This is a genomic window from Streptomyces sp. NPDC048254 (genome assembly GCF_043201895.1).
Lineage (GTDB): Bacteria > Actinomycetota > Actinomycetes > Streptomycetales > Streptomycetaceae > Streptomyces.
Genome location: NZ_JBICZJ010000007.1, coordinates 281595 through 507134, shown reverse-complemented (window position 1 = coordinate 507134; position 225540 = coordinate 281595). Strand labels below are relative to the sequence as shown.

Sequence of the window (225540 nt, the reverse complement as noted above, 5' to 3'; positions counted from 1 at the left end):
AATCCCCACCGAAGTGGTTCATCGTTCGACTTGCATGTGTTAAGCACGCCGCCAGCGTTCGTCCTGAGCCAGGATCAAACTCTCCGTGAATGTTTACTCGGCCAGAAAATAATCCAGCCGGTGCACACCACGAGAGCGGAACCACCGGAGGAATAATCCGATGGTTCACAGCATCCTCGCTGTGTTTTTCTTCAAAGGAACCTCGCCCCAACCGGAAACCGGCCGGAGACGGGGTATCAACATATCTGGCGTTGACTTTTGGCACGCTGTTGAGTTCTCAAGGAACGGTCGCTTCCTTTGTACTCACCCTCTCGGGCTTTCCTCCGGGCTTCCCTTCGGTGTTCCAAACTCTATCAGTGTTTTTCCGGCCCTCTGACCACCCTCCCGCAGACATGCGGAAGATGATCCCGAGTTAGGATCTGACAAATTTGGGTGCTGCTAAGCGAGGACGCTTTAGCGCGCCGCTCGGCCTCAAGCAGGAGTACGACTGTACACGGAGCCTCGGAGCCCGTGCAAATCGATTAGGCTGGTGGTCTAGACCACTAGCTGGTAGCTTCCATGCGGAACCGCCACTTCATATGACATACGCTGCTGCTCAGTGCCGTCCGGAACAGGCATGACGGCCCGTAAGCAGCTCCATCTCCGGGAGGCTTCCCATGACCACCGTGACGTCCCCGCTGGCAGGACGTGCCATCGGACTGGCCGCTGTGCCGGATCCGGTCTTCTCCGGGGCCATGGTCGGCCCGGGCACAGCGATCGACCCCGCGCGTGAGCCTTCCGAAGTCGTGGCACCCGTGGACGGCGTCATCGTCTCCCTTCACCCGCATGCCTTCGTCGTCGTCGACGAGAGCGGCCACGGCGTGCTCACCCACCTCGGTATCGACACGGTGCAGCTCAACGGCGAGGGCTTCGAACTCCTCGTCAACAAGGGCGACACCGTGACCCGGGGCCAGGGCATCATCCGCTGGAACCCGGCCGAGGTCGAGGCCGCCGGCAAGTCCCCGGTGTGCCCTGTCGTGGCCCTGGAGGCCACGGCCGACTCCCTTTCCGACGTCCGTGACGACGGTGACGTGAAGGCCGGCGACAGCCTCTTCGTCTGGAACTGACGACCCCGCCGCCGTCCCGTCGTATGACGGAGAGGGGCGGCGACCACGACAACCATCGCGGCGGCGGGACCCGCCGCACTATCGGAGACGGGTGAGATGGAGACAACGCTGCGAGGCGTCGGCGTGAGCCACGGTGTGGCGATCGGCGAGGTTCGGCACATGGGAACGGCGGTGCTGGAGCCGCCTGCCAAGCAGATTCCGGCGGAAGAGGCGGAGCGGGAGCCGGGGCGTGCCCGGCAGGCCGTGGAAGCCGTGGCCGCCGACCTGATGGCGCGTGGCAACCTGGCGGGCGGTGAGGCCCAGGCGGTGCTCGAGGCGCAGGCCATGATGGCCCAGGACCCGGAGCTGATGGCCGACGTGGAGCGGCGGATCGCCGTCGGCAGCACCGCCGAGCGTGCCGTGTACGACGCGTTCGCCGCGTACCGCGAACTGCTGGCCGGCGCGGGCGAGTACCTGGCCGGCCGGGTGGCCGACCTGGACGATGTGCGGAATCGTATCGTCGCCCGGCTGCTGGGGGTTCCGATGCCGGGTGTCCCGGACAGCGACGAGCCCTACGTGCTGGTCGCGCGGGATCTGGCGCCGGCGGACACCGCGCTCCTGGACCCGACTCTGGTGCTCGGTTTCGTGACCGAGGAGGGCGGGCCGACGAGTCACAGCGCGATCCTGGCCCGGGCGCTCGGTGTGCCGGCCGTGGTGGCGCTGCCGGGCGCCGGTGAACTTGTCGAGGGCACGGTGATCGCCGTCGACGGCAGCACCGGCGACATCTTCGTGAACCCGAGTGCGGAGAAGAAGGCCGAGCTGGAGGCCGCGGCCGCCGAGCGCAAGGCCGCGCTGACCGCCTCGACCGGTCCGGGTGTGACCGCCGACGGGCACAAGGTGCCGCTGCTGGCCAACGTGGGCGGACCGGCGGATGTGCCGGCGGCCGTGGCGGCCGGCGCCGAGGGTGTGGGTCTGTTCCGTACCGAGTTCCTGTTCCTGGACGACAGCAAGAACGCGCCGTCCGAGGAGAAGCAGGTCGAGGCCTACCGTCAGGTACTGGAGGCGTTCCCGGAGGGCCGGGTCGTCGTGCGGGTGCTGGACGCGGGTGCGGACAAGCCCCTGGACTTCCTGACTCCCGCGGATGAGCCCAACCCCGCGCTGGGCGTGCGCGGTCTGCGGACGCTGCTGGACCACCCCGACGTGCTGCGCACGCAGCTGACCGCGCTGGCGAAGGCGGCCGAGGGACTGCCCGTCTACCTTGAGGTCATGGCGCCCATGGTGGCGGACCGTACCGATGCCAGGGCGTTCGCGGACGCCTGCCGTGCGGCGGGGCTGCGGGCCAAGTTCGGCGCGATGGTGGAGATTCCGTCGGCCGCGCTGCGGGCGCGTTCGATCCTCCAGGAGGTCGAGTTCCTGTCGCTGGGCACGAACGACCTGGCGCAGTACACGTTCGCCGCGGACCGTCAGGTCGGTGCGGTGTCCCGGCTGCAGGACCCGTGGCAGCCCGCGCTGCTCGACCTGGTCGCGCTCTCCGCGGAGGCGGCGAAGGCCGAGGGCAAGAGCTGTGGTGTCTGCGGCGAGGCCGCGTCCGATCCACTGTTGGCGTGTGTGCTGACCGGTCTGGGTGTCACCTCCCTCTCCATGGGTGCGGCGTCGATTCCCTATGTCCGGGCGACGCTGGCCAAGTACACGCTGGCCCAGTGCGAGCGGGCCGCTTCCGCCGCGCGTGCCGCCGACAGCGCGGACGAGGCCCGCACTGCGGCTCAGGCGGTGCTGTCGGGCGAATAGCCGGGCGCGGCCCTGATCGGCTGTCCTTCCGGGGGCGCTCCACCTGCGGGTGGGGCGCCCCCGGGGCGTTTCAGTGGTGGTGGCCCGGTGTCGTCTCCTGGTCGCCCAGGTCGGGCGGTGTGCAGTAGTCGACGTCTGATTCCGGGGAGATGAGGTCGCCGGATTCGATGTCGGTGCAGTAGGCGTCGAAGACCTCGGCCGCGGTGAGCGGTGCGAGGCGGTCGCCGCGCAGTCGCCAGCCGCAGACGCGGTCGGCGGTGCCGGGGGCGCTGGTGCGCATGACGAGTCCGCCGGGGCTGCGGGTGGCGAGGCCGAGGGCGAGGACGCTCGTGAATTCGAGGGCTTCTGCTTCGTCGAGGTGGGTGGTGCCCTCGGTGTCCTGGTCGGCGTGGAGGACGGTGACGAGCGTTTCGGGTGGTCCGGAGACGCTGCACACGAGGTGCCGGTCGCCTGGCGGGGCCGCGTCGAGGATGCGGCTGAGGAGGTGGGAGGCGCGGGCGAAGGCGGCGCGCCCGATGTCCTCGCCGCAGGTGGGGCAGGGGCCGAGGCGGGCCAGGAGGGTACTGGCGTACTCCCAGGTGGCCTGGCGTACCGCTTCGTCGACGAGGACGGGGACCAGGTCGGTGAGGGGTCGGCCGTCGTAGGGGACGGTGGCGCCGGTGGCCGCGAGTTCGGCGGTGAAGCGGGTGCGGCTCGCGGGGTTGTCCGGGGCGAGTCCGGTGGCCGTGCAGAACTCGGCGTATTCCTCGGGGTCGAAGAGGGCGAGTGTGGTGTGGGTGCCTTCCGCGGCGCGGGTCCTGAGGAGGGCTTCGATCTGTTCCAGGTAGGTGGGGTGGTCGTCGAAGGTGAAGGTGCGGTAGCGCCGCATGGCGCGGAAGTCGTGTTCGTCGGTCAGCAGGCCGATGGTGCCGGCGATTTCGCGGCGCAGGACGCGTCGCATGGCCCGGTGGTCGGTGTGCGCCATGGTTCCCCCTGTGATCAGTCGATCAATGCTCACTCACAGTAACCGGCACCACTGACAATGAGGGCTGCGGAAGCCGGTCACGGACCAGGCGGTGTTGAATTCCGCAGGTCAGGGCGATGGCAGCGCCGAATGCGGTCCAGCCTAGAGGGCCGGTGGCGATGGCGGCGGTGACGGCGAGTGGGCCGATGCTGCGCTGAGCGGACTGGGCGAGTCCGTGGACTCCGAGGTAGGCGCCCAGGGCGGTGTCGGGGGCCAGGGCGACGGAGAGTTCCCAGGAGATGGTGGCGTGGAGCATCTCGGCGGCGGTGAAGGCGGCGGCCGCGGCGGTGAGCAGGAGGGTTGCCGTGAGAGTGCCGCCGGTGGCGGAGAGGGACATCGTGATGCCGCCGAGAGCGAATGCGGCGGAGAGCGGGACGAGTAGCCGGCGGGCGGCTTCGCTGCTGGTGCCGAGGCGGGCCAGGGGGACTTGGAGCGCCACGACCATGACGTTGTTGAGGACGAGCAGCAGGGGTGCGAGGCCGTGGGGCACCTGGTCGCTGTGGGCGATCCACAGTGGCAGGCCGACCTTGAAGACGCCGTCGTCGAGGAAGAGGACAGTGTCGGTGGCGACGTAGGCGAGGTAGGCGCGGTCGCGCCAGGGGTTGGCCGGCTTCGCGGGTCGCGGTGTGGTCCCTGAGCCGGCCACGACCCGGGCCGGCGACGGGGGTTCGCCGCAGCGCAGGGTCAGGAGTGCGGCCGCGACGAACGAGAGGGCGTCGCCCGCCAGGAGCCAGCGGTAGGCCATGGTGCTGTCCAGCGCCAGGGCCGCCGCGGCGGCGAGGCCGCCCAGGGCCCAGCCGGCGTTGGCGACGGTGCGGTTGAGGGCCTGGTAGCGGACACGGTCGGGGCCCGCGATGCGGGTGGCGTACAGCTTCGTGAGGACGTTGGCGGCACGGTCCCCGAGGGCGCCGACGGCCGAGACCGCGAGCAGCAGGGCGTAGTCGTCCGTGGTGAGCAGGGCGAAGGAGGCAAGCGCGCGCAGGAGCTGGAGCGCGATCAGGACGCGGGTGAGGGGGAGCCGGTCGGCGATACGGCCGGCCAGCGGGGCTCCCGCGATGCCGATGGCACCCGACACGGCGGCGAGGGTGCCGACTTCGGCGAGGGAGAGGCCGGAGACCTAGGTGAAGTACAGGACCGAGACCGACGCCCACAGGCCGCTGCCGACGCGGTCGACGAGGGCGATGGCCAGCATTCTGCGTCCGTCGCGCCCGCCGGGTACACGTGGTGTCCGTGCGGTCGCACCGGGCTTCGTCGTCACTGCTCCCCCTTGCCGGAAATTATGTACTGATACATACTTGCCAACGTGGTAACACAATATGGGATCACTGGTACGACGGCCAAGGGGATTGCCGCATCCGTCGAGCGGGGCGTTGCCGAGGGCTCGTTGGCACCGGAGGCCGCGCTGCCTCCGGTACGGCGGCTCGCGGAGGATCTGGGGGTGAGTCCGGGCACGGTCGCGACGGCGTACAAGGAGCTGAGGCAGCGCGGGATCGTCGTCACGCACGGGCGGGGCGGCACCGTGGTGGCATCTGCTCCGGCGGTGGCGTCACGACGGCCGCCCAGGGTCCCCGAAGGGCTCCGGGACCTGGCCGGCGGGCATCCGGATCCCGCCCTGCTCCCCGGCCTGGTGCCGCCCTCGCGGCTCTCCCCCGGCGCCCGGTCGCACCGTTCGGCGCCCCGGCTCGCCCGGCTGGAGGAGACCGTACGCGACTGGCTGAGGCCGGACGGTGTGCCGGTGGAGCATGTGACGTTCGCGCACGGAGCGCTGGATCTGATCGGCCGGCTGCTCGCCGTGGAGCTGCGGCCCGGGGACGCCGTGGCCATGGAGGACCCCGGTTACCACCACCTGCTGGACCTCGTCCCGGCGTTGGGGCTGCGGATCGTACCGGTGGCCGTGGACGACGAGGGGATGCGTCCTGAGGCGCTGCGCACGGCGCTGCGCGCGGGCGTGCGCGCCGTGGTGTGCAGCCCCAGGGCGCAGAATCCGTACGGCGGCTGCTTCTCGGCGGCCCGTCGGGACACCCTGGCCGATGCGCTGCGGGAGGAATCCGACGTCCTGGTGATCGAGAACGATCACGCGTCCTCGGTGACCGACGCCCCGCTGCACTCGCTGGCCGCCGCGGGACTGGCGCGTTGGGTTCATGTGCGGACGGTGAGCAAGTTCCTGGGCACCGACCTGAGGTGGGCGGCCGCCGCCTGCGATCCAGTCTCGCTCGCCCGGCACGACGGGCTGCTGCTCCTGACCTCGGGATGGGTCAGTCACCTGTTGCAGGAGACGGTGCTCGGGCTGATGACGGACGCGGGCACGCGCGCGTTGGTGGCACGCGCGCGTGCGACGTACGCGCTGCGTCGCGAGGCGCTGGCCGGGGAGCTGGCCGGGCGCGGAATCGCCTCGCACGGGGTGAGCGGCATGAATCTGTGGGTGCCCGTGCGGGACGAGTCGGCCGTGGTGAACGGCCTGCGGTCGTACGGCTGGTGGGTGGCCTCGGGAGCACGGTTCCGGATGTCGGCCGGCCCGGGCGTGCGGATCTCGACCGCCGGTCTGGAGCCGGCCGACGCGGTGCGGCTGGCCTCGGACTTCGCCGCCGTGCTGGGCGAGTCCGAGGACACCTATGGCGGATGAGCGCCCCGGTCGGGACGGTCAGGCGCGTTTGCGGGCCAGGTCCTCGTAGAAGCTCAGCAGGTCGAGGTTGTCGATGGAGCCGGGGTTGACGGCCTTCTCCAGGGGCGCGCCCTGGAGGAGGCGCTTGACCGGGACCTCGATGCGCTTGCCGGTGAGGGTGTGCGGGACGCCGGGGACCTCGATGATCTCGTCGGGGACATGGCGCGGCGAGAGCTGTTCGCGGATGGCCTGCTTGACGCGGTTCAGCAGGGCCTCGTCGAGGACGGCGCCCGGGGCCAGGTGGACGAACAGGGGCATCCAGTAGCCGCCGTCGGGCTGTTCGATGCCGATGACGAGGGATTCCCTGATCTCGGGCAGGCGTTCGACGACCTCGTAGATGTCGGCCGAGCCCATCCGTACGCCCTGGCGGTTGAGCGTGGAGTCGGAGCGGCCGTGGATGATCACCGAGCCGCGGGAGGTCACGGTGATCCAGTCGCCGTGCCGCCAGACGCCGGGATACATGTCGAAGTAGCTGTCGTGGTAGCGGCTGCCGTCGGGGTCGTTCCAGAAGTGGATCGGCATCGAGGGCATGGGGTTGGTGACGACCAGTTCACCGACCTCGTCGATGACGGGGTTGCCGTTCGGGTCCCAGGCCTGGAGATCGGTCCCGAGGCCGGGTGCCTGGAGTTCGCCGGTGTAGACCGGGAGGGTGGGTACGGCGCCCGCGAAGCAGGAGCACACGTCGGTGCCGCCGCTGACGGAGGCGATCCACAGGTCGTCGCGGACCTCGTCGTGCAGCCAGCGGAAGCCGTCCGGGGGCAGTGGTGAGCCGGTGGTGGCGACGCACCGCACCTTGGACAGGTCGAAGTCGCGGGAGGGGTGCACGCCGGCCTTGCGGCAGGCCATCACATAGGCGGCGGAGGTGCCGTAGAGGGTGGCTTGGGTGCGTTCGGCGACCCGCCACTGGGCGCCGGTGTCGGGGTAGCCGGGGCTGCCGTCGTACAGGACGATCGTGGTGCCCGTGAGGAGGCCGGAGACGAGGAAGTTCCACATCATCCAGCCGGTCGAGGTGTACCAGAAGAAACGGTCCTCGGGGCCCAGGTCGCAGTGCAGGCCGAGCTGTTTGAGGTGTTCGACCAGGATGCCGCCCTGGGACTGGACGATGGCCTTGGGCAGGCCGGTGGTGCCGGAGGAGTACAGGACCCACAAGGGGTGGCCGAACGGGACCTGCTCGAACTCGGGCTCGGTGTCGGCGGAGGTCAGGGCCGACCACTCCAGGGCGCCTTCGGGGGCGGTGGTGCCGAGCAGCGGGATGTGGACGACGGCGCGCAGGGTGGGCAGTTCGCGGCGGAGTTCGGCGACGATCTCGCGGCGGTCGTGTTCCTTGCCGCCGTAGCGGTAGCCGTCGACGGTGAACAGGACGACGGGTTCGACCTGCTGGAAGCGGTCCAGGACGCTGCGGGCGCCGAAGTCGGGGGCGCAGGAGGTCCACACGGCGCCCACGGCGGCGGTGGCGAGGAGGGCGACGACGGCCTGCGGGATGTTCGGGAGGTAGCCGCTGACGCGGTCTCCCGGACGGACGCCGAGGGCGCGGAGACCGGCGGCCAGGGAGCCCACCTGGCGGCGCAGTTCGGACCAGGTGACCGGGAGCGGTTCGTGGGTCTCGTCGACATACAGGAGCGCGGGTTCGTCCGCGCGGGTGGCGGCGGCGCGCAGGGCGTGCTCGGCGTAGTTCAGCGTCGCGCCGGGGAACCATGCGGCGCCGGGCATCGCGCGGTCGCCGAGCACGCGCGCGTAGGGCGTCGAGAACCGGACGTCGAACCACTCCGTGACGGCCTTCCAGAACGTGTCCAGATGGTCGACGGACCAGCGGTGCAGTGCCGGGTACCCGCCCTCGGCGGGGGCTCCGTGGTGTTCCGCCGCCCAGGACTGGAACCTGGTGATGTGTGCCTGGGCGATCCGGTGCGGATCGGGTTGCCAGAGCGGCTGGGGGTTCGCGGTCGACATGGGGCGGCTCCCGGGCTTCTGCGCTGGTGTGCGTCGGACGCGCACGGGCTGGGGTGTGCGCGTACGCGGCTGACAGGGACGATGCCATGTGATCGACTTCTACACCAGGGTGCGCTCCACATAGTCCATGTCGTGAAGATGTGGTCCCGGCACGGGTGAACGGCAGTTGAACGGCACGCGGGTGTGGAGCGCCGAGTGGCAGGGTGAGCAGCATGGACGGTCGTGACCTGGTGCGTTCGGTGAGAGTGGTCGGTTCGAGGAAGGCGGCTCAGGGGTTGCGTACCGTACGGGCGGCGTGGCGCAGGAGGCGGATCGACGCCGCCGGGCTGCCCGCGCGGGGGGCCGAGCGTGCCCGGGTGCCGGGTGCGGTGCAGGAGGCGGTGCCCGGGCCGGGTGGCGGGGTGATCCGCTTCAGCCGGTCGGAGCTGCGGATCACGGTCGCGGTGAACGGGGCGGTCTTCTGGGGCTGGGACGGGGCCGGTCCCGAGCCGTCGTACGCGCTCGCGGGCCGCTGTCCGGAGCCGGATCCGCGGGCGGTCCTCGAACCGGACACGGACGGCGGCTGGCGGGTCGTGGCGGAGCGGGTGACGGTCAGCGTCTCGCGGCACGGCGCGGTCGAGGTGTGCACGCCCGGTGGCGTGATGCTGCGGCGGGATCTGCCACCCCGCTGGTGGGAACCCGTGGACGGGGGCCCGGCGCGCTGGGTGCAGCGGTCGGAGGTCGCCGCGGACGCCCGGTTCTTCGGTCTCGGCGGGCGGGCCTCGGGGCCGCGGCTGCGCGACGGCACGTACCGGCTGTGGAACACCGACCCCGGCCATGCCTTCGGGCCCGATGACGATCCGCTGTACATCACCATGCCGGTGCAGCTGGTGGTGGCGGACGCGGCCACGCATCTGGTGTTCCACGACACCTCGTGGGACGGCACGGTGACCCTCCGGGAGGGCGAGGAGGGCGCCGGCTCCGGCCATGACCGGACCGGGCGGTGCGAGCTGCGGATGGACGGCGGTCCGCTGCGTTGCTGGGTGATGGTGGGCACGCCCGCGCGCGTGCTGCACGCCTGGGCCTCGCTCACGGGCGCGCCCGCGCTGCCGCCGGCGTGGGCGCTGGGTCATCACCACGCGCGCTGGGGTTTCGGCAGCGAGCAGGAGGTCCGGCGGATCGTCGCCGGTTACCAGGAGCGCGGTCTGCCGTTGGACGCCGTCCATCTGGACATCGACCACTACGACGCCCATCAGGTGTTCACGGTCGACCACGAGCACTTCCCGAAGCTGCCGACGCTGGCCGATGAACTGCGGCGGGACGGGGTCCGGCTGGTGTCGATCGTGGACCCGGCGGTGAAGGCCGAGCCGGGCAACACGGTCTACGACAGCGGGACGGGGGTCGACGCCTTTGTGCGGGATCCGTCGGGGCGGTTGGTGGAGGGTGTGGTGTGGCCCGGCGAGGCGGTCTATCCCGACTTCACGCACGCGCGCGTGCGCAAGTGGTGGGGCGGGCTGTACGAGGAGCGGCTCGCGCTGGGCTTCGCCGGGTTCTGGCACGACATGAACGAGCCGACGTCCTTCACCGCGTTCGGCGAGTCCACACTGCCACGCGCGTCACGGCACGCCCTGGAGGGTCGCGGCGGTGACCACCGGGAGGCGCACAACGTCTACGCACTCTGCATGGCGCGGGCGGCCTACGAGGGGCTGCGCGAACTGGCGCCCAAGGAGCGGCCGTTCCTGTTCTCCCGCTCCGGCTGGGCCGGCCTGCAGCGTTACGGGGGTGCCTGGTCCGGTGACGTCGCGACCGGCTGGCCGGGGCTGCGCGCGTCCCTGTCGCTGGTGCTGGGGCTAGGGCTGTGCGGGGTGCCGTACTCCGGGCCGGACGTGGGCGGTTTCGACGGGAGCCCGTCGCCCGAGCTGTTTCTGCGCTGGTTCCAGCTGGGTGCCTATCTGCCGCTGTTCCGCACGCACGCGAGCATGCGGGCGGGGCGCAGGGAGCCGTGGGAGTTCGGGGTCGAGGTACTGGAGCACGCGCGCGTGGCACTCCTGGAACGGCGGCGCCTGTTGCCGTACTTCATGACGCTGGCGCATCTGGCCCGGCGGACCGGCGCACCCTATGTGCGGCCCCTGTGGTGGGGTGCGCCGGAGGACCGGGCGCTGCGCGACTGCGAGGACGCGTTCCTGTTGGGCGACGGTCTGCTGGTGGCTCCGGTGCTGGATCCGGGCGCCGACCGGCGGGCGGTGCAGCTGCCCCGGGGGCGCTGGTACGACACGCTGACGGAGCGGGCGTACGAGGGGCCGGGGCAGGTGCTCGTGGACGCTCCGCTGTCGCGGATTCCGGTGCTCGCGCGCGCGGGTGCCGTCCTTCCCGTGCGGGACGAGGACGGCGGTGTGGGGCTGGAGGTGTGGGCGCCCGCCCGGGGACGGACCGGGGGCGGGCTGTTCGTGCCGGACACGGGCGACGGCTGGGACGAGCCGGAGATCGAGCGTTACGTCGCCCGCTGGGAGGGCCGGCGGGTGGTGGTGAGACGGGAGGGGGACAACGGCGTGGGTGAACCGCCGCATCCGGTGCGCATCCGGGGGCTGGGGTGAGCCGGAGGGCTCAGTAGCGGCCCTCGAACCACGCGCGAACGGCCACGCTGTGCAGCGGGAAGGCGAGCTCCTCGGGCCTGCGCAGCAGGTGCCAGCCCGCCGTCTCGTCCGTCGTACGGGACTGCGGGAGTCCTTCGGCCGGGCGTTCCGGGAGGAGTCCGAACAGCAGCAGGTGCCCGTCGGGTGAGCTCATGGCGTCGGCGAGCCGTACGTCCCGCGCGGCCGCGTCGATGCCGGTCTCCTCCTTGAGTTCGCGCACGACGGCGTGCCGCCAGTCCTCGCGGTCGTCGACGTAGCCGCCGGGCAGCGCCGTGCCTCCGCGCGCGGGGGCGACGGTCCGGGTGATGACGACCAGGGCGGTGCCCTTCGTGTCGTACACGGGCTGGAGGGCGATCGCCACCGGCAGGGGGTTGCGGTAGGTGACGTGGCCGCAGGCCGGGCAGGTGCGCGGCCAGCCGGAGACTCCCGCTCCGTAGGGCGCTCCGCAGCTCGAACAGTGCGAGCCCGGAGCGGAGTTGGCAATTGGGTGCTGATTTTCGGACACGCGCGGACTTTATCTGATCACGAGGGCGACGTCTTACGGTCAGAGGAACGTCTCGTTCCGGAAGTGAACCGATGCTGACGACCAGGAACGGACAGCGGGATGCGAACCCGAGGGCGCGGCCTGCCCAATCGCGGCCACCCGTGGCACACTTCTGACGTTCCGTCAGATCTCGTGCCCTGGAGGAGCTTTGTCGCGTACACGCACGCCCGCGGTCGAGGGCTGGTTCACGGGCGAGGGGGACGGGTTCCGGCTCCTGGGCACCCGTTGCACGGCCTGCGCCTCGGTCTTCTTCCCGCGCGAGGACGCCCACTGCCGCAATCCCGAGTGCGCCGGCGGCGCCCTGGAGGAGGTCGCGCTCTCCCGGCGCGGGCGGATCTGGTCGTACACCGACAGCCGATACCGGCCGCCGTCACCCTATGTGAGCGATCCGGAACTTCCGTGGGAGCCGTACGCGTTGATCGCTGTGGAGCTGGAGTCCGAGCGGATCGTGGTGCTGGGGCAGGCGGTTCCCGGGATCACCGTCGCCGATCTGGCGGTGGGCATGGAGGTCGAGGTCGTCCCCGGAGTGCTGGGCGAGGACGCGGAGACGGCCTGGACGACCTGGCACTGGCGGCCGACGGGGGTGACGGCATGACGGCGGACGTGGCGGTCCTCGGCGTGGGCATGCACCCGTGGGGCAAGTGGGGGCGCAGTTTCGTCGAGTACGGGACGGCGGCGGCCCGCGCGGCCCTTGCGGACGCGGGACTGCGGTGGCGGGACATCGGCTCCGTCGTGGGCGCGGACACGGTGCGTGGCGGGTATCCCGGCTATGTCGCGGGCGCGACCTTCGCCAAGGCGCTGGGCTGGCAGGGAGCGCGCGTCGCGAGCGTGTACGCGGCATGCGCGTCCGGGGCGCAGGCGATCGCCGCGGCGCGGGCGCAGATCCTGGCGGGACTCGCGGACGTGGTGCTCGTGGTGGGCGCGGACGCGGCACCCAAGGGCTTCTTCCGGCCCGCCGGAGGCGACCGCCCCGAGGATCCCGACTGGCTGCGCTTCCGGCTGCTGGGCGCGACCAATCCCACGTACTTCGGGCTGTACGCGCGCCGGCGGATGGCGGTCTTCGGGGACACCCCGGAGGACTTCGCGCTGGTCAAGGTGAAGAACGCGGCCCTGGGCGCGCTCAATCCGTACGCCCGCTACCGCGAGCGGGTCACCGCCGAGCAGGTCGCCGCCTCCCAGGTGGTCGCCGATCCGCTGCGGCTGCTGGACATCTGCGCGACCTCCGACGGCGGTGCCGCCCTGGTGCTGTCCAGCCTGGAGTTCGCGCACCGGCACGGAGCGGCCCGGCCGGTGCGGATCCGCGCGGTGTCCACGGTCACACCGCGCTATCCGAGCACGGTGCTGGACCTGCCGGACATCGCCACGGACTCCGCGGCGACGGTCGAACCCCCGGCGGAGCCCTTCCGGGCATCGATCGCGCGGGCGGCCTACGAGGAGGCGGGCATCGGCCCCGAGGAGCTCTCCCTGGCGGAGGTGTACGACCTGTCCACCGCACTGGAGTTGCAGTGGTACGAGGATCTGGGGCTGTGCGCCGAGGGCGAGGCGGCCAAGTTGCTGCGCGAGGGAGCGACATCCCTGGGCGGGCGGATACCCGTCAACGCCAGCGGTGGGCTCGCGTCCTTCGGGGAGGCGGTGCCGGCCCAGGCGATCGCCCAGGTCTGCGAGCTGACCTGGCAGTTGAGGGACGCTGCGGGCGACCGCCAGGTGGCGCACGCGCGCGTAGGGATCACGGCCAATCAGGGGCTGTTCGGACACGGCTCGTCCGTGATAGCGGTGCGCTGACGGGACAGGTGTGACAGCAGAGGTTGCACACGGTGCGTGACCACCTCGAAATGGTGCGTGAACGTCTTATGAACTGCCCCTGGGCGTACGCCGTTGGCGTCATCATGCTCCCGTGCGCTCCTGGACGGATGCTCTCCGTTTCGCCTTCCAGCCGGTGGTCAATCTGACGACCGGCGGGATCGCCGCACTGGAGATCCTTGCCCGCCCCGAGACCGGTGACATCCTCGCCGAAGCCCGCCGCAACCCCGAACTCGACGGCAGGCTGGCCGTGTTGGCCCTGCGCGCGGCGGCTCGCAAGGAGGCGCTGCTGCCGCTGCACATCAACGTGTTCGCGGCCACGCTCGCCGACCTGGGCGGCATCGGCCCGCTGCCCAGGGCCATCCGCGAAGCCGGACGGATGCCCTGGGAGGTGACCCTGGACATCGTGCCGCCGTACACGCACGTGCCGCACCGGGCCCTGCTGGAGGCCGTGGCGACGCTGCGCGGCCAGGGCTTCCGGATCAGCGCCGACGGCATCGGCGACGGGGACGTGCCCCTGCGGCTGCTCACCGACCTCTCCCCCGACCTGATCAAGCTCGACGCCTCGCTGCTCGGCCGGCCGGCCGCGGTACGCGCGATGCGGACCCTGTGCGAGGAACTGGGCGCCCTGCTGGCCGTCGAAGGCGTGGAGACCGAGCTCCAGTACGCGGCCGCGCTGTCGGCCGGGGCCCAGCTGGCCCAGGGCGAGCTGTTCGCGCCCCCGGCCCGGATCCCGGTGGCGGACGTGTACGTTCCGCCGCGCTCGGCCGCCGCCGTGCCCCCGCCGCGCTCCGGGCCGTCCGTGCGCGAGTTCATCCGGCCCGCCGCGCTGCTGCCGGTCACCGCGTCCGCGTTGCAGGTACGGGCCCTGCTGACCGGCTCCCCGGACGTCTCCGGCGTCCTCCTGGTGGACCATGCGGGCGCCCCGGTCCGTTCGGTGCACCGCTCCCGCTTCCTGCTGTCGATGTCCGGCCGCTACGGACACGCCCTGTACGCCGACCGCCCGGCCTTCAAACTGGGCGACGCACCGCGCACGGTCGGCGTCGACGCGACCGCGTGGGAGGTCCTGGATGTGGTGGCCGTCGGCGGCCGGGACCGCACCTCGGACGATGTGGCGGTCGTCGACCGGCTCGGGCGCTGCGTGGGCGTCGTGCGCCTCGCCGACCTGGTACGCGCCCTCGCCGAGACCCGCGTCGAGGAGGCGGCCGGACTCAATCCGCTGACCCGGCTGCCCGGTTCGGACGCGATCACGGGCGAGACGGACCGGTGGATCGCGGAAGGCCGTGTCTTCGCCCTGAGCTGGCTGGACATCGACCACTTCAAGCAGGTCAACGACGGCGCCGGGTTCGCCGCGGGCGACGAGCTGATCCGTGCGGTGGGACAGGCGCTCCAGCAGGCCGTGGCCGGGCACGCGCGCGTGGGGCACATCGGCGGGGACGACTTCCTGGTGCTCGCCGACGAGGAGGGGCTGGACCGGCTGGTGACCGGCGTGCTCGACGCGCCCTGGTCCGCGGGCGGCCGTCCCGTCACGCTGTCCCTGGCCACCGTCGTGTGCGGCCCCGGCGGTGTGGCCGACCACCGGGTGGCGGCCGCGTGTCTCGCGCCGCTCAGGAAGGCGGCCAAGGCGCTGCGCGGGGCGAGTTGGGTGCTGGGGCGGGCGGGACTGCCCGGGTACGAGATCCGGCGCGGCTCGGGCGCGTATCCGGCCCAGGCCGGCTATGCGGCGGTGGAGCCGTGAAAGCCGTTCCCGGCGAGTTGCCTGTCATCGTTGCCGTCGGCGACCTTGACGCTCCCTGAGTGCCGGTGAAAACTTCCGGTGTCGGTCGACATCGCCGTACATTCTCGGCGTAATCAGGCACTGCGCCATGGGCTGCTCCTGTCCTGAGGCCCGCTCCACCATGGGCGATTCGGCTGCTACGGCACGCTCGTCACAGACGCCGGGCGGGGCGCGGGACCTTCCCTGCCTTCGGCTGACGTCGCCAAGGGAACCGTTCCTGCTCAATGCGCCGGGTCGATCCCCCGGCCAGCGCCCTAGGAGCCGCCATGAGCAACGGAGACATATTCGTCGGCGAAGTCATCGGCACGGCCATCCTGATCCTCTTCGGTGCCGGTGTCTGCGCCGCCGTCACCCTCAGACACTCCAAGGCGAGAGCGGCGGGGTGGGTGGTGATCGCGTTCGGCTGGGGATTCGGCGTCCTGGCCGGCGCCTACACCGCCGCTCCCCTCTCCGGCGGCCAGCTCAACCCCGCCGTCACCATCGGCATCGCCGTCGACACCGGCGAGTGGGGCAAGGTCTGGGTCTACCTGCTCGGGCAGTTCGTCGGCGCGATCCTCGGCGCCGTTCTGACGTATCTGGTCTACCTGGCCCAGTTCCAGGCCAACGTGGTCGACGAGGACACCGGGGAGGAGCCGACACCGACGCTCGGCATTTTCTCCACCATCCCGGAGATCCGCAACCCGGTCGCCAACCTCATCACCGAGATCATCGCGACGATCGCACTCGTCCTGCCGATCCTCGCGTTCGGGCTGACCAAGGGGCTCGGCGAGTCCGGCACCACCGTGCTGATCGTCTCGCTGCTCGTCGTCGGGATCGGGCTGTCCCTGGGCGGGCCCACGGGCTACGCCATCAACCCGACGCGCGACCTCGGCCCCCGGATCGTGCACACCTTCCTGCCGATCCCGAACAAGGGCACCTCCGACTGGGGCTACGCCTGGATCCCGGTGGTCGGCCCGCTGGTCGGCGGGGCACTCGCGGGCCTCATCTACAACGCGGCCTTCTGAAACGCGGCCTTCCGATCCCACGCAGCCTTCCGACCCAGCGACCAAGGGGTAGCCATGACGGACACCGCCGAGAGGTACGTCGCCGCAATCGACCAGGGCACCACGTCGAGCCGCTGCATCATCTTCGACCACGGCGGCGCGATCGTCGCCGTCGACCAGCGCGAGCACCGCCAGATCTTCCCCAAGCCCGGCTGGGTGGAGCACGACGCCACCGAGATCTGGTCCAAGGTGCAGGCCGTGGTCGCCGGGGCGCTCGCCAACGCGGGGCTGCGCGCCGACCAGCTGAGCGCGCTCGGCATCACCAACCAGCGCGAGACCACGGTCCTGTGGGACCGCGCCACCGGCAAGCCCGTGCACAACGCGATCGTCTGGCAGGACACCCGCACCGCGGCCCTGTGCAACGAACTCGGCGGCAGCGACGGCCAGGACCGGTTCCGTGACCAGACCGGGCTGCCCCTGGCCAGCTACTTCTCCGGGCCCAAGGCGGCCTGGCTGCTGGACAACGTGCCCGGGCTCCGGGACCGGGCCGAGCGCGGCGAGATCGCCTTCGGGACCATCGACTCCTGGCTGATCTGGAACCTCACCGGCGGCATCGACGGCGGCCGGCACGTCACCGACGTCACCAACGCCGGGCGGACCATGCTGATGAACCTGGAGACCCTCCAGTGGGACACCTCCATCCTGTCCGCGATGAACATCCCCGCCGCCGTCCTGCCCGAGATCAGGTCATCCGCCGAGGTGTACGGCACCGCCGTCGGCCAGCTCGCCGGGGTGCCGGTGGCGTCCGCGCTGGGCGACCAGCAGGCGGCGGTCTTCGGGCAGGCCTGCTACGACGTCGGCACCGCGAAGAACACCTACGGAACGGGCAGTTTCCTGCTGCTCAACACCGGCGACCGGCCGGTGCCGTCCAAGAACGGACTGCTGACGACGATGGGCTACAAGATCGGCGACGAGGCGCCGGTGTACTGCCTCGAGGGGTCGATCGCCATCACGGGCGCACTCGTCCAGTGGTTCCGGGACCAGCTCGGCATCATCCGCACCGCCGACGAGATCGAGACCCTGGCCGCGAGCGTCGACGACAACGGCGGCGCCTACATCGTGCCCGCCTTCTCCGGCCTGTTCGCGCCCTATTGGCGCTCGGACGCGCGCGGGGTCGTCACCGGGCTGACCCGGTACGTCACGAAGGCACACCTCGCCCGCGCGGTGCTTGAGGCCACCAGCTGGCAGACGCGGGAGGTCGTGGACGCCATGTACCAGGACTCCGGGGTGCAGATCACGACCCTGAAGGTGGACGGCGGCATGACCAAGAACAACCTGCTGATGCAGCACCAGGCCGACGTCCTCGGGGTGCCGGTCATCCGGCCCCGGGTCTCCGAGACGACCTGCCTGGGCGCCGCCTATGCGGCCGGCCTGGCGACCGGCGTGTGGAACGACCTCGACGAGCTCAAGTCGCACTGGCAGAAGGACGTGGAGTGGACGCCCGCCATGGAGGCGTCGGTGCGCGACAGGGAGTACGCGAACTGGCGCAAGGCCGTGGAAAAGAGCTTCGGCTGGCTGGAGGACGGCGAGTAGCCGCCTGCCCCGGGACCACGGCCCGTACCCCGGTCGGCGGGGGTACGGGCCGTGCCGGCGCCTCAGGTGGTGACGGTCTGCCGGTGGTCCGCCGCGTACGCCATCGCGTGCTGGACGACGCCGATGAGCACCTTCTTGACCGACTCGCGGTCCCGGGCGTCGCACAGCAGGACCGGTACGTCCGCATCGAGGTCGAGGGCCTTGCGGATGTCCTCGGCCGGGTAACGGTCCGCACCCTCGAAGCAGTTGACGCCGACCAGGAACGGTATGGAGCGCCGCTCGAAATAGTCGACGGCCGCGAAACAGTCCTCCAGGCGGCGCGTGTCGGCGAGCACGACAGCGCCCAGCGCGCCCTCGGACAGCTCGTCCCACATGAACCAGAACCGCTCCTGCCCCGGCGTGCCGAACAGGTACAGCACCAGGTCCTCGCGCAGGGTGATGCGGCCGAAGTCCATGGCGACGGTGGTGGTGTGCTTGCCCTCGACGCCGTTGGTGTCGTCGACCGGACGCCCGGCCTCGGTGAGCACCTCCTCGGTGCGCAGCGGCCTGATCTCGCTCACCGCGCCGACCAGGGTCGTCTTGCCCACGCCGAAGCCGCCGGCCACGAGGATCTTGAGCGTGACGGGCTCGACCGGGGGCTTGCCGCGCTCAGATCGCCCGAAGATCATCGATCTCTTCTCCTGCTTGATGGGTATCGGGTGACGGGCTTCCGTATCCGCCGCCACCTGGGGTTTCGATGACTAGTACGTCGTCTGCGCCGACGTCCGCGCTGTCGCTGCCGCCGAGCTCGGTGACCGTGCCGTCGGCACGCTCCACCCGGTTGGCGCCGAGCGCGCCGGGTGCGCCGCCCGCCATGCCGTACGGCGGCACACGGCGGTGCTGGGACAGGGTGGAGACGGTCATGGGTTCGAGGAAGCGGATGCGGCGCAGCGCGCCGTCCCCGCCGTGCCAGCGGCCCGTGCCGCCACTGCCCCGCCGTACGGCGAACTCGTCGAGGCGGACGGGCAGTCGCCACTCCAGGACTTCCGGGTCGGTGAGCCGGGAGTTGGTCATGTGGGTCTGTACGACGCTCGCGCCGGGGAACCCGTCGCCCGCTCCGGATCCGGAGGCGACGGTCTCGTAGTACTGGTGGCGCTCGTTGCCGAAGGTGACGTTGTTCATGGTGCCGGAGCCCTCGGCCTGGACGCCGAGCGCCGCGTAGAGGGCGCCGGTGATGGCCTGGGAGGTCTCGACGTTGCCTGCGACGACTGCGGCCGGCGGCTCGGGGGCGAGCATCGATCCGGATGGTACGACGATGTCCAGGGGGCGCAGGCAGCCGTCGTTGAGCGGGATGTCGTCGGCGACCAGGGTACGGAAGACGTACAGCACGGCCGCGTTGACGACGGCGAACGGGGCGTTGAAGTTGGTGTCCAGCTGCGCGGAGGTGCCCGTGAAGTCGATGGTCGCGCGCCGGTCGTCGCGGTCCACGCGCACGCGTACGCGGATGACGGCGCCGGAGTCGGTCTCGTAGGCGTACTCGCCGTCGTCCAGGGCGTCGATGACGCGGCGGACCGCTTCCTCCGCGTTGTCCTGGACGTGACGCATGTAGGCCTGGACGACGTCGAGGCCGAACTCCTCGATCATGCGGCCGACTTCGTCGACGCCCTTGCGGTTGGCGGCGATCTGGGCGCGCAGGTCGGCGAGGTTGGTGCGGATGTTGCGGGAGGGGTAGCGGGCCCCGGCGAGCAGCCCCCGGGTCTCGGCCTCGCGGAACCGGCCGTTCTCGGCGAGGAGCCAGTTGTCGAAGAGGACGCCCTCCTCGTCGATGGTGCGGCTGTCGGCGGGCATCGAGCCGGGGGCGATGCCGCCGATCTCGGCGTGGTGGCCGCGGGAGGCGACGTAGAAAAGGATCCGCTCACCCTGCGTGGCGAAGACCGGTGTGATCACGGTGACGTCGGGCAGATGCGTGCCGCCGTGGTACGGGTCGTTGACGGCGTAGGTGTCCCCGGGGCGCATCGAGGTGCCGCGGCGGCGGATGACCTCTTTCACGCTGGTCCCCATGGAGCCCAGGTGGACGGGGATGTGCGGGGCGTTGGCCACCAGGTTCCCGTCCGGGTCGAACAGGGCGCAGGAGAAGTCCAGGCGTTCCTTGATATTGACGGACTGGGCCGTCGACTCCAGCCGGGCGCCCATCTGTTCGGCGATCGACATGAAGAGGTTGTTGAAGACCTCCAGCAGAACCGGATCCGCTTCTGTGTCGAGATCGGAACTCTGCGTAACCGTCGCGCGTTCCATGACCAGATGCCCGTCGTCGGTCGCCGCGGCCCGCCAGCCGTCGTCGACGACGGTCGTGGCGCCGGCCTCGGTGATGATCGCCGGGCCGGTGACCGATCCGCCGGGGGGAAGGCCCTCGCGGCGGTGGAGGGGTACGTCGCGCCAGGCGCCGCCGGTGTGGAGGCGGACGGTTTCCGGGTCGGCGGGACGGCCTTCGTACGGGGCGAGGGCGGAGAGATCGGGGGGTTGGGTGATGCCGGTGGCTTCCACGGAGAGGGCTTCGACGACGACCGGACGGTCGAGCGTGAAGGAGTACGTGGCGCGATGACGTTCTTCGAAGGCGTGTTTCATCGCGTCGGGCTCGGCGAGCTCGACGGTGAGAGTGGTGTCGGTGCCGTCGTAGCGGAGCTGGGCGCGGCGGGTGACTTCGATGCGGTCCTCCGGGACGTCCTCGGCGAGGAGTTCGGAGCGGGCCGCGGCCTCCAGGTCGTCGGCGGTCTTGCGGACGCCGGGCATGGCGGCGGGCTCCAGGGGGGCCTCGACGGACTGTTCGCGCATGGCGGTGGTGTCGGCGAGGCCGATGCCGAGCGCGGACAGGAGGCCCGCCATGGGCGGCACCAGGACGGTGCGGATACCGAGCGAGTCGGCGACCATGCACGCGTGCTGGCCGCCGGCCCCGCCGAAGGTGGTGAGGGCGTAGCGGGTGACGTCGTGCCCCTTCTGGACGGAGATCCGCTTCACGGCGTTGGCGATGTTGGCCACGGCGACGCTGAGGTAGCCCTCGGCGACCTGTTCCGGGGAGCGGTCGTCGCCGGCCTGTTCGCGGATCTCCCGCGCGAGGCCGGTGAAGCGGTCACGGACGAGGTCGGCGTCGAGGGGCTGGTCGCCGTCGGGTCCGAACACGTGGGGGAAGTGGGCGGGCTGGATCCGGCCGAGCATGACGTTGGCGTCGGTCACCGTGAGCGGGCCGCCGCCCCGGTAGCAGGCCGGGCCGGGGTCGGCGCCGGCCGAGTCGGGGCCGACGCGGTAGCGGGAGCCGTCGAAGTGCAGCACCGAGCCGCCGCCCGCGGCGACGGTGTGGATGTCCAGCATCGGGGCGCGCAGCCGGACGCCCGCGATCTGGGTGGTGAAGACCCGTTCGTACTCGCCGGCGAAGTGGGAGACGTCGGTGGAGGTGCCGCCCATGTCGAAGCCGATGACCCGGTCGAAGCCGGCGAGCTGCGACATCCGGGCCATGCCGACGATCCCTCCGGCCGGTCCGGAGAGGATGGCGTCCTTGCCGCGGAACTGCCCGGCCTCGGCGAGCCCGCCGTTGGACTGCATGAACATCAGCCGCACGCCTTCGAGTTCGTCGGCGACATGGCGGACGTAGCGGCGCAGTACGGGCGACAGGTAGGCGTCGACGACGGCGGTGTCGCCGCGCGGGACGAGCTTCATCAGCGGGCTGACCTCGCTGGACAGCGAGATCTGCGGGAAGCCGGTGCGGGCGGCCAGCGCGCCGATCGCCTGCTCGTGGGCGGGGTGGAGATGGCTGTGCATACAGACGACGGCGACGGCCCGGATCCCGTCGTCGTACGCCTCCCGGAGCGGGCCCGCCAGGGCGGCCAGGTCGGGGGCGCGCAGGACGGTGCCGTCGGCGGCGATGCGCTCGTCGGCCTCGACGACCCGTTCGTACAGCAGTTCGGGCAGGTCGATGCGGCGGGCGAAGATCTGGGGGCGGTTCTGGTAAGCGATGCGCAGGGCGTCGCGGAAGCCGCGGGTGATGACGAGCAGGGTGCGCTCGCCCTTGCGTTCCAGCAGCGCGTTGGTGGCGACCGTGGTGCCCATGCGGACGGCGTCTACCTGGTCGCCGGAGCCGTCGAGCAGCTCACGCACGCCTGCCACCGCGGCGTCGGCGTACCGCGCGGGGTTGTCGGAGAGCAGTTTGTGGGTGAGCAGCCGGCCGTCCGGGCGCCGCGCGACGACGTCGGTGAACGTACCGCCGCGGTCGACCCAGAACTGCCAGCCTGTCACGTCACTTCTCCGCATCCGCGCCGGTCACAGCGCCCGGAGGCCGTTGATCACGTCGCGCAGAATACTCTCGTCCACCAGCTCGGCCGGGGGGACCGGGCGGTTGACATGGACGAGTTCACCGTCGACGAGGTCGCCGACGAGGACCCGGACCACTCCGACGGGCAGATCGAGTCCGGAAGCCAGCTCGGCGACCGACTGCGGGGTGTCACGGCACAGCTCGACGATGTCCACGTGCTCCGGGGAGAGCGTCCGGTCGTCCTCCGGGTCGTCCGCGTGGGCCTCCGTGACGACCACCGCGATCAGATCGAGGCGGTGCTGGGCCGCACTGGTGGTGCGGCCCCGCGTCATGGCATACGGACGGACGACCGGTCCGGCCTCGTCGTCGAACCAGTGACTTCTTCCCTGACCGTCTCCGCTCATGTCATCCCACTACCCGCCCGAGGGCAGATCGGTGCGCGGAGCGGACCCCAGATGTACGCCGACCCGCTTGACCAGGAGTGTCATCTCGTACGCGACCTGGCCGACGTCGGAGTCGGCGTCGGAGAGGACGGCCAGGCAGCTGCCGTCGCCGGCGGCGGTGACGAACAGGAAGGCGTCGTCGAGCTCGACGACGGTCTGCCGGACGCTGCCCGCCTCGAAGTGCCGGCCCACGCCCTTGGCGAGGCTGTGGAAGCCGGAGGCCACGGCCGCCAGGTGCTCGCCGTCCTCTCTGGTGAGGTCCTTGGAGACACCGGTGGCCAGGCCGTCGCCGGAGAGCACCACGGCCTTGCGGATACTGGCGACCCGGTCCACCAGGTCGTCCAGGAGCCAGTTCAGCTCACCCTTGTCCGTCGCCGTGTGGCCGGTCGCCTTCGGATCGGTCATCGACCGTCCCCCTTAGTCGTTCCTTGTGCTGTGCCGTCCCGGGACCCGTCGCCCGCGGTGTTCTCCGCCCGGCCGCGCTGCCAGCCGCGCTGGAGCGAGGCCATGCGGTTGCGGACCTCGTCGGCGTCGCGCTCGGCGGGATCCGGCTCGTGCCCGGCGGGTCGGGCGGGGTCCTGTCGCAGCTGTGGGGCCAGGTTGGCCTGCCGTACCCGCCGGGGCAGCGGCCGGGTGCCGGGTGCGGCCTCCGGGGGTGTGCTGCCGAGGGGCGGTACGGAGTCGTCGGTGCCGCTGCCGGAGGTGATCGCGGAGCGGCGGGTGCGCCGGGGCAGGGCAGGGGGACCGGAGGGTTCGTCCGGGCCGCCGGCCTGGGGCGCCGTGCCCTCCTCGACGCGGTCGGCCGGGCCGCCGGTGCGCTGCGGGGACGGCTCGGTGCGGCGGCGGGAGGGCAGCGGGGCGAGTCCGCCCGGTTCGGGCCGGCCCGCGTCCGCCGGGTCCCGGTCGTCCGGTCCGGCGCGGCGGGAGCGCTGCTCGGTGACGGGCTTGCCGTGCGAGCTGACCAGCTTGGGCGTACTCCGTCGGGGCAGCGGCACGGGGCCGCTGGGACGCTCGTCGCGGAGGCCGTCCGCGGTGTCGGGGGCGGGCTGATGCAGCTCGCTCACGACGGGCGCGGTGTCGTCGTCGGCGCGGGCGAGGGAGCGGCGGGGGCGGAACAGGCCACCGCGCTCGCTGTCCTCTTCGGTGAGGGCGCCCGGGAAGTCGTCCAGCGCGTCCAGGTCGACGGGGGCCTCCAGCTCGACCGGTCCGCCCAGGAGCGCGGTCGGCAGCCCGGGCCGCTGCCCCGACACCTTGGTCAGGGTGGTGGCGAGGCTCCCCTCGGGTTCGGTCTCCGAGGCGGGCCGCTCGCGGTCGAGGCGGAAGCCGATCCCGTTGGTGTCGGGGATGTCGTCGGTCAGCAGTACGTCGGGGATGAAGACGACGGCGGTGGTGCCTCCGTAGGGGGACGGCTGGAGGGAGACGCGGACGTTCTGACGCTGGGCGAGGCGGCTGACCACGAACAGGCCGAGCCGGTCGGTGTCGGAGAGCTCGAACTCGGGGGTCTCGGCGAGCCGCAGGTTGGCGTCGAGAAGTGCCTCGGCCGCCATGCCGAGACCCCGGTCGTGGATCTCCAGGGTGAAGCCGTTGGCGACCCGCTCGCCGAGGACCTGGACGGCGGTGTGCGGCGGCGAGAACACCGTGGAGTTCTCCAGGAGTTCGGCCACGAGGTGGGTGAGGTCGGCGACGGCGGGGCCGGTGACGGCGACGCGGGGCAGCCGGCGGACCTCGATGCGCTCGTAGTCCTCGACCTCGGCCACGGCGGCACGTACCACGTCCATCAGCTGGATGGGGCGGCGCCACTGCCGCGAGGGGGCGGCGCCGGAGAGGATCACCAGGCCCTCGGCGTGCCGGCGCATGCGGGTGGTGAGGTGGTCGAGGCGGAAGAGGTCGGCGAGTTCGTCGGTGTCCTCGGTCCTGCGCTCCATGGTGTCGAGCAGGGTGAGTTGCTTGTGCAGCAGGACCTGGCTGCGGCGGGCCAGGTTGACGAAGACCTCGGAGACACCCGAGCGCAGTTCGGCCTGCTTGACGGCGGCCTCCACGGCGGCGCGCTGCAGGGTGTTGAGGGCCTGGCCGACCTCGCCGATCTCGTTCCTGTCGAACTCCAGGCGCGGGACCTCGGTCTCCACGTCGACCTGTTCGCCCGCGGACAGCCGGCGCATCACGCTCGGCAGCCGGACCCCGGAGGCATCGTGCGCCTCCTGGCGCAGCAGCCGCAGGTCGCGGATGAGGCTTCGGCCGACCCGGACCGACACGACCAGCGAGAACATCACGGCGACCATGCCGAGGACACCGACGACGGCCGCCTGGACGATCACGGAGACGACGACGGGCCGGATGCGGTCCTGGTAGCGGTCACCGACCTGGTCGTCCAGGGTGCGCAGTTCGTCGAGCACGTTGGCGGCGGCGGTGTCCCAGCTCTTGGCGCTGACGTCGTTCGGCACACCGGATCCGGCGTCGATCACGGACTGCTCCGCGGTCCGCAGCGGGGCGGTCGTGGCGTTCTTCCAGAAGCGGTCGAAGCGGTCGCGTTCCGACGACGGCAGCAGCGGCAGGCTGATGTCGTACAGGAGGGTGCGCTGGGCGACGAGGTCGGAGATCTGACGGGTTTCGTCGCGGGAGATCTTCCCGACCACGAGGTCGGAACCGAGCAGGGCGTCCTCGCGGGAGAGGAGTTCGCGGGCGCGGGTGATGTTGATGAGGGCGCGGGCCTGCTTGTCCATCTCGACGTCGTCGATCCCGCCGAGGGAGGCGAGCAGTGTGTAGCAGGGGTCGACGACGCGGTTGTAGAGGTCGAGGGCCTGGGCGCGGCTGACGGTGCCCTGTTCGACACTGCGGCGCAGGGCGTCGATGCCCTCGAACGCGTCGAGCACGGCGGTGAGGCGTTCGGCGTCGTCGGCGCTCATGCCGTCGCGGGCGTCCTGCCTCCCGGCGTTCTTCCGCAGTTCCGCGACAGCGCCGTCGGTGGCGGCGCGGGTGCGGTGCAGGGCGGCGAGTCCGTCGGCGGCGCGCGGGTCGGCGAGATAGACGAGGGTCTGCCGGCGTTCCTGCTGGAGGACCCGGGCGGCGTCCTCCGTGGGGTAGCCGATGTCCTCGACGGTGTGCGACACCTGGAACAGCTGGGTGACCTCGCGCCCCGTGAGCACGGCCGCGAAGCCCCAGACGGCCGTCAGGGACACCAGCGGCACGAGAAGCAGCGCCACGATCTTCCGGCGGATCGACTTCCCGCGAAAGCGCATGGCCTCCCCCAGCTCGACCCCCGCCGGCCGGGGGTACACATGTACGTCAACAAACGGCGCGAGCCTACTACCGCCACATGGATAACTCGAAGACGCGTCCGGACGATGAACTTCCGCCTCGGGGCCGGGTCATGGGGAACGGACAGGGAGAGATGTCCGGGCATTGCGGGAGATTGCCACCGCGATCGCGCCGACTTCGCGTGTGTGAGGGCGGGAACGACACGAAGGATCAGTTGGCCGGAAATTTTCACTGGTTGGGAATCATCGGGCGAGTTCGTTCGTCCTTGTTGATGGGCGAGGGGTGCTAAATCGGCCACAGGAGCCGTATCTCGCATCCGGGCGGCGTAAAACAGCGCAAGCCGGGCAGCCACTGGGGAGCCGGGGTCGTCGGACACCGGTGCGAGGGGGTCTGTCGGCGGTGGGGAGTGACACCTTGATGGGGACGGCTCAGCGGCACTTGGCGCCGGAGGACGGCACGGCTGCACGCTCGACGGTGCGTCCGGGGCCAGAGGCGCCGGACGGCGGCCGTGCGCCGCGCGGCGGCGACGAGGAGCTCTCCGGTGCGCGGGCTGCGCGCACGCAACAGCAGGCGCAGTACCGGCCGTTGTGGGTGGAGCAGCCCGCCAAGCGGTACCGGATGCCGGATCCGGTGCGTACGTCGGCGGTGCGGGCGCTCATCATCATCGCCGTCACACTGATCCAGGCCATGGTGGCGTTCTTCTGCACGATGGCGGAGTCCTGGCTCGCGTTCCCGATGGTGATCAGCAGCGTGGCGAGCACGGTGGTGGCCACCTGGGGCGCGGTCGACGTCCTGGTGACCCGTCAGGTGTGGAACCAGCGCAACGGCGTGGTCTCGGAGCCGAGCAGCACGGCACGCTCGCTGCGCCGCGAGCGGCGCGCGGCCCGGCGGCAGCAGCGGGCCGCCGAGCGCGAACAGGAGCGGATACGGCGGCGGGGCGGCAGCACCGGGCGACTGTCCCACCCCTGAGGCCGGCACCGCCCTTGCAGAACGTGCAGAACGTGCAGGACGGGGGGACGGGCCTACAGGCTCTGAAGCACTTCAGGCCGACGGCTTCTTGAACATGCGGGTCGCCGTGATCTCGCTGTGCCCGGCCTCCCCCGCCTGCGGCTGCTGCGGCAGACCGGGCCGAAGGTGCTCCTCCACGCTGATGTACTTCAGCCCGGCCCTGAGGTCGGCGTCGTTGCGCAATCGGATGACCAGCGGAAACTCGGCCAGCGCGGTGGTGTCGAACAGCCCGGTCGTGTACAGCAGTTGCACGCCCAACGCGTCCGACACGGCCCGCTGGAGCTCCAGCAGATAGGTCGCGTTGGCCCGTCCGATGGGGTTGTCGAGGAACAGCGTCCCCGCGTGCCGGTGCTTGTCACGCCCGCGGTCGTTGGACCTGAGCGCGGCCATGGTGCAGTACAGGGCGATGGCCGCGGTGAGCAGCTGCCCACCGGAGAACACGTCCCCCATCTGTCCCACCGGCACCCGCTCCGCGCGCAGCACGGCGTCCGGCTTGAGGATCTCGACGGCGACCCCCTTCGGCTGCAGGGCCGCCCCCACTCCCCTCAGCAGCAGGGACATTCCGTCCCGTCGCAGATCGGAGTTCTTCTTCACGGCGGCCCGGGTCGCCTCGTCGACGACCTCGCCGAGCCGCTCGGTGAGCGTGGCCTGGTCGGGCTCCTCGAAGCGGATGCGGAGGAACTCCTGCCCGGACCACTCGCCGAGCCCCTCGGGCAGCCGGGACAGCCGCTGGGCGGACCGCAGGGTCGCGAGGGCCGACTCGACGAGCCCGCGCAGCCGGTCCACGATCGAGTCGCGGTTGCGCTCCAGCTGGGCCAACTCGTCGGTCAGCACACGCAGTCGGGGCGCGAAGGCGTCCGCCCACTTCTGGGCGTGCTCGGGCAGCGCGGAGGCGGGCAGTTCACGGATCTGCTGCCGCGCGGGCGTCCGGACCGCTTCGTACCGTGTGGAGTTGGCGTGTCGTACAAGCACATCGCTCGCCTCGCGTACGGCGGACTCGGCGGCGGAGAGGTCACCGGCGCAGCCGCGCAGCGACCGGCGGGCCTCGGCGGCGGACTGCCGGGCCTCCTCCAGGGTGCCGGGGTAGGGCTCGGGCTCCTCCTGCTCCTCCTCGGTGGTGTGTTCGCGCAGCAGGTCGCGGAGCATCGCGGCGATCTCGTCGAAGCCGCCGGCCGCGTCCTCGGCCGCGCGATGGGCGTCCAGCAGCTCGGTGTGTGCCTCGCGGGCCTGGGTCAGGGCCTCGGTGCGGGCGGCGAGTTCGGCGGTCGCGGTGCGCAGCAGGGCCTGCGCGTGTTCGGCGTCGCGCGGCTGGAGCTCGTCGGGCAGCTCGGTGTGTGCCTCGCCGTCCTCGGGGGCGTGCCGCTCGGCCTCGCCGCGCAGCCGGCCGAGCTGCTCGCTCGCGGTGGACATCCGGGTCTCCAGGAGCTGCACCAGCTCCTCCGCGCGGGCGGCGGCGGCCTGCCGGGAGGGCCCGTCGGAGCCGCCGGGTGACTGGAGCAGCTGCTCCGCGCGGGTGCGGACCTTGTTGGTCAGCCGTTCCAGCTCCGCGAGCGCGGCGCTCTCGTCGCTCTCCGAACGGGCCTGCTCGGCACGGAGGTCGGCACCGACGCCGACCTTCTCGTACACCTGTGAGGCGGCCCGGTAGGCCTCGCGCAGGGCGGGCAGCGAGGACTTGGGGGCGTTCTCGTCGGCTTCCGGTAGGTCGTCGGGGGCGCCGGCGATCTCGGCGCGCTCGGCGCGCAGCGCGCGGGCGGTGCGGCGGGCGTCGTCGGCGGCGCGCTGGGCGCCGCGCCGGTCCTCGTCGGCGACACGGGCGCGCTCCAGGCAGGACTGGGCGCGGGCCTCCGACTCTGTGGCCTCGTCGGCGAGTTCGCGCAGCTTGACCTGCCAGCCGGCCCGCTCGCGCAGCCGGAACGCGAGGCCGGCGAGGGCGTCGGCGGCACGCCGGGCCCTCTGTGCGGCCTCCTGCCGTTCGTCGCGCACCTGGGCGGTCTCGGCGGCCGTCTCCTCGGTCTCGGCCCGCACCGTCCGTGCCTCGGCCAGTTCGGCCTCGGACTCCTCGGCGAACGCCCGAGCCTCCCGGGCGATCTGCGCCAGCTCCACGAGCCGCCCGGCCGGGCAGCCCGTGCGCCAGGAGGCGAGCCGCGCGGCCAGCTCGCGGTCCTTGCCGAGCCGGGCGGCGAGGGTACGGATCTCCTCGTCCCGCTCGGTGGCCCGGGCGCGCAGCGCCTGTCGCTCCTCGTCGGCGGCGTGCTCGTCGTGCATGGCCGGGTTCGGCGGTACGAGGAACACGTCGCCCGGGGTGGCGTCGGCGGCCGGGGTCGGGGCGAGCAGGGCGGCGGCCGTGCCGACGGCGACGGCGGAGCGCGGCAGCAGGGCGGCCTCGCCGAGCGCCTCACGCGCCCGCGCGTGGGTGTCGGGGTCGGTGATGATGACGCCGTCGACGAGTTCGGGGCGGGCGGCGAGCACGCGCGCGTGGTCCGTCGGGTCGACGGCCTGGGCGAGATAGCGCCAGCCGGGCAGCGCCGGGATGCCGTGCTCGCCGAGGTACTCGACGGTGGCCAGCACATCGGGGCCGGGCGGCAGCAGTCCGCCGTCGCCCAGGGCGCCGAGGATCCGGGAGTCGTCGGCGGCCGCGGTACGCAGTTCGAACAGGTGCCGTTCGGCGGAGCCGACGGCGTCGTCGAGCAGTTCGCGCAACTCGTCGGCGAACCGGTCTAGTTCCTCGGCGCTGAGGCCGTCCTCCGCGCTCTCGCCCCGGGGCCGGGGGATGGTCGTACGCGAACCGGTGAGACCCAGCAGCTCGGTGAGCCGTTCCTCCGCCGCCAGGGCCTCCGCCAGGCGCTTCTCCGCGTCGTAGGTCCGCTCGGCGGCGGTCGCCGCGTCTGCCGCGCGGGCGGCCGTGAGTTCGGCGCGGGATTCGGCGGAGGCCGCCTCGCGCGCGTGCTCGGACGCCTTACGGGAGGCCTCGCGCGCGGTGTCCCAGGCGGCCACGGCGGTCTTCTCGGCGTCGCTGGCCGCGAGGGCGGCGCGGGCCGGGTCGGCGTCCGGGGCGCTGTCGTCGAGCCAGCCGGCGCGGACGGCCTCGGTGGTCTCCTGCTCGACCTCGCCGAGGCGCTGGCGCAGATGCCCGGCCTCGCTGCGGGCGCGCTGCGCCTCGGTGGCGGCGGAGGTCGAGTCCCGGTGGGCGGAGTCGCTGACCTCCTGGAGGGCTGCGGAGCGCTCCTCCTCCTCGTTGGCGAGGTGCTCCGCGCTCCCGGCGGCCGCGTGCAGGGCCCGTACGAGATCGACGGCGGCCTTGGCGCGGGCGGCGAGCGCGGGGGCCGCGTCCCGCTCGGCATCCTGGATGGCGGCGGCCACGCGTGCGACGCGGTCGGCGGCGGCGCGGTGGCGCAGCACGGCTTCGGCGGCCTGCCAGGCCGAGTGCAGGGTGCGTGCGTCGGCCAGCTCGCGCTTCTGCCCGGCGGCGGACTTCTCACCGGCGGCCAGTGCCAGCGAGGCGTGCCGGTAGGCGAGTTCGGCGGCGATCAGCGCGCTGCGCTCGCGGGCGCCCTCGGAGTGCGTGACGGCGTACGCGGCAGCCGTGACGCGCTGGGCGAGGTCGGCGGCGCGCACCCGCTCCTGCGCGCCCCGCGCGGACAACCGGCGCGCGAGCGTGCGGGTCCGGCGCTCGGCGCCGGCGTGGATGTCACGCGCGCGTGCCCGTGCCTCGGCCGCCTCGACGATCCGCCCCAGCAGATCCACCGACCCGGCGGTGAAGTCCCGTTCGGCGATCAGCTCGGCGCGCCGCCCCAGCTTGTTGCCGAAGCCGCCGACCAGGTCGGCGAGCCCGTCGGTGTCCCGGGTGTCGGTCACGGCCCGCAGCAGCAGGTCGGTGAAGTCGGAGTCCTTCTTGACGGCGAACAGCCCCGCGGCCTCGCCCTCGTCGGCGTTCATCTCCCGCTGGTAGCGGAAGAGTTCGGGATCCAGGCCGAGGTCGCCGAGGTGCTCGATCCAGCGGTCGTGGATCTCCTCCCAGTGCACCTCCAGATGCGGATACGCCTTGCCCGCCTCGGTGATGGCGTCCCGGAAGCCCTTCATGGTGCGCCGCCGCCCCTGCGCCCCGGAGGCGCCCTCCACCGGCGGCCGTACGGCGGTCGACTCGGCGACCGGCAGATTGTCCAGGGAGAGTCCGGGCCCGGGACGGAACGAGTACCAGGCCTCGGCGAACTTCCGCGGGTCGTTGGAGACCTGCCGTCCCCGCCACTCGCTCACCTTGCCCACGACCACGCACTCACCGGTGAGTGTGTGCTGCCACTCCAGGGCGACATGCCCGCAGTCGTCGGCGAGCAGGAACTTGCGCAGCACGCCCGAGCTGGCGCCGCCGAGGGTGTTGCGGTGGCCCGGCAGCATCACCGAGAAGATCAGCTTCAGCAGCACCGACTTGCCGCCGCCGTTCTCCAGGAAGAGCACGCCGGCGGGCGCGGGGCGGCGCGGCGGACCGACCGGCTCCTCCTCGAAGAACTCCGCCTGGGTGGGGGCCGGGTCGGGCACGGGCCGGCCGACGCCCCGCAGGTCCAGCACGGTGTCGGCGTAGCGCGCACCGGCGGGCCCGATGGAGTAGAGGCGGACCCGGGACAGCTCGTACATGGCGGACTCTCGTAAGTCTGGGGAAAGGTGCGGGGATTCTGGACGGTCAGGAGTGGAACGGCAGCCCGGCGTCGGCGACCAGGTCGTCGCTGTCGTCGGCGGGCAGCAGGCTGGCCGTGCCGTCGGTGACCGGGACGACGCCGAGTTCCAGCAGCTCGGCCATGGCGGCGCTGCCGGCCATGTCCCGCACCTGGAGCTGGTAGCGGGCCGTCGTGCGGTAGGTGCCGCCCTGGTCGTCGCCGGTGCGCTGGAGGAACCCCGAGTCGGTGAGGAAGACGACCGCCTTGCCGATGATGCCCGTGGTGGATCCGGCCAGCCGGCGGGCGTCCTTGGTGGCGCCGGTCGCGCTGCGTCTGGCCCAGATCCGCCAGGCGGCCTCCAGGCCGGGCGCGTCGGTGGCCGGGTCGGTGTTCTCCCCCAGCTCGTCGGCCCGCTCCTCCAAGCGGCGGCAGGCCTGCCGGACGAAGGCGTCGACGCCGTTGACCGTGATCCGCCCGATGTAGCCGTCGTCGGCCAGGTCCTCGGGGCGCGGGAACGCCAGCGCGGCGACGGCGAGATGTGCGAGCCCGTGCAGGAACCGGTCGCTGCCGTCCGCGGAGGTACGACGCGCGTAGTCGCCCATGCGAACGGCGAACACCGAGTCCTCGGCGGCGGTCACGGCCATCCCGGCGCGGGGCGACACCTCCAGCACCACCAGCCCGAGCCCGGCGGCCACGGCATCCGCGAGGCGCGCGAACGGCGGGTCCTCCCGGTAGCGCCGCAGCAGCTCGGTGTACTCCTGATCACGCGCGGGCTGCAGCCTGGGCTGCAGCCCGAAGGCGACGAGCCGCGCGGCATCGGCGGCGTCGGCCGGGGTAACGGCAGCATGCGCCGACCCGGCAGACACCTCAGCCTCAACGTACTCGCTCACAACGACAACTCCCTCATCTTGCAAACAGGGGGGTGGGCGACTCCCTCAGGGGCGCGGGGAACTGCGCGACCAGCCACAGACGGCCCGCACCCGGCACACGACATCACGCGGCCTCGGTCCGGTCCGCAGCCATCCCCGCCGCATCCAGCAGCGCGGTCCCGACGATCAGATCGGCGCCACCGAAGCCGGGGTCGTCCAGCTCCGTGCCGTCGTCCACCGCGAACAGCAGCTTCTCCTCGCCCTGCCGGTAGGCCGTGCCCACGGCTGGGCTGGCGGCGTGCACCGCCAGCAACGCGACCAGGTAGGCCAGATCCTCGCCCCCCACACGCCGCGCCTCCGCCAGCAACCCCGACAACCGCCGAGGCGCGTCGGCCGGCAGGTCCAGCAAGCGCATGGCGTCGGCCAGCTGCTCCTCGCTGAACCGGCTGTCGTCCGGCGTGGCGATGAGGTCCGGCTCCGGCATCTCCGCACCCAGGTGCTCCCGCTCCGCGGGCGGCGTCAGCAGTATGTCGACGAGGTCGCCCACCCGCACCGACACCGGTGTCCGCAGCCCGGTCCCGTGCGCGAAGAACGCCCCGGTGACCCGGCTCGCCTGCTCCAGCGGCAACGGCAGCAGTGGCGCGACGAGGTGCCCGTACAGGTCTGTCCCCGACGTCGTCATCGGCGTCGCGAAGGCCTGCCGGTCCTGTTCCGCGCGGAACAGCGGGCCGGCCTCCAGCAGACGCGACTGCAACTGCGTGTGGCGCCGGATGCAGTCCTTGACGATGTCGACGAGTTCGGCGGCGCGCCGCTTGTTCTCGGGGTCCTCGGTCTCGTCGCGGGCCTTGCGGATGTTGGTGAGGATCGCGTTCTCGTGCCGGTAGCGGTCGGCGACGTGGTCCAGGGCCTCGGCGATCATGTCGGGGACGGCGTTGAGCCAGTCCACGGCGCGGACGTTGCGCCGGGTGGCGTCCAGGGCGCGGCGCAGGGTCTCCGAGTACTGCACGGTCCGGTAGCGGGCCTGCTCGGCGGCGAGCTGGGCGTCGGCGAGGCGGCCGCGGTTGATCAGCACCTCCAGCTTGACCTCGGCCGCGATCTGGGCGCTGGTGACGTCCGTGTCGAGGGCGCCGACCAGGACGTTGACCGCCTCGTCGGTCGTCCGGAGATACACCGTGCCGCCGGGACCCGGTACCTCCTCGATCAGCTTGAAGTCGTAGTCCCGGCGGACGTACGACCCGTCGGGCGCGAAGGTGCCGTACACCGCGCGGAAGCCGCGGTCGACGCTGCCGACGTTGATCAGGTTCTCCAGGACCCAGCGGGCCACTCGCTCGTGCTCGGCGACGGGGCGGTGCGGCGTCTGGGCGGAGATGCGCGGGATCAGCCGGGCGACGATCTGCTCGTGGTCGGCGCCGGTGTCGAAGTCCATGTTCAGGGTGACCAGGTCGATGGCGGAGAGGGCCACCTCGGCCATGCCGTACACGGAGTACTCGCCCGCGAGGTTCGCCTTGCGCGTGTCCAGGTCGTGCAGCGGCGCGGTGCAGGCGAGCGCGCGCAGCCGCCGCGCCAGCCCCTCGTCGGCGGCCGGGCCCGGTGCGGGGCGCGGCCCCGCGCTGAGCTGGGGCGGAACGCTGTCCGTCGTCGCAGGCGAAGTCACGGTGCACAGACTAGGTCCTTGGTCTGACAACGACCCAAACGACGCGGGTGGCTCCGCCGGTGGGGCCGGGTAGGGCAGGCCGGTTCGCAAAGTGCGGCTCGGTGGGGGTTGATCGCGCAGTTCCCCGCGCCCCTGACGGGGCGCTGCCCCCTTACGGAGTCAGGTCCTCACCGACCCTGCGGCGGTAGACCTCCACCACTCGCTCCAGTGAATCAGTGAGGTACGTCTCCAGCAGCCGTTCCGCCCCGTGCCTGTCGCCGCCCTGCAGCGACTGCAGGATCTCCTGGTTCCGGGCCAGGTACGGCTCGTGCAGGGCGTGCGGGTCGTCGACGACGTGGAACGCGAGGCGGAGTTCGGCGAAGACGCTGCGCATCAGTTCGTCGGTGCGTTCGCTGCCGGCCAGGGCGACCAGTTCCCGGTGGAAGTGGATATTGGCCGTACCCACTGCTTTCCAGTCATCTCCGGCCGCCGCCTGCCGGCCTTCCGTGACCGCCGCCGAGAGTCCGTCCAGGACGTACGGGCGCTCGCCGAGGCCGCGTACGACGGCGCACTCGACCAGGGACCGGGTGCGGTAGATGTCCTCGACGTCCTCGACGGTCAGGACCCGGACGAAGACGCCCCGGTTGAGTTCGTGGACCAGCAGGCGTTCGTGGGTGAGCAGCCGGAACGCCTCGCGCAGGGTGTTGCGGGAGACGCCCAGCGCGCCGCCGATGCCGTCCTCCGACAGGCGGGTGCCTGGCGGGAAATACCCGTCGGCGATCCGGCTCCTGAGGATGTCGGAGACCCGTTCGGCGGTGCTGGTGCGCCCGAGGAGGGAACGGTCGTCGGCCAGTCCCGTCAGCTGCTCTGCCATGCCCGGAATTCAACCGCAGACACAGGAACGAAACAACGTGGGTATTGAAGGATCGTTGAACGATCCTCTACGGTGCTCAGCACGCTCTCCTTGGCACGGCACCGCACGGCTCAGTCCCCGCACCCTCCGTCCCCTCTTCATGCTTCTGCGAGGTGCCCATGAGCACGACTCCTCCACCGCAGGCCCTGACCTCCGACGCGCACCCGGGCAAGGGTGAACGCACCGCCGAGGACGGCGCGTTCGGCTGGCTGCGCGCCCTCGGTCCGCGCGGTCGGCACGCGTTCGCCGGTGCTTTCGGCGGATATGCACTGGATTCGTACGACTACTTCACCCTGCCGCTGAGCATGGTCGCGCTCGCGGCGTACTTCGGCCTGGACAGCGGCCAGACCGGCCTGTTCACCACCGTCACCCTGGTGGTCTCGGCGGTCGGCGGCGCCGCCGCGGGTGTGGTCGCGGACCGGGTCGGCCGGGTCCGCGCCCTGATGATCACGGTCATCACCTACGCCGTCTTCACCGTGGCCTGCGGCTTCGCGCCCAACTACGAGACGCTGCTGGTGTTCCGCGCCCTCCAGGGCCTCGGCTTCGGCGGCGAGTGGGCGGTCGGCGCGATCCTGGTCGCCGAGTACGCGAGCGCCCGGCACCGCGGCCGCACGCTCGGGGCGATCCAGAGCTCCTGGGCCGTCGGCTGGGCACTCGCCGTGATCGTCTACACCATGGTCTTCTCGTTCGTCGGCGACGACCTGGCCTGGCGGGTCATGTTCTGGACCGGCGCCCTGCCCGCGCTGCTCGTGGTGTGGCTGCGCCGCCGGGTGCACGACGCTCCGCAGGCGGTCGCGGTACGTGAACAGAGCCCGCGGCGCGGCTCGTTCGCCGCGATCTTCCGTCCGGGCACGGCCGAAGCGCCGGGTCTGCTGCGCACCACGGTCTTCGCGGGCCTGCTGTCCACGGGTGTCCAGGGCGGCTACTACACGCTGGCCACCTGGATCCCCACGTATCTGAAGTCCGAGCGCGGACTGTCGGTCGTCGGCACCGGCGGCTATCTGACCTTCCTGATCTCGGGGGCCTTCCTCGGGTATCTGACCGGCGGTTACCTCACCGACCGGCTGGGCCGGCGCCGTAACATCTGGCTGTTCGCGCTGCTGTCGGCGGTCTGCGTGCTGGCGTACGCGAACATCCCGGACGGCGCCAACACCACGCTCCTGGTGCTCGGTTTCCCGCTCGGCTTCTGTATGTCGGCGATCTTCAGCGGCTTCGGTTCCTACCTGAGCGAGTTGTACCCGACGGCGGTGCGCGGCACCGGGCAGGGCTTCACGTACAACGCGGGCCGCGCGGTGGGCGCGATCTTCCCGACCCTGGTGGGCTTCCTGGCCGACAGCTGGGGCGTGGGCGGCGCGCTGGTCTTCGGCGCGGCCGGATACGGGCTCGCCGCCCTGGCCCTGTTCGGACTGCCGGAGACGCGCGGGAAGGAACTGGCGTGAACCGTACCGAAGACCGTCCTGTCGCCCGGGCCGACGAGCACGCGCACGCGTGGCGCCCGAAAACCGCCCGGGCCCGCTTCCGGGAGGGCCTCACGGGCGCCACGGCCGGGGTCGCGGCCGGCCACACCCAGGCCAACCTGGTCTCGGTGCCCGCCGACTGGGCCTACGAGATGCTGCTGTTCTGCCAGCGCAACCCCAAGCCCTGCCCGGTGCTCGACGTCACCGACGCCGGCGCCACGGCCACGGTGCTCGCGGACGGCGCGGACCTGCGCACCGACCTGCCGCGCTACCGGGTCTGGCGGGACGGGGAGCTGGTGGACGAGCCGACGGACGCCACACCGTACTGGCGGGACGATCTGGTGTCGTTCCTGCTCGGGTGCAGCTTCACGTTCGAGTGGGCGCTGGCCGAGGCGGGTGTGCCGATCCGCCATGTCGAGCAGGGCCGGAACGTGCCGATGTACGTGACCAGCCGCCCGTGCCGTCCGGCGGGGCGGCTGAGCGGGCCGCTGGTGGTCTCGATGCGCCCGGTCCCGCCGGAGCGTCTGTCGGCCGCGATCCAGGAGAGCAGTCGGCTCCCGGCGGTGCACGGCGGCCCCGTGCACTGCGGCGATCCCTCGGCACTCGGCATCGACGATCTCGGCCGGCCCGACTTCGGCGACCCGGTGGACGCCGGCCCCGACGACATCCCGGTGTTCTGGGCCTGCGGGGTGACCCCGCAGGCGGTGGTGACGGCCTCCCGGCCGCCGTTCGCCATCACGCACGCACCGGGCCAGATGTTCATCACCGACGCCCGCGACGAGCAGTACCGCGTCGCCTGACACGAGAGACACCGGATCCATGACCTCGATCGACCTGAACGCCGACCTCGGCGAGGGCTTCGGCCGCTGGCGGCTCACCGACGACGAGCGGTTGCTGTCCGTCGTCACCAGCGCCAACGTGGCCTGCGGCTTCCACGCGGGGGACGCGGCCACCATGCGGCGGGTGTGCGAGCTGGCGGCCGGGCGCGGGGTGACGATCGGCGCCCAGGTGTCCTACCGGGACCTGGCGGGGTTCGGGCGGCGCGCGATGGACGTGCCGTCCGCCGAACTGGCGGCCGAGGTGGCCTACCAGATCGGTGCCCTTGAGGTCTTCGCTCGCGCGGCCGGCGCGCGCGTGGCGTACGTGAAGCCGCACGGCGCGCTCTACAACCGGGTCGTGCACGACGAGGAGCAGGCCGCCGCGGTGGTCGACGGCGTGCTCCTCGCGGACGCCTCGCTGCCCGTCCTCGGGCTGCCCGGTTCACGGCTGCTGGAGCTGGCCGGGAAGGCGGGACTGCCGGCCATCACGGAGGCGTTCGCGGACCGCGCGTACACCGACGAAGGCACACTCGTCCCGCGCGGGCGCGACGGTGCGGTGGTGAGCGACCCGGAGGCGGTCGTGGCGCGCTCGCTGGAGCTGGCGCGCTCCGGCGCGGTCACCGCACACTCCGGCGCGCGCATCGCCGTGCGCGCCCGCTCACTCTGCCTGCATGGCGACACCCCGGGCGCCGTGGAGCTGGCGCGCAGGGTGCGCACGCGGCTCACGGAGGCGGGCGTGACCGTAGCGGCCTTCGCGTGAGCACAGACATGAACGCACGCATGAACACGAGCACGAGTACAAGCACGGACACGAGCCCCAGCATGAAAACGAGCCCGAAGACCGAGGCCGCCACTCCCATGACAACCCGGCTCGTCGGTGACGACGCCCTCCTGGTCGAGGTCGGCTCCGGCGCGGAGGCCCGGGCCCTGCACGCCGAGTTGTCGCGGCGGCGCGCGGAGGGCTCGCTGAGGGTCCGCGAGATCGTGCCGGCCGCCCGCACGGTCCTGCTCGACGGCCTCGACGACCCGACCCGCTGGGCCGCCGAACTGGCCGCCGCGGAGATCCCGCCCACGCCTCCACGCGCGCGTGCGGCGATCGAACTGCCCGTGCGTTACGACGGCCCGGACCTGGCCGAGGTCGCCGCCCACTGGCGGGTGCCCGAGCGGGAGGTGGCCCGCATCCACGCGGAAACCGAGTTCACGGTCGCCTTCTGCGGTTTCGCGCCCGGCTTCGGCTACCTCACCGGACTCCCCGCCCGCTACGACATGCCGCGCCGCGCCACTCCGCGCACGGCGGTGCCCGCGGGTGCGGTGGCACTGGCCGGGCCGTACACGGGCGTGTACCCGCGCTCGTCGCCGGGCGGCTGGCAGTTGATCGGGACGACGGAGGCGGTGCTGTGGGACCACGTGCGGGTGCCGGCCGCGCTGCTGACGCCGGGTGCGCGCGTGCGGTTCGTGCCGGTGGGGGGCGTATGACCGACCGTGCGCTCGTCGTCGTACGGGCCGGGGCGCTGACCACCGTGCAGGACCGCGGACGTCCGGGGTACGCGCATCTCGGGGTGCCCCGCTCGGGGGCGCTGGACGCGCCGGCCGCGGCGCTCGTCAACCGGCTGGTCGGCAACTCCCCCGACGCGGCCGTCCTGGAGACGACCCTCAACGGGTGTGCCGTGCGGCCGCGTTCCACGGTGGTGGTCGCGGTCGGGGGTGCGCCGGGTCCGGTCGCGGTGGGCGGGCGCCCGGCCGCGTGGGGCGCGCCCGTGGTGGTGCCGGCCGGGGAACTGCTCGAAGTGGGAGCGGCCCGGTCCGGCGTACGGAGTTATGTGGCCGTCTCCGGTGGGATCGCCGTCGAGCCGGTGCTGGGCAGCCGGGCCACGGATCTGCTCTCCGGGCTCGGGCCGGCCCCACTGGCGGACGGCACGGTGCTGCCGCTGGGCACTCCGGTGGGCCCGCACGCGCGCGTGGACGTCGTACCGCAGCCGTCCCCGCCCATGGAGCTCGTGCTGCGGGTGACGCTCGGTCCGCGCGCCGGCTGGTTCACGCCCGCCGCCGTCCGGGCGTTCACCTCGCGCGCGTACCGCGTGTCATCGGCGAGCAACCGCATCGGGCTGCGCACGGAAGGGCCCGCCCTGGAGCGGGCCCTTCCCGGTGAACTCCCCAGTGAGGGCATGGTCCTCGGCGCCGTCCAGGTGCCGCCGGACGGGTGTCCGGTGGTGTTCCTGGCCGACCATCCGACCACCGGCGGCTATCCGGTGATCGCGGTGGTCCGCGCCGCCGACCTCCCGGCGGCGGCCCAGGCGGTCCCGGGCATCCCGGTCCGCTTCGTGGCCGTACGCCGTCGCTGAACCGCCGTGCCGGCCTCGTCCGGCACCGCCGTGCCACCTCCGGCACCATCCGCGCGCCGCGTCCGGCACCCTCGTTTCGCGCGTGACGTCATCGTCCTCACGCGTCATCGTCCTCACGCGTCATCGTCCTCACGCGGCGTCGGCAGGCCGCTCCGGCGGCTGGAGGGCGGCCAGTGCGGCGGACACGGCAGCGGACGCGCTCAGGTCCAGGCGGGCGCTGGTGCCCTTCCGGCGGTGCCGCATCTCGTCGATGGCCAGCCGCATCAGCTGCGGCAACAGGTCGCGGCAGCGCCTGATCACCCACGCGGTGCCGGCGGTGGCCAGCCAGAACAGGCTCGCCTTCTTGGTCGGCGGCGGGAACTCGGGCTCGGGGGACGGCACCGTACCCGTCGCCATACCCAGCGGGGCGAGCAGGGCGTGGAAGCGGACGGCGAGCTGCCGGTGCCCACGCTCGCCCGGGTGCAGCCGGTCCGCGCTCCACATCTCGCGGTCGGTGAGCCAGGCGCCCTCCGCCGCGTGCAGATGGACGGCCCCGTACCGCTCGGACAGGGCGTGCACCACCATGTTGACCGCACGCCCCCGGCGGGCCAGCGGGCGGGCCAGGGCGCCGGGGAGTCCCCACATCGAGCCGGGGTCGGGCAGGCACGCCGTGAGCAGGGTCGCGCCCTGCGCGGTCAGGGACGCGTAGACCTTGTCGAGCCGTTCGGCCACCGCGTGGATGTCGAACGTGCAGCGCAGGGTGTCGTTGACGCCGATGACGACGGCGACGATGTCGGGGCGCAGATCCAGCGCGGCCGGGGTCTGGCGTTCCAGCACGTCCCGGGTCTGCGCCCCGCTGACCGCGAGGTTGGTGAAGTCCACGTCCTTCGCGGCGAGTCCGCCGGCCAGCAGCGCGGCCCAGCCGCGCCACCCGTCGCCGGCGGGGTCGCCCACGCCCTCGGTCAGCGAGTCCCCCAGCGCCACGAACCGAACCGCTCTCATGCCACGCCCTCCGGCACGACACGACGGATCGGTTCCGTCGTTCCGTTCTCGTCGCGACGGCACAGCACCGGCGCGTCGTGCGCGGCGAGGAAGGCCTCCACGGCCGTTCCCCAGCCAAAGCACTCCGCACGCGCGCGTGCCGCTTCCCTGCGCTCGGGACCGGGCCGCTCCAGGAGCATCTCCACGGCGTCGGCGAAGGCCTCGCCGCGGTCGGCGGCGGTGGCCCCCGCGGAGCCGATCACCTCGGGCAGCGCGGAGGAGGCGCTGGCGACCACGGGCGTCCCGCAGGCCATGGCCTCCAGGGCGGCGAGCCCGAAGGTCTCGGCGGGGCCGGGCGCCATGGCCACGTCGGCGGACGCCTGCAGCGCGCCCAGGGTGTCCCGGTCGGAGACGTGCCCCAGGAAGGTCACCGGCAGCCTGCGCTCCCGCGCGCGCTGTTCCAGACGCGCCCGCAGCGGCCCGTCGCCGGCGACGACCAGGATCACCCGGCGGCCGCGCCGGGCCAGCGCCTCCACGGCGTCGAGGGCGGTGCCGGGCCGCTTCTCCACAGACAGCCGCGAGCACATGACGAGCAGTGCCTCGTCCGCGCGCGTGTACCGGGCCCGCAGGTCGAGGTCGCGCAGCGAGGGGTGGCGGCCGGTCAGGTCGACGCCCAAGGGGGCGCGTACGACGTTGCGCGCGCCGATGCGGATGAACTCGCGCTCGGCGAACTCGGTGGTGCACACCACGCGCGCGTAGGTGTGCGCCGTACGGATGTTGAGGGCGTCGGCGGTGCGCCGGGACATGTTCTCGGACATGCCCCAGGTGCGCAGGACGCCGTCGGCGGTCTCGTGGGAGACCATGACGGCGGGGATCCGGGCGCGCCGGGCCCAGCGGCCGGTCCAGCGCAGGGTGGTGCGGTCGGACACCTCCAGGCGGTCCGGGGCGAGGTGCTCCAGGAGGGTCTGCACGCGTGTCTTGTCGACGAGGACGCGGTAGCCGCCGGTGCCGGGCAGCACCGGGCCGGGCAGGGTGATGACCCGGCCCTGCTCCTCGACCCGGTCCGAGAAGCGCTCGCCGGGCACGATCAGGACCGACTCGTGACCGGCGGCCACGAAGCCCTTCCCGAGTTCGCGCAGGGCGGTGCGCAGGCCGCCGGAGGAGGGCGCGACGAAGTTGGCGAGCCGGACGATGCGCAGGGGTGCTGACGACGAGACGCTCATGCCGCCACCACCGGCCGGCGTGCCGCGAGCACGTCCTCGTAGTGCTGGATCAGCTGGTCGCCGACCGCGGCCCAGGTGCGGCCCTCGACGGTCGCGCGGGCGGCGGCGCCGAAGCCGGCCCGCATCGCGGGGTCGGCCACCAGGGAGGCCACGGCCTCACGGACGGCGCCCGCGTCGCGCGGCGGGACCAGGAAGCCGGTGCAGCCGTGGTCGACCAGGTCGATCGGGCCGCCGGCGGCGGGCGCGACGACCGGGACTCCGCTGGCCATGGCCTCCTGGACGGTCTGGCAGAACGTCTCGAAGGGGCCGGTGTGCGCGAAGACGTCGAACGAGGCGAAGATCCGGGCGAGGTCGGTGCCGGTGCGGCGGCCGAGGAAGACCGCGCCGGGCAGCGCCTCGGTGAGGTGGGCCTGGCTCGGCCCGTCGCCCACGATCACGACCCTGACGCCTTCCAGGCCGCAGACCCCGGCGAGGAGCTCGACCTGCTTCTCGGGGGCGAGACGGCCGACGTAGCCGACGATGACCTCGCCGTTCGGGGCGATCTCGCGGCGCAGCGCCTCGTCGCGGAACTCGGGGCGGAAGCGGACGGTGTCCACGCCACGCTGCCACAGCTGGATCCGGGGAACCCCGTGCGACTCCAGGTCGCTGATCGACGCGGTGGACGGGGCGAGGGTGCGGTCGGCGGCGCCATGGACGGACCGTATCCGCCGCCAGGCGGCCGCCTCGCCGGCGCCCACGTAGGTCCGGGCATATCCGGCCAGGTCGGTCTGGTAGACGGCGACGGCGGGGATACCGAGCCGGGCGGCGGCGGCCATGCCGCGGACACCGAGGATGAAGGGGCTGGCCAGGTGGACGACGTCCGCGCGGTGCTCGATCAGCGCGGCGGCGAGCCTGCGGCTGGGGAGAGCCACGCGGACCTGGGGATAGCCCGGGAGTGGAAGGGAGGGGACGTGGACGACAGGGCACGGCGCGGCGGCCGCGGCGAGCCTGTTGCCGGGGGCGGGAGCCGGAGCGACGACGAGGGGAGCGTGACCGCGATCGACGAGGTGTCGGGCGGTCTGGAGCGCGCAGTGGGCCACGCCGTTCACATCGGGGGGAAAGGATTCGGTCACGATGACGACACGCATACCGGTGTTGTCGCCGCGCTGGACGTGGCCGCGTCAAAGTGGATCTTTCCGATGGTTAAACGTCCCATGAGCGTTGCCCTGCACACCCGAGCGGGCCAGTCGGCGTCCATGCCCGGCTGGTCTGCCGGTCACCGGTTGTTCACTCAGCGGGCGGTCTTCCGCGATTTGAACGTATGCGGGATCCCCCGTGGTTCCCGAGTTGACGCCGTGGTCCCCCGTGGCGATGACTCACACGGCGGGGGTGTCCGGTCCGATACGGCTGCGGACGGCCGTCTGGACCTCGTCCTCCTCGGCCGGGTCTGCGGCGAGCCGACGGAGTTGTTCGACGACCCGGGCGTCACCGGTCTCGGCGTGCCGGGCGGCGATCTCGCGGGTGGTCTCCTCGCAGTCCCACAGGCATTCGACGGCGAAGCCGGTGGCGAAGGAGGGATCGGTGGCGGCCAGGGCGCGGGCGGCGCGGCCGCGGAGATGGGACGAGGCGGTCTCGCGGTAGACGTGCCGCAGGACGGGCGCGGCGCAGACGATGCCAAGGCGTCCGGTGCCGTCGACGAGGGTCCACAGGGTCGGCGCGTCGGGGCCTTCGCCGCGTACGGCTTCCCGCAGGGCGGCGAGGACCAGTTCGCTGTCCTGGGCGCCGCCCCGGCAGGCGAGCATCCGTCCGGCGGCGGCGCCGAGGGCGTCGGGCCGGCGGGCCCAGCCGCGGGCGCGGTCGACGGCGGCGATACTGCGCATGCGTTCGAAGGCGTCGACGGCGGCCTCCACGACGACGGCGGTGCCGTCGATCACCGCGGCCTCGATCAGGCTCAGCGCGTCGGAGTCGTTGCTGTCGGCCAGGTAGCGCAACGCGGTGCAGCGGGCTCCGTCGCCGCCGTCCTTGGCCGCCTGGAGGATCTCCGGCCGGTCCTCGGGCCCGGCCACGGCGACCAGGCAGCGGGCGGCCGGCACATGGAGGGCCGCGCCCCGCTCGATGCCCTGCTGGGCCCACTCGAAGACCGCGCGCACGCTCCACCCCGGACGGGGCCCGGTAGGTCGCATCTGGCGCTGCCAGCGGTCGAAACAGCCGGTTTCCTGTGCGGCACGCACGCGCGTGGCGATCGATTCGCGGGGATCCTCGGCCCACAGCCGCCAGGGCCGTGGCTCGAAGGCGTCCCGGACGGCGGCGGCCAGCTCGGCCTCGCCCTCGGCGTCCGTGGTGAAGCGCGCCAGCACCGGGGCGGCGAGGGCGCACAGGCCCGCGTCGTCGTCGCGCAGCGCCAGCTCGTCCAGGGCCCAGGCCCAGTTGGTGCCGGTGGCGGCGTACCTGCGCAGCAGTGCGAGCGCGTCCCGCCTGCCGTAGGAGGCGAGGTGCCCGAGCACGGCCAGCGCGAGGCCGGTGCGGGACTCCTCGGAGTCGAGGACGTCGTCGGGGTCGAAGAGATGCGCCTCGATGGCGTCCAGCTCGCCGTTCAGGTCGAGATGGAGGCGGGCGTAGTAGAGGGAGCGGTTCTCCACCTGCCAGTCGTGGCGGGGGTCGTGGAGCACGCAGTGGTTCAGCGCCGCGAGCGCTTCGGCTCGCGGGGCGGTGAGCGCGTGCAGCGTGCCGTCGCCACGGCCCCTCTGGAGCAGGCCGAGCAGCGTACCGCTGGGCGCTATGACCGGATCGAACATGGGAAACAGCCTCACATCAAGCGTCGACGCAACCGGAGAACACGCACTACCTGGCCGCGTGACACAACGTCGGAGCGCCCGCCGTCTCTTGCTTGCTGTAGACCATTTCTCTCTGCCTCTCGTCAGTGGCCCATGCGGGCCGCATCACGGCCCGCGCGGTGCGGCAACACCTGCCCAGCCATCGCGTCCGTGAATCACGACGTCATGATGACTCGGCACTTCGACCTGCCGCGACCGAAATTTCGGCGGCCCTGTACCGCCTCCCCCGTTTTGTGTGTTTTCGCTGGTAGGAAGGGATGGTTCAGTGGATGCCGAACAATTCGAGAAGTTCTGTCTTGCCGAACATCCGCGCGGTGTCGACGGCCGACGGGGTGCCCGCCGCGGGGTCCGCGCCGGCCTCCACGAGCGCCTTGACGACCTCTGTCTCGCCCTTGAAGACCGCTCCGGCGAGCGGGGTCTGGCCTCTGTCGTTGACCCGGTCCGCCTCGGCACCCCGGCCGAGCAGCTCGCGTACCGCGTCGGCGTGCCCGTGGTAGGCGGCGAGCATCACGAGGGAGTCACCGCGGTCGTTGGTGAGGTTGGCCGGAACGCCCGCGTCGAGGTACGCCACGAGCGCCTCGGTCCGCCCCTGCCGGGCCAGATCGAAGATCTTGGTCGCCAGCTCCACGACCTCGGGGTCGGGGGCTTCGCTCATCGAACGGACCGCCTCTCCTGTGTACTGCGGGGACTTCCATGGACGGAGGGAGCGTACGGCAACGGGCGGGCCGTGCGGCCGTACGAGTGAATCGCCAGCGTACTGGCTTCAGGGTGCACATGACCGGAACTGTCCGAGGTAAAGATCACCGCAGTTCCGCCGGACGATCACCGGGACCCCGCCCGGGCCTCGTCCGACCTGGTCGGCTCAGAGCAGGAACGATCCGCTGATCGAGTGAAATCAACCGAAATTCACTCATTTGCACCTTTAATCGTATAGATACCTTCTGTGATGCTGGAAGAACTCATGGTGACTGTCCCCCCTCGACACCAGGAGATCTCAAATGATCCTCTCCATCTCAGGCGTCATCGTGCTCGGCATCATCGTCTTCCTCTTCTTCCGCAAGGACGGACTGAAGCCGTCGCACGCCACGGTCTCGGCGCTCTTCGGCTTCTATCTCGCCAGCACGGCCATCGCACCGAGCATCAAGGCCGGCGGCGAGAGCCTCGCGAGCCTGCTCGGCGGCATCAAGTTCTGACGCCCCTCCCGTCCCTACGCACCTTCAGGAGACAGCAGTGGCCCGGCGCCCTCTCCCCCGCATTCTGAGCAACGGCACCGCGCAGCTCGCCCGGAGCCGGGAGCTGGCCCGGACGGCTGCCGACAGCGCCACCGACGTCCTCCATCCGCTCATCACCGTCACGCGCGGACTGCGCCGGCTGGCCTCGGCCGGACGGCACAGGTGGGCGGAGACACCGAAGGACAAGCGTGGGCCGCTGCTCTTCCTGGTGGCCTCGGTCGTCCTGGTCGTGGCCCTGGTGCCGTACGGACCCCTGCTCGCCGTCATCACCCTGATGGCGGCGAGCGCCTGGCACGGCCGCGATCCCAACCCGCCCCCGCCGGAGGGCCCCGACGAGTCGCAGACCCAGCGGCTCCAGTCCCTGTACGAGGCCCTGGTGCCGTACTTCTCGGCCGCCGAGGACCCGGCGCCGCTGTACGCGCACAGCGGGGAGTGGGAGAAGGCCTTCCTCTCCCACGAGTTCGACGACGCCGGCCGCGTCAGCCAGCTCATGATCCGCTACCCCGCGTACTTCCCGGACGGGGAGCCCGAGGCCCGCGCCCGGATCGAGTACCTGCTCACCGCGAAGTCCGGGCGCGGCCGCGAGTACCACTTCGCCTGGGACGAGGAGGGCAACCGGCTCACGGTGACGGTCCTCGCCCCGCTGCCCACCGACATCGCCGCCCAGCGCTTCGTCACCGCCCCGGGCGAGACGGTCCTGGGCTTCACCGACCCCACCGAGGTCCAGCGCACGCTCCCGCTCACGTACGGCGAGGAGCAGCGGGACGTCCCGCCGGTCGTCTGGCGCACCGGCGCCCGCTCCACCGAACCCCATCTGCTGGTCACGGGCCGCCCCGGCAGCGGCACCTCGACCCTGCTGCGCTCCGTCGCGTTGCAGGCCCTCCAGTACGGCGACGTGCTCATCCTCGAGGGCGGCGGCACCGGCGAGTACGCGTGCCTCTCCGGCCGGGACGGGGTCCTCGCCGTGGAGTGCGGTCTCGCCGGGGCGCTGGCCAGCCTCGAATGGGCCGCGCACGAGACGGAACGGCGGCTCATCGCCCTCAACCACGCGCGGCAGGCCGGCCATCCGCCGCCGGACGACTGCCGGCGCCCGCTGTGGATCCTGCTGGACCGTCCCGGCTCCTTCGTTCACCTGGCCTCGGCGAACGGCCACCAGGACCCGGGGACCCTCCTCCAGACCCCCCTCCGGCACGGCCGCGCGGCGAACGTCACCGTGGTGGTCGCCGAGCACCTCGACAGCACGGACGCGGTGAGCGAGGCGCTACGACAGCACACGCGCGCGCGTGTCGTGCTCGGGCCGGCGCTGCCGGACGAGCTGGAGGCGGCGCTGGGGGCACCGCCGCACACGACGCCGCTGGCCCACATGCCGCCGGGCCGGGGCTATGCCCGGCTGGGCCACGGCCCGGTGCTGCGGCTCCAGGTGCCGGCCACGCCGGACCCGTACGACGACGCGACGAGCGACGCGGACCGGCAGGCGGTACTGGACCTGCTGCCGCCCCGGAGCGAGCCGACGGAGCAGCCGGCACCGATGGAGGCGGCGGTCGCCGAGGGCTGAGGTACGGGGTGGGTCGCTCACCGGGCTCGCAGGGCGCCGCCCGCGGCTGGCGCGACACGGCGGGACAGCGCCCCGTCAGGGGCGCGGGGCTGTATTGGATTTGCGGCTACCGCCGCGTGGGCGCGACCAGCCCCCACCCACCCGCGGCCGAACAACCGCCTACGCCACGAACGTCCTCGGCGCCTCGCCCCCGCCGGACGCACCGGCCTCCACCAACCGCGCCGCCGCGGCCAGTCGGGCCGCCGCCTCGTCGGCCACCGCTCCCCCCACCGTGAACGGCAGCCGCACATACCCCTCGAAGGCACCGTCGACCCCGAAGCGCGGCCCCGAAGGGACGCGCACCCCCACCCGCTCCCCCGCCTCCGCCAGCCGCGAGCCGGACAGCCCGCCCGCCCGGACCCACAACGTCAGCCCGCCCCGCGGCACCTCGAACTCCCAGTTCGGCAGCTCCCGCCGTACCGCGGTCAGCAGGTCGTCCCGGTTCTGGCGGGCCTGGGCGCGGCGCAGCTCGACCGCCTGCTCCCAGCCCCCCGTGCCGAACAGCCAGTTCACCGCCAGCTGCTCCAGCACCGGCGTCCCCAGGTCGGCGTAGGCCCGCGCGGAGACCAGGCTGCGGATGACGTCGGGGGCCGCCCGCACCCAGCCGATGCGCATGCCCGCCCAGAACGCCTTGCTGGCGGAGCCGACCGTGACGACGGTCGAGCCCGCCGGGTCGAAGCCGCAGACCGGCCGGGGCATCTCCACCCCCTCGTCCAGCCACAGCTCGCTCATCGTCTCGTCGGCGACCAGCACCGTGCCCGCCGAGCGGGCCGCGTCGACCAGCCGGCGGCGCTGGTCCTCGTCGGCGAGCGCCCCGGTGGGGTTGTGGAAGTCGGCGACGACGTACGCGATCCGCGGTGCCGCCTCCCGCAGGACCTGGCGCCAGCGGTCCATGTCCCAGCCCGTGAGGCCCTCGGCCATGGCCACGGGGACCAGCCGGGCACCCGCCTCCCGCATCAGCTGGAGGATGTTGGCGTACGAGGGTGACTCGACGGCGATGCGCTCGCCCCGCCCGCCGAAGAGATGACAGATCGCGTCGATCGCACCCATCGCACCGGTGGTGACCATGATCTGCTCGGGCATCGTGGGGATCCCGCGCGCGGTGTAGCGCTCCGCGATCATCGCGCGGAGCACCGGGAGCCCGGCCGGGTAGTCGCCGTGCGTGCGGGCGTACGGCGGGAGTTCCTCCAGGGCGCCCTGGACCGCACGGGTCAGCCACGGCTCGGGCGCGGGCAGGGCGGCGGTGCCCAGGTCGATCAGCGAGCCGAGGGCCTCGGGCGGCAGCGGCTCGAGGCCGCGGGCGGGCAGCGGGTTGCCCGCCGGGACGGCGGTCCAGCTGCCGGCGCCCCGCCGGGACTCCAGGAATCCCTCCGCGCGCAGCGCCTCGTAGGCCGCCGCCACGGTCGTACGGCTGACGGACAGGGCGAGGGCCAGTTCGCGTTCGGCGGGCAGCCGGGCGGCGACCGGGACGCGCCCTTCGAGGACCAGCAGCCTGATCCCGTCGGCGAGCGCACGGTAGGCGGGCGGGCGCCGGGTGCCTGGGCCGGCCGGGCGGTCCTGCTGCGAGTTGAGCAGCCGGCCGAGCTGTGCGGCACCCACCGCCGAAGTCCACTGCGCCATGAGAATCAGTCCACCTTCCCCGAATTGGCCATGGATGGCTTTTCCTCCCAAGCCACAGAGTGACATGAAGCAGTCCACCACCACCAGCAGGGGGTACCTCTTGTCCACGCGAGGCCGGCTCGGGCGACGGCTGATCCAGCTCTATGCGGGGCTCACCCTGTACGGCGTGAGTTCCGGGCTTCTCGTCGAAGCGGGCCTCGGCCTGGAGCCCTGGGGCGTGCTCCACCAGGGTCTGGCCGAGCACATCGGGCTGAGCATCGGCACGGTGTCGATATTCGTGGGCGCGGCCGTGCTGCTCCTGTGGATCCCGCTGCGCCAGCGCCCGGGCCTCGGCACGGTCTCCAACGTGTTCGTCATCGGCCTCGCCATGAACGCCACGCTCGCCGTGGTCCCCGGCGCACACGCGTTCGCCGTGCGGATTCCGCTGATGGCGGCGGGGATCGTACTCAATGGAGCGGCGACCGGGCTGTACATCGCGGCGAGCTTCGGGCCGGGTCCCCGGGACGGCCTGATGACGGGGCTGCACCGGCGTACCGGACGTTCGATCCGGCTGATCCGGACGGCGATCGAGGTCGCGGTGGTCGCCACGGGATTCGTGCTCGGCGGGACCATCGGCGTCGGGACCCTGCTCTACGCCGTCTCCATCGGGCCCCTCGCCCAGCTGTTCCTCAAGGTGTTCGCCGTTCCGGTGGCATCCCAAGGCAGCGCGGTCGTTGCCAAGGGGTCATCCGAACGAGCCATACTTCGCTCGTGAGCACGCTGATCCGCCACCCGTACCTGGACCACCCCGGCCCCATCGCCTTCGCCCACCGCGGCGGGGCAGCGGACGGCCTGGAGAACACCGTGGCGCAGTTCCGGCGCGCGGTCGAGCTCGGCTACCGGTACATCGAGACCGATGTGCACGCCACGGCGGACGGCCGGCTCGTCGCCTTCCACGACGACACCCTGGACCGGCTCACCGACGGGGCGGGCCGGATCGGCGACCTGCCGTGGGAGGACGTGCGGCACGCGCGCGTGGCGGGCCGCGAGCCGCTCCCCCTCTTCGAGGAACTGCTCGAGGAGTTCCCGGACGTCCGCTGGAACGTGGACGCCAAGGCGGAGCCGGCGCTGCGGCCGCTGCTGGACCTGATCGACCGGACGGACTCCTACGACCGGGTGTGCGTCGGCTCGTTCTCGGAGGCGCGGGTGCTGCGGGCGCAGCGCATCGCGGGGCCACGGCTGGCCACCTCGTTCGGCACCCGCGGTGTGGTCGGACTGCGGCTGCGCTCCTGGGGGCTGCCCGCCTCGGTGCGCCGGTCGGCGGTCGCCGCGCAGGTGCCCGAGTCGCAGTCGGGCGTCCCGGTCGTCGACCGGCGCTTCGTCCGCGCCGCCCACGCGCGCGGGCTGCACGTCCACGTGTGGACCATCAACGAATCCGAGCGGATGCACCGGCTCCTGGACCTGGGAGTCGATGGCATCATGACCGATCACATCGACACGTTGCGTGAGGTCATGCAGGACCGCGGCGTCTGGGTCTGAGGCGCGCGACGGCACTGCTGCGGGAAAGGCGAGGGCACGGGTGGGCACCGAAACCGTGCGGGCGGGGGCCTCGGACGAGGTCACCGAGCTGCGGCGCGAACAGCGCGGCTGGTACTTCTACGACTGGGCGTGCTCGGTCTACTCGACGAGTGTGCTCACCGTGTTCCTCGGCCCGTACCTCACGTCGGTCGCCGACCACGCGGCCGACGCGGACGGCTATGTGCACCCGCTCGGCATCCCGGTCCGGTCGGGCTCCTTCTTCGCCTACTCGGTCTCCCTGTCGGTGATCCTGGCGGTCGTGCTGATGCCCCTGGTGGGCAGCGTGGCCGACCGCACGGGCCGCAAGAAGCAGCTGCTCGGCGCGGCCGCGTACACCGGGGCCGTGGCGACCACGGGCATGTTCTTCCTCGACGGCGACCGCTACCTGCTCGGCGGGCTGCTGCTGATCGTGGCGAACGCCGCGCAGTCCGTCGCCCTGATGCTCTACAACTCCTACCTCCCCCAGATCGCCCCGCCCGAGGAACGCGACACGATCTCCTCCCGGGGCTGGGCCTTCGGCTACGCGGCCGGTTCGCTGGTGCTGATAGCCGACCTGGTCCTGTACTCCGCGCACGACTCCTTCGGCCTCTCCGAGACGGAGGCGGTCCGCATCTGCCTGGCCGCGGCGGGTCTGTGGTGGGGGGCCTTCACCCTCGTACCGCTACGACGGCTGCGCGACCGGGGCGGCAGGGCCGCCGAGGCGACGGCGCCCGGGCTGCGTCAACTCACGGCGACCGTCCGGGACATGCGCCGTCATCCGCTGACGCTGTCCTTCCTGCTGGCGTACCTCGTCTACAACGACGGCATCCAGACCGTGATCTCGCAGGCGTCCGTATACGGCTCCGAGGAGCTGGGCCTCGGCCAGTCGACGCTCATCGGGGCCGTCCTGCTGGTCCAGGTGCTGGCGGTGGCCGGCGCCCTGACGATGGGGCGGCTGGCGCGGACGTACGGAGCCAAGCGCACGATCCTCGGGTCGCTGGTGGCGTGGACGGTGACGCTGGCGGCCGGGTACTTCCTGCCGGCCGGGGCGCCGGTGTGGTTCTTCGTCCTCGCGGCCGGCATCGGGCTCGTCCTGGGCGGCAGCCAGGCGCTTTCCCGCTCCCTGTTCTCGCACCTCGTACCGCCCGGAAAAGAAGCCGAGTACTTCGCGGCGTACGAGATGAGCGATCGGGGGATGAGCTGGCTGGGACCTCTGTTGTTCGGGATCACCTTCCAGCTGACCGGAAGCTACCGCTCGGCGATCATCTCGCTGGTCGCCTTCTTCGTCATCGGGTTCGCGCTGCTGGCGCGAGTCCCGGTGCGGCGGGCGATCGGTGAGGCCGGCAACCCGGTTCCGCAGAAGATCTAGCAGAAGATCCAGCGGGAAGATTTAGCGTTCAACGCGGAAGGGCGGTAGTGTACGCGTTTGGCCTGCCAGGCGTACCGTTACTGCGCGTCAAAGATACCGAAACGGTGGGTGACATCTGTTAGCAGATGTGACAAACCGGGCGCTGGTGGGTACAACAAGGGGCGGCTACGACGGCGACACATGACCCGGAACGGGAATCTTTACCGCCGACCGGACGTTGACCGGATGACGACGACAGCGACACCTGTCCTGTGGGCGACAAGCCCGGGAGGCACGATTCATGAGTGAGCGAGCTCTTCGCGGTACGCGCCTCGTAGTGACCAGCTACGAGACGGACCGCGGCATCGACCTGGCCCCGCGCCAGGCCGTGGAGTACGCATGCGAGAAGGGGCACCGGTTCGAGATGCCCTTCTCGGTCGAGGCGGAGATCCCGCCGGAGTGGGAGTGCAAGGTCTGCGGGGCCCAGGCACTCCTCGTGGACGGCGACGGCCCTGAAGAGAAGAAGGCCAAGCCCGCGCGTACCCACTGGGACATGCTGATGGAGCGACGCACCCGTGAGGAACTCGAAGAGGTCCTCGAGGAGCGTCTGGCGGTTCTGCGGTCCGGCGCGATGAACATCGCGATTCACCCCAGGGACAGCCGTAAGTCCGCATAGTTCCGTGTAACGGGAAGCCGACATAACCAACCGAGGGCGCCCTACGTTCAGTGAACGTAGGGCGCCCTCGGTTCTGCGTGAGGCGACCGGCCCTCTCGGAGTGCCGTCAGCTCGTCAGCGGCGGCCGCTCCCCCGCCGGCCGGTCGCCCGGCTCCGGACCGTCGTTCCGGATGATCACCTCGCCCTGGACCACCTTGCCGTCCGGGCGGTGGATGCGGGCCTGCTGGAAGGCGTCGCCCAGGGTGCCGGGCGCGGCCGCGCGGAGCTTGCGGTCAAGGGTGCGTTCGGTTAGGCGGGAGACCGCCTTCTGGACCGGCGGCAGCAGGAGCAGCAGGCCGAGGGCGTCGGAGACCAGGCCGGGGATCATGAGGAGCAGGCCGCCCAGCATCATCAGGCCGTTGCCACCGCCGCGCTCCGGTGAGCCGCCGCGCTGGATCGCCTCGTTGAGGCTCTGGAAGGCGCGGCGCCCGGCTCGCCTGATGACCACGGCACCGGCGACGAAACCCGCCACCAGCAGCAGGAACACGGTCATGCCGCCGGTCGCGCCCGCGACCACCGTCAGCAGCCAGATCTCCAGCACCAGCCAGGCGGCGATGCCCAGCGGCAGATATCTGCCGAGCCGGGAACGCCGGGGCCGGGTGGTCTGCGGAGGGGTCTGTGCGCCAGTCGTCATGCTCCCAGTGTGCCTGGGCCCGGCTCAGTGCGGGATAAAGGGATGATCAACGGGAACTGTGGGGTTTCCGGGTCCCCGCTGTGACAGCGGTGCCCGCTGTCCCGGCCAGGACGGCCAGGACGGCTAGGACGGCTTGCCCTTGCCGGTGATCTTGCCCACCCGCTCGGTGACACCCCACGACGTGACCCGCCACAGGGCCTCCACCATGATGTCGCGGCTCATCTTGGAGTCGCCCAGCTCCCGCTCGACGAAGGTGATGGGCACCTCGACGACGTGGAAGCCGGCTTTGATCGCCCGGCGGGCCAGGTCGACCTGGAAGCAGTAGCCCTGCGACGCGACCTCGTCGAGCCCCAGGCCCTCCAGGGTCTCGCGGCGGAAGGCGCGGTAGCCGCCGGTGATGTCCCGCAGCGGGAGGTCGAGTGCGAGGCGGGAGTAGAGAGAACCGCCCCGGGAGATGAACTCGCGGGACTTGGGCCAGTTCACCACCCGGCCGCCGGGCACCCAGCGGGAGCCGAGCACCAGGTCGGCGCCCTTCAGGGCGGTCAGCAGGCGGGGCAGCTCCTCCGGCTGGTGGGAGCCGTCGGCGTCCATCTCGATGAGCACGCCGTAGCCGTTGTCCATGCCCCAGCGGAAGCCCGCGAGGTAGGCGGCGCCCAGGCCCTCCTTGCCCTTGCGGTGCAGCACCTGGACGTGGTCGTCCTCGGCGGCCAGTTCGTCGGCGAGCTTGCCGGTGCCGTCCGGGCTGTTGTCGTCCGCCACCAGGACGTGCGCCTCGGGGACGGCCAGGCGTACCCGGCCGACGATGGACTTGATGTTCTCCGCCTCGTTGTACGTGGGAATGATCACCAAGGCCGTGCCGAGCGGACCGAACCGCCTCTCCTGGGCCTGTGCCGCGCGGGTCCCGTCGCCGTCGTTCACTGCTGCCCCTTCATGTCGTACGCAGGGGACCACCATAGTGGCCACGGCCTGCACTGACGTGACAGCTCGTTCGTGTGGTGGTGTCGATTCCGAAAGAATGGGGTAAGGATGCCCGTTTCGGGTGGCGTTCATCCGTGATTCCGCCAGCCCGTTCGACTACGGATGGGGGCCCGGCGCCCTTCGGGCCGACCTGGGACCCGCTGGCTGCGGGTCGACCGAAAGCCGTTGTCTACTGAGCGTCCGGGCCCCACCCGGGTCACACCTCCCGACCGGCCGGAACGTTCCCTCGTCGGCGCGGGCGCTGAGCCTGGCTCCCAGTGACGGTGCCCCGGTGCGGGGCCCCGTCCCTGACCCAGCGGCGCTGCGACGAGTGCGCGAACTGCTCCCCGGTCGGGCGTCCGGTGGTGGACTCGGCCGAACCTACCGGCCCGCTGCCGCTGGCTGTCAACAGCCGTTTGACCTGCGGAAACGGCCTCAAACCGCTGGTCAGCGCAGAGGATGCGCAGGTCGCGCGACGGGGCGGCGGCCGTCGATCACGGCCGCGCCACCCCGGGAGATCACTCGCCCGGCCGTACGAATGCGGCCGGGTCACTCGCCCGGTCGTACGAACACGGTCCGGCCGCCCACCACGGTGCGCAGACAGACCGGCAGCTCACGGCCGGGGGTCAGATCGGGCAGGCCGGGAGTGCCGGAGCGCGGGTCGGTGGACCAGCGGGCGACCCGGTCGTCCGGGGCCTGCACCACCAGTTCCTCGGTACGCCAGACCGCGTAGTCGGCGGGCGCGCCCGGCACCAGGACGCCCGCGTCGTCGCGGCCGATGGCCCGCCAGCCGCCCCGCGTGTGCGCGGTGAAGGCGGCGCGCACGGAGACCCGGTGTCCGGGCGTGTGGTGGAAGGCGGCGGCGCGGACGGTCCCCCAGGGGTCGAGCGGGGTGACCGGGCTGTCCGAGCCGAAGGCGAGCGGGACCCCGGCCTTGAGGAGGGCCGCGTAGGGGTTGAGGGTGCGGGCCCGCTCGGCGCCGAGCCGCTGGGCGTACATGCCGTCCGTGCCGCCCCACAGCGCGTCGAAGGCGGGCTGCACGGAGGCGATCAGGCCGAACTCGGCGAAGGCGGCGATGTGCTCGGGCGTGAGCATCTCGGCGTGCTCGACGCGGTGCCGGGCGGCGCGGACGCGGGCCGGGCCGACCTTCTCGGCGGCGGCGTGCACGCCCTCGACGACGGCGCTCACGGCGGCGTCGCCGATGGCGTGGAAGCCCGCCTGGAGGCCGGCCTCGGTGCAGGACGTGACATGGGCGGCGACGGCGGCCGCGTCCAGGTAGGCGGAGCCGGTGGTGTGGCCGGCGTCGGCGTAGGGCTCGTGGAGGCAGGCGGTGTGCGAGCCGAGCGAGCCGTCCACGAAGAGGTCACCGGCGGCGCCGAGCGCACCCAGCTCCCGAGCCTTGTCGACGCCTTCGTCGGCCGCCTCGGCCCAGTAACCGACGACCCGGGGTCCGCGCACCTCCGCGGCGAGCCGCAGCAGGCCGGTGAAGTCGTCCTCGGAGGAGATCTTCGGCCCGCCGCACTCATGGACGGTGCCGATACCGAGGGAGGCCGCGTGTGCGAGGGCGGTGCGCTGGGCCTCGGCGCGCTGTGCGGGCGTCACGGCTGCGAACGCGGCGGCACGTACGGCGTGGTGGGCGTCGCTGGTGAGCGGGGCGTCCGCCCGGGAGACCGCACCGGGGACCAGGTCCAGCAGGGCCGTGCTGACGACCGCCGAGTGGACGTCGATACGGGAGAGATAGAGCGGGCGGCCGCCAGTGGCCGCGTCCAGCTCGGCGCGGGTCGGCGGGCGCCCGTCGGACCAGCGGGAGGCGTCCCAGCCGTGCCCGAGCAGCACCCGGTCGTCCGGCCGGGCGGCGGTGAAGTCCCTTACCAGCGCGAGGGCCGCGTCCAGGGAACCGGCGCCGGACAGGTCGAGGCCGGTCAGGGCGAGACCTGTCGAGGTGGTGTGGACGTGGGCGTCGGTGAAGGCGGGGGTCACCAGGGCTCCGTCCAGGTCGACGACCTCGTCGACCCCGTCCGCGAAGGCGTCGGCGGCCCCCTCGGACCCGACCCAGGCGACCTGCCCGTGCTCCACGACCATCGCGGTCGCGAACGGATCGGCGGGACTGTGGACCTCTCCGCGGCGGAGGAGGACGGTCTGGGATTCGGGGCTGCGCTCGCTCATGGGGACCAGTCTCGCGCCTCACACCGATCACTCTGAACGAGGGGCGCCCCGAACGTGCCCCGAAAGGGGCGCGGGGAACTGCGCGACCAGCCCCCCAACCACCCGCAGCCGACGAACGGCCGACAGCTCAACGGCGCTCAAATCCGCGGCGGCCGCGCCTCGTAAGGCGTGGACAGCACCACCGTCGTCCGCGTCGACACCCCCGCCAGGCCGCGCAGCCGGGCCAGCAGCTCCTCCAGCTCGTGCGGGGTGGCCACCCGCACCTTGAGGATGTAGTTCTCGTCGCCCGCCACGCTGTGGCACGCCTCGATCTCGGGAACGCCGGCCAGCCGGTCCGCGATGTCGTCGGGGGCGCTGGGGTCGAACGGTTTGACCGAGATGAACGCCGTCATGGGCAGCCCGACGGCCTCCGGGTCGACGACCGCGGCATAACCGCGGATGACGCCCCGCTGCTCCAGCCGGCGCACCCGCTGGTGCACGGCCGACGTGGAAAGGCCCGTGGCCTTGCCCAGGTCGGTGTAGCTCATCCGCCCGTCCTTGACGAGCAGCTGCACGATTTGACGGTCCAGCTCCTCCATGGCGCAAAAGCTACAGTGCGGCTGATCTCCTCGGATACCTCGGCGGCGCAGGTCATGGCCGGTTCGTGATGTCACGGGGAGCAGGTTGTGAGCCTGCTGAAGGACAAAACCACCGCACCGGGCACCTGCGGGCGGCATGTGACGAACGCCACAGCCCCCGGACAGGCTCCGTGATGCTCTCGTGATTACCGCCGAGACCGGACGGGAAGTGCTTGCTGTGGTCGAGGCCGCAGTGCCGTCACGGCCCAGCCCGAGGGGGAGTTACCCATGCAGAGTCTTAAGCGCCCTGGTCGCACCACGTCCAAGCGCCCTCAGTTGGTTGTCGAGCCCGAGCCGGAGGGCGTCGAACCCGACCTCTACGACGCCGAGGAACTGGACGCGTACGACACCTTCGAGATGTACCGGGTGGTCTGCCCGGACTGTGCGCAGCCCATCGCCCTGCTGGCGGACGAGGAGTTCCTGCCGGAGCACGCGCTGTGCGCCTCGCCGTGGAACCCGTTCGGTCTGACGGTCTGTGCCGGTACGGGCCGTGCGGCGGCCGAGGCCCCGTCCGCGAACGAGTCGGTCGAGCCGCAGGAGCAGGACACCGCCCTCCTGCTCACCCTCCCGCAGGGTCTGGACTGGCGGACGCAGCCCTTCTCGCACGTCGGCGGCCCGGGCTCACGCCCGATGCGCGTACCGGCGATGCGCCGCCTCGGCGGCAGTGACCTCGGCCGTCAGGCCGCCTGAGTCACCGCACCGCATCCCAGTAGCTGCCCTGCACCATGGCGCGCAGACTGCCGTGGTGCAGGATCAGTGTGTCCGGATCCGCCGGGACGGCGACCTCACCGAAGTACACCTGCCGATAGGCGATGCGCAGCATGACGATCGCGTGCCGCAGGGCGGCGTACAGGGTGTAGAAGTCCATGTCCCGCGGGGTGTGGCCGGTCAGCCGGGCGTAGCGGGCCTCGACGCGGTCGCGGCGCAGGAAGCCGGGCAGTCCCGGCTGTCCGGAGGCGGCCGTGAGGTCCTGGAAGAAGCGGTGCAGGTAGACGGTCCAGCCGAGGTCCACCTCGCGCGGGGCCGGTGCCGCCATCTCCCAGTCGAGGACGGCGACGGGGTCGAAGCCGTCGTAGACGACGTTCCCGATGCGTGCGTCGCCCCAGTTGAGGACCGGCGTGCCGGGCTCGCTCGGCCACAGCTCCGCAAGCCGGTCGAACGCGGCCTCGATCAGGGGTGAGCGGGCGAGTCCGTCCACCACCCAGGCGTAGTAGGCGCGTTGGGACTCGACATGCCGGTGCAGGGAGTCGCCCTCCCCCGGAAGGGCGAGGAACTCCGTCTCGGTGAGCGGGACCTGGTCGTGCAGCCGGGCCAGCAGCGCGACGGACGCCGCTTCGAGTCGCGCACGTTCGGCATCGCTCGCCGAGTGCAGCCAATTCCCCTCGTACGTATAGGGCATGACGTCGGGTGGGACGCGGCCCTCGGCCCGTTCCATGACGAAGAAGGGCGCGCCGAGCGGTCCGGGGTCCTCCTCCAGCCAGAGGACGCGGGGCACCGGCACATCCGTGTGTTCGGCGACCAGCCGCATGGTGCGGTACTGGCGGGTGAGGTCGTACGACGGGAAGACGGTGTACGCCGACGGGTCCGCCGCCAGTCTCAACGCGCAGGAGCGCAGCGGTGGGTGGGGGTGCTCGACCTCGAACAGCAGGGTCTCGCTGGACATGCCGTTGGAGGCGGGGACCGTGACGCCGACGGCCTTGGCGCCGGGGAGCCGGGCGTCCAGCCAGGCGGTCAGCCGGCGGACGAGGTCCTCCGGATCGCGTGTGGTGGTGCGTGGGCGCGGTGTCGTCGTCATCCCGGGCTCCTCCCTCAGGGCGCCACCGAGTCGAAGCCGGTGAAGCCGCTCGGATCGTGTCTGCCGAACGAGCCGTGCTCGAAGATGCCGTGGCCGACCCGGCCGTCCAGCCGGAAGCGGGCGGAGTGGTCGGTGACGCCGTAAGCCGCGCGGGGGTGGGGCGCGGTCATGTCGTAGGTACGGCGGTCCACCCAGGCGTGACCCTGCCAGGTGCCGTGCTGCCAGTCGTCCGCCGGTGGGTAGCCGGCGCCGATCGCGAGCGGTGAGGAGGCGAGGATCTCCACCTCCAGCTCCTGGGGCTTGCGCGGATCGCCGAGGTGGACGACGGCACGCTCGGGGTGGCGGGTGCCGGAGCGGTAGCCGATCTCGGCCCGGGGCCAGCCGAGTTGGCGGTCGCGCCGGCCGGGGCGGACCAGGGTGGCGTCGTTCAGGGTGCGGTAGCCGTCGGCGTCCTCCTGGGTGACGACCATCAGGAAGCGGTCCTCGAAGCGGACCGGGCACCAGATCCAGTGGAAGCCCTCGGTCGGGTTCTCCTCGGCGAGCCGCCCGCCCTCCTCCCCCGGTATCGGGCGGACGCCCCAGCTGCGGTCCCGGGTGCCGGTCCAGCCGGCCGGGTCGACGCGGAACTCCTCGCCGCCGGCCCGGATCACCCCGGACACTCCCCCGGCCTGCACGAACCTGCGGCCCTCCAAGGTGAGCCGGTCGCCCCGGCGTTGCAGGTGGTGCGGCTCCCACAGGGCCGGGAATCCGGCGGTCCAGGTGAGGTCGCAGGAGAGCGCGTCGTCGTCGCAGGTCAGGCGGAAGCGCCGGAGCGGCTCCTCGACCTCGATGCGCAGCGGGCCGACGGCCAGCCGCATCCGGTCGTCGCCGAGGGCGTCCGAGGCGCGTACCGCGTGCAGGGTGTCCCCGGTGCGCAGGGTGGCGTAGGCGTCGATCACTCCGACGTTCGGGTAGACGCCGAGGCCGAGGATGAGCAGGGCGCGGCCGTGGTGGTCGAAGACGTGGAAGATGCAGCGGTCGTAGGCGTTCCGGTCCCCGGTGGCGACGTGCTTCATGGAGAGCGGGACCTGGTGCACCGGGTACTCGTCGAGCGGTACGGGACGGTCGTCGACCATGGCGGGCCTCCCGGGAGGCTGGAGACGGTCCGGCTGACGGTACGTCAGAAAACAGGGGGAGGCCAGATCCGGGAGCGGACGTCCACGAACTCACGCGCGATTCGGGGCATCGGTGACCAGGGCGGCCGCCCCCGCGTTGGCCGGGCATGACGACCACCTACACCGCCCTCGGCCGTCAGCGCCGTATCTTCGTGCCCCCTCCCGCGGCATCGACCCCGCCTCCCGCGCCGCAGGATCCGCCCATCTACCGCGATCTGATGCGGACCTGGGCCGACCGGGGCCGCACCCTGCCGGGCCGCCATGACCCGGAGTGGGTCAGGCTGGCGGCCCCGACGGTCTCACGCGGGCAGTTCAGCGACTTTCCGGTCCCGCCACATGACGGGCGATGACCATCCGCTGGATCTGGTTGGTGCCCTCGACGATCTGCAGGACCTTGGCCTCGCGCATATAGCGCTCGACCGGGAAGTCCGCGGTGTAGCCGTAGCCGCCGAGTATCTGGACGGCGTCGGTGGTCACCTTCATCGCGGTGTCGGTGCAGTGCAGCTTGGCCATGGCGGCCTGCTTGGCGAACGGCCGGCCCGCGTCGCGCAGCCGGGCCGCCGCGAGGTAGAGGGCCCGGCCGGCCTCGATCTGGGTGGCCATGTCGGCGATCATGAAGCGCAGGCCCTGGAAGTCGGAGATGGGGTGGCCGAACTGCCGCCGTCCGGTGGCATAGGCGACCGCTTCGTCCAGGGCCGCCTGGGCGAGGCCGATGGCGCAGGCCGCGATGCCGAGCCGGCCGGAGTCCAGTGCGGACAGGGCGATGGCGAAGCCCTGGCCCTCGTCGCCGAGCCGCCGTTCGTCGGGGACCCGGACGTCGTCGAAGTGGACCTGGGCGGTGGGTGAGCCCTTCATGCCCATCTTCTTCTCGGGCACCGCGCCGCTCAGGCCCTCGGCGTCACCGGGGACCAGGAAGGCGGTGATCCCGTGCGAGCCCTCCCCGCCCGTGCGGGCCATGACGGTGTAAAAGTCGGCGATGCCGCCGTGCGTGATCCAGGCCTTGGTGCCGTTGATCACCCAGTGGTCACCGTCCCTGACCGCCTTCGTGCGCAGGGAGGCCGCGTCGGAGCCGGACGCCGGCTCGGACAGGCAGTAGGCGCCGAGCAGGCCGCCGCCGAGGACCGCGGACAGGTGCTCGACCTGCTGCTGCTTGGTGCCGTAGGCGGCGAGCGCGTAGCTCGCGAGGGTGTGCACGCTGACGCCGAGGCCGACGGTGAGACGGGCCGCGGCCAGCTCCTCCAGGACCTGGAGGTAGACCTCGTAGGGCTGGTCGCCGCCGCCGTACTCGGAGTCGTACGGCAGGCCGAGCAGGCCTGATGCGGAGAGCAGGGTGAAGACCTCACGCGGGAAGCGTCCGGCGTCCTCCTCCTCGGCCGCCCGGGGCGCGATCTCGCGCTGGGCGATCTCCCGGACGAGCGAGATCAGGTCCCTCGCCTCTTCCGTGGGCAGCTGACGCTCCACCGGCTGCGGGTCGCGGTCGGACATGGCGTCGGTCTCCTCCCTGTCGGGCACCAGCGGTCACAGCCCGTCGGGTAGGGGCGGCTCCGCCTGTCGTTCGAGTGCGGCCGAGGTGGGCGTTCCGGGTTACGGAAGCTGCTGACCAGCGGCTGCGCAGTGAGTATGCCCGATCCGGGACCTTCCGTCACCAGTTAACGACCGCTTACTTCTCGAATTCCAGGACAACATCCGGCCGCACCCAAATTGGTCCGAACCATTGACCCGACTGGTCTAGTCCTCCTAAGGTTCATGACCAACGCTTTACCGCGTTCATGCCAATCGGCGCGCGTTCCCCTCTCCCCCAGGAGGAGACACCCGATGCACACCTCTCACCGCTCCCGGTTCCGGGCGCTGCTCTCCGCGGCCTGTTGTGCCGTCCTCGGCGCCGGGCTGCTGGCCGGCGCGTCCGCGGCGTCCGCGGCGGCCCCGTCCGCCCCGTCCGCCCCGTCCACTCCCCAGGTGCAGGCCGGCTCCAAGGTCGTCGGCTACTTCACGGAATGGGGTGTCTACGACCGCAAGTACCTGGTCAAGAACGTCGAGACCTCCGGCTCGGCCGCGAAGCTCACCCACATCAACTACGCCTTCGGCAACGTCACCGGCGGCAAGTGCGCGATGGGCGACTCGTACGCGGCGACCGACCGCGCCCACACCGCCGCCGAGTCGGTGGACGGGGTCGCGGACACCTGGGACCAGCCGCTGCGCGGCAACTTCAACCAGCTGCTGAAGCTGAAGAAGAAGCACCCGAACCTCAAGATCCTCTGGTCCTTCGGCGGCTGGACCTGGTCGAGCGGCTTCGGCGAGGCCGCCAGGAACCCGGCCGCCTTCGCCCAGTCCTGCTACGACCTGGTGAAGAACTCCAAGTGGGCGGGCGTCTTCGACGGCATCGACATCGACTGGGAGTACCCGAACGCCTGCGGCAACACCTGTGACACCAGCGGCCGGGACGCGTTCAAGAACCTGATGGCGGCCCTGCGCTCGAAGTTCGGGAGCAGTGCGCTGGTCACCGCCGCGATCACCGCCGACGCGACCAGCGGCGGCAAGATCGACGCGGCGGACTACGCGGGCGCGGCGCAGTACGTCGACTGGTACAACCCGATGACGTACGACTACTTCGGCGCCTGGGACGCGGCCGGGCCGACGGCCCCGCACTCACCGCTGAACTCCTACTCGGGCATCCCGAAGGCGAACTTCTACACGTCGGCGACCATCGCCAAACTGAAGGGCCTCGGCATCCCGGCGTCCAAGCTGCTGCTCGGCATCGGCTTCTACGGCCGCGGCTGGACCGGAGTGACCCAGGCGGCCCCCGGCGGCACGGCGACCGGACCGGCGGCAGGGACGTACGAGCAGGGCATCGAGGACTACAAGGTGCTCAAGACCAAATGCCCGGCGACCGGCACGGTAGGCGGCACGGCCTACGCCAAGTGCGGCAGCGACTGGTGGAGTTACGACACCCCGGCGACCATCGCGACCAAGATGACGTACAAGAACCAGCAGGGCCTCGGCGGCACCTTCCTCTGGGAGCTGAGCGGCGACACCACAGGCGGTGAGCTGATCAAGGCCGTCAACTGACCCCGGTCACGGGGGGCTTGGGGCGGGGGTTCCACGAGACCTCCGCCCCTTGTACGTGTCAGGCGTCCCGGCGGGCCGGGGTCGGGGCGCGGTAGGCGGGGTCCAGTTCCTCGATCGCGCGCATGGTGCCGCCGAGCGTCTTGACCAGCAGGTCGCGCATGGTGTCGCGGGAGAGCTCGGAGTGGGCGATCCAGTCGAGGGTGGCACCCTCCACGCTGCACAGCCAGGAGAGCAGGCCCATCCTGGCGAGCGGGGCGATGTCGGTGCGGCCGTAGGCGCCTTCGGCGATGGTCGCGACCATCGCCTCGCGCACCCCGTCCCGGATGGAGTGCACCTCGGTGTCGAAGCCGACGCCGCCGCTGACGATCGTGCGGTACGCGGCCTGGTGGTGCTCGGCGTAACGCAGATAGCTGTCGATGGTGCGGTGGACGCGGTCCACCTGAGGCAGCTCCAGACCGCTTGCCGCGTAGGTGACCAGGTCGGCGACGGAGTCCTGGATGATCGCCAGGTAGTAGCCGCGCTTGGACTGGAAGTAGTAGTAGATCAGCCCTTTGGCGACATGCGCCTGCCTGGCGATGTCGTCCATGGAGAGCGCGTCGTACGAGGTGTCGGCGAACAACTTCCGGCCGATGGCGATGAGTTCGGCACGGCGGGCCACGGAGCGCTCGGTGCCGCGCGCCCGGGGACGGGTGGCAGCACGTTGTTGACTAATATTCAATTTAGACCCTGGTCTCAGCGGGCTGCGGGACATGCGCAGTATGCCAGGTCGGACAGTGGGTCAGGTCACAGCAGTCCGAGTTGGGTCACCAGCATGGCGATGACCACGACAAGGGTCCAGCCCATGACGTGTTCCAGGACCTTCGGGCCGTCGTCCTTGGGGCCGCCGGTGCGCGCGCGGGCGACGGTGGTGGAGTGCGTGGTCATGTCGTCCACCATGCCACCGAATGCGGCTTTTGTGGCGGAGAGCTTGGTCACAGGAGAGCGGCCCCCGGTCCGTACGGGGGCCGCCGTGGTGCCCGGTCAGCGCACGCCCACCGCCGCGAGCGCCTTGAGCTGGCTCGCGGTGGGGCAGGCGGGGAAGTACAGGTAGCAGACGCCTCCGGTGCCGGAGACGGCCTTGCCACTGGCGTTGTACCGCTTGGTGCGCAGCCAGATGTTCTCGAACTCCCGCCGCGGATAGACCCGGCGGACCGCGTCGTCGTCGGCCGAGAACGGGTCGTTGGCGATCACGTCGCCGTCGGCGGTGAAGCCGATCACCGTCATGAGGTGCCCCGAGGTGCCGTAACCGGCGCCCGTCAGCTCGCTCTCCAGGAACGACTGGGACGTTATGGCCGGGATGCCGGCCGCGATCAGCGTCTCCAGGTCGGTGAGCGAGCCGAGTCGCGTTATCACGCCCTGGAGGTCCTTGTAGGTGGCCGCGTAGGCGGCGTTGAACGGCCAGTTGCCGCAGCCCGCGTACTGGTAGTCGTAGGTGTGGCGGGCCGCGAGGCAGACCTGGGGATCGGTGTACGCCGGGTCGACCCAGGCCAGTTGCGCGGGGGTGGGCCGGGCGCCCCAGTACTCGACGATCATCTGCGAGGAGGTCGGGCTGCACCAGGCCTCGCCGCCGTTGTCGTACTCGGGGTACTGGCCCTTGTGGATCTCCTGCGAGTAGCGCGGGACCTTCAGCTCCCGGGCCAGGCCCGGGGTGGAGGCCGGGACGGTGAAGCGGTCCGGGATGTCCGAGCCCATGGCGCCGATCCGCCAGACGGTCGGGGTGACCTTGGTGCCGGGCTTGCGGTAGAGGGTCAGGCGCAGCTGGTACGAGGCGAGACGCAGGCCGGTGGTGGCGTCGTCGATGGCGAAGGTGTCCGTCCAGATGCTGCTCCTGCCGTCCGTCTGGCCGTCCACCGAGGTCCGTCTGATGTCCTGGTCGCCCGCCGCCCAGCGGCCCATCACGTACCAGGGGGTCGCGGTGCCGTCGGAGTAGGTGCCGTGCAGTTCGACCTGGATCCAGGTGCCGGCCGGGGTGTCCGCGTTCCAGGAGGCGATGGTCTCCGTGGCGGGCACGGTGAGCTGGTGCACCGGACCGGTCCAGGTGCCGTACTCCCAGCGGGCGGTGATGCCGGTGTGGGGGTCGGTGTATGAGGTGGTGCCGGCCGGGGTGCCGATCACCACGCCGGGGCGCTTCCCGGCGACCGCCCCGACGCCCTTGGCGGTGCCGGTCTCCCAGTCGCCGTGGGTGGTCCACGAGCGGTAGTCGACGGGACGGGTCTGGGCCCGGCCGGTCTCATCGGTGTCGGTCTCCGGTGCCGCGGCCGCGGGGACCGCCGGGACCACTCCCTGGGCAACGGCGGCCGCCGCGACGGAGGCGGCGACGGCCAGAACTGTTCTGCGGGACGGCTGTTCGGCTCTGCTCATGGGTGGAAGACCCCCGGGTGGGCACGGAGCTGCTGGTCCGGTGCGGGACTGTGCGCCAACTATGGAGCAGCCCGCATGCCCCTGCCAGCACTTCCGCCCATGCCACGCCCACCAATATTGGTCTTGTCCACTGAAAGGGCCCCGGCGCCCTTCGCCGGGGCCTCCTGCACCGCCGTCAGACGAGGTCCATCGCGGCGACCTCGTCGGGGCGGCCGTAGCTGACCGGGCCCTGGAAGCGGCGGCGGGCGGTGGCGAACCACCAGACCGTGGCCACGACCAGGACGACGGCCAGCGCGATCGGGGCGTAGTTGAAGGTGTCGACGGTGATCGGGGAGACCTGCGGCAGCATGAACAGGACGCTGCTCAGCAGGATCCAGGTCACCGCCAGCCAGCCGACCGGCCTGCTCCAGCGGCCCAGGTTCCACGGCCCCGGCTGGAACTCGTCGCCGAGGCGCAGCCGCAGGAACACCGGCACGGCGTAGGCGAGGAACAGTCCGACGACGTTGACGCTGACGATCGCGGTGAACGCCGTGTGCGACCACCAGCCCGGCACGACCAGGGCGACGGAACAGGCCACCGCCAGCCATACGGCCTTGACGGGGGTACGGGTGCGCGGCGAGACCGAGTGCCACAGGCGGGAGCCGGGCATGGCGCCGTCACGGGAGAAGGCGAAGATCTGCCGGGTGTTGCTGGTGAGGTTGGCGAGGCCGCAGAAGAGCATGGCGCCGATGACGACGAGCAGCATCGCCTTGGCCCAGCCCATGCCAAGTCCGTCGATGAGAATCTGGACGGGCGGCGCGGAGGAGCTCGCCACCTTGTCGTAGTCGCCGATGCTGTACACCAGCGCGAGCATCAGGACGAGGCCCGTGATCGCCGAATAGCCGATCGAGCGGATGATCCCCCTGGGGGCGTTCACGGTCGCCCGGACCGTTTCCTCGGACATGTGGAAGCTGCCGTCGAAGCCGGTGAAGGTCCAGCTGGTGACCAGCAGGCCGAGCATGCCGCCGTAAAGGCCGTTGGTGAAACCGGTGTTGTTCACGAAATGCGTCACGAAGGACGCCGACTGATGGTGGTCCGGCATCACGATCAGTGTGCTCACGATCACCACGAGTCCGATCAGCAGCCACCACACGGAAATCCGGTTCAGCAGGGCGACGAGCTGCACGGTGTAGGTGTTGGCGAGCCCCTGGACCACGATGATCAGGGCCGTGATCAGGACCGTCTGGTGGGCGGTCGGGGTGTACGAGGGCCACTGCAGGGCGACGAAGGCCTGGATGAAGGTGGCGGCCGCGTATCCGGTCGCCGCCGTGCCGCCGATCTGGCCCACGAAGTTCAGCCAGCCCGTGTACCAGGACCAGGCGCCCTTGTGCCGCTTGGCGAGCTTGCCGGCGGAGAAATACAGCGCGCCGCTCGTCGGATAGGCGGAGGCGACTTCCGCCATGGCGGCGCCGATGCACAGCACCATCACGCAGACGCCGATCCAGCCGAACACGAGAATGCGGGGGCCGCCCGCGTTCATACCGAATCCGAAGGACGAGAAAATACCCGAGAGGATATTGATGATGGTGAAGGATATAGCGAAATTGTCGAACGCCTGGAATCGGCGGGTGAGTTTCCGCGGATAACCCATCGCGTGCAGGGTCGCGTCGTCGTCGCGGGTGACGGGATCCGCTGTGCGTTCTGACACTTACCGGCCTTTCTCTCTATGCGGGTCTCTCTAGGAGGGGATGGGCAGGCCGCAGGCGCGGCGGGCCCGGGAGAGCTGCTCGACGGGCTCGCCGAAGACGCTCCAGGGCATCCGTGAGGCGTACCGCCCCATGGCCGTGAAGACCGCCCGGGCCTCGAACTCACGCTGGGCCATGACCAGCGCGTGCGCGAGGTAGGCCAGGTCGAGCACCGGGGTGAAGCGGTATCCGGCCACCGTGGGCAGCCAGTTGCGGTAGATCGACAGCGCGGTGGATCGCCACTGCGGCTGCTCCCAGACCCGCTCGGCGAGCAGCTGGGTGGGGTTGTGGCTCTCCACCAGCGCGACCAGGGGCAACAGCCGTATCGCCGAGTCCGCGGGGGCCCGCTGGGCGAGGAAGGCGGCGACATCCCAGGCGGCGTTGACCGAGCCGCCGTAACGGGTGAAGAAGAAGGACAGGAAGCGGTGGTGGGCCTCCCGGTGCCAGGGGTCGAGGGCGAGGGTGTGCGCGAACAGCCGCCAGGGGCCGGGCGGCGAGGTCAGCAGGCCGCTCGGGGCGGGGTCGTGCGGGCGGTGCAGCCGGGCCATGGCCAGCTTGGCGGCCCAGGGGGTGGGGTCGGCGGCGTTGGCGACGGAGGCCCGGTCGCAGGCGGCGAGGGCGATCCGCTCCAGCGCCTCGGCGCGCTCGTCGCGGGCGTCGGCCGCCCGGATCGCCCGCTGCACGGCCACCCTGGCCCACATCAGGGTGGACTCGGGGCTCGGCTCCTCGGCCAGCCAGCGCTCCACCAGATCGGTGCCGGCCGCCTCGGAGGCGAGGACCAGGGAGCGGTGGGCGCGCAGGGCGAAGTCGGTGCGCGTCTCGGCCAGGGCCTCGCGGGCGCTGCGATATCTCCCGGCGCGCACATCCACGCACACGCTCGCGAGCAAGCGGTCATCGGCCGCCGGATGCCATACGTACTGCCCCTCGAATAACTCCGCGGCCATCTTCCCCTGTCCGTCCCCGTTCGACGCGTCGCAGTCGCGCAGAAAGCACCCTACTCAGCGGCGGGCACACCGGGAACGTCCGATTTCGACATATCGGTCAGCGGGTCGGAAATATGGGAGGGGTCGCTGGAGAACGGCTCGAAATTTGTTCAAGCCGCTACTTTTCCGGGGCCGTAAACGCCCGCTATGCGCCGCACTACTAGAATGTTTCCGGAAAACACCCCACACCACGCGACACCACACCACACCTCAGCACACCTCGGGAATCGCCATTCACCGTCTCGCCTCCGCGCTCCAGGGCCTGCCGCCCTCCTGCGGCCCGGTCCGTCTCGTCGGCGTCGACGGGCACGCCGGCTCCGGAAAGACCACCTTCGCCGGGCGGTTGGCCGCCGCGCTGGGCGGGGCGCCGGTGCTCCACCTCGACGACATCGCCAGCCACGAGGAGCTGTTCGCCTGGACCGGCCGGCTGCTGACCCAGGTGATCGAGCCACTCAGCCGCGGCGAGACCGCCCACTACGCGCCCTACGACTGGCGCGCCCGCGCCTTCGGCCCGCCCCGCCCGCTGCCGCCGGCCCCGGTGATCCTCGTCGAGGGCGTCGGCGCCGGCCGGCGGGCGCTGCGCCCGTTCCTGGCGCGGCTGCTGTGGATGGAGATGCCGCGGGAGGAGTCCTGGGCCCGGGGCAGGCTGCGGGACGGCACGGAACAGCGGGACTTCTGGGCCGAATGGGTCCGGTCGGAACGCGCGCACTTCGCCGAGGACCCCTCAAGGCCGTACTCCGACCTTCTGGTGACACAGTCACAGAAGGGGTACGAGGTGCTTCCGGGGCCCGTGAAGACCGCTGGACCGGACCAGACGGTCACCCACCGTGAGGGACCGTCGGCAGTGTGCTGAACTTGTGAAGAGGTGCCTGGAAGAAGTTGCCTCAGTACCTCAACTCGGCTTGACCCAAGGGCCGTACAGGACTTACGTTCTGAATGTGCGGCCCCTGGGAGCCGCCCCACAGACGCGAAGCCCCCGGTTGTTCCCCCGTGATCGGGGGCTTCGTTCTGCCCTTTACCCCTTTTGTGTGCGCCGCGTGCGCCTCGTTGCTCACCCTCGGTCACCGAGCGGCGCCTGCCCGATCTGCTCCCACCTCGCCAAACGGCCTGTGCGGCACCCTTCGGCGCGCGGTGGAAGCGCAGGTACGATGCCCTCGGTGCGACCATCGAACGGCTGCTTCGCGCATCTGCAACTCCGGTCCGCGGCACAGCGGTTCGACCAACGGCGGCCATCGGGGGGAGCCCGGGGGCCAACCACGGGGGCACGGTTTGTGGGGGACGTGATGGATTTCGGCACGCAGGGCCCCGAGGCCCCGGCCGACCTCGCCTGGCTGCGAGGCGTGGACGCCTACACGATGGGCGCCTATCCGCAGGCGGAGGAGGAGTTCCGCGCCGCGGTACGGATGGATCCCGGGATGGCCGACGCCTGGCTCGGGCTGCACGCGCTGCGCGTCGACACGACGACCGCGCTGCTGAGAATGTTCCGGCACCGGGACCGCTTCGGCGAACAGCGCGCCCGGCACCGCCGGGCGCTCAACTCCTGGTACTGGCTGGGCTGGTGGGTGCAGCCGGTGCTTGAGAACCCGCGCGATCTCCTGCTCGCCCACGCCTCGCACTGGCTGGACGGCCGGCACGTCCCGGAACTCGACCGGGCCCTCGCCGGACTGCCGCCCGTGGACGCCGACCCCCAGGTCCGCTTCCTGCACGCCTGCCGGGCCTACCTGGTCAAGGACTGGGAGCAGCTGGTGCGGCACACCGACCCGCTCCTCGACGATGCCATGCTCGGCATCGAGGCGGGGCTCTTCGGCGGCATGGCCCGGGTCCGCCTCGAAATGTACGGCCAGGCCGAACCGCTGCTCTCGGCGGCGCTGATGCGCTGCCGCAGCGAGCAGCCGCAGCGCAAGGAGCTGCGCTACTGGCTGGCGCGGGCGCACGAGGGCACCGGGCGCAGCGCCGCCGCGCTCCCCCTCTACCGGGCCGTGCACCGGGTCGACCCCGCGTTCATGGACACCTCGGCACGGCTGGCCGCGATCGCCGAGGGCGACGGGTACGACGACAGCGCCGACCTCGCGGCGATCACGCTCACCGGCGCCGGGCAGGACGTCGTGGACGGGCCGGACCTGCTCGACCCGTTCTTCGGCACGGAGGGCCGCGATCTGCGGTTCGGGGAGTCCGAGCCGCCTGCCGGGGCGATGCCGTCGGTGGTCGATCCGGCGGTGCGCGAGAAGGTCGTGCCCTCGGCGCCGCTGCCGGCCGGGCCGACCGACCCCGCGTTACTCGAGGAGGCGCTGGCCGAGCTGGAGCGCATGGTCGGCCTTGAGCCTGTGAAGCGGCAGGTCAAGGCGTTGTCCGCGCAGTTGAACATGGCCCGGTTGCGGGCCGGGCAGGGGCTGCCGGTGCAGCCGCCGAAACGCCACTTCGTCTTCTCCGGCCCGTCGGGCACCGGGAAGACCACGGTCGCCCGGATTCTCGGGCGGGTGTTCTACGCGCTCGGCCTGCTGGGCGGGGACCACCTCGTGGAGGCGCAGCGGGCCGATCTGGTGGGCGAGTATCTCGGCCAGACCGCCGTGAAGGCGAACGAGCTGATCGACTCCGCGATCGGCGGGGTGCTGTTCGTGGACGAGGCGTACTCGCTGTCCAACTCCGGCTACGGCAAGGGGGACGCCTACGGCGACGAGGCCTTGCAGGTGCTGCTGAAGCGGGCCGAGGACAACCGCGACCACCTGGTGGTGATCCTGGCCGGCTACCCGGAGGGCATGGACCGGCTGCTGGCCGCCAACCCCGGGCTCTCCTCCCGCTTCACGACCCGCGTGGACTTTCCCTCCTACCGCCCCCTTGAGCTGACCTCGATCGGCGAGGTGCTGGCCGCGGAGAACGGTGACGCCTGGGACGAGGAGGCGCTGGAGGAGCTGCGGTCGATCGCCGGGCACGTGGTCGACCAGGGGTGGATCGACGAGCTGGGCAACGGCCGGTTCCTGCGCACGCTGTACGAGAAGAGCTGCGCGTACCGGGACCTGCGGTTGTCGGTGTATCCCGGGGCACTGTCCCGGGACGACCTGGCGACGTTACGGCTGCCGGACCTGATGCAGGCGTACGGGGAGGTGCTGTCGGGGCGGGGGCCGCAGGATCCGGCCGGTATGTAGGTGTGGCTGGGCCGTGCCCCGTAAGGGGCGCGGGGCTGTATCGACATGCGGCTCCGCCGCGTGGGCGCGACCAGCCCCCACGCACCCGCAGCCGAACTACGACCTCACCCGGCCATGGCCTCCTCCGGCTCCCCGCTCGCCCTCGGCTCCGGCGTCCGCGGCGGCGTCTTCGGCCGGTCCCGGTGCGCCGGGTCCGTCACCTCACCGACGAGCAGCTCCAGGACGTCCTCCAGCGCCGCCAGCCCCAGCACTCGGCCGTTCGCGTCGGCCACCTGCGCGAGGTGCGTCGCCGCCCGGCGCATCACCGTGAGCGCGTCGTCGAGGGGCAGCTCGGCCCGCAGGGTCGTCATCGGGCGCCATATCTGCTGCGGCACCGCCCGGTCCGAGTCCTCCAGGTCGAGCACGTCCTTCACATGCACGTAGCCCATGAACGCACCGGACTCGGCGGCGACCGGGAAGCGGGAGTACCCGGTGCGGGCGGTGAGTTCCACGATCTGGCCCGGGGTGACCGACGGGGGGACCGTGATCAGGGACTCGCGGCGCAGGAGTACGTCGGTCACCGGGCGGGAGCCCAGTTCCAGCGCGTCCTCCAGCCGCTCCCGCTCCTCGGGGCCGAGGAGGCCCGCCTGGCCGGAGTCCTCGAGCAGCCGGTTGAGCTGCTCGCTGGTGACGACGGCCTCGACCTCGTCCTTCGGCTCCACCCGGAACAGCTTCAGGATGCCCTGGGCACAGGCACCCAGGGCGACCGTGATCGGCCGGCACACGCGGGCGAACGCCACCAGGCCGGGGCTCAGCCACAGCGCCGCCTTCTCGGGCGCCGCCATCGCCAGGTTCTTCGGCACCATCTCGCCGATGACGAGGTGGAAGAAGACGACTCCGGCCAGCGCGATCACATAGCCCAGCGGGTGGATCACGCCCTCGGGCAGGTGTACCGCCTCGAACAGCGGCTCCAGCAGATGCGCCACGGTCGGCTCGGCCACCGCGCCCAGCGTCAGCGAGCAGACGGTGATGCCGAACTGGGCCGCGGCCATCATCTGCGGGAGGCGTTCCAGGCCGTAGAGGACCTGGCGTGCCCTGGCCGTGCCCAGCGGTTCGATCTGGCTGCGGCGGACCGAGACCAGCGCGAACTCCGCGCCCACGAAGAAGCCGTTGGTGAGCACCAGCAGGGCGGCGAAGACCAGTTGGAGGACGCTCATCGGACGGCCTCCGCGACGGCGGGGGCGGTGCGGACCAGGCGGACCCGCTCGGCGCGGTAGTGGCCGACCCGGCGGACCGACAGCCGCCAGCCGGGCAGCTCGGCCCGGTCGCCGGGCGCCGGGATCCGGCCGAGAAGGTCGGCGACCAGGCCGGCGACCGTCTCGTACGGGCCCTCGGGCACGTCGAGGCCTATCCGCTGGAGGATGTCGACGCGGACACTGCCGTCGACGTCCCAGGCGGGCTTGCCGTCCTGCGCCGGGGCCGCCGCGAGTTCCGGTGCGTCCGGGCTGTCGTGCTCGTCGCGGACCTCGCCGACGAGTTCCTCGACGATGTCCTCCAGGGTGACCACCCCGGCCGTACCGCCGTACTCGTCGACGACGACCGCGATGGGCTGCTCGGAGCGGAGCCGGGCGAGCAGCGGCTGGACCGGGAGGGTCTCGGGGACCAGCAGCGCCTTGCGGGCGATACGGCCGACCGGGGTACGCAGCCGGTCCCGGACCGGGACCGCCAGGGCGTCCTTGAGGTGGGCCATGCCGACGATCTCGTCGATCTTCTCCCGGTAGACCGGGAAGCGGGACAGGCCGGTGGCCCGGGTGAGGTTGACCACGTCCTCGGCGGTCGCCGAGTCCTGGAGCGCGCTGACCTTCACTCGGGGGGTCATGACGTGCTGCGCGGTCAGCTCGCCCAGGGACAGGGTGCGGACGAACAGGTCGGCCGTGTCCTGCTCCAGGGCGCCGGCCCGGGCGGAGTGCCGGGCCAGCGAGACCAGCTCGCCCGGGGTGCGGGCGGAGGCCAGCTCCTCGGCGGGTTCGACGCCCAGGGCGCGGACGAGCCGGTTGGCGACCGTGTTCAGCGCGGCGATGACCGGGCGGAACAGGCGCGAGAAGCGGGCCTGCGGGCCGGCGACGAAGCGCGCGACCTGGAGCGGCTTGGAGACCGCCCAGTTCTTGGGCACGAGTTCGCCGATCACCATCTGGATCGCCGAGGCGAGCAGCATGCCGACGACGACCGAGATACCGGAGACGGCGCCCTCGGGGAGACCGATCGCGGTGAACGGGCCGCGCAGCAGCTCGGCCAGTGCCGGTTCGGCGAGCATGCCGACGACCAGGGAGGTGATGGTGATGCCGAGCTGGGTGCCGGAGAGCTGGAAGGACAGTTCCTTCAGCGACTCGACGACCGTACCGGCGCGCTTGTCGCCGTCGGCGGCGGCCTTCTCGGCTTCGGGTCGCTCCACGGTCACCAGGCCGAACTCGGCGGCCACGAAGAAGCCGTTGGCGAGGATGAGCAGGAACGCGGCCGCCAGGAGCAGCAGGGGGGTGGTCATGATGCCGCCGCCTCCGATTCGTCGCGGACCCCTGATCGGGGGTCCGCGGTATGTCGGGAGGGGGCGGCGCAGGTACTACAGGACGATCCGTCCATCGCCGGAGAGGGTCACTCCTCGGGTAGCAGGAACCCCTGTGCGCCGGGCGCGCGACAGGGGTGGAGGCGGGACGTGAAAAAGCCTCCACCAACAGATTAATCAAGACAGGGCCCACTACGGCAGGGTGGACGACCCGGAGGTGGCCCCGAAGTTGCGTGATTTCAGCCCTGGTGCTGCTCGGGGTCGTGGATCGCGTGGGCCTCGGCGAGGGCCCGCAGGGCCTTGGCGTCGGCGATGGCGCGCTGCTTGGCGATGCCCGGCTGGATGCCGAGCGCGGGCAGGCTGGTGCCGTCGCTGAGGTTCAGGAACACCCACGGGTCACCCGGTCGGAGGTTCACCTGGAGGATCTCCGCCCAGTCCAGGCGCCGCTTGCTGACGATGTTGACGACGGTGACCCCGGACTCGTCGGCCACCACCTTCACCCGGGCCAGCTGGGCCAGCACCCAGAAGATCAGCGCGCCGGTGATGACGAAGCTGAGCTGCTCCCCCGGGCCGAGCTGTTCGAGGAGCAGCGCGACCCCGGAGATGGTGGCGAAGATGGCGAGGCCCGCGGTGAGCAGGATCACTCGGGTGTGGCCCGGCCGGAAGGTGACGGGAAGGGAAGGAAGCTCGGACATCTCTCGCGGGCGTTTCAGAGGCGGCAGGCGTGGATGGCCGTGGTCAGGATGGCGCGGGCGCCGATGTCGTACAGGTCGTCCATGATCCGCTGTGCGTCCTTGGTGGGGACCATGGCGCGGACGGCGACCCAGCCCTCGTTGTGCAGCGGGGAGACGGTCGGGGACTCCAGGCCCGGGGTGAGCGCGACGGCCTTCTCCAGCTGCTCGACCCGGCAGTCGTAGTCCATCATCACGTACGTCCGGGCGACCAGGACGCCCTGGAGGCGGCGCAGGAACTGCTGGACCTTCGGCTCGGCAGCGTCCTCGGTGTCGGCGCCGGCCCGGCGGATGACGATCGCCTCGGAGGTCATGATCGGCTCGCCGAAGACCTCCAGGCCCGCGTTGCGCAGCGAGGTGCCGGTCTCGACGACGTCCGCGATGACCTCGGCGACACCGAGTTCGATGGCGGTCTCGACGGCGCCGTCCAGGTGGACGACGGAGGCGTCGACACCGCTGTCGGCGAGGTGCTTGGCGACGATGCCCTCGTAGGAGGTGGCGACCGTCTTGCCCTTCAGGTCCGCCAGGCCGTCGGCCGCGCCGGGCCTGGACGCGAAGCGGAAGGTGGAGCGGGCGAAGCCGAGCGGGAGGATCTCCTCGGCGTGGGCGCCGGAGTCGACGAGCAGGTCACGGCCTGTGATGCCGATGTCGAGGCGGCCGGAGGAGACGTAGATCGCGATGTCCCGGGGGCGCAGGTAGAAGAACTCGACATCGTTGACCGGGTCGACGATGCGGAGTTCCTTGGACTCCCGGCGCTGCCGGTAGCCGGCCTCATGCAGCATGTCCGCCGCAGGTCCTGAGAGGGAACCCTTGTTGGGGACGGCGATGCGCAGCATGAGGTCGGCTTCCTTCGCTTGAAAAGGGGGTTTGTCGGAAAGGGTTCTACAGGTGGGCGTAGACGTCGTCCAGCGAGATTCCACGGGCGACCATCATCACCTGGACGTGGTACAGCAGCTGGGAGATCTCCTCGGCAGCGGCTTCCTTGCCCTCGTACTCGGCGGCCATCCAGACCTCGGCGGCCTCTTCGACGACCTTCTTGCCGATGGCATGGACCCCCTTCCCGACCAGCTCGGCGGTGCGGGAGGTGGCGGGGTCGCCGTGGGCGGCCTTGTGCTGGAGCTCGGTGAAGAGCTCCTCGAAAGTCTTGTTGGACATGGTGAGCGCCAGACTACGCCAACTGCCGCGTCGCTCAGTGCCAGGGTTCAGATACTGAGCGGAGGGTGGCCGCCGTCGCCACCGCCGCCGTCACCGCCTCGTGGCCCTTGTCCTCGTTGGAGCCTTCCAGGCCCGCCCGGTCCAGGGCCTGCTCCTCGTTGTCGCAGGTGAGCAGGCCGAAGCCGACCGGGACGCCGGTCTCGACGGAGACCTGGGTGAGGCCCTGGGTGACGCCTTGGCACACGTACTCGAAGTGGGGGGTGCCGCCGCGGATGACGACGCCGAGGACGACCACCGCGTCGTAGCCGCGGCCGGCGAGGGCCTTGGCGGCGACGGGGAGCTCCCAGCTGCCGGGGACCCGCAGCAGGGTCGGCTCGTCGATCCCCAGGTCGCGCAGGGCGCGCAGGGCGCCGTCCACCAGACCGTCCATCACCTTCTCGTGCCACTGCGCCGCGATGACGGCGACCCGCAGGTCGCTGACATTGCGTACGGACAACTCCGGTGCACCCTTGCCGCTCACGTCTCTCCTCAGTGCTGTTTCTTTACTGGTTGCCGCAGCCGGACACGGCGGGGGTGTCCAGCCAGGGCAGGTCGTGGCCCATCCGGTCCCGCTTGGTGCGCAGGTAGCGGAGGTTGTGCTCGCCCGCCTGTACGGGCATCGGCTCCCGGCCGGTGACCTTGAGGCCATGGCTGAGCAGCGCGTCGGTCTTGTCGGGGTTGTTGGTCATCAGCCGGACGCCGCGGACGCCGAGGTCGGTGAGGATCTGGGCGCCGGCCGCGTAGTCGCGGGCGTCGGCGGGCAGGCCGAGTTCCAGGTTGGCGTCGAGGGTGTCCCGGCCGCGCTCCTGGAGTTCGTACGCGCGCAGCTTGGACAGCAGCCCGATCCCCCGCCCCTCGTGTCCGCGCAGGTAGACGACGACACCCCGGCCCTCGTCCTGGATGCGCTCCAGGGCGGCGTCGAGCTGGGGGCCGCAGTCGCAGCGGGCGGAGCCGAAGACGTCTCCGGTGAGGCACTCGGAGTGGACCCGGACCAGGACGTCCTCGCCGTCGCCGATCTCGCCGTGGACGAGGGCGACATGCTCGACGCCGTCGGCGGTGGAGCGGTAGCCGTACGCCGTGAAGGTCCCGTGCTTGGTGGGCAGGTTGACCTCGGCCTCGCGGCGGACGGTGGGCTCGGCGGAGCGCCGGTAGGTGATCAGGTCCGCGATGGAGATGATCGTCAGGCCGTGCTTGCGGGCGAACGGGATCAGCTCGGGGAGGCGGAGCATCCGGCCGTCCTCGCCTGCGATCTCCACGATGGCGCCGGCCGGACGCAAGCCCGCGAGGCGGGCGAGGTCGACAGCCGCCTCGGTGTGGCCGTTACGGACCAGGACGCCTCCGGGCCGGGCGCGCAGCGGGAAGACGTGGCCGGGGCGGACGAGGTCCGTCGGCTCGGCGCCGCCGCTCGCCAGCAGTTGGAGCGTGGTGGCGCGGTCGGCGGCGGAGATGCCGGTGGTGACGCCGTGCGCGGCGGAGGCGTCCACGGAGATGGTGAACGCGGTCTTCATGGACTCGGTGTTGTCACCGACCATCTGCGGCAGCTCGAGCCGGTCCAGCTCCTCGCCCTCCATGGGGGCGCAGATCAGGCCGCGGCACTCGCTCATCATGAAGGCGACGATCTCGGGGGTGACCTTCTCGGCGGCGATGACGAGGTCGCCCTCGTTCTCGCGGTCCTCGTCGTCGACGACCACGATCGGCCGGCCGGCCGCGATGTCGGCGATGGCCTGCTCGACGGGGTCGAGGGTGAGGTCGTCGAGGCCGTCGGTGCGGTAGAGAATCGGTGCCGCGGTCATGCGGGTGCCCCTTCCAGAGCGGGCCGCGAGCCCTGGCGGGAGCGCAGCCACCAGTCGCGCATGCCCCACAGGACGAGCGCGCCGTAGATGACGTAGACGAAGCCGGAGAAGGCGTAGCCGTTGGCGAAGTTGAGGGGGACGCCGACCAGGTCGACCAGGAGCCAGGCGATCCAGAACTCGACCATGCCGCGGGCCTGGGCGTACATGGCCACGACGGTGCCGACGAAGATGTAGGCGTCCGGCCAGGGGTCCCAGGACAGGGACGGGTAGGCCTTGAAGAGCACGGCGACGGCGACGGTGCCGACGGCCGCGGCGGCGACCATCGCGCCGCGCTCGCGCCAGGTGGCGAACCGGGGGGTGATGTGACCGTCACCGCGCCCCCTGTTGCGGTTCCACTGCCACCAGCCGTACAGCGCCACGACCATGACGACGGCCTGCTTGCCGGCGCTGCCGGTGAGATGGCCGTAGAAGGCGCCGAAGAGGATGAGGCCGGAGGCGAACTGCACCGGCCAGCTCCACAGGTTGCGGCGCCAGCCGAGGGCGAGGGCGGCCAGGCCGAGGATGTTGCCGATCATGTCCGACCAGAGGATGTGCTGGCCGAACAGGACGAAGGCCTCGGAGTTCAGCCCGTTCACCGGCCTGCTCCCTGCGTGTTCGCGAGCAGCCGCTCCACGTACTTGGCGACGATGTCGACCTCGAGGTTGACCGGGTCGCCGGGCTGCTTGCGGCCGAGCGTGGTCAGGTCGAGGGTGGTCGGGATGAGGCTGACGGTGAAGTAGTCGGGGCCGGCCTCGACGACGGTGAGGCTGATGCCGTCGACGGTGATGGAGCCCTTCTCGACGACATAGCGGGCGAGGTCCGCGGGGAGGGAGACCTTGACGATCTCCCAGTTCTCGGAGGGGGTCCGGGACAGCACCTGACCGGTGCCGTCGACATGGCCCTGCACGATGTGGCCGCCGAGCCGGGAGCCGACGGCGGTGGGGCGCTCCAGGTTGACGCGGGAGCCGACGTCCAGCGCGCCGAGGGAGGAGCGCTTGAGGGTCTCCTGCATGACGTCCGCGGTGAACTCGTCGCCCTCGTGCTCCACGACGGTCAGACAGACACCGTTCACGGCGATGGAGTCGCCGTGCTGTGCGCCCTCGGTCACTACGGGGCCACGGAGCCGGAAACGGGAGGCGTCGCCGAGGTTCTCGACGGCGGTGATCTCACCCAGCTCTTCGACGATTCCGGTGAACACTTCCCGGGTCCTCCTGCCTCAACGGGGCACGGACTCCGGGGCCTGTCGACGAACGACAGAAAGGACGGAAGAGCACACCGGGAGCGACGCCGACAAGGTCCCGCCCGCGACGGACGAGACCAGATACGGCGGCGCGCACAGTTACATGCTCGCCCGCCGCGCACTGCCTCCCATCCGGACTTTAACCGTCGGTCCAGGAATTTCACCTGGTCAACCGGCCGCTGGAAGCGGACGGGTCGCGGACTGTAACCGCCGGTTCGGAGTTTCACCGACCCCGGAGTGCGCTGCTTCTGGTACACGGCCAGTCTGCCACGCCCGACGGCGGTCCATACAGGGGAGCCGTGTGGGCTGCCTCACAGCTCGTGTCGCTGGACTTCCCTGACAGGCCGTCACGTGCTCGATCGGCGCCCAACCGGCCCTCGGACCAGGCATCTTGACTTGATCCACAGCTATTGACCCTACTGGTCTAGTCCATTTATCGTTCAGGCGGGCCCGGCGACGGTGACGACGGCCCTTGCCCGTCGCCGGGTCGCCCACCCGGGCGCTCAGGTCAGCGGTCCCGCGGCGCGAACAGCACGTCCTGGGCGCGTTCCCGTGCCGTCAGCAGCGCTCCGCGCAGCACCGCCCCGCCGCCGAGGGCACTTGCCCGCACCTCCGTGGCCAGCGGGGACATCCGGCGCAGCCGCTCCTCGACGCGGGCGGCGAGCGCGGCGCCGCCGGCCGAGCCGATCTCGCCACCGAGGACCACGCACCCCGGGTCCAGGATGGCGACGACGGCAGCGACGCCTACGGCGATGCGGTCGGCCAGGGCGTCGAGGAAGCGGGCGGAGTCTGCCGGGTGGGGTTGGCGGTCGTCTGCGGGTCCGATGTGGCTGGTCGCGTCCACGCGGCGGTAGCCGCCTATCGGATACGGCCCCGCGCCCCTTCGGGGCGCTGACCGGTCGCCGTCGGCTTCACGACGCCCTTGGGACGTCTCGGCGCCCTCGTCCGCGAGCCGTGCCGCCTCCCCCACCAGCCGCGCCGCCGCGGACTCGGGGTCCGTCGACCCGGCCGGTTCCAGGCCGTGTTCCTCGGCCAGTTCGGCGATCGCCGTCGCCCCCACCAGCGAGTGGTAGCCGCCCGCGCAGTCCGTCGCCGACGGCAGTGCGCGCGTGCCCGGTACCGGCAGGAAGCCGATCTCGCCCGTGCCGCCGGAGGCGCCCCGGCGCAGGCTGCCGTCCAGGACGACGGCGGCGCCGCAGCTGTGCCCCAGCCAGAGCAGCACGAAGGTGTCGCGGTCGCGGGCGACGCCCTCCTGCTGCTCGGCGAGGGCGGCCAGATTGGTCTCGTTCTCGACACTGACCCGTGCCTCGGGGAACCGCTCCTGGAGGGCGGCTACCAGCCGGCGGTGCCAGGCCGGCAGGCCCGCCGTGTCGCGGAGTTCGCCGCTCGCCGGGTCGATGAGCCCGGGCGCCCCGATGCCGACGGTGTGCAACCGCCCGCCGCCGACGGCCCCCGCCTCCTTGGCCGTCCGCTCGACCAGCTCCACCGCCTGCTCGACGGCCGCCGCCTCCCCCGCGGGCGCCTTTCCCGCCTCCGGCCCGACCGGCACCGACCCTTCGGCCAGCACCCGCCCCACCAGGTCGGACACCAGCACCGAGACGCTCTCGGTGCGGACGTCGACGGCGGCCAGACAGGCACGGTCGGCGACGATGCCGTACAACCGGGCGTTCGGTCCCCGGCGCTGTTCGCCGGACTCGCCGACCACGGCGATCAGGCCGGACACGGTGAGCCGTTCCACGAGGTCGGCGACGGTCGGCCGGGACAGCCCGGTCAGCTGTTTCAACTGCCCTGCCGTGAGCGGTCCTTGCTGCTGGAGCAGGGTCAGCGCGAGCCGGTCGTTGATGGCCCGGGCGGTGCTCGGTGATGCGGGCATGACGGGCATCCTCCCAGATCGACGCGGGCCAGGACGGCCACATCACTCCCTATCTATCAGGAAGGGTCCCTGATAGTTTACGGCGCGACAGCGGGGCGGCACCCACCCGGGGAGGGGCAGGACCATGAAGGACATGGGGTACGAGCAGCACGAGGTGAAGCGCGCGCGGTACGCCGTCGCGGCCGTGTTCACCGTGCACGGTGCCGTCACCGGCTCGTTCGCGACCCGGGTGCCCTGGATCCAGGACCATGCCGGCCTGAGCGCGGGCCAGCTCGGATTCGCGCTCGCCTTCACCGCGTTCGGTGCGTCGTGCTCGATGCCGCTGGCGGGCCGGATCAGCCACCGCTTCGGCAGCCGTACCGCGCTGCGCGGACTGATCGCGATGTGGACGCTGTCGCTGGTCCTGCCGTCCCTCGCGCCGAACCTGTACACGCTCTGCCTGGCGATGTTCGTGTACGGCGCCAGCGCGGGCATGGCCGACGTCGCGATGAACGCGCTCGGCGTGGAGGTCGAGCGGCTGCTCGGCAGGTCGATCATGTCGGGGCTGCACGGCATGTGGAGCGCGGGCGCCCTGATCGGCTCGGCGGCCGGCACCCTCGCCGCACACCTCGGCTCGGACGCCCGGCTGCACTTCGCGCTGGCCGCCGCCACTCTCACCGTGCTCGGCGTCCTGGCGGCCGGCTGGGTGCTGGACGTGCAGCCCGCCGAGGACGAGGAGCCGCCGCCGCGGTTCGCGCTGCCGCCCCGGTCGGCGCTGCTGATCGGCACGGTCGGCTTCTGCGCGGTGTTCGCGGAGGGGGCGAGCCTGGACTGGTCGGCGGTGTTCCTGCGGGACCGGATGGACAGTTCAGCCGGGCTCGCGGCGGCCACCACCACGGGGTTCATGCTGACCATGGCGATCGCCCGGATCAGCGGGGACGCGGTGGTGAACCGCTTCGGCACGGTCCGTACCGTGCGCGCCGGGGGTGTGCTGGCCGCGCTCGGCGGGCTGCTGATCGTCCTCGCCGGGCAGCCGGCGGTGGCGATGACCGGGTTCGCGCTGATGGGCCTTGGCATCGCCGTCGTCGTACCGCTGTGCTTCGCGGCGGCCGGGCACGCCGGGCCCAATCCCAGTCAGGCCATCGCCGGCGTGGCGACGATCACCTACACCTCGGGGCTGATCGCGCCCAGTCTGATCGGCGGGGTGGCGCAGGCGACCAGCCTGGTGGTGTCGTTCGGTGTGGTCACGGCGCTCACGTGCGGCCTGGTGGCGTTCGCGGGTGTGCTGCGGCCCGGGGAGCGCGCGGTGCGGGCGGAGGTCAGCCCGTCGGCCGCAGCAGCTCCCGGCCCGCGGCCCTGAAGCGCTCGCTCCAGGGGGCGGGGCGCAGGGTGGCCGCGTCCAGCCGGACCAGGACCCGGGTGCCGTGCGCGTAGGTGGTCGCCCCGTCCGCCGAGCAGAACCGGAAGCCGTAGGTCAGGCCGGTGTTGCCGAGCCGTTCCAGCCAGAGGTGGACGGCGTAGGTGCCCGGCCGGGTGACCGGCGCCTCGTAACTGATCCGGAGTTCCCTGACCGCGTTGCAGGCGTCCTCGGCCGCGGCCCAGTCGCCCTCGAAGGCGAAGCCGTGCCCCTGCCAGAGCTCGGCCCAGGCCCGCTCGACCATCACCGGGTAGCGGGCGTTGTGGAGCAGCCCGAGCGCGTCGAGGTCGTCGAAGTGGACGGTGACGGGGATCAGCCGGCCGTAGGACAGGGCGGGGGCGGTCTGGGCTTCGGCGGTCACGGGTGGGGCTCCTGGGCGTTGCTGACATTTCGCTGACCTTCAGCTGACGCCAGTCTAAGCGAGCGCTCAGGAGCCCCACCGGCGGCCTCAGCCCGCGATCGAGTCCAGCTGCTCGGCGGCCGGCCGCAGCGCCCAGAGGTCGCCGCCGGGCGGGGCCTCCAGCTGTCGTACCGCCCGCTGGGCCGCCTTGTCGCCGGCGTCGGCCGCCGCGTGGACGACGTCCGCCGCCGCGTAGCGGTGGAACTCCAGTTCCGGATAGGGCCAGGCGGTGGCCCCGGTCGCGGCGGGCAGCAGATAGTCCACGGCCTTGAACAGGCTCTGTCCGTCCGGTCCCCGGTAGGTCCACAGGTCCACCCCGACATGCCGGCCGATGGCCGCGAGCCGGGTGTAGGCGACCAGGTCGAAGGTCGAGTAGTGCCAGCTCCTGGTCCGGGTCAGCTCCTGCGGCTGGCTTCCGTCGGCCGCGATCTGCGGGTCGATCCGCCTGGCCCGCGCGTCCAGCACGGTCTTCTTCGCCAGCGCCTTGTCGCCGGTCGCGTAGGCGAGGGCGGCGAGCTGCATGTCATAGAAGGTGCCGTGGTTGTTGGCGGCGGCACCCTCCTCCTTGCCGAAGGCGCTGTTCTTCAGCCAGTCGCGGAAGTCCGTGTTCCAACCGCGCATCCCGGCACTGTCGTCGACGCTCCAGCCGGGTGCGCCGGTGGCGAGGATCGCGAGGGCGTCGACCACGCTCGTGTACGACTGGGAGAAGTCGATGATGCCGATGGCCCGGCCGTCGTACTTGCACGGGATGAACTGGGCGTGGTCGAGGTTCGGGTTCATCCGGGTCGCCGGGTCGAGGAACCAGGTGCGCAGGACCTGTCCGGCCTTCTCGGCGTACTGCCGCTTGCCGGTGTAGTACCAGGCCAGGGAGAGGTCGTAGGCCGAGTCGAAGACCTTCTCCACGTCCTGGCGGTCGGTGCCGGTGTCGACCTCGGGATTGCGCTGGCCGTCGCGCTGGACGTAGGGGCAGCCCCAGGGGTTGTCGGCGGTGGGTGTGGTGGTGGGCCACCAGTAGGGGGCCTGGCTCAGGTAGTCGTGGACGTCACCGCCGGGCGCGGGCTTCGGTTTGTCGACGACCGTCCAGGGGCCCTGGCCCAGCCAGGCGTCGGCGCGGGTCGTCAACTCCTCGACGGACCGCCGGAGTCGGGGGTCGCCGCGGTCGAGGTCGGTCTTGGTCCGCTGGAGCCGGGCGCCGTCGAGGACGGCGGTGTCGGGCGCCTTCGGGGCCCTTGCGGTCGCATGGGCGGAGGGGACGAGGACGGCCCCGAGGGCCGCCAGTGCCGTCAGGACGACGGCCGTGCGGGATCTTCCACTCATCGAGCACTCCGATCAGACAGGAAGCAGCCGTTAATCATATACGTGAACATGGTTCACGAGTGGGACCGTGCGAGCGTAGGACCGCCAGGTAGCCATGACAATGGTTCGGACCGTCTTCACGTACGAAGCCGTCTTCACAGCACTTCGAAGAAAGCGAACCCCCACCATGGATCTCGGCGTGCGCTGGAAACTGCACGGCGACGGACGCACGCCCGCGCCCGGAGCGGTGGTACGCCCCGACGAACGGCTCTCCTGGCCCCGCACGATCGGGCTCGGCGCCCAGCACGTGGTCGCGATGTTCGGTGCGTCCTTCGTCGCCCCGGTTCTGATGGGTCTGGACCCCAACCTCGCGATCATGATGTCCGGCGTCGCGACCGTGATCTTCCTGCTCGCGACCCGCGGCCGGGTCCCCAGCTACCTGGGCTGTTCCCTGTCCTTCGTCGGGGTGGCGGCCGTCATCCGCGCCCAGGGCGGCACCAGCGCCACCGTGACCGGCGCGGTCTTCGTGGTCGGCGCCGTGCTCTTCCTGGTCGGCCTGGCCGTCCAGCGCTTCGGCGCCCGGATCATCCATGCCGCGATGCCGCCGATCGTCACCGGCGCGGTCGTGATGCTGATCGGCTTCAACCTGGCCCCGGTGACCGCCTCCGCCTACTGGCCGCAGGACCAGTGGACCGCGCTGCTGGTGATGTCCTTCACCGGTCTGGCCGTCGTCTGTCTGCGTGGTTTCTGGTCACGTGTCGCGATCTTCCTGGGCCTGGTCTTCGGGTACGTCCTCTCCTGGGCCCTCGACCGGATCTTCGGCAGGATCCACTCCACGGGCCCGGGCGGCAAGGTCACCGACCACTGGCGGCTGGACCTCTCCGGCGTCGGCAAGGCGGACTGGATCGGGCTGCCGTCCTTCCACGGACCGTCCTTCCAGTGGTCGGCGATCCTGGTCGCCCTCCCGGTCGTGATCGCCCTGGTCGCGGAGAACGCCGGACACGTCAAGGCCGTCGGCGAGATGACCGGCGACTCCCTCGACGACCGGCTCGGCACGGCGATCTCGGCCGACGGGGTCGCCTCCATGCTCTCCACGGCCGTGGGCGGACCGCCCAACACCACCTACTCCGAGAACATCGGCGTGATGGCCGCGACCCGGGTCTACTCCACCGCCGCCTACTGGGCCGCCGCCGGCTTCGCGCTGCTCTTCGGCGTCTGCCCCAAGTTCGGCGCGGTCGTGGCCGCCGTCCCGGGCGGGGTGCTCGGCGGCATCACCGTCATCCTGTACGGCATGATCGGCCTGCTCGGCGCCCAGATCTGGCTGCACGCCAAGGTCGATCTGCGCAACCCGTTGAACCTCGTCCCGGCGGCCGCGGGCATCATCATCGGCGTCGGCAACGTCAGCATGAAGTTCACCGACACCTTCTCCCTCAGCGGTATCGCCCTCGGCACGCTGGTCGTCATCGTCGGCTACCACGTCCTGCGCGCCCTCGCCCCCGCCCACCTCAAGGGGCGGGAACCGCTGCTCGACGAGGGCACCAGCTCCTACGACGACGCCAAGTCGTAGGCGTACGACGGCGTGAAGGTCCCGGCGGCGCCCTTGCAGCCGTCGGACTCCCCCGGCAGTTTGATCCACAGATAGGCGTCGATCCGCGCCTGACCGGTGTGAAGCGTGGGCTCCTGCCCGATCCGCCGCCCCGCCGGGTCGCACCAGGCGCCGTTCGCCGGGGGGCCGTTGCCGTTGCGGCTGGTGTCGATCACCGCGCCGAGCGAGGCCGGACCGCCGAGGGCGTCGAGGACCCGGCGGTCGTAGGCGATCTCGTCGGCGGTGGTACGGAAGTTGGAGACGTTGCTGAAGACGCCGTCGCCCGACCTGGCTCCGGCCTGCCCGAGCAGGGCCGCCTGCCGGGCGGGCGGGTTCCAGCCGGAGTGCCCGGCGTCGTAGTAGACCCGGGTCCTCGGGCCGGCCGACTTCAGTACCCGGCCGGCATGGGCCAGCGAGGCGAACCGGGCGGCACGGTGGGCGGCGGAGAGGCACCCGGACTGGGCGACGGAGTCCGGCTCCAGGATCACGATCACCTCGCCGGAGCCCAGCCCCCGCGCGAAGGCGTCGATCCAGCCGTCGTACGCGCGGAGGTCCGGCGCCCCGCCCTGCGAGGCGCCGCCGCAGTCCCGGTCCGGGATCGCGTACGGCACCAGCACCGGGACCCGGCCCTGCGCAGCGGCCGCCGAGGTGACGGAGCGGACGCGGGAGGTGATGGTCGCCGGGGCGAAGTCGGCGAACCACACGGCGGCCGGCCGGTCGGCGATGCGGTCGGCGATGACGGCGGCGCGCGGATCGTCCGGGTTGGCGCGGACCCAGTCGTTGACCTGGGATTCGGGGTGGCGGTAGAGGCGGGGCCCCTGCTCCTTTTGAACCGTGGGAGCAGCCGGGCTCGCCGTGGGCCGCCGGGGAGTCGGTGCGGGCTTCGGGGCGGGCGCCGCGGAGCCGGACGGCGTACGGGACGGTGTCGTCTCCCGTGGCGCCGAAGCCGTCGTACGCACCGCCGTCGCCTCGGACGTGCGCACCGCGGTCGTGCGCACCACCGCCGGGCGGGCCTGGTCCGCTCCCCCGCCGCCCTCCTCGCCGAGCGCCGTGAGCATCCCGGTCGCGGTGCCCACGGCGGCCACGACCGAGGCGACCGCGAGCATGACCGCCCGCCTGCCCTCGCCGCTCCGCCGGGCATGTGAGCCAGGCACGCTGTGCTCCCCCTCCCGCGCCACGGGTCCGTCCCCCGTTCCGGGGATGCGCCGGGCCCGTCGGCACGCCCGCCAGCCTAGGGCTGGGACCCTTCCCCCATGGCGCACTCGGAACACCTCACCGCTCCGGTCGACACCGTCGTCTCCCGGATGCGCGCCCTGGACGCGGCCCTGCCCGAGCGGGACGGGATCGCGGTCTTCAACCGTGTCTACCTCTCCGTCACGGAGGAGGTCGAACGGCGGCTGGACGCGGGCCGGTTCGGGGACCCCAGAGCCGCCGCGACGCTGGACGTGCGGTTCGCGGAGCGGTACCTGGCCGCCGTGGACGCGGCCGCGGACGACCGCCGTCCGCCGGCCTGCTGGCGGCCGCTGTTCCAGTTCCGCCGCCATCCCGGTGTACGACCGCTGCAGTTCGCGCTCGCGGGCATCAACGCGCACATCGGGCACGACCTGGCGCTGGCCGTGGTGGACAGCTGTCGTACGCTCGGCTGCGAACCGGCAGACCTGGAGGACGAGTTCGACCGCGTGGGCGAACTCCTCGTCTCGCTGGAGGAGCGCATCCGCGAGGATCTGATGCCGGGTCCCGACCTGCTCCAGATCGCCGATCCGCTGACCCATCTGCTCGGTTCCTGGAGCCTGGAGCGGGCCCGGGACGCGACCTGGTCGGCGGCGCGGGCGCTGTGGGCGCTGCGCCGGTTCGGGGACCTGGCCGAGGAGTTCACCGAACGACTGGACGCGGCCGTGGGGCTGGCGGGCCGGATGCTGCTCACCCCGCTGCGCGGCTGACGTGGCCTGATCCGATCGACGTGCGAGCCGCTTCGGAATCCCCTTGTGATCGCCTTACGTTGACGGCACGCACCCGATCGCGAAGGAGCACCGGAATGACGACGCGGCTAGGCCTGAGCCTCCCCCAGATGCGGCAGTATTCCCTCGGCACGGACGTCGCCGACGTGGCCCGCACCGCCGAGGAGATCGGCTACGACAGCCTGTGGGTCTTCGAGCGGGCCCTCTTCCCGGAGCCCGCCACCCAGGGCCTTTACGGCGTCGAGGGCCTCCCCTGGCCGGACGCGTACCGGGACGTGGCCGAGCCCCTGGTCACGCTCGCCCTCGCCGCCGCGGCCACCGAGCGGGCGCGGCTGGGCAGCAGCGTGCTGGTGGCGCCGCTGCACGTCCCCTTCCAACTGGCCAAGTCCCTGGCCTCGCTGGACGCGGCGAGCGGCGGCCGGGTGATCGCGGGTCTGGGCACCGGCTGGTCGCTCGACGAGTACGCGGCCGCCGGAATCCGGCCGTTCGAGGAGCGGGGCAAGGTGCTCGACGAACTGATCGGGGTGTGCCGGGCGGTGTGGGGCCCGGACCCGGTGAAGTACGACGGTCAGCTGACGAAGATCGCCTCCGCCGTGGTCGGTCCCAAGCCCGCCCGGCCGATCCCGATCCTGCTGGCCGCGAGCAACAAGAAGGCCCGGCGGCGGCTGGTCGACCACGCCGACGGCTGGCAGCCGGTGGGCATGGGCGCCGAGCAACTGGCCGCCCAGTGGCGGGAGTTGCAGGACCTGGCGGCCGAACGCGGCCGCACGGAACCGATCCAGACGGTCGTGCGGGTCAACGCCGTGTACACGGCCAAGCCCTATGACGGCCCCGACCGCCAGCCCTTCCAGGGCAGCGCCGACCAGATCGTCGAGGACCTGGTGGCGCACGCGGCGGTCGGCCTGGAGGAGATCCTGGTCGACCTCCAGACCACTCCGCGGGACGCCCAGGAGCTCAAGGCGGTCGCCGCGGAGGTGTACGAGAAGGCTCGGATGGCCGGAGTCTAGTCCTCGGGGAGTTCGACCGGCGCGATCTCGTCGTAGACGTCACCCGGGCCCGGGTTGGCCGGGTCGGTCTCGCCTCCGAAGTGGTGCATGACGCCCCAGACCGCGTTCAGCGCGGTCTGGACGGCGCCCTCGGCCCAGCCCGCCGTCCAGGAGATGTCGTCGCCTGCGAGGAAGATGCCCCGCTTGTCCGCGGGCAGCCGGTCCTGCACGAAGTGCGTGAACAGGCGCCGCTGGTAGCGGTAGTGGCCGGGCAGGTTGGCCTTGAACGCGCCCATGAAGTAGGGCTCGTTCTCCCAGGACACGGTCACCGGGTTGCCGATGATGTGCTTCCTGATGTCGACCTTCGGATAGATCTCGCCGAGCGACTTCAGCATCACCTCCATCCGCTCGTTCGCGGACAGCGGCAGCCACTTCAGGCTGTCGTCGCACCAGGTGTAGGAGAGGCAGATGACGGCGGGCTTGTCCGGGCCGTCGTCGAGGAGGTAGGTGCCGCGCGTCATGCGGTCGGTGAGGGTCATCGACATCACGTCCCGGCCGGTCGGGTTTCCCCTGTCGTCGACGGCCTTGTCCAGCCAGAACGGCCGGTCGACGGGCACGAACAGCTTGCTGGACTCCATGTAGTGGGTGCGCTCGATCGCGGTCCAGTGGTCGATCGGGAAGAGCGAGTCGTCGCAGGCGATCTTGGAGAGCAGCATCCAGGACTGGGCGGTGAAGATCGCCGCCTGGTAGGTGCGGATGTCGCCGTTCGCGTCCGTCACCGTGATCCGGTTGCCGGTGGTGCGGTGCAGCCGGGTCACTGCCGGGCGCGGCTCGCCGTTCTCGTGCAGCTTCGCGAGCGAGGTGCCGTACGCCCAGTGCACGATCTTCTCCGGCTCGCGCTCCCAGAGCCGCAGCGGGAGTTGCTGGCTGCCGCCGACGATGCCGCGGTGGTGGTCGTCGGCCTCGGTGTAGACGACGCGCAGGATCTCCAGGATCGAGTTCGGGAAGTCCGTGTCCCAGCCGCCCGTCCCGAAGCCGACCTGGCCGAAGATCTCGCGGTGCCGGAAGGACCTGAAGGCCTCGGAGTCGCAGAGGAAGCCGTAGAAGGTCTGGTTGTCGAGCCTCTCGACGAGCCGGGACCAGATCTCGCGGATGCGCGGCACGTCCCGCTCGCGCAGGGCGCGGTTCATGTCGGAGAAGTCGGCGCCGTCTTCGAGGCACTTGTTCCAGGCGTCGGCGACGTCACGGTAGACCTGCGGCAGGTCGGCGGCCGTCTCGGCGTAGTGCGACTCGCCCTTGAGGTCGACGACGGTCGAAGGGGTCGTCTCCGCGAGGGGGTTGGGGAAGGGCCGGGTCTCCAGTCCCACCAGGTCGATGTAGTGCTGGAGGGCGGTGGAGGAGGGCGGGAAGCGCATCGCGCCCATCTCGGCGCTCAGCGAGGGGTCGCAGCCCTCGAAGCCGACGGTCCGCAGCCGGCCGCCGATCCGGTCGGCCTCGTACACGACCGGCTTCAGGCCCATCTTCATCAGCTCGTAGGCGGCCACGATGCCGGACAGCCCGCCGCCGATGACGGCGATCTCGGTGCCGTGCTCGGTCGCCGGTATCTGGCCGAGGCCCGCCGGGTGGGCGAGGAAGTCGTCGTACGCGTACGGGAAGTCCGGCCCGAACATGGTGATCGGCGGCTGCTGCTCGTCTGCGTGCTCGACGGCGTTGGGCACGGTGGACGTCATGGGGTACGGACTCCTTGCGACATGCGAAAAGGTGCGAGAAGAGGGGCGGGGCGAGGCGGAGGGGGGAGGTCAGGCCAGGGACCCGTAGAGGCCGGGGCGGCGGTCCTTCAGATACGGGTTCGCCTCGCGGGAGGCGGCGAGGAGGGCGGGGTCGACGTCGGCGAGGACCAGTTCCTCACCGCGGCCGGCCCGGGCGCGGGCGACCCCGTCGGGTCCGGCCAGCGCGGACAGCCCGAAGAACTCGAACTCGCCTTCCTGGCCGATGCGGTTGGCGTAGGCCACGTACATCTGGTTCTCCCAGGCCCGCACCGGGACCAGGGACTCGGCGACGAGCTCGAACGGGTGCATGTTCGCCGTCGGGACGAGCAGCAGGTCGGTGCCGGCCAGGGCGTGGGCGCGGACGAGCTCCGGGAACTCCACGTCGTAGCAGATCATGATCCCGACGGTGAGGCCGTTCAGCTCCGCCTGGACGACCGGCTGGTCGCCCGGGGTGAAGTGGTCCCGCTCGAAGCCGCCGAAGAGGTGGGACTTGCGGTAGTTCGCGAGCCGGGTGCCGTCGGCGGAGATCAGCTGGGCGGAGTTGTGGACGGCGTCACCGGCGCGTTCCGGGTAGCCGTAGGCGATCGCCAGGCCGTGCCGGTGGGCCAGCTCGGCGATCGCGTCCGCGCAGTCGCCGTCGGCGGGCTCGGCGAGGCGGGCGATGTCGTCGCCGATCGCGTAGCCGGTCAGGAACATCTCCGGTGCGACGAGCAGCGCGGCACCCGCGGCGGCGGACCGGCCGGCGGCCTCGTCGAGCACCTTGAGGTTCTCGACGGTCGAGCCGGGGCGGCCGGAGCTCTGGAGCAGGGCGGTGCGCATACGGGTCCTCGCCGGGTACGGAGGGGGTCTGGGGGCCCTTTAGACGGTAAGTCGGCGGGCCGGGCCAGACAAGGAGGAGCCGTTGCGCGTGGCCGAACGGTTCGTTGCGTGATACAGGTGTCCGGCGGCGATTCGTTGCGCCGGAGACCTCGCTACAGCTCCCTCAGCCGCTCGACGATCTCCTTCAGCAGCGCGGGGTCGGCGCCCGGGCCGGCCGGTTCCACGCGGCGCGGCCGGTCGATGCGGACCAGGCCGGCCTCGGCGAGGTCACCGAGCAGGACGCGTACGACGGTGAGCGGCAGGTCGGCGTCGGCGGCGAGTTCGACGACCGGGCGGCCGCCGCGCCGCACCAGGGCGAGCAGGGCGGCGCGGGCATGGTCGAGATCCGGCTCGGCCGGGTCCGCGTCCACCGCCGTGACCTGGGACATGAGGTCGATGGTGTGCCGTCCGGACGGCTCGGTACGGCCCCGGGTCACGGTGTAGGGGCGGACCAGCGAGCCGGTCTCGTCCTCGTACCAGTGCTCGTCGCTCACCGCAGGGTCAGGGGGTCGAGCGGGCGGCCGCGTCCAGGTGGCGGCCGAGGCGGCGGACGAGCAGCGCCATCTCGTGGGCCAGCTGGCCGACGTCGGTACGGACGTCGCTGAGGACGGCGAGCCGGCTGCCGTGCCCGGCCGGTGTCACGAAGAGGTAGGCGTCGTCGAGCATCACCATGGTCTGCCGCACCTCTCCGGCGCCGAACCGGTCTCCGGCCGAGCGGGCCAGGCTGTGGAAGCCGGAGCAGATGGCCGCGAGGTGCTCGATGTCCCGCCGCCGCATGCCCTCGGAGTGGCTGAGCGGAAGCCCGTCCGCGGTGAGCAGCACGGCCTGCCGTACGTGGTCGGTCCGGGCGACCAGGTCGTCGAGAAGCCACCCGAGGTCACTGCCGGGCCGGGCACCGGGCACCGGGCCGGCGGGGGTGCGGCCGGAACCGGGACCGGGGTCCGGGGCGGGGCGGTTGTCACTGGTCATCGGCGGAGGGCGTCCTTTCCTCGGTAGGGGTCGGCTCGTCCGGGTCGAGGGGCAGTCCCTTGCGCCCCCGGTCCAGGCCTCGCTGGAGCGCTCCGAAGACCGCCCTCATCTCCTCGGCGTCCAGGTCACGTGCTTCGCTCGGCGCCGGCTCGGCGCGCAGCTCGGGGGCGAGGGAGGCCTGGCGCCTGCGGGTGGGCAGCGCGGGGGCGACGGGCGCGCGGGAACCGGCCCCCGCCGTGCCGCCCGAACGGACGTCGGCTTCCGCCACGACGTCCGGCCCGCTCGACCGAACGTCCACCACCCTGCCCGGCCTGCTCAGCGAGGCATCGTCCGCCGCCACCACATCGGACCCGCCCGGCCAGGCATCCGCCCCCGCCGATGTGCCGGACCCATCAAGCCAGACATCCGCCCTCGCCGACGCGCCGGACCCATCAGGCCAGACATCCGCCCCCGCCATCACGCCCGGCCCATCCGGCCGCCCATCCGCCCCCGCCGACGCACCCGACCCGTCCGGTCGCGCGTTCTCCGCGAGGGTCGTGGCAGCGCCGCGCGCCGGCAGGGCGCCGGCCGCTGTGCCCGGTCGGTGTCCCTCGGGCGGCGTCTTCGGCGCCCGCCGCTCCCCCGGCACCTCGGCGAGTACCGCCGACGGCAGCAGCACCACCGCGGTGGTGCCCCCGTACGGCGAGTCCCGCAGGGTCACCTCGATGCCGTGCCGGGCGGCCAGGCGGCCCACGACGTAGAGGCCGAGGCGGTCGTGGCGGGTCGGGTCGAAGGCCTCGGGGTCGGTGAGGGTGCGGTGGGCCTCGGCGAGCTGCTCGGCGTCCAGGCCCAGGCCCCGGTCGTCCATCTCCAGGGTGAAGCCCCGGCCGACCCGGCCGGTGCGCAGGGTGACCTGGGTGTGCGGCGGCGAGAACACCGTGGCGTTCTCCAGCAGCTCGGCGACCAGGTGCACGACGTCGGCGACGGCGTCCGCGGCCACCCCGACCTCGGGCATCGGCGGCACCACGACCCGGGTGTAGTCCTCGATCTCGCCGACCGCCGAGGACACCACGTCGGCGACCGGCACGGGCCGCCGCCAGCGCCGCCCGGGTGTCGCACCGGAGAGGATGATCAGGCTCTCCGCGTGCCGACGCATCCGGGTGGTCAGATGGTCGATGCGGAACAGCTCGCCCAGGACGGCCGGGTCGTCGGTGCGCCGCTCCAGGGTGTCGACGAGTTTCAGCTGCCGGTGGACCAGGGCCTGGTTGCGGCGCGCGATGTTGAGGAGGACCGCGAACAGACCCCGTCGCAGCGTGGCCTGTTTCACCGCCGCCTCGACGGCGGCCAGCCGCGCCCTGTTGAACGACCGGCCGACGTCCCCGATCTCGTCGTCCCCGGCCTCCCCGGCGGCCAGCGGCGGCGCCTCGGTGACCGCGTCCACGTCCTCACCGGCGCTCAACCGGTCCATCAGGGCGGGAAGCTGGTGTGCGGTGAGCAGGTCGGCCGCGTCCCGCAGGATCTCCAGACGGCGTGAGATACGGCGCGCCCCACGCACCGCGAACCACAGCGAGAGCCCCACCGCCGCCAGCCCGGCCACACCGACGACGGCCGCCTTGGTCAGCTCCCGGTAGGCGAAGGCCCGGCCGCGCGCGGCGGAGTTCTCGGCGGACTCGGTGCACAGCAGCATGTACTGCTTGACGGCCCGGTCGGTGGTCGACCGCCAGGTGTCCGCGGCGACGGCCGCACCGGCCCGGTCCGCGCCCGCCCGCAGCAGCGCGTCCTCGCCGCGCACCAGCGAGCGGTGCAGTTCGCCGTGCTGGAACCGCTCGAACAGCGCCCGTGAGTCGGCCGGCAGGTCGGGGACATAGGTCCGCTCGAAGACGCGCCGGTCCTCGATGGTCGCGGTGAGACTGTCGTACTGCCCGTCGGTGAGCCGCCCGGCGGCCCGTGCCCCCGCGACCAGCGCGTCCTCGCGCGAGACGAACTCCCGCACCCGCACCAGCTCGATCACCACCTGCGACTCCCGGGCCAGCTGTCCGGCCTGCAGGGCGGTGAGGGTGGACTCGACGTCGAAACCGGGCTCCACCAGGGCGCTGTAGTCGCTGACGGCGCTGTCCCAGGAGATCTTCCGGGACAGCACCCGCTCGCGCAGTCCCTCCAGCCCGCCGGTGGCGGTCACCATCGCGTCGAGGGCCTGGCGCTGCCGGTCGCTGAGGCGGCCTCGGTCACCGCCCCGGAGCGCGTCCCGCATGGCGTCCACCGCCCGGTCGGTGCGCCGCTGCTGGGCGAGCAGGCCGGCTGCGTTCGCCGTGTCGAGCCGGGCGCCCAGGTAGGCCGCCGACAGCCGCCGTTCGATCTGGATCTGCCCGACGGCGGTGTCGACGGGGGTGCCGAAGTCGTCGTACACCCCTTGGAGCCGGATCAGCGCGCGTAGTTCGGCGGTGACGGAGACCATGGCGAAGCTCCACAGAGCCGTCAGCGCCACGGCCGGGGCGAGTGCGAGCGCCACGATCCGCACGCGGACGGTGGTGGGTCGGCGAGCGAAGCGAGACGGGGGTCCCCCCGGCCGGAGGGTGGGGGAGGGCCAGCGCATGGATTGCCTACCGGTGTTACCAGCGAGTAAGTAGCCCGGCACAACCTACGGGATGACCCCCATGACCGCAATGGTTACCCCGGGTGACCCCGGGTCAGGACTCGACGGCGAAGATGCTGACGACGGCGGCGTGGTCGGAGGGCCAGTCGTTGCCCGCCACCTCGGGCCAGGGTGCCGGGGTGCCGCTGACGCAGGTCCGGGAGTCGAGCACGCGCAGCCCCCTGTGCAGCACGTAGTCGATCCGGTCCTGCGGCTCGGGCCGCCCGCTGCCGTCCTCGTGCACGGGGTGGATGGGCGACCAGGTGTGCCCGGGCGCGGTCACCGGATCCGGATGGGCCTCCCGGTAGGAGTCGCGGAACCCGGCCTCCTCGGCGGCCTTGGTCACCGGCCACTCGACGTTCGTCCAGTCCAGGTGGGACGGGCAGTTGAAGTCCCCCACGAGCACCACCGGCACCGGACCGTCCCCGATCCGCCGCAGCGCCTCCCGGAACTGCCCGAGCCGCACCTCCTCGTGGGCGATCAGCTCGGCCGCCCCGAGCCCGTCGAAGTGGAACTCGTAGGGCCCGTACGGCGTGTAGTGCAGATGCGCGGTCCAGATGTCGACCTCGCGTCCGGGGCGTACGGCGATCCGCACCCCGGCGGCTCCGTAGAAACCGACCTCCGGGTCGCCGAAGCGGGCGGTGATGGGGTACCGGCTGATGATCCCGAGGTTCTCCCCGGCCGTGTGGTGGTGCCAGCCGAGGGCCTCGGCGAGTTCCCGGGCCGAGGTGCCGGCGGTCTCCTGGAGGCCGACGACGTCCGCGCCGGCGTCGAGGACGGCCTTGACCTGCTTGGCCCGGTGGTCGTCGATCCGGCTGCCGCCGAGCCACAGGTTCCAGGACATGACCCGGAGTTCGGGTACGGCCATGTCGCTCAGCTGCTTCGGGGTGACCCCGACCAGGGTGTCCCGGACGGTCCGGCCCGGGGCGCCCCCGATGGGTGCGAGCGAGGGCACGGCGAGGACCGCGCAGCCGGCGGCCTCGGCGGAGGCGACCCCGGTCTCGGTGTCCTCGACGGCGACACAGGCCGCCGGGTCGACGCCGAGGGCGCGGCAGGCGGCGAGGTACGGGTCGGGGGCGGGCTTGGTGCGGCCGGTGTCGTCGGCGGTGACGGAGGCGGCGAACCGGCCGGCGCCGAGCGCGTCGAGCACGAGGTCGGCGACCGCGCGTGGGGACGCGGTCACCAGGGCGGTGGGAACGCCGGCCGCGGCCAGCGCGTCCAGCAGGTCGAGGGCGCCGGGGCGGGGCACGATGCCGGTGCGGACGCGGTCCGCGAACTCCCGGTGCAGCTCGGCCGCGAGGTCGGCGCCGGACCTGCCGGTGCTGCCGGCCAGCCACTGGGCGGTGTACTCGACCGGCCGGCCCAGCACATCGGGCTCGTCGGCCTCGCCGAGCGTCCGCCCGGCAACGCGTTCCACCGCCTCCCACCACAGTCGCTCGGTGTCGACGAGCGTTCCGTCCATGTCGAACAGGACGGCCTGGAGCGGGAGTCGGGGGTGGGGGGTCACGTTGTTGTCATTCCTCACGTCTGGGCTTCTGGGCCTCTGGATACTTCCGGGCTTCCGGAAGCGCTACTTCTGGGTACGGTCCGCCACGAGCACCGGCCGTTCGGGCAGCGACACGCTCACCGCGGCTCCCGCGCCCAGACCGGCCGCCTCGTGGGCGGGCAGATCGGCCTTGGCCTCGGTGCCGTCGGCGAGCCGTACGGTGACCCGGACGACCGCGCCCAGGAAGGCGGTGGCGACGACGGTGGCCGTACCGGTGCCGTCCGCGCGCACCTGGACCGCTTCGGGCCGTACGAGCACGTCGACCTCGCCCGCGTCCGGCGCCTGTCCGTCGACCGGCAGCCGCTGGCCGAGCACCTCGACCCGGCCGTCCTTGACCGTGCCCGGGATCCGGCTCATCGTGCCGACGAACTCGGCGACGAAGGCGGTGGCCGGACGGCCGTACAGCTCGGCGGGATCGGCGCACTGTTCGAGCCGTCCGGCGCGCATCACGGCGACCCTGTCGGCGACGGACAGCGCCTCCTCCTGATCGTGCGTCACGAACAGGGTGGTGATGCCGAGTTCCTGCTGGAGCCGGCGGATCTCCTCGCGGAGCGTCAGCCGGACCTTGGCGTCGAGGGCCGACAGCGGTTCGTCGAGGAGGAGCACCCGAGGCCGCAGGGCGAGGGCGCGGGCGAGCGCGATGCGCTGCTGCTGGCCGCCGGAGAGCTGGTGCGGGAACCGCTCCCCCTTGTCACCGAGCCCGACAAGGTCCAGCAACTCGGCGGCGCGCGCCCGCCGTTCACTCGTACGCACCTTGCGCATGCGCAGTCCGAACGCCACGTTGTCGACGGCGTTCAGATGCGGGAAGAGGCTGTACGACTGGAAGACCATCCCGGCGTCCCGGCGGTGCGCCGGGACCGAGGTGACGTCCTCGCCGTCCACCAGCACCGCACCGGAGTCGGGGTGTTCGAACCCGGCGAGCATGCGCAGTGCGGTGGTCTTGCCGCAGCCGGACGGACCGAGCAGGGCGAGGAACTCGCCGGGGCGGACGGTCAGATCGAGTCCGTCGAGGGCGACGGTGGCGCCGAACTCCCGTCGCAGCGACCGGAATTCGACGGTGGCGGCGGTGGTGGCCTTCTCAGGCGTGCTGACACTCATGGTTCATCCCCGGGAGGAAGCGGTACGGTCACGGCCGCCGGCACCGGCGAGCGCGAGGAGCAGGGCCCAGGTCACCAGGAGACTGAGCACGGACACGGCGACGGACATCTGGGCCTGCGAGCCGCCGACGTTGTAGATCCACACGGCGAAGGGCTGGAAGCCGAGCAGCCGGGCGACGGTGAACTCGCCGAGCACCAGCGCCAGGGTGAGGAAGGCCGCGTTGAGCAGTGCCCCGCGCAGATTGGGCAGGACGGCCCGGACCAGGGCCTGCGGCCATGAAGCCCCGCAACTGCGGGCGGCCTCGACGAGGGTGCGCACGTCGATCGCGCGCAGTCCGGCGTCCAGCGCCCGGTACACGAACGGCAGCGCCATCACGACGTACGCGAGGACCAGGACGACCGGGAAGGTCGGGTTCTGGATGGCGACGAACGTCTCGAACAGCGGGGTCCGTGACAGGTAGTCCGGCCCCCACTTCAGCACGCTCGCGATCCCGGCGACGAACGCGATCGGCGGCACCACCAGCGGCAGCGAGCAGACGATCTCGACCACGGGCCGGAGCTTGGGCGCGCTCAGCCGCAGGGCGACCACGGCCGGCACCATCAGCAGCAGCACGACGGCGATGGTGGCGACCGCCAGCTCCAGCGAGAGGACCAGGCTGGAGAGGAAGCCGTCGGCGGACAGGATCTGGGAGTAGGCGTCGAAGGTGACGCCCTGGCCGGGCACGTCGACCGTGAAGACGACCGAGGCGCCCAGCGGGACCAGGAAGTACAGGGCGGCCAGGCCGAGGACGGCCCAGCGCCAGGGGGTCAGGCGTCGAGCCATCGGGCACTCCGTCGTTGCAGGGGCAGGTACACGGCCATCACCACGCCCGCCACCAGCACCATGTCGAGGCTCAGGGCGAGGGCCACGTTCTCCTGGCCGACCAGGACGTTGCCCGAGATGGCGTCGGCGATCTGCAGGGTGACCAGCGGGACCGCGCTGCCGACCATCGCGGCGGCGGTGGCGTAGGCGGCGAAGGCGCTGCCGAAGAGCAGCACGAGCCCGCCGAGCAGCGAGGGCGCGAGCACCGGCAGGGCCACGAACCGCCAGTACTGCACACCGGTCGCGCCGTTGTTCAGCGCGGCCTCCCGCCACTGGGCCCGCAGTCCGTCCAGGGCCGGGGTGATGGTGAGGACCATCAGCGGGATCAGGAAGTAGAGGTAGACGAGGACCAGGCCCCAGAAGCTGTAGAGGTTCCAGCCGTGGTCCGCGAGGTGCAGGTGCACGGTCAGCACACCGGCGTTGCCCAGGGTCGCCACGAACGCGAAGGCCAGCGGCACGCCGCCGAAGTTGGCGAGCACACCGGAGGCGGTGAGCACGGCCTCGCGCAGCGCCCGGGACCGCGAGCTGACGACGGCCTGCGCGAGCGGCAGCCCGAGGACGGCGGCGATGAGGGCGGAGAGCGCGGACAGCTTGATGCTGCCGACGAGGGCGGTGAGGTACGGCCCCTGGAGGGAGTCGCTGAGATTCCGCGCGGTGTACGAACTCACCCCGCTGGCCGGGTCCTTGACCGTGAAGGCGCCGTTCAGCATGGCCACGGCCGGCAGCCCGAAGGCGACGGCCGTGAAGGCGAGGAGCGGGACGACGGCCAGCCAGCCGGGGGCGCGGCGCCGCCGCTTCTGGGAAGCGGCGGACGCCACGTCGGCGCGCGTGAGCGTGGCCGTCATCCGGAGACGGCCTTCGACCAGCCCGTCGCGAGGACCGTCTTGGCCTTGTCCTGCTGGGCCTCGGTCGGGAAGGACGGCGTGCCGGTGACCGCGGGCAGCTTGGCGGCGGCGGTCTTGTCCAGCGTGCCGGCCTTGTCCAGGGAGCTCATCAGGACCGGGCGGGCGTAGCCCTTGAGCCACAGGTTCTGGCCCTCGGTGCTGTACAGGTACTCCTGCCACAGGCGGGCGGCCGCCGGGTGCGGGGCGTCCTTGTTGATGGCCTGCGAGTAGTACTGGGCGTACTGGCCGTCGGTCGGGATGGTGACCTTCCAGTCCACGCCCTTGGACTTGAACTCGTCGGCGTACCCGGCGTTCAGGTAGTCCCAGTCGATCGAGATGGGCGTCTCGCCCTTCTCGACGGTGGCCGGGGTGGACTCGACCGGCGTGTAGTTGCCGTTCTTCTTCAGCTTGGCGAAGAAGTCGAGGCCGGGCTGGATGTCGTCGAAGGAGCCCTTGTTGGCGAGCGCGGCGGCGTAGACGCCGCCGAACGCCGAACCGGACTTGGTCGGGTTGCCGTTGAGGGCGACCTGGCCCTTGTACTGCGGCTTGAGCAGGTCGGCGAAGGTGGTCGGGCAGGTCTTGACGCGCTTGGCGTCGCAGCCGATGGAGATGTAGCCGCCGTAGTCGTTGTACCAGCGGGCCTGCGGGTCCTTCTGGCCCTCGGGGATGTCGGAGTACGACGTCACCTTGTACGGCGCGAGCAGCCCCTGCTGGGCCGCGCTGAGCGCGAAGGAGGAACCGAGGTCGAGGACGTCCGGCGCCCGGTCCTGGCCCTTGCGCGAGGTCACGGCGGTGATCTCGTCCTGGCTGGAGCCGTCGGGGCTCTCGTCCTCGATCTTGATGCCGTACTTCTTCTTGAAACCGTCGATGATGGCGCCGTAGTTCGCCCAGTCGCGGGGCACCGCGATGATGTGCAGCGTGCCCTCCTTCTTGGCGGCGGCGACCAGCTTGTCCATGCCGCCGAGGTCGGCGGCGGAGGTGGCGGTGGCGGCGTTCTTGCCGTCGGAGGTGGTGGACGACGTGTTGTCGGGGGCGGCGCCGCAGGCGCTCAGGGCGAGCGCGGCTACGGCGGCGAGGGAGCCGCCGAGGAGGGCGGTTCTCGGCAGGGACACGGTCACGGTCTCTCCAGGAGTACACACGAGGGTGGGCGGCGCTGTGGCCGGCGCCGGGCGAACTTGTCTGAACAAGTTGGCTCACAGTACGCCCGGCGTGGGTGTCGGGACTGTGAACTCCGGAAAAATCCTGGACCCCAATTCCCTGCACATTCCTGGCCGGTCCCGGGCTGACACGAATCACCCGGAACGTCGATTAGGCTGGTCACACTGTGCACAGCGGTCTACTCAGAGGGGAAGCATGGCGGCGCGACACGAGGAGATCGCCGACGAGCTGCGGCGCGCCATCGACCGTGAGGAGTACACCGTCGGCAGCCGGCTGCCCGCGGAGACGGAGCTGGCGGCGCAGTACGGCGTGTCCCGCGGCACCGTCCGTCAGGCCGTCGCCGCGCTCACCTCCGAGGGGCTGATCGGCTCCCGTCAGGGCGCCCGCCGGGTGGTGCTGGCCAGCCGCCGCAGCCAGAGCTTCGCGGAGCTGCGCAGTTTCGCCCAGTGGGCGAGGTCGATGGGCCGCGAGGCGACCGGACACGTGGTGTCCCAGGAACACCGCCCCGCCACCCAGGAGGACGCCGTCCGCCTCCAACTCGACGTCGGCACACCGGTGTTGCACGTGCTCCGGGTACGCGGCCTGGACGGCGAACCGGTGTTGCTGGAGCGCACGGTGTACGCGGACTGGATCTCCCCGGCGGTGGCGGCGATAGAGCCGGAGTGCCCGTCGGTGACCCAACGCCTCTACGAGGACACGGGGTTGGTCTTCGCGTACGGCGAGCACGTCATCGACGCGGTCGCCTGCGGCGCACGGGACGCCGAGCTGCTGGGGGTGCGCCGGTCGAGCCCGCTGCTGCGGGTGCGGCGGGTGACGACGACACGGGAGGGACGCCCGGTGGAGTGGTCGGACGACCGGTACCGGTCGGACGCGGTGAGCTTCAGCGTGCACAACTCCATCGGCAGCAACGCGCTGGCGCGGATGACCGCGGAATAGGGGGCGGGGGTGCGGGTGTGTCGCCGGGTGCGGGTTGCTGTCAGGGGCGCGGGGAACTGCGCGATCAGCCACGAACCACCCGCACCCGACAACACAACCGCACCCCCCGAGCTCAGTCCCGCACTCACCCCGGCGCCCCCGAGGAGAACCTCCTCAGCAGCGGCGACAGCACCAACACCGACTTCGTGCGCTCCACGAACGGCTCCCCCGCGATCCGCTCCAGCACCCTCTCGAAGTGCCGCATGTCCGACGCGAAGACCTGCACGACCGCATCGGCCTCACCGGTGACCGTGGACGCGGCCACCACCTCCTGATACCGCTCCAGCCCCCGCTGGATCGTCTCCGGAGAGGTGTTGCGCCGGCAGTAGATCTCGACGAACCCCTCCGTCTCCCAGCCGAGGGCCGCCGGATCGACCCGCACGGTGAAACCAGTGATCGCTCCGGTGGCGCGCAGCCGGTCCACCCGCCGTTTGACGGCGGGCGCGGACAGGCCGACCAGCTGCCCGATGTCCGCGTAGGAGCGGCGGGCGTCCTCGGCGAGGGCGTGCACGATGCGTTCGTCGAGATCGTTCAGCAAGGGGTCGTTCAGCTTTCAGGTGTTGCAAGACGGGACCGGCGATAGCCGTACAGGAAGTAGAACACGAGCCCGACCGCCAGCCAGGCACCGAAGACCACCCAGGTGACGGCCGAGAGGCTGCCCATCATCCAGACGCAGAATCCGAAGCCCAGCGCGGGCAGCAGCGGGGACAGCGGCACACGGAAGGTGCGCGGCATCGCGGGACGCGTCCGGCGCAGCACCACCACCGCGATGTTCACCAGGCCGAAGGCGAACAGCGTGCCGATGCTGGTGGCGTCGGCCAGCTGCCCCAGCGGGATCGCGGCGGCGAGGACCCCGCAGAAGACGGAGACGATCACGGTGTTGGCCCGGGGCGCACCGGTCTTCGGGTGGACCTTGGCGAACACCTTGGGCACCAGACCGTCCCGGGACATCGCGAAGAGGATGCGGGTCTGGCCGTAGAGCACGGTCAGGACGACGCTGGCGATGGCGACGACCGCGCAGGCGGCCAGCAGGGTGCCCCAGAAGCTCTGGCCGGTCACGTCCCGCATGATCTGGGCGAGGGCGGCCTCGGAGTCGTCGAACTGCCGCCAGGGCTTCGCACCGACGGCGACGGCCGCGACGAGGACGTACAGCGCCGTCACGATGACCAGCGACAGCATGATGGCCCGGGGCAGGTCGCGCTGCGCGTTCTTGGCCTCCTCGCCGGCGGTGGAGGCGGCGTCGAAGCCGATGTACGAGAAGAACAGCGTCGCGCCGGCCGCGCTGACACCGGCCATGCCCAGCGGCATGAAGTGCGCGTAGTTGCCGGACCTGAAGCCCATGAAGCCGATGGCGCAGAACAGCACCAGCGCGGCGATCTTCACACACACCATGATCGTGTTGGCGCGTGCCGACTCCTTGGCGCCGCCGAGCAGGAACACCATCGCGAGGAGGACGACGATCAGGGCGGGCAGGTTGAAGACACCGCCGTCGACGCCGGGTGGCGCGGACAGGGCCTTCGGGAGCGTGACGCCGACGGTCCCGGCGAGCAGCTCGTTGAGGTACTCGCCCCAGCCGACCGCGACCGCGGCGACCGAGACGCCGTACTCCAGGAGCAGGCACCAGCCGCAGACCCAGGCGATCAGCTCGCCCATCGTCGCGTATGCGTAGGAGTACGAGGAGCCGGCGACCGGGATGGTGCCCGCCAGCTCGGCGTAGGAGAGCGCCGAGAAGAGCGCGGTCAGCCCGGCGATCACGAAGGAGAGGGTGACGGCCGGGCCGGCCTTGGGGACGGCCTCGCCGAGGACCACGAAGATGCCGGTGCCGAGGGTGGCGCCGATGCTGATCATCGTCAGCTGCCAGAGCCCGAGGGAACGCCGGAGCGTGCCTCCCTCACCCTGCCCGCCCTCGGCGACCAGCCGCTCGACGGGCTTGCGCCGCATCAGCCGGGCACCGACGGAGGGGGAGGCGTCGGTTCGTGGGGGTGCGCCTTGGTCGAGCACGCGCGGCTCCTTCGTCGCTGCGGTTGAGGGCGGCCGGAACCGGCGGCGCCCATCCCGCAGGGCCCCACCGAGCGGGGTCCCGACCACGCCACGTACAGCGCACGACCCTATGAGCCGACCCTTCACGGGCGTAATGCAGCAACCTTGCTCGTACACGCAAGATCGTTGCGTGTGTGGTCACAGGGCGCACATTCATTGCACCCCAGATGCAACGCACCCTTCAGGGACAAGGGCGCCTAGCTCCAGCTGGCGTGCAGTGGCTTGCCCTCCGCGTAGCCCGCCGCACTCTGGATCCCCACGATCGCCTTCTCGGCGAACTCCTCCAGGGACCCCGCACCGGCATAGGTGCACGACGACCGCACGCCCGCGATGATCGAGTCGATCAGGTCCTCCACACCCGGCCGGGCCGGGTCGAGGAACATCCGGGACGTCGAGATGCCCTCCTCGAAGAGCGCCTTGCGGGCCCGGTCGTAGGCCGACTCGTCGGACGTACGGTTGCGCACCGCACGTGCCGAGGCCATGCCGAAGGACTCCTTGTACAGCCGGCCGTCGGCGGCCTGCTGGAGGTCGCCCGGCGACTCGTACGTGCCGGCGAACCAGGAGCCGACCATCACGTTGGACGCGCCCGCGGCCAGCGCCATGGCGACGTCCCGCGGGTGCCGGACACCCCCGTCGGCCCAGACGTGCTTGCCGTACTTCTTCGCCTCCGCGGCGCACTCCAGGACCGCCGAGAACTGCGGCCGGCCGACGCCGGTCATCATGCGGGTGGTGCACATGGCGCCGGGACCCACACCGACCTTGACGATGTCCGCGCCCGCGTCGACGAGGTCCTTGACGCCCTCGGCGGAGACGATGTTGCCGGCCGCGATCGGAACCTGCGGGTCGAGGCCGCGGACCAGCTTGATCGCGCTGATCATCGACTCCTGGTGGCCGTGCGCGGTGTCGATGACGAGCGTGTCGACGCCCGCGTCGAGCAGTTGCTTGGCCTTGTCCGCGAAGTCCCCGTTGATCCCGACGGCGGCGGCGATCCGCAGCCTGCCCTGCGCGTCGGTGGCCGGGGTGTACAGGGTGGCCCGCAGGGCGCCCTTGCGGGTGAGGATGCCGGCGAGCTTGCCGTCCCGGTCGACGGCCGGGGCGTAGCGGCGGTTGGCCGCGTCCAGCTTGTTGAACGCCTCGCGCGGGTCGATCTCCGCGTCGAGCAGCAGCAGGTCGCGGGACATGACCTCGGCCAGCTGGGTGAAGCGGTCGACACCGTTCAGGTCCCGGTCGGTGACGACACCGACGGGGCGGCCGTCCTCGTCGACGACGACCCCCGCGTTGTGCGCGCGCTTGGGCAGCAGGGCCAGCGCGTCGGCGACCGTCTGGTGCGGGGCGAGCACGATCGGGGTGTCCAGCACCAGGTGGCGGCTCTTCACCCAGGTGATGACGTCGGTGACCACGTCGATCGGGATGTCCTGCGGGATCACGACGAGTCCGCCGCGCCGGGCCACCGTCTCGGCCATCCGCCGGCCCGCGATCGCGGTCATGTTCGCGACGACCAGCGGGATGGTGGTGCCCGTGCCGTCCGGCGAGTCGAGGTCCACGCCCTGACGCGAGCCGACCGCGGAACGGCTCGGCACCATGAAGACGTCGTCGTACGTCAGGTCGTACGCGGGCTGGATGTCATTGAGGAAACGCACGTGCCGCACATCCCGGTCGATCAGAGGTGACCCCCGGACCGGCCGGCCAAGGGGAAGAGCACGTACTTCATTGTCCCATGGCGACCGGTATGCGGTGCCCGGGACGAACATCCAGGCAGGTCAGAGGCGCTTGGGAGGAACCTCCAAGGGCGGTGCGCACGCCTTCTCGCGGTGCGCACGCCTTCTCGCGGTGCGCACGCCTTCTCGCGGTGCGCACGCCTTCTCGCGGTGCGCACGCCTTCTCGCGGTGCGCACGTCTTCTCGGGTCAGCCGAGGGCGAGCGCCACCGTCAGTCCCGGTTCGCCGGCGGCCGCGTGGGCGAACACGTCCTGGGCGGTCTTCCACTCGTCCGGCCGGGTCCCCGCGTAGCCCTGCCAGCCGGTGACGACGAGGAGGAGCCCGCGGTCGACCGCCTCCGGCGGCCAGACCGAGGGGTCGCGGAGGCTGTCGGCGAGGGCGTCCCAGTTGCGGCCGAACCAGTCGGGCAGGCTCAGGGCGGCGGCGGTGCGGTCCATGAGACCGGCCTTGTCCGCGACGCCGGCCAGGTCGAGGGTCACCAGATGCGGACTCGTCGTCATCTCAGCACCGCCAGGGAGGGGTTGTAGGGATCACCGGTGTAGTAGATCCCACCGGTGCGCCGGTGACAATGCGCACCGGCGTCATGCCTTCCCGGGTGCCGCGGGCAGGTCGTCGAGGAAGTCCCCGGACGGCACATGGAAGAGCGTGCCGGTGACCGCCGTCGAGAAGTCGAGGATCCGGTCGTGGGCGGCGTCCTGCGTGCCGAGGAACATGTTGCGCAGCATGCGCTCGATGACGTCCGGAGTACGGGCGTACCCGATGAAGTAGGTGCCGAACTCACCCCGGCCCGGGCTGCCGAAGGGCATGTTGTCGCGCAGGATGTCCTGCTCCTCGCCGTCCGGTCCGGTGACGGTGTTCAGGTCGACGTGCGAGCCCGGCTCCTCCAGCTCGATGTTGGTGGCCTTGGTACGGCCGATGATCCGCTCCTGCGTCTCGACCGGCAGCGCGTTCCAGGCGTCCAGGTCGTGCAGGTACTTCTGCACGACCACATAGCTGCCGCCGGCGTGTGCGGGGTCCTCGGCGCCGATCAGGACGGCCCTGCGGGCGGCGGCGCCGACCGGGTTCTCGGTGCCGTCGACGAAGCCCAGCAGGTCGCGGGCGTCGAGGTACTTGAAGCCCTGCACCTCGTCCTCGACGGTGACCGCGTCCCGCAGCCGGTGCATGATCTCGGCGGCGAGCCCGAAGCAGAGGTCGAAGCGGCCGGCCCGGATGTGGAAGAGGACGTCACCGGGGGTGGCGACCGCGGTGTGCCGGGAGCCTTCCAGGGGCCGGAAGGGATGCAGTCCGGCCGGACGCGGGTGGTCGAAGAGCCGGTCCCAGGCGTCGGAGCCGATCCCCGCGACACAGCTCAGAGCGGCCTCCGGGGCGCCGAACCCGAAACTGCGCCGCAGCGAGCTCAGATCGCCCAGCACCTCCCGTACCCGCTCCTCGCGCCCGGGACGGACGTTGACCACCAGGAAGATCGCCGCGGTGGTCAACGGGCCCAGCACGGGCTGTGGTTCGGCTTCCCCTGCGGGCTGGTCAGTGCTCACCGCGTCCTCCCGATGCGATCGGCGCTCGGCCTGTCGTACACATGCGCCCGTACACATAATCGGGGTCGGCGGCGCTCCGTCGACGCAGACGCTCCATGCGACAACGTCGAGATCGGCTCCCGGAGTGCGTTCACGGCGTTCCAGCCCGGTGAGACCCGCCGCTCCGCTCGCTCGAAGATTTTTTCGCTCCACCGGAATAGACAGACCTGTCTATGGGGTTGCCAGGTCATGTAGACAGACCGGTCTACCCACTCAAGCGTCCGTGAACCGACGACCTCCGGCCCCGCCCCCGCGAAGGATCTCCCGATGAACCACCTCGCACCGCACGAGCGAACCAAGCCGTCGAGCAAGCCCATCCCGCCGCGCGCGGCGTTCTACTTGCTCGCCTCGATCGTCGTCTCCTTCCTCGCCGCCTCCAGCGCGCCCACTCCGCTCTATGCGTCCTACCAGGCCGAATGGGGCTTCAGCCCGATCACCACCACCGTGGTCTTCGGCATCTACGCGATCGCCGTGCTCTCCGGCCTGCTGGTCCTCGGCAAGCTGTCCGACCACGTCGGCCGCCGCCCCGTCCTGATCGCCGCGATCGCCGCCCAGGCCGTCGCGATGGTGCTGTTCTCCACCGCCGGAGGGGTCGGCGAACTGCTCGTCGCCCGGGTCGTGCAGGGCCTCTCCACCGGCGCCGCGCTCGGTGCGGTCGGCGCCGCCATGATGGACATCAACCGCTCCCGGGGCACCGTGGCCAACGCGTTCGCCCCCGGCGTGGGCACCGCGACAGGCGCCCTGGTCAGCGGTTTCGTCGTGCAGTACCTGCCCGCCCCGACCCACACGATCTACCTCGGCCTGCTCGGTGTGTTCGTGGCCCAGGCCGTCGCCATCGCCCTGATCGACGAGACCGTCTCCCGTGCGCCCGGCGCCCTGGCCACCCTGGTGCCCGAGATCAGGCTCCCGCGCACGGTCCGCGGCGCCGCCCTCGCCGCGGCCCCGGTCATCTTCGCCGTCTGGGCGCTCGCCGGGTTCTACGGCTCCCTCGGCCCCGCCCTGGTCCGTACCCTGGTCGGCTCCGACTCGGCCGTCTACGGCGGCCTCGGCCTCTTCGTCCTCGCGTTCGTCGCGGCCGTCTCCGTCCTCGTGCTGCGCAACACCCGGGCGACGACCGTGATGTACACCGGCATCGGCGCGCTGGTCGCCGGCGTCGCCGTCACGCTGCTGGCCGTCGACCGGAGCGCACCGGTGCTGTTCTTCGTCGGTACGGCCGTCGCCGGCTTCGGCTTCGGCAGCGGCTTCCAGGGCGGCATCCGCACCGTGCTGCCGCTGACCAAGCCGCACGAGAGCTCGGGCGTGCTGTCCCTGCTGTTCGTCGTCGCCTACCTCGGCATGGGCGTCCCCTCCGTCATCGCCGGAACGCTGGTGGTGCACGGCGGCGGACTGGTCCCGACCTCCGAGGAGTACGGCGCGGTGGTCATCGCCCTGGCGCTGCTGGCCCTCGCCGCCCTGCTGCTGCGCGGCGCGTCGCAGAGCGCACCCGGGGTGCTGGTGGCCTCGGGAGGCTCGCCCGCCATCGAGGCCCGAGAAGCCGAGCGCGCCGACGTGGCGTCCCGGTGACTGAGTAGACCGGTCTGGTCAGTCGTAGAGTGGAAGAGTCGAGAAGGTGAGTGGTGAGTGGCATGACGAAGACGTTGAGTGCCAAGGCTCCCACGGCCCGGGAGCGGCTGCTCTCGGCCGCGAACGAGTTGTTCTACGCGGAGGGCGTGCAGACGGTCGGGATCGACCGGATCATCGAGCGCGCCGGGGTCGCCAAGGCCTCGCTGTACAACACCTTCGGTGGCAAGGAACAGCTCATCCGCGCCTACCTCGACTCCCGGTACGCCAGGGTGTCCGCCCGGCTGCTGCGCGCCGTCGACGGCACCGATGATCCGCGGGAGCGTCTGCTGGCCGTGTTCGACGCGCAGGCCACGCTCTTCGCCGAGCAGGGCTACCACGGGTGCGCCTTCCTGGCGGCCAGCGCGGAGGCCAAGCAGGGCAGCGCCATCGAAGAGGTCTCCGACACCTACCGCGCCTGGGTCCGGGCCCTGTTCACCGACCTCGCCGGGGAGGCCGGCGCCCCGGATCCCGAGGGCCTCGCCCGCCAGCTCCACCTGCTGTACGACGGGGGCGGCGTGTCCGCGCGGATGGACCGCGACCCGTCGGCGGGTGCGGTCGCCCGGCAGGCGGCCGCGGTCCTGATCGACGCGGCGCTGACCACCCGCTCGTCAGAGCCCGTTTCCTGACGCTCGGTTCCTGGGGCTCGGCGCCTGACGCTCGGCGCCTGACGCTCGGCGCGAGTGCCGTCCTGGCTCATCACCAACTCCCGTACCGTGCACGGCCATCCGAGCGGCGACGTCATGGACGTAGAGGACACCCTCGCCTTCGCCGCGCTGCACGGGATCCGCGCCCGCTTCCGGATGGCGCTCACGACCGGCGCCCGACCCGTGCACGGGCAGCAGCGCCGCGGCAGCGTTGTCATCGACGCCGCCGCGGCGTTGCCGTGATCCCCGTCAGGAACCGTCGGGGTCGGAACGGTTCAGCGTCGGCTTGGGCGTCGGCCCCGCCGTCATCAGATAGTCGGCGGCCGAGGTGTCGGTGACGAGGCTGGTGACCAGCCCCGACCTCAGCACCGCGTCGATGGCGGCCGCCTTGCGCTGCCCGCCCGCGATCGCGACGACCTCGGGGATACGGCGCAGCTGGTCGGCCTTGACCGTGATGCATCGTTCCCCCAGGTCGCGTCCGACCCGGCGGCCGTCGGCGTCGAAGAGGTGCGCGGCCATCTCGGCGGCGACACCGAGCGTGGCGTAGTGCGCACGCTCCTCGTCGCTGAGCATGTCGTGCACCGTCGAGATGCCGCGCTCCCAGGAGCCGATGGAGACACAGGCGACCGTGACCTTGTCGAAGTACTCGAAGGCCCGGGCGATGCCGGTCTGGTTGCGCAGCGCGGCCGCGGTGGCCGCGTCCGGCAGCAGCATCGGCGCGTAGATGGGGTGGGCGTCGCCGCCCGACACCTGCGCGGCACGCCGGACCGCCTCGACCGAACCGCGCTCGGAGGTCCCGGCGTCGTACACGCCCGTCAGCTGCACCACCGTGCACGGGGGCAGCCGGTCGAGCGCCGCCGCCATGTGGATGGTGGACCGGCCCCAGGCGAGACCGAGCACATCGCCCTCGTTGACGAGCTCGCCGAGCAGGTCGGCGGCGACCTCACCGAGGTTCTCGGGGTCGGGGGTCTCCTCCGCCTCGGCCGGGGACTCGACCACGACGGCGTGCCGCAGGCCGTACCGGGCGCGGAGCGCGTCGGAGCGCTCGGCGTCCAGTTCGGCCGGCACACGGATCTCGATGCGTACGAGATCCCTTTCGAGGGCAGTCTCCAGTACCCGGGCCACTTTGAAGCGGCTGACGCCGAACTCCTCAGCGATCTGGATCTTGGACTTGCCCTCAAGGTAGAAGCGGCGGGCCATGGCCGCCGCCTGCACCAGCTCAGCGGGTCCCATCCGCATGGCTGACCGGCCCGCCGACATACCCGACACGGTCATCTCCTCACTGCTGTTCACACTCTGGATACGCCGTTCATCCTTGCAGATCCGGCGCAGTCGATCAGCCCTGATCGGAGCCGTTCACGTTCCCGTACCTCAGTGGTCGCACGCCCAGGACGCGGCGGCTGTGGCCGCCTCGGCCTGGGTGCGTAGTGCACGTACCGCCGCTGCCGGGTCGTTTGCCCCGTACACCGCCGAACCTGCCACAAAAACGTCGGCTCCGGCGTCCGCGCACCGCTCGATCGTCGACGCCGAAACTCCACCGTCCACCTGGAGCCACAGCTCCAGTCCGTGCTTGCTGATCAACTCCCGGGTGCGGCGGATCTTCGGCAGCATGATGTCGAGAAACGCCTGGCCGCCGAAGCCCGGCTCCACCGTCATGATGAGCAGCATGTCCAGCTCGGGGAGCAGGTCCTCGTACGGTTCGATGGGCGTCGCGGGCTTGAGCGCCATGGAGGCGCGAGCACCCTTGGCGCGGATCTCGCGGGCGAGCCGCACCGGGGCGGCCGCCGCCTCCACGTGGAAGGTGACGGAGGAAGCACCCGCTTCGACGTACTGGGGTGCCCAGCGGTCGGGGGCCTCGATCATCAGATGGCAGTCCAGCGGGGTGTCCGTGGCCCGGGCCAGGGACTCTACGACCGGCACGCCGAGCGTGAGGTTCGGGACGAAGTGGTTGTCCATGACGTCGACGTGGAGCCAGTCGGCGCCCTCGACCGCCTTCGCCTCGTCCGCGAGGCGGGCGAAGTCGGCGGACAGGATGCTGGGGTTGATCTGCGCGGCCATGCCCCAAGCGTGCCATGCCCTGACGGGGTGGGCCGAGTGGGGTTCGGGGGTGAGTGCGGTTGTGGATCCCGTGCGGGTGGGTGGGGGTTGCTCGCGCCCACGCGGCGGAGCCGCAAATCGACGGAGCCCCGCGCCCCCTACGGGGCGCTGCAGTCGCGTCAGCCACATAGCTGCGGGCAAATCGTGCCTCCCCCAGTGCCTTAAGGGCCTGGGAGGTGCCCCCAGGCGGCACGGGTGGGCGCTGGGGGTGCCCCCTCTGGGGGAGGCACCCTGCCAGCGCCGGTGAGCGGTCCCCACCCCCGCCTCAGCCAGTCCTCCGGATCAGCGCCAGATACATCGCGTCCGTGCCGTGCAGGTGCGGCCACAGCTGCACATCGGGCCCCTCGCCCAGCTCCGGCACCCCCGGCAGCAACGGACGCGCATCCACGAGCTCGGTCTCCGGCCGCTGCTTCAACACGTCCTGGACCACCGCCCGCGTCTCCGCGAGATGCGGCGAGCACGTGGCATACCCGACGACCCCGCCCACCCGCACCGAGTCGATCGCGGTCCGCAGCAGCGCACGCTGCAGCGGGGCGAAGTTGTCGAGGTCCTCGGGGCGGCGCCGCCACCGCGCCTCCGGGCGGCGGCGCAGCGCGCCCAGGCCCGTGCAGGGGACGTCCATCAGGACCCGGTCGAAGGTGCCGGGACGCCACGGCGGCCGCGTGCCGTCGGCGGTGATGACCTGGTACGGCCCCGGATTGCCGTGCAGCGCCTTCTCCACCAGGCCGGCCCGGTGCGGCTGCTTCTCCGAAGCGAGCAGCACGGCCCCGCGCTCCGCGGCGAGCGCGGCGAGCAGCGCGGCCTTGCCGCCGGGCCCGGCGCAGCCGTCCAGCCAGGTCCGGTCCGGGCCGTCGAGCGGCACGTTGGCGAGTGCGAGGGCCACCAGCTGGCTGCCCTCGTCCTGCACCCCGGCCCGGCCCTCCCGCACGGCCTCGATGGCGCCGGGCTCCCCGCCCTCGCTGAGCCGCACCGCGTACGGCGACCAGCGCCCCGGCACGGCCGCGTCCTCGTCGAGCAGTTCCTCGGCGGTGGCCCGCCCAGGCCGGGCGACCAGCGTCACCTCGGGCCGTTCGTTGTCGGCGGCCAGCAGTTCCTCGATCCCGGCACGGCCCCCGCCCAGCGAGTCCCAGAGCGCGGAGACGACCCACCGCGGGTGCGAGTGCACGACGGCGAGATGGTCCTCGGGGTCCTGGTCGTAGGGCGGCGCGACCTTCGCGAGCCAGCCGTCGAGATCGTCCTGCGCGACCTTGCGCAGCACCGCGTTGACGAACTTGGCCCGCCCGTCGCCCAGCACCACCCGGGCCAGCTCGACGGAGGCGGACACGGCGGCGTGCGACGGGATCCGCGTGCCGAGCAGCTGGTGCGCGCCCAGGCTCAGCACGTCCAGCACCGGCGGGTCGACCTCGCGCAGCGGCCGGTCGACGCACTGGGCGATGATCGCGTCGTACGTCCCCTGCCGGCGCAGCGTCCCGTACACCAGCTCGGTCGCGAGGGCCGCGTCCCTCCCGTCGAAGTCGCCTTTCTCCCGCGCCTTGCGCAGCAACGGCGGCAGCACGAGGTTGGCGTAGGCGTCCCGCTCGTCCACGGCGCGCAGCGCTTCGAAGGCGAGGAGACGGACGGGGTCCTTCTGGGGACGGCGGTAGGGCTTGGCGGGCCGACGCGGCCCCCTGGACTGCTGGCTCACGAAAAAGGTGCTCCGGGTATGGGAGTGATGCGACTCCCAGCGTACGCCGCGCGCACCGGAAAGCCGCTGTTGAGAGGGGCAGGCTCAGTCGCCGAGGGTCTCCCCGGCGCCGATGCGCACGCCACGCGCCCAGTCGGCCGCCCGCATCGGCTTCTTGCCCTGGGCCTGGACCCAGAGCAGTTCCACGGCGTACGACCCCGTCCCCACGTGCGCGCTGTTCTTCCCGATCGCGATCTGGGCCGGGGCGAGATCGGTCCGCTCGGGCACCGGGGTGACCTGGATCAGCTTGAGCCGCTCACCGCGGAAGGTGGTCCAGGCACCGGGGGCGGGAGTGCAGCCGCGCACCACCCGGTCGACCCGCAGCGCGGGCGCCGACCAGTCGACCTTCGCGTCCTCGACGGTGATCTTCGGGGCGAGGGTGATGCCGTCGGCCGGCTGCGGTACGGCCTTGAGGGCGCCGTCCTCGATGCCGTCCATGGTCGCGGCGAGCAGCCCGGACCCGGCGAACGCGAGCCGGGTCAGCAGATCACCGCTGGTGTCGGTGGGCCGGATCTCCTCGGTGACGGTCCCGTAGACGGGCCCGGAGTCGAGGCCCTCCTCGATCAGGAAGGTGGACGCGCCCGTGATCTCGTCGCCCGCCATGATGGAGTGCTGGACGGGCGCCGCGCCGCGCCACGCGGGAAGCAGCGAGAAGTGCAGATTGACCCACCCGTGGGCCGGCACGTCGAGGGCGACCCGCGGCAGCAGCGCACCGTAGGCGACCACCGGGCAGCAGTCCGGCGCGATGGCCTTCAGCCGCTCCAGAAACTCCGGATCGCGCGGCTTCTGCGGCCTCAGCACCTCGATCCCGGCCTCCATCGCCCGCTCGGCCACAGGCGAAGCGACCAGCCTGCGGCCCCGCCCGGCCGGCGCGTCGGGCCGCGTGACCACGGCGGCCACCTCATGCCGCCCGGAGGCGATGAGAGCGTCCAGAGCGGGAACGGCGACTTCGGGGGTACCGGCGAAGACAAGCTTCATGGGCGACTGAGGGCCTCTCGGACACGACGAACACGGGCAACGCACAAGTCTATGCCGCAACCCAAAACCCCCACCCACAAACCACAGCCCCACAGCCCCACAGCCCCACAGCCCCACAGCCCCGCAGCCTCGCGACCCCGCAGCCCACACACCGCAGACCACGAACCGCCAAGCGCGGACCGCGAACCGCGAACCGCGAACTACAGACCGCGAACTACAGACCGCGAACTACAGACCGCGAACTACAGACCGCGGTCTCGGAGTACGGCCTACGAACCGCTATCCCGACCCCCGCCCGCGATCCACCACCCACCACCCGCGATCCGCGACCCCGCCGTCCGCCGTCCGCGGCCCACCATCCACGATCCGCGACCCGCGACGCCCGACCCACCACCCGCGACGCCCGACCCGCAATCAACAACCCGCAATCCGCCGACGGCGTACACCCCCACGGGTCGCTCAGCCTCTCTGCCGACCGAACGGCCGGTGCGCGGGCGGGAAAACCCGGCGTACGCATATGCCCATACGCCCCCACACCGTGACCAGCGGAGCGCCCACGCGTTGGTCAAGAAAGAGTTGACCACAACGGGCCGCATACGCGGCCCATTCCTTTCAACGCCGGTTCGAGAGGCTTGTTCATGGCCGACCACGCAACCCACGACGCCCAGGCCCGGGCCAGCCTGCACTTGTTGGTGCGGGACATCGAGCGGGTCCGCCGCCAGGTGGACGCACTGCGCACGCTCACCGCCCAGTTGGGCAACGTCTACCGCCCGCGCCGCTCCGGCCCGTCCACGGGCTTCGTCGTCTACGGACGCGCCCCCGCCCCGACGGTCCGCCTCGCCCAGGAACTCCGGGACAGTGTCGAAACCCTGGTCACGGCCGCCGTGGACTTCGACCGCTCACTCGGCTTCTCGTGGGACGCGGTGGGCTCCGCCCTCGGGGTCACCAAGCAGGCGGTGCACCGCCGTTACGGCGCCCGACGCGCCACGGCCCAGCCGACACCGGCCGCCGAGACCGAACGACCGACCGAGTCGGCCGGCACCCGCACGCTCAACATGGGCGTCGGCCTGCCCACGGTACCCACGGTCCCCGCCGCCCGTTCCATGCCGACCCAGCCGACCGCGGGCAGCCCCACCCTCCGCGACGAGGCGAGGCCAACAGCCTTCCCTGGCCCGCGCAACGGCTGACCCAGCACAACGGCTGACCTCAAGGGGCTGACCCGCCCGCCCTCTGCCCTCCCGGCAAACACCCGGGAGGGCAGCCGTCTGCCCAGCCACCTCTCCCTTCTCTTCCCCCTCCCCCGTATCCCCCATCCCCCATCCCCCATCCCCCCGCTAGCCGATGTCCGGCGGATCGACCCGCACCCGTACGGCCTCCCCGCTCCCCCGTGCCATCCGCGCGGCCTGAGCCGTCTTCAACGCGGCAGCCAGCGCGGCACCGCTCCCCGGTGGCACCCGTACCAGCGCCCGCTCCCAGTGCTCCCCGGGCGGCGGCGCCCCCGCCCGCCGAGGCGCCCCGGCGCGCACCACGGGCACCGGAACCGGCCCCAACACCTCCGCGTCCGGCGGCAGTTCGACCGTGGCGAGGAACTCCGCGAGCGCCTCCGCCGGCCCCGACACCGCCGCCATCCGCGACACCGGCGGAAACCCCAGCTCGGCGCGCTCGGCGAGTTCCCGCACCGCGTGCCCGACGGGATCCCAGCGCACCAGCGCCTGCACGGGCCGCAGCGTAGGCTCCGCGACGACGACCACGGTGCCGCCCTCTTCCTGCGGCCGCACCAGCGCCCCGGCCGCGATCCAGCGGCGCAGCGCATCCTCACCGGCGCGCAGGTCGGGCCGCCCGAGCATCGCCCAGCCGTCCAGCAGCAGCGCCGCCGCATAGCCGCCCTCGGCGACCGGCTCGGCGCCGGGTGTGCTCACGACCAGCGCGGGGGCTCCCGGGACGGTGTCCAGCACATGCTCGCGTCCCGAGGTCCGTACGGGTACGGCGGGAAACGCCCGCCCCAGCTCCTCGGCGGTCCGCCGGGCCCCGACCACCTGGGCGCGCAGCCGGAAGCCGCCGCACTCGGGGCAGTGCCAGTCCCTCTCCTCACGCCCGCACCACCCGCACCCCAGCGCCCCGGCGTCCCGCGCCTCCAACGGACCGGCGCAGTGCCGGCAGCGCGCCGGCGCCCGGCACTGGGCGCAGGCCATCCGCGGCACATACCCCCGCCGGGGCACCTGCACCAGCACCGGCCCGTGCCGCAGACCGTCCCGTACCGCCTGCCAGGCGAGCGTCGGCAGCCGCGCGGCCCGCGCGGCCTCGTCCCGCGCGAGGTCCCCGTCCCCGACCGTCCGCACCAGCGGCGCGGACCGACGCACCTGTTCCCGCCCCGCCACCAGGGGCCGCGCCCAGCCGTTCTCCACGAGCTGTGCGGCCTCCACCGTGCAGCTCCAACTCCCCAGCAGAAAGGCGCACTTGTCCAGCGCGGCACGCAGCAGCAGGACATCCCGGGCATGCGGCTGCGGGGCGTGCTGCTCGCTGTGGCTGTCGTCGCCGTCGTCCCAGATCGCGACGAGCCCGAGGTCCCGTACCGGCGCGAACATGGCGGCCCGCGTCCCCACCACCGCCCGCACCGAGCCGCGGCTGACGGCGAGCCACTGCGCGTACCGCTTCTCGGGCCCGGCGTCGGCCGTGAGCAGCGCATGCCGCCCTTCGCCCAGCACATCGGTCAGCGCGGCATCGACCCGTGCGGCGGCCCGTCCGTCCGGTACGACGACGAGCGCGCCGCGTCCCGAGGCGAGCGTGGCGGCGACGGCCCGGGCGATCTCCTCGCTCCACCGGGGCCCCGGCAGGGCGTTCCACACGGCACGCGGCGCGCCGCCGGAGGCCAGCGACTCGACGAAAGCCGCCCCGTGCTCGTACCGCGTCCAGGATCCGGCGTCGGGCACCGGCGGGGGCGGCAACGGCTCGGGCGAGGTCCGCTTCTCGGCCCGCGCGCTGCGCGGCGGCACGGCCAGCTGCAACACGTCCGCGAGGCTCCCCGCGTACCGGTCGGCGACGGCTCGCGCGAGCCGCAGCAGTTCCTCGCTCAGCACCGGCTCGGGAGACACCACCTGGGCCAGCGCGGCCAGCGGCCCCGAGTACTCGGACTCGGCGAGCCGCTCCACGAGGAACCCGTCGATGAGCCCCCCGCCCTCTCGGCGCCCGTCCCGGACCCGGTGCCGGCCGGCTCCGAACCGCACCCGCACCCGCACCCCCGGCTGTGCGTCGGCGTCCAGCTCGGCCGGGACGGCGTAGTCGAAGTACCGGTCGAGATGCAGCACACCCTTGTCCACGAGCACCCGGGCGACCGGCAGCCGCTCGGCCAGCTCGGCCCCCCGCCAGGTCCGCGGCTTGGCCCGGGGCACCTTGGCCCCCCGCACGCTCTCCCGAATGAGCGCGAGCTGCTCCGGCGGCGCCCCTTCGGCGCCCCCGCCCCCCTGCCCGTTCTCGCTGCTCACGCTTGCATTCTTACCAAACGCCACTGACAACCGACGCCGCCCGAGATCATTCCGACCGCGGACCGCCACACGGCGCTTCTCTGCCTGGGCCACTCGGCCATACCGGTCCGGAAACCGGCAGCAGGATTCGAACCTGCGGGGGGATCACCCCGAAGAAAGTATCCGAGGCCTGCACACCGGGCGGCGCCGGTCTCCCGAGATCAGCCCGGCCACGGTCGAAACACACCAGCTTCACCGCGCACCCATGGGCGCACTCCACGGAAGTAACCGCAGCCATCGCACCGGGACGGCGCCAGCGTACTGATCACCCCGTCTCCGCGGCCAGCCGATTTCCGCGACCCCAAGGCATGGCGAAGGCCCGGCTCCCCCGAAGGGCAACCGGGCCTTCGTCGAGGTGGCTCCGGGGTTACAGGCCCGCGGCCTTGCGCAGGGCGTCCACGCGGTCCGTCTTCTCCCAGGTGAACTCGGGGAGCTCGCGGCCGAAGTGACCGTACGCGGCGGTCTGGGCGTAGATCGGGCGGAGCAGGTCGAGGTCGCGGATGATGGCGGCCGGACGCAGGTCGAAGACCTCGTCGATGGCCTTCTCGATCTTCTCGTGGTCGATCTTGGCCGTGCCGAAGGTCTCGACGAAGAGACCGACGGGCTCGGCCTTGCCGATCGCGTAGGCCACCTGGACCTCGCAGCGGGATGCCAGGCCGGCCGCGACGACGTTCTTGGCGACCCAGCGCATGGCGTAGGCGGCGGAACGGTCGACCTTGGACGGGTCCTTGCCGGAGAAGGCACCGCCGCCGTGGCGGGCCATACCGCCGTAGGTGTCGATGATGATCTTGCGGCCGGTCAGGCCGGCGTCACCCATCGGGCCGCCGATCTCGAAGCGGCCGGTCGGGTTGACCAGGAGGCGGTAGCCCTCGGTGTCGAGCTTGATGCCCTCGTCCAGCAGGGCCTTCAGCTCCGGCTCCACGACGAACTCGCGGATGTCGGGGGCGAGCAGCGACTCCAGGTCGATGTCCGAGGCGTGCTGGCTGGAGACGACGACCGTGTCGAGGCGGACGGCCTTGTCGCCGTCGTACTCGATGGTGACCTGCGTCTTGCCGTCCGGGCGCAGGTAGGGGATGGTGCCGTTCTTGCGGACCTCGGACAGGCGCTTCGACAGGCGGTGCGCCAGGAAGATCGGCAGCGGCATCAGGGTCGGCGTCTCGTCCGTCGCGTAGCCGAACATCAGGCCCTGGTCGCCGGCGCCCTGCTTGTCGAGCTCGTCCTCGTCGCCCTCGACCCGGTTCTCGTACGCGGTGTCCACGCCCTGTGCGATGTCCGGGGACTGCGCGCCGATCGACACCGAGACGCCACAAGAGGCGCCGTCGAAGCCCTTCTTCGAGGAGTCGTAGCCGATCTCGAGGATCTTGTTGCGGACCAGCGTCGCGATGTCCGCGTACGTCTTGGTCGTGACCTCGCCGGCCACATGCACCAGGCCGGTGGTGATCAGCGTCTCGACGGCGACCCGGGAGGTCGGGTCCTCGCGCAGAAGCGCGTCGAGAATGGTGTCGCTGATCTGGTCAGCGATCTTGTCGGGGTGACCCTCGGTCACGGACTCCGAGGTGAACAGGCGACGGGACACAACGCTCCCTGGGGTTGCAGCGGCTGCTGGCTGATCATTGGCGGACGACACGGTGGGCTGCACCTGTGCGTCGTCCGAGAACAGTTTATCGGTCGCACTCCGCCGCCGGCCCACCTGTCTCGACACTCGGGAGTGCTGTGACCTGCGGCACAGGCATTCTGCCCAATGGGCGGCGGCGTTGACCAGAGCCACCGCACCCCAATGTGACGTCCGGGAAAGTTGACATACGGCTGAAAAAAGTTAACCCAAACGGGCCGCCACCAGATCCCACACGATGTCGGCGAGCGCCTCCTTGGGCCCGTGCGGCACAGGCGTCTCACTGCCGTCGGCCCCCAGCACCACGGCCTCGTTCTCCTCGGAGCCGAAGGTCTTGCGCTCCCCCACCTCGTTCACCACGAGCAGGTCGCAGCCCTTGCGCGCCAGCTTGGTCCGGCCGTTGGCGAGGACGTCGTCGGTCTCGGCGGCGAAGCCGACGATCACCTGTCCGGGCCGCGCCCGGTCGGCCGAGATCTCCGCGAGGATGTCCGGATTCCGCACCAGGACGATCGGCTCGGGGTCCTGGCCGTCCTTCTTCTTGATCTTCCCGGCCGCGTAGACCGCGGGGCGGAAGTCGGCGACGGCGGCGGCCATGACCACGGCGTCGGCGTCGGCGGCCGCCTTCAGCACCGCCTCCCGCAGCTGTACGGCCGTCCCGACCGGGACGACGTCCACGCCGGCCGGGTCGGGCAGGCCCGTGGTGTTGGCCGCGACCAGGGTCACCCGGGCGCCCCGCGCGGCGGCCGTGCGGGCGAGGGCGTGCCCCTGCTTGCCGGAGGAGCGGTTGCCGAGGAAGCGGACGGGATCGAGGGGCTCGCGGGTACCGCCGGCGGAGACGACGACATGGCGGCCCGTCAGGTCGGGCTCCCGCGCTCCGCGCGCCAGGATGCGACGGCAGTCCTCGAAGATCTCCGCCGGGTCGGGGAAGCGGCCCTTGCCCGTGTCGACCCCGGTGAGACGGCCGACCGCCGGTTCGATGACGACGGCGCCGCGGCGGCGCAGCGTCGCCACGTTCTCCTGGGTGGCCGGGTGCTCCCACATCTCGGTGTGCATCGCGGGGGCGAAGACGACCGGGCAGCGGGCCGTGAGGAGGGTGTTGGTGAGCAGGTCGTCGGCGAGGCCGTGGGCCGCCTTGGCGAGTATGTCGGCGGTGGCGGGGGCGACCACGACCAGGTCGGCGTGCTGGCCGATCCGGACGTGCGGAACCTCTTCGACGTGGTCCCAGACCTCGGTGGAGACCGGGTTGCCGGAGAGGGCGGACCAGGTGGCGGCGCCGACGAAGTGCAGCGCGGAGGCGGTGGGCACGACCCGGACGTCATGGCCCGACTCGGTGAACCTTCTCAGCAGCTCGCAGGCCTTGTAGGCGGCGATGCCACCGCTGACCCCCAGCACGACCTTCGGCTTGTCCACCGTCTCTCCCCGCACTCGGCTCCCGTGCACCGGCTCCGGCGCACGACTCCATCACACACCACAGGCCCGACAGTCGGCTGCCGGGCCTGTGGATAAGTCAACTGCAATACGAAAGTACTACTGCAGCACTACTGCACTGCTACTGCGCCGGGCCTTCGACGGCCTCGGAGGTCAGCAGACCCGCGTTGATCTCGCGCAGGGCGATGGAGAGCGGCTTCTCGTGGACGTGGGTGTCGACGAGCGGACCGACGTACTCAAGGAGACCCTCGCCGAGCTGCGAGTAGTACGCGTTGATCTGGCGGGCACGCTTGGCCGCGTAGATCACGAGGCTGTACTTCGAGTCGGTGGCCTCGAGGAGCTCGTCGATCGGAGGGTTGATGATGCCCTCGGGCGCGGTGATGGAAGAGGACACGCTCTGCCTTCCGATGGATGGGAAAGATTCAGTCTGAATGATCGGAGACGATCACACAACGTCCATCAAGGCTAGCAGCTCGCGCGCCACGTCCTCGACGGAGGTGTTGACCAGCGTCTCGTCGAACTCCGGCTCCGCCGCCAGTTCGATCCTGGCCGCGTCCAGACGGCGCTCGATCACCTCGGGCGGCTCGGTGCCCCGTCCGGTGAGCCTGCGCACCAGCTCGTCCCAGGAAGGCGGAGCCAGGAACACCAGTCGGCCCTCCGGCATGGACTCGCGGACCTGCCGGGCGCCCTGGAGGTCGATCTCCAGCAGGACCGGCACGCCGGACTCCAGGTGCTCCAGCACCGCCTGCCGCGGGGTGCCGTAGCGGTTGCCCGCGAACTCGGCCCACTCCAGGAGTTCGCCGTTGGCGATGAGCTTGTCCATCTCCTCGTCGGAGACGAAGAAGTACTGCACTCCGTGCTTCTCGCCCGGGCGGGGCCTGCGGGTGGTCGCCGACACCGAGAGCCAGACCTCGGGGTGCTCCTTGCGCATATGCGCGACGACCGTGCTCTTGCCGACCCCGGAAGGGCCGGAGAGCACGGTCAGCCGCGGACGTACGTCCGGGGGCTCGGGGGTCGTCCCCCGGAATGTTGCAGCCATGCAGCGATTATTCCAGCAATCGCAGGTTGCCCGGGACGGGTGTCCCGGACGGCCCGGTGATCAGGAGCCGGTGCTGCCGAACTCGCGCTCCAGAGACGCGATCTGGTTGGAACCGAGGCCACGCACTCGGCGGCTCTCGGAGATCCCGAGTCGCTCCATGATCTGCTTGGCGCGGACCTTGCCCACGCCCGGCAGGGACTCGAGCAGGGCGGAGACCTTCATCTTGCCGATGACGTCGTTTTCCTGGCCCTGCTTGATGACCTCGTGGAGAGAGGCGCCGGAGTGCTTGAGTCGATTCTTGACCTCGGCCCGCTCCCGGCGAGCCGCGGCGGCCTTTTCGAGCGCGGCTGCGCGCTGTTCAGGGGTAAGGGGCGGAAGAGCCACGCCTACGTCACCTCGGATGTCGAACTGTCGGATACGGACCGGTGAGGAACCTAGTCGGCCCACACCTGGGGAGCTACGAGCAACACGCTTGCCCGTTGACTCTGCTCGGAGACTAGCGGGCAAGTCCGCCGGAGTCAGCGAGAACAGCGGAAAAGTCCTGGTCAGCCTCCGTCAGGCCAGACATTTCAGACATACTGCCCAGGATTTGAGAATGTATTCACGCTGAACCCGTCGCCCGAACACCCGCCGAAGCGCTCCCGGATCACTCATCGGAGTCCTCACCGACCTGCGACGACGTCCCGGATCTCGCCCGCGAACCGCTCCGCGGCCGCCCGCAGAGCCCCGACGTCGGGACCGTGACGCAAAACACCTCGGCTCACGTTTGGAACCACGTTGCGCACCGCCGCCCCGAAGACCGTGGGCAGGTCGGCGGCCGTCGCCCCCTGCGCCCCGACGCCCGGCGCGAGCAGCGGGCCGTTGATGTCGAGGTCGTACGACGACAGGTCGCCGACCGTGGCGCCCACGACGGCGCCGAAGGAGCCCAGCGGCTCCTCCCCCGCGTTCTCGGCGGCCAGGTGGGCCAGCATGGTCGCGCCGACCGTCCGGCCGTCGCCGCGCACCGCGTGCTGCACCTCGGGGCCCTCCGGGTTCGAGGTCAGGGCCAGCACGAACAGGCCGGCGCCGCTCTCCCTCGCCAGCGCCACGGCCGGACTGAGCGAGCCGTAGCCGAGATAGGGCGAGACGGTCAGGGCGTCCGAGAACAGCGGCGCGTCCTTGCTCAGGTAGGCCTCCGCGTACCCGGCCATGGTGGAGCCGATGTCGCCGCGCTTGGCGTCCATGACGACCAGCGTCCCGGCGTCCCGTGCCTCCCGCACCACCCGCTCGAGGACGGCCACCCCACGCGAGCCGAACCGCTCGAAGAACGCGCTCTGCGGCTTCATGACCGCGACCCGGTCGGCCACCGCCTCCACCACGGTACGGCTGAACCGCTCAAGCCCTGCCACGTCGTCGTTCAGACCCCACTCGGAGAGCAGCGAGGCATGCGGGTCGATACCGACGCACAGCGGACCGCGCTCGTCCATCACACGGCGCAGCCGCGCGCCGAAGGGCTCCAACGGGCTCATACGGCCTTCCTCACATCGGCGCCGACCGCGTCGGCGAGCGTGGCGTACGGGCTGGTGCGCAGGCGAGCCGCGAGCCCCTTGTGAATGGCGTGGGCCCAGAACGGCCCCTCGTAGATGAAGGCGCTGTAGCCCTGGACCAGCGTGGCACCGGCCAGGATGCGCTGCCAGGCGTCCTCGGCGTTCTCGACGCCGCCGACACCGACCAGGGTGATCCGGCCGCCCACGCGCGCGTACAGCCGCCGCAGCACCTCCAGGGACCGCGCCTTCAGCGGCGCCCCGGAGAGCCCCCCGGTCTCCTTCACCAGCTCAGCGTCGGAGCGGAGCCCGAGGCCCTCCCGCGCGATGGTGGTGTTGGTCGCGATGATCCCGTCGAGCCCCAGCTCGACGGCCAGGTCGGCGACCGCGTCGACGTCCTCGTCGGCGAGGTCCGGCGCGATCTTCACCAGCAGCGGCACCCGGCGGTTCGCCGCCACACGGTCGGCGGCCTCGCGCACGGCCGTGAGGAGCGGACGCAGATGGTCGACGGCCTGGAGGTTGCGCAGGCCCGGCGTGTTCGGCGACGACACGTTCACGACCAGGTAGTCGGCGTACGGCGCGAGCCGCTCGGCGGACTTCACGTAGTCGCGGACCGCCTGGGCTTCCGGTACGACCTTGGTCTTGCCGATGTTGACGCCCACGACGGTCCTGAAGACGGGCTCACGGGTCGCCAGCCGCGCGGCGACGGTCAGCGATCCGTCGTTGTTGAACCCCATCCGGTTGATCAGCGCCCGGTCGGCGACGAGCCGGAACAGCCGCTTCCTGGGATTACCGGGCTGCGCCTCACCGGTCACGGTCCCGATCTCGACGTGATCGAACCCGAGCATCGACATGCCGTCGATCGCGACGGCGTTCTTGTCGAACCCCGCGGCCAGCCCGAAGGGCCCGTGCATCCGCAGCCCGAAGGCCTCGGTGCGCAGTTCCTTGTAGCGGGGAGCCAGAGCGGCCGCGACGAAGGTACGCAGCACGGGGATGCGAGCGGCGAGCCGGATCCACCGGAAGGCGAGGTGGTGGGCCTGTTCCGGGTCCATCCGCTTGAAAACGAGGTTGAAGAAGATCTTGTACATGGAGTCCTCATGCAAAGGGGGACACCGGCGTACGGTGCCCCCCATATCGACAGCTGGGCAACGCGCGCCCCTTGAGGGGCGCGGGGCGGTACTCAATATGCGGCTCCGCCGCGTGGGCGCGACCAGCCACAACCGGCCCGCAGCCGACGTACGGCCTGTCAGTCCCGCGCGGCCGTCAACCTCTCCGCATGCTCCTGGAGCGACCGCACCCCCACGTCCCCGTGGTTCAGCGCGTCGATCCCCTGCACGGCCGCCGCCAGCGCCTGCACCGTCGTCAGACACGGCACCGACCGCGCCACCGCGGCCGTCCGGATCTCGTACCCGTCCAGGCGACCCCCGGTGCCGTACGGGGTGTTGACGATGAGGTCGACCTCGCCGTCGTGAATCAGCTGGACGATCGTCTTCTCGCCCTGCGGACCGACGCCGTCCGACTGCTTGCGCACAACGGTCGCGTTGATGCCGTTGCGCTTGAGCACCTCGGCCGTGCCGGAGGTGGCGAGCAGCTCGAAGCCGTGGGCGACCAGTTCACGCGCCGGGAAGATCATCGAGCGCTTGTCGCGGTTGGCGACCGAGATGAACGCGCGGCCCTTGGTCGGCAGCGGCCCGTACGCCCCCGCCTGCGACTTGGCGTACGCCGTGCCGAAGACGGAGTCGATGCCCATGACCTCGCCGGTGGAGCGCATCTCCGGGCCGAGGACCGTGTCGACGCCCCGGCCCTGGATGTCGCGGAACCGCGACCACGGCATGACCGCCTCCTTGACGGAGATCGGCGCGTCGAACGGCAGCTCACCACCGTCGCCACGGGCCGGCAGCAGCCCCTCGGCGCGCAGCTCGGCGACGGTCGCGCCCAGCGAGATCCGGGCGGCGGCCTTGGCCAGCGGCACCGCGGTCGCCTTCGAGGTGAAGGGGACCGTACGGGACGCGCGCGGGTTGGCTTCGAGGACGTAGAGGATGTCCCCGGCCATCGCGAACTGGATGTTGATCAGACCGCGCACGCCGACGCCCTTGGCGATGGCCTCCGTCGAAGCCCGCAGGCGCTTGATGTCGAAGCCGCCCAGCGTGATCGGCGGCAGGGCGCACGCCGAGTCGCCGGAGTGGATACCGGCCTCCTCGATGTGCTCCATGACGCCGCCGAGGTACAGCTCCTGGCCGTCGTAGAGGGCGTCGACGTCGATCTCGATCGCGTCGTCCAGGAACCGGTCGACGAGCACCGGCCGGGAGGGGCTGATCTCGGTGGACTCGGCGATGTAGGCGGCGAGGCGGGTCTCGTCGTAGACGATCTCCATGCCCCGGCCGCCGAGGACGTACGACGGCCGGACGAGTACCGGGTAGCCGATCTCGTCGGCGATGGCCTTTGCCTCGGCGAACTCGGTGGCGGTGCCGTGCTTGGGGGCGGGCAGGCCCGCCTCCGCGAGGACCCGCCCGAAGGCGCCCCGGTCCTCGGCCGCGTGGATGGCCTCGGGGGACGTGCCGACGATCGGCACGCCGTTGTCCTTCAGCGCCTGCGACAGGCCCAGCGGCGTCTGCCCGCCGAGCTGCACCACCACACCGGCGACCGGACCGGCCTGCTGCTCGGCGTGGACGATCTCCAGGACGTCCTCCAGGGTGAGCGGCTCGAAGTACAGCCGGTCGGAGGTGTCGTAGTCGGTGGAGACGGTCTCCGGGTTGCAGTTGACCATCACGGTCTCGTACCCGGCGTCCGACAGCGCGAAGGACGCGTGCACGCAGGAGTAGTCGAACTCGATGCCCTGGCCGATGCGGTTGGGGCCGGAGCCCAGGATGATGACGGCCGGCTTCTCGCGCCGGGCGACCTCGGTCTCCTCGTCGTAGGAGGAGTAGAAGTACGGCGTCCTCGCGGCGAACTCGGCCGCGCAGGTGTCGACCGTCTTGTAGACCGGACGGACACCGAGCGCGTGCCGGACCTCGCGGACGACGTCCTCGCGCAGGCCGCGGATCTCGCCGATCTGCTGGTCGGAGAAGCCGTGCCGCTTGGCCTCGGCGAGCAGGTCGGGGGTGAGTTCGGCGGCGGCCGCCAGCTCGTCGGCGATCTCCTTGATCAGGAACAACTGGTCGACGAACCACGGGTCGATCTTCGTGAACTCGAAGACCTCCTCGGGCGTGGCGCCCGCGCGGATGGCCTGCATGACGGTGTTGATCCGGCCGTCGGTGGGCCGTACCGCCTCGCGCAGCAGGGTCTCCTTGTCGCCGGGCTCGCCGACGAAGGTGAACTGGCTGCCCTTCTTCTCCAGCGAGCGCAGCGCCTTCTGGAAGGCCTCGGGGAAGTTGCGGCCGATGGCCATCGCCTCGCCGACCGACTTCATGGTCGTGGTCAGCGTGGAGTCGGCCTGCGGGAACTTCTCGAACGCGAAACGCGGGGCCTTGACGACCACGTAGTCGAGCGTGGGCTCGAAGGAGGCCGGGGTCTCCTGGGTGATGTCGTTCGGGATCTCGTCGAGGGTGTAGCCGACCGCCAGCTTCGCCGCGATCTTCGCGATCGGGAAGCCGGTCGCCTTGGAGGCGAGTGCCGAGGACCGCGAGACGCGCGGGTTCATCTCGATGACGATGACCCGGCCGTCCTCGGGGTTCACCGCGAACTGGATGTTGCAGCCGCCGGTGTCGACACCGACCTCGCGGATCACGGCGATGCCGATGTCCCGCAGGATCTGGTACTCGCGGTCGGTCAGCGTCATCGACGGGGCCACGGTGATCGAGTCACCGGTGTGCACGCCCATGGGGTCGAAGTTCTCGATGGAGCAGACGACCACGACGTTGTCGTGCTTGTCGCGCATCAGCTCCAGCTCGTACTCCTTCCAGCCGAGGATGGACTCCTCCAGGAGCACCTCGGTGGTGGGCGACAGGGTCAGGCCCTGGCCGGCGATCCGGCGCAGTTCCCCCTCGTCGTGCGCGAAGCCGGAGCCGGCACCGCCCATGGTGAAGGAGGGGCGGACGACGACGGGGTAGCCGCCCAGCTCGTCCACTCCCGCGAGCACCTCGTCCATGGAGTGGCAGATCACCGACCGGGCGGACTCACCGTGCCCGATCTTGGCGCGCACGGCCTCCACGACGCCCTTGAAGAGGTCGCGGTCCTCGCCCTTGTTGATGGCTTCGACGTTGGCGCCGATCAGCTCGACGCCGTACTTGGCGAGGACGCCGTTCTCGGCCAGCGAGATCGCGGTGTTGAGCGCGGTCTGGCCGCCCAGGGTGGGCAGCAGGGCGTCGGGGCGCTCCTTGGCGATGATCTTCTCGACGAACTCGGGGGTGATCGGCTCGACATAGGTCGCGTCGGCGATCTCCGGGTCGGTCATGATCGTCGCCGGGTTGGAGTTGACCAGGATGACCCTGAGGCCCTCGGCCCGCAGGACGCGGCAGGCCTGGGTGCCGGAGTAGTCGAACTCGGCGGCCTGGCCGATGACGATCGGGCCGGAGCCGATGACCAGGACGGACTGGATATCGGTGCGCTTAGGCACGCTGGCCCTCCATCAGGACTGTGTCCATCAAAGACGTGAAGCGGTCGAACAGGTAGGCGGCGTCGTGCGGGCCGGCTGCCGCTTCGGGGTGGTACTGGACGGAGAAGGCGGGCTGGTCGAGCAGCTGCAGCCCCTCCACGACGTTGTCGTTCAGGCAGACGTGCGAGACCTCGACGCGGCCGAACCTCGTCTCGCTGACCTGGTCGAGCGGGGCGTCCACGGCGAAGCCGTGGTTGTGCGCGGTGACCTCGACCTTGCCGGTCGTACGGTCCTGGACCGGCTGGTTGATGCCCCGGTGGCCGTACTTCAGCTTGTAGGTGCCGAAGCCGAGCGCGCGGCCGAGGATCTGGTTGCCGAAGCAGATGCCGAACAGGGGGGTCTTCCGCTCCAGGACGGCGGTCATCAGGGCCACCGGGCCGTCGGCCGTGGCCGGGTCGCCGGGGCCGTTGGAGAAGAACACGCCGTCCGGGGAGACGGCGTAGACGTCGTCCACGGTGGCGGTCGCGGGCAGCACATGTACCTCGATGCCGCGCTCGGCCATGCGCTGCGGGGTCATGCCCTTGATGCCGAGGTCGATGGCGGCGACGGTGAATCGCTTCTCCCCGATCGCCGGGACGACGTACGCCTCCTGGGTGGCGACCTCCTCGTACAGCGAGGCGCCCTTCATGTGCGGCTGGGCCTGCACGCGCGCGAGGAGCTCGGAATCGGCGGCGACCGCCTCGCCCGAGAAGATGCCGGAGCGCATCGAGCCGCGCTCACGGAGGTGGCGGGTGAGGGCGCGGGTGTCGATCCCGGAGATGCCGACCACGCCCTGCGCGACCAGCTCGTCGTCCAGGGACCGCTTGGCACGCCAGTTGGAGGGCACGCGCGAGGGGTCGCGCACGACGTAGCCGGAGACCCAGATGCGGCTGGACTCGTCGTCCTCGTCGTTCCACCCCGTGTTGCCGATCTGCGGGGCGGTGGCGACCACGATCTGGCGGTCGTACGAGGGGTCGGTGAGGGTCTCCTGGTAGCCGGTCATGCCGGTGGAGAACACGGCCTCGCCGAAGGTCTCCCCCACGGCCCCGTAGGCGCGGCCGCGGAAGATCCGGCCGTCCTCCAGGACGAGTACCGCGGGAACCTTGCCGGCTCCCCTTGTGGAGGTCGTCATCGTTCGGCGCCTTCCGTGCTGGGTGTCTTGATCATGGAGTTGAGGGTGTCGACCCACTCGGTGTGCTCGGCCGCCTGGTCGGAGCGGAATCCGGAGTCGATCAGCCGGTCGCCGTGCTGCCAGGTCACCACGAGCAGTCCGCCCTCGGTGAGGACCTTGCCCGCGATGCCCTTGCCGAGCAGGGCTTCACGGAGTGCGTCGGCGGGGATGAAGAAGTCGGTCGCCCCGGGGCGTACGACGTCCAGACCCGCGTCGGTCAGGGTGAGCTCGACCCGGCTGCGGGAGCCGAGGCCGCGGGCCACGATGCGGTCCAGCCACTGCCCGGCGGTGGTGGAGCCGTGGTAGCGGCCGCTCATCGTCAGTCTGGCTTCACCGAGGTGGTCCGGCGCGGTGGGGAGCTCCGGCAGGTCGCCTTGGAGGGTGCCGCGCCACTTCCAGCCCTCGCGCATCAGCCAGTAGACGAGCGCGACGAACAGGGCGAGGCCGACCAGCCAGCCGATGCGGGCGGACCAGTCGGTGACCGCGGCCGACTTCTTGTCGTCGGCCAGCAGGATCAGAGGTGTCACGTCAGCTTCCCGTCCACGAGCGTCGCCTTGCCCCGCAGCCACGTGTGGGTGACACGGCCCGGCAGCTCGCGTCCCTCGTACGGGGTGTTGCGGCTGCGCGAGGCGAAGCCCGCGGGGTCCACCTCGCCACGGTATTCCGTGTCGACGAGCGTGAGGTTGGCGGGCTCACCTGCCGAGACGGGACGGCCGTGACCGGCGGCCTGACCGATCCGCGCGGGCTTGACGGACATCCGGTCGGCGACGCCGGCCCAGGTCAGCAGGCCCGTGTCCACCATGGTCTCCTGGACCACCGACAACGCGGTCTCCAGGCCCACCATCCCCATGGCGGCCGCGGCCCACTCGCAGTCCTTGTCCTCGTGCGGGTGCGGGGCGTGGTCGGTGGCGACGATGTCGATGGTGCCGTCGGCGAGGGCCTCGCGCAGGGCCATCACATCGCGCTCGGTGCGCAGCGGCGGGTTGACCTTGTAGACCGGGTTGTACGAGCGCACCAGCTCGTCGGTGAGGAGCAGGTGGTGCGGGGTGACCTCGGCGGTGACGTCGATGCCCCGGGACTTGGCCCAGCGCACGATCTCGACGGACCCCGCGGTCGAGAGGTGGCAGATGTGGACGCGGGAGCCGACGTGCTCGGCGAGCAGGACGTCCCGGGCGATGATCGATTCCTCGGCCACCGCCGGCCAGCCGCCCAGGCCCAGCTCGGCGGAGACCACGCCCTCGTTCATCTCGGCGCCCTCGGTCAGCCGCGGCTCCTGCGCGTGCTGGGCGACGACCCCGCCGAAGGCCTTCACGTACTCCAGCGCGCGGCGCATGATCACGGCGTCGTCGACGCACTTGCCGTCGTCGGAGAAGACGGTGACCCCGGCGGCCGATTCGTGCATGGCCCCCAGCTCGGCGAGCTTCCTGCCCTCCAGGCCGACGGTGACGGCGCCGATGGGCTGCACATCGCAGTAGCCGTGCTCCTGGCCGAGCCGGTAGACCTGCTCGACGACACCGGCGGTGTCGGCGACCGGGAAGGTGTTGGCCATGGCGAACACGGCCGTGTAGCCGCCGGTGGCGGCCGCGCGGGTGCCGGTAAGCACGGTCTCGGAGTCCTCGCGCCCGGGCTCGCGCAGATGCGTGTGCAGGTCGACCAGGCCCGGCAGCAGCACCTTTCCGGTGGCCTCCACGACCTCGGCGCCCTCGGCGGACAGCCCGCTGCCCACCGCCTCGATGACCTCGCCGTCGATCAGGACGTCCTGCGGCTCACCGCCGAGCACCTTCGCACCACGGATCAGGATCTTGCTCATGGGTGTTACTTCTCCTCGATGGTGCGGGCGTGGCTGACGGCGGGTTCGTTGCCGCCGAGCAGGAGGTACAGAACGGCCATCCGGATGGAGACTCCGTTTGCGACCTGCTCGACGACGGTGCAGCGGTCGGAGTCGGCGACCTCGGCGGTGATCTCCATGCCGCGGACCATCGGGCCGGGGTGCATCACGATGGCGTGCTCGGGCATCCGCGCCATGCGGTCGCCGTCGAGGCCGTACCGCCGCGAGTACTCGCGCTCGGTCGGGAAGAACGCGGCGTTCATGCGCTCGCGCTGGACGCGCAGCATCATCACCGCGTCGGACTTGGGGAGGACGGCGTCGAGGTCGTACGACACCTCGCAGGGCCAGTTCCCGACGCCGACCGGCACCAGGGTGGGCGGGGCGACCAGGGTGAGCTCGGCGCCCAGGGTGTGCAGCAGATCGACGTTGGAGCGGGCGACCCGGCTGTGCAGGACGTCGCCGACGATCGTGATGCGCTTGCCGGCCAGGTCCTGCCCTATCCCGGCGTCCCGGCCGACGAGCCGGCGGCGCATGGTGAAGGCGTCCAGGAGGGCCTGGGTGGGGTGCTGGTGGGTGCCGTCGCCGGCGTTGATCACGGCGGCGTCGATCCAGCCGGAGGTGGCGAGGCGGTAAGGGGCTCCGGAGGCGCCGTGCCGGATGACGACGGCGTCGACGCCCATCGCCTCCAGGGTCTGGGCGGTGTCCTTCAGGGACTCGCCCTTGGAGACGCTCGACCCCTTGGCGGTGAAGTTGATGACGTCCGCCGACAGCCGCTTCTCGGCGGCCTCGAAGGAGATCCGGGTCCGGGTCGAGTCCTCGAAGAAGAGGTTGACCACGGTGCGGCCGCGCAGGGTCGGCAGTTTCTTGATCGGCCGGTCGGCGACCCGGGCCATCTCCTCGGCGGTGTCGAGGATCAGGACGGCGTCGTCGCGGGTGAGGTCGGCGGCCGAGATGAGATGACGCTGCATCTGTCAGGCTCCGTAAGGCAGTTCACATATCGGGAGATTGCGGGCAAGCGTGGGCGCACCGGCGCGGTGCGGGCCCCTGGGCTTGCTACGGGGTCGGCTTCACACCGAGCAGCACGGTGTCGCGACCGTCCTCCTCGGTGAGCAGGACCTTGACCGTCTCCCGCAGCGACGTGGGGAGGTTCTTGCCGACATAGTCGGCCCGGATGGGCAGTTCACGGTGACCGCGGTCGACGAGGACCGCGAGCTGCACCGCGCGCGGGCGCCCGATGTCGTTCAGGGCGTCGAGGGCGGCGCGGATGGTGCGGCCGGAGAAGAGCACGTCGTCGACGAGGACGACCAGTCCCCCGTCGATGCCGTCACCGGGGATCTCGGTGCGGGCCAGCGCACGCGGCGGGTGCATGCGCAGGTCGTCGCGGTACATGGTGATGTCGAGGGAACCGACGGGCACCTTGCGATCGGTGATCTCCTCCAGCTTGGCGGCGAGCCGCCGGGCGAGGAAGACACCGCGGGTCGGAATGCCGAGGAGCACCACGTCGTCGGCGCCCTTGGCGCGCTCGACGATCTCGTGGGCGATGCGGGTCAGCACCCGCGCGATGTCGGGCCCTTCGAGAACGGGCCGGGCGTCGGATGCCTGAAGGTCGGGCTTTACCTGCTTGTCCATACGAAACGGACCCCCTTCTCCGCCTCACGGGACGGACCTTAAAGGACGTCGGATTTGCGCCATCCACCGTATCAGGTGCCGGAGAGGCCCCCGATCACCCCCTTGGCCTAACCGGTCGTCGCTGCCACGGAAGAGTCGGTGCGGACCATTCGGCTTGACGCGAGAGAGTAACGCTGCGTAACCTCACAGTGAGTTACCAGCCGCGCGGCGGGACCAAGGCCGGCCGCGTCGACACAGTGTCCGGGGAGCCATATGTCCAGCGAATACGCCAAACAGCTCGGGGCCAAGCTCCGGGCCATCCGCACCCAGCAGGGCCTTTCCCTCCACGGTGTCGAGGAGAAGTCCCAGGGGCGCTGGAAGGCCGTGGTGGTCGGTTCGTACGAGCGCGGCGACCGTGCCGTGACCGTGCAGCGCCTTGCCGAGCTGGCGGATTTCTACGGCGTTCCGGTGCAGGAGCTGCTGCCGGGCACCACCCCTGGCGGCGCCGCCGAGCCCCCGCCGAAGCTGGTCCTGGACCTGGAGCGGCTGGCCAACGTGCCGGCCGAGAAGGCGGGCCCGCTGCAGCGCTACGCGGCGACGATCCAGTCCCAGCGCGGTGACTACAACGGCAAGGTGCTGTCGATCCGCCAGGACGACCTGCGCACACTGGCCGTCATCTACGACCAGTCCCCCTCGGTCCTCACCGAGCAGCTGATCAGCTGGGGAGTCCTGGACGCGGACGCCCGCCGCGCGGTCGCCACCCACGAGGACGCCTGACCCCACTACGCCTGAGCAGAAACGTGCCGCCGGACTGGCCGGAACCCGATGGTTCCGGTCGGCTCGGCGGCACTCTTCGCATCACGGGGCCGAGCTTTGGACGTGGAGAGCTGCCTACCGGCCCAGGGGCGCGGGGCTGTATCGATATACGGCTCCGCCGCGTGGGCGCGACAGGCCCCACACGGCCCGCAGCCGCCCTACAAGCGCACCACCCACCCCATTGGGCACACAGACGCCGGAGGGCCCGCAGCAGGCGCGTGCTGCAGGCCCTCCGGCGTTTACCGGCTCACGCCTCCCGGCGCAGCGACGGCTTCAGCTCCTTCAGCCGTCCCAGCAGTCCGTTCACGAACGACGGCGACTCGTCGGTCGAGAACTCCTTCGCCAGCTGCACCATCTCGTCGAGGACGACCGCGTCCGGGGTCTCGTCGACCCAGATCAGCTCGTACGCCCCGAGGCGCAGGATGTTGCGGTCGACGACCGGCATCCGGTCGAGGGTCCAGCCGACGGCGTACTGGGCGATCAGCTCGTCGATCCGACGCACGTGCTCCGCGTAGCCCTCGACCAGCTGCATCGTGTACTCGCTCACCGGCGGCTGCCGGGTGTCGTCCCGGGAGAGCCTGATCCAGTCCGCGAGAACGGTCAGGACGTCGGCCCCGCGCTGGTCGCCCTCGAAGAGGATCTGGAAGGCGCGCTTGCGGGCCGTGTTGCGGGCAGCCACGGTTAGCTGTTCACCCGGCCGAGGTAGTCGCCGGTGCGGGTGTCGACCTTGATCTTCTCACCGGAGGTGATGAAGAGCGGGACCTGGATCTCGTAGCCGGTCTCCAGCTTGGCGGGCTTGGTGCCGCCGGTGGAGCGGTCGCCCTGGACGCCCGGCTCGGTCTCGGCGATGGTCAGCTCGACGGCGGCGGGCAGCTCGACGTAGAGCACCTGGCCCTCGTTCTGCGCGACCATGGCCTCGAAGCCCTCGATCAGGAAGTTCGCGACGTCACCGACGGTCTTGCGGTCGATGTGCAGCTGGTCGTACGTGTCCATGTCCATGAAGACGAAGTAGTCGCCGTCCATGTACGAGAACTGCATGTCGCGCTTGTCGACGTTGGCCGTCTCGACCTTGACGCCGGCGTTGAAGGTCTTGTCGACCACCTTGCCGGACAGCACGTTCTTCAGCTTGGTGCGCACGAAGGCCGGGCCCTTGCCGGGCTTGACGTGCTGGAACTCGACGACGGACCAGAGCTGGCCCCCGTCGAGCTTGAGCACCAGGCCGTTCTTGAGGTCGTTCGTGGAAGCCACGGTTGCGGAATCTCCTGGACTGACGTACGACCCCGGGTCACGCGCTACAGCGCGAGCAGTTCCTTGGTCGTGATGGTGAGTAGCTCGGGTCCGCCGTCCGCCTCAGGGCGTACGACGAGCGTGTCATCGATCCGGACACCGCCCCGGCCCGGGAGGTGGACCCCCGGTTCGACGGTGACCGGCACGCAAGCGTCCAGTTTACCCATGGACGACGGAGCGAGCTGCGGGTCCTCGTCGATTTCGAGTCCGACGCCGTGTCCGGTGAGGGGCTGGAGCCCCTCGGCGTAGCCCGCGGAGTCCAGCACCTGGCGGGCGGCGCGGTCCACGTCGCGGTAGGCGGCCCCGGGTACGAGGCTCTCCCGGCCGGCCCGCTGAGCGGCGAAGACGAGGTCGTAGAGCTCGATCTGCCAGTCGGCGGGCGAGGTGCCGATGACGAAGGTACGCCCGATCTCGCAGCGGTAGCCGCGGTAGGTGGCGCCGAGGCAGACGGAGAGAAAGTCGCCCTCCTCGACCCGCCGGTCGGTGGGGCGGTGGCCGCGGCGGCCGGCGTTCGGTCCGGTCGCCACGGAGGTGGGGAAGGCCGGGCCGTCGGCGCCGTGGTCGACCAGGCGGCGCTCCAGCTCCAGGGCGAGATGCCGTTCGGTGCGGCCGACGAGGATCGACTCCAGCAGCTCGCCGAGGGCCTGGTCGGCGATCTCGGCACCGATCCGGAGGCAGGAGATCTCCTCCTCGTCCTTCACGACCCTGAGCTGCTCGACGGCGCCGCCGAGGTCGGTTAGGCGGAGGTGGGGGGCGACCGAGGAGAGGGCGCGGTGCCGGGTCACCGTGAGGTGGTGCTCCTCGACGGCGAGGGCGTCGGCGTCCTGGGCGGCGGCGAGGTCGGCGGCGGCCACGGCGGGGTCACCGCCGGGTCCTTCGAGGAGGTGCTGCCGAAGGGAGTCGTCGGGGCGGGCCTCGGTGGGGCGGTCGTCCTGGGGGCCGGGGCTGACGAGGAGGTCCTCGCGCTTGCCGAGCAGCAGGACGGAGCCGGCGGGGGCGGCGCCGGCGAGGTATCTCACGTTGGCGGGGCGTGAGACGAGCGCGGACTGGCAGCCGGCCGCGTTGCATCGTTCCCTCAGCCTGGTTCGGCGGGCCGCGTACACGTCTGACATGAGTCGAGCGTAGGAGTCGTGGGCGATTTGTGCCGGTTGAGGGGGGCCGAGTGGGGTGGTTGGGCGCCGTTGTGGGGTGCGGGTTGGTGGGGGTTGGTCGCGCCCACGCGGCGGAGCCGCACATCGACACAGCCCCGCGCCCCTCGAAGCAGGGAGCTGCTGTCACCCCCCGCCTACCAGCTCGGGGGGCTCGCTATCGCCCGGGCCAGGACCTCGTCCAGCACGCGGGCCGTGCTCACCACGTCCAGCTGGGAGTTGTCGATGATCGGGAGGCCCGAGCCGTACCAGCCCGCCATGCGGCCGTGGATGCGGGCCACCTCCTCGTCGGCGAGGCGGCGGTTGCCCGTGCGTTCGGCGTTGCGCTCCAGGACGATGTCGAGGCCCGGGAGGAGGACGACCGGGAGGAGGCCGGGGCCGACGTGGCGCTTCCAGCCGCCGAGGCCGACGACCGGGCGGTCCGGGAAGACCGCGTCGTCGAGGATGCACGAGATCCCGTTGGCCAGGAAGTTGCGCGCGGCGAAGCCGCAGGTGCGGCGGGCCAGGCGGTACTGGGCCTCGGAGTTGTCGTTCCAGCCGGACTGGGGGTCGGCGAAGCCGGAACGGACCCATTCGCGGACGTCGTCGAGGCTGATGTGGGCCGTGGGGACCCGGCGGTGGTCGGCCCAGTACTTGGCGACGCTCGTCTTGCCCGCGCCCGCCGGACCTATGAGGAGGACGGCCAGGGTGGTGGTGGTCGGGTCGGGCGCGGTGGTCGCGGCCGGGGGTGCGGTGGGGATGCCGACCGGGGCGCCCGGCGGCAGCGGGACATGTCCCGTGGTGTCGGGGGGCGGCGGGGCCGAGGGCAGGGGGGGAGGCGGCGGAACCGGCGGTTGCGGGGGCGCGGCCGGTGGCGGCGGCACGGGTGCGGGGCCCTGCGGCGCTCCCGGGTGGTGTGCGGCCGGCGGCCAGCCGGTCGGTCCCTGCCCCGGCTGATGGGGCGGCGGCAGCGGAGATCCCACTGCGTGCTGCATCCGGTGCCACTCCGTCTCGTCATGTGCGGCTGCGCTCGTTACCGAACGGTACCGCCCCCGGTCGTCGTTTGGTGAAACGGCCGGGGGCGGTACGAAGTGCCCGTGCCGGGAGGCGAATCGGGCGGAAGGAACAGCGGCGGACTTACTGTCCGACCTCGCCGTAGGCGGCGAGCAGCACGGCCGGGTCCGGGCCCTCCAGGACGGTCGGCTTGGCGAGGCCGTCCAGGACGATGAAGCGCAGCAGGTCGCCGCGGGACTTCTTGTCGACCTTCATCGTCTCGACGAGCTTGGGCCACTGGTCGTAGCGGTAGTGCAGCGGGAGGCCGACCGACTCCAGGACCGTGCGGTGCCGATCCGCCGTCGCGTCGTCCAGGCGCCCGGCCAGCCGGCCCAGCTCGGCGGCGAAGTGCATGCCGACGGCGACCGCCGCGCCGTGCCGCCACTTGTAGCGCTCGTTCTTCTCGATGGCGTGGCCGAGCGTGTGGCCGTAGTTGAGGATCTCCCGCAGGCCCGACTCCCTGAGGTCGGAGGAGACGACCTCGGCCTTGACCCGGATGGAGCGCTCGATCAGCTCGGCCGTGTGCGGGCCGGCCGGGGTGCGTGCGGCCTCCGGGTCGGACTCGATGAGCTCCAGGATCGCCGGGTCGGCGATGAAGCCGGCCTTGATGACCTCGGCGAGCCCGGAGACGTAGTCGTTGACCGGGAGGGAGTCCAGCGCGGCGAGGTCGCAGAGCACACCCGCCGGCGGGTGGAAGGCGCCCACCAGGTTCTTGCCCTCGGCGGTGTTGATGCCGGTCTTGCCGCCGACCGCCGCGTCGACCATGGCGAGGACGGTGGTCGGGACGGCGATCCAGCGGACCCCGCGCAGCCAGGTGGCGGCCACGAAACCGGCCAGGTCCGTCGTCGCCCCGCCGCCCACGCCGACGATGACGTCGGAGCGGGTGAACCCGGACTGGCCGAGCGCCTTCCAGCAGTAGGCGGCGACCTCGGCGGTCTTGGCCTCCTCCGCGTTGGGCACCTGGATGGCGACGGCCTCGTAGCCCTGCCCGGCCAGGTCCGCGCGGAGCGCGTCGCCGGTCTCGGCGAGCGCCTCGGGGTGGATCACCGCGACCCGCTTGACCCGGTCGCCGATCAACCCGCCCAGTTCGCCGAGCAGTTGACGGCCCACCAGGACCTCGTACGGCTCGGTGCCCGCCGTGCCGCCGACCTGGATCCGGGTGACTGCCTCGCTCATGCTTCCTTCAACTCCAGTGCGTCCAGCGCTGCTTGGGTGACCTCTTCGGGCGTACGCCCGTCGGTCGCGACGACGGCCGAGGCGACCTCCTCGTACAGGTGCCGCCGTGCGTCCATCAGCTCGCGCCACTGCCTGCGCGGGTTGATGGCGAGCAGCGGCCGGGCCGCGTTCAGGCCGGTGCGCTTGACGGCCTCCTCGACGTCCATCGAGAGGTAGACCACCCGCCGGCCGGCGAGCAGCGCGCGCGTGTCCGCGTCGAGGATCGCGCCGCCGCCGAGCGCGAGGACGCCCTCGTGGTCTGCCAGCGCCACTTCCACGGCCCGCTTCTCGACCTCCCGGAAGACCGGCTCGCCCTCGGCCACGAAGATGTCGGCGATGGCGCGGCCCTCGGCGGCGACGATGTCCTCGTCGGTGTCCCGGAAGCCGACGCCGAGCCGCTCGGCGAGCAGCTGCCCGACCGTGGACTTGCCGACGCCCATCGGTCCGACCAGCACCACCATCGGTGCGCCGCTCATCGGATGGCCAGGTTCTCGAGGAACGACCGGACGTTACGACGGGTCTCGGACACCGAGTCACCGCCGAACTTCTCCGCGACCGCGTCCGCGAGGACGAGCGCGACCATCGCCTCGGCGACGACGCCCGCGGCCGGCACGGCGGAGACGTCGGAGCGCTGGTGGTGGGCCTGGGTGGCCTCGCCGGTGGACACGTCCACGGTCCGCAGGGCGCGCGGCACGGTCGCGATCGGCTTCATCGCCGCCCGGACCCGCAGCAGCTCACCGGTGGACAGGCCGCCCTCGGTGCCGCCGGCGTGGCCGGAGACGCGCCGGATGCCCTCGTCGGTGCCGACGATCTCGTCGTGCGCCTGGGAGCCGGGCACCCGCGCCAGTTCGAATCCGTCGCCGATCTCGACGCCCTTGATCGCCTGGATGCCCATCAGCGCACCGGCCAGGCGGGCGTCCAGCTTGCGGTCCCAGTGCACGTGCGAGCCGAGGCCGACCGGCACGCCGTAGGCCAGGACCTCGACGACACCGCCGAGGGTGTCACCGTCCTTGTGGGCCTGGTCGACCTCCGCGACCATCGCCTTCGAGGCGTCGGCGTCCAGGCAGCGCAGCGGGTCGGCGTCCAGCTTCTCGACGTCGGCCGGGGTGGGGTACACACCCTTGGGGGCCTTCACGGAGCAGAGTTCGACGACGTGCGAGACGATCTCGATGCCGGCCGTCTCCTTCAGGTACGACCGGGCCACCGCGCCGAGCGCCACCCGGGCCGCGGTCTCCCGCGCGGAGGCGCGCTCCAGGATCGGCCGGGCCTCGTCGAAGCCGTACTTCTGCATGCCGGCCAGGTCGGCGTGGCCGGGACGCGGGCGGGTCAGCGGGGCGTTGCGGGCGAGCCCGGCGAGGATCTCGGGGTCGACCGGATCGGCCGCCATGACCTGCTCCCACTTGGGCCACTCGCTGTTGCCCACCATGATGGCGACCGGGGAACCGAGCGTGAGACCGTGCCGGACGCCCCCCAGGAAGGTGACCTGGTCCTGCTCGAACTTCATGCGCGCACCGCGTCCGTAACCGAGCCGCCGCCGGGCCAGATGGTCCGCGACCATCTCGGTCGTGATCGGCACGCCGGCGGGAAGGCCCTCCAGCGTCGCGACAAGTGCGGGACCATGGGACTCCCCCGCGGTCAGCCAACGCAGCCTGCTCAACGATGCTCCTCAGTGCTCGCGCCCCGGTACTGCCCTGCGTACGCGCGTCCTCGCGTACGGCGACGGCCCGACCGGGTGCGCGGCCCCGGTCCGCCGTCTCCGATCCTCCCACGTCCGGGCGGTGAACCCGGCCGCCGGTCCAGCAGACGGACGCGGAGGTGGACCCGGTCAGCGCTCGGCGAGTGCCTTCTCCCCGGCCCGGCGCATGGCGTCCAGCGGCGCCGGGGCGCGGCCGGTCATCTGTTCGACCTGGAGCACGGCCTGGTGCACCAGGAGGTCGAGGCCGCTCACCACGGCTCCGCCGAACATGGACCAGCGTGCGGCCAGCGCCGTGGGCCAGGGGTGGTAGAGGACGTCGAAGAGGGTGGTGGGGCGCTCGGGAACGGCGGCGGCGAGGGCGTCGGTGGTGCCGGCCGGGGTGGTGGCGATGACCAGGGGGGCGTGCAGGGCCTGTTCGGCGTCGGCCCAGTCGGCGGTCCGCACCTCCACGTCGAGCCGCTCGCCCCAGTGCCGCATCTCGGCGGCGCGCTCCTCGCTGCGGACGTAGGCGACGACCTCGCCGGTGCAGATACGGGCGAGCGCGGCCAGTGCCGAGGAGGCGGTGGCACCGGCGCCTAGGACGGCGGCGGAGTCGACCTGTTCGATGCCGTGCTCGCGCAGCGCGGCGACCATACCCGGGATGTCGGTGTTGTCCCCGAGGCGCCGACCGTCCTGCGTGAAGACGACCGTGTTGACCGCGTCGACCGAGGCGGCCGTCTCGCTGATCTCGTCGACCAGCGGGATGACCGCCCGCTTCAGCGGCATGGTCAGCGACAGCCCCGCCCACTCCGGTCCCAGCTGCCCGAGAAAGCCGGGCAGCCGGGTCTCGTCGACCTCGAAGCGCTCGTACGACCAGTCGGCGAGCCCGAGTTCGTCGTACGCGGCCCGGTGCAGCACCGGGGAGAGCGAGTGGGCGATGGGCTTACCGAGCACAGCGGCCCGGCGGGCGTCAGTGGCCCGAGGTGGCATTGAACTTTTCCTTGAGCTTCTCGAATTCGGCATTGGTCTTGGCGAATTCGGTGTTGTTCACGCCGTCGGTCGCCACGAAATACATCCAACCCTCGTCGGTCGGATTCAGTGCCGCCTTCAGCGCTTCGTCGCCGGGGTTGCCGATCGGGCCCGGCGGAAGGCCCTTCTGGGTGTACGTGTTGTACGGGTTCCGGTTGCTGTTGATCTCCGACTCGCTGATGTGGATGTTGCTCGTGCCCTTCAGGTAGTTGAAGGCCGAGTCGAATTGCAGCAACCGGTTCGTCTCGGTGTTCGTGGGCTCGAGACGGTTGTAGACCACTTCCGCCATCTTGCGGAAGTCGTCGTGCGTCTTTCCTTCGGCCTGGACGAGGCTCGCGACCGTGATGACCTGCAGCGGGTTGTCCAGGTCGTACTTCTTGGCCTGGGCCGCGAGGTCGTAGGTGGCGTATTCCTCCTTGGCCGCGGCGACCATCTGTTTCAGGATCGCGTCGGGCTTCATGCCCTTGGCCGCGGGATAGGTGCCCGGGAAGAGGAAGCCCTCCAGCGGGTCCATGATCTTGCTGTTGGTGTTCGCGTAGCTCGGCAGACCGAGGCTCTTGTATCCGGTCTTGGCGACCTTCTTGGTGGTGCCGGAGGAAAGGCCGAGCTGTTTGTCGAGGGCCACGTAGACGGCTGCCGCGCGCTCGCCCGGCCTGACGACCACATTGCTCTGGCTCTTCGGATCCAGCATCAACTGCACGGCGCTTGCCGCGGACATCTCCTTCTTCAGGAGATAGGCGCCTGCCTGAATCGTTTTTCCGTCGGGGTTCTGCGACTGGGCGGCCACGAACGCGTCGACGCTCTTGACCACGCCGGCGTCCTTCAGGCGCCGGCCGATGTCGTATCCGCCCGCGCCCTTCGGGATCTCCACGGACACCGAGCCGGTGCCGCCGCCCGCATAGTCCGGAGCCGCGCCGAACCGATTTTGGTAGAAGTGCCAGCCGTAGTAGCCGACTACGGCCGCACCACCTCCGAAGACCAGGCAGACCACCAGACACGCGCAGCCGTTGCGGCGCTTCTTGGCCCCCTTGCCGCCCTTCGCGTCCTTGCCGCGGCCACCACCGCGGCGCCCTTTCGGGTCGTCGTCATCCTCGTCGTCATCGTCGGCGCCCGTGAAGAAGGGGTGCTGCTCCTCCTCTTCGGCGACGGGCTCCGGCTGCGCCTCCGGCTCCGGGTCGCGCCGGCGGCCGGGCGGCTCCGGCGGCGGGTAGGCGTCCTCGGTGCCGTAGAAGTCGGGCTGCTCCCCGCCGTACGCCACCGGCTGCTGGCCGTAGGGGTCGCCCGGGTCGGCGGCGTAGGGAACCTGGCCGTGGGTGCCGGTCGCGTCCCAGCCGCCCTGGTGGTACTGCTGCTGGGCATGGCCGGCGTACTGCTGCTGGTCGTACTGCTGCTGGCCCTGTCCGTCGGCGTACTGAAGCTGGCCCTGCTCGTCGTAGTACGCGTACTGCTGCTGGCCGGTGTGCTGGTCGTACCCGCCCTGCGGGTGCTGGCTCCAGTCGCCGTACTGCTGCTGCGGCTGCTGCGGATAGTGCTGCGGCTGACCGCCGTAGGGGGACTGCTGACCCACGTGGGCCTGCTGTCCTCCCCATCCGTCGTCCCCGTACAACGGGTCCTCCGGATGCCACGGTTCGGAGCCTTCGCCCCGGCCATACTCAGTCATCGATCCCCTAGAGCCGCGAGGCGGCGCGTCACGCGGCTGGTGGGCCGACAGTCGTACCGCTTCTTGCTGTGCGGTGGCTGTTCGAAAACCATCGCATCGCGCGGAACGTTACCGTATCGCGATCAGATGACCACTTCGACGCCCTCGCCGGGTGGTTTATCTGACACCCGTTCGGATTCCAGCGCCTGCTGGAGGATGATCACAGCGGCGGCCTGGTCGATGACCGAGCGCCCCTTCTTGGACTTCACCCCCGAGGCGCGCAGTCCCTGACTGGCCGTCACGGTCGTCATCCGCTCGTCGACCAGCCGGACCGGCACCGGCTTGATGTTGTTGGCGAGCTCCTGGGCGAAGGCCCGGACCTTGACGGCGGCCGGGCCCTCACCTCCCTTGAGGGAGCGGGGGAGTCCGACGACGACCTCGATCGGTTCGTACTCCTCGACCAGTTGCCCGAGCCGGCGGTGGGCCGCCGGGACGTCCCGGCCGGGGACCGTCTCGACCGGGGTGGCGAGGATCCCGTCGGGGTCGCACGAGGCGACCCCGATCCGGGCGTCCCCGACGTCGACGGCGAGCCGACGCCCTCTTCGCATCTTCTTACCGTTTCTTACTTGGCGGTCTCGGCCACGAGACGCTCGACGGCGTCGATGGCCTCGCCCACGGCGGCCGGGTTCTGACCGCCGCCCTGGGCGACGTCCGGCTTGCCGCCGCCACCGCCGCCGAGGGTCTTGGCGGCGGTGCGCACCAGGTCACCGGCCTTGAGGCCGCGGTCGCGGGCGGCGTCGTTGGTGGCGATGACCGTGAGCGGCTTGCCGTTGTTGACCGTGAACAGGGCGACCACGGCGGCACGCCCGCCCTGGATGCGGCCGCGCACGTCGAGGACCAGCTTGCGCAGGTCGTCCGGGGTGGTGCCGTCCGGGACCTGCCCGGTCACCAAGGCCACACCGCGCACGTCCTTGGCGGAGTCGACCAGACCACCGGCGGCCTGCAGCACCTTCTCCGCACGGAACTTCTCGATCTCCTTCTCGGCGTCCTTCAGCTTGCCGAGCATGGCGGAGACCTTCTCCGGAAGCTCCTCCGGGCGGCCCTTGACCAGCTCCTGGAGCTGGGCGACGACCGTGTGCTCACGGGCCAGGAAGTTGTAGGCGTCGACGCCGACGAGGGCCTCGATACGGCGCACACCCGAGCCGATCGACGACTCGCCGAGCAGCTTCACCAGGCCCAGCTGGGCGGTGTTGTGCACATGGGTGCCGCCGCACAGCTCCTTGGAGAAGTCACCGATGGTCACGACGCGCACCCGCTCGCCGTACTTCTCGCCGAACTCGGCGATGGCGCCCTGCTTCTTGGCCTCGTCGATGCCCATGATGTCGGCGCGCACGTCCAGGTCGCGGGCGAGCACCTCGTTGATCTTCTGCTCGACGTCGGTCATCACGGCCGTCGGAACGGCGGACGGCGAGCCGAAGTCGAAGCGGAAGCGGCCGGGCTGGTTCTCGGAACCGGCCTGGGCGGCCGTCGGGCCGAGGGCGTCGCGCAGCGCCTGGTGGGTGAGGTGGGTGGCCGAGTGGGCACGGGCGATGGCGGTACGGCGACGCTGGTCGATCGCGGCGTGGGCCTTGGCACCGACCGTGACCTCGCCGAACTGGACGACGCCCTTGTGGACGTAGACGCCCGGGACCGGCTTCTGGGTGTCGCGGATCTCGACGACGGCACCGGAGTCGACCTTGATCCGGCCGGTGTCGCCGATCTGGCCGCCGCCCTCGGCGTAGAACGGGGTGCGGTCCAGGACGATCTCGACCTCGTCGCCCTCGGTGGCGGCCGGCGAGGAGACGCCGTCGACGAGGATGCCGACGATCGTGGTCTCGCCCTCGGTGTCGGAGTAGCCGATGAAGTCGGTCTCGCCGGTCTTGTCGGCGATCTCGCGGTAGGCGCCGGCACCGGCGTGCCCGGTCTTCTTGGCCTGGGCATCGGCCTTGGCGCGGTCCCGCTGCTCCTTCATCAGGCGGCGGAAGCCGTCCTCGTCCACCGCGAGACCCTGCTCGGCGGCCATTTCGAGGGTGAGGTCGATCGGGAAGCCCCAGGTGTCGTGGAGCAGGAACGCCTTGTCACCGGCGAGGACCGTGCCGCCGGACTCCTTGGTCTCGGTGACGGCGGTGTCGAGGATGTTGGTGCCGGCCTTCAGCGTCTTGAGGAAGGCGTTCTCCTCGGCGACGGCGACCTTCTCGATGCGCTCGCGGTCGGTGACCAGCTCCGGGTACTGCTGGCCCATCATCCGGATGACGGTGTCGATCAGGTCGAGGACGACCGGGCCGGTGGCACCGAGCAGGCGCATGTTGCGGATGGCGCGGCGCATGATGCGGCGCAGGACGTAGCCGCGGCCCTCGTTGCCGGGGGTGACGCCGTCGCCGATGAGCATCACCGATGTCCGCATGTGGTCGGTGACCACGCGCAGCGAGACGTCCGAGTCGTGGGCGTCGCCGTAGCGGACGCCGGTCAGCTCGGTGGCCTTCTCGATGACGGCCATGGAGGTGTCGATCTCGTACATGTTCTGCACGCCCTGCAGAATCATGGCGAGTCGCTCCAGGCCGAGGCCCGTGTCGATGTTCTTGCTGGGCAGTTCGCCGAGGATCTCGAAGTTGTCCTTGCCGATGCCCTCGCCACGCTCGTACTGCATGAAGACGAGGTTCCAGATCTCCACGTACCGCTCGTCGTTGACGGCCGGGCCGCCCTCGACGCCGAACTCGGGGCCGCGGTCGTAGTTGATCTCGGAGCAGGGGCCGCAGGGTCCGGGGACGCCCATGGACCAGTAGTTGTCCTTCATGCCGAGGCGCTGGATACGCTCCTTCGGCACGCCGACGACCTCGTGCCAGATGCGCTCGGCCTCGTCGTCGTCCTTGTAGACGGTGATCCAGAGCTTCTCCGGCTCCAGGCCGTAACCACCCTTGTCCTGGGGCGTGGTGAGCAGCTCCCAGGCGTACTTGATGGCGCCTTCCTTGAAGTAGTCGCCGAAGGAGAAGTTGCCGCACATCTGGAAGAAGGTGCCGTGCCGGGTGGTCTTGCCGACCTCTTCGATGTCGGGGGTTCGCACGCACTTCTGCACGCTGGTGGCGCGGGCCCACGGCGGCTTGACCTCGCCGAGGAAGTAGGGCTTGAAGGGCACCATGCCGGCCGGGACGAGGAGCAGAGTCGGGTCGTCCGCGATGAGCGACGCCGAAGGGACGACGGTGTGCCCGCGCTCCTCGTAGAAGCTCAGCCAGCGGCGGCGGATCTCTGCCGACTCCATCAGTGGTCCTCATTCCGGTCGTACGAGTACGTCGTGTTCTCGATGTACTTCGGGTTGCTGCGGTTGTTCTCGATGGCGGTGAGCCGCCGGGGTGCGGGGAGTTCGGGGTCCGCGTTGATGCCCAGCGCATCCCCCAGCTCCGCCTCCCGCTGGGCCATGTTGTCGCGGACGTCGAGCGCGAAGCCGACCGCCCGGTCCTTGATCCGGTGGCCGGTCTCCAGTGCCTTGTTCGCGGCGGTGGCGGCGAGGCTCTCGGGGGTCAGCTGCCTGAGCTTGCGGTTGACCTTGGTGGTGGCCCAGACACCGGCGGCGACACCGGTGGTGAACCAGAAGGTACGGCGGAACATCTGGCTGGCTCCTACTTTCCCCGGTTCTTCCGCCGTGCGGCGGGCACGGTCCGGCCCACGATCACGGTACGCCCGGGCTCCCGGGCGGGCACGTCCTCCGCCTTGCGGCCGGTCAGCGCCCGGCGCACGCCGTAGCCGAACGCCGCGACCTTGACCAGCGGGCCGCCGAAGGTGGAGGCGACGGTGGTGGACAGCGCGGAGGCGTTGGAGGTGACCTCCTGGACGTCGGAGGCGATCGCGTCGACCCGGTCGATCTGGGTCTGCGCGGAGCGTACGGCCGCGGAGGCGTCGGCGAGCAGCGGGACGGCCTGGTCGGTCACGTCCGCCACGAGCTTGGTGGTCGCCTTGAGCGTCTGGGCCAGCCTCACGAGAGCCACCGCGAGGAAGGAGACCAGGATCGCCCAGAAGACGGCCACCAGGATCCCGGCCACCTCTCCACCGGACACTGCGTGCACCCGCTCCCTGAAACGTGCCTCGACATCGAAAAGTCTGCACCGAGCCTATCGCGCCGGGCGTGGGACTCCGTACCGGATTACCGGCGCGCTGGAGGTGGAGTCGCGGGAAGCGATTGTACGGACCGAACACGGTTAAGTACGCTCCGTGTCCCATGCGAGGTCCTCAGCGCCCCGGCTCTTCGGCGGACGGCAATCTGCCCCTGGAACTGACCGCGTTCGTCGGTCGCTCGGCCGAACTCGGCGAGCTGGCCCGGGCCCTGGAGTCCGGCCGGTTCGTGACGGTGACCGGGGTCGGCGGGGTCGGCAAGTCCCGGCTCGCGGCCCGGGCGGCCGCCGCGGCGGCGCCCCGGGACGGGGTGTGGCGGGTGGAGCTGGCGGGGGTGCGCGATCCGGGGTTCGTGGAGTACGCGGTCGTGGAGGCGCTGGGCCTGACCGACCACACCACCCGGCTGCCGCGCGAGACGCTTCTGGAGCACCTGGCCGGCCGCCGCTGCCTGCTGCTGCTCGACGGGTGCGAGCACCTGGTCGACGGGTGCGCGGACCTGGTGGCCGAGCTGCTGCGGCGGCTGCCCGACCTGACCGTGCTGGCGGTGGGGCGCCGGCCGCTGGGCGTGGCGGGCGAGCGGCTGTTCCCGCTGGCGCCGCTCGGCGAGGACGATGCGGTGGAGCTGTTCGCCGAGCGCGCCGAGCGGCAGGGGCTGGACGTCCGGGACCGTGCGGAGGTCCGGGAGGTGTGCCGACGCCTTGACGGGATCCCGCTGGCGATCGAGCTGGCGGCGGGCCGGCTGCGGGCGCTGTCGCCGGGGCAGCTGCTGGAGCGGCTCGACGACCGGTTCCGGCTGCTGACCGGCGGCGGGCGGGACGGCCTCCCCCGCCATCAGACGCTGCGCACGGCGATCGGCTGGAGCCACGAACTGTGCACCCCCGCCGAGCGGTTGCTGTGGGCGCGGCTGTCGGTGTTCGCGGGGACCTTCGACCTGGAGGCCGCCGAGTACGTGTGCGGCGGGGACGGGCTGTCGTCCGAGAACGTCCTGGACGTGCTGGCGGAGCTGCTCGCGCAGTCGGTGGTGTCCCGGGAGGAGACCCCGACGGGGGTGCGCTACCGGATGCTCGACACCGTACGGGCGTACGGCGCCGACTGGCTGGCGGCGGCGGGGGACGCGGGGCGGCTGCGCCGCCGGCACCGCGACTGGTTCATGGGGCTGGCGACCTGGTGCGAGCTGGACTGGTTCTCGCCGCGGCAGGGCGAGGTGGCCGCGCGCGTCGAGGCCGAGCTGCCGAACCTGCGGGCCGCCCTGGAGCACTGTCTGACCGAGCCGGACGAGGCGCATCTGGGCCAGTACCTGGCGGGCTCGCTGTGGTTCTACTGGGCGGGCTGCGGGCGGCTCTCGGAGGGGCGGCGCTGGCTGGAGCTCAGTCTGGAGCTGGACTCGGAGTACCCGCGGTCCCGGCTGAAGGCGCTGTGGGTGCTCGGTTATGTGGCGATCCTGCAGGGCGACGCGGTGCCCGCGCTGGCCGCGCTCCAGGAGTGCCGGGAGGAGGCCGAGCTGGTCGCCGACCCCCTGGCGGTGGCGTACGCGGAGCACCGCACCGGCTGTCTGGCGCTGGTCACGGACGACATGGCACGGGCGGAGACGCTGCTGCGCTCGGCGCTCGGCCGCTACCGGGAGATCGGCGAGCTCAACAGCAACGTCCTGATGGGCCAGGTCGAACTGGCGATGACCAGGGCGTTCCTCGGTGATCTGCCGGACGCGGTGCGGCTGTGCGAGGACGTGCGCCGGGTGTGCGAGGACCACGGCGAGCACTGGGCCCGGTCGTACGCGCTGTATGTGCTGGCGTACGCGGCCTGGCGGGACGGCGACCACGCGGGCGCCCGCGAGCTGCTGACCGACTGCCTGGGCCACGCGCACGGCTTCCATGACCTGCTGGGTTCGGTGCTGTCGATCGAGCTGCTTGCCCTGGTGACGGTGGCGCAGGGCGATCCGGCGGAGGCGGCGGTGCTGCAGGGCGCGGCGGCGCGGATGTGGCCGTCGGTGGGGCTGCCGCTGTTCGGCTCGGCCTACTACAACGCCCCGCACGAGCTGTGCGAGGCGACGGCCCGGCGGGCGCTGGGCGAGGAGCGGTACGCGGAGTGCGTACGGCAGGGGGCCCTGCTGGACCGGGAGGCGGCGGTGGCCCGGGCGCTGGAGTACTTCGGGGTGCGGCCGCTGGACGCGCTGCCGTCGCCCCGCGGGCCGGTACGGGAGCGGCGGGACGGTCCCGGTACGCGGAAGCCCGCCGCCTCGCCCACCCGGAAGGGCGGGGAGACGGCGGGCTGACGCTGGAGTGCTGCGCCGGGGCTGGGATCAGCGGGCGTAGTACTCGACGACGAGCTGCTCGTCACAGATGATCGGAACTTCCTTGCGGTTCGGCTCGCGGTCCAGGCGGAACGCCAGGGCCTTGAGGTTCACCTGCAGGTAGCGCGGGATCTCGCCGTCGGGGGCGAAGCCACCCTCACGGGCGATCTGGAAGAGCGTCTTGTCCTTCGAGCGGTCGCGGACCTGGATGACGTCGTCCGGACGCACGCGGTAGGACGGCTTGTCGACCTTCTGGCCGTTGACCTGGATGTGGCCGTGGACGACCATCTGGCGGGCCTGGTAGATCGTGCGGGCGATGCCCGAACGCAGGACCAGCGCGTCGAGGCGACGCTCCAGCTCGATGATCAGGGCCTCACCGGTCTTGCCCTGCACCTTGGAGGCACGCTCGTAGGCGCGGACGAGCTGGCGCTCGGACACGTCGTACTGCGCGCGCAGACGCTGCTTCTCGAGCAGACGGACCTTGTAGTCCGAGTTCTGCTTGCGGCCGCGGCCGTGCTCACCCGGCGGGTAGGGACGGGCCTCGAAGTACTTGACGGCCTTCGGGGTCAGCGCGATGCCGAGGGCACGCGACTTCTTGACCTTGGGGCGGGACTGGTTCGCCACTTGTCTCTTTCTTCCTTCTGATATCCGGCTCGTCAGGGTTAAGGGAGGTCGCAATCCGCAGCCGGGGAAACCCGCCGGGACCCGTTGCCGGGCCTGGTGGGCAGCCGCTCCCCTGGTCTGGGCACATACGTGCAGCACGCGAGTGGCCCACCGACCGGTCCCGCCGTGCGGCGAGTGGTGGTGGGCTGCCCGCGACACCGTTCGACGGTGCGCGACGCTCCTGGAACCTCCTTGCGGAGGCTCCGGCCGACTGTCCCGCTCTGACAGCGCGGGACTCAGCGCTTCGAGGGATTCTACAGGTGCTCAGGACCGCCTGCGACCGAGGTGCTTCCTGGTCCACTCGACCGCGTCCGCGTAGCGGGCCTCGGAGCCGTGCCGGGTCGGGGCGTAGTACTCGCGGTCCTTGATCGGGTCCGGTGCGTACTGCTGCTCGGCGATGCCCTCGGGCAGGTCGTGCGGATAGACGTAGCCCTGCGCGTGCCCCAGCTTGGCGGCGCCCTTGTAGTGGCCGTCCCGCAGATGCGGGGGCACCTGTCCGGCCAGCCCCTTGCGTACGTCCTCCAGGGCGGCACCGATCGCCATGGTCGCGGAGTTGGACTTGGGGGCCAGGGCGAGGGCGATGGTGGCGTGGCTGAGGGTGAGGGCGGCCTCCGGGAAGCCGATCATGGCGACGGCCTGGGCGGCGGCCACCGCTATGGGCAGGGCGTTCGGGTCGGCGAGCCCGATGTCCTCGCTGGCGGAGATCATCAGGCGGCGGGCGATGAAGCGGGGGTCCTCGCCGGCCTCGATCATCCGGGCCAGGTAGTGCAGGGCCGCGTCGACGTCGGAGCCCCGGATGGACTTGATGAGGGCGCTGGCGACGTCGTAGTGCTGGTCGCCGTCCCGGTCGTACTTCACCGCGGCCCGGTCGACGACCTCCTCCAGGGTCCCCAGGCCGATCTCCGTCTCGCCCTTGTCGAGAGCGGCTCCGGCGGCGGCCTCCAGGGCGGTCAGGGCGCGGCGGGCGTCGCCGCCGGCGATCCGCAGCAGGTGCTCCTCGGTGTCCTCGGGGAGGGTGACGGATTCCTTCAGGCCGCGCTCGTCGGTCAGGGCCCTTCTGAGCAGGCCGCGGACGTCGTCGTCGGTGAGCGGTTCGAGGGTGAGCAGCAGGGAGCGGGAGAGCAGCGGGGAGATCACCGAGAAGTACGGGTTCTCGGTGGTCGCGGCGATCAGGGTGACCCAGCGGTTCTCGACGGCCGGGAGCAGGGAGTCCTGCTGGGCCTTGCTGAAGCGATGGATCTCGTCGAGGAAGAGGACGGTCTCCTTGCCGTATCCCCCGGTGGCGCGGCGGGCGCCGTCGATGACCGCGCGGACCTCCTTGACGCCCGCGGTGATCGCGGAGAGCTCCACGAACCGCTTGTCGGTCGCCTTGGAGACCACGTACGCGAGGGTGGTCTTGCCGGTGCCGGGCGGTCCCCAGAGGATCACCGAGGAGGGGCCGGCCGGGCCGCCGGAGCCCTCGCCGACCAGTCGGCGCAGCGGGGACCCCGGCTTCAGCAGATGCCGCTGGCCCACCACCTCGTCGAGGGTGCGCGGGCGCATCCGCACCGCCAGGGGGCTGCCGGTCGGATCCTTCTCCTGGCGTTCTTCTGCGGCTGCGGTGAACAGGTCGGGTTCCACGCTGAAACCCTAAATCACGGCACTGACAATCCCTCCAGGGCTGTCAGCTGGTCCAGAAGTCCCACCAGCGGGTCAGGATCAGCATGCCGATGATGCCGATGTGCAGGACCGGCAGCACCCAGGTGAACTCGCCGAAGAACGACTTCAGCCAGTTCGGGGCCGGCAGGAAGCTCTTGCGGATGTTGAAGGACGTCACGTACCAGAACATGATGATCGTCGCGACCCAGGCCAGCGAGCACCACAGGCACAGCGCGTTGATCCGGTACAGGGACTGGAACTGCAGCCAGCTGCAGAAGCCGACGCCGAAGAGGGTGCCGAAGTTGAAGGTGAGCCAGTACCAGCGCGGGAAGCGGGCGCGGGCCAGCAGGCTCATGCCGACGCAGATGACGATGCCGTAGCAGACCAGGCCGAGCATCGGGTTGGGGAAGCCGAAGGCGGCGGCCTGCTTGGACTCCATGACGCTGCCGCAGGAGACGACCGGGTTGAGGCTGCACCCGGGAGTGAACGTCTTGCCCTCGACCTTGGCTTCCAGCAGCTTGAACTTGTCGATCGTGATGACCCAGGCGGCCAGCAGCCCGGCGGCGCCGGTGATGATCAGCAGCAGGCCGAAGGCGATGCTGCCGCCCTCGGTGCGCGGTGCCGCGGAGGCGTGCTCGGGCTCGGGCTCGGTGGAGACGTCGTTGACTGTCGTCTTGCTCATCACGCCGATTCCGTCTGTTTGAGAGTTGGAACTTCTTCGGGCAGGGGCCATTGTGCCGCACCAGGCACCCTGTCCACCGTTCGGTGGACATAAGGATGTACGCACGGTCGTCCCGGAGTGTTCGGTTCGGGCCGATGATCGAGGCATGACAACACACGCGAACGAACTCGCGGTGGACGTCCGGGGGCTGCGCAAGCGGTACGGGGGCGTGACCGCGGTGGACGGTATCGATCTGGGTATCCGGCGGGGCGAGGTGTTCGGCCTGCTGGGGCCCAACGGGGCGGGCAAGAGCACGACGGTGGAGATCCTCCAGGGCAACCGGACCCGGGACGGCGGCGAGGTCTCGGTCCTGGGTTCCGATCCGGCGACGGGCACGCGCGCGTGGCGGTCCCGGGTGGGAATCGTCTGGCAGGACGAATCGGCGCCCGCCGAGTTGACGGTCCGCGAGACCGTACGGCACTTCGCGCACTACTACCCGAGGCCACGCGACCCCGAGCAGGTGATCGGCCTGGTCGGTCTCGAAGCCAAGGCGAACAGCCGGATCAAGGGCCTCTCGGGCGGCCAGCGCCGCCGTCTGGACGTGGCGCTCGGGGTGATCGGCGGCCCCGAGCTGCTCCTGTTGGACGAGCCGACGACCGGTTTCGACCCGGCGGCCAGGCGCCGGTTCTGGGATCTGATCCGGCTCCTCGCGGACGAGGGCACCACGATCCTGCTCACCACCCACTACCTGGAGGAGGCGGAGGCCCTCGCGAACCGGCTGGCGATCGTGGCCGGCGGCCGGGTGGTCGCCGAGGGCGAGCCGCCGGGCCGCAGGCGGAGGCGCTGGCGGCGGAACTCCGCCCCGACATCGTGCTGATGGATCTGCGGATGCCGGGCGGCGGGGGCGTCGACTCGATCGTCCGCATGTCCGAGGCGGGGCTGCGCTGCCGGGTGATCGTCCTGACGACGTACGAGAACGACCGGGACATTCTGCGCGCCGTGGAGGCGGGTGCGGCGGGCTACCTGCTGAAGGATCTGCCCCGGGGTGAACTGGCCGACGCGGTACGGGCGGCCGCGCGGGGCGAGACCGTGCTGGCCCCGTCGGTGGCGGCGCGGCTGGTGGACCGGCTGCGGGTCCGGCCGGAGCGCCCTCACCTCTCGGAGCGGGAGGTGGCGGTCCTGCGCCTGGTGGCCGAAGGCTGCACGAACGCGGAGATCGGCCGCCGGCTCTTCATCGGGGAGTCGACGGTGAAGACGCACCTGCTGCGGGCCTTCACCAAACTCAAAGTGGACGACCGAACGGCGGCGGTGACGCACGCGATGCGGTTCGGGTTGCTGGAGTGAGGGGACTCGCGCCCCCTCACTCCGCCGGGCTCAGCCCAGCCTCGACTCCAGCTCCGCCACGATCTCGTTCACGCCGATCGACGTCTGTTCGCCGGACTCCATGTCCTTCAACTGGACGACGCCCTCGGCGAGGTCGCGCTCGCCGGCGACGATCGCGTAGCGGGCCCCGCTGCGGTTGGCGTTCTTCATCGCGCCCTTGAGGCCCTTGGCTCCGTAGGAGAAGTCCGCCGCGACGCCCGCCCGGCGGAGCTCGGTGACCTTGGCGAACAGGATCCGGCGGGCCTCCTCGCCCAGCGGTACCGCGAAGACGCTGGTGGCGGAGGGGAGGTTCAGCTCGACGCCCTCGGCCTCCAGGGCGAGGACCGTGCGGTCGACGCCCAGCGCCCAGCCCACCGACGGCAGCGCGGGACCGCCGATCATCTCGGAGAGGCCGTCGTAGCGGCCGCCGCCGCCCACCGCGGACTGGGAGCCCAGACCGTCGTGGACGAACTCGAAGGTCGTACGGGTGTAGTAGTCCAGGCCCCGGACCAGCTTCGGGTCGTCCTCGAAGGCGACGCCCGCGGCCGTGATCAGTTCGCGGACCTCCTCGTGGTACGCCTTGCAGGCGTCGCAGAGGTAGTCACGGAGCAGCGGGGCATCGCCCAACTGCTTCTGGACCGACTCCCGTTTGTCGTCCAGGACCCGGAGCGGGTTGATCTCCGCCCGGCGCAGGGTGTCCTCGTCGAGGTCCAGGCCGCGCAGGAAGTCCTGAAGGGCCGCGCGGTACACCGGGCGGCACTCCTTGTCGCCCAGGCTGTTCAGCAGGATGCGGAAGTTCCGCAGGCCCAGCGAGCGGTAGGCCTGGTCGGCCAGGATGATCAGCTCGGCGTCGAGCGCCGGGTCCTCCGCACCGATCGCCTCGGCACCGACCTGCGAGAAGTGGCGGTAACGGCCCTTCTGCGGGCGCTCGTAGCGGTAGTACGAGCCGGAGTACCAGAGCTTGACGGGGAGGTTGCCGACCTTGTGCAGGTTCGCCTCGAGGGCGGCGCGCAGGACGGACGCGGTGCCCTCGGGGCGCAGGGCCAGCCGGTCGCCGCCCTTGGTCTCGAACGCGTACATCTCCTTGGTGACGATGTCGGTCGACTCGCCCACCCCGCGCGCGAACAGTTCGACGTTCTCGAAGCCGGGGGTCTCGATGTAGCCGTAGCCGGAGTCGCGCAGCGGCGCGGCGATCGCCTCACGGACGGCCAGGTACTTGGCGCTCTCCGGCGGGATCAGGTCGTAGGTGCCCTTGGGGGCCTGGAAGGTACTCACGAAGCTCTCTCGTCACATTCCTCGTCGGGGAGCGTCCGCGCTCCCGAGGCCGGCCGCCACCTGCCGCAGATAGGCGTTGGTGGCGCGCTCCTGGCCGATGGTCGTCTGGGGGCCGTGGCCGGACAGCACCACGGTGGAGTCGTCGAGCGGCAGGCAGACACGGGCCAGCGAGGCCAGCATGTCGTCCATGGAGCCGCCCGGCAGGTCCGTGCGTCCGATGGAGCCGGCGAAGAGCAGATCGCCCGAGAAGAAGACCGAGGGGATGTCGGCCGTCTCCGGCATCTGGAAGGTCACCGACCCCTTGGTATGGCCCGGCGCGTGCGCGACGGAGAATTCGAGTCCGGCCAGCTCCAGCTTCGCGCCGTCGGTCAGTTCGAAGACGTCGTCGGGCTCCCCCACCGTCAGCTCGCCCATCAGCGGCATGCCGATGGACCGGCCGAGCGCCTTCTCGGGGTCGCTCATCATGTACCGGTCCTCGGGGTGGATCCAGGCCGGCACGTCGTGCGCGCCGCACACCGGGACGACCGAGGCCACGTGGTCGATGTGGCCGTGGGTGAGGACGACGGCGACGGGCTTGAGCCGATGCTTCTTCAGTGCTTCCTCGACGCCTTCGGCGGCCTGGTGGCCGGGGTCGATGATCACGCACTCCGCGCCGGCGGCGGGGGCGACGAGATAACAGTTCGTCCCCCAGGCCCCGGCGGGGAACCCGGCAATGAGCACGATCGTCCTTCGTTGTGTCGGTTCGGGTGGCCACAAGCTGTGGTCCAGAGCCTACCGGCGCTGCCGTTTCCTCAGCGAACCCATATACGGTACGGGGCTACACGCAGTGGTCGGCTCACACAGCGCACAGGACGCACGCGTACCGGTCGACATACGACACGCATGAGGAGAGAACCCGGTGGTCACCCAGGAGCAGCGGCGGCGTCAGCTCGCCCGGGAGAAGTTCTTGCGGCAGCAGCAGCGGCGTACCAGCGCACGGCGCAAGTCACGCATGCGCAACTCCGTGATCGCGTCCGTGCTCGGCGTGATCGTGATCGGCAGTGTGGCGCTGTACACGACCGGCGTGCTGAAGAACGACGACAAGGCGAACGCCAGCTCGGAGACGACGCCCAGCGCCACGCCCAGCGCCAGCAAGGCGCCGGACCCGTGCGAGAAGGCCGCCGCCGGCAAGGTGGCGAAGCTGAGCTGGAAGAAGGAGCCGGCGATGTCGATCGACACGTCGGCGAACTACACGATGAAGCTGGCGACGACCTGCGGTGACATCGACGTCGCGCTGAAGACGGCGGCGGCCCCGCACACGGTGAACTCGTTCGACTTCCTCGCGTCGAAGGGCTACTTCGACCACACGAAGTGCCACCGGCTCACCACCAACGGCATCTACGTGCTGCAGTGCGGCGACCCGACGGGTACCGGCAGCGGCGGTCCCGGGTACACGATTCCCGACGAGAACCTGAAGGACAAAAGCCTGAAGGGCGGCGTCTACCCCGCGGGCACGATCGCGATGGCCAACACCGGTCAGAAGCACACCGGCGGCAGCCAGTTCTTCCTGGTCTACCAGGACAGCCAGTTGCCGGCCAGCTACACCCCGTTCGGCACGGTGGACGCGGCCGGACTCAAGATCCTGAAGAAGATCGCGGCCGCCGGGGACAGCACCGGAGCCGGTGACGGACCCCCGAACGCGACGGTCGTCATCAACAAGGCGACGGTCACGAAATCCTGAGGTCCAACCGCGAAACTTCGGTCGCGCGGGATGCGGACAGGCAACCCGCCGGTCGCCTATGTTGGCCGTGACGAAACTGTGGACGATGCCCGGGGGCGCTGAGGCCCCTCGCGGGCATCATGTGGAGGAGGCGCTGTGAGCAGCGACCCGTGGGGCCGCGTCGACGAGACGGGGACCGTGTACGTGCGTACGGCCGACGGCGAGCAGGTCGTCGGTTCCTGGCAGGCCGGCTCCCCTGACGAGGCGCTGGCCTACTTCGAGCGCAAGTACGAGGGCCTGGTTGTCGAGATCGGCCTCCTCGAAAAGCGAGTACGGACCACCGACCTGTCCGCGAAGGACGCCCAGGCCGCCATCGACCATCTGCGCGAGCAGGTGGAGGCGCACCACGCGGTCGGTGATCTGCAGGCGCTGCGGGACCGGCTCGACGGGCTGGTGAAGACCGTGGAGTCGCGTCGCGAGGAGCGTCGGGCGCAGCGTGCCAAGCAGTCCGACGAGGCCCGCAAGGCCAAGGAGGACCTGGTCGTCGAGGCGGAGCAGCTGGCCCAGTCCGACCAGTGGCGGTCGGCCGGTGAGCGGCTGCGGGCGCTGGTGGACACCTGGAAGGGGCTGCCGCGCCTGGACCGCAAGTCGGACGACGAGCTGTGGCACCGCTTCTCGCACGCCCGGTCGGCGTTCTCCAAGCGCCGCAAGGCGCACTTCGCGCAGCTGGACGCGCAGCGCGAGGACGCCCGCAAGGCCAAGGAGAAGCTGGTCGCCGAGGCCGAGTCGCTGTCCGACTCGACGGACTGGGGTCCGACGGCCGCCCGCTACCGCGAGCTGATGACGGAGTGGAAGGCCGCCGGCCGCGCCCAGCGCGAGCACGAGGACGACCTGTGGAACCGCTTCCGCGGCGCCCAGGACGTGTTCTTCGCGGCCCGCGGCTCGGCCTTCGCCGAGCGGGACGCGGAGCAGACCGAGAACCTGAAGCTGAAGGAGGAGCTGGCCGGCGAGGCCGAGAAGCTCCTGCCGATCACGGACCTGAAGTCCGCGCGGTCCGCCTTCCGCTCGATCAACGAGCGCTGGGAGGCCATCGGCCATGTGCCGCGCGACGCGCGTCCCAAGGTCGAGGGCCGGATGCACACGGTCGACCGGGCCATCCAGGAGGCCGAGGAGGCCGAGTGGCGCCGGACCAACCCGGAGGCACGCGCGCGTGCCGCGGGTCTGACCGGCCAGCTCCAGGCCGCCGTGGACAAGCTGAGGACGCAGATCGACCAGGCCCGTGCCCAGGGCAACGCGTCCAGGGCGGAGAAGCTGGAGCGTGAGCTGGAGGGCCGCCAGGCGCTCCTGGACCAGGCTCTGAAGGGCCTCCAGGAGTTCGGCGGCTGAGAGCCGCGCGGCACACGACGAGAGGGGCCCCGTACACGGCGTACGGGGCCCCTCTCGTCGTGTGCCGTGCGCTACGACCGGTTGCGGGCCGAGGTGACCCGGTAGACGTCGTAGACGCCCTCCACGCCGCGTACGGCCTTCAGGACGTGGCCCAGGTGCTTGGGGTCGCCCATCTCGAAGGTGAAGCGCGAGGTGGCCACCCGGTCGCGGGAGGTCTGGACGGCCGCGGAGAGGATGTTGACGTGCTGGTCGGACAGGACGCGGGTGACGTCCGACAGGAGCCGGGAGCGGTCCAGGGCCTCGACCTGGATGGCGACCAGGAAGACCGAGGACTGGGTGGGCGCCCACTCGACGTCGAGGATGCGCTCCGGCTCCCGGGACAGTGACTCCACGTTGACGCAGTCGCTGCGGTGAACCGATACACCGCTGCCGCGGGTGACGAACCCGATGATCGGGTCGCCGGGTACGGGCGTGCAGCAGCGGGCCAGCTTGACCCAGACGTCGTCGACGCCCTTCACGACCACACCGGGGTCCTGGCTGCTGCGGCGCTTGCTGCGGCGGCCGCGGGCCGGCGGGACCGACTCGTCGATCTCCTCGGTGGCCGCCTCCTCGCCGCCGAGCGCCTGCACCAGCTTCTGCACGACGTTCTGCGCGGCGACATGGCCCTCGCCGATCGCCGCGTACAGCGAGGAGATGTCCGGGTAGCGCATCTCGTGGGCGAGCGTGACCAGCGAGTCGCCGGTGAGGATGCGCTGGATCGGCAGGTTCTGCTTGCGCATCGCGCGGACGATGGCGTCCTTGCCCTGCTCGATCGCCTCGTCCCGGCGCTCCTTGGAGAACCAGGCGCGGATCTTGTTGCGGGCGCGTGGTGACTTGACGAAGCCGAGCCAGTCGCGGGACGGGCCCGCGCCGGGTGCCTTGGAGGTGAAGACCTCGACCAGGTCGCCGTTGTCCAGGGTGGATTCGAGCGGGACCAGGCGGCCGTTGACCCGCGCGCCTATCGTGCGGTGGCCGACCTCGGTGTGCACGGCGTACGCGAAGTCGACCGGGGTGGCCCCGGCCGGGAGCGCTATGACATCGCCCTTGGGGGTGAAGACGAAGACCTCGTTGCGGGACAGGTCGAAGCGCAGGGACTCCAGGAACTCGCTGGGGTCCTCGGTCTCCTTCTGCCAGTCCAGCAACTGCCGCAGCCACGCCATGTCGTTGAGGTGGTCGTCCTTGCCCTTGCCGGACGACTTCGGCACGTCGGTGCGGACCTTGGAGGCACCGGCCACGGCCTCCTGCTTGTACTTCCAGTGCGCGGCGATGCCGTACTCGGCGCGGCGGTGCATGTCGAACGTCCGGATCTGGAGTTCGACGGGCTTGCCGTTGGGGCCGATGACCGTCGTGTGCAGCGACTGGTACATGTTGAACTTGGGCATCGCGATGTAGTCCTTGAAGCGCCCGGGAACCGGGTTCCAGCGCGCGTGGACGGTGCCCAGGGCCGCGTAGCAGTCGCGGACGGTGTCCACCAGGACGCGGATGCCCACCAGGTCGTAGATCTCCGCGAAGTCCCGGCCGCGGACGATCATCTTCTGGTAGACGCTGTAGTAGTGCTTCGGGCGGCCGGTGACGGTCGCCTTGATCCGGGCGGCGCGCAGGTCGGACTGGACCTCGTCGGTCACTATGGCCAGATACTCGTCACGCTTCGGTGCCCGCTCGGCCACCAGCCGGACGATCTCGTCGTACATCTTGGGGTAGAGGATCGCGAACGCGAGGTCCTCCAGCTCCCACTTGATGGTGTTCATGCCCAGGCGATGGGCGAGCGGCGCGTAGATCTCCAGGGTCTCGCGCGCCTTCTTCTCCTGCTTCTCGCGCTTGAGATAGCGCATGGTGCGCATGTTGTGCAGGCGGTCGGCGAGCTTGATGACCAGGACGCGCGGGTCCTTGGCCATGGCGACGACCATCTTGCGCACGGTCTCGGCCTGCGCGGCCTCGCCGAACTTGACCTTGTCCAGCTTGGTCACGCCGTCGACGAGCAGCGCGACGACGTCGCCGAAGTCGCGGCGCAGGTCCTCCAGGCCGTACTCGGTGTCCTCGACGGTGTCGTGCAGCAGGCCGGCCATCAGGGTCGCCGGGTCCATGCCCAGCTCGGCCAGGATCGTGGTCACCGCGAGCGGGTGGGTGATGTACGGGTCGCCGCTCTTGCGCTTCTGGCCGCGGTGCCAGCGTTCGGCGACCTGGTAGGCGCGTTCGATCTGGCGCAGCGTGGCGTTCTCGATCTTGGGGTCGTTGCTGCGGACTATGCGCAGCAGCGGTTCCAGGACCGGGTTGTACGGGTTCGCGCGCTGCACGCCGAGGCGGGCGAGGCGGGCGCGGACGCGGTTGGAGGAGCCGGTGCGCGCGGGCTGCCCGGCGTTCGGACGGACCGCGGGCGCCGTCTCGGGGTGCTCGGGCGGGGCCGGCTTGGGGCGCGACTGCTCGGCCGACTTGTCGACGGGCGCGGACTGGGCGTGCTCCACCGGCCCGCGAGCGTCGTTCTTCGCGTGCGGCGTGCTCGGCGCGGGCTTGGCCGCGGCTGCCGAGGCGGACTCGGGCTTGGCGGCGGTCAGGTGCTGGGCCTCGTCTGGCAAGAGGACTCCTCGTGCGCGATCCGGGTCCCCCAGTCAGGCCCCGGACAACCATGGTAGCGATCCGGCCGCCGCCGAACGTGCGGAGCCCATCCGGACGGCCGCCCGGAGGTCACCATCCGGCAACCGTCCCGTCAACATGAACCATCGGACCTACCTTTTCCTAAAAAGTCCAAATTGGGCCGAATAAAAAAGCCGGGGCCATCAATTCCGTTGACTCGAACATCGGGTGCCACCTAAGATCAACTTCGACCAGAAGCGGAACAATTGACCAAATTCTGCTTCAAAAGAAAACAAAAAACGGGATAGAGCATGAAGATACTCGGAAAGTCACTCGCGGCTGCAGCCCTGACGGTGGGACTGGGTGCGGCTTTCGCACTTCCCGCCCAGGCGGCGACCGTGACGCCGATGTCCACGCACAGGGGCAGCGTCACCTGCTTCAACTGGTCCTGGGCCGACGGGACCAGCACGACCACCATCTACTACCACAACACCTGCAGCACGACGCAGCACCTGTGCGTGTGGTGGAAGGACGGCCAGGAGAACAACCTGCACCGCATCACCGCCGCGGGCGATGCGAAGGGCCACCTCAAGGAGCCGGGCACCATCAAATCCCAGGACATCGAGAACTGCTGATTCCGCAGCCGCTCGAATGGCATAAATAAGCACGGACAAAACGACGCAGCCCCGAGTGTGCAAGAAGGTCGCACTCGGGGCGGCGTCGTTTCCGGAACTCTGCCTCAGACGGTGAGCAGGGCCTCCAGGGGGGCGCCCTTGAGGGCCGGTTCCAGGCGCTCGCGTCCGCCCAGGAATCCCAGCTCCATGAGCACGGCCAGACCCGCGACCTCGGCGCCCGCCCGGCGGATGAGCTGGAGGGAGGCCTCAGCGGTGCCGCCGGTGGCGAGGACGTCGTCGACGACCATGACGCGGTCGCCCGCGGACAGGTCCTCGGCGTGCACCTCGATCTCGGCGGAGCCGTACTCCAGCTCGTACGCCTGGCTGAGGGTCGCTCCGGGGAGCTTGCCCGCCTTGCGCACGGGGATGAAGCCAAGCCCGGCCCGCACGGCGACCGGGGCGCCGAGGATGAAGCCGCGGGCCTCCAGGCCGACGATCTTCGTGGCACCACAGCGGACCGCGATGCCGGCCAGCGCGTCGGTGAGCGCCGTGAACGCCGCCGGGTCCGCCAGGAGCGGGGTGATGTCCTTGAACATCACGCCCGGCTCCGGGTAGTCCTCGACGTCCCGGATGCGGCTGAGCAGCAGCTCCGTGATGTCTGCGAGCTCGGTCATCGGCGCTTCCCGGAGGGCCGGCCGCGACCGCCCCGGTTACGGGACGCGGGCTGGTTGCGCGGGCCGACGACGGCCGGAGCGGCGTCCTCGGGCCCGTCCGGGCCGCCGACCCGGGACTCGGCCATCTCCTCCTCGGCGGCGGCCTGGGCCCGCTTGGCGAGGACGCGCTTCCTCAGCGCCTTCATCTGCGGCTCGGCCTCCTTGAGGTCGGCGACGAGCGGCGTGGCGATGAAGATCGACGAGTAGGCACCGGCGGCCAGACCGACGAACAGCGACAGCGAGATGTCGTTGAGCGTGCCCGCGCCGAGGAAGCCACCACCGATGAACAGCAGGCCCGCGACCGGCAGCAGCGCGACCACCGTGGTGTTGATCGAACGGACCAGAGTGCCGTTGATCGAGTGGTTGGCGATGTCGCTGTAGGTGAACCGGGTCTGCTTGGTGATGTCCTTCGTCTGCTCCTTGAGGCTGTCGAAGACGACGACCGTGTCGTAGAGCGAGTAACCGAGGATCGTCAGCAGACCGATGACCGTGCCGGGCGTGACCTCGAAGCCGACCAGGGCGTAGATACCGGTCGTGATGGTGATGTCGTGGATGAGCGCGACCAGGGCCGCGAGCGCCATCCGCCACTCGAAGGCGATCGCCAGGTAGATCACCACGAGGACCATGAAGATGCCGAGGCCCTCCCAGGCCTTGTTGGCGATCTCGTCACCCCAGCTGGGGCCGACCAGGTCGGCGTTGATGGACTCGGGGTCCACCTTCATGTCCTTGGCCAGCAGGGCCTTGGCCTCGTCCGACTTCTCGGTGTCCATGCCGGCGATCTGGATGCGCAGACCGCCCGTGCCGAGCTTCTGCACGACCGCCTCGTGGCCGGAGGCCTGCGACGCGTAGGTCTCCGCCTGGGCCACCGAGACGCTGGTCTTCGAGGTGGTGAAGACGGCACCGCCCTGGAAGTCGATGCCCATGTTCAGGCCGCGCACCGCCAGGCCGACGATGGCCGTGATGGTGATCAGGATGGAGATGCCGTACCAGATCTTGCGCTTGCCGACGAAGTCGTAGCTGATCTCGCCGCGGTGGAGTCGGGCGCCGAGGTTGCCGAGTTTCGACATCGCTCACGCTTCCTTCGGGTCGACAGGGCCGGCGACAGGACCGGCGGGACGGCGGGTGCGGCGCAGCGGGGCCTTGGCGCCCAGGCCCTTCGGGTCGAGCCCCGACCACTTGTGGCCGCTCGCGAAGAACTTACGCCGGGCGAGGATCGTCATCAGCGGCTTGGTGAAGAAGAAGACGACGACCACGTCGAGCACGGTGGTCAGACCGAGCGTGAACGCGAAGCCCTGGACCTTGCCGACGGTCACGATGAACAGCACGGCGGCGGCGAGGAACGACACGAAGTCGGAGACCAGGATGGTGCGCCGGGCGCGCGGCCAGGCCCGCTCGACGGCGGGACGCAGCGTGCGGCCCTCGCGGATCTCGTCCCGGATGCGTTCGAAGAACACGATGAACGAGTCCGCGGTGATGCCGATCGCGACGATCGCACCGCAGATGGCCGGCAGGTTCAGCGCGAAGTGGATCGCGGGACCGAGCAGCGACATGATCGCGTAGGTGAGGATCGCGGACACCAGCAGCGAGGGGATCGCGACGAGCGACAGACCGCGGTAGAACGCCACCAGGTAGATGATGACCAGGGCGAGGCCGATGGCACCGGCCAGCAGACCGGCGTGCAGCTGCTCGCCGCCGAGGGCGGCGGTGACGGTGGTGACGCTCTGCGTCTTGAAGGAGAGCGGGAGCGCGCCGTACGACAGCATGTTGGCGAGGCTCTGCGCCTCTTCCTGGGTGAAGCTGCCGGAGATCTCCGCCTGGCCGCCGGTGATGGACTGCTGCACGTACGGGCTGGAGACGACCTCGCCGTCGAGGACGATGCCGAACTCGTTCTGCGGCTGGGAGTTCTTGGCGAGGGAGGCGGTGACGTCGGCGAACTTCTTGGCTCCGCTGGAGCTGAAGTTCATCTGGACCTGCCAGCCGGAGGCACCCTGCGTGTCGAAGACGGCCTGGGCCTTCTTGACCTCGGTGCCGTCGACGGCGGCCGGGCCGAGCACGTACTTGTACCAGGTGCCGTCGACCTGGCCGCAGGCCACGGTGGAGTCGGTCGGCTTGGCGCTCTTGCCGGCGGTGCCGCGCTGCGCGGCCTTGGAGCAGTCCAGCGCGGTGTACTGGGCCTCCAGCTTCGAGGCCGCGGCGGAAGCGCTCGCGTCGGCCGAGGAGGAGGCGGAGGGGCTCGCCGACGAGGAGGCGGACGCCGAGGACGACGGCGTGGAGTCGGCCTTCAGGGCGTCGGTGACGGCGCGGCCCTGCGAAGTGGCGGAGGAGGACGGCGTGGCGGAGGACGACCCGGTCGCCTTCTCGGACGCCGACGCGCTGCTCGACGGGCTCGCGGACGTGCTCGGGGAGGCGCTGGAGCTGCCGCTGGAGGACGCGCTCGGGGACGCGCTCGACGCGGCGCCCGCGCTGGCCTCCTGGGCCAGGACCGGGCGGAAGTACAGCTTCGCGGTGGTGCCGACCTGCTGGCGGGCCTCTTCGGAGTTGGTGCCCTTGGGGATGTTGACGATGATGTTGCTGGTGCCCTGGGTCTGGACCTCCGTTTCGGACACACCCAGACCGTTGACACGGCGGTTCATGATGGCGACCGCGGTGTCCATGTTGGCCTTGTTGATCGCGTTGGGCTGGCCCGGCTCGTTCTTCGCCTGAAGCGTGATGCTCGTACCACCGGCCAGGTCGATACCGAGACGCGGAGTGGTGTTTCCGGAGAGGAACATCCCTCCGGTGAGCGCCACGATGGCGATCAGGATCAAGGCCAGCGAGCGCCCTGGCTTGCTCTGGGCGCTCGCGCTCCGGCCCCTCTTAGGTGCTGCCACCTTCTCGTACTCCCTCTCGGGCCGCCGCGCGCCTGGTCGGCGCGGTCGGCCATGACATGGTGTCGGGATCCCGTCCGGGAAACAGACGTGCCCGGGGTGCGGCCGGCGCGGGTGATGCGCGCCGTGCTCCCCGGGACACGGCTACTTCGCGTCGGAGTCGCCGTCGGTCTTCTTCGGCTCTTCGTCGGCCTTCGCCTCGGTGGGCTCCGCCTCCTCGGCCTTGGCCTCCACCGTGTCCTCGGCCTTCTCGTCGGCCTTCTCCTCGGCCGCGTCCTTCTTACCGAAGTCGACGGTCTTGTCGCCGGAGGCGGCGGCAGCGCCGGCGGACTCGTCGTCGGTCTCGGTGAGGGAGGAGGCGTCGTCCGGGACGATGTCGGTGTCGGACTTCAGGTCGTGCTCGATGCCGTGCACGATGCGGTTGTACTCGTCGTCGGTGAGAACGGCACCGATCGCGTTCTTCGCGAAGAGGAGGTCGACGCCCGGTCCGGCGTCGAGGAGGACCGTGTCCTCGTTGACTTCCTTGACCGTCGCGTACATGCCCCCAATGGTGCGGACGCCACTGCCGGGCTGCATCTCGTTCCGCATCTGCTTCGCCTGCTGCTGGCGCTTCCTGTTGGAACGCGTCATCAGGAACATGGCCGCGATAAGGACGATGAAGAAGAGAAGAGGCAAGGTATTCACGAGACGGAATTTCCTTCGCGCAGCCGCGGCAGTGAGCGGCCTGGATGATGGGGGTGTGGTCGGCGCCGCCCGCAAAGGCAGCATCGGCGGAGTCTAAGCGAGTCCGCGCGCATGGAACAACGCTCAGCATGGCACCTGGGTTCCTGCACCCGCCAATGCCCCGCCGTCACGAAGAGATCACGTCTGCCCACGGAGCCTGCGCGGCGGGCGGCGCGACACCGGGGGCCAGGGGTAAACGAGGGTCGCGGCGAGGCACGCCCCGGGGGGCGGACACGAAGCCCCGGCCCGGTACGTCCAGCGCAGATACCACGACCAAACACCACGCACCGGGAACCGGCACGAAAACCCGGCACCACACATCCGACGGTAGACGCGAAGGCCGACCGAGGCACGCCCGCGGGCGGACACAAAGACCCGACACGGCACCACGCCCGACGGCAGACACAAAGACCCGACACGGCACCACGCCCGACGGCAAGCACGACCACCGGACATGTCACGCCCGGCGGCAGACACAAAGACCCGACACGGCACCACGCCCGGCAGCAGGCGACCACCGGACCCAGCACGCCCGACAGCACGCGCGACCACCGGAACACCGCACGCCCGACGGCAGACGCGAACACGGGCACGGGCATGCCCGGCAGCAGGCGCGAAGACCCGGTACAGCACCACGCCCGACAGAGGCGCGAACACCGGACACCGCACATCCAACGGCAGGCGCGAAGAGACGCACGGCACGTCCGGCGGCGAGGGCCGCAGCCGGCACGAGACCCGGCAGCCCCGCGGACCCGACAGCAGGCACGAAGGCCTGCCGCCACGCATCCGACGGCATGCGTGAAGGCCGGGCGCCCGGTATTGGGGGCCGGCTACCGCGGTGGCGTTGCCGGGTGGGTGGGGCGGCCTGTGGTGGGAGCCGGGTGTCGGCCCGGTGTCACGTGCCGAACAGGTCCTGTTGGCCGGGTCCCGTCCCCCGCGGGGCGGTCAGGCCCAGGTGGGCCCAGGCTGCGGGGGTGGCGACGCGGCCGCGTGGGGTGCGGGCGAGCAGTCCCTCGCGGACCAGGAAGGGCTCGGCGACCTCCTCGACCGTCTCGCGCTCCTCCCCCACCGCGACGGCGAGCGTGGACAGGCCGACCGGGCCGCCGCCGAACAGCTTGAGCAGGGCCTCCAGGACCGCGCGGTCGAGCCGGTCGAGGCCGCGTTCGTCCACCTCATAGACGGCCAGCGCGGCGTGCGCGATCTCGCGCGTGATCAGCCCGTCCGCCTTGACCTGCGCATAGTCGCGGACGCGGCGCAGCAGCCGGTTGGCGATCCGGGGCGTGCCGCGCGAGCGGCCGGCGATCTCGGCGGCACCGGCGGTGTCGATCTCGACGTCCAGCAGGTTCGCCGAGCGGTGCACCACCCGCTCCAGCTCCCGCGGCTCGTAGAACTCCATGTGCCCGGTGAAGCCGAAGCGGTCGCGCAGCGGCGGCGGCAGCAGGCCGGCCCGCGTGGTGGCGCCGACCAGGGTGAACGGGGGCAGTTCGAGGGGGATGGCGGTGGCACCTGGGCCCTTGCCGACGATCACGTCGACGCGGAAGTCCTCCATCGCCATGTACAGCATCTCCTCGGCGGGCCGCGACATCCGGTGGATCTCGTCGAGGAAGAGGACCTCGCCCTCCTGGAGGGAGGAGAGGATCGCGGCCAGGTCGCCGGCGTGCTGGATGGCGGGGCCCGAGGTGATGCGGATCGGCGCGCCCATCTCCGCCGCGATGATCATGGAGAGGGTGGTCTTGCCCAGGCCGGGCGCGCCGGAGAGCAGCACATGGTCGGCGGTGGCGCCCCGCGCGCGTGCGGCCCGCAGGACCAGGTCGAGCTGCTCGCGGACCTTCTCCTGGCCGATGAACTCGCCGAGGTCCTTGGGGCGCAGGGCGGCCTCGACGGCCTGGTCCTCACGGTCGGCGACAGCACCCACCAGCCGCTCCGCGTCGGCGCCGGTGTCGGTCGTGTCGTCCCAGTTCATAAGTGATGTGCCTCAGCGGTGGGGGGTCAGCGGGCGCGGTTGAGGGTCTGCAGGGCCGCCTTGAGCAGCTGGCCGACCTGGGGGGTGCCCCCGACGGCCTCGGCCTGCGGGGCGACGGCGGTGACGGCCTCCTCGGCCTCCCGGGTCGCGTAGCCGAGACCGATCAGCGCGGCGTGCAGCTGGTCGCGCCAGCCCTGGCTGACCGGCGCACCGATCGCGGGGGCGCCGAGGGGCTCGCCGAGCCGGTCCTTCAGCTCCAGGAGCAGCTTCTGGGCACCCTTCTTGCCGATGCCCGGAACGGCGGTGAGGGACTTCTCGTCTCCGGTGGCGACGGCCCGGCGCAGGGCGTCGGGGCTGTGCACCGCCAGCATGGCCTGGGCGAGCCGGGGGCCGACCCCGCTCGCCGTCTGCAGCAGTTCGAAGGTCTGGCGCTCGTCGTCGTCGGCGAAGCCGTACAGGGTGAGCGAGTCCTCCCGGACGACGAGGGAGGTGGCGAGCTTGGTCTGCCGGCCCATCCGCAGCCCGGACAGGGTGTTGGGCGTGCACTGGACCGCGAGGCCGATCCCGCCCACCTCGACGACCGCGGAGTCCGGGGCGAGGGCGGCGACCGGGCCGCTCACGAAGGCGATCATGCCGTACGGCCTTTCGTTGCGTTGGCTGCGTGCAGGGCGACGGCCTGCTGGAGCCGGTTCTGGGCGGGGGCCCGCCAGATGTGGCAGATGGCGAGCGCGAGGGCGTCGGCGGCGTCGGCCGGTTTGGGTGGCGCGTCGAGCCGTAGCAGCCGGGTGACCATGGCGCCGACCTGGGCTTTGTCGGCGCGCCCTGAGCCGGTGACGGCGGCCTTGACCTCGCTGGGGGTGTGCAGGGCGACCGGGATGCCCCGGCGGGCGGCGCACAGCATGGCGACGGCGCTGGCCTGGGCGGTGCCCATCACGGTCCGGACGTTGTGCTGGCTGAACACCCGCTCCACGGCGACGCATTCGGGCCGGTGCTCGTCCAGCCACTGCTCGATGCCCTGCTCGATGGCGACGAGGCGACGGCCGAGTTCGGCGTCCGCGGGCGTGCGCACCACTCCGACACCGACCATGGTCAACGGCCGCCCGGCGACGCCGTCGACGACCCCGACACCGCATCGGGTCAGCCCGGGATCCACCCCCAGTACGCGCACGCACCCCTCCTTCGGTCTCCCCCAGCTATCGCTGGGAGGTGCCCCCAGTTTGTGCAGGCTATCCGGTGCCACCGACAACGGCCGACATGGCGACGGGCCGACGGGTGTGTCCCGTCGGCCCGTTCGGCCCGTTCAGCCCGTACACGTGTTACGCGTCGACCTTCTCCATGACCTCGTCGCTGACGTCGAAGTTGGCGAAGACGTTCTGCACGTCGTCGCTGTCCTCAAGGGCGTCGATCAGCCTGAAGATCTTCCGGGCGCCCTCCTCGTCCAGCTCGACCTGCATGGTCGGGACGAAGTTGGCCTCGGCCGAGTCGTAGTCGATGCCGGCGTCCTGGAGGGCGGTGCGGACCGCGACCATGTCGGTGGCCTCGCTGAGCACCTCGAAGGACTCGCCCAGGTCGTTGACCTCCTCGGCGCCCGCGTCGAGCACCGCGCCCAGGACGTCGTCCTCGGACAGCTCGCCCTTGGGGACGATCACGACGCCCTTGCGGTTGAAGAGGTACGACACCGAGCCCGGGTCGGCCATGGAGCCGCCGTTGCGGGTCATGGCGACGCGGACGTCGGAGGCCGCGCGGTTGCGGTTGTCGGTGAGGCACTCGATGAGCACCGCGACGCCGTTCGGGCCGTAGCCCTCGTACATGATCGTCTCGTAGTCGGCACCGCCGGCCTCAAGACCACCGCCGCGCTTGACCGCTGAGTCGATGTTCTTGTTCGGGACCGACTGCTTCTTCGCCTTCTGGATGGCGTCGTAGAGCGTCGGGTTGCCTTCGATGTCGACGCCGCCCATACGCGCGGCGACCTCGATGTTCTTGATCAGCTTCGCGAAGAGCTTGCCGCGCTTGGCGTCGATCACGGCCTTCTTGTGCTTCGTCGTGGCCCATTTAGAGTGGCCGGACATCTGCCTGTCTCCTTCGCGTAACCCATCTCTGCAACGAACGCCAGAGATCCTACTAGGACTCCGTCGCCCGGTTCGCGTGCACCATGTCGACGAACAGGGAGTGCACGCGGTGGTCGCCGGTCAGCTCCGGGTGGAACGACGTGGCGAGCGCGTTGCCCTGGCGGACCGCGACGATGTGGCCGTCGTGCTCGGCGAGCACCTCGACCGCGGCGCCGACCGACTCGACCCACGGGGCGCGGATGAACACGCCCTCTACAGGATCGCCCGTGACGCCCTTGACGTCGACCGCCGCCTCGAAGGACTCGTTCTGCCGTCCGAAGGCGTTGCGGCGCACGATCATGTCGATGCCGCCGATCGTCTCCTGACCCGAGCGCGGGTCGAGGATCTTGTCGGCGAGCATGATCATGCCCGCGCAGGTGCCGTAGACGGGCATTCCGGCCCGCACGCGCGCGCGGAGAGGCTCCATCACGCCGAACAGTACGGCCAGCTTGGAGATGGTGGTGGACTCACCGCCCGGGATGACCAGGCCGTCCACCTCGGCGAGTTCCTCGGGGCGCCGGACCGGCCTGGCCAGGGCGTCGGCCGCGGCCAGGGCGACGAGGTGCTCCCGTACGTCGCCCTGGAGCGCGAGGACTCCGACCACCGGAGTGGTCATCACCAGCCCCGGTTCGCGTAGCGCTCGGTCTCGGGGAGGGTGTCGCAGTTGATGCCGACCATGGCCTCGCCGAGGTTGCGGGACGCGTCCGCGATGATCTTCGGGTCGTCGTAGAAGGTGGTCGCCTTGACGATGGCGGCGGCCCGCTTGGCCGGGTCGCCGGACTTGAAGATGCCGGAGCCGACGAAGACGCCCTCGGCGCCGAGCTGGCGCATCAGGGCCGCGTCGGCGGGGGTGGCGACACCGCCGGCGGAGAAGAGGACCACCGGGAGCTTGCCCAGCTCGGCGACCTCCTTGACGATCTCGTACGGGGCGCGCAGCTCCTTGGCGGCGGCGTACAGCTCGTTGTTGTCGTAGCCGCGCAGGCGGGCGATCTCGTTCTTGATCTGGCGCAGGTGACGGACCGCCTCTACGACGTTGCCCGTACCGGCCTCGCCCTTGGAGCGGATCATCGCGGCGCCCTCGGCGATGCGGCGCAGGGCCTCGCCGAGGTTGGTGGCACCACAGACGAACGGCGTGGTGAACGCCCACTTGTCGGAGTGGTTGACCTCGTCGGCCGGGGTGAGGACCTCGGACTCGTCGATGTAGTCGACGCCGAGCGACTGGAGGACCTGGGCCTCGACGAAGTGGCCGATCCGGGACTTGGCCATGACCGGGATGGAGACGGCCTCGATGATGCCCTCGATCATGTCCGGGTCGGACATCCGGGCCACTCCGCCGTCCTTGCGGATGTCGGCCGGGACCCGCTCCAGGGCCATGACGGCGACGGCGCCCGCGTCCTCGGCGATCTTCGCCTGCTCCGGCGTGACGACGTCCATGATCACGCCGCCCTTGAGCTGCTCGGCCATGCCGCGCTTCACGCGGGCGGTGCCGGTCTCGGGGGCCTGGTTCTCAACGGTGGACACGGGTGACCTCACTGGGTGAAAGAGGGTTTCTGCGAGTACCGAGGAAACGTGAGTGGACCAGTCCACAGCAAGGGCCAATGGCAAGCCGGTGGATCCTTTTGGCCCGCCGGGGTCGGCCCGCCGCAGCTCAGGCGGCCGGTCCGGTGCCCCGGTCCACCAGAGCGGCAGGCGGCTCGTCGTCCATCTCGAAGGCCATCGGGAAGGGGGCGTGTCCGGCCAGCCGGAACCAGCGGACCTTGCGGTGCTCGCGCAGTCGGCGGGCCCCGCCGACGGCGTCGTTGTGGAAGCGGCGGGCCATCGGCACCCGGCGTACGGCCTCGGCCAGCTCGGTCGTCGCGGCCTCGCCGCCGGGGGCCGCGCGGACCTCCTCGACCTGCTGCGGGTGCTCGAAGACCGCGCGCAGGGCCTGGCTCAGGTCGCTCTCGGCGACCTCCCGCTGGTCCTCCTCGGCCTGCCGGGCGGCGTGCGCGGCCTCGTAGAGCACGATCGAGGCGGCCGGGTCCAGCACCCCGGAGGTCGCCAGCTCCTGGGCGACGGAGGCGCGCCGCAGCAGCTGGGCGTCGAGGGCGGCGCGGGCGGCGTCGATGCGCGCGTGCAGCCGGTCGAGCCGCCCCGCGGTCCAGCTCAGATAGAGGCCGGTCACGACAAGGGCGGCGAGGATCCAGAGCGTCCAGATGAGGGTTGCGGTCACGGGCGCACACGCTAGCGGCCCACCGACGCACCCACGGAACTCAGCCCCACACCAACCGGAACCGCGCCGCGGAACTCGGCCCACGCCAAAGCCGAACCACACCCGCGGAACTCAACCCCGCGCCTCCCCGACCCCCGACCGAAGCCTCAGTCCCGTGCCAGTCCGAACCGTGCCCGCAGGCCCGGGCGTTCGTCCGCTGCCACCGCGGCCGCGCCCGCCGTCACCGTCTCGTAGACGGACAGGATGTCCGCGCCCACGGTCGACCAGTCGAAGCGGCGTACGTGCACGCTGCCGCGTGCGCTCAGCGCGGCCCGGCGCTCCGGGTCCGCCAGGAGGCGTAGCGCGGCATCCGCCAGTGCGTCGGCGTCCTCGTTGGCGAAGAGTTCGCCCGCCGCCCCCTGGTCCAGGACCTGGGCGAAGGCGTCGAGGTCGGAGGCGAGGACGGGGGCCCCGGCCGAGAGGGCTTCGACCAGGATGATGCCGAAGCTCTCGCCGCCCGTGTTGGGCGCGATGTACAGGTCGAGGCTGCGCAGGAAGCGGGCCTTGTCCTCGTCGCTGATCATGCCGAGGAACTCGACGCGGGCGCGCAGCTCGGCGGGCAGGGACTCGACGGCGGCCTCCTCGTCGCCGCGGCCGGCCACCAGGAGCCTGGTCTCCGGGCGGGCGGCGAGGATCTTGGGGAGGGCCTTCATCAGCACCGGGAGGCCCTTGCGGGGCTCGTCGATCCGGCCGATGAAGCCGATGGTGTCGCCCGCCCGTCTCCCGCCACCACCCTCAACCGAGCTTCGCGCGCCTTCTGATTGCCACTCGGGGCGCGGCTCGGCCTTGGCGAAGAAGTCGACGTCGACGCCGTTGGGGATGACCACCGCGTCCCCGCCGAGGTGCTCGACCAGCGTGCGGCGGGCGTACTCGCTGACCGCGATCCGGGCGCTGATCTTCTCCAGTGCGGCCTGGAGGATCGAGTACGCGGCGATCATCGCGCGGGAGCGCGGGTTGGAGGTGTGGAAGGTCGCGACCATCGGGCCCTGCGCCGCCCAGCAGGTCAGCAGGCCGAGGGAGGGCGAGGTCGGCTCGTGGATGTGGACCACGTCGAACGCGCCGTCGTGCAGCCAGCGGCGCACCCGCGCGGCGGACAGGAAGCCGAAGTTGAGGCGTGCCACCGAGCCGTTGTACGGCACCGGGACCGCGCGGCCGGCCGAGACGACGTACGGCGGGAGAGGGGTGTCGTCGTCGGCGGGGGCAAGGACGGAGACCTCGTGGCCCAGGCGGATGAAGTACTCGGCGAGGTCACGGATGTGGAACTGGACGCCACCGGGCACGTCCCAGGAGTACGGACAGACGATGCCGATCCTCACGACGGTCCCTTCGCGGGGTCGAGGTCGGCGAGCCACAGCCGCTGGAGCATGTGCCAGTCCTCCGGATGGTCGGCGATCCCGGTGGCGAAGGCATCGGCCAGCGCCTGTGTCATGACAGACGTCTTCGAGTCCCGGTCACCTGACTCGGGGACGGCGATCGGGGCGTGCACCCGGCCCTTCATGACGGGAGTGTCGTCGTACCAGAGGGTCACCGGGAGCAGGTACGCGCCGGTCTGCTGGGCCAGGAGGGCCGGTCCCGCGGGCATCCGCGCGGTGTCGCCGAAGAAGTCGACCTCGACGCCGGAGGCGGACAGGTCGCGGTCGGCGACCAGGCAGATCAGGCCGCCGTCGCGCAGCCTGCGGGCGAGGTTGCCGAAGGCGGAGCCGCCGCTGTGCGGCAGCACCTCCATGCCGAGGCCCTCGCGGTAGGCGACGAAACGGTCGTAGAGCGTCTCCGGCCTGAGGCGCTCGGCGACCGTGGTGAACGGGGTCTTCAGCTCGGTGGTGACCCAGGCGCCGGCCAGGTCCCAGTTGGCCAGGTGCGGCAGCGCGATGATCACGCCCTTGCCGGAGGCGAGGCCGTCGGTGAGGTGGTGGACGTCCTTGACGTCGAAGCCGGACCGGATCCGGTCCTCGCTCCAGGCCGGCAGCCGGAAGGACTCCATCCAGTAGCGCAGGTACGACCGCATGCCCGCGCGCGACAGCTCGCGCAGCCGCTCCGGGCTGGCGTCGGGCAGCACGCGCGCGTAGTTCGACTCCAGGCGCTGGACGCCCTTGCCGCGCTGCCGCCAGGCGAGGTCCGCGACGGTCCGGCCGAGGCGCACTGCGACCGGCTCGGGGAGTTTCTTGACGGTGCTCCAGCCGAGCCCGTACAGACCGTCGGTGAGCCGGTCGGCGGCGGTCACTGTGCCGCCTCGCTCCCGTGGGAGGCCTTCTCCCGCTCGGCCGCCGCCTCCGCCTCGGCGGACTCACGGCGGACCGTGACCACCCGCTGGACCAGCGTGACGAGGCTGCCCACCGCAACCACCCACAGGGCGATCGGGAGCAGGATCTGGATGCCCGGCACACCGAACTTGTGGAAGCCGGCGAGACCGGCCGCCACCAGCGAGATCACCAGGCGCTCGGCGCGCTCGACCAGACCGTTGACGGCCACCGGCAGCCCGATCGACTCGCCGCGCGCCTTGGTGTACGACACCACCTGGCCGCTGGCCAGGCAGAAGATGGAGACGGCACACAGGACGTTGTCGTTCCCGTTGCCCGCGTACCAGAGGGCGAAGCCGCCGAAGATCGCGCCGTCGGCGACCCGGTCCAGGGTGGAGTCCAGGAAGGCACCCCAGCGGCTGGTGCGGCCCAGCTGGCGGGCCATGTTCCCGTCCACCAGGTCCGAGAACACGAACAGCGTGATCACGATCGTGCCCCAGAAGAACTCGCCCCGGGGGAAGAAGACCAGCGCGCCCGCGACGACTCCGGCCGTGCCGAGGAGCGTGACCGTGTCCGGGCTCACACCCCGGCGGATGAGAAACGCGGCGAACGGTGTGAGGACACGCGTGAAAAATGCACGCGCGTACTTGTTCAGCATGGCCTTCCCGACGGTCGTTGCGCCGTGCGGCCCCTGCTGGCCACCCCGGCTGGCCCATCGTAGCCACGCGCGTGTGTGTGCGACGGCTGGGCACTCGCAGACGGGACCGGTGGCGGCGCGCGGAGGGGCTCGCGGGCACGATCACGTCCTTCGTATGGACGCACCGTGACGGGAGTGGAAAGCTCGAATAACCGCGGGCGTCATCGAAGCCGCCGCCGCACGCGGCCCGGCATGCTCGCCCGCGCCCACACAGACCTCACCGTGCACGGGAGGCAAGGCCATGGGCGACAAGGTCAAGGAACACCCCGGAGCCGCCGGCAGGGCTACAGCGGCCGACCACCCCGCGTCCGTACGGAATGTGGTACTGGTCGGCCACTCCGGATCGGGCAAGACCACACTGGTGGAGGCTCTCGCGCTGACCGCGGGAGCGGTGAACCGGGCGGGCCGGGTGGAGGACGGCGGCACGGTCTCGGACTACGACGACATCGAGCACCGGCAGCAGCGCTCCGTACAGCTGTCGCTGGTACCGGTCGACTGGGACGGAATCAAGATCAATATCCTGGACACCCCGGGATACGCCGACTTCGTCGGTGAGCTGAGGGCCGGTCTGCGCGCGGCGGACGCGGCCCTTTTCGTCGTCTCGGCCTCGGACGGGGTGGACGGCTCGACCCGGATGGTGTGGGAGGAGTGCGCGGCCGTCGGGATGCCCCGGGCGATCGTCGTCACGCACCTGGAGGCCGCCCGCGCGGACTTCGAGGAGATGACCCGGGTGTGCGCCGAGGCGTTCGGCGGCGACGACCCCGACGCCGTGCTCCCCCTGTATCTGCCGCTGCACGGCCCGCAGGGACCGGACGGGCACGCGCCCGTCACCGGTCTGGTCGGGCTGCTCACGCAGAAGCTGTTCGACTACTCCTCCGGGGAGCGCAAGGAGTCCGAGCCCGGGCCCGACCGGCTGCCGGACATCGACGAGGCCCGCAACCGGCTGATCGAGGGGATCATCTCGGAGAGCGAGGACGAGACGCTCATGGACCGCTATCTGGGCGGCGAGCGGATCGACCTCAAGACGCTGATCGAGGACCTGGAGCGGGCGGTGGCGCGCGGGGCGTTCTTCCCCGTCCTGGCCGCCGCACCGGCCGCCGACGGCGCCCGCCAGGGGCTGGGCACGGTGGAGCTGCTGGAGCTGGTCACGCGGGGGTTCCCGACCCCGTTCGAGCACCCCACGCCCGGGGTCACCACCATCGACGGCGTGCCGCGCGACATCAAGCCGTGCGACACGGGCGGTCCGCTGGTCGCCGAGGTGGTGAAGACGGCCTCCGACCCGTACGTCGGCCGGGTCTCGCTGGTCCGGGTCTTCTCCGGCACCCTGCGCCCCGACGAGACGGTCCATGTCTCCGGGCACGGCCTCGCCGACCGCGGTCACGAGGACCATGACGTCGACGAGAAGATCGGCGCCCTGTCCACGCCGTTCGGCAAGCAGCAGCGCCCGGTCACCCATGTCATCGCCGGTGACCTCGCGTGCGTGGCGAAGCTCGGCCGCGCGGAGACCGGGGACACCCTCTCCGGCAGGGACGACCCGCTGCTCATGGAGCCGTGGGAGATGCCCGACCCGCTGCTGCCGCTCGCCATCCAGGCGCACAGCAAGGCGGACGAGGACAAGCTCTCGCAGGGCCTGTCCCGCCTGGTCGCCGAGGACCCGACGATGCGGCTCGAACAGAACCAGAACACCCACCAGGTCGTCCTGTGGTGCCTCGGCGAGGCACACGCGGACGTCGCCCTGGAGCGGCTGCGCAGCCGGTACGGCGTCCAGGTCGACGTCGTACCGCACCGGGTGTCCCTGCGCGAGACGTTCGCCGGCCGGTCCGCCGGACGCGGCCGGCACGTCAAGCAGTCCGGCGGGCACGGGCAGTTCGCGATCTGCGAGATCGAGGTGGAACCCCTGCCCGGCGGCTCCGGCATCGAGTTCGTCGACAAGGTGGTCGGCGGCGCCGTGCCCCGGCAGTTCATCCCGTCCGTCGAGAAGGGCATCAGGGCCCAGGCCGCCAAGGGCGTCGCGGCCGGCTACCCGCTCGTCGACGTGCGGGTCACCCTCCTCGACGGCAAGGCGCACTCGGTGGACTCCTCCGACGCCGCCTTCCAGACGGCGGGCGCGCTGGCGCTGCGGGAGGCCGCGGCGGATGCCCGGATCCATCTCCTCGAGCCGGTGGCCGAGGTGTCCGTGCTGGTCGGCGACGACTACGTGGGCGCGGTGATGAGCGACCTGTCCGGGCGGCGCGGCCGGGTCCTGGGCACCGAGCAGACCAGCGGCGGGCGCACGCTGATCAAGGCCGAGGTGCCGGAGTTCGAGATCGGCCGGTACGCGGTCGACCTGCGCTCCCTCTCGCACGGCACGGCGCGTTTCAGCCGCTCGTACGCCCGTCACGAGCCGATGCCCCCGCAGATCGCCGCGAAGATTCGCGAACAGGTCAAGGAGGCTTCGTAGTTGGCGTCATAGTCGTCATAGGCGTCGCGTCACGGACGTCACAGTCGACGAGTCGTCATGGTCGACGACAAGAGTGTTCGGCGGACGGCTTCGGCCGTCCGCCGACGGTTGTCGGTGGCCGGGGATACCCTGAGTACTTGATCAACAGGTGTGCGGAGTACGGAAGTCGGGAAGGCCGCAGAAGCGGGACGGCGGCAAGTGGGGGCGGGAATGAGCTTCGAGGACTTCTTCGGGCCACAGGTGCCCAGGCCGGGCGGCGAGGCGCAGGCCCCGACCTATGCCCTGGCATCGGCGGCCTACCGGGACACGCCGATGGAGGAGATCAAGAAGGCCGACAACGAATGGCACCAGTCCACGGTCAACGAGGGCCGCAAGTGGGCGAAGATCTTCCGGCCCAACTTCGGTGAGGCGTACTCCCAGGCGGTCATCGACCGCATGCTGGGCGTCGGCCGCAAACCGCTCATCCAGTCCTTCGGCAGCGAACCCCAGGTGGTCGTCGAGCACTGCCTCGCCGCCAACCGCATCCGCAAGGAACGCGACCAGCGCCTGACCGCCATCATGTTCCTGTGCGGCGTGCTGTTCCTGCCCGGCCTGGTGGTCTGGCTGCTGGTCTTCCAGCTCCGCGCGACGATGCTGAAGGCCGGCAACAAGCGGGTCTCCGGACTCGGCAGCGCCCTGCTGGCCGCCGTCGGCGTGCTCGCGGTGATCTTCCTGATCCGGATGCCGCTGACCGGCTTCTGGGGCTGGTACGCGCGCGGCTGCATCGTGCTCCCCGTCGTCGGCTGGTATCTGGCCAAGCGGCTCTGCGAGGCCACCGCGAAGGACCTGCGCGGGGCCTGGGACGGTCTGCTCTCCGGCGGCAGCGTCGGCGCGAAGGTCCCCGAGGCGGTGCCGACCAGCCCCGACCAGGCCGCGGCCGAGCAGCTGCGCCAGTCGCTGGCCCGGCTCAGCGCCGAGCAGCAGTCCAACTCGGTCTTCTACGCCGGCTCCAAGGGCATACTCGGCATGGGCACCCGCTGGGGTTCCTGGGTGCTCGCGGAGGAACTGGTCCCCCTAGACCCGGTCAAGGGCGTCCACGAGTTCCGGGCCTGGACGGTCGTCCGGGAGATCGAGAAGGAGCTGAGCGTGCTGCACCGGCAGCACCTGAAGACCGGCGGCTTCCCGGAACCCCAGGTCAGGCACTGGATCGTCACCCATGTCGGAGCGGGCGCCAAGGCGGTGTCCAGGCCCGAGGGCACCGACTACAAGGTGGGGCCCAAGAGCGTCGAGGACATCTGCAACAACAACCACTTCGACAAGGGCGACCGCCACTACCTGGGCGTGCAGTGGCCGTACCTGTGGAACGGCGACCTGATCATCACGATGATGGCGACCGTGACCGTGCTGAAGGAGACCCTGCGGATCGAGGTCACCGGACACGCCCTCGGCCCGGTCAACGGCTTCTTCAGCGGCAAGCCCGAGGCGCCCACCAAGACGGTCGCCAAGACCGTCCGGTTCTGGGAGACCCGGACCGTCAAGCTGCCCCTGGTCACCCCGGACGAGGTGGTCCGGCTGTCCGCGCGGGCGATGATCAGCTGGTATCCGCCGCTGCTGAAGTGGCTCGGCGGTTCCATAGGACTGCCCGAGCCGTTCGGTCTGCGGCACGCCTGGGCCGACCAGCCCTGGGACCACCGCTTCATGGCCGACGACGCGCTGCGCGCGGCCACGCCGATACTCCGTGCCGTGCACCGGGCCGCGCTCAGTGTCCTCAAGGAGCACGACGTCGACATCGACAAGTTCACCTCGCGGGCGGGGAACCTCAGCGGAGCGGTCCAGGACGCGTCACCGAAGAAGGCGGACAAGTACGACGCGTGAACCTCCGGCGGCAGAGCCGAACGGCCTCGTCCTCAAACGCCGGACGGGCTGATCACGCTGCCGCCGGCCAGGCCTCGGCCAGCATCTTGCGGGTGTCGGCCAGCAGTTGCGGCAGCACCCGCGTGTGGCCCACCACCGGCATGAAGTTCGTGTCGCCGCCCCAGCGCGGGACGATGTGCTGGTGCAGGTGGGCGGCGATGCCCGCGCCGGCCACCGCGCCCTGGTTCATGCCGATGTTGAAGCCCTGGGCACCGGACGCCGTGCGCAGCGCCGTCATCGCCTGCTTGGTCAGCTCGGCCAGCTCGGCCGTCTCCGGGCCGGTCAGGTCCGTGTAGTCGGCGACATGGCGGTACGGGACCGTCATCAGATGGCCGCCGTTGTACGGGTAGAGGTTGAGCACCGCGTAGACGTGCTCGCCGCGCCGGACGATCAGACCGTCCTCGTCGGATTTGGCCGGAATCGAGCAGAAGGGACAGCCGTCGTCGGCCCCCGGGCCGGTCGGCTTGTTCTCGCCCTGGATGTAGGCCATCCGGTGGGGCGTCCACAGGCGCTGGAACGCGTCCTGCGTCCCCACTCCGATCTGCTGCTCCGGCTCACTCGTCATGCTAGGCAGCATATGGCTTCGCCCGTTCGCAGCGTGTCGCCGGGGCCAGGGGAAGCCGACCGGCGGCGAAGCTGGGCGGATGGACGACGACAGCCACCTGACCCGCTGGGACCGGCGGACCGACCTGGCGCTGGGCATCGCGTCGCTGGTCTTCCTCGGCTCGTACGCGGTGCATGTGCTGGCGCCCGGGATGCCGAAGGCCGCGCACGCCTTCTTCCTTTCGCTGATGTACACGGCCTGGGCGATGTTCGCCGTCGACTACGCGGTGCGCTGGCGGCTCACCGGCGAGGGACCGCGGTTCGTACGGCGGCACTGGCTGGACACGGTCGTCCTGGTGCTGCCCCTGCTGCGGCCGGTGCGGGTCGTGCGGACCTACGAGTCGATCCAGCGCCGGCACGGGGAACCCCGGCTCTCGTTGCACGCGCGCGTGGCGCTCTACTCCACGCTGTCGATCTCACTGCTGGGCTTCTCGGGCGCCCTCGCCGTCTACCAGGCCGAACGCTCGGCCCCGAACGCCAGCATCCGCACCTTCGGCGACTCCCTCTGGTGGACCTGCTCGACCCTCTCCACGGTCGGTTACGGCGACTACGTCCCGGTGACCACCCTGGGGCGGTTCATCGCCGCGGGGCTGATGGCCTGCGGTCTGGCACTGCTGGGCACGGTCACGGGGTCGTTCTCGTCCTGGATGCTGCAGCGGTTCTCACTGGGCGAGGACGAGAGAAGGCCCCCGGAGAACTGATCTCCGAGGGCCCCTGACGGAGGCGGATCAGACCTGGGCCCGCTCCTCGACCACCTGCGCGATCTTGGCGATGGCCTCGTCGAACGGGATGCCGTTCTCCTGCGAGCCGTCGCGGTAGCGGAAGGAGACCGAGCCGGCCGTCATGTCCTCGTCGCCCGCGATGACCATGAAGGGCACCTTCTGCTTCTGGGCGTTGCGGATCTTCTTCTGCATCCGGTCCGACGACGCGTCGACCTCGACCCGCAGGCCTTGCTTCTTGGCCTCGGCCGCGAACTTCTGCAGGTACTCGACGTGTCCGTCGCCGATCGGGATGCCGACCGCCTGGACCGGCGCCAGCCATGCCGGGAAGGCGCCCGCGTAGTGCTCCAGGAGCACCGCGAAGAACCGCTCGATGGAGCCGAACAGGGCGCGGTGGATCATCACCGGGCGCTGCTTGGAGCCGTCGGCGGCGGTGTACTCCAGGTCGAACCGCTCGGGCAGGTTGAAGTCGAGCTGCACGGTCGACATCTGCCAGGTGCGGCCGATGGCGTCCTTGGTCTGCACGGAGATCTTCGGGCCGTAGAAGGCGGCGCCGCCCGGGTCGGGGACGAGCGGCAGGCCCTGCTTCTCGGCGACCGCGCGGAGCGTCTCCGTGGCCTCCTCCCAGACGTCGTCGGAGCCGACGAACTTCTCCGGGTCCTTGGTGGACAGCTCCAGGTAGAAGTCGGTGAGGCCGTAGTCGCGCAGCAGGTTCAGGACGAAGGTGAGCGTCTTGTCGAGCTCGTCCGCCATCTGCTCCTTGGTGCAGTAGATGTGCGCGTCGTCCTGCGTGAAGCCGCGGGCCCGGGTCAGGCCGTGCACGACACCGGACTTCTCGTAGCGATACACCGTGCCGAACTCGAAGAGCCGCAGCGGCAGTTCACGGTAGGAGCGGCCGCGCGCGTCGAAGATCAGGTTGTGCATCGGGCAGTTCATGGGCTTGAGGTAGTAGTCCACGCCCTCGTCGAGCTGCATGGGCGGGTACATGCCGTCGGCGTACCAGTCCAGGTGCCCGGACGTCTCGAAGAGCTTCCCCTTCGTGGCGTGCGGGGTGTAGACGAACTCGTAGCCCTCCTCCTCGTGCCGGCGGCGCGAGTAGTCCTCCATCACGCGGCGGATGATGCCGCCCTTGGGGTGGAAGACGGCCAGCCCGGAGCCGATCTGCTCCGGAATGGAGAACAGGTCCAGCTCGCTGCCCAGCTTGCGGTGGTCGCGCTTCTCGGCCTCGGCGAGGAAGTCCAGGTGCGCCTTCAGCTCGTCCTTGGACGGCCAGGCGGTGCCGTAGATGCGCTGGAGCATGGGGTTCTTCTCGCTGCCGCGCCAGTAGGCGGCCGCGTTGCGCATCAGCTTGAACGCCGGGATCAGACGGGTGGACGGCAGGTGGGGACCGCGGCAGAGGTCCTTCCAGCACAGCTCGCCGGTCTTGGCGTCCAGGTTGTCGTAGATCGTCAGCTCGCCGGCGCCGACCTCGACGTCCGCGCCGTCGTCGCTGGACGCCGAGCCCTTGAGGCCGATCAGCTCCAGCTTGTACGGCTCGTTCGCCAGCTCCTCGCGGGCGGCCTCGTCGGTCACCACGCGGCGGGAGAACTTCTGCCCGCGCTTCTGGATCTCCTGCATCTTCTTCTCGATGGCCTTGAGGTCATCGGGGTGGAAGGGCTTCTCGACGTCGAAGTCGTAGTAGAAGCCGTCCTTGACCGGCGGGCCGATGCCCAGCTTGGCCTCCGGGAAGAGCTCCTGCACGGCCTGCGCCATGACGTGCGCGGTGGAGTGGCGCAGGATGCCCAGACCGTCCTCGGAGGAGATCTCGACACCCTCGACGGTCTCGCCGTCCTTCAGCTCGTACGCGAGGTCCCTGAGCTCGCCGCCCACCCGCGCGGCGATGATCGAGCGCTCGCCGGCGAAGAGCTCGGCGGCCGTAGTGCCCGTCGTCACCACGCGTTCTTCCCGCTCGGAATCGCGTTGGATGATCACACGGACGTCTGACACCGGTCTCTCCTGCCTGAAGGTGGATGCGGCGCCATACCAGGAGCGCGCGCAATACCGGATCGTACCGACCCGGCCCCACCGACCGCTAAACGGTCACCCACAGTCCTCGGTCAGTCGCAGTCGTCCCCGCTGCACGCCTCCTCGAAGAAGGCCAGTTCCTTGGCGGCCTCCTGGAGCGACTTCATCAGCCCGTCCCGCTCCGCCTCGTCCACCTGCACCGGTACGACCCCGGAGGCGCCGGACAGCCGCCGGAACCCGCCCCGGCTCTCCAGCCGCCCGTGCACCCGCACCGGGAGCCCCACGAGGTGGGCCTGCCCGGCGATCCGGTAGTCCTCCTCGTCGAGGGTGACCCGGACGTACGGCACCTCGGCTCCGGCGATCACCCGCAGGCGTACCGCGCCCTCGCCGCGCGGCTCCGAGCGGCGCATCCGGACCACGGTGCCGGTGACCCGGACCGGTACGGAGGGTTCGTCGCGCAGGAAGCGGGCGCCGGCCTCACGCAGCACGGGCAGGTCGCCGGGCGAGAACTCGACGGGCTCGGCGGTGGACGCGCAGTCGTCGGGGACCCCGGCACTCGGGGCCCACTCGACGGAGATCCGGGCGCCTTCGGTGCCGCGCACGAGCGTGACCAGGGCGTCGGTCAGTTCCCGGCTCACGCCCGCCTCGACGGCTCCGTCGAAGGCGTCCATGCCGCCGGTGGCCCGCTGGTAGTCGATGGCCTCGCGGGCGGCGTACAGGGCCTGGTGGAGGCGTACGGCGAGGGGCCGCCCGGTGCCGACGGGCACGAAGGCGGTCAGGCCGCGGCCGCCCTCCGCCGAGCCCACCAGGACGGACTCCAGCATGGCGGCGGCCGCACGCTTGTGCCGGGCGCCGTAGTAACCGGCACGCGCGCGCGTGGCGAGCGCGCCGGCCAGCAGGGTCCCCCTGGCCGCGGTACGCAGCTGCTCCTCGACCGTCCAGGGCGTGGTGTCCGCGGGCCCGCTCGGTACGTCCCGCCACCAGCGGATCTCGTCGCTGGGCATCGCCAGCCCGACCAGCACCTCACGCGCGGCGGGCGTACCGCTGCGCACGAGAGCCGTGAGCGCCTCCCCGAGCAGATCGTCACTGTCCGGGAAGGCGCGGCTCTCTGGTACGAGCAGGCTGGTGCCGGTGTTGCCCGGCCCCGGTGGGGTCCAGCGGCCGTAGCGCCCCGGGGCTCCCCCGCGCCGCTGCCAGCCGTGCCGGCGCAGCAGGGCGCCGAGTACCGCGGGGTCGACCTCGGCGGGCTCGGGAGGGTGGTTCCAGTGGGGGTCCACCGGATGCGGCCGGACTTCCCGCAGCTGCTCCTCGTACGGACGGTGCCTCATGGTCGTCCTCCCGTCCCGACCCGCGTCATGATCTCGCAGAGCGCCCGGTCGTCGAAGATGCGCGCGGTCGGAATCCGCACGGTGGTCCGGTTCCGGCCGGTGATCGGGTGCCCTGCCAGGTTGACCCAGTAGCAGCAGTGGCGCAGATCGAGCCGGTCGTGGCTGGCGCGCAGCCAGTCGTCCTGGGAGCGCGGAACCAGCATCACCACGAGGATCTTGTGCACCGACACCGGTGTGCGGGCGAGCTTGCGCAGGTGGTCGTTGTCCAGCGTGAAGGAGAAGAAACGTCCCGGCGGGTTGGGTGCGATCTGGTACGTGCACTTGAGCTGCACCTTGATGGTCACCTCGTCGTCGACGGTGTGCCCGGGCGAGCCATGGCTGACGTGCCAGTCGATGCCGTTGTCCGGGAACGGCTGCGAGAGCGAGCAGCCGGCCGCCGCGGCGACGGCGTGCAGATAACCCACCTGCAGTGTCTCCATGCAGGCGGTGGTGGCGAGTGTGCCGCGATGGGGGCCCGTGCGTTCGGGCAGCAGCCCGCCCCGCTCGGGCTGCGCTATCGCCATGACCAATAGCCTTCCCAGCCAAAGAGTTTCCCCGTGGCGAGCCGCTGAACTGCAAAGACCCGCACTCCTGTTGTGTCCTTCCGGCGTACGCCGCAAACGGCCCGGGTATCACCAAACAGGCAGAAGACGGAACGTCAGCTGCCGTGGGTGAACGAGGAGTTGTATTGGCATGACGTGCTGGTACGAAGGGCCCTTGGCGGCCTTCGACACGGAGACCACGGGCGTGGACGTGGAGACCGACCGCATCGTGTCCGCCGCGGTCGTCGTCCAGGACGCCCCGGGCACCCGACCCCGGGTGACCCGCTGGCTGGTGAACCCGGGCATGCCGGTGCCGGAAGCGGCGACGGCGGTGCACGGGCTGACGGACGAACACCTGCAGCGCAACGGCCGTTGGCCGGCGCCGGTGATGTACGAGATAGCCGAGGAACTGGCCGAGCACGCGGCGATGCACCGCCCGCTGGTGGTGATGAACGCGCCGTTCGATCTGACGCTTCTGGACCGCGAGTTGCGGCGGCACCGGGCGTCCGCACTGGACCGCTGGTTCGAGGCGAGCCCCCTGCTCGTCCTCGACCCGCGGGTCCTGGACAAGCATCTGGACCGCTACCGCAAGGGCCGCCGCACCCTGACCGACCTCTGCGCGCACTACGAGGTCACCCTGGAGGGCGCGCACGACGCGGCCGCCGACGCACTGGCCTCACTGGATCTGGTACGGGCGCTGGGCCGCCGGTTCGCGGCCCGGCTGGAGCGCCTGAGCCCCGCCGAGCTGCACACGTTGCAGACGACGTGGCACGCGGCGCAGGCGCGCGGGCTGCAGGCCTGGTTCGCGCGCAGCGGCACACCGGAGACGGTGAACACGTACTGGCCGCTACGGCCGGAACTGCCGACGGCAGCGTGAGTGGCGGGGGGGCCGCCCCCCCCCCCCCCCCCCCCACAAGGGGTGAAAAGGGCGGGTGCACTGAACCCGTGGGGGTAACGCCGGGGATGAACGCGGGGGGTGCAGGGCGGGGGGGGGCGCGGGTGCGCCGGCGGGGCGGGGGGCCCGGCCCCCCCCCCCCCCCGGCGGGGGACACCTCCGGCGGCCCCCCCGCCGCGCCCCCCCCCGCGGGGGGGGGGGGGGGGGGGCCCCCCCCCCCCCCCCCCCCCCCACTTCAGGGCTTCACTTCAGGGCTTCACTTCACGGCTTCGCTTCACGGCTTCGCTTCACGGCTTCGCTTCACGTCGGGGCGAGGCCGAGTTGCCGCAGCATGCCGAGTTCGTCACTGCTGCCCCAGCGTTCGACGAGCTTGCCGTCACCGTCGAAACGGCTGATCTGCATGCCTCGGTAACTCACCTTCCTGCCGGTCGCCGGGTGCCCCATGAGCGGCCCCCCATGCGTCCCGGTGATGACGTAGGCGAAGGCCAACTCGTCGTCGGTGGCCAGCAGATGCTCCACCTGGACGTTCAGGTCGGGAAAGGCCTCTCGCAACTCTCCGAACATGCCCTTGTACCCCTCGGGCCCCGGCCCCTGTCCCGGGGCGGGATCATGGTCGACCGAGTTGGGGGCGACGATCGCGTCGAGAGCGTCAAGGTTGCCGGAGACGACGGCCTCTCCGAAGGCGGTCTGCGCGGCGATGTTCGCTTGCTGAGCCATGGGCCCTCCCGGGCGTGTCTCGGGCACCGGCCTGTCCGTCGGCCGAGGGGTCCGCGTCCAAGCCGTCTCCCGACCGTACCTCGGCGGCTCGCCCCCGGCATGTCCACCCGGCAGGCCTCCGGCGACGCCGGTCCTGCTCACGACGGCCCGGGTCCGAGATGCCTGCGCAGCAGCGCCTGCGCGGTCCTCTCGGCGTCGGCGAACCTGGCGTGTCCCGCGTCGGTCAGGGCGACCTCGACCGTCCTGCGGTCTCCGTCACGTCGATTGCGTTCGATGAGTCCGGCCGCCTGCAGGCCCTTGAGGAGAGAGGTCATCCGGCTGCCCGATTCCCGGAGGAACGCCGTCAGCCGGGCCACGGGCACGGGCCTGCCCTCGGCCTCGGCGACGGCGCCGAGAACGAGGTAGCCGTGGAGCGACAGCCCGTGCAGCGCCCGCAGCTCGCCGTGCAGGTGCCCCAGGGTCAGCAGGATCGTCGGCAGCCGCCTCCTGGTGGTGTCCGACGGATCACTGTCGCTCATGTCGCTCCCGGATACGGTTCCTCCGGCCGCGAACCCGCGGCCGGACCATCACAACCAGGTGCCGTACGACACCGATCGCGGCCCGGCCGGACACGAAGCCCTCGGATCAGGACACCGGCCTCGCACACCCCTCACGTCACCCGTCGGGACATGCGTGAAACGCGCATTCCACTCGTGCGGCGAGTTGGTGTCACCGGCGGGTGGCATGCCGCAGGGAGAGCCAGGCGACCACCGCCCAGGCGACCACGAGCAGCGCGTACAGGACGACGGCGCTCCAGACGAAGAGCTGCGAGCCGGTACGGGCGGCGAGGGCGCTGGTACCGGTGACGCAGGCACCGAGCGGGAAGATGAAGGACCACCAGGTGGCTGCGAAGGGCAGCCCCCGCCGGACCTCACGCACGGTCAGCGCCGTGGCGAGCACCAGCCACAGCGTGGCGAAGCCCCATATCCCGGTCCCGCCCAGGAGCGCCGCGACCGCAATCCCGCGCGCGTACGGGGCGGGCAGCGCACTCGGCGCCGCCGTGGCCAGCGCACCCAGCGCCGTCACCGCCTGGTCCAGCGCCCCCACACCGATCCACACCGTGGGCACCGTCGCACCGCTGGGCGCGTCATGATGCACCAGACGGCTGTACACCATGGCCAGCACCAGCAGGACCGCCATCAGCCCGAGCCCGAGCATCGCGAAGCAGCCCAGCAGCAGGGCCAGTCGTGGCTGCCCGGCCGGCGCCCGCGGGACGAGCAGCGCGCCCGTCGCGGCGGAGACCAGCGGCGGCACCACCGGCAGCAGCCAGCCGCCGAACGCCGCGTCCGGCGTGAAACGGTGCCGCGTGACCATCAGATACGGCACCGCACAGGCGGCGGCGAGACCCAGCACCGTACCGGCGGACCACAGCACCCAGTCCACGTCCAGCGCCGCCCGCTCCCCGATCAGCCGCCGGCCGAGCAGCAGTGTCCCGGCCCCGACGGTGAGCAGCGCCATCGGCGGCGCCCCGAAGAACTGCGCCAGCACCGGATCACCGGCGTGCACGCGCAGCATCCGCTGCCCGAGATACCCGGCGCCCAGCACGATCAGCAGCAGCGCGGCCGCCGCCCAGACCACCGTGGCCGCCACCCCGAGCCCGGGGAAGGTGCGCGGCAGCGTGGCGGCCGCGCTGGCGACGATCCCGGTGCCCATGACGGCCGCGAACCAACTGGGGCCGAGCCGCCCGCGCCCGGCGCCATGGGCCCCGCCCGGCCGGCCACGGGTACGTCCGGAGGCTCTCGGAACCGGGGTGCCCTGGGACGGGATCGCTGGGCTGGTACTGGAGTGGGATGACACGGCGTGCAGCGCCTTCTCTTCTCGTGTCGGATTGGTCACCGCCCGGGACGAGCGACGGTGGCCGGCCGACCGGTCGGCCCACGCCCGGCAGCTCACGGGTCGCGGCGAGACCGTCGGCCCGTTGGCGTCGTCGAACCTATGGCGCGACACGGATCCCGCCACAGCGCAGCACGTGCCACGACGCCCTCACTCCAGGACATGACTACCCTGGACCGAGTTCGTCCGGCCAGGAGGCGCACGATGAAGGACAGGCCGTCAGGCAGGAAGCCGCTGCTGGTGACCGTGCTGGTCTTCCCGGGCGTACGCCTGCTCGATGTCACCGGCCCGATCGAGGTGTTCTCGTCGGCCAACGACTTCGGCGGCCGCTACCGCGTGCGCATGGTGTCCCCGGACGGCGCCGACGTGGTCACTCAGGCCGGTACCGGCCTGAGTGTCGAGCTGTCCGCCGCGCAGGTGCAGGACGTCAGCGACGTGCTGGTCGTTCCCGGCGGCCCCGAGTGGCCGTCCCTGATCAAGGACGACGTCCTCCTGGACACCGTGCGGGCGCTCGACGCGCGCAGCCGCCGTACCGCGTCCATCTGCACCGGTGCCTTCCTGCTCGCGGCGGCCGGACTGCTCGACGGGCGCACCGCGACCACGCACTGGCGCTTCGCCGACCAGCTCGCCCTGCGGTACCCGCGGGTGACCGTGGCGGCCGACGCACTGTTCGTGCGCGACGGCCACATCATGACGTCGGCGGGCGTCAGCTCGGGCATCGATCTGTCGCTCGCCCTGGTCGAGGAGCACTTCGGCGCCGACGTCGCCCGGGCCGTGGCCAAGGACATGGTCGTGTTCATGCAGCGGCCAGGAGGCCAGTCGCAGTTCAGTGTCCGCACCCACACTCCGCGCGCGAGACAGGAGATGCTGCGCCGGGTCCTGGACGCGGTCGCCGAGGACCCGTCCGCCGATCACACCCTCGCGGCCATGGCGCGCCGGGCGGGTGTGAGTCCCCGTCACATGACACGCCTGTTCCACGACGAGATGACCACGACCCCGGCCCGCTACGTCGAGCGGATCCGCATGGAAGCCGCCCAGGCGATGCTGGAAGGCAGCGACGACCCCACGGCCACGGTGGCCCGGCGCACCGGTTTCGGGTCACCCGAGTCGCTGCGCCGGGCCTTCACGCGCAACCTCGGGATCACGCCGGGCACCTACCGGGCACGCTTTCGCACCACGGACGCCACAGGCACCGCGGACGACGGTGCGCCGGTCGCCTGACCGTCCCACGCGGCCGGCTGTCAGGCGCTCGTGATGGTCCGGCCCGGCATCGGCTCGGCGAGCGCGGCCCGCCGGGCCGGCGAGCCGAACGGGCCGGCGAAGTACTGCGTCTCATGCACTACACGCTGGTCGGCGAATTCCATGATGCTCACCGAGTACGAGGGCACACCGTCGTAGGTGATGACGCACTCGCTCACCCATACCTGCGCGTGGCCGGTGATCCGCCGGACGGTGAAGTGGCGGTCGGCCGGGTGCCCGCCGCGTTGCGCCGCGATCGTCTCGCGCCCCCGGAAACGCTCACCCGACTGCGGGTAGTCCAGGATCGCGTCCTCGGCGTAGACGGCATGCTCGGCTTCGATGTCCCCGCGTTCCGAGGCCTGCCAATGCTCCTCGATCGCGGCCCTGATCCGGGACTCCGCCTCCATGGCACCACCCTTCCGCGGCGGTGACAGCCTAGGCACCCCCGAACCCGGCCGGCCGAGGGGCTGGCGGGCGCGCGCCGTCGAGATCCACCATTCGGCCGGATCACACGCAAAAAGGCCGGTCCACACAGGCGGACCGGCCTTCCCGGTGGTGGGCGATACTGGGTTCGAACCAGTGACCTCTTCGGTGTGAACGAAGCGCTCTCCCACTGAGCTAATCGCCCGGGAACGCAGTGAACGATACAGGGACCGGCGGGTTTCGTTCAAACCGCTTGCAGGTGCCCGAGCAGTCCGCGCCGTCCCGCCCGCATCATCAGCCGGTGGTTGGCGCGGAAGAACGGCCGCCCGGGGACCGCCAGTCGGCGCAGCAGCGGCTTGCTGACGTCGACGACCTGGTCGTAGCGGGCCAGGGTGCCGGTGCCGTCGGCGGTGATCGTCCAGCGGGACCAGCCCTCGATGTCACCGCTCATCGCGATCTCCAGCACGCCGGCCCCCGGGTCGCGCAGGGTCTCGCGCGCGGTGAACGTCATGTCGTACGGCAGGACCGAGCGGATGGTGATGATGCCGGTGGTGTCGTTCAGCCGGCTGACCGCACGCACCTGCGGCCACCAGCGCGGGTACTCCTCGACCCGCTCGAGGGCCTGATAGACGGCGGCGCACGCGGCGGGCAACGGCCACAGGCTGCGGAAGCGGTAGTGGGTCCAGTCCATGGGCGGAGTCTGCCCACCGGAGCGATCTGAGTACGCGTACTCATGCCGTACGAAGTGACCTGGACCACACTCATGGGTGCGAGCGCCGCCGCCCGTGCGACGGCGCTCCACCCCTCTCACCTGCTACGACGGCATCCTGTCGCCCAGCAGGGCGAGGTTCTCGATGGCCGCGAGCCCGTACAGCGCGGTGTCGTTGGAGGACACCCAGCTCGCCTCGCCGCCCGCCACCAGGGTGACCGGACCGGAGAGCGGCTCGGTCTTCCACGGCGAGGACTCCGTATAGCCGTCGGAGCTGTAGAACTTCGTCCACGCGCGCTTGGCGAGCGTCTCGTCGCCGGTCTGCACGGCGGCGTAGGCGTCGAGCCGGGAGTGGCCCTGGAAGAGCAGCAGGGTGCCGAAGTTGGCGCCGTAGCGTGCCGCCTGTTCGGCCTTGGTGGCGTTGAAGTAGCGGCAGTAGTCGAAGTACACCTCGTTGAACTCCGGTATGTCGGTCAGGTAGATGAGTTCGGCGCAGAGTTCGTTGAGGCCGAAGACCGCCGAGAGGTGGGACACCGAGACGACCGGGGTGGCGGCGGTCGCGAACTTGCCGGTGTCGAGGTCGTACAGGCCGCTGCCCTGCACGAATCCGTTGGGCTGGGCGGCGATGCCCTCCATGGTCGACAGCACGCGCGCCTTGGCCTTCTGCCACTTGGGGCCCTTGCGTTCCCACTCGGTCAGCCAGGCCGACACCAGACCGCTCCAGTCGGTGCCGAAGCCGACGGAGAGGGCGTGCCGGTCGGGGGTGTAGGGGTCGGTGCGGATCTTGCGGATCGGGTCGAGGACGAGGAAGGTCTCGTCGGAGTCGACGTTGGCCGCCATGAGGTCGCCGACGCGTTCGTCGGCGGTGAGGAAGTAGTAGAAGCGCCGGTAGGTGGTGTTGGAGATGCGCTGCTGCTTGGCGCTGTCCGCGAAGTGCTGGATGCCGTGCCGGGTGCCGAGGCCGGCCCACTGGCCGAGGTGGTAGACGTCGACCTCGCCGGTGTGCCGGGTGAGCGCCTCCGCGAACCGGAAGATGTCCGCGCGCCCGCTTCTCAGGTACGCGTACCAGAGCCACAGGTCGGGCGAGAGCTCGGAGTTGTCCCAGGCGTACCCGCCGACGTCGTACCGCCACTGGTGGCGCACGGTGTCGTAGCTGTGCATGAAGTCGCCGTAGTCCCAGAAGCCGTACCAACGGCGTTGCTCCACCTGGTCCTTGTAGTAGGTGAAGAGGAAGTCGAGGTGGTCCTCGATCTTCGCCTTGGCGGCGGTGGAGCGGTCGGGCTCGGAGTAGAGGCCGGGACCGAAGACCTTGGCCTTGATGAGCTGCCTGGGCGGGGCGGTGAGCTGGGGCAGTACACGGACGGCGTCGACCTGGTCGGCCAGCGTCTGCGGCGTCGGCGTCGACTCGTTGGCCCAGAAGAGGAGTTCGGAGGTACGGGCGATGCCGTAGGGGGTGCCGAACTCCGGCTCGTAGTCCTCGTAGGTGATCTCAAGACCCTGGAGCTGCTCGGCGTACGTGTCCTGCCCCATGCCGCCGTGGTAGAAGCGCAGGTCCATCGGCTGGGCCTCCGGCGACCAGAGCCAGAGGGTGACCTCGGCCTCGTCGGTGTGGGCGTCGCGGATGTCCAGTTGGGCCGGGAACTTCTCCCAGAAGTCCCGCAGCCCGAAGGAGAGTCCGCCGCTCGCCCCGCCGACGTAACCGAACCCGGAGGCCCGCCTGCCGCCGCCGGCCGCGATCCAGCCGTACCCCTTCTTCGTGCGCTTGCGCAGGGTGAAACCGTCGGCGGAGAGCTGGGCGAGGGTGTAGTCGCCCCAGTGCGGGATGTACTGCAACCGTGTCGTCACCCGCTGGTCCCAGGTGGACGGGTCGGGCAGCTTCTCCCCCGCGTACTGGGCCGTCTGCACGGCCGCGCCCGGGTCGCGGCGCAGTCCGGTGACGCCCTGGACGGCCTCCCGCAGCAGGCCCGTTCCCTCACCGCCGATGCGGATGTGCCGGTCGTACGCCGCGTCCCGCATCGGCACGCTGAAACGCACGCCCAGCCCGCGGATGAAGTCACCGCTCGCCCTGCCCGGCTCCTGCGTGCCGTCGTAGGTGATCGTGTGGACCATCCGGAAGGAGTCGGCGCCCGCGTAGAAGTAGAGGCGGATCGAGAACGGCAGCCAACTCCGGCCGCCCTTGCGGTGCTTGCCGTCGATCCGGACGACCGCGCGGACCGGCCCGTCCTGTTCGACGGTCACGGCGTCGATCGCGCCGTCGAAGCGCTCGGTCCTGACCGCGCCCTGGTCCTCGTCCTCGATCTCGGGCTGGCGGATGAGGACGAGCCGCCCGTTCCTGGCGATCTCCGTCGAGCCCCGGGTGACCGACTTGACGAGCGTCGAGCCGTTCTTGCCGATCTTCACGGAGATCACGCCGGTGGACACGTCGATGGTCCCGCCGCCCGTGGAGACGGTGACCTTCCTGTCGGGCGCCACCGCGTCGCCCGCCGCGAGCGTGAGCGTGCCGCTGCCCGAACTCACCGCGTGGGCGGTCCACTTGAGGGAGCCGTCCGGCCAGTAGGCGATCGGCCAGGACTGGACGGGCACGTCCTTGCCGTCCTCGTCCGTCAGCGCGAAGGCCTGGTCCTCCTGGAACGCGCCCATCGGCCAGGGCACCCCGACCGTCGAACCGGGCGCGGCGCCGAGACCACCGTCCTCCAGCCAGTCCAGGGTCACCGGGTCCGCGTCGGCGGCCTCGGCTCTGGGCGCGGCCTGCGCGTCCTTGGCGCCCAGCGCCCAGCTGAACTGGGCGGCGGCACCGGCGACGGCGGCCGCCTTGAGAAGGGACCTGCGGGGGATGGGAGACATGGTCCGCCTTTCCTTTCCGTACGCGTGCGGGGTGGTCAGGGGCATGACAGAGAGAGGTGCGACGCCGGAGGCGCCGCACCTGGTGCGAGGCCGGTCAGCGGCGGCGCCGGTGGCGCTCCTCCACGGCGACGGCCGCCGCCGCGACGGCGCCCAGCACGGGCACCGCCAGCGGCGCGATGAGCAGGGCGGAACAGACCACCAGGACCGCTCCGCCGACGAGCAGGAAGGATCCGCCGGGGTCGAGGACGGTACGCCGGCCGGCCGCCGCGAGCAGGGTGCGCCAGCGGTCGCCGGGCGCCCAGACGGCCGCCGCGCGCAGCCCCGCGACGGCGAGGCCGATCACCGCGAACAGGCCGACGGCCCCGACGAACGGCCCGCCCGGCAGCCCGGCCCGCACGGCCTGGACATCCACCCAGGCGACGGCGACCGCACCCCACCCGGCGAGCCCGACCAGCCAGCCGCCGCGCAGGGCGGCCCGGAAGTCCTCGACGAACTCCCGCCAGCCGCCGCCCACCTGGCCGGTACGGCGGCGCAGGTGCCGGGCGCCGGCGGCGAAGGCGGCCGGGTAGGTGACGACCCCCAGGGACGCGACGGCGATCCACACGCCGGTGAGCAGACATTCGGCGAAGACGCCGAACCGGTCGGAGAAGGCGGTGGACTTCGCCCGTACGTCGTCGGCCACGGCCTCAGCCCTTCAGTCCGGAGGTCGCCATTCCGTCGATCAGATAGCGCTGGAAGGCGAGGAAGAACAGCAGCACGGGCAGCAGCGCGACCAGGGACATGGCGATCATCCCGCCGTAGTTGGCGGCCACGCCGTCCGAGTCGCGGAACATCATCAGGCCCAGGGAGACCGTGTACTTGCCGGGCTCGTTGAGGTAGATCAGCGGGCCCATGAAGTCGTTCCAGGCGTTGATGAAGGTGAAGATCGCGCTGGTGATCAGGGCGGGCCGGCACAGCGGCAGCACGATCGACCAGTAGATGCGGAAGTGCCCGCAGCCGTCGAGCCGGGCCGCCTCGTCCAGTTCCCGCGGCAGGTTCCGCATGAACTGCACCATCAGGAAGACGAAGAAGGCCTCGGTGGCGAGGTACTTGCCGATCAGGAGAGGTGTGTAGGTGTTGATCCAGCCCAGCTTCTGGAACATCACGTACTGCGGGATCAGCAGTACGTGGTACGGCAGCAGCAGCGTGCCGATCATCAGGGAGAAGAGCACGTTGCGGCCGGCGAAGCGGATCCGGGCGAAGGCGTAGGCGGTGAGCGAGCAGGAGACCAGCACGCCGACGACGGCGCTGAGCGCGTAGAAGAGCGAGTTCTGGAAGAAGGTCCAGATCGAGATGTCCGCGATGCCGTCGGCGAGGCCCTTGAAGTTGGAAAGGATCGGGTGGGACGGCACCAGCTGGAGGCTGTTGATGATGTCCTTGCTGGGCTTGAACGAGGCGCCGATCACCCAGACCACCGGGTAGAGGATGACCGCGAGGATCAGCAGGGCGCCGAGGTGCCAGGCGAGCGAGCCGGTGTGCTTCCGGGAGAGAGCGGGGGAAGTCATCGGGCGGCCTCCTCGTAGTGCACCCATTTCTTCTGGGACCAGAAGAGGACGGCCGTCACCAGGGCGACGGCGAGCAGCAGCATCCAGGCCATCGCGGCGGCGAAGCCCATCCGGGCGTTCTGGAAGCCCTGCTGGTAGAGGTAGCAGGTGTAGACGAGCGTGGCGTCGGCCGGACCGCAGTACGTGTTGGAGACGACATACGCCGAGCCGAAGATCTGGAAGGAGTGGATGGTCTCCAGGAGCACGTTGAAGAACAGCACCGGGGAAATCATCGGCAGGGTGATGTTCCAGAACTTCCGGAACGGCCCGGCGCCGTCCATCTCGGCCGCCTCGTACAACTCCTTCGGCACCTGCTTCAGGCCCGCCAGGAAGATGACCATGGGGGCGCCGAACTGCCACACGGTCAGCGCGACCAGGCAGTACAGCACCCAGTCGGCGTTGCCGACCCAGCCGCCGACGTGCCAGCCGAAGAAGGACTGGGTACGGTCCACGATCGCGTCGTCGGAGAACAGCGACCGCCAGACGAAGCCCACCGAGACGCTCGCGCCGATCAGCGAGGGGGCGTAGAAGGCGGCCCGGTAGAAGGCCTGGCCGCGCCGGCTCTGGGCGAGCAGCATCGCCACCCCGAGGGCGAGCAGCAACTTCAGCGGGGTGCCGATGACCACGTACTTCGCGGTCACCTCCACCGACTTCTGCCAGCGGGGGTCGTCGAACATCTTGGCGAAGTTGTCGAACCCGACCCACTTCGGGGTGTTGAAGAGGTTGTAGTCGGTGAACGCGAAGTACAGCGAGGCGGCCATCGGGCCCGCGGTCAGCAGCAGGAAGCCGGCGATCCACGGGAACATGAAGAGGTAGCCGGCGAGGTTCTCACGCCTGCGGCCCGGCCGCCGCCCCGTGGTGACGGAGGCGGCCGAACGCGTCCCGCGCGCTGCGGGCAGGGAGTCCTTGACGAGCGTCACGGCACGTCCCATCAGGCCTGGAAGGCGGCCTCGGACTCGGTGAAGAACTGCTTCACCGCGTCCGCGACCTTCGTCTTGCCCTGTCCGAGGTCGCCGCCGATACGCAGGAAGGCGGCCTCGATGGTGTCGGCACCGGAGGGGTGCGGGGTGATCGTGCCGAGGACACCCGCCTTGGCGGTGTCGTCCTCGTACTGCGCGATCTCCTTGTTGACCGTGTCGGTCGGCTTGAACGCCGCGTACTGCTCGGTGCTCGCGAGGATGCCCCGGTCGTAGCCCATGATCTTGCCGACCTCGGGGTCGTGGACCATGAAGTCGATGAACTGCGCGACCTCCTTGGGGTGGGAGGTGCGGGCGGAGGCGCTGAGCATCAGGGAGGCGAGGTACTGCCCGGTGTGCTTGCCGTCCATGGTCGGGATCGGGGCGAGGCCGTAGGTGCTGTCGCCCTCGGAGGAGTAGCGCACGGTGAAGTTGTCCCAGGTGAACTCCGAGGCGCCGTGACCGGCCGAGAGGGACGACTTGGGGGCGTCCTGGGCGACGACCTTCGGGTCCGTGACGATGCCGGCCTTCACGCGGTTGTAGCCGTCGGCCCACCACTCCGTCAGGTCGGCCTTGTCGAAGCCGAGTCCGTCATCGGTGTAGAACGCCTTGCCGTTCTGGCGGAGGTACAGGTCGTAGAGGTACATGATGGCGAAGTAGCCGGTGTCCCCCGCGACCTCGGTCTTGTCGTGGATGGTCTTCAGCGCCTTGAAGTAGTCGTCCCAGGTCCAGCCCGCGTGGGGTTCGACGCCGGCCTTCTCGAAGACCTTCTTGTCGATGACGAGCGCCATGGTGTTGGAGCCGACGGGGATTCCGACCTGCTTGCCGTCGACCTCACCGACCTTCGTGACGTCGGCCCGGAAGTGATCCAGGCTCAGATTGCCTGCCTGAACCTGGGACTTGAGGTCGAGAAGAATTCCACGCTTGTCGTACTTCCGAAGAAAGGTGACGGCATTTTGGAAAACGTCCGGGGGATTTCCGCCGGCGGCCTGGGTCTGGAACTTCTCCCAGAACGATTGATATGTCTGGAAGTCCGTCTTGACCTTGATCTTCGGGTACTTCTTCTCGAAGAGCTTGATGGTCTGGTTGATCTTCGTGGCGCGCTCCTCGGCACCCCACCACGAGTAACGGATCGTCACCGCCCCGTCCCCGGAACCGCTTCCGCCGCCACACCCGGTCGTCGCGGCGAGCCCGAGCGCGGCCGCCGAGGCCCCAGCCGCCTTCAGGACGGTCCGCCTCTCCAGATTCCTGCTCGTTCCCACAGTCGGGCCCCTCCCCGCAGCGTCGCCGACGCCTGCATGAATCGTTTCAAGTAAGCGCTTGCTGGCACAAGTTACGGAGGGGCCGGTGAGGCGTCAATGATTCGGACAGGAATTTCTTGTGCCCCGGGACGGCGGCGAGGCGCGGTGGGGCGCGGGCGCGCCGGCCGGAGGGTGGGCGACGTCGCAGGTGAGGGGCGCGCGGTCGGGGGGCCGAACGTGAAGTGGCCTGCGGCGGCCGGGGGCTACGAGTTGGCTTCGATACGCGGTCCGGGGCGAGGGCGGGGCCGGGGACCGGGCCGGGACGAAGATCCGCCGCGGGAGTCCGCGAGGGGGCGGGTGGGCGCCGTGAATCTCCCTTCGCGCGGAGGCCCGGGGCAAGCCGGCATGGAGAACGGGGCACGGTGCGGGGCGGACGGTTGATGCGGGTCCGAGTGGAGGGTGGGGCACGGTGAGGGGGCGCGGATTGTGCGGGTCCGACTCGGGCGGCAGGGCCGATTCGTCCGACGACTGCGGCCCCCGCCGACTTGTCATGCCTCGCCCCGGTGGGCTTGCCTCGAGGATCACCGTCCGCCGTTGGCGTGCCCACCTGATGCCATCAGCCGCCGACCGGTTCGGGAAGGGACCGTGCACCGACCGTGTCCGTCCGCACCACACGGACGGACGGGAACCTCTCCACATCGCGCGGAGAATGACGGAACGCGACGACGTCGACACCGACCGACCCACCTCACCCGCGTCGACCGGCGCCGTCGGGCGCGGGGGTACACGCAACTCGGCAGGCAGGCGCCGCGAAGGGTGATCAGGCACTGCGCAGCTCTTCGCGCCGTCCTGCGGGAGCACCGTCGCGCAGCGGCCTGCCCGCGCGAAGGTACCGCCGAGGGCGGTCAGGCGCCGCAGCTCTTCGCGGCGCCCCGCGGGAGCACCGTCGCGCAGCGGCCCGCCCGCGCGAAGGTGCCACGAAGGGTGATCAGGCACCGCACAGCTCCTCCGCGCCGCCTCCGCGGAAGCACCGTCGCCCAGCAGCCCGCCCGCGCGAAGGTACCCGCCAAGGGTGATCAGGCACCGCGCAGCTCTTCGCGGCGCCCCGCGGAAGCGCATCGCGCAGCAGCCTGCCCGCGCGGTGGACGGGACGCGGTGCGGGGACCGCCCGGCCGGAGCCGCACAGGCCCGCACAGGCCCGCACACCAGCCGACAGCGGACACCTTCGGCAGCAGGCATGTCGCACGGGGGTGGGCGGCGCCACCGGAGCCCCGTCCCTCTCCGGTCCTGAAACGACCGCGGCCCACCTGCTCTCGCAGGTGGGCCGTGGTTCCGGGTGGGCGATACTGGGTTCGAACCAGTGACCTCTTCGGTGTGAACGAAGCGCTCTCCCACTGAGCTAATCGCCCGGACGCAGGAAGAACATTACCCCATGTCAGGGGGTGCCCCCGACCAGTCGCCGGGGGCCCGCGGCCGTCGGCCGGGTCACTCCTCGATCTTCCAGGGCATCACTATGCCGAACTTGGAGAGGTAGATCCCGGCCAGGCCGGCCACGATCACCAGGCCGATCACCGTCAGCGTGATGTTACGGCGGCGCACCTTGGGGTCGAGGGCCTTCTGGGCCGCCTCCGTGACCTTCCGTTTCGTCCAGCGGAGCACCAGCTGGGCCCAGACGAACTCGGTCGCCCAGATCGCCATGCCACCGAAGATGATCACCCAGCCCGGCCCCGGCAACGGCAGCAGGACGATGCCCACGACCACCACCGCGAGGCCGACCGCGAAGACCCCGACCTGCCAGCTCAGGTGCAGCATCCGGCGTGCCTTGATGAACTCGGGCGCCCGCGATCCGAGCCCCCGCTGCTCGCGCGCCCCGTCTGTCTCCGTCCCGTCCACCTCGCTCCCGTCCGAGGCCACGACGACCTCGCCCGGTTCGTTACTCCCCGTATTCATACGACCAAACCCTACCTGAGCGATTCCGGTCACCGGAATGGTCGTAGATCGCGTCGAGGTTCTCGGCCGGAAGAGTTACGTAAACACACGCAAAACACTCAGAGGGGTTTACAACGGCACCGTAGGTGGCATGTCGATTTCGCCGACGTGCGAATCCCCGAGCGCACACTGAGCGAAAGGCCCTGGCGCTTATGAACACCACGGTCAGCTGCGAGCTGCACCTGCGCCTCGTTGTGTCGAGCGAGTCTTCCCTGCCTGTCCCCGCAGGCCTGCGGTACGACACGGCCGACCCCTACGCCGTGCACGCCACCTTCCACACCGGAGCCGAGGAGACCGTCGAGTGGGTGTTCGCCCGCGACCTCCTCGCCGAGGGGCTGCATCGCCCCACCGGCACCGGCGACGTCCGCGTCTGGCCGTCCCGCAGTCACGGTCAGGGCGTCGTGTGCATCGCCCTGAGCTCTCCGGAGGGCGAAGCCCTGCTCGAAGCCCCGGCGCGGGCCCTGGAATCCTTCCTGAAGCGAACTGACGCCGCCGTGCCGCCCGGCACGGAGCACCGGCACTTCGATCTCGATCAGGAGCTCTCGCACATTCTGGCGGAGAGCTAGGGCAACGCCCCTGCAAGCCGCCCGGCGCCGTCCACTCGGGGAGACGGCTCGGGCCTAGACAACCGCATACGGCAGCACCGGCGCCGCCACCGTGATCGGTCACGGGGGCGGCGCCGGTGTGCCGTGTGCCTGGGAACCCCCGCCGGGCCATGCGCGTTCTACAGGGCAGCGACGAGTGGGGCAGAGCACGATGCGCCGGAGCCGTATGTCGCTACGATCGGCCACCATCGGCGGGCGCCCGCCCGACCCTCAGGCCAGGGAGCGAAACGTGCTGATCACCCACGACACCCGGTGTTCTCTCGACGCCGTGGTGGATCTGGTGAACACCGCGCCGGAGGACGACGCGGCGCCGGACGGGCTGTCCGATGTCGCGGCGCTCCAGGTTTTCGTACGAAACCACAACATGAGCGATGTGGGCGTGCTCTCGGAGTTCGACCTGTCGGCGGTGCGCAAGGTCCGCGGCCGGTTCGCGGGGATCTTCGCCGCCCCGGACGCCCGGGTCGCCGCAGGGATGATCAACGAGCTGGTCGCGGCCGCGGGCACCACGCCCCAGCTCACGGACCATGACGGCTTCGACTGGCATGTGCACTACTTCGCGCCCGGCGCGTCGGTGGCCGACCACCTCGCCGCCGACTGCGGGATGGCGCTCGCGTTCTTCGTCGTCGCCGGGGAGCAGGAGCGGCTGCGGCGCTGCGAGGCCCCGGACTGCCGGCGCGCCTTCGTCGACCTCTCCCGCAACCGCTCGCGCCGCTACTGCGACAGCCGGACCTGCGGAAACCGGCTGCATGTCGCCGCCTACCGGGCACGCCGCAAGGAAGCGGCGGGCTGATCCCCGAAAGGCGGACCTCACCGGGCCGCCGGCCCAGGCCGCCGTCGGGGTTCGTCGTCGGGGTTCGTCGTGGGGTTCGTCGTGGGGTTCGTCGATGCCGACGCCTGTCCCGGCGGGTGGCGCCGGGACGGGCGGGTACGGCTCACAGCCACAGCAGGTCGTGCAGCGCAGCCATGAGGAGCAGACACCCGATCACCGCAAGGAAGATCATCAGCGGTGGCTGGGAAAGGGCGAAGAGGCACCCGCGCGGCTCGTCCTTCGGCGGCGCGGCCTCGCTCTGTTTCGTGTCCAGCATCTCGCGGCGATGATGACCTAGCGAGCACCCGCCGCGCGATCAACACGCCCGGAATGGGCGGGAGTTCGTTGAATTCCGTGATGTCCGGTTCGCTTCCGCTCGCGCGGTGAACGCTTCCGCGCACGCCGTAGGCGCACTGTGTCGTTTCAATGCCTCATGTGACTGTCATATGCATCCGCCGCAACCCGCCTGAACAGCGCGTCGGGCCCGGGCGACGGGGCGTCGCCGTCTCCCGCGCGGCCCCGCCGCCGCGGGTGGGTCATATTCCGTGCTTCTTCAGGATGGCCTCGATGTCGCTGAAGTCCTCACCCCACCCGGTGCCGCGCGGCGCCGCCGCGGGCTTGGCCGCCGGGCGGGTGGCGGGACCCAGCGAGGGTGCCGAGGCGGCGGGAGCGACGGCGTCCCGCTTCGCCTCCCGGGCGGCCGCCTTGCGCTCGGCGCGGGTGCCACCGCGCCGGCGCTCCACGGCACGCGTGGAGGCGAACAGGGCCCAGGCCGCGCCGAGCACAACGAAGCCCGCCCAGGCGGTGGGGCTGAACGCCGTGTCGGCGAGCCAGCCGACCACTCCCGTCATGACCAGGCCGACGGGCACGAGTGAGTAGGCGGCGATACGGGCCGCCGACAGGTACCGCTTGCGGTAGGCGGTCACCACGGCGATGCCCAGGCCGGCCGCGGACGCGGCGGAACAGACTGTCTCGGCGATCATCCGGTCCTCCTGGCGGGCTCGGTCGGGCGGGGCGACGGACACACGCTGCGTCGTGCCCCCTCCATCGTGCACCGCCCGGCCCGTGCGATCCATGCCCGGGCCCGACAATCAGGGGCATCTCGGGGTCCTCTCCGGGTCGCCTCCACCCCAGGTACGAACGGTGGTCACAGCCGGCCACCGGCCGCCGCCCACCGTCGCGATTGGGTCGACGGAGCCCGGCCTGGAAGACTGGTCGCCATGAACGACTCCCCCGCGCCCACCGACGCCCCGGTCCTCGACGTCTGGTGCGATCTCCAGTGTCCCGACTGCCGCAGCGCCCTGGACGACCTCCGCGCCCTGCGGGCCCGGTACGGCGACCGGCTGGAGCTGCGGCTGCGGCACTTCCCGCTGGAGAAGCACAAGCACGCCTTCGCCGCCGCGCAGGCCGCCGAGGAGGCGCTGGAGCAGGGCAAGGACTGGGAGTACGTCGAGGCGGTCCTCGGCCGGGTCGAGAAGCTGGACCGCGAGGGCGAGCCGTTCCTGGTCGAGGTGGCCCGTGAACTGGGCCTGGACGCCGAGGAGTTCGACACCGCGCTGGTCGACGGCCGGCACATCCTGATCGTCGACGCCGACCAGGCCGAGGGGCAGGCCATCGGCGTGACGGGCACCCCGACCTACGTCATCGGGGGCGAACGCCTCGACGGCGGCAAGAGCCAGGAGGGCCTGCGCGAGCGGGTGACGGAGATCGCGGACCGGCTGCTGGCCGAGCGGGAGCAGTAACCCACAGCCGGACCGCACAACCGGACCCCCCAGCCGGACCCCACAACCGGATCCCTCCGCCGGGCCCACAGCCGGCTTCGGAGCGGCTTTCAGAGCAGGTTCTTGTACAGGTGGTAGGCGGTCGTCTCGTAGCCGAGTGACTCGTAGAGCCGCTCGGCGGGCGTATTGCCCGCGAAGACGTTCAGCATGATCGCGGACCGGCCGGCCGCGACGCCCTGCGCCTCCGCCAGGAGCATCATCGTGCGGCCGTGCCCCCTGCCCCGGTGGCGCGCGTCGGCCTCGACCTTGTAGACGAAGGCCCTGTCCTCCCGGGTGCCCGTCCAGAGGGTGCCGACCGCGGTCCCTTCGTGCTCCAGGACCCTGAAGACCATTCCCGGGGTGGCCAGGCCGTCGGGCAGAAAGGCGGTGGTGTCCCGCAGCGCCTTGGCCCTGGCCTCGGCCTCGGGCACCCCGCGCTCGATCCAGCTCCGCGCGTAGCCCTCTTGGTGCGTTTCCCGCCAGGGGCCGAACTCCGCCGGGGTCATGGGCCGCCCCCGGCTCCCCGCGGGGAGTCCGGGCGGGGTGTCGCCGAGCGGTTTCTCCATGTGGCGGTTGCGTACGAGGTAGCCGAGGGCGGTCGCCGCCTTGAGTGCCGCCTCCGCCGCCGCTGGCACCGACGTCTCGATCCGCGTACACCCCCATCCGCGCAGCACTTCCTCCGCGGCGAGCGCGGCGACCGTGCCCCGGCCTCGTCGGCGGTCCGGCTCCTCGATCCGCAGGTCCAGAATCCGGCCCACCGAGTCGCCGAAGTCGGGACTCATGCCGAGGTGTATCGCGCCGACGGGACGGCTGTTCACACACACCTGGTACCGGCGCGAACGGGTCCCGTCGGCTTCGTGCTGAAGCGGCTCGCTCGGCCGCAGGGTCGTGGTCATCAGAGGAGTTCTACCCGCCATGGACGCCCACGTCAGCCCATTAAAAGGGGCTCTTACGGATCCAGGTCCTGCCCGGACCGCTCGTCGAAGATCCGCATCGCCTTGGCGGTGACCGGGCCGGGGGCGCCGGGGAGTTCGCGGTCGTCGACCCGGTGCACGGCCTGGACGTCACGCAGGGTGGAGGTGAGGAAGACCTCGTCGGCCCGCTCCAGGACGTCCAGGGACAGGTCGGTCTCCACGGCGCCGGTCCATTCGACGGTCAGGGCGCGGGTGATGCCGGCCAGACATCCGGACGCGACCGGCGGGGTGTGGATCTCGCCGTCGAGGACGACGAAGACGTTGGAGCCGGTGCCCTCGCAGAGCTGCCCGACGGTGTTGGCGAACAGGGCCTCGGTGGCGCCGTGTTGGTGGGCGCGGGCCAGGGCCACGACGTTCTCGGCGTACGAGGTGGTCTTCAGGCCGGTGAGCGCGCCGCGCTCGTTGCGGGTCCAGGGGACCGTGATGACGGCGGTGGAGTCGGCGCGGCGGCCGGTCTCCCCGAGGGCGACCACGAGGGTGGGGCCGCGGTCACCGCGGTCGGAGCCGAGCGGACCGTGGCCGCCGGTGTAGGTGATGCGCAGCCGGCCCAGCGGCATCGGGTTGGCCACCAGCACCGCCTCGCACGCCCGGCGCACCTCGTCGTGGTCGGGGTCGGGCAGGCCGAGGCCCCGGGCCGAGCGGGTCAGCCGGTCGAGATGCCGGGTGAGCGCGAAGGGCCTTCCCTCGATCGCCTTCACCGTCTCGAAGATGCCGTCCCCCACGGTCAGCCCGTGGTCGAACACGGAGACACGCGCGGACTCGACGTCCTGCAGCCCGCCGTCCAGCCAGATTTTCACCCGAGGTCCCCTTCGTTCATGACGTACCTACCCGACGCTACCGCGAGCAGCCGGGCGGCCTTCAGCTCGGTCTCCCGCCACTCACCCTCCGGGTCGGATCCCCAGGTGATCCCGGCGCCGGTACCGAACCTCAGCACGCCCGCTCCCCGGTCGATCCAGAAGGTGCGGATGCCCACGGCCAGCTCGCCGACGCCCCGGTCCGCGTCGACCCAGCCGATGCCGCCGCAGTACGGGCCGCGCGGCGCGGTCTCCAGCTCCTCGATGATCCGCAGGGCGCTCGACTTCGGCGCGCCGGTGACGGAGCCGGGCGGGAAGGCCGCGGCGAGCAGCTCGGGCCAGCCGGCGTCGGCGCGCAGCTCGCCCCGGACCGTGGAGACCAGATGGACCAGCCCGGGATGCTTCTCGACGGCGCACAGGTCGGGGACGGTCACCGTGCCGGTGGCGCAGACCCGCCCGATGTCGTTGCGGACCAGGTCCACGATCATCACATTCTCGGCGTAGTCCTTCTCCAGGAGGTCCGCCTCGGTGCGGCCGGTGCCTTTGATGGGTCCGCTCTCCACGGTCCGCCCCGTCCGGCGCAGGAACAGCTCGGGCGAGGCGGTGGCTATCTCGACGCCGCGTTCCGGCAGCCGAATCGTTCCTGCGTACGGCGCCGGGTTACCGCGGGCCAGTAGTGCGGTCAGGGCGTCCACGTCGGCGTCCGGGGCGGCCGGCGCGGACAGCACCCGGCACAGGTTGGCCTGGTAGACCTCGCCGGCCGCGATCTGCGTACGGATCCGCCGCACGGCCGTGGTGTACGCGGCGCGGTCGAGGGACGACGTCCAGTCACCGGCGGCAGGGCCCCGCCACCGCCCCGGCACCGGCGCGGGCACCGGTTCCTCCCGTACGTCGCCGAACCGGGCGCAGGTCAGCCGGCCCTCGAAGTCCGCGCAGACGGCCCAGAAACCGGCGGAGTCGAGGGCCGCGGGATCGCTGGTGACATCGAGGAGACCGGTGGCGAGACGTGCGCCGAACCGGGCGAGAGGAGGGTGATGGAGCACGTCGTCGAGTCTATGGCGGGTGTCCTGGGGGTGACCCGGGCGTGTCGTCAAGGGGGCCCTGACCACGTCGTCTGCCGGGTCAGGCGCAGCACGCTGCGCAAACGCGTTTTTGTGCTGGCCCGGGAATCCGCTAGAGTTCAACACGTCGCCGGGCCGCGAGAGCGGGCCGAAACGACAGGCGGACGTAGCTCAGTTGGTAGAGCGCAACCTTGCCAAGGTTGAGGTCGCGAGTTCGAGCCTCGTCGTCCGCTCGAAGGAACTAGGGGTCTTCCCGATCCCCTACACTCCTGGTGGAGTGGCCGAGAGGCGAGGCAACGGCCTGCAAAGCCGTCTACACGGGTTCAAATCCCGTCTCCACCTCCAAGGACGATTAGCTCAGCGGGAGAGCGCTTCCCTGACACGGAAGAGGTCACTGGTTCAATCCCAGTATCGTCCACTGGATCTTCGTAGCCTTCGGCGTTTGGTCGAAGAGGGTCGAGGATCTGATCCCGCGCGATTAGCTCAGCGGGAGAGCGCTTCCCTGACACGGAAGAGGTCACTGGTTCAATCCCAGTATCGCGCACGCAGTGCCCGTGATCTTCGGATCGCGGTCCCGAGGACGATTAGCTCAGCGGGAGAGCGCTTCCCTGACACGGAAGAGGTCACTGGTTCAATCCCAGTATCGTCCACACGCAGAGAGCCCCGGCCGTCGTGACGGCCGGGGCTTCTTCGTGCGCCAGGGCCTGCGGGTGCGCCCGGCGGAGGTGCCGGGCGCAGCGGGCTCAGCTGGAGAAGAGCATGTGGGCCCAGCTCTTCTGGCCGTGGTGACCGCCGTGGTGTCCACCATGACCGCCGTAGTGGCCGCCCCCGTGGTGCTGCTGCGGGGCGCCCCAGGCCGGCGCGGGCGGCGCCGGGTAGGCCTGCGGGGCCGGCGGGACCGGCTTCGACCACTGGGCCTCCATCTGGGTCAGCGCCTCCAGCTCGCCGTAGTCGAGGAAGATGCCCCGGCAGCCGCTGCACTGCTCGATCTGGACGCCGTTGCGGTTGTAGGTGTGCATCGGCGCATGACACTTCGGACACTGCATGGTCGGCTCAACTCCTCGCCGGTAAAAACTGCTTCACGTTCACCCAGGACAGACTCCGTCCGACCCCGGTCGGTTGCACCCTACTTCGGGAAATCGAGGGCCAACCGGGCGGGGACCGAGGTCGTTCGGGAGGGGCGCGGGGTCATTCCGGGGCCATACGGGCACAAGCGTCGATCAGGGACTGCTCCACTTCGTCCAGGCCACGGTCCGCCGCGAGCGCCTTCGCGAGATAGCGGGCGGCGGTCTGGACGGTGAGGGCGCGGGCCGGCACGTCCAGGGTCGGCCAGGGGTCGCCGTCCTCCGGCACGGCCGGGCCGCCGGCCGCGCGGTAGGCGGTCAGGAAGCGGGTCCAGTCCTCGGGCGGGAGGAGGCCGCAGGCGTACCAGGAGGCGGGGCGGGCGAGGTCCCAGGCCGGGTCGCCGACGCCGAGGTCGTCGACGTCGATGAGCCGCCACGGGCCGTCCGGCGCCGGGTGCCGGACCAGCTGACCGAGGTGCAGGTCGCCGTGGCAGAGGGTGCGGGTGCCGGGCATCGGGGCCTCGGCGCGGGCCCAGGCGGGCAGCGCGGACCAGGCGCGCAGGACGGGCGGGGCGGCGGGGTGCACCGGCGAGGCGGCCAGCGCCTGGCGGAGGCGGGCCATCGCATGGGCGGCCTTGGCCGGGCCGCGCATGGGGGGTGTGGCGGGGAGCGGCGGGGTGCGATGGAGACGGGCGAGGAGGGTGGCGGCGGCTTCCCAGGGAGCGGCGTCCGGGGCGTCGGGGTCCACGGGACGGCCGTACGGCCAGAGGGTGACCGGGCGGGTGCCGAGCACGGTCGCCGGGGTGGCCGCGAGCGGAGCGAGGAAGACGTCGGGGAGGTGGGCGGCGGTGGCCAGGCGCAGCGCGAGGGCGGCGGGGTCGGTGCCGGGGGCGTGGGCCTTGGCGACGGTCTCCGCGTGCCGGAGGACCGTGGTGTCCGGGCGGTGGGCGAGGGTGGTGGTGGTGGCGCCGCAGTGGCAGGGGGCCGCGTCCGGGTGGGCGGCGGCTCTGACCCTGGCGGTCAGCTGGGGTATTACGTCTGCGGTGGTCAAGGGTCCCCCGGGGTGTGCGGTTGCTGCGCTGAGCGTACGTGGGTGTGCTGGACCGGGGTTCCTGGTCGGGCGGGGTGGGGGCTGAGGTACCGGGGTTGCACTCGCCCGCGCTTGCGGGGTGCCGCCGCGCCCACCCGTGCCGCCTGGGGGCACCTCCCAGGCCCTTAAGGCACTGGGGGAGGCACGATTGCCCGCAGCTGTGTAAGACACGGCTGGGACGCGGGGAACTGCGCGGTCAGCCCCCGCCGGGCCGCAGATGCACTTCGGCCGTGCGCACCGCAGAAAAAGCAATGCCGGCGCAGCTCCCCAGCTGCGCCGGCATTTTGCCGTCCGCCGCACCCCCGTCCCCACGGGGTTTCATGGGTGGATGTCCCCGCCCGGACCGCTCTTCCGGGCCTGGGGTCGCCGCTCAGCGCCCCAGCATCACTCCCACGGACGACGCCTGTGTGGCCACCGTCTCCCAGCCGTCGAAGACGAGCAGGAGCAGGGCCGCCAGGGGAAGGGCCATCAGCGTCGCCACCAGGGGGTGGCGGCGGCCCTGCCGGCGAGGGCGGGTGGTATGTGTCCGCTGTGCCGTAAGAGCCATGGTCCCTCTCCTGACCGTTCAGTTGTCGTTGGCAGCGGCGGGTGTCTGACCTCGGGGGACGAGTGCTGCACCCGCCGCTTGACCTCAAATCTAGGCGCGTGGCACTTCGCGGACGTCATGCCCTCGTACCGAATCGCGGGCCTCCGAGAGGATGAGCCGTGACCTGCGGTCTACTCCCCTGGGTGGAGACGGCTCCTACGCCTCGCCCTGGGCCTCGGGGTCTTCCCGGAGGGGGTGCCCGGTCCTTCCCGGTTTTTCCGAGCTGTCCTCGCGGGGCACCGGCTGCTCGACGAGGGCCAGGACCCGGGTCGCCATGAAACGGGCCGTCCGGACAACACTGCCGTTTCGCGTGACTTCGCTCACTTCCACCACCCCCCGCCGTACCGCCGTCTCCACCCGGCGGCCCGCCCTGCTGGCCACCACCTCATACGTACGGGTCGTGTCGCCGGCGTCGACGACTATCTCCACTCGGTCACCCTTCACAGTCTCAATCCCCCTTCTGTGACGGCTTGTTGGAGCAGACGGGTACTCAAAGGAGCCGAAACCGGCGCCTTCCTGACCACTCCTCAATTCTCGCACCCGGCACTGACAATCCGTCGGGCCGAGAGGGCGCGGCCTCTGCGCGCGGGCGGCCGTGGAAACGTAAGCTGTGCCACGTCACACGGACCGGGCAGCGGGGATGAACATGGCGATGATGCGCCTGAGGCGCGAGGACCCGCGCGTCGTCGGCTCGTTCAGGCTTCACCGGAGGCTCGGCGCCGGCGGGATGGGTGTGGTCTATCTCGGCTCCGACAAGAAGGGGCAGCGGGTCGCGCTGAAGGTGATCCGGCCCGATCTGGCGGAGGACCAGGAGTTCCGGTCGCGTTTCGCCCGTGAGGTCTCGGCGGCCCGGCGGATCCGGGGCGGTTGCACGGCGCGGCTGGTCGCCGCGGACCTGGAGGCCGAGCGGCCGTGGTTCGCCACCCAGTACGTGCCCGGTCCCTCGCTGCACGACAAGGTCGCCGACGACGGCCCGCTGGGCGCGGCGGACGCGGCCGCGGTCGGCGCGGCGCTGTCCGAGGGCCTGGTCGCCGTGCACGAGGCCGGGGTCGTCCACCGGGATCTGAAGCCGTCCAACATCCTGCTGTCCCCGAAGGGGCCACGGATCATCGACTTCGGCATCGCCTGGGCCACCGGGGCCTCCACGCTCACCCACGTCGGTACGGCGGTGGGCTCCCCCGGGTTCCTCGCGCCCGAGCAGGTGCGCGGCGCGGCCGTCACGCCGGCCACCGACGTGTTCTCGCTCGGCGCGACCCTGGCGTACGCGTCGACCGGCGACTCGCCCTTCGGGCACGGCAGTTCCGAGGTGATGCTCTACCGCGTGGTCCACGAGGAGCCACAGCTGTACGGGGTGCCGGACGCGTTGGCCCCGCTGGTGCGGGCCTGTCTGGCGAAGGACCCGGAGGACCGGCCGAGCACGCTCCAGCTGTCGCTCCGGCTGAAGGAGATCGCCGCGCGCGAGGCGCAGGGGCTGCCCGACGTACGGCCGCCGGCGCCGCGTGCCGCGGAGGCGGACCGGCCCACCGGGCGGCTCGCCGAGACCTACCCGGAGGCGCAGCGCGCCCAGCGGCGGCCGCCGCCGCAGTCCTCGCCGGGCACGCCGGTGCGGGGCAACGCGCCCTCGCGCGGCGGCAGCGGGCCACGGGCGACCGGCGGCGTGCCGTCCCGGCCGGGTGCCGCGCGCCCCATGCCCGCTCCGCGCGGCAACGGCAGCCGGACCGGGAACACCAACGGGAACCGCCCCGGCCCGCGCAGTGGTACGGGACGACCGGCGCCGCGCCCCACGGGCACCGGACGGCGCCCGGCCAACCCCCGGCTGCTGCGCCAGCGGCTCTTCGTGTTCGTCGTGGTGACCCTGCTGGTGGCGCTGGGGATCGCACTGGCCCAGGGCTGTTCCGGCCCGGCGCACGGGATGGGCGTGCCCGGTGGGGTCGCACCCGCGAAGTCGGCAGCCCTCCGGGAGTAACAGGTCCTACGCCTCGGGGCGGCCGGTGGTCACCGCGTAGAAGGCGACCGCGGCCGCCGCGCCGACGTTGAGGGAGTCGACGCCGTGGGACATCGGGATGCGGACCCATTCGTCGGCGGCGACCAGCGCCTGGGTGGAGAGGCCGTCGCCCTCCGCACCGAGCATCAGGGCGACCCTGTCCATCCGGTGCGGGGCGGCCTCGTCGAGGCTGCGGGCCTTCTCGTCCGGGGTGAGGGCGAGCAGCGTGAACCCGGCCTCGCGGACCGAGTCCAGCCCCTTGGGCCAGGTGTCGAGACGGGCGTACGGCACAGAGAAGACCGCACCCATCGAGACCTTCACGCTGCGGCGGTAGAGGGGGTCGGCGCAGTCCGGGGACAACAGCACCGCGTCCATGCCGAGGGCCGCCGCCGAGCGGAAGATCGCGCCGATGTTGGTGTGGTCGTTGACCGACTCCATGACGACGACCCGGCGGGTGGTGCGCAGCAGTTCGGTCGCCGTCGGCAGCGGCTTGCGCTGCATGGAGGCGAGCGCGCCGCGGTGCACGTGGTAGCCGGTGACCCTCTCGGCGAGCTCCGGGCTGACCGCGTAGACGGGGGCCGGGAGTTCGTCGATGACATCGCGCATGACGTCGACCCACTTGGCGGACAGCAGCATCGAACGCATCTCGTAGCCCGCGTCCTTCGCCCTGCGGATGACCTTCTCGCCCTCGGCGATGAACAGGCCCTCGGCCGGTTCGCGCTTGCGGCGCAACTCGACGTCGGTCAGGCCCGTGTAGTCGCGCAGGCGCGGGTCGTCGGGATCCTCAACGGTGATGAGATCGGCCACAGGGTGATACTGCCTTGTCCTGGGTGTGGTGCCAACGGGCTGGAACGGGTTGTGTTACCCGGGGTTACGCCGGTGCGTCTCCGGCGGACGGAGCCGGTGCCTCTCCGGCGGACGGGTGCGGGCCGACGTTCACGACCTCGCCGACGACGATGACCGCCGGGGGCTTCACGTCCTCCGTGCGGACGACCTCCGCCACCGTGGCGAGGGTCGCGTCGACCCGGCGCTGGGCGGCCGTCGTGCCCTCCTGGACCAGGGCGACCGGGGTGTCCGGGGACTTGCCGTGGGCCACCAGGGTCTCGGCGATCTGCCCGATCTTGTCGACGCCCATCAGGATCACCAGGGTCCCGGTGAGCTTCGCGAGGGACGGCCAGTCAGCGAGCGACCGCGCGTCGTCCGGCGCTACGTGGCCGCTGACCACGGTGAACTCATGCGCGACCCCCCGGTGAGTGACCGGGATACCGGCCGCGCTCGGCACCGAGATCGAGCTGGAGATGCCGGGCACGATCGTGCAGGGGATGCCGGCCTCGGCGAGCGCCTGGACCTCCTCCATGCCCCGGCCGAAGACATAGGGGTCGCCACCCTTGAGCCGTACGACCGACTTGCCCTGCCTGGCGTGCTCGATCAGGGCGTTGTTGATGGCCTCCTGGGCCATGTAGCGGCCGTACGGGATCTTCGCCGCGTCGATCACCTCGACGTGCGGCGGGAGTTCGGCGAGCAGGTCGCGGGGGCCGAGGCGGTCGGCGATCACCACGTCGGCCTCGGCGAGCAGGCGGCGGCCGCGCACCGTGATCAGGTCGGGGTCGCCGGGCCCGCCGCCGACCAGGGCGACGCCCGCGTGGCGGGTGCGGTGGTGCGGGGCGACGAGGGTGCCGTCGCGCAGGCCCTCCACGACCGCGTCCCGGATGGCGGCGGTGTGGCGGGGGTCGCGGCCGCGGGCGTCGGTGGTGAGCACGGCGACCGTGACGCCCTCGCTGTGGCCGGTGGCCGGGGTCCAGGCGGTGGCCCGGTCGGCGTCGTCGGAGCGGACGCACCAGACGCGGTGGCGCTCGGCCTCGGCGGATGCGGCGGTGTTGGCGTCGGGGTCGCTGGTGGCGATCAGGGCGTACCAGGCCTCGGTGAGGTCGCCGTCCTGGTAGGGGCGCTTCACCCAGGTGATCTCGCCGGCGTCCGCCATGGCCTCGACGGAGGGCGTGGCCTCGGGAGACACGAGGGTGACGGCGGCGCCGGCCGCGATGAGCGCGGGGAGGCGGCGCTGGGCGACCTGGCCGGCGCCGAGGACGACCACTTTGCGGCCGGCGAGGCGAAGGCCTACGGGGTAGGCGGGGTGTTCGGCCATGAGGGTGCGACTCCCTGGTGTGGCGGCGGTGCGATGCCCTGACGTGCAGATTTTACGGGGCGCGGGGGTGCGGCTGCTCAGGTGCCCGGGGGCTGGGCAGGGTGGCCGGGTGCGGGTGCGTGGCCCGTGCCCACCCGTTCCGCCCTGCGGAACGCCTGCCCACGGACCACGACGCGGTTGGCGCCCCCACAAGACGGCCCGTCCGAACCACGACGCGGTTGGCGCCCCGGCAGGACGAACCATCCGGACCACGAAACAGCCGGCACCCCCGCAGGGCGGGCCGCCCGGGCCGTGGCCACCCGTTGCCGGTGTGGAGCGCATCGCGCGGGCTGTGGTCGGTCGCCCGGGTCAGGGTGGCTCCCTGGCCTGTGCGGCGTGCCGCACAGGCCGCCGTTCGCTCCGCGTCGGCGCGGGGGCCCCGCTACTTCTCGGTCACGCCCGCCGAGTCGAACGTGGCCACCTCGTGCATGGCCCTCGCCGTGCTCTGCACCAGGGGAAGTGCCAGCAGCGCGCCCGTGCCCTCGCCCAGGCGCAGGTCCAGGTCGACCAGGGGGCGCAGGCCCAGCTTGTTGAGGGCGGCGACGTGGCCGGGCTCCGCACTGCGATGGCCCGCGATGCACGCGGCCAGGACCTCGGGGGCGATCGCGCGGGCCACCAGGGCCGCGGCGCCCGCGCTGACGCCGTCCAGGATCACCGGAGTGCGAAGGGACGCGCCGCCGAGCAACAGGCCCACCATCGCCGCGTGTTCGAAGCCGCCGATCGCCGCGAGAACGCCGATGGGGTCGGCCGGGTCCGGCTGGTGGAGGTCCAGGGCACGGCGGACCACCTCGGTCTTGCGGGCGAGAGTCTCGTCGTTGATGCCGGTGCCGCGGCCGGTGACCTCGGCGGGGTCGGCCCCGGTGTAGACGGAGATGAGCGCGGCGGACGCCGTGGTGTTGGCGATGCCCATCTCACCCGTGAGCAGGGCCTTGTTGCCGGCCGCCACCAGATCGCGGGCGGTCTCGATGCCCACCTCGATGGCCTGCTTGGCCTCCTCGCGGGTCATGGCCGGGCCGGTCGTCATGTCGGACGTGCCCGCGCGGACCTTGCGGGGCAGCAGTCCGGGCGTCGCCGGGAGCTCGGAGGCGACGCCGACGTCCACCACGCACACCTCGGCGCCCACCTGGGACGCGAACGCGTTGCAGACCGCTCCCCCGCCGAGGAAGTTGGCCACCATCTGGGCGGTGACCTCCTGCGGCCAGGGGGTGACGCCCTGGGCGTGCACCCCGTGGTCACCGGCGAAGATCGCGACGGCCGCGGGCTCCGGGATCGGCGGCGGGCACTGCCGGGACAGGCCGGACAGCTGGGCGGAGATGATCTCCAGCATGCCGAGCGCACCGGCCGGCTTGGTCATCCGCTTCTGCCGCTCCCAGGCCTCGCCGAGCGCCTTGGCGTCCAGCGGGCGGATACCGGCGACGGTCTCGGCGAGCAGGTCGTGCGGGTCCTCGCCGGGCAGGGCACGGCGGCCGTACGTCTCCTCGTGCACCACCCAGGACAGCGGGCGCCGCTTGGACCAGCCGGCCTGCATCAGCTCGGGCTCGTCCGGGAACTCGTCGACGTAACCCACGCACAGGTAGGCGATGACCTCGAGATGCTCGGGCAGCCCCAGCGCGCGGACCATCTCGCGCTCGTCGAAGAAGCTGACCCAGCCGACGCCGAGGCCTTCGGCGCGGGCGGCGAGCCAGAGGTTCTCGACGGCGAGGGCCGCGGAGTACGGCGCCATCTGCGGCTGGCTGTGCCGGCCGAGGGTGTGGCGGCCGCCCCGGGTCGGGTCGGCGGTGACGACGATGTTGACCGGGGTGTCGAGGATGGCCTCGATCTTCAGTTCCTTGAACTGCTTCGCGCGGCCCTTGGGGAGGGACTTGGCATAGGCGTCACGCTGGCGCATGGCCAGTTCGTGCATGCTGCGCCGGGTGTCGGCGGACCGGATGACGACGAAGTCCCACGGCTGGGAGTGGCCGACGGAGGGCGCGGTGTGGGCGGCCTCCAGGACACGCAGCAGCACCTCGTGCGGGATGGGATCGCCGCGGAAGCCGTTGCGGATGTCACGGCGTTCGCGCATGACCTTGAGGACGGCCTCGCGCTCGGCGTCGTCGTAGGCGGGTGCGGCCGGGCCGGTGGACTGACGTGCTTCTGCCACGGGGGCCGTGCTCTCTTCCTGGTCGGCGGCCCTGGTGTCCAGGTCCTCCGCTTGCTGTACGACATCGGGGTGGTGCTCCGCCACCGGGCCGGGCTCGGCCACGCGGGGCGCGGGGACGGTGGCGGCCTGCTCCGGCACGGTCTCGCCCTGGTCCTGGGCGGGGAGGACCAGCGGGTGCGGCGGGGTCGGGGCGAGGTGCGGGGTGGTCGGCACCAGGCCGTCGACGGCGACGAACTCGCCGAGCGGCTGCTCGGATGCGGGCTCTGCCGGAAACGTCGCGTCCAGGGGCTCCTGGGCCGCCGGGGTTTCCTCCGGCTGGGCCGCGGGGGTGGGCGGAGTGCCCTGGATCTGGGGGCCGGCGGGGGGCTGGGCCGGCAGCGGCTCAGGGACGGCAGCGGTCTCCGCCGCCGGCACGGCAGCCGCCGCGGGGAACTCGGCGGGGGCCTCGGGGGCCACGGCGTCCGGCGTGGGCTGCTCGGCCTCGGCGGCGAAGGGCTCCGGCGGCTGCGGGGCCTCGACGACGGCCGCGGGGGCTGCCGGGGCGGGCGCGGGGGCCACCGGGGCGGGCGCCTCGACGACGGGCTCCTCGGGCTGGACGGGCGCGGGGGGCGCGAGCGGCGCGGTGGCCTCCGGCCGACCGGGCTCGGCCAGGACGGCTTCCGGGGTGGGAGCGGGCTCGTGCGCGACCGCCTCCGGCGCCGGAACGGACTCGGGCACGACGGTCTCCACGGCCTGCGCGGGCACGGCCGGTTCCACGACCTGGGGCTCCGGCGCGACCGACGGCACGGGGTGCACCGGCACGGACAGCACCGGCTCGGCCACAGTGGTCTGGGCGGCCGGCTCCGGAACCACCGGCTCCATAAGCTGATGCGCGGCCTCCGCCACGGGCACGGCCTCAGGCTCGGCCACCGCCAGAACCTCGGCGGCCTCGGGAATCTCCGCGGCTTCCGGGACCTCCGCAACCTGCGGAACCGGAGGAGCCTGCGCGGCCTCCGGAACCTCCTCGACCAGCGGAGCAGCCTCCGGCACCGCGCCCGGCACAGGCCCATGAGCACCGTCCGGAGCCTCGGCGACCTGCGGCACCACCGGCCCGGCCACGGGCACCGCAACGCCCCCGTCGACCGGCTGGGCCGCGCCCTCCGGGCCGTACGCGTTCTCGGGCCACACCCCTAGGCCCGCCGGTGCCTGCTGCTCCGCCGGGACACCCGCGACGGCCGCGGACTCCGGCGCGAAAGCCGCGGGATCCGCGACGGCCACGGGAGCGACGGGAGCAACCGTCTCCGGCGCCGGAACAACCGTTTCCGCAGCCGGGGCCTGTGCGGCCACCTGTGCCACCGGGGCGGCCTGCGCGACGGTTCCCGGCACCGCGGTCTGCGGCGCGCCCCAGGGCGCGGCGGACTGCGGCGCGGCATCGCCCGACGGCTGGGCGTCGAGGTACTCGGGCCCGGCCGTCTGCAGACCCGGCTGCCGGGCCGGCGTGCCGGCCGGGCCGCGGTCGGCGAGGGAGCGGACCGGGCTGGCGGAGGTGTCGGGGATCGGCGGGCCGAGGTGCAGCGGGCGGCGCGGGGCCGGGGCGGCCGTCGGGTCGTGGGGCACGGAGAGGATCGGGGACGCCGGTACCGAGTTGGGCAGCCGGACGGCGGTGAGGTCGACCGAGCCGCTGTCCCGGCCGTCCGTCTCGTGCGGGCCGGGCTCGTGGACGGTCTCGACGACCGGCTCGGGGGCCGGCGGCGGCACTTCGTTGCCCCAGGCGCCCTGGGCGCCCGGCAGCAGCAGGTCTTCGTCCTCGGCGGGCGACTCGGAGAGGTAGGTGTACGCGCCGTGCGCGGGAACGCCCGGCTGTTCCACCATGCCTGCGCTCTCCGGCAGTCCCTCGCCCGGGACCTGGCCGGTGTCCGTCATGCGTACCCCTCGCCCATCGGTTAGTGCCTTCTACGACCAGCTCACTCGGGGCGGCGCACCGACCGTCCCGCAGTGAAGAACGAGCGTGCGTGCCCAGCGGCACGAACGACCCGCCGGAAAAGGCGACAAAGCCATTCAGTGGCATTGTCCCGGCCGTTCGACCGTCGCGACAGCGTGATCCGCGACAGCCCGCTGTGGACTGCGCCACGTTGCGCGTCCCCGGTTCTGCCGTACCACACCCGCCCCAAAAGGGGCGCGTTTTCCGGATATTGACGAACGAATTTCCGGGCCACCGGTGCGGTGCAGCGATCGGCCAGCCTACCGCGCGCAGTATGACAACAGGATCACGGGGCGCGCTCGGGGAGGACGCCACTGAGCAGGAAAGCGACGTTCCGCTCGGTCTCCGTCCAGGCCCTGGTGTCGAGTTCGACGGACTGCAGCAGGGCGCATTCGACCTGATATCCGTGCTCGGTCAGGTTGCGTCCGATGAGTTCGGCCGCGTCGCGGGTGGCGGCGTGCGTGACGATGCGCTGCGGGCGGCGGTCGGCGACCGCGTCGACCACGGCCGCTCCCCCGCCGCCGACCCGGACGACGTCGGGTTCGGGCAGGTTCTCCAGCACATGGGGCGCGCCGCCGTGCACGATCTGGACCTGGACCCCGAACTTGCGGGCGGCCGCCTCGCTGCGGACGCAGGCCGCGAGGTCCCGGTCGACGGCGATGACGGCGGCCCCGGCGCGCGCGGCCTCGGTGGCGAACGCGCCGCTGCCGCAGCCGATGTCCCAGACGAGGTCTCCGACCCGGGGCCCCAGCCGGGCGAGTTGGGCGGCCCTCAGCAGATCCGTTTCCCCTTCGCCGAGCGCGGCTCCCTCGCCGTACTCCGCGTCGGGCTGCACCCAGCCGCGCGGGCCGGCCGACGGGTCCCGGCCGGCGATCCAGCCGCCGCCCTCGCCCGCCGGCACCGGCCCGGAAGGCCCGCCGATGACGATGACGACATTGGGGTCGCGCCAGGTGTGGTCGGCGGCCTTGTCGGAGGTGACGACGCTGACCTGCTCGCGGTCGGTGCCGAGTTCCTCGCAGATGACGAAGGTGCGGTGGACGCCCTCCATCAGCAGGCCGAGTTCGGCGGGGCCGGCGCCGGGCGAGGTGAGGACGGCGACCTTGGTGTGGGCGCGGCACACGTTCACCGCGCGTCGCAGGGTGCGCCGGTGTGCGACGACCACCTGTGCGTCGTCCCAGGGCATGCCGGCGCGGGCGAAGGCGGCGGCCACCGAGGAGACGGCGGGGACGACCTCGACCTCCAGGCCGAACTCGGGTGCGCGCAGGGTCCGTACGACGCCGAAGAAGCCGGGGTCGCCGTCGGCGAGCACCACCGCGGTGCCGCGGTGGCCGGTGATGCGGCGGGCGGCGAGGGCGACGCTGCCGAGGCGGATGCGTTCGGCGGTTCCTGGCACCTCGGGGAGGGCCAGATGGTGGGCCGCGCCCGCGACGAGCGTGGCGGCGCCGAGCGCGCCGCGCGCCGCGGCGGTCAGGGGCGAGCCGTCCCAGCCGATCACCGTGACCCGGTCGGCCATCGTCGTCAGTCTCCAGGGTTTTCGCAGGTCGTCAGGGTCCGGGGCCCGTGGGCGGGCTCCGTGAGAGTACCTGGTGGAGCTGTCCGGCGCGCGACGGGGCGAATCCCGTCGGCGTCAGTTCCAGGAGGTGAAGCCACCGCTCTCGGCGAGTTCCTCGCCCGCGCCTTCCAGGTCCTCCGGGAGCAGGCTCCACACGATGAAGTCGGTGCGCACGTCCGCCCAGGTGCCGTCCTCGGTGCGGACGTGGACTATGCAGGCGTTGCGCAGTACGCCCTCGCTGATGCCACCGATCTTCTGGGCGACCTGCTGGGAGGCGGTGTTGTCGGCGGCGGTGCGGATCTCGATGCGTTCGAGCTTCTGGTCGCCCAGGAGCCAGTGGGCGGTGGCGAGCGCAGCCTCGGAGGCATAGCCCTCGCCGCGGGCCCAGGGGGCGATGATGTACGACAACTCGGTCGACCGGATGTGCCAGTTGGTCTTGGTGAGCTGGATGACGCCGACCAGGCGCTGGGTGAGGAACTCGGTGACCGCGAGGTCGAGGCCCCGGCCGTCGGTGCGTTCGGCGGGGGCGTACTCGGTGATCCAGCGCCGGGCCGCGTCCTCGGTGAACGGCTGGGGCACGTCGGTCCAGGCGGCGACCTGCTCGTCGTTCATCATCTCGGCCAGGGCGGGCACGTCGTCCTCGTCGAGGGGACGCAGCACCAACCGCTCCGTGCTGATGGAGATGTTGGGGAAGGTGCTAGTCATGCGCCACTCCGTAACCTTCGGAAACCTTCAGGGCGTGCGAACTGCCCAGCATGCAGCATGAAACCACTGAACCGCACGACGGGGCCCACCCCCGGTGAGCGAGTGGACCCCGTGCGTGGCGAAACGCCGTATACGTGCCGCCGGAAGACGATGGGAAAGGCGATCAGAAGGACGGGATGACCGAGCCCTGGTACTTGTCCTCGATGAACTTCTTGACCTCGGGCGAGGTGAGGAGCTTGGCGAGCTTCTTCACCCGCGGGTCCTTCTCGTTGCCCTTCTTCACGGCGAGGAAGTTGCCGTACGGGCTGTTCTTCGCGGACTCCAGGACGAGGGCGTCCTTGGCGGGCTTGATACCGGCCGAAATGGCGTAGTTGCCGTTGATCACCGCAGCGTCCACGTCGTCAAGGGAGCGCGCGGTCTGGGCCGCCTCGACCTCCTTGAACTGGAGGTTCTTCGGGTTCTTGGCGATGTCCTGCGGGGTCGCCTCGCTGCCCGCGCCGGCCTTGAGGGTGATGAGCCCGTTGGCGGCCAGCAGCTTGAGGGCACGCGCCTCGTTCACCGCGTCGTTCGGGACGGCGACGGTCGCACCGCTCTTCAGCGCGTCGGCGCTCTTGACCTTGTGGGAGTAGAGGCCGAGCGGCTCCAGGTGCACCGTGACGACGGGCACGATGTGGGTGCCGCGCTTCTTGTTGAAGTCGTCGAGGTACGGCTGGTTCTGGAAGTAGTTGGCGTCCACCGAGCCGTCCTCGGTCGCCGTGTTCGGCACGATGTAGTCCTGGAACTCCTTGATCTCCAGGTCGAGTCCGGCCTTCTTCGCCAGGTTGTCCTTGACGTAGTTCAGGATCTCGGCGTGCGGGGTCGGGCTCGCGGCGACGACCAGCGGTCCGCTGTAGTCGGAGGAGGAGGACGCGGAGTCCTTGTCCGAGCCGCAGGCGGTGAGCCCGAAGGTGAGGGCTCCGGCGGCGAGGACGGCGGTGGTGAGCTTGGCGGTGTTACGCACGAAAAGTGCCTTTCCTTAAGGGTGGAGCGACCCCGCGATGGGTGGTGCGGGGAAATCTGGGGGGAGAGCGCCGGGGGCTCAGACGGTCTTGCCGGTGGCCGTGGAGGCCTTCAGCAGCCGCAGCTTCGGCACCGGGCCGGACCGGCCGCCGCGGCGGTGCAGGAAGCGGGCCGTGTAGTCGCCGGCGAACTGGATGAGCGAGATGACGACGGCGAGGATCGCCACGGTGATCCACATCAGCTGGGTCTCGAAGCGCTGGTAGCCGTAGCGGATCGCGATGTCGCCGAGCCCGCCGGCGCCGACCGTGCCGGCCATGGCCGAGTAGCCGATGAGCGCGACGATGGTGGTCGTGGTGGAGGAGATGAGCGAGGGCAGCGACTCCGGTACCAGGACCTTGCGTACGACGGTCCAGGTGTTGCCGCCCATCGACTGCACGGCCTCGACGAGGCCGCCGTCCACTTCGCGGACAGCCGTCTCGACCAGCCGCGCGAAGAAGGGGATCGCGCCGATGGCGAGCGGCACGATGGCGGCCTCCCGGCCGATGGTCGTCCCGGTGATCGAGCGCGTGAAGTTCATCAGCGCGACCATGAGGATGATGAACGGCATCGAGCGGGCGATGTTCACGATCTGCCCGATGACCTTGTTGGCCAGCACGTTCTGGAGCAGTCCGCCGCGGTCGGTGAGGACGAGCAGGACGCCGAGCGGGAGTCCGCCGACCACGGCGATCAGGGTGGACCAGCCGACCATGTAGAGGGTGTCCCAACACGCCTGGGACAGCAGCGGCTGCATCGCAGACCAGTCAGTCCAGCTCACTTGGCACCTTCCTTCACCAGCGCGGGCTCCTGGCCCACCACGTCGATCTGCAGGCCCTGTTCACGCAGGAAGCCGATGGGCACCACGTTGTCCTCGTAGCGGCCGGGCAGTTCGATGCGCATCCGGCCGATCTGGAGGCCGCCGACGGTGTCGATGGCGGCACCGAGGATCGATATGTCGATGTTGTAGGTGCGGGAGAGCTGGGAGATGACCGGCTGGGTGGCGGCCTCGCCGTGGAAGGTGACGTCGAGGACGGTGCGGTCGTCGCCGGAGGCCTCGCCGCCGACCGGGAACAGCGCGGCGGCCAGCTCGGAACCGGGGGTGCCGAGCAGCTCGCTGACGGTCCCGGACTCGACGATGCGCCCCTTCTCCATGAGGGCGGCCGAGTCGCAGATCGACTTCACCACGTCCATCTCGTGCGTGATGAGCAGGACGGTCAGGCCCAGCTGCCGGTTCAGGTCGCGCAGCAGCTGGAGGATGGAGCGGGTGGTCTCCGGGTCGAGGGCGCTGGTGGCCTCGTCGGAGAGCAGCACCTTGGGGTCGCCGGCGAGTGCGCGGGCGATGCCGACACGCTGCTTCTGGCCGCCGGAGAGCTGGGCGGGGTAGGCCTTCGCCTTGTCGTCGAGCCCGACCAGGTCGAGCAGCTCCAGCGCCTTGCGGGAACGTTCCTTCCCTGAGATGCCGAGGATTTCGAGCGGCAGCTCGACGTTGTCCTGGACGGTCCGGGAGGAGAGCAGGTTGAAGTGCTGGAAGACCATGCCGATACGGCTGCGCGCCTGCCGCAGCTCCCGGCCGGCCCGGGGGCCGCGCCCGGCGAGGGCGGTGAGGTCGTGACCGTCGACCGTCACGGTGCCGGCGGTGGGACGTTCCAGGAGGTTGACGCAGCGGATGAGCGAGGACTTGCCGGCGCCGGACTGGCCGATGACGCCGTACACCTCGCCCTCGCGGACGTGCAGATCGACGCCGTCGAGGGCGGTGATCTCGCGGCCGTGGGAGCGGTGGGACCGGTAGATCTTCGTCAGGCCCGTTGTGGTGATCACTGGGATTCCATCACTGTTGAGTACGCGGGCGTGGGTGGGCCCTGGTACGGGAGGGAAAATGTGCGCGGGGCAGCCGGGTCACATACGGCTCACGGCGTACGGACAGGCCACGGCGGCGGCTCGCTTCGGGGCGCGAGGCCTGGGGTGGTGCGGGGGCCCTCTAGAAGGCGCACATTCGACACATACAACGAGCACCGGGCGTCATGGTCGCCTCGGTCGCAGGGGTGCGGTCGCTCGTCGTGGTCATGCGATCAGTAAACCAGACCTACGGTCCTGACAGCCCGCCGCTGTCCGCATGCTGGACAGCGGCGGATGTCCGTCAGCGGCGCGTCGAGATCTCGACGACGTGGTCGGTGACCAGCGCCGACAGGGCAGAGAGGTCCGGCACCACGAGGTCCGCGTCCAGCTCGTCCGCCTGGTGGGTTGTGGCCAACGCCACGGTGGCCATCCCGGCGGCGCGGCCCGCCTGGAGCCCGGCCGGGGCGTCCTCGAAGACCACACAGCGGGCCGGGTCGACGCTCAGCCGGCGGGCGGCGAGGAGGTAGGGCTCGGGGTCGGGCTTGCCGCGGGAGACGTCGTCCGCGGCTATCAGCGTCTTCGGCCGTATCCCGACCGCGTCCAGGCGGGCCTCGGCGAGCCGGCGGGTGGCCGAGGTGACGACGGCCCAGCGGTCGGCGGGGAGGGAGTCGAGGAGGGCGGTGGTGCCGGGCAGCAGCCGGACACCACCGCCCGGGACGTCCTCCACCTCCAGCTGCTCGACCCGGGCGACGGCCTCCGGGACGAGGTGGGCGGGGACCAGGTCGGCGACGATGTCCGCGGCGGTCCGGCCGTGCAGTTCGACTCGGGCGAACTCCTCGGTGACGCCGTACTCCGCCGCCCAGAGGGTCCAGCAGCGCTCCACGGAGTCGAGGGAGGAGACCAGGGTGCCGTCGTTGTCGAAGAGCAGGGCTTGTGCGTGGATCGTCATGGTCTAGACCCTACGGCGTACGGCAGGGGCGACGGCGTGGGGCCGTTTCGGCCGTAATAAGGTCACCGCATGCTCAATGCCCTGTTGCTGGTGACCGGAGTCGCCGCACTGCTGCTCGCCGCGTGGTGCGGCTGGGCCGCGTACCGGGACCAGCCGACGAAGGACTGGCACTTCATCGGGATGGCCGTGGTGTCGGTGCTGGCGGTGATCCAGCTGGTGGCCGGGATCGTGCTGCTGGCCCGGGGCGACAAGCCGGCGCAGGGTACGACGATCTTCGTGGCGTATCTGGTGGGCGCCTTCGCGTGTGTCCCGGCGGCGGGGTTCATGTCGCTGGCCGAGCGGACCCGGTGGGGCTCCGTGACGGTCGCCGCGGGCGGTGTGGTGCTGGCCGTGCTGGAGGTGCGGCTCTATGACATCTGGGGAGGGTGAGATGACGACCGTGGAGCAGAGGCCGAAGCGGCTCACCAGTGGGCCGGGCACGCTTCTCGTGTGGTTCTACGGCGTGATGGTCGTCGGAGCGGTGTCGCGATCCGCGTACCAGATCGCGACCGAGTTCGACCGGGCGCCGCTCGCGTACTCGCTGTCGGCGGTCGCGGGGGTGGTGTACGGGTTCATCATGTACACGCTGGTGCGCGGCGGCGAGACGGCGCGCAGGGTGGCGCAGGTGTGCTGCGCCGCCGAACTTGCGGGGGTGTTGATCGTGGGTACGTGGACCCTGGTCGACTCTTCCGCGTTCCCGGACGCGACCGTGTGGTCTGACTACGGGATGGGGTACGTGTTCATTCCGGTGCTGTTGCCGATCTCCGCGTTGTACTGGTTGCGGAAGGGCGCCCAGCGGGGAGCGGCTTGAGGAGCGTGCGCGACTGCGGGCGGTTCGTGGCTGGTCGCGCAGTTCCCCGCGCCCCTTTCGGGGCGCTCCAGCCTGGGGCGTTGAAAAGCTAAGCCGTCGTTGCGTACGTACCGGCCGGCTTTTCCAGGACGATCATCGGGACGCCGTCCGCACCCTTCGACGTGCCTACCGTTTCGTAGCCGACCCGGCGGTACAGGCGGAGGTTGCCCTCGCTGCGGTGGCCGGTGAAGAGGCGGAACCTCTTGGCGCCGCGCTCCTCGACCAGCGCCGACTCGGCCGCGCGCAGCAGCCGCGCGCCGATGCCGTGGCCCTGGAGGCGGGGGTGGACGCAGAGTTTGCCGATGGCTGCGGCGCCGTCCTCGGTGACCGAGCCGCGGACCGAGCCGACGACCTCCTCGCCGAGTCGGGCGACGAAGACGCAGTCGGAGGCGACCTCCTGGCGGACCGAGTCGAGGCTCTGGACGAGCGGGTCGATGCGGTAGTTGCCGTACAGCGCCGCCTCGCTCTGGAAGCACAGGTACTGGAGCCTGAAGATCTGCTCTGCATCCTGCTCGGTCGCCACCGAGATGGTCACGCTCATGCCCATGTGCGCACGCCTCCCGCTCACCTGATCGCCTGTCGTTCTCACTCCTATCCCCGCGCTTCGATGGACGCAACCTCCGGCGTCAACAATCGGCGCAGACATCCCAGACATCTGGAACGTTCCGGTCCCAGACTGCCCTGTGAGATACCCAACTCCCCCGCGATCTCCCGGTATGTCAGGTCCTTCGGGGAGAGCAGAGCGTCGAGGAGGCGGGGGCAGCGGCCGGGGAGGCGGGCGATCGCCTCGCGCAGGGCGCGGTGGTGGGCGGTGGCGAGGACGCGCTGTTCGGGCGTGGGGGTGGCGTGGTCGGCGGGTTCGGTGCCGTAGGGGCGTTCATGGCGCGTCGTACGGCGGGTGCGGCGGGACTCGGCGCGGACGGCTCTGCGCAGCCAGTCCTCGGGTGCCCGGGGCGGGCCGTGGGTCTCCAGCCGCTCCAGGAGGCGGACCCAGACGGTCTGTTCCAGGTCGCCGGGGTCGCTTCCGCAGGCATACGCCTCGGCCGAGGCCTCGACGGTGAGCAGGGGGCCCAGGGCGGCAACCAGGTCGTGCGTCATGTGCGGAACGACGCGGCCGCCCCGGGACAGGTTGCCGGGGCGGCCGGGAGACACCCCGAACGGGGTGCGGGGGATCAGCCGTTGACGAAGGCGTCGCGGGCCAGGACCGCGGTGTCGGCGTTGTCCGAGAAGACGCCGTCGATGCCGGTCTCGAAGTAGGTCTGGAAGACCGGGAAGACATCGCCGTACGCGGTCACGTCGCTGCCCTTGCGGTAGGCCGGCGGCAGGAAGGGGTTCTCGTTGCGCATGGTGTAGGGGTGCAGGACCAGGCCCACCTTGTGCGCGTCCGCGACCAGCGTGCTCGGCTTGGTGAAGTTGCCGTTGGCGTCCTTCGGGATGACCAGGTCGAGGGTCGGGCCGATGCCCTGCGCGTAGCCGGCGATCTCCCGCAGGCCCTTCGGCGTGATCAGGTCGGCGACGGTGCGCGGGTCGCCGGTCGCGACGAAGTCGTAGGGCTGGGTGTTCGCCGCGGAGAGCAGGACGACCAGCGGGTTGTCGACCAGCGTGTTCAGACGCTGGATGCTGGTCGGCTCGAAGGACTGCAGGATGACCGGCGAGTTCCGCTTGTCCTTGCCGTACTTGCGCAGCAGCTTGGCGACCCGCTCCTCAAGGCCGAGGCCCAGCTTGCGGAAGTAGGTGGGGTGCTTGGTCTCGGGGTAGATCCAGACCTGCTTGCCGCGCCTGCGGGTCTGCTCGTCCTGCCACTTGAGGACTTCCTCGAAGGTGGGGATCTCCCAGTGGCCGTTGTAGAGCGTGTTGTGCGGGCGGTTGGCCGGTATGCGCTCGATCGCGCGCAGCGTCTTCAGCTCGGCGAGCGTGAAGTCCTCGGTGAACCAGCCGGTGGTGGGGATGCCGTCCAGGACCTTGGTGGTCTTGCGGTCGGCGAACTCCTTGTGGTCGGCGACGTCGGTGGTGCCGCCGATCTCCGGCTCGTGGCGGCAGACCAGGTGGCCGTCCTTGGTGGGGCACAGGTCGCCGGCCTCGACGACGTCGGCGCCGAGATCGAGGGCGAGGTTGTAGGAGCCGAAGGTGTGCTCCGGCCGGTAGCCGCTGGCGCCGCGGTGGCCGATGATCGTCGGCTTCGGCAGGCTCTTCAGGCCGCCGTGGCCGTGGCCGGACCGCGTCGCCTCGGCCGCTCTGGCGGCACCGGGCAGTCCGAGGACCGCTCCGCCGGCGCCGAGCATCGCCGCCCCGAGCAGCGCCCGCCGTCCGGTCGTGCCGTTCACCTGCGTCCGCTCGTTCGAGTCGTTCGTGTTCATGAGCGCCCTCCTGACCTTCACCCTTGGCTGCGGGCTGATCGTAGGGCTGCCGACGTGACCGAGGGGAGACCGTCGGCCCAACGGCCGGGTGACGCCGTATGGCCGGTGGACGGCGGGTCATGACGGTCCGTCGGCGACTTCCGTCACATCGCCGCGGCCTCGCCGCAAGCTGTCCCCCGGGCAGCACCGCAGGTAAACCAGCGTCAACAGTGCGTAAGACCTCGGTGAACCGGCGGTACTCGATGTGCGCTCCCCATGGGGCCGCGAGTAATGTCCTCACCTGCACAGACTCATACCGCCCCTCGACATCGGAGGACCCGTTGTCCCGCTTCGCGCTCATCAAGGCAGTGCTCGGACCGATCATGCGCCTGATGTTCCGCCCCCAGGTGGAGGGCGTGGAGCGCATCCCGGGAGACGGTCCGGTCATCCTCGCCGGGAACCACCTGACGTTCATCGACTCGATGATCCTGCCGCTGGTCAGCAAGCGGCAGGTGTTCTTCATCGGCAAGGACGAGTACGTCACCGGGAAGGGCTTCAAGGGCCGGCTGATGGCCTGGTTCTTCACCGGCGTCGGCATGATCCCGGTGGACCGGGACGGCGCGAGCGGCGGTGTCGCCGCGCTGATGACCGGCAAGCGGGTCCTGGACGAGGGCCGGATCTTCGGGATCTACCCGGAGGGCACCCGCTCCCCCGACGGCCGGCTGTACCGGGGCCGCACCGGGATCGCGCGGCTGACGCTGATGACCGGCGCGCCGGTGGTGCCGTTCGCGATGATCGGCACGGACAAGCTGCAGCCGGGCGGCGCGGGCATCCCGCGGCCGGGCAAGGTCACCGTCCGGTTCGGCGAGGCCATGGAGTTCTCCCGGTACGAGGGGATGGACCGGGACCGCTATGTGCTGCGGGCCGTGACCGACTCGGTGATGGCCGAGGTCATGCGGCTGTCCGGGCAGGAATACGTGGACATGTACGCCACGAAGGCGAAGGCCGCCTGACACTCTTTCGGCGCAAGGGCACGGACCGGGGTCCGTGCCCTTCTGTCTGCCATCCGCCTGACATCCGTCCACGTCCGCCTGGCGGTGGAATCTGGCCCGACACTTGGGTCATTCATGCGTATTTACCGCCCATATGAGCACACAGCATGTCTTATTCAGACATGCAGAAACCTTCTCGGCGTACCCTGCTCAGTGCTCCGTTCGCTGCCGCCGGCGCGGGACTCCTGGCCGCTTGTTCCGACTCCGACTCCCCCTCGCACTCCGGCCCGCAACACACGGCCGGGACCGCGGCGTTCGTCCCGCAGGGGCCCAAGGGGTTCGTCAACCCGTCGGATCCAGAGGTGCTCGCGGCCGAGCGGAAGCGCGGCTCCGGCCCCGTTCGCATGGTCACGTTCACGGCCGCCGAGAGCATGCTGGACCTGGGCGGGCGGTCGGTGCACAGCTGGGCGTACAACGAGTCGGTTCCGGGTCCGCTGGTGCGCGTCACCGCCGGTGACGTCCTGAGCCTGACCGTCAGCAACCGGCTGGCCGAGAAGACCTCCCTGCACGCGCACGGGGTGCGGCTGCGCTGCGACATGGACGGTGCTCCGGACCTGACGCAGCCGCCCATCGAACCGGGGACGGACTTCGTCTACCGCTTCGTCGCCGCCCATCCGGGCACCTATCTGTTCCACTCGCACGTCGGCATGCAGCCCGACCGTGCCCTGTACGCGCCGTTCATCGTCGACGACCCGAAGGAGCCTCTCGCCTACGACAAGGAGTGGATCGTCGTCCTGGACGACTGGGTCGACGACATCGACGGCTCCGACCCCGAGCAGGTGCTCGCCCAGCTCAAGCCGGGCGGCTCCATGGGGATGGGGAT

Annotated in this window: 198 protein-coding genes, 7 tRNA genes, 1 rRNA gene, 3 pseudogenes and 1 riboswitch (1 of these 210 cut by a window edge); of the genes and pseudogenes, 59 read left to right on the top strand and 150 right to left on the bottom strand. The window is 71.4% G+C overall.

From position 1 onward, the window contains the following. Positions 1 to 90: ribosomal RNA gene (locus ACGFZQ_RS22725) — 16S ribosomal RNA — on the bottom strand; the annotation flags it as partial. 566 nt (positions 91 to 656) lie between these two features. Between ACGFZQ_RS22725 and ACGFZQ_RS22720 the strand changes: the two genes are divergently transcribed. Together ACGFZQ_RS22720 and ptsP are read left to right on the top strand one after the other, a co-directional pair. After that, the gene (locus tag ACGFZQ_RS22720) at positions 657 to 1106 is read left to right on the top strand and encodes a PTS glucose transporter subunit IIA (RefSeq protein ID WP_393841806.1); all 450 of its coding nucleotides are present in this window, start codon (positions 657 to 659) and stop codon (positions 1104 to 1106) included. 96 nt (positions 1107 to 1202) lie between these two features. Continuing rightward, positions 1203 to 2873 carry a phosphoenolpyruvate--protein phosphotransferase gene (gene ptsP / locus ACGFZQ_RS22715; protein ID WP_351735441.1) on the top strand — a complete coding sequence of 557 codons (1671 nt, stop codon included), beginning with the start codon at positions 1203 to 1205 and terminating at the stop codon, positions 2871 to 2873. Positions 2874 to 2943: 70 nt separating this feature from the next. Here the strand turns inward: ptsP and ACGFZQ_RS22710 are convergent, their stop codons facing one another. The 3 genes and pseudogenes from ACGFZQ_RS22710 to ACGFZQ_RS22700 form a co-directional block, all read right to left on the bottom strand. After that, positions 2944 to 3837 (bottom strand): hypothetical protein, encoded by an 894-nt coding sequence (locus tag ACGFZQ_RS22710; RefSeq protein WP_351735443.1) that lies wholly within the window; start codon positions 3835 to 3837, stop codon positions 2944 to 2946. A 22-nt stretch (positions 3838 to 3859) separates the two neighbouring features. Further along, a pseudogene (locus ACGFZQ_RS22705) lies at positions 3860 to 4975 on the bottom strand (MFS transporter); the annotation flags it as partial. Positions 4976 to 4993: 18 nt separating this feature from the next. Beyond that, positions 4994 to 5134, bottom strand: coding sequence for a hypothetical protein (locus ACGFZQ_RS22700; protein ID WP_393841805.1), 141 nt, complete (start codon positions 5132 to 5134; stop codon positions 4994 to 4996). A gap of 45 nt (positions 5135 to 5179) precedes the next feature. Here ACGFZQ_RS22700 and ACGFZQ_RS22695 point away from each other — a divergent pair, with 45 nt between their 5' ends. Next, on the top strand, positions 5180 to 6499 hold the full coding sequence (locus tag ACGFZQ_RS22695) for an aminotransferase class I/II-fold pyridoxal phosphate-dependent enzyme (protein WP_393841804.1): 1320 nt from the start codon (positions 5180 to 5182) through the stop codon (positions 6497 to 6499). Between the two features lie 18 nt (positions 6500 to 6517). On the opposite strand, the gene ACGFZQ_RS22690 is transcribed toward ACGFZQ_RS22695, so the two are convergent. Beyond that, entirely contained in the window at positions 6518 to 8485 is a 1968-nt protein-coding gene (locus tag ACGFZQ_RS22690) for an acetoacetate--CoA ligase (RefSeq protein ID WP_393841803.1), read from the bottom strand. Between the two features lie 212 nt (positions 8486 to 8697). Here ACGFZQ_RS22690 and ACGFZQ_RS22685 point away from each other — a divergent pair, with 212 nt between their 5' ends. Continuing rightward, entirely contained in the window at positions 8698 to 11058 is a 2361-nt protein-coding gene (locus tag ACGFZQ_RS22685) for a glycoside hydrolase family 31 protein (RefSeq protein ID WP_393841802.1), read from the top strand. Positions 11059 to 11068: 10 nt separating this feature from the next. Here the strand turns inward: ACGFZQ_RS22685 and ACGFZQ_RS22680 are convergent, their stop codons facing one another. Beyond that, positions 11069 to 11602 (bottom strand): NUDIX domain-containing protein, encoded by a 534-nt coding sequence (locus ACGFZQ_RS22680; protein WP_393841801.1) that lies wholly within the window; start codon positions 11600 to 11602, stop codon positions 11069 to 11071. A 187-nt stretch (positions 11603 to 11789) separates the two neighbouring features. Here ACGFZQ_RS22680 and ACGFZQ_RS22675 point away from each other — a divergent pair, with 187 nt between their 5' ends. The 5 genes from ACGFZQ_RS22675 to glpK all read left to right on the top strand — a co-directional run bounded on the left by ACGFZQ_RS22675 (position 11790) and on the right by glpK (position 17794). Next, complete coding sequence (locus tag ACGFZQ_RS22675; RefSeq protein WP_393841800.1) at positions 11790 to 12236, top strand: Zn-ribbon domain-containing OB-fold protein; 447 nt, start codon at positions 11790 to 11792, stop codon at positions 12234 to 12236. Continuing rightward, positions 12233 to 13423 carry a lipid-transfer protein gene (locus ACGFZQ_RS22670; RefSeq protein WP_393841799.1) on the top strand — a complete coding sequence of 397 codons (1191 nt, stop codon included), beginning with the start codon at positions 12233 to 12235 and terminating at the stop codon, positions 13421 to 13423. The genes ACGFZQ_RS22675 and ACGFZQ_RS22670 overlap by 4 nt, the downstream gene beginning before the upstream one ends. A 112-nt stretch (positions 13424 to 13535) precedes the next feature. Continuing rightward, positions 13536 to 15179, top strand: a complete 1644-nt coding sequence (locus ACGFZQ_RS22665; RefSeq protein WP_393841798.1) for an EAL domain-containing protein — start codon at positions 13536 to 13538, stop codon at positions 15177 to 15179. Between the two features lie 305 nt (positions 15180 to 15484). Further along, positions 15485 to 16222 carry an MIP/aquaporin family protein gene (locus tag ACGFZQ_RS22660; protein ID WP_393841797.1) on the top strand — a complete coding sequence of 246 codons (738 nt, stop codon included), beginning with the start codon at positions 15485 to 15487 and terminating at the stop codon, positions 16220 to 16222. 54 nt (positions 16223 to 16276) lie between these two features. Further along, positions 16277 to 17794, top strand: coding sequence for a glycerol kinase GlpK (glpK, locus tag ACGFZQ_RS22655; protein ID WP_393841796.1), 1518 nt, complete (start codon positions 16277 to 16279; stop codon positions 17792 to 17794). A 62-nt stretch (positions 17795 to 17856) separates the two neighbouring features. On the opposite strand, the gene ACGFZQ_RS22650 is transcribed toward glpK, so the two are convergent. From ACGFZQ_RS22650 to ACGFZQ_RS22630, 5 genes are read right to left on the bottom strand one after another with little or no spacing between them, the layout of a single operon-like run. Then, entirely contained in the window at positions 17857 to 18462 is a 606-nt protein-coding gene (locus tag ACGFZQ_RS22650; protein WP_362565505.1) for an ATP/GTP-binding protein, read from the bottom strand. After that, positions 18443 to 22060 carry a hydantoinase B/oxoprolinase family protein gene (locus ACGFZQ_RS22645; RefSeq protein WP_393841795.1) on the bottom strand — a complete coding sequence of 1206 codons (3618 nt, stop codon included), beginning with the start codon at positions 22058 to 22060 and terminating at the stop codon, positions 18443 to 18445. The genes ACGFZQ_RS22650 and ACGFZQ_RS22645 overlap by 20 nt, the downstream gene beginning before the upstream one ends. Positions 22061 to 22084: 24 nt before the next feature. Further along, positions 22085 to 22480, bottom strand: coding sequence for a DUF742 domain-containing protein (locus ACGFZQ_RS22640; RefSeq protein ID WP_351706908.1), 396 nt, complete (start codon positions 22478 to 22480; stop codon positions 22085 to 22087). Positions 22481 to 22489: 9 nt separating this feature from the next. Beyond that, positions 22490 to 22924, bottom strand: coding sequence for a roadblock/LC7 domain-containing protein (locus ACGFZQ_RS22635; RefSeq protein ID WP_351735471.1), 435 nt, complete (start codon positions 22922 to 22924; stop codon positions 22490 to 22492). Continuing rightward, positions 22921 to 25755 carry a nitrate- and nitrite sensing domain-containing protein gene (locus tag ACGFZQ_RS22630; protein ID WP_393841794.1) on the bottom strand — a complete coding sequence of 945 codons (2835 nt, stop codon included), beginning with the start codon at positions 25753 to 25755 and terminating at the stop codon, positions 22921 to 22923. Before ACGFZQ_RS22630 ends, ACGFZQ_RS22635 begins: the two co-directional genes overlap by 4 nt. Before the next feature lie 436 nt (positions 25756 to 26191). Here ACGFZQ_RS22630 and ACGFZQ_RS22625 point away from each other — a divergent pair, with 436 nt between their 5' ends. After that, positions 26192 to 26743, top strand: coding sequence for a hypothetical protein (locus ACGFZQ_RS22625; RefSeq protein ID WP_393841793.1), 552 nt, complete (start codon positions 26192 to 26194; stop codon positions 26741 to 26743). Between the two features lie 72 nt (positions 26744 to 26815). Here the strand turns inward: ACGFZQ_RS22625 and ACGFZQ_RS22620 are convergent, their stop codons facing one another. From ACGFZQ_RS22620 to ACGFZQ_RS22605, 4 genes are all read right to left on the bottom strand, one after another. Next, the gene (locus ACGFZQ_RS22620) at positions 26816 to 31411 is read right to left on the bottom strand and encodes a hypothetical protein (protein WP_393841792.1); all 4596 of its coding nucleotides are present in this window, start codon (positions 31409 to 31411) and stop codon (positions 26816 to 26818) included. A gap of 46 nt (positions 31412 to 31457) precedes the next feature. Continuing rightward, complete coding sequence (locus ACGFZQ_RS22615) at positions 31458 to 32321, bottom strand: hypothetical protein (protein WP_393841791.1); 864 nt, start codon at positions 32319 to 32321, stop codon at positions 31458 to 31460. Between the two features lie 103 nt (positions 32322 to 32424). Continuing rightward, positions 32425 to 33954, bottom strand: coding sequence for a hypothetical protein (locus ACGFZQ_RS22610; protein WP_393841790.1), 1530 nt, complete (start codon positions 33952 to 33954; stop codon positions 32425 to 32427). 151 nt (positions 33955 to 34105) lie between these two features. Next, on the bottom strand, positions 34106 to 34807 hold the full coding sequence (locus tag ACGFZQ_RS22605; protein ID WP_393841789.1) for a GntR family transcriptional regulator: 702 nt from the start codon (positions 34805 to 34807) through the stop codon (positions 34106 to 34108). Positions 34808 to 34965: 158 nt separating this feature from the next. Here ACGFZQ_RS22605 and ACGFZQ_RS22600 point away from each other — a divergent pair, with 158 nt between their 5' ends. From ACGFZQ_RS22600 to ACGFZQ_RS22580, 5 genes are all read left to right on the top strand, one after another. Next, the gene (locus tag ACGFZQ_RS22600) at positions 34966 to 36285 is read left to right on the top strand and encodes an MFS transporter (RefSeq protein WP_393841788.1); all 1320 of its coding nucleotides are present in this window, start codon (positions 34966 to 34968) and stop codon (positions 36283 to 36285) included. After that, positions 36282 to 37103: a putative hydro-lyase gene (locus ACGFZQ_RS22595; RefSeq protein WP_393841787.1), complete on the top strand. Its 822-nt coding sequence runs from the start codon at positions 36282 to 36284 to the stop codon at positions 37101 to 37103. The genes ACGFZQ_RS22600 and ACGFZQ_RS22595 overlap by 4 nt, the downstream gene beginning before the upstream one ends. A 19-nt stretch (positions 37104 to 37122) precedes the next feature. Beyond that, on the top strand, positions 37123 to 37881 hold the full coding sequence (locus ACGFZQ_RS22590; protein WP_393841786.1) for a LamB/YcsF family protein: 759 nt from the start codon (positions 37123 to 37125) through the stop codon (positions 37879 to 37881). Between the two features lie 98 nt (positions 37882 to 37979). Continuing rightward, on the top strand, positions 37980 to 38597 hold the full coding sequence (locus ACGFZQ_RS22585; protein WP_393841819.1) for an allophanate hydrolase subunit 1: 618 nt from the start codon (positions 37980 to 37982) through the stop codon (positions 38595 to 38597). Next, positions 38594 to 39463, top strand: coding sequence for a biotin-dependent carboxyltransferase family protein (locus ACGFZQ_RS22580; protein ID WP_393841785.1), 870 nt, complete (start codon positions 38594 to 38596; stop codon positions 39461 to 39463). The genes ACGFZQ_RS22585 and ACGFZQ_RS22580 overlap by 4 nt, the downstream gene beginning before the upstream one ends. 129 nt (positions 39464 to 39592) lie before the next feature. Here the strand turns inward: ACGFZQ_RS22580 and ACGFZQ_RS22575 are convergent, their stop codons facing one another. From ACGFZQ_RS22575 to ACGFZQ_RS22555, 5 genes are all read right to left on the bottom strand, one after another. Beyond that, a complete protein-coding gene (locus ACGFZQ_RS22575) occupies positions 39593 to 40444 on the bottom strand; it encodes an SGNH/GDSL hydrolase family protein (RefSeq protein WP_393841784.1) in 852 nt (283 codons plus the stop codon). Further along, complete coding sequence (locus ACGFZQ_RS22570; RefSeq protein ID WP_393841783.1) at positions 40441 to 41646, bottom strand: glycosyltransferase; 1206 nt, start codon at positions 41644 to 41646, stop codon at positions 40441 to 40443. The genes ACGFZQ_RS22575 and ACGFZQ_RS22570 overlap by 4 nt, the downstream gene beginning before the upstream one ends. After that, positions 41643 to 42773, bottom strand: coding sequence for a glycosyltransferase family 4 protein (locus tag ACGFZQ_RS22565; protein ID WP_393841782.1), 1131 nt, complete (start codon positions 42771 to 42773; stop codon positions 41643 to 41645). Before ACGFZQ_RS22565 ends, ACGFZQ_RS22570 begins: the two co-directional genes overlap by 4 nt. A gap of 228 nt (positions 42774 to 43001) precedes the next feature. After that, on the bottom strand, positions 43002 to 44420 hold the full coding sequence (locus ACGFZQ_RS22560; RefSeq protein WP_393841781.1) for a HEAT repeat domain-containing protein: 1419 nt from the start codon (positions 44418 to 44420) through the stop codon (positions 43002 to 43004). 301 nt (positions 44421 to 44721) lie between these two features. Continuing rightward, a complete protein-coding gene (locus ACGFZQ_RS22555; protein ID WP_351735502.1) occupies positions 44722 to 45114 on the bottom strand; it encodes an ankyrin repeat domain-containing protein in 393 nt (130 codons plus the stop codon). Positions 45115 to 45457: 343 nt separating this feature from the next. On the opposite strand from ACGFZQ_RS22555, the gene ACGFZQ_RS22550 reads away from it, so the two are divergent. Beyond that, entirely contained in the window at positions 45458 to 45652 is a 195-nt protein-coding gene (locus ACGFZQ_RS22550) for a hypothetical protein (protein ID WP_046731976.1), read from the top strand. A 37-nt stretch (positions 45653 to 45689) separates the two neighbouring features. Beyond that, positions 45690 to 47246, top strand: a complete 1557-nt coding sequence (locus ACGFZQ_RS22545) for an ABC transporter ATP-binding protein (protein WP_393841780.1) — start codon at positions 45690 to 45692, stop codon at positions 47244 to 47246. Between the two features lie 159 nt (positions 47247 to 47405). On the opposite strand, the gene ACGFZQ_RS22540 is transcribed toward ACGFZQ_RS22545, so the two are convergent. Continuing rightward, a complete protein-coding gene (locus ACGFZQ_RS22540) occupies positions 47406 to 48905 on the bottom strand; it encodes a PLP-dependent aminotransferase family protein (RefSeq protein WP_393841779.1) in 1500 nt (499 codons plus the stop codon). A gap of 64 nt (positions 48906 to 48969) precedes the next feature. Here ACGFZQ_RS22540 and ACGFZQ_RS22535 point away from each other — a divergent pair, with 64 nt between their 5' ends. The 4 genes from ACGFZQ_RS22535 (at position 48970) to ACGFZQ_RS22520 (ending at position 52465) form a co-directional block, all read left to right on the top strand. Continuing rightward, positions 48970 to 49659, top strand: a complete 690-nt coding sequence (locus tag ACGFZQ_RS22535; RefSeq protein ID WP_393841778.1) for a YitT family protein — start codon at positions 48970 to 48972, stop codon at positions 49657 to 49659. Beyond that, positions 49656 to 50423 (top strand): glycerophosphodiester phosphodiesterase, encoded by a 768-nt coding sequence (locus ACGFZQ_RS22530; protein ID WP_393841777.1) that lies wholly within the window; start codon positions 49656 to 49658, stop codon positions 50421 to 50423. The genes ACGFZQ_RS22535 and ACGFZQ_RS22530 overlap by 4 nt, the downstream gene beginning before the upstream one ends. 40 nt (positions 50424 to 50463) lie before the next feature. After that, positions 50464 to 51810 carry an MFS transporter gene (locus ACGFZQ_RS22525; protein WP_393841776.1) on the top strand — a complete coding sequence of 449 codons (1347 nt, stop codon included), beginning with the start codon at positions 50464 to 50466 and terminating at the stop codon, positions 51808 to 51810. Between the two features lie 280 nt (positions 51811 to 52090). Then, a complete protein-coding gene (locus tag ACGFZQ_RS22520) occupies positions 52091 to 52465 on the top strand; it encodes an RNA polymerase-binding protein RbpA (protein ID WP_010046329.1) in 375 nt (124 codons plus the stop codon). A 106-nt stretch (positions 52466 to 52571) separates the two neighbouring features. Here ACGFZQ_RS22520 and fxsA read toward each other — a convergent pair whose 3' ends face one another. The 4 genes from fxsA to ACGFZQ_RS22500 all read right to left on the bottom strand — a co-directional run bounded on the left by fxsA (position 52572) and on the right by ACGFZQ_RS22500 (position 56839). After that, positions 52572 to 53138 (bottom strand): FxsA family membrane protein, encoded by a 567-nt coding sequence (gene fxsA / locus ACGFZQ_RS22515; RefSeq protein WP_393841775.1) that lies wholly within the window; start codon positions 53136 to 53138, stop codon positions 52572 to 52574. 123 nt (positions 53139 to 53261) lie between these two features. Continuing rightward, positions 53262 to 54056: a polyprenol monophosphomannose synthase gene (locus ACGFZQ_RS22510; RefSeq protein WP_393841774.1), complete on the bottom strand. Its 795-nt coding sequence runs from the start codon at positions 54054 to 54056 to the stop codon at positions 53262 to 53264. 588 nt (positions 54057 to 54644) lie between these two features. After that, complete coding sequence (locus ACGFZQ_RS22505) at positions 54645 to 56261, bottom strand: amidohydrolase (protein WP_393841773.1); 1617 nt, start codon at positions 56259 to 56261, stop codon at positions 54645 to 54647. A gap of 137 nt (positions 56262 to 56398) precedes the next feature. Then, a complete protein-coding gene (locus ACGFZQ_RS22500; RefSeq protein WP_053759891.1) occupies positions 56399 to 56839 on the bottom strand; it encodes an Lrp/AsnC family transcriptional regulator in 441 nt (146 codons plus the stop codon). A 267-nt stretch (positions 56840 to 57106) separates the two neighbouring features. Between ACGFZQ_RS22500 and ACGFZQ_RS22495 the strand changes: the two genes are divergently transcribed. Continuing rightward, complete coding sequence (locus ACGFZQ_RS22495) at positions 57107 to 57568, top strand: hypothetical protein (protein ID WP_393841772.1); 462 nt, start codon at positions 57107 to 57109, stop codon at positions 57566 to 57568. Between the two features lies 1 nt (position 57569). Here ACGFZQ_RS22495 and ACGFZQ_RS22490 read toward each other — a convergent pair whose 3' ends face one another. The 3 genes from ACGFZQ_RS22490 to ACGFZQ_RS22480 all read right to left on the bottom strand — a co-directional run bounded on the left by ACGFZQ_RS22490 (position 57570) and on the right by ACGFZQ_RS22480 (position 61312). Continuing rightward, a complete protein-coding gene (locus ACGFZQ_RS22490) occupies positions 57570 to 58673 on the bottom strand; it encodes a phosphotransferase family protein (RefSeq protein ID WP_393841771.1) in 1104 nt (367 codons plus the stop codon). Positions 58674 to 58687: 14 nt separating this feature from the next. Further along, entirely contained in the window at positions 58688 to 59788 is a 1101-nt protein-coding gene (locus ACGFZQ_RS22485; RefSeq protein WP_393841770.1) for a hypothetical protein, read from the bottom strand. 351 nt (positions 59789 to 60139) lie between these two features. Beyond that, positions 60140 to 61312: an acyl-CoA dehydrogenase gene (locus ACGFZQ_RS22480; RefSeq protein WP_393841769.1), complete on the bottom strand. Its 1173-nt coding sequence runs from the start codon at positions 61310 to 61312 to the stop codon at positions 60140 to 60142. A gap of 330 nt (positions 61313 to 61642) precedes the next feature. On the opposite strand from ACGFZQ_RS22480, the gene ACGFZQ_RS22475 reads away from it, so the two are divergent. Continuing rightward, positions 61643 to 62893 (top strand): glycoside hydrolase family 18 protein, encoded by a 1251-nt coding sequence (locus tag ACGFZQ_RS22475; RefSeq protein WP_393841768.1) that lies wholly within the window; start codon positions 61643 to 61645, stop codon positions 62891 to 62893. Positions 62894 to 62951: 58 nt separating this feature from the next. Here ACGFZQ_RS22475 and ACGFZQ_RS22470 read toward each other — a convergent pair whose 3' ends face one another. The 5 genes from ACGFZQ_RS22470 to ACGFZQ_RS22450 form a co-directional block, all read right to left on the bottom strand. Next, a complete protein-coding gene (locus tag ACGFZQ_RS22470; RefSeq protein WP_351735530.1) occupies positions 62952 to 63611 on the bottom strand; it encodes a helix-turn-helix domain-containing protein in 660 nt (219 codons plus the stop codon). Positions 63612 to 63676: 65 nt separating this feature from the next. Beyond that, positions 63677 to 63817, bottom strand: coding sequence for an SCO1431 family membrane protein (locus ACGFZQ_RS22465; protein ID WP_393841767.1), 141 nt, complete (start codon positions 63815 to 63817; stop codon positions 63677 to 63679). Between the two features lie 96 nt (positions 63818 to 63913). Then, a complete protein-coding gene (locus ACGFZQ_RS22460; protein WP_393841766.1) occupies positions 63914 to 65293 on the bottom strand; it encodes a peptidase C39 family protein in 1380 nt (459 codons plus the stop codon). A gap of 175 nt (positions 65294 to 65468) precedes the next feature. Continuing rightward, complete coding sequence (locus ACGFZQ_RS22455; RefSeq protein ID WP_351735920.1) at positions 65469 to 66923, bottom strand: amino acid permease; 1455 nt, start codon at positions 66921 to 66923, stop codon at positions 65469 to 65471. Positions 66924 to 67010: 87 nt separating this feature from the next. Next, positions 67011 to 67961: a hypothetical protein gene (locus ACGFZQ_RS22450; RefSeq protein ID WP_393841765.1), complete on the bottom strand. Its 951-nt coding sequence runs from the start codon at positions 67959 to 67961 to the stop codon at positions 67011 to 67013. A 271-nt stretch (positions 67962 to 68232) separates the two neighbouring features. On the opposite strand from ACGFZQ_RS22450, the gene ACGFZQ_RS22445 reads away from it, so the two are divergent. Next, complete coding sequence (locus ACGFZQ_RS22445; protein WP_393841818.1) at positions 68233 to 68853, top strand: uridine kinase; 621 nt, start codon at positions 68233 to 68235, stop codon at positions 68851 to 68853. Positions 68854 to 69283: 430 nt separating this feature from the next. Further along, positions 69284 to 71143: an AAA family ATPase gene (locus tag ACGFZQ_RS22440; protein ID WP_393841764.1), complete on the top strand. Its 1860-nt coding sequence runs from the start codon at positions 69284 to 69286 to the stop codon at positions 71141 to 71143. A gap of 104 nt (positions 71144 to 71247) precedes the next feature. On the opposite strand, the gene ACGFZQ_RS22435 is transcribed toward ACGFZQ_RS22440, so the two are convergent. From ACGFZQ_RS22435 to ACGFZQ_RS22390, 10 genes are all read right to left on the bottom strand, one after another. Further along, a complete protein-coding gene (locus ACGFZQ_RS22435; protein ID WP_393841763.1) occupies positions 71248 to 72339 on the bottom strand; it encodes a hemolysin family protein in 1092 nt (363 codons plus the stop codon). Continuing rightward, positions 72336 to 73664, bottom strand: coding sequence for a hemolysin family protein (locus ACGFZQ_RS22430; RefSeq protein WP_351735542.1), 1329 nt, complete (start codon positions 73662 to 73664; stop codon positions 72336 to 72338). The genes ACGFZQ_RS22435 and ACGFZQ_RS22430 overlap by 4 nt, the downstream gene beginning before the upstream one ends. Before the next feature lie 257 nt (positions 73665 to 73921). Further along, the gene (locus tag ACGFZQ_RS22425) at positions 73922 to 74377 is read right to left on the bottom strand and encodes a PH domain-containing protein (RefSeq protein ID WP_393841762.1); all 456 of its coding nucleotides are present in this window, start codon (positions 74375 to 74377) and stop codon (positions 73922 to 73924) included. 14 nt (positions 74378 to 74391) lie between these two features. Beyond that, positions 74392 to 75249 (bottom strand): ATP phosphoribosyltransferase, encoded by an 858-nt coding sequence (gene hisG, locus ACGFZQ_RS22420; RefSeq protein WP_351735546.1) that lies wholly within the window; start codon positions 75247 to 75249, stop codon positions 74392 to 74394. 46 nt (positions 75250 to 75295) lie between these two features. Beyond that, on the bottom strand, positions 75296 to 75568 hold the full coding sequence (locus ACGFZQ_RS22415) for a phosphoribosyl-ATP diphosphatase (RefSeq protein ID WP_030946750.1): 273 nt from the start codon (positions 75566 to 75568) through the stop codon (positions 75296 to 75298). 34 nt (positions 75569 to 75602) lie between these two features. Further along, positions 75603 to 76088, bottom strand: a complete 486-nt coding sequence (gene ribH, locus ACGFZQ_RS22410; RefSeq protein WP_393841761.1) for a 6,7-dimethyl-8-ribityllumazine synthase — start codon at positions 76086 to 76088, stop codon at positions 75603 to 75605. A 22-nt stretch (positions 76089 to 76110) separates the two neighbouring features. Continuing rightward, the gene (locus ACGFZQ_RS22405; RefSeq protein WP_393841760.1) at positions 76111 to 77400 is read right to left on the bottom strand and encodes a bifunctional 3,4-dihydroxy-2-butanone-4-phosphate synthase/GTP cyclohydrolase II; all 1290 of its coding nucleotides are present in this window, start codon (positions 77398 to 77400) and stop codon (positions 76111 to 76113) included. Next, the gene (locus tag ACGFZQ_RS22400; RefSeq protein WP_351735552.1) at positions 77397 to 78035 is read right to left on the bottom strand and encodes a nicotinamide mononucleotide transporter family protein; all 639 of its coding nucleotides are present in this window, start codon (positions 78033 to 78035) and stop codon (positions 77397 to 77399) included. Before ACGFZQ_RS22400 ends, ACGFZQ_RS22405 begins: the two co-directional genes overlap by 4 nt. Then, positions 78032 to 78637: a riboflavin synthase gene (locus ACGFZQ_RS22395; protein ID WP_351707034.1), complete on the bottom strand. Its 606-nt coding sequence runs from the start codon at positions 78635 to 78637 to the stop codon at positions 78032 to 78034. Before ACGFZQ_RS22395 ends, ACGFZQ_RS22400 begins: the two co-directional genes overlap by 4 nt. A 156-nt stretch (positions 78638 to 78793) precedes the next feature. Next, positions 78794 to 78924, bottom strand: a riboswitch (FMN riboswitch). A gap of 263 nt (positions 78925 to 79187) precedes the next feature. Next, complete coding sequence (locus ACGFZQ_RS22390) at positions 79188 to 80552, bottom strand: ROK family transcriptional regulator (protein ID WP_393841759.1); 1365 nt, start codon at positions 80550 to 80552, stop codon at positions 79188 to 79190. Positions 80553 to 80676: 124 nt separating this feature from the next. Between ACGFZQ_RS22390 and ACGFZQ_RS22385 the strand changes: the two genes are divergently transcribed. Beyond that, on the top strand, positions 80677 to 81891 hold the full coding sequence (locus tag ACGFZQ_RS22385) for an MFS transporter (protein WP_351735556.1): 1215 nt from the start codon (positions 80677 to 80679) through the stop codon (positions 81889 to 81891). Here the strand turns inward: ACGFZQ_RS22385 and ACGFZQ_RS22380 are convergent. Together ACGFZQ_RS22380 and ACGFZQ_RS22375 are read right to left on the bottom strand one after the other, a co-directional pair. Beyond that, positions 81851 to 82309 (bottom strand): acyl-CoA thioesterase, encoded by a 459-nt coding sequence (locus tag ACGFZQ_RS22380; RefSeq protein WP_393841758.1) that lies wholly within the window; start codon positions 82307 to 82309, stop codon positions 81851 to 81853. The two genes, ACGFZQ_RS22385 and ACGFZQ_RS22380, sit on opposite strands and share 41 nt — an antisense overlap. An 87-nt stretch (positions 82310 to 82396) precedes the next feature. After that, positions 82397 to 83665 carry an alginate lyase family protein gene (locus ACGFZQ_RS22375; RefSeq protein ID WP_393841757.1) on the bottom strand — a complete coding sequence of 423 codons (1269 nt, stop codon included), beginning with the start codon at positions 83663 to 83665 and terminating at the stop codon, positions 82397 to 82399. A gap of 166 nt (positions 83666 to 83831) precedes the next feature. Between ACGFZQ_RS22375 and ACGFZQ_RS22370 the strand changes: the two genes are divergently transcribed. Further along, complete coding sequence (locus ACGFZQ_RS22370) at positions 83832 to 85211, top strand: uracil-xanthine permease family protein (protein WP_393841756.1); 1380 nt, start codon at positions 83832 to 83834, stop codon at positions 85209 to 85211. Here ACGFZQ_RS22370 and ACGFZQ_RS22365 read toward each other — a convergent pair. Further along, positions 85190 to 86335 (bottom strand): glycoside hydrolase family 6 protein, encoded by a 1146-nt coding sequence (locus tag ACGFZQ_RS22365; RefSeq protein ID WP_393841817.1) that lies wholly within the window; start codon positions 86333 to 86335, stop codon positions 85190 to 85192. The two genes, ACGFZQ_RS22370 and ACGFZQ_RS22365, sit on opposite strands and share 22 nt — an antisense overlap. Positions 86336 to 86482: 147 nt before the next feature. On the opposite strand from ACGFZQ_RS22365, the gene ACGFZQ_RS22360 reads away from it, so the two are divergent. Then, positions 86483 to 87169 carry a DUF5995 family protein gene (locus ACGFZQ_RS22360; RefSeq protein WP_393841755.1) on the top strand — a complete coding sequence of 229 codons (687 nt, stop codon included), beginning with the start codon at positions 86483 to 86485 and terminating at the stop codon, positions 87167 to 87169. 95 nt (positions 87170 to 87264) lie between these two features. Beyond that, positions 87265 to 88194 carry an LLM class F420-dependent oxidoreductase gene (locus ACGFZQ_RS22355; RefSeq protein WP_393841754.1) on the top strand — a complete coding sequence of 310 codons (930 nt, stop codon included), beginning with the start codon at positions 87265 to 87267 and terminating at the stop codon, positions 88192 to 88194. Here ACGFZQ_RS22355 and ACGFZQ_RS22350 read toward each other — a convergent pair. The 10 genes from ACGFZQ_RS22350 to ACGFZQ_RS22305 form a co-directional block, all read right to left on the bottom strand. Then, positions 88191 to 89903, bottom strand: a complete 1713-nt coding sequence (locus ACGFZQ_RS22350) for a flavin monoamine oxidase family protein (RefSeq protein ID WP_393841753.1) — start codon at positions 89901 to 89903, stop codon at positions 88191 to 88193. The genes ACGFZQ_RS22355 and ACGFZQ_RS22350 overlap by 4 nt on opposite strands. Positions 89904 to 89972: 69 nt before the next feature. Next, positions 89973 to 90761 carry a carbon-nitrogen hydrolase family protein gene (locus ACGFZQ_RS22345; RefSeq protein ID WP_393841752.1) on the bottom strand — a complete coding sequence of 263 codons (789 nt, stop codon included), beginning with the start codon at positions 90759 to 90761 and terminating at the stop codon, positions 89973 to 89975. Positions 90762 to 90913: 152 nt separating this feature from the next. Next, positions 90914 to 91294: a DUF742 domain-containing protein gene (locus tag ACGFZQ_RS22340; protein WP_393841751.1), complete on the bottom strand. Its 381-nt coding sequence runs from the start codon at positions 91292 to 91294 to the stop codon at positions 90914 to 90916. A 7-nt stretch (positions 91295 to 91301) separates the two neighbouring features. Next, positions 91302 to 91769: a roadblock/LC7 domain-containing protein gene (locus ACGFZQ_RS22335; protein WP_393841750.1), complete on the bottom strand. Its 468-nt coding sequence runs from the start codon at positions 91767 to 91769 to the stop codon at positions 91302 to 91304. Then, a complete protein-coding gene (locus ACGFZQ_RS22330) occupies positions 91759 to 94266 on the bottom strand; it encodes a nitrate- and nitrite sensing domain-containing protein (protein WP_393841749.1) in 2508 nt (835 codons plus the stop codon). Before ACGFZQ_RS22330 ends, ACGFZQ_RS22335 begins: the two co-directional genes overlap by 11 nt. Positions 94267 to 94435: 169 nt before the next feature. Beyond that, positions 94436 to 95887 (bottom strand): HAD-IA family hydrolase, encoded by a 1452-nt coding sequence (locus ACGFZQ_RS22325; RefSeq protein ID WP_393841748.1) that lies wholly within the window; start codon positions 95885 to 95887, stop codon positions 94436 to 94438. 63 nt (positions 95888 to 95950) lie between these two features. Next, positions 95951 to 97024 (bottom strand): ABC transporter ATP-binding protein, encoded by a 1074-nt coding sequence (locus ACGFZQ_RS22320; protein ID WP_393841747.1) that lies wholly within the window; start codon positions 97022 to 97024, stop codon positions 95951 to 95953. Between the two features lie 3 nt (positions 97025 to 97027). Then, positions 97028 to 97846, bottom strand: coding sequence for an ABC transporter permease (locus ACGFZQ_RS22315; RefSeq protein ID WP_393841746.1), 819 nt, complete (start codon positions 97844 to 97846; stop codon positions 97028 to 97030). Next, on the bottom strand, positions 97831 to 98730 hold the full coding sequence (locus ACGFZQ_RS22310) for an ABC transporter permease subunit (RefSeq protein WP_351735581.1): 900 nt from the start codon (positions 98728 to 98730) through the stop codon (positions 97831 to 97833). Before ACGFZQ_RS22310 ends, ACGFZQ_RS22315 begins: the two co-directional genes overlap by 16 nt. Further along, a complete protein-coding gene (locus ACGFZQ_RS22305) occupies positions 98727 to 99887 on the bottom strand; it encodes an ABC transporter substrate-binding protein (RefSeq protein ID WP_393841745.1) in 1161 nt (386 codons plus the stop codon). Before ACGFZQ_RS22305 ends, ACGFZQ_RS22310 begins: the two co-directional genes overlap by 4 nt. A 235-nt stretch (positions 99888 to 100122) precedes the next feature. Here ACGFZQ_RS22305 and ACGFZQ_RS22300 point away from each other — a divergent pair, with 235 nt between their 5' ends. Then, positions 100123 to 100863, top strand: a complete 741-nt coding sequence (locus ACGFZQ_RS22300; RefSeq protein WP_393841744.1) for a GntR family transcriptional regulator — start codon at positions 100123 to 100125, stop codon at positions 100861 to 100863. A 124-nt stretch (positions 100864 to 100987) separates the two neighbouring features. Here the strand turns inward: ACGFZQ_RS22300 and ACGFZQ_RS22295 are convergent, their stop codons facing one another. The 5 genes from ACGFZQ_RS22295 to ACGFZQ_RS22275 form a co-directional block, all read right to left on the bottom strand. Further along, the gene (locus ACGFZQ_RS22295; protein WP_046726552.1) at positions 100988 to 101440 is read right to left on the bottom strand and encodes an Lrp/AsnC family transcriptional regulator; all 453 of its coding nucleotides are present in this window, start codon (positions 101438 to 101440) and stop codon (positions 100988 to 100990) included. 8 nt (positions 101441 to 101448) lie between these two features. Then, complete coding sequence (locus tag ACGFZQ_RS22290) at positions 101449 to 102903, bottom strand: amino acid permease (RefSeq protein WP_351707087.1); 1455 nt, start codon at positions 102901 to 102903, stop codon at positions 101449 to 101451. Positions 102904 to 103139: 236 nt separating this feature from the next. Then, positions 103140 to 104582, bottom strand: a complete 1443-nt coding sequence (locus ACGFZQ_RS22285; RefSeq protein WP_393841743.1) for a GuaB1 family IMP dehydrogenase-related protein — start codon at positions 104580 to 104582, stop codon at positions 103140 to 103142. Positions 104583 to 104848: 266 nt separating this feature from the next. After that, complete coding sequence (locus tag ACGFZQ_RS22280) at positions 104849 to 105160, bottom strand: barstar family protein (protein WP_393841742.1); 312 nt, start codon at positions 105158 to 105160, stop codon at positions 104849 to 104851. A gap of 81 nt (positions 105161 to 105241) precedes the next feature. Next, positions 105242 to 106192: a Dyp-type peroxidase gene (locus ACGFZQ_RS22275; protein ID WP_393841741.1), complete on the bottom strand. Its 951-nt coding sequence runs from the start codon at positions 106190 to 106192 to the stop codon at positions 105242 to 105244. A 306-nt stretch (positions 106193 to 106498) separates the two neighbouring features. Between ACGFZQ_RS22275 and ACGFZQ_RS22270 the strand changes: the two genes are divergently transcribed. The 3 genes from ACGFZQ_RS22270 (at position 106499) to ACGFZQ_RS22260 (ending at position 108720) form a co-directional block, all read left to right on the top strand. After that, positions 106499 to 107794, top strand: a complete 1296-nt coding sequence (locus ACGFZQ_RS22270) for an MFS transporter (protein WP_393841740.1) — start codon at positions 106499 to 106501, stop codon at positions 107792 to 107794. A gap of 62 nt (positions 107795 to 107856) precedes the next feature. Then, complete coding sequence (locus ACGFZQ_RS22265) at positions 107857 to 108459, top strand: TetR/AcrR family transcriptional regulator (RefSeq protein ID WP_351735595.1); 603 nt, start codon at positions 107857 to 107859, stop codon at positions 108457 to 108459. Positions 108460 to 108513: 54 nt separating this feature from the next. Further along, positions 108514 to 108720: a hypothetical protein gene (locus tag ACGFZQ_RS22260; RefSeq protein ID WP_393841739.1), complete on the top strand. Its 207-nt coding sequence runs from the start codon at positions 108514 to 108516 to the stop codon at positions 108718 to 108720. Between the two features lie 6 nt (positions 108721 to 108726). Here ACGFZQ_RS22260 and ACGFZQ_RS22255 read toward each other — a convergent pair whose 3' ends face one another. The 4 genes from ACGFZQ_RS22255 to fmt all read right to left on the bottom strand — a co-directional run bounded on the left by ACGFZQ_RS22255 (position 108727) and on the right by fmt (position 113275). Next, entirely contained in the window at positions 108727 to 109770 is a 1044-nt protein-coding gene (locus ACGFZQ_RS22255; protein ID WP_351735599.1) for a sugar-binding domain-containing protein, read from the bottom strand. Between the two features lie 78 nt (positions 109771 to 109848). Beyond that, a complete protein-coding gene (gene rpe, locus ACGFZQ_RS22250; RefSeq protein ID WP_351735601.1) occupies positions 109849 to 110535 on the bottom strand; it encodes a ribulose-phosphate 3-epimerase in 687 nt (228 codons plus the stop codon). Positions 110536 to 110839: 304 nt separating this feature from the next. Then, on the bottom strand, positions 110840 to 112258 hold the full coding sequence (locus ACGFZQ_RS22245) for a transcription antitermination factor NusB (protein ID WP_351735603.1): 1419 nt from the start codon (positions 112256 to 112258) through the stop codon (positions 110840 to 110842). 84 nt (positions 112259 to 112342) lie between these two features. Beyond that, the gene (fmt, locus tag ACGFZQ_RS22240) at positions 112343 to 113275 is read right to left on the bottom strand and encodes a methionyl-tRNA formyltransferase (RefSeq protein WP_393841738.1); all 933 of its coding nucleotides are present in this window, start codon (positions 113273 to 113275) and stop codon (positions 112343 to 112345) included. Between the two features lie 638 nt (positions 113276 to 113913). On the opposite strand from fmt, the gene ACGFZQ_RS22235 reads away from it, so the two are divergent. Continuing rightward, positions 113914 to 114462, top strand: a complete 549-nt coding sequence (locus ACGFZQ_RS22235; protein ID WP_351735607.1) for a hypothetical protein — start codon at positions 113914 to 113916, stop codon at positions 114460 to 114462. Positions 114463 to 114609: 147 nt separating this feature from the next. On the opposite strand, the gene ACGFZQ_RS22230 is transcribed toward ACGFZQ_RS22235, so the two are convergent. From ACGFZQ_RS22230 to pyrR, 14 genes are all read right to left on the bottom strand, one after another. Then, the gene (locus ACGFZQ_RS22230) at positions 114610 to 116757 is read right to left on the bottom strand and encodes a primosomal protein N' (protein ID WP_393841737.1); all 2148 of its coding nucleotides are present in this window, start codon (positions 116755 to 116757) and stop codon (positions 114610 to 114612) included. Between the two features lie 406 nt (positions 116758 to 117163). Beyond that, positions 117164 to 118372, bottom strand: a complete 1209-nt coding sequence (gene metK, locus ACGFZQ_RS22225; RefSeq protein ID WP_351735611.1) for a methionine adenosyltransferase — start codon at positions 118370 to 118372, stop codon at positions 117164 to 117166. Positions 118373 to 118612: 240 nt separating this feature from the next. Further along, positions 118613 to 119818: a bifunctional phosphopantothenoylcysteine decarboxylase/phosphopantothenate--cysteine ligase CoaBC gene (coaBC, locus tag ACGFZQ_RS22220; RefSeq protein ID WP_393841736.1), complete on the bottom strand. Its 1206-nt coding sequence runs from the start codon at positions 119816 to 119818 to the stop codon at positions 118613 to 118615. A 139-nt stretch (positions 119819 to 119957) separates the two neighbouring features. Next, a complete protein-coding gene (gene rpoZ, locus ACGFZQ_RS22215; protein ID WP_003982715.1) occupies positions 119958 to 120230 on the bottom strand; it encodes a DNA-directed RNA polymerase subunit omega in 273 nt (90 codons plus the stop codon). 51 nt (positions 120231 to 120281) lie between these two features. After that, positions 120282 to 120875 (bottom strand): guanylate kinase, encoded by a 594-nt coding sequence (gene gmk, locus ACGFZQ_RS22210; protein WP_393841735.1) that lies wholly within the window; start codon positions 120873 to 120875, stop codon positions 120282 to 120284. Between the two features lie 60 nt (positions 120876 to 120935). Beyond that, positions 120936 to 121259, bottom strand: a complete 324-nt coding sequence (locus ACGFZQ_RS22205) for an integration host factor (RefSeq protein WP_003977346.1) — start codon at positions 121257 to 121259, stop codon at positions 120936 to 120938. A gap of 278 nt (positions 121260 to 121537) precedes the next feature. Further along, positions 121538 to 122383, bottom strand: a complete 846-nt coding sequence (pyrF, locus tag ACGFZQ_RS22200; protein WP_382545854.1) for an orotidine-5'-phosphate decarboxylase — start codon at positions 122381 to 122383, stop codon at positions 121538 to 121540. After that, positions 122380 to 123486, bottom strand: a complete 1107-nt coding sequence (locus ACGFZQ_RS22195) for a quinone-dependent dihydroorotate dehydrogenase (RefSeq protein WP_393841734.1) — start codon at positions 123484 to 123486, stop codon at positions 122380 to 122382. Before ACGFZQ_RS22195 ends, pyrF begins: the two co-directional genes overlap by 4 nt. 158 nt (positions 123487 to 123644) lie before the next feature. After that, positions 123645 to 126953 (bottom strand): carbamoyl-phosphate synthase large subunit, encoded by a 3309-nt coding sequence (gene carB, locus ACGFZQ_RS22190; protein WP_393841733.1) that lies wholly within the window; start codon positions 126951 to 126953, stop codon positions 123645 to 123647. Then, positions 126946 to 128103, bottom strand: a complete 1158-nt coding sequence (carA, locus tag ACGFZQ_RS22185) for a glutamine-hydrolyzing carbamoyl-phosphate synthase small subunit (RefSeq protein ID WP_393841732.1) — start codon at positions 128101 to 128103, stop codon at positions 126946 to 126948. Before carA ends, carB begins: the two co-directional genes overlap by 8 nt. Then, the gene (locus tag ACGFZQ_RS22180; RefSeq protein ID WP_393841731.1) at positions 128100 to 128669 is read right to left on the bottom strand and encodes a hypothetical protein; all 570 of its coding nucleotides are present in this window, start codon (positions 128667 to 128669) and stop codon (positions 128100 to 128102) included. Before ACGFZQ_RS22180 ends, carA begins: the two co-directional genes overlap by 4 nt. Next, positions 128666 to 129952: a dihydroorotase gene (locus tag ACGFZQ_RS22175; RefSeq protein WP_351735626.1), complete on the bottom strand. Its 1287-nt coding sequence runs from the start codon at positions 129950 to 129952 to the stop codon at positions 128666 to 128668. The genes ACGFZQ_RS22180 and ACGFZQ_RS22175 overlap by 4 nt, the downstream gene beginning before the upstream one ends. A 5-nt stretch (positions 129953 to 129957) precedes the next feature. Further along, complete coding sequence (locus tag ACGFZQ_RS22170) at positions 129958 to 130938, bottom strand: aspartate carbamoyltransferase catalytic subunit (protein ID WP_393841730.1); 981 nt, start codon at positions 130936 to 130938, stop codon at positions 129958 to 129960. 85 nt (positions 130939 to 131023) lie between these two features. Next, the gene (gene pyrR / locus ACGFZQ_RS22165; RefSeq protein WP_393841729.1) at positions 131024 to 131599 is read right to left on the bottom strand and encodes a bifunctional pyr operon transcriptional regulator/uracil phosphoribosyltransferase PyrR; all 576 of its coding nucleotides are present in this window, start codon (positions 131597 to 131599) and stop codon (positions 131024 to 131026) included. A gap of 252 nt (positions 131600 to 131851) precedes the next feature. Between pyrR and bldD the strand changes: the two genes are divergently transcribed. Continuing rightward, the gene (bldD, locus tag ACGFZQ_RS22160) at positions 131852 to 132355 is read left to right on the top strand and encodes a transcriptional regulator BldD (RefSeq protein WP_351704518.1); all 504 of its coding nucleotides are present in this window, start codon (positions 131852 to 131854) and stop codon (positions 132353 to 132355) included. Between the two features lie 286 nt (positions 132356 to 132641). Here the strand turns inward: bldD and nusB are convergent, their stop codons facing one another. The 13 genes from nusB to ACGFZQ_RS22095 all read right to left on the bottom strand — a co-directional run bounded on the left by nusB (position 132642) and on the right by ACGFZQ_RS22095 (position 145516). Continuing rightward, positions 132642 to 133073: a transcription antitermination factor NusB gene (gene nusB / locus ACGFZQ_RS22155; protein WP_351707158.1), complete on the bottom strand. Its 432-nt coding sequence runs from the start codon at positions 133071 to 133073 to the stop codon at positions 132642 to 132644. Positions 133074 to 133075: 2 nt separating this feature from the next. Continuing rightward, positions 133076 to 133642, bottom strand: a complete 567-nt coding sequence (gene efp, locus ACGFZQ_RS22150) for an elongation factor P (protein WP_351707161.1) — start codon at positions 133640 to 133642, stop codon at positions 133076 to 133078. Positions 133643 to 133686: 44 nt separating this feature from the next. Next, a complete protein-coding gene (locus ACGFZQ_RS22145) occupies positions 133687 to 134793 on the bottom strand; it encodes a M24 family metallopeptidase (RefSeq protein WP_393841728.1) in 1107 nt (368 codons plus the stop codon). 173 nt (positions 134794 to 134966) lie between these two features. Continuing rightward, on the bottom strand, positions 134967 to 135803 hold the full coding sequence (locus tag ACGFZQ_RS22140; RefSeq protein ID WP_393841727.1) for a Pro-rich N-terminal domain-containing protein: 837 nt from the start codon (positions 135801 to 135803) through the stop codon (positions 134967 to 134969). Between the two features lie 142 nt (positions 135804 to 135945). Beyond that, complete coding sequence (aroB, locus tag ACGFZQ_RS22135; protein ID WP_351735634.1) at positions 135946 to 137037, bottom strand: 3-dehydroquinate synthase; 1092 nt, start codon at positions 137035 to 137037, stop codon at positions 135946 to 135948. Then, positions 137034 to 137552, bottom strand: coding sequence for a shikimate kinase (locus ACGFZQ_RS22130; RefSeq protein ID WP_393841726.1), 519 nt, complete (start codon positions 137550 to 137552; stop codon positions 137034 to 137036). The genes aroB and ACGFZQ_RS22130 overlap by 4 nt, the downstream gene beginning before the upstream one ends. Further along, positions 137549 to 138733, bottom strand: a complete 1185-nt coding sequence (aroC, locus tag ACGFZQ_RS22125; RefSeq protein ID WP_393841725.1) for a chorismate synthase — start codon at positions 138731 to 138733, stop codon at positions 137549 to 137551. The genes ACGFZQ_RS22130 and aroC overlap by 4 nt, the downstream gene beginning before the upstream one ends. Before the next feature lie 168 nt (positions 138734 to 138901). After that, on the bottom strand, positions 138902 to 139741 hold the full coding sequence (locus tag ACGFZQ_RS22120; protein WP_393841724.1) for a shikimate dehydrogenase: 840 nt from the start codon (positions 139739 to 139741) through the stop codon (positions 138902 to 138904). Continuing rightward, positions 139722 to 141440, bottom strand: coding sequence for an endolytic transglycosylase MltG (gene mltG, locus ACGFZQ_RS22115; protein WP_393841723.1), 1719 nt, complete (start codon positions 141438 to 141440; stop codon positions 139722 to 139724). The genes ACGFZQ_RS22120 and mltG overlap by 20 nt, the downstream gene beginning before the upstream one ends. Positions 141441 to 141562: 122 nt before the next feature. Further along, positions 141563 to 142027, bottom strand: coding sequence for a Holliday junction resolvase RuvX (gene ruvX / locus ACGFZQ_RS22110; protein WP_393841722.1), 465 nt, complete (start codon positions 142025 to 142027; stop codon positions 141563 to 141565). Between the two features lie 14 nt (positions 142028 to 142041). Further along, entirely contained in the window at positions 142042 to 144714 is a 2673-nt protein-coding gene (alaS, locus tag ACGFZQ_RS22105) for an alanine--tRNA ligase (RefSeq protein WP_351735646.1), read from the bottom strand. Then, a complete protein-coding gene (locus tag ACGFZQ_RS22100) occupies positions 144714 to 145061 on the bottom strand; it encodes a hypothetical protein (protein WP_351707191.1) in 348 nt (115 codons plus the stop codon). Before ACGFZQ_RS22100 ends, alaS begins: the two co-directional genes overlap by 1 nt. 11 nt (positions 145062 to 145072) lie before the next feature. Continuing rightward, positions 145073 to 145516, bottom strand: coding sequence for a DUF948 domain-containing protein (locus ACGFZQ_RS22095; RefSeq protein WP_393841721.1), 444 nt, complete (start codon positions 145514 to 145516; stop codon positions 145073 to 145075). A 152-nt stretch (positions 145517 to 145668) separates the two neighbouring features. Between ACGFZQ_RS22095 and ACGFZQ_RS22090 the strand changes: the two genes are divergently transcribed. Beyond that, on the top strand, positions 145669 to 147834 hold the full coding sequence (locus tag ACGFZQ_RS22090) for an ATP-binding protein (RefSeq protein ID WP_393841720.1): 2166 nt from the start codon (positions 145669 to 145671) through the stop codon (positions 147832 to 147834). 27 nt (positions 147835 to 147861) lie between these two features. On the opposite strand, the gene rpsD is transcribed toward ACGFZQ_RS22090, so the two are convergent. From rpsD to ACGFZQ_RS22075, 3 genes are all read right to left on the bottom strand, one after another. Beyond that, positions 147862 to 148476: a 30S ribosomal protein S4 gene (rpsD, locus tag ACGFZQ_RS22085; protein WP_351707197.1), complete on the bottom strand. Its 615-nt coding sequence runs from the start codon at positions 148474 to 148476 to the stop codon at positions 147862 to 147864. Positions 148477 to 148779: 303 nt separating this feature from the next. Next, positions 148780 to 150135 carry a replication-associated recombination protein A gene (locus tag ACGFZQ_RS22080; protein ID WP_351735652.1) on the bottom strand — a complete coding sequence of 452 codons (1356 nt, stop codon included), beginning with the start codon at positions 150133 to 150135 and terminating at the stop codon, positions 148780 to 148782. 43 nt (positions 150136 to 150178) lie between these two features. Further along, the gene (locus ACGFZQ_RS22075; RefSeq protein ID WP_382546448.1) at positions 150179 to 150835 is read right to left on the bottom strand and encodes a vitamin K epoxide reductase family protein; all 657 of its coding nucleotides are present in this window, start codon (positions 150833 to 150835) and stop codon (positions 150179 to 150181) included. Between the two features lie 145 nt (positions 150836 to 150980). On the opposite strand from ACGFZQ_RS22075, the pseudogene ACGFZQ_RS22070 reads away from it, so the two are divergent. Continuing rightward, a pseudogene (locus ACGFZQ_RS22070) lies at positions 150981 to 151655 on the top strand (ABC transporter ATP-binding protein); the annotation flags it as partial. Next, positions 151634 to 152158 (top strand): annotated as a pseudogene (locus tag ACGFZQ_RS22065) (LuxR C-terminal-related transcriptional regulator); the annotation flags it as partial. The pseudogenes ACGFZQ_RS22070 and ACGFZQ_RS22065, both read left to right, overlap by 22 nt. Before the next feature lie 30 nt (positions 152159 to 152188). Here the strand turns inward: ACGFZQ_RS22065 and hisS are convergent. Both hisS and ACGFZQ_RS22055 read right to left on the bottom strand, forming a co-directional pair. Further along, positions 152189 to 153451, bottom strand: coding sequence for a histidine--tRNA ligase (hisS, locus tag ACGFZQ_RS22060; protein WP_393841719.1), 1263 nt, complete (start codon positions 153449 to 153451; stop codon positions 152189 to 152191). A gap of 12 nt (positions 153452 to 153463) precedes the next feature. Next, the gene (locus tag ACGFZQ_RS22055) at positions 153464 to 154171 is read right to left on the bottom strand and encodes an MBL fold metallo-hydrolase (RefSeq protein WP_351735663.1); all 708 of its coding nucleotides are present in this window, start codon (positions 154169 to 154171) and stop codon (positions 153464 to 153466) included. Positions 154172 to 154349: 178 nt separating this feature from the next. Between ACGFZQ_RS22055 and ACGFZQ_RS22050 the strand changes: the two genes are divergently transcribed. After that, the gene (locus tag ACGFZQ_RS22050) at positions 154350 to 155171 is read left to right on the top strand and encodes a peptidylprolyl isomerase (RefSeq protein ID WP_351735665.1); all 822 of its coding nucleotides are present in this window, start codon (positions 154350 to 154352) and stop codon (positions 155169 to 155171) included. 135 nt (positions 155172 to 155306) lie between these two features. After that, the gene (locus tag ACGFZQ_RS22045) at positions 155307 to 156536 is read left to right on the top strand and encodes a DUF349 domain-containing protein (protein WP_351735667.1); all 1230 of its coding nucleotides are present in this window, start codon (positions 155307 to 155309) and stop codon (positions 156534 to 156536) included. Between the two features lie 71 nt (positions 156537 to 156607). Here the strand turns inward: ACGFZQ_RS22045 and relA are convergent, their stop codons facing one another. Further along, positions 156608 to 159148 (bottom strand): GTP pyrophosphokinase, encoded by a 2541-nt coding sequence (gene relA, locus ACGFZQ_RS22040; RefSeq protein ID WP_393841718.1) that lies wholly within the window; start codon positions 159146 to 159148, stop codon positions 156608 to 156610. Positions 159149 to 159553: 405 nt separating this feature from the next. Here relA and ACGFZQ_RS22035 point away from each other — a divergent pair, with 405 nt between their 5' ends. Further along, positions 159554 to 159781, top strand: a complete 228-nt coding sequence (locus tag ACGFZQ_RS22035) for a hypothetical protein (protein ID WP_351735671.1) — start codon at positions 159554 to 159556, stop codon at positions 159779 to 159781. A 104-nt stretch (positions 159782 to 159885) separates the two neighbouring features. Here ACGFZQ_RS22035 and ACGFZQ_RS22030 read toward each other — a convergent pair whose 3' ends face one another. The 14 genes from ACGFZQ_RS22030 to pgsA form a co-directional block, all read right to left on the bottom strand. Next, positions 159886 to 160434 (bottom strand): adenine phosphoribosyltransferase, encoded by a 549-nt coding sequence (locus ACGFZQ_RS22030; RefSeq protein WP_351735673.1) that lies wholly within the window; start codon positions 160432 to 160434, stop codon positions 159886 to 159888. After that, positions 160431 to 161540 carry a protein translocase subunit SecF gene (gene secF / locus ACGFZQ_RS22025; protein WP_351735675.1) on the bottom strand — a complete coding sequence of 370 codons (1110 nt, stop codon included), beginning with the start codon at positions 161538 to 161540 and terminating at the stop codon, positions 160431 to 160433. Before secF ends, ACGFZQ_RS22030 begins: the two co-directional genes overlap by 4 nt. A 3-nt stretch (positions 161541 to 161543) precedes the next feature. After that, entirely contained in the window at positions 161544 to 163343 is a 1800-nt protein-coding gene (gene secD, locus ACGFZQ_RS22020) for a protein translocase subunit SecD (RefSeq protein ID WP_351735677.1), read from the bottom strand. A 141-nt stretch (positions 163344 to 163484) separates the two neighbouring features. Further along, entirely contained in the window at positions 163485 to 164024 is a 540-nt protein-coding gene (yajC, locus tag ACGFZQ_RS22015; RefSeq protein WP_351735679.1) for a preprotein translocase subunit YajC, read from the bottom strand. A 934-nt stretch (positions 164025 to 164958) separates the two neighbouring features. After that, the gene (gene ruvB, locus ACGFZQ_RS22010; protein WP_351735681.1) at positions 164959 to 166026 is read right to left on the bottom strand and encodes a Holliday junction branch migration DNA helicase RuvB; all 1068 of its coding nucleotides are present in this window, start codon (positions 166024 to 166026) and stop codon (positions 164959 to 164961) included. A 26-nt stretch (positions 166027 to 166052) separates the two neighbouring features. Further along, positions 166053 to 166658, bottom strand: a complete 606-nt coding sequence (gene ruvA, locus ACGFZQ_RS22005) for a Holliday junction branch migration protein RuvA (protein ID WP_393841717.1) — start codon at positions 166656 to 166658, stop codon at positions 166053 to 166055. Further along, a complete protein-coding gene (gene ruvC / locus ACGFZQ_RS22000; RefSeq protein ID WP_393841716.1) occupies positions 166655 to 167194 on the bottom strand; it encodes a crossover junction endodeoxyribonuclease RuvC in 540 nt (179 codons plus the stop codon). Before ruvC ends, ruvA begins: the two co-directional genes overlap by 4 nt. 148 nt (positions 167195 to 167342) lie before the next feature. Then, complete coding sequence (locus ACGFZQ_RS21995; protein WP_351735687.1) at positions 167343 to 168095, bottom strand: YebC/PmpR family DNA-binding transcriptional regulator; 753 nt, start codon at positions 168093 to 168095, stop codon at positions 167343 to 167345. Positions 168096 to 168147: 52 nt separating this feature from the next. Next, a complete protein-coding gene (pdxT, locus tag ACGFZQ_RS21990; RefSeq protein WP_351735689.1) occupies positions 168148 to 168750 on the bottom strand; it encodes a pyridoxal 5'-phosphate synthase glutaminase subunit PdxT in 603 nt (200 codons plus the stop codon). Further along, a complete protein-coding gene (gene pdxS, locus ACGFZQ_RS21985) occupies positions 168750 to 169655 on the bottom strand; it encodes a pyridoxal 5'-phosphate synthase lyase subunit PdxS (protein ID WP_351735691.1) in 906 nt (301 codons plus the stop codon). The genes pdxT and pdxS overlap by 1 nt, the downstream gene beginning before the upstream one ends. 127 nt (positions 169656 to 169782) lie before the next feature. Further along, the gene (locus tag ACGFZQ_RS21980) at positions 169783 to 170346 is read right to left on the bottom strand and encodes a hypothetical protein (protein ID WP_393841715.1); all 564 of its coding nucleotides are present in this window, start codon (positions 170344 to 170346) and stop codon (positions 169783 to 169785) included. A 146-nt stretch (positions 170347 to 170492) separates the two neighbouring features. Continuing rightward, on the bottom strand, positions 170493 to 171701 hold the full coding sequence (locus tag ACGFZQ_RS21975) for a glycosyltransferase family 4 protein (RefSeq protein WP_393841714.1): 1209 nt from the start codon (positions 171699 to 171701) through the stop codon (positions 170493 to 170495). Beyond that, on the bottom strand, positions 171698 to 172606 hold the full coding sequence (locus ACGFZQ_RS21970) for a phosphatidylinositol mannoside acyltransferase (RefSeq protein WP_351735695.1): 909 nt from the start codon (positions 172604 to 172606) through the stop codon (positions 171698 to 171700). The genes ACGFZQ_RS21975 and ACGFZQ_RS21970 overlap by 4 nt, the downstream gene beginning before the upstream one ends. Next, a complete protein-coding gene (gene pgsA / locus ACGFZQ_RS21965) occupies positions 172603 to 173280 on the bottom strand; it encodes a phosphatidylinositol phosphate synthase (protein WP_351735697.1) in 678 nt (225 codons plus the stop codon). The genes ACGFZQ_RS21970 and pgsA overlap by 4 nt, the downstream gene beginning before the upstream one ends. Positions 173281 to 173560: 280 nt before the next feature. Here pgsA and ACGFZQ_RS21960 point away from each other — a divergent pair, with 280 nt between their 5' ends. Together ACGFZQ_RS21960 and ACGFZQ_RS21955 are read left to right on the top strand one after the other, a co-directional pair. Continuing rightward, on the top strand, positions 173561 to 175759 hold the full coding sequence (locus ACGFZQ_RS21960) for an elongation factor G-like protein EF-G2 (RefSeq protein ID WP_393841713.1): 2199 nt from the start codon (positions 173561 to 173563) through the stop codon (positions 175757 to 175759). A 210-nt stretch (positions 175760 to 175969) separates the two neighbouring features. Further along, positions 175970 to 177613, top strand: a complete 1644-nt coding sequence (locus ACGFZQ_RS21955) for a hypothetical protein (protein ID WP_393841712.1) — start codon at positions 175970 to 175972, stop codon at positions 177611 to 177613. A gap of 52 nt (positions 177614 to 177665) precedes the next feature. Here ACGFZQ_RS21955 and ACGFZQ_RS21950 read toward each other — a convergent pair whose 3' ends face one another. Continuing rightward, positions 177666 to 178229 carry an HIT domain-containing protein gene (locus ACGFZQ_RS21950; RefSeq protein WP_351735703.1) on the bottom strand — a complete coding sequence of 188 codons (564 nt, stop codon included), beginning with the start codon at positions 178227 to 178229 and terminating at the stop codon, positions 177666 to 177668. 67 nt (positions 178230 to 178296) lie between these two features. Here ACGFZQ_RS21950 and ACGFZQ_RS21945 point away from each other — a divergent pair, with 67 nt between their 5' ends. Beyond that, positions 178297 to 178956 carry a potassium channel family protein gene (locus tag ACGFZQ_RS21945; RefSeq protein ID WP_393841711.1) on the top strand — a complete coding sequence of 220 codons (660 nt, stop codon included), beginning with the start codon at positions 178297 to 178299 and terminating at the stop codon, positions 178954 to 178956. Positions 178957 to 178983: 27 nt separating this feature from the next. Here the strand turns inward: ACGFZQ_RS21945 and thrS are convergent, their stop codons facing one another. The 3 genes from thrS to ACGFZQ_RS21930 all read right to left on the bottom strand — a co-directional run bounded on the left by thrS (position 178984) and on the right by ACGFZQ_RS21930 (position 182869). Beyond that, a complete protein-coding gene (thrS, locus tag ACGFZQ_RS21940; RefSeq protein ID WP_393841710.1) occupies positions 178984 to 180960 on the bottom strand; it encodes a threonine--tRNA ligase in 1977 nt (658 codons plus the stop codon). A gap of 110 nt (positions 180961 to 181070) precedes the next feature. Continuing rightward, entirely contained in the window at positions 181071 to 182306 is a 1236-nt protein-coding gene (locus tag ACGFZQ_RS21935; RefSeq protein WP_393841709.1) for a hypothetical protein, read from the bottom strand. Further along, positions 182303 to 182869 carry a DUF4365 domain-containing protein gene (locus ACGFZQ_RS21930; protein ID WP_351707290.1) on the bottom strand — a complete coding sequence of 189 codons (567 nt, stop codon included), beginning with the start codon at positions 182867 to 182869 and terminating at the stop codon, positions 182303 to 182305. The genes ACGFZQ_RS21935 and ACGFZQ_RS21930 overlap by 4 nt, the downstream gene beginning before the upstream one ends. A gap of 169 nt (positions 182870 to 183038) precedes the next feature. Between ACGFZQ_RS21930 and ACGFZQ_RS21925 the strand changes: the two genes are divergently transcribed. Next, a complete protein-coding gene (locus tag ACGFZQ_RS21925) occupies positions 183039 to 183764 on the top strand; it encodes a 3'-5' exonuclease (RefSeq protein ID WP_351735711.1) in 726 nt (241 codons plus the stop codon). 318 nt (positions 183765 to 184082) lie between these two features. Here the strand turns inward: ACGFZQ_RS21925 and ACGFZQ_RS21920 are convergent, their stop codons facing one another. From ACGFZQ_RS21920 to ACGFZQ_RS21910, 3 genes are all read right to left on the bottom strand, one after another. Further along, positions 184083 to 184499, bottom strand: a complete 417-nt coding sequence (locus ACGFZQ_RS21920) for an ester cyclase (protein WP_393841708.1) — start codon at positions 184497 to 184499, stop codon at positions 184083 to 184085. Positions 184500 to 184636: 137 nt separating this feature from the next. Next, positions 184637 to 185017, bottom strand: a complete 381-nt coding sequence (locus ACGFZQ_RS21915; protein ID WP_393841707.1) for a MarR family winged helix-turn-helix transcriptional regulator — start codon at positions 185015 to 185017, stop codon at positions 184637 to 184639. Between the two features lie 190 nt (positions 185018 to 185207). Further along, on the bottom strand, positions 185208 to 186335 hold the full coding sequence (locus tag ACGFZQ_RS21910; RefSeq protein ID WP_393841706.1) for a TDT family transporter: 1128 nt from the start codon (positions 186333 to 186335) through the stop codon (positions 185208 to 185210). Between the two features lie 240 nt (positions 186336 to 186575). Here ACGFZQ_RS21910 and ACGFZQ_RS21905 point away from each other — a divergent pair, with 240 nt between their 5' ends. Continuing rightward, positions 186576 to 187592, top strand: coding sequence for a GlxA family transcriptional regulator (locus ACGFZQ_RS21905; RefSeq protein WP_393841705.1), 1017 nt, complete (start codon positions 186576 to 186578; stop codon positions 187590 to 187592). 20 nt (positions 187593 to 187612) lie between these two features. On the opposite strand, the gene ACGFZQ_RS21900 is transcribed toward ACGFZQ_RS21905, so the two are convergent. The 10 genes from ACGFZQ_RS21900 to ACGFZQ_RS21855 all read right to left on the bottom strand — a co-directional run bounded on the left by ACGFZQ_RS21900 (position 187613) and on the right by ACGFZQ_RS21855 (position 197316). Continuing rightward, positions 187613 to 188017 (bottom strand): nuclear transport factor 2 family protein, encoded by a 405-nt coding sequence (locus tag ACGFZQ_RS21900; protein WP_393841704.1) that lies wholly within the window; start codon positions 188015 to 188017, stop codon positions 187613 to 187615. Between the two features lie 146 nt (positions 188018 to 188163). Continuing rightward, positions 188164 to 188238, bottom strand: a tRNA-Val gene (locus ACGFZQ_RS21895). Between the two features lie 39 nt (positions 188239 to 188277). Then, positions 188278 to 188724: an SRPBCC family protein gene (locus tag ACGFZQ_RS21890; protein WP_351735723.1), complete on the bottom strand. Its 447-nt coding sequence runs from the start codon at positions 188722 to 188724 to the stop codon at positions 188278 to 188280. 123 nt (positions 188725 to 188847) lie between these two features. Continuing rightward, entirely contained in the window at positions 188848 to 191586 is a 2739-nt protein-coding gene (locus ACGFZQ_RS21885; RefSeq protein WP_393841703.1) for a Tat pathway signal sequence domain protein, read from the bottom strand. 94 nt (positions 191587 to 191680) lie between these two features. Next, complete coding sequence (locus ACGFZQ_RS21880; RefSeq protein ID WP_393841702.1) at positions 191681 to 192268, bottom strand: hypothetical protein; 588 nt, start codon at positions 192266 to 192268, stop codon at positions 191681 to 191683. Between the two features lie 4 nt (positions 192269 to 192272). After that, the gene (locus ACGFZQ_RS21875) at positions 192273 to 193157 is read right to left on the bottom strand and encodes a carbohydrate ABC transporter permease (RefSeq protein ID WP_393841701.1); all 885 of its coding nucleotides are present in this window, start codon (positions 193155 to 193157) and stop codon (positions 192273 to 192275) included. Then, positions 193127 to 194089: a carbohydrate ABC transporter permease gene (locus ACGFZQ_RS21870; RefSeq protein WP_393841700.1), complete on the bottom strand. Its 963-nt coding sequence runs from the start codon at positions 194087 to 194089 to the stop codon at positions 193127 to 193129. Before ACGFZQ_RS21870 ends, ACGFZQ_RS21875 begins: the two co-directional genes overlap by 31 nt. Before the next feature lie 11 nt (positions 194090 to 194100). Then, a complete protein-coding gene (locus tag ACGFZQ_RS21865; RefSeq protein ID WP_393841699.1) occupies positions 194101 to 195387 on the bottom strand; it encodes an ABC transporter substrate-binding protein in 1287 nt (428 codons plus the stop codon). Between the two features lie 1316 nt (positions 195388 to 196703). Then, positions 196704 to 196775: transfer RNA gene (locus ACGFZQ_RS21860), tRNA-Val, on the bottom strand. A gap of 76 nt (positions 196776 to 196851) precedes the next feature. Continuing rightward, on the bottom strand, positions 196852 to 197316 hold the full coding sequence (locus tag ACGFZQ_RS21855; RefSeq protein ID WP_393841698.1) for a TIGR02611 family protein: 465 nt from the start codon (positions 197314 to 197316) through the stop codon (positions 196852 to 196854). Positions 197317 to 197507: 191 nt separating this feature from the next. On the opposite strand from ACGFZQ_RS21855, the gene ACGFZQ_RS21850 reads away from it, so the two are divergent. Next, positions 197508 to 197921 (top strand): SsgA family sporulation/cell division regulator, encoded by a 414-nt coding sequence (locus ACGFZQ_RS21850; RefSeq protein WP_004002642.1) that lies wholly within the window; start codon positions 197508 to 197510, stop codon positions 197919 to 197921. Positions 197922 to 198189: 268 nt separating this feature from the next. Next, complete coding sequence (locus ACGFZQ_RS21845; protein ID WP_393841697.1) at positions 198190 to 198750, top strand: CGNR zinc finger domain-containing protein; 561 nt, start codon at positions 198190 to 198192, stop codon at positions 198748 to 198750. Positions 198751 to 198892: 142 nt separating this feature from the next. Here the strand turns inward: ACGFZQ_RS21845 and ACGFZQ_RS21840 are convergent, their stop codons facing one another. Then, entirely contained in the window at positions 198893 to 199045 is a 153-nt protein-coding gene (locus tag ACGFZQ_RS21840) for a hypothetical protein (protein WP_167450005.1), read from the bottom strand. A 259-nt stretch (positions 199046 to 199304) separates the two neighbouring features. Further along, positions 199305 to 199751 (bottom strand): hypothetical protein, encoded by a 447-nt coding sequence (locus tag ACGFZQ_RS21835; RefSeq protein ID WP_393841696.1) that lies wholly within the window; start codon positions 199749 to 199751, stop codon positions 199305 to 199307. A 237-nt stretch (positions 199752 to 199988) separates the two neighbouring features. Here ACGFZQ_RS21835 and ACGFZQ_RS21830 point away from each other — a divergent pair, with 237 nt between their 5' ends. After that, entirely contained in the window at positions 199989 to 200510 is a 522-nt protein-coding gene (locus ACGFZQ_RS21830) for a DsbA family protein (RefSeq protein WP_393841695.1), read from the top strand. A gap of 89 nt (positions 200511 to 200599) precedes the next feature. Here ACGFZQ_RS21830 and ACGFZQ_RS21825 read toward each other — a convergent pair whose 3' ends face one another. Genes ACGFZQ_RS21825 through ACGFZQ_RS21815 form a run of 3 tightly spaced genes read right to left on the bottom strand, consistent with a single transcriptional unit; the run spans position 200600 to position 203339 of the window. Beyond that, the gene (locus ACGFZQ_RS21825; protein ID WP_393841694.1) at positions 200600 to 201424 is read right to left on the bottom strand and encodes a GNAT family N-acetyltransferase; all 825 of its coding nucleotides are present in this window, start codon (positions 201422 to 201424) and stop codon (positions 200600 to 200602) included. A 53-nt stretch (positions 201425 to 201477) separates the two neighbouring features. Then, entirely contained in the window at positions 201478 to 202299 is an 822-nt protein-coding gene (locus ACGFZQ_RS21820; RefSeq protein WP_393841693.1) for an aminotransferase class IV, read from the bottom strand. Next, positions 202296 to 203339, bottom strand: a complete 1044-nt coding sequence (locus ACGFZQ_RS21815; protein ID WP_393841692.1) for a chorismate-binding protein — start codon at positions 203337 to 203339, stop codon at positions 202296 to 202298. Before ACGFZQ_RS21815 ends, ACGFZQ_RS21820 begins: the two co-directional genes overlap by 4 nt. Before the next feature lie 178 nt (positions 203340 to 203517). On the opposite strand from ACGFZQ_RS21815, the gene ACGFZQ_RS21810 reads away from it, so the two are divergent. The 5 genes from ACGFZQ_RS21810 to ACGFZQ_RS21790 all read left to right on the top strand — a co-directional run bounded on the left by ACGFZQ_RS21810 (position 203518) and on the right by ACGFZQ_RS21790 (position 204007). Further along, positions 203518 to 203590 (top strand) — tRNA-Gly (locus ACGFZQ_RS21810). A gap of 38 nt (positions 203591 to 203628) precedes the next feature. Beyond that, positions 203629 to 203702, top strand: a tRNA-Cys gene (locus ACGFZQ_RS21805). Between the two features lies 1 nt (position 203703). After that, positions 203704 to 203775: transfer RNA gene (locus ACGFZQ_RS21800), tRNA-Val, on the top strand. 54 nt (positions 203776 to 203829) lie between these two features. Further along, positions 203830 to 203901: transfer RNA gene (locus ACGFZQ_RS21795), tRNA-Val, on the top strand. 34 nt (positions 203902 to 203935) lie between these two features. Next, positions 203936 to 204007 (top strand) — tRNA-Val (locus tag ACGFZQ_RS21790). Positions 204008 to 204100: 93 nt separating this feature from the next. On the opposite strand, the gene ACGFZQ_RS21785 is transcribed toward ACGFZQ_RS21790, so the two are convergent. The 4 genes from ACGFZQ_RS21785 to ACGFZQ_RS21770 form a co-directional block, all read right to left on the bottom strand. Continuing rightward, entirely contained in the window at positions 204101 to 204403 is a 303-nt protein-coding gene (locus ACGFZQ_RS21785) for a zf-TFIIB domain-containing protein (protein ID WP_351735749.1), read from the bottom strand. A gap of 142 nt (positions 204404 to 204545) precedes the next feature. Next, on the bottom strand, positions 204546 to 205472 hold the full coding sequence (locus tag ACGFZQ_RS21780; RefSeq protein WP_393841691.1) for a phosphotransferase family protein: 927 nt from the start codon (positions 205470 to 205472) through the stop codon (positions 204546 to 204548). A gap of 409 nt (positions 205473 to 205881) precedes the next feature. Next, positions 205882 to 206058, bottom strand: a complete 177-nt coding sequence (locus ACGFZQ_RS21775) for a hypothetical protein (protein ID WP_046726640.1) — start codon at positions 206056 to 206058, stop codon at positions 205882 to 205884. Between the two features lie 195 nt (positions 206059 to 206253). Beyond that, a complete protein-coding gene (locus ACGFZQ_RS21770; protein WP_351735753.1) occupies positions 206254 to 206541 on the bottom strand; it encodes a hypothetical protein in 288 nt (95 codons plus the stop codon). 196 nt (positions 206542 to 206737) lie between these two features. Here ACGFZQ_RS21770 and ACGFZQ_RS21765 point away from each other — a divergent pair, with 196 nt between their 5' ends. Beyond that, the gene (locus ACGFZQ_RS21765; protein WP_393841816.1) at positions 206738 to 208063 is read left to right on the top strand and encodes a protein kinase; all 1326 of its coding nucleotides are present in this window, start codon (positions 206738 to 206740) and stop codon (positions 208061 to 208063) included. Between the two features lie 6 nt (positions 208064 to 208069). Here the strand turns inward: ACGFZQ_RS21765 and ACGFZQ_RS21760 are convergent, their stop codons facing one another. From ACGFZQ_RS21760 to ACGFZQ_RS21720, 9 genes are all read right to left on the bottom strand, one after another. Continuing rightward, positions 208070 to 208888: an RNA methyltransferase gene (locus tag ACGFZQ_RS21760; RefSeq protein ID WP_351735755.1), complete on the bottom strand. Its 819-nt coding sequence runs from the start codon at positions 208886 to 208888 to the stop codon at positions 208070 to 208072. 64 nt (positions 208889 to 208952) lie between these two features. Next, entirely contained in the window at positions 208953 to 210224 is a 1272-nt protein-coding gene (cobA, locus tag ACGFZQ_RS21755) for a uroporphyrinogen-III C-methyltransferase (RefSeq protein WP_393841690.1), read from the bottom strand. Positions 210225 to 210645: 421 nt separating this feature from the next. Next, positions 210646 to 214305 (bottom strand): nicotinate-nucleotide--dimethylbenzimidazole phosphoribosyltransferase, encoded by a 3660-nt coding sequence (cobT, locus tag ACGFZQ_RS21750; protein ID WP_393841689.1) that lies wholly within the window; start codon positions 214303 to 214305, stop codon positions 210646 to 210648. Between the two features lie 344 nt (positions 214306 to 214649). Further along, positions 214650 to 215876 carry a precorrin-6y C5,15-methyltransferase (decarboxylating) subunit CbiE gene (gene cbiE, locus ACGFZQ_RS21745; RefSeq protein ID WP_393841688.1) on the bottom strand — a complete coding sequence of 409 codons (1227 nt, stop codon included), beginning with the start codon at positions 215874 to 215876 and terminating at the stop codon, positions 214650 to 214652. A gap of 114 nt (positions 215877 to 215990) precedes the next feature. After that, a complete protein-coding gene (locus tag ACGFZQ_RS21740; RefSeq protein ID WP_351735763.1) occupies positions 215991 to 216620 on the bottom strand; it encodes a GNAT family N-acetyltransferase in 630 nt (209 codons plus the stop codon). A gap of 163 nt (positions 216621 to 216783) precedes the next feature. Continuing rightward, complete coding sequence (locus ACGFZQ_RS21735; RefSeq protein WP_393841687.1) at positions 216784 to 217620, bottom strand: MetQ/NlpA family ABC transporter substrate-binding protein; 837 nt, start codon at positions 217618 to 217620, stop codon at positions 216784 to 216786. Positions 217621 to 217698: 78 nt separating this feature from the next. Beyond that, the gene (locus ACGFZQ_RS21730; protein WP_393841815.1) at positions 217699 to 218409 is read right to left on the bottom strand and encodes a methionine ABC transporter permease; all 711 of its coding nucleotides are present in this window, start codon (positions 218407 to 218409) and stop codon (positions 217699 to 217701) included. A gap of 20 nt (positions 218410 to 218429) precedes the next feature. Beyond that, on the bottom strand, positions 218430 to 219473 hold the full coding sequence (locus ACGFZQ_RS21725; protein WP_393841686.1) for a methionine ABC transporter ATP-binding protein: 1044 nt from the start codon (positions 219471 to 219473) through the stop codon (positions 218430 to 218432). Positions 219474 to 219792: 319 nt separating this feature from the next. Next, positions 219793 to 220440, bottom strand: a complete 648-nt coding sequence (locus ACGFZQ_RS21720) for an HAD family hydrolase (RefSeq protein ID WP_393841685.1) — start codon at positions 220438 to 220440, stop codon at positions 219793 to 219795. 69 nt (positions 220441 to 220509) lie between these two features. Here ACGFZQ_RS21720 and ACGFZQ_RS21715 point away from each other — a divergent pair, with 69 nt between their 5' ends. Further along, positions 220510 to 220869 (top strand): hypothetical protein, encoded by a 360-nt coding sequence (locus tag ACGFZQ_RS21715; protein ID WP_351700601.1) that lies wholly within the window; start codon positions 220510 to 220512, stop codon positions 220867 to 220869. Beyond that, entirely contained in the window at positions 220850 to 221290 is a 441-nt protein-coding gene (locus ACGFZQ_RS21710; RefSeq protein ID WP_393841684.1) for a hypothetical protein, read from the top strand. Before ACGFZQ_RS21715 ends, ACGFZQ_RS21710 begins: the two co-directional genes overlap by 20 nt. Positions 221291 to 221378: 88 nt before the next feature. Here ACGFZQ_RS21710 and ACGFZQ_RS21705 read toward each other — a convergent pair whose 3' ends face one another. The 3 genes from ACGFZQ_RS21705 to ACGFZQ_RS21695 all read right to left on the bottom strand — a co-directional run bounded on the left by ACGFZQ_RS21705 (position 221379) and on the right by ACGFZQ_RS21695 (position 223686). Next, a complete protein-coding gene (locus ACGFZQ_RS21705) occupies positions 221379 to 221876 on the bottom strand; it encodes a GNAT family N-acetyltransferase (RefSeq protein WP_351700595.1) in 498 nt (165 codons plus the stop codon). Positions 221877 to 221920: 44 nt separating this feature from the next. Further along, on the bottom strand, positions 221921 to 222427 hold the full coding sequence (locus tag ACGFZQ_RS21700; protein ID WP_393841683.1) for an RNA polymerase sigma factor: 507 nt from the start codon (positions 222425 to 222427) through the stop codon (positions 221921 to 221923). A 74-nt stretch (positions 222428 to 222501) separates the two neighbouring features. Beyond that, positions 222502 to 223686, bottom strand: coding sequence for a glycerophosphodiester phosphodiesterase (locus ACGFZQ_RS21695; RefSeq protein ID WP_393841682.1), 1185 nt, complete (start codon positions 223684 to 223686; stop codon positions 222502 to 222504). A 320-nt stretch (positions 223687 to 224006) separates the two neighbouring features. On the opposite strand from ACGFZQ_RS21695, the gene ACGFZQ_RS21690 reads away from it, so the two are divergent. Both ACGFZQ_RS21690 and ACGFZQ_RS21685 read left to right on the top strand, forming a co-directional pair. Then, positions 224007 to 224678, top strand: a complete 672-nt coding sequence (locus ACGFZQ_RS21690) for a lysophospholipid acyltransferase family protein (RefSeq protein ID WP_351700587.1) — start codon at positions 224007 to 224009, stop codon at positions 224676 to 224678. 161 nt (positions 224679 to 224839) lie between these two features. Next, on the top strand, positions 224840 to 225540 hold the start of the coding sequence (locus ACGFZQ_RS21685; RefSeq protein ID WP_393841681.1) for a multicopper oxidase family protein. Its footprint extends 934 nt past the window's final position; the window shows 701 of its 1635 coding nt (coding positions 1-701); its start codon is at positions 224840 to 224842; the stop codon falls past the right edge of the window.

Coding starts and splice junctions, on each gene's coding strand:
- pgsA (WP_351735697.1), bottom strand. CDS start 173,280: ATGCTGAACAAGTACGCGCGTGCATTTTTCACGCGTGTCCTCACACCG.
- ACGFZQ_RS22175 (WP_351735626.1), bottom strand. CDS start 129,952: ATGAGCAAGATCCTGATCCGTGGTGCGAAGGTGCTCGGCGGTGAGCCG.
- ACGFZQ_RS22440 (WP_393841764.1), top strand. CDS start 69,284: ATGGATTTCGGCACGCAGGGCCCCGAGGCCCCGGCCGACCTCGCCTGG.
- ACGFZQ_RS22350 (WP_393841753.1), bottom strand. CDS start 89,903: ATGACGTCCACCGTGCCCAACGCCGTCGAGCACGCAGACGAGCAGCAG.
- pdxT (WP_351735689.1), bottom strand. CDS start 168,750: ATGACCACTCCGGTGGTCGGAGTCCTCGCGCTCCAGGGCGACGTACGG.
- ACGFZQ_RS22550 (WP_046731976.1), top strand. CDS start 45,458: ATGATCCTCTCCATCTCAGGCGTCATCGTGCTCGGCATCATCGTCTTC.
- ACGFZQ_RS22720 (WP_393841806.1), top strand. CDS start 657: ATGACCACCGTGACGTCCCCGCTGGCAGGACGTGCCATCGGACTGGCC.
- bldD (WP_351704518.1), top strand. CDS start 131,852: ATGTCCAGCGAATACGCCAAACAGCTCGGGGCCAAGCTCCGGGCCATC.
- ACGFZQ_RS22660 (WP_393841797.1), top strand. CDS start 15,485: ATGAGCAACGGAGACATATTCGTCGGCGAAGTCATCGGCACGGCCATC.
- ACGFZQ_RS22145 (WP_393841728.1), bottom strand. CDS start 134,793: ATGTCAGACGTGTACGCGGCCCGCCGAACCAGGCTGAGGGAACGATGC.
- ptsP (WP_351735441.1), top strand. CDS start 1,203: ATGGAGACAACGCTGCGAGGCGTCGGCGTGAGCCACGGTGTGGCGATC.
- ACGFZQ_RS21960 (WP_393841713.1), top strand. CDS start 173,561: ATGGGCGACAAGGTCAAGGAACACCCCGGAGCCGCCGGCAGGGCTACA.
- ACGFZQ_RS21915 (WP_393841707.1), bottom strand. CDS start 185,017: ATGAGCGACAGTGATCCGTCGGACACCACCAGGAGGCGGCTGCCGACG.
- ACGFZQ_RS21825 (WP_393841694.1), bottom strand. CDS start 201,424: ATGACCACGACCCTGCGGCCGAGCGAGCCGCTTCAGCACGAAGCCGAC.
- ACGFZQ_RS21850 (WP_004002642.1), top strand. CDS start 197,508: ATGAACACCACGGTCAGCTGCGAGCTGCACCTGCGCCTCGTTGTGTCG.
- ACGFZQ_RS22535 (WP_393841778.1), top strand. CDS start 48,970: ATGAAGCAGTCCACCACCACCAGCAGGGGGTACCTCTTGTCCACGCGA.
- ACGFZQ_RS22435 (WP_393841763.1), bottom strand. CDS start 72,339: ATGAGCGTCCTCCAACTGGTCTTCGCCGCCCTGCTGGTGCTCACCAAC.
- pyrF (WP_382545854.1), bottom strand. CDS start 122,383: ATGAGCCCGTTGGAGCCCTTCGGCGCGCGGCTGCGCCGTGTGATGGAC.
- ACGFZQ_RS22170 (WP_393841730.1), bottom strand. CDS start 130,938: ATGCAGCGTCATCTCATCTCGGCCGCCGACCTCACCCGCGACGACGCC.
- pyrR (WP_393841729.1), bottom strand. CDS start 131,599: ATGGACAAGCAGGTAAAGCCCGACCTTCAGGCATCCGACGCCCGGCCC.
- ACGFZQ_RS22375 (WP_393841757.1), bottom strand. CDS start 83,665: ATGAGTGGAAGATCCCGCACGGCCGTCGTCCTGACGGCACTGGCGGCC.
- ACGFZQ_RS22490 (WP_393841771.1), bottom strand. CDS start 58,673: ATGACGACGACACCGCGCCCACGCACCACCACACGCGATCCGGAGGAC.
- ACGFZQ_RS22130 (WP_393841726.1), bottom strand. CDS start 137,552: ATGAGCGGCGCACCGATGGTGGTGCTGGTCGGACCGATGGGCGTCGGC.
- ACGFZQ_RS22650 (WP_362565505.1), bottom strand. CDS start 18,462: ATGATCTTCGGGCGATCTGAGCGCGGCAAGCCCCCGGTCGAGCCCGTC.
- ACGFZQ_RS22640 (WP_351706908.1), bottom strand. CDS start 22,480: ATGAGCGGAGACGGTCAGGGAAGAAGTCACTGGTTCGACGACGAGGCC.
- ACGFZQ_RS21920 (WP_393841708.1), bottom strand. CDS start 184,499: ATGGCTCAGCAAGCGAACATCGCCGCGCAGACCGCCTTCGGAGAGGCC.
- carA (WP_393841732.1), bottom strand. CDS start 128,103: ATGACGACCTCCACAAGGGGAGCCGGCAAGGTTCCCGCGGTACTCGTC.
- ACGFZQ_RS22300 (WP_393841744.1), top strand. CDS start 100,123: ATGGCGGCGCGACACGAGGAGATCGCCGACGAGCTGCGGCGCGCCATC.
- secF (WP_351735675.1), bottom strand. CDS start 161,540: ATGTCGAAACTCGGCAACCTCGGCGCCCGACTCCACCGCGGCGAGATC.
- fmt (WP_393841738.1), bottom strand. CDS start 113,275: ATGAAGCTTGTCTTCGCCGGTACCCCCGAAGTCGCCGTTCCCGCTCTG.
- ACGFZQ_RS22605 (WP_393841789.1), bottom strand. CDS start 34,807: ATGGCAGAGCAGCTGACGGGACTGGCCGACGACCGTTCCCTCCTCGGG.
- ACGFZQ_RS21995 (WP_351735687.1), bottom strand. CDS start 168,095: ATGTCCGGCCACTCTAAATGGGCCACGACGAAGCACAAGAAGGCCGTG.
- ACGFZQ_RS22315 (WP_393841746.1), bottom strand. CDS start 97,846: ATGGCTCGACGCCTGACCCCCTGGCGCTGGGCCGTCCTCGGCCTGGCC.
- ruvA (WP_393841717.1), bottom strand. CDS start 166,658: ATGATCGCCTTCGTGAGCGGCCCGGTCGCCGCCCTCGCCCCGGACTCC.
- fxsA (WP_393841775.1), bottom strand. CDS start 53,138: ATGACGACTGGCGCACAGACCCCTCCGCAGACCACCCGGCCCCGGCGT.
- ACGFZQ_RS22425 (WP_393841762.1), bottom strand. CDS start 74,377: ATGTCCGAGCTTCCTTCCCTTCCCGTCACCTTCCGGCCGGGCCACACC.
- ACGFZQ_RS22505 (WP_393841773.1), bottom strand. CDS start 56,261: ATGAGCGAGCGCAGCCCCGAATCCCAGACCGTCCTCCTCCGCCGCGGA.
- ACGFZQ_RS22450 (WP_393841765.1), bottom strand. CDS start 67,961: ATGGCCGCGGAGTTATTCGAGGGGCAGTACGTATGGCATCCGGCGGCC.
- ACGFZQ_RS22635 (WP_351735471.1), bottom strand. CDS start 22,924: ATGACCGATCCGAAGGCGACCGGCCACACGGCGACGGACAAGGGTGAG.
- ACGFZQ_RS22475 (WP_393841768.1), top strand. CDS start 61,643: ATGCACACCTCTCACCGCTCCCGGTTCCGGGCGCTGCTCTCCGCGGCC.
- ACGFZQ_RS22120 (WP_393841724.1), bottom strand. CDS start 139,741: ATGCCACCTCGGGCCACTGACGCCCGCCGGGCCGCTGTGCTCGGTAAG.
- ACGFZQ_RS22570 (WP_393841783.1), bottom strand. CDS start 41,646: ATGAGCGTCTCGTCGTCAGCACCCCTGCGCATCGTCCGGCTCGCCAAC.
- ruvX (WP_393841722.1), bottom strand. CDS start 142,027: ATGCGAAGAGGGCGTCGGCTCGCCGTCGACGTCGGGGACGCCCGGATC.
- ACGFZQ_RS22365 (WP_393841817.1), bottom strand. CDS start 86,335: ATGCTCGCGGTCGCCTCGGTCGTGGCCGCCGTGGGCACCGCGACCGGG.
- ACGFZQ_RS22465 (WP_393841767.1), bottom strand. CDS start 63,817: ATGACCACGCACTCCACCACCGTCGCCCGCGCGCGCACCGGCGGCCCC.
- gmk (WP_393841735.1), bottom strand. CDS start 120,875: ATGGCTGCAACATTCCGGGGGACGACCCCCGAGCCCCCGGACGTACGT.
- ACGFZQ_RS22310 (WP_351735581.1), bottom strand. CDS start 98,730: ATGACGGCCACGCTCACGCGCGCCGACGTGGCGTCCGCCGCTTCCCAG.
- ACGFZQ_RS22090 (WP_393841720.1), top strand. CDS start 145,669: ATGCGAGGTCCTCAGCGCCCCGGCTCTTCGGCGGACGGCAATCTGCCC.
- ACGFZQ_RS22390 (WP_393841759.1), bottom strand. CDS start 80,552: ATGCCCGCATCACCGAGCACCGCCCGGGCCATCAACGACCGGCTCGCG.
- ACGFZQ_RS22455 (WP_351735920.1), bottom strand. CDS start 66,923: ATGGGTTATCCGCGGAAACTCACCCGCCGATTCCAGGCGTTCGACAAT.
- ACGFZQ_RS22540 (WP_393841779.1), bottom strand. CDS start 48,905: ATGGCGCAGTGGACTTCGGCGGTGGGTGCCGCACAGCTCGGCCGGCTG.
- glpK (WP_393841796.1), top strand. CDS start 16,277: ATGACGGACACCGCCGAGAGGTACGTCGCCGCAATCGACCAGGGCACC.
- aroB (WP_351735634.1), bottom strand. CDS start 137,037: ATGAGCGAGGCAGTCACCCGGATCCAGGTCGGCGGCACGGCGGGCACC.
- ACGFZQ_RS22600 (WP_393841788.1), top strand. CDS start 34,966: ATGAGCACGACTCCTCCACCGCAGGCCCTGACCTCCGACGCGCACCCG.
- ACGFZQ_RS21785 (WP_351735749.1), bottom strand. CDS start 204,403: ATGCAGTGTCCGAAGTGTCATGCGCCGATGCACACCTACAACCGCAAC.
- ACGFZQ_RS21695 (WP_393841682.1), bottom strand. CDS start 223,686: ATGAACACGAACGACTCGAACGAGCGGACGCAGGTGAACGGCACGACC.
- ACGFZQ_RS22580 (WP_393841785.1), top strand. CDS start 38,594: ATGACCGACCGTGCGCTCGTCGTCGTACGGGCCGGGGCGCTGACCACC.
- mltG (WP_393841723.1), bottom strand. CDS start 141,440: ATGACTGAGTATGGCCGGGGCGAAGGCTCCGAACCGTGGCATCCGGAG.
- cbiE (WP_393841688.1), bottom strand. CDS start 215,876: ATGGCCGACCGGGTCACGGTGATCGGCTGGGACGGCTCGCCCCTGACC.
- ACGFZQ_RS21950 (WP_351735703.1), bottom strand. CDS start 178,229: ATGCTGCCTAGCATGACGAGTGAGCCGGAGCAGCAGATCGGAGTGGGG.
- ACGFZQ_RS22495 (WP_393841772.1), top strand. CDS start 57,107: ATGCAGAGTCTTAAGCGCCCTGGTCGCACCACGTCCAAGCGCCCTCAG.
- ACGFZQ_RS22710 (WP_351735443.1), bottom strand. CDS start 3,837: ATGGCGCACACCGACCACCGGGCCATGCGACGCGTCCTGCGCCGCGAA.
- ACGFZQ_RS22585 (WP_393841819.1), top strand. CDS start 37,980: ATGACAACCCGGCTCGTCGGTGACGACGCCCTCCTGGTCGAGGTCGGC.
- ACGFZQ_RS22480 (WP_393841769.1), bottom strand. CDS start 61,312: ATGTCCGACCGCGACCCGCAGCCGGTGGAGCGTCAGCTGCCCACGGAA.
- ACGFZQ_RS22360 (WP_393841755.1), top strand. CDS start 86,483: ATGGCGCACTCGGAACACCTCACCGCTCCGGTCGACACCGTCGTCTCC.
- ACGFZQ_RS21875 (WP_393841701.1), bottom strand. CDS start 193,157: ATGGGTGCACTACGAGGAGGCCGCCCGATGACTTCCCCCGCTCTCTCC.
- ACGFZQ_RS22035 (WP_351735671.1), top strand. CDS start 159,554: ATGTCCACGCACAGGGGCAGCGTCACCTGCTTCAACTGGTCCTGGGCC.
- ACGFZQ_RS21730 (WP_393841815.1), bottom strand. CDS start 218,409: ATGCAGCCGCTGCTGTCCCAGGCGTGTTGGGACACCCTCTACATGGTC.
- ACGFZQ_RS21710 (WP_393841684.1), top strand. CDS start 220,850: ATGACATCTGGGGAGGGTGAGATGACGACCGTGGAGCAGAGGCCGAAG.
- ACGFZQ_RS22575 (WP_393841784.1), bottom strand. CDS start 40,444: ATGAGAGCGGTTCGGTTCGTGGCGCTGGGGGACTCGCTGACCGAGGGC.
- ACGFZQ_RS21935 (WP_393841709.1), bottom strand. CDS start 182,306: ATGAGGCACCGTCCGTACGAGGAGCAGCTGCGGGAAGTCCGGCCGCAT.
- cobA (WP_393841690.1), bottom strand. CDS start 210,224: ATGGCCGAACACCCCGCCTACCCCGTAGGCCTTCGCCTCGCCGGCCGC.
- ACGFZQ_RS21855 (WP_393841698.1), bottom strand. CDS start 197,316: ATGAATACGGGGAGTAACGAACCGGGCGAGGTCGTCGTGGCCTCGGAC.
- ACGFZQ_RS22370 (WP_393841756.1), top strand. CDS start 83,832: ATGGATCTCGGCGTGCGCTGGAAACTGCACGGCGACGGACGCACGCCC.
- ACGFZQ_RS21835 (WP_393841696.1), bottom strand. CDS start 199,751: ATGATCGCCGAGACAGTCTGTTCCGCCGCGTCCGCGGCCGGCCTGGGC.
- ACGFZQ_RS22620 (WP_393841792.1), bottom strand. CDS start 31,411: ATGTACGAGCTGTCCCGGGTCCGCCTCTACTCCATCGGGCCCGCCGGT.
- ACGFZQ_RS21925 (WP_351735711.1), top strand. CDS start 183,039: ATGACGTGCTGGTACGAAGGGCCCTTGGCGGCCTTCGACACGGAGACC.
- ACGFZQ_RS21905 (WP_393841705.1), top strand. CDS start 186,576: ATGAAGGACAGGCCGTCAGGCAGGAAGCCGCTGCTGGTGACCGTGCTG.
- ACGFZQ_RS21930 (WP_351707290.1), bottom strand. CDS start 182,869: ATGGCGATAGCGCAGCCCGAGCGGGGCGGGCTGCTGCCCGAACGCACG.
- ACGFZQ_RS22630 (WP_393841794.1), bottom strand. CDS start 25,755: ATGCGCTTTCGCGGGAAGTCGATCCGCCGGAAGATCGTGGCGCTGCTT.
- ACGFZQ_RS22625 (WP_393841793.1), top strand. CDS start 26,192: ATGGGGACGGCTCAGCGGCACTTGGCGCCGGAGGACGGCACGGCTGCA.
- ACGFZQ_RS21705 (WP_351700595.1), bottom strand. CDS start 221,876: ATGGGCATGAGCGTGACCATCTCGGTGGCGACCGAGCAGGATGCAGAG.
- ACGFZQ_RS22345 (WP_393841752.1), bottom strand. CDS start 90,761: ATGCGCACCGCCCTGCTCCAGAGCTCCGGCCGCCCCGGCTCGACCGTC.
- ACGFZQ_RS22670 (WP_393841799.1), top strand. CDS start 12,233: ATGACGGCGGACGTGGCGGTCCTCGGCGTGGGCATGCACCCGTGGGGC.
- ACGFZQ_RS22195 (WP_393841734.1), bottom strand. CDS start 123,486: ATGTACAAGATCTTCTTCAACCTCGTTTTCAAGCGGATGGACCCGGAA.
- ACGFZQ_RS22485 (WP_393841770.1), bottom strand. CDS start 59,788: ATGGTCGACGACCGTCCCGTACCGCTCGACGAGTACCCGGTGCACCAG.
- hisG (WP_351735546.1), bottom strand. CDS start 75,249: ATGCTGCGCATCGCCGTCCCCAACAAGGGTTCCCTCTCAGGACCTGCG.
- ACGFZQ_RS22565 (WP_393841782.1), bottom strand. CDS start 42,773: ATGCGTGTCGTCATCGTGACCGAATCCTTTCCCCCCGATGTGAACGGC.
- ACGFZQ_RS22265 (WP_351735595.1), top strand. CDS start 107,857: ATGACGAAGACGTTGAGTGCCAAGGCTCCCACGGCCCGGGAGCGGCTG.
- ACGFZQ_RS21830 (WP_393841695.1), top strand. CDS start 199,989: ATGAACGACTCCCCCGCGCCCACCGACGCCCCGGTCCTCGACGTCTGG.
- ACGFZQ_RS22555 (WP_351735502.1), bottom strand. CDS start 45,114: ATGAGCGAAGCCCCCGACCCCGAGGTCGTGGAGCTGGCGACCAAGATC.
- ACGFZQ_RS22430 (WP_351735542.1), bottom strand. CDS start 73,664: ATGACCACCCCCCTGCTGCTCCTGGCGGCCGCGTTCCTGCTCATCCTC.
- ACGFZQ_RS22385 (WP_351735556.1), top strand. CDS start 80,677: ATGAAGGACATGGGGTACGAGCAGCACGAGGTGAAGCGCGCGCGGTAC.
- ACGFZQ_RS21740 (WP_351735763.1), bottom strand. CDS start 216,620: ATGACTAGCACCTTCCCCAACATCTCCATCAGCACGGAGCGGTTGGTG.
- ACGFZQ_RS22280 (WP_393841742.1), bottom strand. CDS start 105,160: ATGACGACGAGTCCGCATCTGGTGACCCTCGACCTGGCCGGCGTCGCG.
- ACGFZQ_RS22100 (WP_351707191.1), bottom strand. CDS start 145,061: ATGTTCCGCCGTACCTTCTGGTTCACCACCGGTGTCGCCGCCGGTGTC.
- ACGFZQ_RS22355 (WP_393841754.1), top strand. CDS start 87,265: ATGACGACGCGGCTAGGCCTGAGCCTCCCCCAGATGCGGCAGTATTCC.
- ACGFZQ_RS22500 (WP_053759891.1), bottom strand. CDS start 56,839: ATGGAGGAGCTGGACCGTCAAATCGTGCAGCTGCTCGTCAAGGACGGG.
- ACGFZQ_RS21890 (WP_351735723.1), bottom strand. CDS start 188,724: ATGGACTGGACCCACTACCGCTTCCGCAGCCTGTGGCCGTTGCCCGCC.
- ACGFZQ_RS22270 (WP_393841740.1), top strand. CDS start 106,499: ATGAACCACCTCGCACCGCACGAGCGAACCAAGCCGTCGAGCAAGCCC.
- ACGFZQ_RS22235 (WP_351735607.1), top strand. CDS start 113,914: ATGGCCGACCACGCAACCCACGACGCCCAGGCCCGGGCCAGCCTGCAC.
- ACGFZQ_RS22690 (WP_393841803.1), bottom strand. CDS start 8,485: ATGTCGACCGCGAACCCCCAGCCGCTCTGGCAACCCGATCCGCACCGG.
- rpe (WP_351735601.1), bottom strand. CDS start 110,535: ATGGCCGCGCAGATCAACCCCAGCATCCTGTCCGCCGACTTCGCCCGC.
- ACGFZQ_RS22560 (WP_393841781.1), bottom strand. CDS start 44,420: ATGTTCGATCCGGTCATAGCGCCCAGCGGTACGCTGCTCGGCCTGCTC.
- ACGFZQ_RS21885 (WP_393841703.1), bottom strand. CDS start 191,586: ATGTCTCCCATCCCCCGCAGGTCCCTTCTCAAGGCGGCCGCCGTCGCC.
- alaS (WP_351735646.1), bottom strand. CDS start 144,714: ATGGAGTCGGCAGAGATCCGCCGCCGCTGGCTGAGCTTCTACGAGGAG.
- ACGFZQ_RS21720 (WP_393841685.1), bottom strand. CDS start 220,440: ATGACGATCCACGCACAAGCCCTGCTCTTCGACAACGACGGCACCCTG.
- cobT (WP_393841689.1), bottom strand. CDS start 214,305: ATGACGGACACCGGCCAGGTCCCGGGCGAGGGACTGCCGGAGAGCGCA.
- ACGFZQ_RS22415 (WP_030946750.1), bottom strand. CDS start 75,568: ATGTCCAACAAGACTTTCGAGGAGCTCTTCACCGAGCTCCAGCACAAG.
- ruvB (WP_351735681.1), bottom strand. CDS start 166,026: ATGAACTGGGACGACACGACCGACACCGGCGCCGACGCGGAGCGGCTG.
- ACGFZQ_RS21955 (WP_393841712.1), top strand. CDS start 175,970: ATGAGCTTCGAGGACTTCTTCGGGCCACAGGTGCCCAGGCCGGGCGGC.
- ACGFZQ_RS22030 (WP_351735673.1), bottom strand. CDS start 160,434: ATGACCGAGCTCGCAGACATCACGGAGCTGCTGCTCAGCCGCATCCGG.
- ACGFZQ_RS22685 (WP_393841802.1), top strand. CDS start 8,698: ATGGACGGTCGTGACCTGGTGCGTTCGGTGAGAGTGGTCGGTTCGAGG.
- ACGFZQ_RS22460 (WP_393841766.1), bottom strand. CDS start 65,293: ATGAGCAGAGCCGAACAGCCGTCCCGCAGAACAGTTCTGGCCGTCGCC.
- ACGFZQ_RS22335 (WP_393841750.1), bottom strand. CDS start 91,769: ATGACCAGTGACAACCGCCCCGCCCCGGACCCCGGTCCCGGTTCCGGC.
- ACGFZQ_RS21700 (WP_393841683.1), bottom strand. CDS start 222,427: ATGACGCACGACCTGGTTGCCGCCCTGGGCCCCCTGCTCACCGTCGAG.
- ACGFZQ_RS21945 (WP_393841711.1), top strand. CDS start 178,297: ATGGACGACGACAGCCACCTGACCCGCTGGGACCGGCGGACCGACCTG.
- ACGFZQ_RS22590 (WP_393841786.1), top strand. CDS start 37,123: ATGACCTCGATCGACCTGAACGCCGACCTCGGCGAGGGCTTCGGCCGC.
- ACGFZQ_RS21775 (WP_046726640.1), bottom strand. CDS start 206,058: ATGGCTCTTACGGCACAGCGGACACATACCACCCGCCCTCGCCGGCAG.
- ACGFZQ_RS22320 (WP_393841747.1), bottom strand. CDS start 97,024: ATGAGTGTCAGCACGCCTGAGAAGGCCACCACCGCCGCCACCGTCGAA.
- ACGFZQ_RS21840 (WP_167450005.1), bottom strand. CDS start 199,045: ATGCTGGACACGAAACAGAGCGAGGCCGCGCCGCCGAAGGACGAGCCG.
- ACGFZQ_RS21900 (WP_393841704.1), bottom strand. CDS start 188,017: ATGGAGGCGGAGTCCCGGATCAGGGCCGCGATCGAGGAGCATTGGCAG.
- ACGFZQ_RS21715 (WP_351700601.1), top strand. CDS start 220,510: ATGCTCAATGCCCTGTTGCTGGTGACCGGAGTCGCCGCACTGCTGCTC.
- ACGFZQ_RS22405 (WP_393841760.1), bottom strand. CDS start 77,400: ATGACCGCGGCACCGATTCTCTACCGCACCGACGGCCTCGACGACCTC.
- ACGFZQ_RS21765 (WP_393841816.1), top strand. CDS start 206,738: ATGAACATGGCGATGATGCGCCTGAGGCGCGAGGACCCGCGCGTCGTC.
- ACGFZQ_RS22520 (WP_010046329.1), top strand. CDS start 52,091: ATGAGTGAGCGAGCTCTTCGCGGTACGCGCCTCGTAGTGACCAGCTAC.
- ACGFZQ_RS22075 (WP_382546448.1), bottom strand. CDS start 150,835: ATGAGCAAGACGACAGTCAACGACGTCTCCACCGAGCCCGAGCCCGAG.
- ACGFZQ_RS22140 (WP_393841727.1), bottom strand. CDS start 135,803: ATGCAGCACGCAGTGGGATCTCCGCTGCCGCCGCCCCATCAGCCGGGG.